Origin of the sequence: Pantoea sp. S18, from assembly GCF_045689705.1 — a bacterium.
GTDB classification, from domain to species: Bacteria; Pseudomonadota; Gammaproteobacteria; order Enterobacterales; family Enterobacteriaceae; genus Pantoea; species Pantoea symbiotica.
Genome location: NZ_CP142688.1, coordinates 3,855,181 through 4,081,815, shown reverse-complemented (window position 1 = coordinate 4,081,815; position 226,635 = coordinate 3,855,181). Strand labels below are relative to the sequence as shown.

Sequence of the window (226,635 nt, the reverse complement as noted above, 5' to 3'; positions counted from 1 at the left end):
ACTTCGGCGCATTGACCGCGCTGACGCTGGATGGCGTGCGCCTGGGTGAAATGATCGCGCCGCTGCTGCCGGAACTGACGCCGCAACGCGATGCCGGTTCCATCATCATTATTATGGCGACCGATGCACCGCTTGATGCGCGTCAGCTGAAGCGCATCGCCAAACGCGCCGGGGCCGGTTTGGGGCGCCTGGGCAGCTATTGGGGCCACGGTTCGGGCGATATTGCAGTGGCATTTTCCACCCAGCCACAGCCGCAACCGCCAGAAGAATCCACGCTGGAACCGCTGCTCGCCGCCGCCGCCGATGCCACCGAACACGCGGTGCTGGATGCCTTACTCAGCGCCGAAGCCGTCACCGGTTTCCGCGGCCATCATCGCCCGTCGTTAACCGAAGTATTAGATCGATTAGCTGCATCGTAGGGTCGCCATTCATGGCGACCTCTGCCAATAAACGCACGGAACCCCAACCTCATGAAAATCTTCATCTCTGCCGATATCGAAGGCATCGCCGGCGTAATGCGCCCGGAACAGTGTTCTCCCGGCCACGCGGAATACCAACTGGCGCGCGGACTCATGGAACAGGAAGTTAACGCCGCCATCGATGGCGCCTTTGCCGGTGGCGCAACAGAAGTGGTGGTGGCCGACAGCCACGCGCAGATGACCAACCTGCGCGCGGAAAATATTGATCCCCGCGCGCGCATGGTGCAGGGCAAACCGCGCGGCTTATCGATGGTGGAAGGCATTGAGCAGCAACCGTTTGATGGCCTGTTCTTTATCGGCTATCACAGCGCGGCGGGCGAACCCGGCGTGCTGGCGCACACCATTAATGGCCGTGCGTTCTGGCGCATTCACATCAACGGCAAGGTGATGGGCGAGACCGACATCTACGCCGCAGCTGCTGCCGAACAGGGCACGCCGCTGTGGCTGGTGAGCGGTGACGATCAGCTCAAAGGCTGGATTGCCGAGCATTATCCCTCGGTGGATTACGTCTGCGTGAAACGCGCCATCTCGCATACCTGTGCAGAATCCATCAGCCCGCAGGCAGCGCAAAACGCCATTCGCGCTGCGGCAACTGCTGCGGTGCAGCGCAAACGCCAGATCAGCACCACGCGGCTGAGCGCGCCTTATGAGATGCAGCTGCAAGCCAGCAAACCGGTGCTGGCGGATCTGTTCAGCCTGATTCCCGGCGTGACGCGCATTGACGCGGTCACCGTTGGCTATCGCGCCGACAACATGAACACGTTAATCAGCCTGCTGAGCGCCTTCTCCTATCTGGCAAGTACACAATCGTGATCGTAGGGGCGCCATTTATGGCGACCGCGCTAAATCATCAGGTCGGTCCGCATTTCCTGCTGAATTTTGCTAACCTGCGCGCAATTTATATATAACAACGAGGCAGTCATGCAGCTCTGCAGTTTTTATCTTATTGACCAGGAAAGAAAAAGTTACGGTATCGTGCAGCAAGAGGGCGTGATTGATATCGGCGCGCGTCTCGGCGCTGACTGCCCGGACCTGAAAACCTTGCTGCAACGCGGCGCGTTAAGCGATCTCGACGCCTTCGTGTCACAGCCGGTTGATCATCCGTTTAGCGCCATTCGCTTCCTGCCGGTGGTGGAAAATCCCGGCAAAGTGTTCTGCGTTGGCATGAACTACGCCGACAAACGCAAAGAGTTCGCCGAGACGATTGAAGCGCCGACGCTGTTTGTGCGTTTCGCGGATTCGCTGGCGGCGCACGAGCAGCCGCTGCTGAAACCCGCTACCACGCAGGAATTTGATTACGAAGGCGAACTGGCGGTGATCATTGGCAAAGCGGCCTATCAGGTGAAAGCCGCCGATGCGCTGAATCACGTTGCGGGTTACAGCTGCTTTATGGATGCCACGGTGCGCGACATGCAGTTTACCTGGTTCACCGCCGGGAAAAACTGGCAGCAAACCGGCGGTTTCGGGCCGTGGATGACTACCGCCGACGAGATCCCCGATCCGCAGCAGCTGGCGATCAAAACCTGGCTCAATCAGCGCGAAGTGCAGAACGACACCACCGCCAGCATGGTGCATCCGGTGGCGAAGATTATCGAGTACATTTCCGCGTTCAGCCCGCTGTCGCCAGGCGATGTGATCATCACCGGTTCACCGGGCGGCGTAGGTAAAAAACGCACGCCACCGCTGTTTATGTTCCCCGGCGATGAGATTGAAGTGGAAATCGAAAAGATCGGAAAATTACGTCACCGCGTGGCATAAAACCCACGCAGCGATGGCGTAAAACGGTCGCCATAAATGGCGACCCTACGATGTCTTAACGTACAAATTTAATGATGCGGCTGCGGTTCAGCATCAGCCGCAGCGTATCGCCTTCGCGCGCAATCGCGAAGCGCTTCTCCCACGGTCCATCTTGCGCGGTGGCTAATAGCCGATTGTTACCCAGCGACTGCAAACGCGCACGAATCGCCGCCGGGCCGATGCCCATGATTAAGCTTTCGCCCTCAATCACCAACTCGCTGCGCCACTGCGGCGCGAACCAGCGGCCCTGCAGATTATCGAGACTGGCCTGATCGGCTTGTACCGGCACAAAACGTCGTGCGGCATGCCCAATCTCTCCAACAATCGCCGCACCATCATGACGTAACCGCATCGGGAAAGTGCTGGAGAGCGACACCGCCGTGCCGTGCACATCGTCACGCCACAAAGTTTCGCCTGCGCCAAGCCAGGTGGCGGTCACGCCCTTGATGTCCAGCCAGTCGGCGGCGTCTTGCGCCACGTAAAGCCCGGGCGTTAAATCGTGTCCTTTCTCCGGTAACGCGCGGTTGAGCAGCGCCGCCATCACCTGCAGCACGCTTTCCGACGTGGTGACATCTTCGCGGTTGGCGACCAGCGCCACGCCGATTTTCAGTTCCGGATGCAGCAGGAAATAGCTCTTATAACCGGCATGCGAACCGCCGTGACCAAACAGCGTCTGGCTGCCGAGCGTCGAGCTGGTAATGCCCAAACCGTACCCGCTGGTGCGGCCATCGTTGAGATTACGCGGCGCGCTCAGGCGTTGCAGCACGCCTGCGCCCGGTCCGTTATCGGCCAGCAGGCTTTGCAGCCAGCGCGTCAGATGATTCAGGCTGCCGGTCACGCTTCCCGATGCCGAGAGATGCAAACCGGCGCTGGAGAGCTGCCACTGCGCGCCGTTTTGCCAGTAGCCAGGCACCAAACCAGGCACGATATCGAACCAGCTTTCCGGCGCAATCAGGTTGATATCCAGCGGATCGCAGATGTACTGCTGCAGCAGATCATTGAATAACACGCCTTTGGCTTTCAGCGCTTCTTCCACCAGCCGATAGCCGGTGTTGGTGTAGGAGATTTCGCTGCCGGGCGCATAGTTGAGCTCGCCTTCGTGCGCGATAAAATCCAGCAGGTCGTCGGCGCGGGTGGCGTTGTACACCGACAATCCCAGCAGCGATAAGGTTTCGCGCACGTCCGGCAAACCGCTGCTCATATCCAGCGCCTGGCCTACGGTGACTTGGCCGTTGGCTCCGCTCAGCTGCGGCAGATGCTGCGCCAGCGTATCGTCGAGCTTGAGGTAGCGACGTCCCGGCCCGGTCACCAGCGCGGCGAACAGATGTTTGGTGATGGAGGCGAAACGCACCACGCTGTCGGCGCTGAACGGCGTTTGCTGCGCCAAATCGGCCAATCCTACGCAGTGGGTTGAGTGAATCTGGTGCGCATCAAACAGAACCATTGCGCCGCCCGGCGCGCCCGGCTGTTGCCAGCTTTCAGTGATCTGTTGTGCGACATCCGCGGCGCGTTGCCAGTTAGCGGTCATGCCGGTTCCTCCAGCGTCATGCTGAGATCGAAAAGTTGGGCGGTATGCGGATGCTGGATGCGCCGCGCGCGCAGATCGTCGGCGCTCAGCTGCTCCACCATCTCGCCATTCTGCATCACGCCAATGCGCTGACACAGATGCGTTACCACCGCGAGGTTGTGCGTCACCATAATGTAGGTGAGTTTGCGCTCGCTGCGTAGGTCGCTGAGTAAATTGAGGATTTCGGCCTGCACCGACACATCAAGTGCGGAGGTCGGCTCATCCAGCAGCAGCACTTCCGGTTCGGCGATCAACGCGCGTGCAATCGCCACGCGCTGACGCTGGCCGCCCGACAGCTGATGCGGATAGCGGAAGCGTACCGAGGCGGGCAAGCCCACTTCGCCTAACGCCTGGCTGATGCGCTGTTCGGCGCGATCGAGCTGATGCACCAGCAGCGGTTCGTGCAGGATGCGATCGATGGTTTGACGCGGATGCAGCGAACCAAACGGGTCCTGAAACACCATCTGCACCTGACGATAGAAGGCGCGGCTGCGTTTGGCGCTGAGCTGCATGCCGCCAAACAACATGCTGCCTTGCCAGTCGGCATTCAGCCCAGCGAGCGCGCGCAGGATGGTGGATTTGCCCGAGCCGCTTTCACCGACCAGGCCAAAGCTTTCGCCGTTACCGACCGAGAAGCTGACGTCTTTCACCGCCGTGTGCGTACCGAAGTTGATACGCAGGTTATCGATTTGAATCATGGGAAGCCTGTAAATTCTGTGCGTCCATTTAAACGGTCGCCATGAATGGCGACCCTACGCTGTGCGCCGATAATTATTCGCGCCACGCGGCATCGCGCTGCAATACGGGTAAACGCTCGCGCGGATGGCGTAACGACGGCAAACACGCCAGCAAACCGCGCGTATATGGATGCTGCGCCTGCTGCAACTGCCCGGCATCGAGCAGCTCGACGATGCGGCCGGCGTACATCACTGCCACGCGATCGCAGAAGTGCGACACCAGCGGCAAATCGTGGCTGATCAGGATCAGCCCCATGCCGCGCGCCGATACTAACTCGTCAATCAGCTTGAGGATCTCCGCCTGCACCGTGGCATCCAGCGCGCTGGTGGGTTCATCGGCGATCAACAGTTCCGGATCGGGCGCCAGCATCATCGCAATCATCACGCGCTGGCCCATGCCGCCTGAGACTTCATGCGGATAGCGTTTTGCCACGGCTTCAGGGTCGCGAATCTTCACCTGCTCCAGCAGCTCAATCGCCGCCTGCATCGCCGCTTTATGGCTGCCGCCTTTGTGCTCGCGCCAGGCTTCGGCAATCTGCTGGCCGATGGTCATCACCGGGTTGAGTGAATATTTCGGGTCCTGCAGGATAAAACCGACGCGCTTGCCGCGAATTTTGCGCAGCACTTTCTCGCTGGCACCGCGCAGATCGATACCGTCGAAGCGCAGCACATCGGCGCTGACTTCCGCATTGCCCGGCAATAACTGCATCAGGCTGCGCGCGGTCAGCGACTTGCCGGAACCGCTTTCGCCGACAATGGCGAACTTCTCGCGGCCAACGCTAAAACTGACGCCGCGCACTGCTTCAAAGGTTTCGCTGCGCGAGCGGAAAGCAACGCGCAGGTTCTCGATTTCCACCAACATTTAGCGCTCCTTGGGATCCAGCACGTCACGCAGACCGTCGCCGAGAAAGTTAAACGCCAATGACGTCAGGAAAATCGCGATACACGGCATTAATGGCACCCACCATTCGCTGAACAGGAAGCGACGTGCGGTGGCGATCATCGTGCCCCATTCCGGTGACGGCGGCTGCGCGCCCATGCCAAGGAAGCCAAGGCTGGCGGCGGTGATAATGATGGAGCTCATGTCCAGCGTGACGCGCACAATCAGGCTCGGCACGCACAGCGGCATGATGTGGCGCAGAATAATGCGCAGCGGCGACGCGCCCGTCAGACGGCTGGCGGCGATAAAGTCGCTGTGGCGGAACTGCAGGGTTTCAGCGCGTGCCAGGCGCGCATACGGCGGCCACGATGTCAGGGCAATCGCCAGAATCGCGCTCTCAACGCCGGGTTTCAGCGCTGCGACAAACGCCAGCGCCAGAATCAGACGCGGGAAGGCGAGGAAGATGTCGGTCAAACGCATCAGCGCTTTATCGATGAAACCGCCGGCATAACCGGCGATACAGCCAATCAGCAGGCCGAGCGGCGCGGTAAGCAGCACCACAGCGATTACCATGCCGAGCGTGGTGCGGCCGCCGTAGATAATGCGCGTCCAGACATCGCGGCCCAGTTCATCGGTGCCGAGCCAGTGCGCGGCGGAAGGTGCTGCGAGGCGGTTTTCCAGATGCTGCACGCCAGGATCGAACGGCGTCAGCCACGGCGCAAACAGCGCCAGCAGCAGCATCACCGCCACCACCAGCAGTCCGGCCATCGCGAGTGGATTACTGCGCAGGCTGAGCCACAGGCGATAACGCCGACCCCACACCGCCTGGCGACGATTGGCGGGCGTATCGTCGAGCAGCCATTCTCGTGAGAAGAAGATCATTTTACGCGCGGGTCCCAAAGTCGATAGAGAAGGTCAGCCAGCTGATTGAGCAGCACATACACGGTGCCGACCAGCAAAGTTGCGCCGATTACCGGGTTCATGTCGGCGTTCATCAGCGACGTGGTGAGATATTGGCCGATACCGGGCCAGGCGAAGACGTTTTCCGTCACCACCGCGCCCTCCAGCAATCCGGCGTAGGTCAGCGCCAGCACCGTGACCAGCTGAACCGCCACGGTGGGAAACGCATGCCGCCAAATCACCCGCCGTGACGACAAACCTTTGGCGCGCGCGGTGATCACGAACTCGCCGCTCAGCGCGTTAAGCATAAAGGTGCGCGTCATACGCGTGATGTAGGCCATGCTGAAGTAGGCCAGAATCAGCACCGGCTGCGCCATGTGCGCCAGCGCATCCCAGAAGGCGTCGGTTTCCCCGGCCAGCAGCGAATCGATGGTGAGGAAGCCGGTAACCTGCGGCACCATATCCTGCCAGATGATGTCCTGCCGTCCGGGACCGGGCGCAATGCCGAGCACCGCGTAGAACACCAGCAGGCTCAGCAGCGCCAGCACGAATACCGGCAGCGAATGGCCTGCGAGACAGATGACGCGAATGGTTTGATCGACCCACGAACGTTGACGCACCGCCGCCCACACGCCGAGTGGAATGCCGATCAGCGCCGCGATGATGATCGCCGCCGTCGCCAATTCCATGGTGGCGGGGAAGAAGCGGGCGATATCGGTAATCACCGGATTCGAGGTGAGAATCGATTTACCGAGATCGCCATGCAGCAGTTGATTGAGGTAGTGACCAAACTGCACGTAAAGGGGCTGATCCAGCCCCATTTCCGCACGCACGCGCTCAACCACCGATTGCGGTGCGTTATCACCGACCGCCGCCAGCACCGGATCGGTGGGCATGACGCGGCCAATGAAAAAGGTCAAAACCGACAGACCAAACAGCGTCAACACCAGGCTTCCCAGGGTGCTGACGATTCTCTTCAGTAACGGCATCAGGCTTTTTTCACCTGCGCATACGGCCACTGCTCCAGCACGGTCATGTGAACATCACTCAGCGCTTTGCTGGTGGCCACGTTTTTGGTCTTCTGCATCATGAAAATGAACGGGCTCTTCTCGCGGCCTAACTGCTGAATCTGCTGATAGAGCGCGATACGCTTCGCCGGATCCGGCTCATGTAACGCCTGCTCGGTGAGTTTGTTGAATTCATCGTCTGACCAGCTGCAGCGCCATGCCAGCGTACGCGCACGCGCGTTATCGCTGTTGTCGGTGTTAACGCAGAAGGCTTCGGTGTTGGAGTTAGGATCAAAGTAATCGGCTCCCCAAACCGTCAATGCCAGCTGATGCTGACGCGCGCGCATTTTGGTCAGAACCTGACGGTTTTCGGCGGCGATCAGTGACACTTTGATGCCAATCGCGCCCAACTGCGTTTGAATCGCCTGCGCGATGTCCGGATACGGTTGCATTGAGTAGTGATCGAGGGTGATTTCGAAACCGTCCGGGTAACCCGCTTCGGCCAGCAGCGCTTTGGCTTTCGCCAGATCTTTGTGGAATGGCGTATCGTCCAGCGCCGCCGGGAAGCCGCTCGGCAGGAAGCTTTGATGGGTAACAAAACTCATCGACAGAATGTTTTTCTGGATACTTTCGTAATCCAGCGCCCACTTCAGCGCCTGCCACACCTGCGGTTTTTTCAGGTACTGATTATTGGTGTTGCACGACATCAGCATGATGGCCGACAGCGACTGATTCACCAGCGACACGCTGCTGTCGTTTTTCACCTGCAGCAGCTGTTCGGTGGTGAGGTCATACGCGGCATCGACATCGCCTTTTTTCAGCATCAGCGCCTGCGCGGCCGGGTCGGCGATGTGTTTGAGGATCACGCGTTTGGTTTTGCTTGATCCTGCATATTGCGGGCTAATCTCCAGAATCACCGTTTCGCTGGCATTCCAGGTGCGCAGGGTAAAGGCTCCGGAACCGGCGCTGTGTTGTTTCAGCCAGCCGTTACCGAAGTCATTGTTCTGCTGGTTCGCCAGACAGGCTTTCTTCGACACGATGCTGCCGACGGTGGCGGACAAGCAGTAGAGCAGGAAGGTTTCGGCCGCCGGCGCGCCGAGTTTCATCTCAACGGTGTGCGCATCTTTCGCGGTCACCAGCTGCGTCACGTTATCTTTGGTAAAGCCGAACTGGTTGATAATAAAGGCCGGGCTCTTGTCCAGCTTGACGATACGTTCAATCGAGAACGCCACGTCTTCTGCGGTGAGCGGCGATCCATCGGCGAATTTAGCTGCCGGATCGAGATGGAAAGTGTAAGTGCCGTTATCGCTGCTGACATCCCAGCTTTGCGCCAGTTGACCAATCACTTTGTCGGCTTGCTTGGGATCGGGCGTGACTAAACGTTGATAGAGGTTGCCGCAAATCTGGCCGCCGGTGGCTTCGAAGCTTTCGTGTGGATCGAGGCTGGTGATGTTATCGAGCTGCATCGCGATCACCAGCATGGTCGGCGGCGTCGCGGCAAAGGAAGAATTCAGGCTGAGGTAGGAAACAACAGGTACAGCAGTGCATCCTGCAAGAAAACGTCTTCTGGTAACCATGTAAACTCCCAACTGATTGATAAGTAAAATAAAAAATTGTTATTTGATTGTTTTTTGTCTTGACTTTACGCACCTGCCGGAGGATTAATACCGGCTCTAAGCCATTTGTTTCACGCGCGTGTGCTCGCCCTTTTTTGGTGCAATTTGCTCCGCCAGCTGGCAGTGCTGCGCTTTCCCCCGAACATGGAACTGAACAACATGTCTGACTCGATTACCCTCGATATTCCGGTCTTTGACGGCCACAACGATGTGCTGAATAAGCTGTGGCAGCACCATCAGCCGGACGCGGTTAATGCATTTTTCACTGGCACCAAAACGGGCCAAATGGACTTTCCGCGTATCCGTCAGGGAAATATGTTAGGCGGCATTTTCGCCACCTGGGTGCCGTCCCACCCTCTGATTGCAAGAAGTGCGCCAGACCTCGCAGATTTTCCTCAGGAAATTATCAACTCAGCGCGCGACGCGACGTTTTCTATGCTGGCGCTGCTACTACGCATTGAGCAGGCCTCGAACGGCCAGATGAAGATTTGCCGCAGCGTGCGCGATATCCGCCACTGCATGGCAAACAAGGTGTTAGCGGTGGTGATGCACGTGGAAGGTGCTGAAGCGCTGGATACCCACGGCGAGCTGCTCGACATGCTGTATGCCAGCGGCTTGCGCACGCTGGGGCCGCTGTGGAGCCGCCCGAATCAGTTCGGCGACGGTGTGCCGTTCCTCTATCCTTCGTCGCCGGATATCGGCAATGGCCTGACGGCTGCGGGCAAGCAGCTGGTGCGCGACTGTAATCGCCGCCGCATCATGGTTGATTTGTCGCATATGGATGAGAAAGGCTTCTGGCATACGGCGGAAATCAGCGATGCGCCGCTGGTGGCGAGCCACTCCAACGCGCATGCGATCAGCGCGCAGTCACGTAATCTCACCGATCGCCAGCTGGCGGCGATTGCCGAAACCAACGGCTTTGTTGGCGTCAATTTTGCCGTGCCGTTCCTGCGCGAAGATGGCGATCGCCATGCGCCGACCGGCGTCGATGCTATTGTGCGTCACGTAGAATATCTGCTGGAAAAAGTCGGGGAAGATGGCGTTGGTTTTGGTTCAGATCTTGATGGCGCCACCATGCCGGGCGATCTGAAAGACGTGGCCGGATTCCCGCTGCTGGTGCAGGCGCTGGCAGCACGCGGCTATTCGCGGGAGCTGCTGGAGAAGATTTGCCACGGCAACTGGCTGCGCGTGCTTGAAGCCACCTGGGGCGAATAATCATGCGGCTGCGGCATATTGAAGTGTTTCAGGCGATTGTGCAGACCGGTAGCATCAGTGCGGCGGCGCGTTTGCTGAATGTGTCGCAGCCGAATGTCAGCCGCGTGCTCAATCACGCCGAGCAGCAGCTTGGTTTTGCGCTGTTTGAAAGGCGTGCGCAGGGCATGGTGGTGACCGCAGAAGGGCGGCGTTTGCTACCGGAAGTGGAAGATATCTATCAGCGTTTACAGGCGATTACCCAGCTCACCGAGCAACTGCGGCGCGGCGAAGGGCAAACGGTGCGCGTCGGTGCCGCTCATGCGTTTGGTCAGATGGTGTTAGCGCCGGCGCTGGTGAACTGGCGACAACAGGCGGCATCGGTCAGCGTGGAATTGGTCACCGAGCATTTCAGCACCTTGTGCGGCATGATCATGGCTAATCAGCTCGATTTCGCGCTGGTGTTTGGTCAGCAGGTGGATGCGGATTTACTGGCGGAGCCGCTGTTTCAGTCGTCGATGGTGGCGTTGCTGCCGCGCGATCACACCCACAATGAGCCGGTGACGCTGGAGTGGCTGTGCGCCAACAATCTGCTGATGATGCAGAATCAGGATCCGCTCGGTCGCGTGCTGCACCGCGCGCTGCGCGATAAAGGGCTCAATCCAGCGGTTTCGCTGTCGATCAAAACCTATTCGGTGATTGCCGATATGGTGCTGGCGGGCGGTGGCGTCGGGATTGTCGATCTGTTTACCGCCTGCCGTTATGCCGACCAGCTCAAGCTGTTGCCGGTCGCGCAGCCGCTACCGTTTGAAGTGATGTTAATCAGCCGCCGCGATCAGCCGCAGTCGCAATCCACGCTGCAGCTGAAACAGGTTATTCGCAACAAGCTGTGGGAGATCGCGCGCCAATGTGAATCGCAGTTTTTCACCCGCCCGTCGTAATGCCGATTGCCGGTACGCATATTTATGCGCACCAGGTCGCCATGAATGGCGACCCTACGGAGTTTGTAGCGATTGTGAGTTAAGAAAACGCAATGCTGCTGCAGCGCGGGTGTTGAGGCGACATCCCAATCCGCTGAACGAGTGAGGGATTCCAGGATGAGCCGCATGGATGCGGCGAGAGGTGGCGTTGAGCAGGAGCGAATCGACACCGGTCCGTCAGGAATCGCGAATGAGTGAAGGTACCGCGCAGCGGCGGGTTGGGCTGGCGCAGGGCCCGGGAGTGCAGAGGGCGTGGCCAGACGCCCTCTGCTCGGTCGCCGCATGAAGTTACTGCAACTGCCTCAGCACATGGCGAACGAAAGTCGCACTGCGCTTAATGGACATGTATTACGCCATTCCTGGCGACCATTCAAACCCCATCGGTAATCGGTTTACGCACCAGCAGCAAATACGCCAGCGCACCCACCACTGTGACACCGGCGCAAATCATCAACGCCAGGCTAAACGACTTGGTGGTATCCAGCACCCAACCGGTGATCACTGGCGCGAACGAGGCGAACACGAAGCTGGCGAAGTTCTGGATGCTGCCAACCGAGGCGGTCATGCGCGCCGTGACGTTGGCGTGAATCAAACCCCAGCACGATGTACCGGCAAAGTGGATACAGAAAAGCGCCATACCGATCATGGTCACCGCGCTGGTGGTGTCGGTGGCACGCGTTACGAAAGCGGTAAACGCAGCAGACAACAGCATGCCAGTGACGATAGAGACCTTACGCACTTTCACCGCATCATGGCCACGACGCACCAGCGCATCGACCACATAACCGTTCAGCAGCATGCCCGCCGCGCCGAACAGGAATGGAATCGCCGCCAGTAAACCGGTGCTTTTCAGGTCGAGGTTGTAAGTGGATTGCAGATAGCCCGGCAGCCACGCGATGTACAGCCATGCGGTGTAGTTGATGCCGCTGAAGCCAATCATCATGCCCCACATGGTGCGCTGCTTGAACAGGCCGCGCCACTCGGCAAAACTCAGCGGCTCTTTGCGCGATGCCACGCTGCCCGCCTGCAGATAGTGAATCTCTTCGCCGCTCAGCTTGTTGTTATCGCGATCGCGGTACATCAGATACCAGCCGATGGCGAGGAACATGCCGAGCACGCCGATGGTGACAAACATGCCGCGCCAACCCATCACCATCATCATCGCGGCCAGAATCGGTGGCGCGATGGATAAACCAATCATCGAGGCGGCATTAAACATACCCATCGGCATGCCACGATCTTTGATGTTGAACCAGTCGTTGATCACCTTGACGCCGCACGGGTTCATCGGCGCTTCACCAATACCTAAACCGATACGCACCAAAATAAATTGGGTGAAGTTATGCACCAAACCGGCCGCGGCCTGGAACAGCGACCAGAAGAACATGCCAATCGCCAGCATGATGCGCGGCCCTTTGCGATCGAGCAGCGCTCCGCACGGCAGCTGTGCTAAGCCGTACGCCAGTGAAAACGCTGACAGCAGCACGCCAATTTCGGTCGCAGATAAACCCAGTTCTCCACGGATGGTCATATTGGCGACCGACAGCGAACTGCGATCGAGATAGTTGATCATGGCGGCGAACAGCAGCAGCAACATGGCGGTAATCTGGATCTTTCTGATGCGCGGCGAGCGCACCACGTCACTGCGTGCCGGGATAAAATCTTGCCCGTCTGCAGCCGGTTGTGGCGCGTTTTCGCGGCCACGAGCCGAAGTATTTTCCATTGCGACCTCCCGGATCTGGGTACTTATCGTTATGCGTTTGAGTGGGATCCTGCGGCAGCAAAAAGGTGCTGCCCCAACGGATTGACTTCGAGACTAGAAGCAATCAGATCGGGATGTTGCGGAGATGTTTCAGATTCGTGCGGGAGCTAATGCTTTGTGGTTTTTAATCGGTTTTTAATTGTACTGACGGATAGATCGGATCATCGATGTCTTAGCGGTGCCGAGATGATTGTGCAGGGCGCACAAGGCTTCGACATCCTGACGGCTAATCAGCGCCGTCAGAATCGCCATATGCTCCTCCAGCGCCACAATATTGCGCTGCTTGAGGTCGGTTTCATCCCATTGATAATGCGAGTGAAAAATCACGGAAATAATCTCCAGCGACTGATTAAAAAACGGATTGTTGGCGGCGGAGAGAATCAGCGTGTGCATCTCTTTATCCAGCGCGGCGAAGTGGCGGTAATTGCTGGCGATGGTGTCACGCATTGAACGATGGCGATCCAGCAGGTCGCGCGCCTGCATCCAGCGCTCATCCTGCGAAGGCAGATTGAGAAAACGCGTCAGCGCGTGGGTTTCCAGCATTTCACGCAGCTCAAACAGGTTCTCGGCATACTTCTGATCGAACTTCTTCATGCGCCACTGTCCGCGTCTCACTGGCTCCAGCAGGTCATAACGCATAAAACGCAGCAGGAATTCGCGCACCACAATCGGGCTGACCTTCACCTGCTGCGCTAACTGCAGCTCGCTAAAAGTATCGCCCGGCATCAGCTGACGCTGATTAATCAGGTTGAAAAAGGTCTGCTCAAACTGCAGCGCCTGCTGATCAATCGGCGGCGTCAGGGCGTTAAAACCATCTTCATCGCTGGGATCGCGCACGATAACGTAGGTTTCATCCACCTTATCCAGCACGCCGCGCTCATGCAGATGCTGCAAGGTGTGGCGCACCGTGGTGCGGCTGATGTTGAACATTTCGGCCAGCGCCGCCTGCGGTGGCAACGGCGAACGGATATGCCGTTTGGCAATGCCTTCCAGCATCTGGTTAATCACGTTATGACGTAGGTTCTGGCTGCGGCTCATGCGCGTCTCCGGTTTTTTATCTATTAAAAACCATACAAAGCCCAAAAAAAGCGGTTGGCTTCACACTTCCCCCAACGCAAAAAGCTGTCATCGGCGATTTTCGCCATAACTGCGACAACAGCACAGGAGAAGCCTATGACAACAATGAAAACGCTGGTGGTCGCCGAGCCGCGCCAGATGGTGTGGCAGCAGCGCGCGAAGCCGACACCCGCCGCCAATGAAGTTCTGATCAAACCCATCGCCGCTGGGATTTGCGGCACCGATATCCACGCCTGGGCCGGCAATCAGCCGTTCTTCAGCTATCCACGCGTGTTGGGACATGAGTTGTGTGGCGAAGTGGTGGAACTCGGTAGCCAGGCCAGCGGCTTTAGGCTGGGCCAGCGCGTGGCGCTAATTCCCTACGTTGCCTGCCAGCAGTGCGATGCCTGTTTGAGCGGCAAAACCAACTGCTGCGAAAACATCTCGGTGATTGGTGTGCATCAGGATGGCGGGTTCTGCGAATTTCTTAGTGTGCCGAGCAGCAATTTGCTGGCGGTAGATGATGTTGATCCCGAAGCCGCCGCGCTGATTGAACCTTTCGCGATCAGCGCCCATGCGGTGCGCCGTGCGGCCGTTGCGGCGGATGAGCAGGTTTTGGTGGTGGGCGCAGGCCCGATTGGCCTTGGCGTGGCCGCGATTGCAGCGGCGGCGGGTGCCAAAGTGGTGGTGGCCGATACCAGCGAGCAGCGCCGTGCGCACGTGGCGCAGAAACTGGGTTTGGCGACGGTGAATCCATTAGACGCCGATTTTGATGCGCAGCTTAAAGCGGAGTTTGGCGGACGTTTGGCCGCTAAAGTGATCGATGCCACCGGCAGTCCAGCGGCGATGAACGGCGCGGTGAAACTGATTCGTCACGGCGGCACCATCGTGTTTGTCGGCCTGCATAAAGGCGATCTGGTGATCCCGGATATCGAGTTCCATAAGAAAGAAACCACGCTGATGGGCAGCCGCAACGCCACGCTGGAAGATTTCGCTAAAGTCGGCGAACTGATGGCGAAAGGGCAACTTCGTGCCGACATGATGCTGAATCGTCATTATGATTTTTCAGCGCTGGCGGAACGTTTTGAAGCGGATGTGATTAATAACCGGGAACTGATTAAAGGCGTAATTCACTTCGAGCGGTAGTTCTCAAGGAAGTTCGGTCGCCATGAATGGCGACCCTACGACAGATCGGTGACGTTTTCGTAGGGTGCGCATTAATGCGCACCTGGCTCGCATATTGTCTGCATTGCCAAGCCAGCGTATTATCTCCCGCCTAAGGTGATGGCGTGCCACCTTCCCCCAACCGCCGTTCTGGTTACAGACGGCTGATGACGCCTGACAACACTCGTATCCCTGCGCGGGAGACGGCGGTGTGTCAGGTGTTATTCTGTCCTGCCGCGGCCCTGCGCGTAATTCATTTCAGGAGCTCCAAACTATGTTGAAGTCGTTACTGGCGGTGGTACTGGGCGGTGCGGTTGGCTGTTCGCTGCGTTGGTTGATCTCATTACGTTTTAACGCGCTGTTTCCCAATCTGCCGCCGGGCACTTTGATGGTGAATCTGGTGGGCGGTTTTATCATCGGTGCGGCACTGGCTTTCTTCGTGCGTAACCCGCACATCGATCCCTTCTGGAAATTGCTGATTGTCACCGGTTTATGCGGCGGCTTAACCACGTTCTCAACCTTTTCTGCGGAAATTGTCGGGCTGCTGCAAACCGGCAAATACCTGTGGGCGATGTCGAGCGTGATGGTGCATGTTATTGGTTCGCTGCTGATGACCTTCGCCGGTTTTGCCGTGGTAAACCTGCTGGGATAACCTTCAGGCTTGAAATAACTCCTCAGAGGTAGATACTGATCGCCATTCTGTGCGCGTGACGCACAGAATGTGTCACCGATTATCCGGACGATTAAGGAGCTGTGTCATGCGTCGTAACCCCAAATTCCTTAACCTGGTGTTGTTAAACGGTGAACCTGAGGAGAAGCTGCGTGCCGCACGCGCCGCCGGTTTCGAGCAGGTTGAGATCTGGCGCGACGATGTGCAAGCCAGTACGCCACAGTTAGCAAAGCAGTTACAGCTTGGCTTCACCAATGTTCAGGTGCTGCGCGATTTCACCGGTGCGCCGGATCGTGAGCGCCAGCAAAAACGCGAAGAGCTGCGTCAGTTCATTCAGATTGCCCAAACCATTGGCTGCGACACCATTCAGGCACCCGCAAGCACGCGTGAAGATTGCGTAGCATCGCGTATTGATGAAGATTTGCGTTGGATGGCCTCGGAAGCTGCGCGCTACAACATGCGCATCATGTATGAGCCGATGGCGTGGTGCAGCGTGGATAATACGCTGCCGCTGGCGTGGGAACGGCTGCAACGGCTGGACCAGCCGAATATCGGTTTGGTGGTCGATCTGTTCCACATCTGCGCGTTAGGCGGCGACGCATCGCAATTGGATGGCATTCCTGCCGATCGTATCTACGAAGTGCAACTGTGCGATATGGCCGAAATGCCGCCGCAGGATAAGCAACCGCTCAGCGAGTACGCACGTCACCAGCGCTTGTTGCCGGGCGATGGCATCATTGAAGTCGAACGCTTTGTCGATAAGCTGAAAAGTGCCGGTTACAGCGGGCCGGTCGGCATTGAAGTGTTTAACGATAAGTTGAAAGCGCAGCCAGCAGAGGTGGCTGCGCACAAGGCGTGGCAGGCGTTAAATCGTTACTGGCCTTAATCCTGCAAACATTGCGCGATGAAACCGGCGGCATCCATCGCACCCTGCGATGAAATGGTGTGGCCGGTGGCCGCTTCATAGCGCGCTTCCACCGTCACGCCAGCCTGTTGCAAACGCTGCTCCGCTGAGGAGCTTTCGCTAAACGGAATCACATCATCGGCTTTGCCGTGAATCAGCAGCGCAGGCGTGTACTGTTGCGGAGTTAACGCGCCATCAAACGCCAGACGACCGGAAAATGCCACCACGCCCGCCAGCGGATAACGACCCGACGCCAGCGCATCCAGCGCCATGATCGAACCCTGTGAAAAGCCCACCAGAATCACTTTGTCCCACGCATCCGCCATGTCGTGTTGTGCCATCAGCTGTTGCAGTGTGTCATCAAAGGCAGCGCGCGCTTCACGCACGCGCGCCGGGCGATTTTCTGACGTGATGCCGGTCAGGCTAAACCACTGATAACCCATCGCATGTTCAAAAGGATAGGGCGCATTCGGCGAGGCAAACGCCACATCTGGCAACAGGCGCGCCCAATGTTCGCCGAGCACCGCGAGGTCGTCGCCGTTGCTCCCGACGCCATGTAAAAAAATCACTAACGCTTTTGCCATCGCACTGCTCCTTATAAACCGTAGGCCGCCATATCCGGGCCAACCGGCACAATGCCGTTGGGATTCAGCGCTTTAATCGAATAATAGCCCTGCTTGATGTGATCGATATTCACCGTCTGACGCACGCCAGAGACCGACAGCATACTCTTGAGATAACGATCGAGCAGCGGATAGTCGCGCAGGCGGCGCAGGTTGCATTTAAACAGGCCGTGATAGGCGGCGTCAAAGCGCACCAGCGTGACGAACAGGCGGATATCCGCTTCGGTTAAGCGCTCGCCGAGCAGGAAGGTGCGGCCATCCTGCAAACGCAGCTCCAGCTCATCCAACTGGCTGAACACATCGTTAAACGCCTGTTGATAGCTCACCTGCGTGGTGGCGAAGCCGGTGCGATACACGCCGTTATTCAGGCGCGGATAGATCGATTCGTTCAGCACGTCGATCTCTGCACGCAGATCTTCGGGATAAAGATCAATGCGATCGTCCGCCAGCGCGCCAAAGCCGCTGTTCAGCATGCGCAGGATATCGGCCGACTCGTTGTTGACGATGGTCTGCGTCTTTTTGTCCCACAGCACCGGCACGGTGGCGCGGCCGGTGAAATCGGCATCGGCGCGGGTATAAAGTTCATGAATGTACTCGGCTTTATTCAGCCAGTCGCGGTCCGCACCGGGATAATCACCGAAGCGCCAGCCTTGCGCGCCAAGCTGCGGTTCCACCACCGACACGCTGATCACTTTCTCCAGCCCTTTCAGAGTGCGTGCCAGCAGCGTGCGCGAAGCCCACGGACAAATCAGTGCCACATAGAGGTGATAGCGATCCGGCTCGGCAGAAAATTCGCTGGAACCATCTGCGGTGATCCAGTGACGAAAACTGGATGTCTGGCGCACAAAACCGCCTTGTTTATCGGTGGCTTGCACCGGATGCCACTCTGCACTCCACTTACCGTTTACCAGCATCGTCTTCTCTCCTATGTGTTGATGGAGTGAGCATACAGCGCTGCTGGTTGGGTGATAATCCGGGCAAAATGGCTTTCATTGCTTCCAAATTGGAAGGAATTAGCCGGGCGGATGCTGCTGGAAATGGGCGGCGAGGAAATCGATCAGCAGCCGGGTTTTCTGCGCCAGATGACGTGCCGGCGGATAGAGCGCGAACAAGCCGAGCGGCGGCGTGGCGAACTCCTCTAATATCGAGACGATTTCACCGCGCTGCAAAGCGGGCGCGGCAATAAAACCCGGCAGCCGCGCAATGCCCAATCCGGCAATCGCCGCCTGCAAACAGGCTTCGGTGTTTGAGAAACAGAGACGACCGCGAATTGGCATGCTGACGCTATCGCCACACGGCGTGACAAACGGCCAGTGCCAGGGATCGCGGAAGTTGGTATCGCTGATGCACTGATGTGCCGCCAAATCGCGCCAATGCTGTGGCGTGCCGTGTTGCAGCAGATAACTGGAAGACGCGGCCACGCGGATCGGTACATCGCCGAGGCGGCGCGCAATCAGGCTGCTGTCGTCAAGCTTGCCGATGCGAATCGCCATATCGAAGCCTTCATCAACGATGTTAACTGCACGATCGGAGAAGTTCACGTCGAGTTCGATCTGCGGATAATGGCGCGCGAACTCCACCAGCACGCTGGCTAACACGGCGGTACCAAAGGTGCCGGGCGCGCTGATCTTCAGGCGGCCGGTTGGCGTGGTGGCGCTGTCGCGCACTGTGGCATCCAGCGTATCAAAGGCTTCCAGCAGCGTTTTTACCCGCTCGTAATAGGCGCGACCGACTTCGGTGGGCGACAGCGCACGCGTGCTGCGTTTAAACAGCTGCACGCCAAGTTCCTGCTCCAGCCGGGAAACCAGCTTCGACGCCTGGCCGCTGCTGGTGCCAAGGCGTTCGGCAGCGCCGGCGAAGCTGCCGACTTCCAGCACGGCGACAAACATGCGGTCACAATCGAGTCGATCCATGGCGTTTCCTGTTAGTTCAGCGTTTTATGTTAATCGGTCGCCATGAATGGCGACCCTACGTCGTAGGTTGCGCATTAATGCGCATCGGGTCAAATCTGGTGATTACACATTCAGTGCGCTGCACCTTTTCCCACGCGGGAAAACCTGTTGAACTAGGCGCCTGCTTTCATCTGGCCGGGAGCCGTGAATGTCTTTGCTACATCTGTCGTCGCTGGCGGAGATCTCCGCCGTCGAATGGGATGCGCTGTTACCTGACGATCAACCGTTTTTACGCCATGCCTTTCTTCTGTCACTTGAAGAGAGCGGCAGCGTGCGGCCCGAAAACGGCTGGCAGACGGATCACCTGATGTGGCGCGAAAACGGCACGCTGCGTGCCGCAATTCCGGGCTATCGCAAACGCCATTCGCGCGGTGAATATGTGTTTGATCATGCGTGGGCGGATGCCTGCCAACGCGCCGGTATTCCTTACTATCCGAAATGGCTGGGCGCGATTCCGTTCAGTCCGGTGACCGGCGCACGCCTGCTGGGCGACGAAGACGCGGTGCTGAAACTGCTCAGCGCGCTGCCGGATAACCTCTACGAACAAGGTTTGAGCGGCGCGCACATCAACTTCACCACGCCGTTCGCCAATCAAATCATGCAGCAGCAGCCGGATTGGCTGGAACGTCTTGGCTTGCAGTATCACTGGCACAACAAAGGCTATCGCGATTTCCAGGATTTCCTCGACACGCTGATGTCGCGCAAGCGCAAACAGCTGCGCAAAGAGCGCGAACAGGTGATGAGCAGCGGCTTTGAATTCAGCTGGTATCGCGGCGATGAGTTGCGCGAAGATCAGTGGGATTTCGTCTATACCTGCTACGCCAACACCTATGCGGTGCGCGGCCAGCGACCATATTTGACGCGCCACTTCTTTAGCCTGCTGGCGGAGCGCATGGCGCGTTCAATTCGCGTGGTGATCGCGACGCTACAAGGCCAACCAGCCGCCATGGCGTTCTGCTTAATGGACGGCAACACGCTGTATGGCCGCTATTGGGGTTGTCTGGCGGAGTTTGATCGGCTGCATTTCGAAACCTGCTTCTATCAGGGCATGGATTTCGCCATCGCGGAAGGTTTGCAGCGTTTTGATGCGGGCGCGCAGGGCGAGCACAAGCTGGTGCGCGGCTTTGAACCGCATATCACGCACTCATGGCACTATCTGTGTCATCCCGGCTTGCGCGATGCTGTGGGGGATTTTCTGCTGCAGGAACGGGAAGGCGTGCGCGGCTGGGCAATTGAAGCGCGCGACGCCTTACCGTATCGGCGTGGAGATTAATCCGCGCCGACAAAACCGCCGGTTTGATGCTGCCACAGGCGCGCGTAAAGTCCGCCGTGCGCTAACAGTTCGCGGTGGTTGCCCATCTCGACAATCTCGCCTTTCTCCAGCACCACCAGACGATCCATTTTGGCGATAGTTGAAAGACGGTGCGCGATGGCAATCACCGTTTTACCCTGCATCAGTGTTTCCAGGCTCTCCTGAATCGCCGCTTCCACTTCGGAATCCAGCGCGGAAGTGGCTTCGTCCATGATCAGAATCGGCGCGTCTTTCAGCAGCACGCGCGCGATGGCGATACGCTGACGTTGACCGCCCGACAGCTTCACGCCGCGCTCGCCCACGTGCGCATCCAAGCCGGTGCGGCCTTGCGGATCGGAGAGCAGCGGAATGAACTCGTCGGCGCGCGCGCGGATAATCGCCGCCTGCAGCTCCTCTTCCGTCGCATCCGGGCGACCATACAGCAGGTTTTCGCGAATCGAGCGGTGCAGCAGCGAGGTGTCCTGGGTGATCATGCCGATTTGCCCGCGCAGGCTTTCCTGCGTCACTTCAGCGATGTTTTGATCGTCAATCACAATGCGGCCGCTGTTGATGTCATACAGCCGCAGCAGCAGATTCACCAGGGTGGATTTACCGGCGCCGGACGGCCCAATCAACCCGATTTTCTCGCCCGGTTTGATATTGAGGTTGAGGCGATTAATTACCTGACGGCTGCCGCCATAATCAAAACGCACATCCTCAAAGCGAATCTGGCCGCGCGTCACCTGCATGTTTTTCGCGTTCGGCTGATCCTGCACGCTCAGCGGCTGCGCAATGGTGTTCAGGCCATCCTGCACCATGCCAATATTCTCAAAGATGCCGTTCACCACCCACATGATCCAACCGGACATATTCACCAGACGGATCACCAAACCGGTCGCCAGCGCAATCGCGCCGACGCTGATCAGCGACTGGCTCCACAACCACAGCGCCAGGCCGGAAGTGCTGACAATCAGCAAGCCATTGAGCGTCGAGAGCGTGATATCCATGGTGGTGACCATGCGGCTGGCGTGCTGGGTTTTGTCGGTTTGCTCCTGAATCGCTTCGCGCGCGTAACGCTTCTCCAGATCGTTGTGCGAGAACAGTTTGATGGTGGCGATGTTGGTGTAGCCATCGACGATGGTGCCCATCAATTTTGAGCGCGCTTCCGATGAAACCACCGAACGCTGTTTAACGCGCGGCACGAAGAAGCTCAGCGACACGCTGTACGCCACAATCCAGATCACCAGCGGAATCATCAGGCGCCAGTCCGCTTCGGCAAACAGCACCAGCGAGGTCACCGCATAAATCACCACGTGCCAGATGGCATCCACCAGCTGTACCGCCGAATCACGCAGCGAGTTACCGGTTTGCATGATGCGCTGGGCAATGCGCCCGGCAAAATCGTTCTGGAAGAAGTTCAGGCTCTGGCGCAGCACGTAGTTGTGATGCTGCCAGCGGATCATGCTGGTCATGCTTGGGTTGATGCTTTGATGCACCAGCATATCGTGCGCGGCAATCACCACGGGTCGCAGAATCAGCGCCACAAATCCCATCCACAACAATATTTGCCAGTTATCGCTGAACAACGAGGCGGGCGTGGAGTGATTAACCAGGTCAATGATGCGGCTGAGATAGCTAAACAGCGCCACTTCGATCAGCGCCTGCACCAGCCCGACAATCAGCAGCGCAACGAAGCTCGGCCACACCTGACGCAGATAGTAGAAGTAGAACGGCCAGACGCTGGCGGGCGGGGAATCGGTTGGCGCATCCTGGAAAATATTGATAAAACGTTCAAAACGGCGATACAACATAGAGTCACTCTTCCCGAAATGGTGAGAGTTAACAGCTTAGTGCAAGTGAAAAGGGATTACCGACATGGATTTACACATTCGCGGTCGTGAGCCGGGCGATGCCGCCGCCTACCAACGCCTTTACAGCCATCCTGACGTTTATCGCTGGACCACGCAACTGCCGTGCCCGAGCGTGGCGACCTGGCAGAAAAAATTCGAAAAGATGGATGAACTGGGATACATCGGCTTTGTTGCGGAGATCGATGGCGCGATGGTTGGCGAGCTCACGCTGTTTGTCGAGCAGCGTCCACGCACGCGTCACAGCATCAGTTTTGGTATCGGCGTCGATCCGGCGTTTGGCGGGCGCGGCATTGGCGAAAAGCTCATCCGCAACGCGATGGATTACGCCTTTAACTGGCTCGGCATTATGCGCATCGAGCTGGAAGTGTTCCACGATAACGAACGCGCGCTGCGCTTGTATCAAAAGCTGGGCTTTGAGCGCGAAGGCGTGAAGCGCAAAGCCTGCCTGCGCGACGGCGAGTATCACGATATCGTGCAGATGGCGAAATTACGTTAACCGTAAGGTCGCCATTCATGGCGACCTTGTCGATAACCGCAAAACCTGCGTTACGGTCGCCATAAATGGCGACCCTACGATTTGGCGGTAATTATTGTGATTTATCAACGTACTTCTGCATATTCTCTTTGGTTACCAGCTCGAAAGGGATCCACACGTGTGAATCGACTTTCTCGCCTTTGATCAGCTTCTGCGCCACATCCACCGATGTTTTGCCCTGGCCGACCGCATCCTGGAACACTGTGACCTGAATTTTGTCCTGCGACAGCGCTTTCAGGCCATCTGGCGTGGCATCAATACCGCCAACCAGCACCTTTTTATTGCCCTTCGCCAGCGCCATCGCCGCGCCAATCGCCATCTCATCGTTGTTAGCCGCAACGATATCAATCGCTTCATCATTGCCCAGCCAGTTATTCATCAAATCCATGCCTTCATTGCGTGCGTAGTTGGCGGGCTGTTTCTGCACTACTTTCATGCCGGGATATTTCGCCACCACTTGCTCAACGTCTTTGGTGCGTTGCAGCGCACCGGCATCGGTCAGGTTACCGATCATGATCGCCACATTGCCTTTGTAGTTAGCCATTTTCGCCAGCGCTTCCATCTGCAAGGTGCCGGATTCACGCTCGTCGGAGCCGACAAACACCACGCCGGCCGGCAGCGATTTATCGCCCGGCGTGCGGTTTACGTACACCAGCGGAATTTTTGCCTGCTGCGCTAACTTGGTGAGCTGCGGCGTGCTGGCAGAATCGACCGGATCGACAATGATGGCATCCACGCCCGCGCCGATAAAACTCTGCACCTGATCGGTCTGGCGTCCGACGTCACCGCGTGCATCTTCAAACTGAATATCGAGTCCGCGGGCTTTGGCTTCTTTATCAATCGACTGGCGAATAATGGTGAGGAAGTTTTGATCGAAGTAGGCCATCGACACGCCAATTTTTTCCGCCAGCGCCGAGGCTGATGTTGAGAGCAGGCCGAGCAACACAATCGCCTTGAGGGTTTTCATCGCAGACTCCAGAGTAAGCTTGTTATTAGAATGAATGTTTCATCAAGGTCAAAAATGGCTTAATGAAATCATTTTCAGCCTACGAGCCCGCTAGGCGGCTGACAATCAGCACGGTTGGATTTTGCAGCCAGGCGCACACTTTGCTCTCGGGTGCGCCTTTGCTTTGCGCGCTCATAGTTGCGCTGCGAAGGATTTTCTTAGAGCTGGCGCACATTGCCGTGCAAAGACGCGCGGATCTTCAAGGTTCTGTGCAGCGACGCACCTTGCTTTGTGCCAGCTGCTAAATCTGGCGCTAATTAGCACCGTCGATTCCGTCATTCGCACAATGACCATGGCTGAAACCGCTTCCTATAGTTGCTGAACAGGGGAAATAAAGCGGTATTCCGGCACGTTTCATTTGAGGAATTCAGCCCATGCTAAAAGCCAATAATCGTCCACAGAACAGCCACGTACGCGTTTGGATCCTTTGCCTGATCCTGTTTCTTTCCGTGGTGGCGTATGCCGACCGCTCGATCCTGTCGATCTCGGGATCGGCGATCAAAGATGAGTTTGGACTTTCGGCGATCCAGCTTGGCCTGATCCTCTCGGCGTTTAGCTGGGCCTATGTGATCGGCCAGATCCCCGGCGGCCTGTTCCTTGATCGCTTTGGCACCAAAAAAGTGTATGGCGTGACGCTGGCGCTGTGGTCGATCTCCACGCTGCTGATGGGTTTTGTCGGCGAGTTCTCCAGCGGCATGACCATGGCGCTGACATTGATGTTTGCGCTGCGTTTCGCGCTGGGCCTGATTGAAGCACCCAGTTTTCCCGCCAATGCGCGCGCGGTGATCATGTGGTTCCCCAGCGCCGAACGCGGCCGCGCCTCTTCACTCTTCGCCTCGGCGCAATATTTTGCCGTCGCCATCTTCTCACCGCTCTCCGGCTGGCTGGTGTCGCGTTTCGGCTGGGAATGGCCGTTCTTCGTCCTGGGCGGCATTGGCGTGCTGGCGGTGTTTGTCTGGATGGGCTTTATGCGCAGCCCGCGCCATCATCCGCGGGTATCGGAAAATGAGCTGCGCTATATCGAGCAGGGCGGCGCGCTGGTTGATATCGATTCGGCACAAACGTTGAAAGCGCGTCCGCCGTTGAGCAAAGCGATGTTCAAAAAGCTGCTCAGCAACCGCATGCTGTGGTGCGCCTACATCGGCCAATATTGCATCATCGCGCTCAGCTACTTCTTTATCACCTGGTTCCCGATCTATCTGGTGCAGGCGCGCGGCATGAATATTCTCGACGCCGGATTTGCCACCATTGCACCGGCGGTGTTTGGCTTCCTCGGCGGCATCAGCGGCGGCTATATCTCTGACAAACTGCTGGCAAACGGCTGGAGTTTATCCTGGGCGCGTAAAACGCCGTACATCGTCGGCATGCTGATGGCGGCGTCGCTGGTTCTGGCGGCGGTGATCCCCAGCAACGTCGGCATTATCGCCATTATGTCGTTCGCCTTCTTCGGTAAAGGCGTGGCTGCAGGTGCCGGAACCTGGACAATTGTCAGCGATACCGCACCGAAAGAAGCGGTTGGCCTGGCGGGCGCGATCTTCAACGGCATCGGAAATATGGCGGGCTTTATCACGCCGCTGCTGTTCGGCATCATCGTCGGCTTAACCGGCAGCTACAGCATCGGGCTGGTGTTTGTTGGCGCGCACTGCGTGGTTGCTGCTTTACTGTTCCTGCTGGTGATGGGACCGATTGAACGCGTTGGCGAGGAGCAGGAGATTTCAACCCAGGTCGCCATGAATGGCGACCCTACGACGTAGGGTGCGCATTCATGCGCACCTGGTCAAAGCCCGCACCATCGTAATGTGCGCATTTATGCGCACCCATCTCGCAAACCTCACCGATCGCACAAATCACTCCTGAAGATTTTTTGCTCAGCTGCCGATACCTCCTTACCACCCACTGATATTAAGGAGCGATATCGTGATAAAGCTGATTAACGTTGACGAACTGCGGCAGGGAATGTTTATCCACAAACTTGAGGTTTGGTGGGTCAAAGATAAGCGCATTCGCAACCAAATGCTGATCACTGATAAACGCCAGATCGCGATGATCCGCAATGAGGGGATCCTGCAGTTATGGATCGATCTCGACAAATCGGTTCAGGCACCCGCTGCGCCTGCGCCGAAAAAAGATATTCCTAAAACCCCGTTTTTCCAGGAGATGGATCAGGCGCAAAGCATCTTCAATCAGGGGAAACCGCAGGTGCTGGCGATGTTTAACGAGGCGCGCATGGGGCAAGGGCTCGACCTCGATTACACCCTTGATCTGGTTGATCAAATTGCCGGTTCGATCACCCGCGAACCCACTGCGCTGCTGAGCGTGGCGCGCCTGAAGAATCACGACGATTACACTTATCTGCACTCGATGGCGGTGTGCGGCTTGATGATCTCGCTGGGCAAAAAAATGGGCCTCGATGAGCATCAGCTGCGCCGTGTTGGCATGGGCGGTTTGCTGCACGATGTGGGTAAAGCCGCGGTGCCGCTGGAGATTCTGAATAAACCCGGCAAGCTCAGCGATGAAGAGTTCACCGTGATGCGCCAGCACCCGATTGTCGGCGCGCAGATGTTGATGGAAGCTAACGCCGGTGAAGATCTGCTGGATATCGCGCTGCATCACCATGAAAAGTACGACGGTAACGGTTATCCGCACGGTTTGAAAGGCGAGGAGATCTCACTGTATGCACGCATGGCATCGGTGTGCGACGTCTATGATGCCGTCACCTCGAATCGTCCTTATCGTAAAGGCTGGACGCCTGCCGAAGCGATGCACAACATGTTGAGCTGGCGTGGCCACTTCGATAACTCGCTGCTGCACGCCTTCGTGCGCACCATCGGCATCTATCCGGTGGGATCGCTGGTGCGACTGGCTTCCGGGCGCGTGGCGCTGGTGGTGCAGGCGGGCGAAAAATCGTTGCTCAAGCCCAAAGTGCATGTGTTCTGGTCGCTGCACGCGCAACGTGAAGTGAAACCGGAAGAGCTCGATCTCGGCGACAGCTTCTGCACCGACAGCATCACCGGCGCGGAAGACAGCGGCTTGTGGCAGAACATCGATCTGAACCGCATCTGGGCGTTAGAAAGCGCTTAATTCTTCACCATTTTTATACTTTATTTACGCCCGCTTCCCGCCTTTTTACCTCTTCTTTATGCCGCGCCGCGCATGCTTGCAGCACTACCAAAATCCTCTGGAGGTTGCTGTGAGCGTGGGCGTGATAGCCGGCATCGTGCTGGTGTTTGTTATTCTGGGCTACCTGATTTATGCCCTGCTTAATGCGGAGGCATTCTGATGGCTGCGAATGCATTCATGCTAATTGCGGTGTTTCTGCTGGTACTGATGGTGCTGGCACAACCGCTGGGACGTTATCTCGCCCTGTTTGTGGCTGACAAGCCGCTGCTGCCGCGTACCGAACGCGCGCTGTGGCGACTGGCCGGAGCCGACGGCGACGCCATGCGCTGGCCGCACTATTTGCTGGCGATTCTGCTGTTTAACGCGCTGGGTTTTGCCTTGCTGCTGCTGATGTTGATGACGCAGGCCGCGCTGCCGCTGAATCCGCAGCATCTGCCTAATCTCAGTTGGGATCTGGCGATCAATACCGCCATCAGCTTTGTCACCAACACCAACTGGCAATCCTACGCCGGGGAAAGCACGCTGAGCTATTTCAGTCAGATGGCGGGCCTCACGGTGCAGAACTTCCTGTCGGCGGCGACCGGTATCGCCGTGGCGTTTGCGCTGATTCGTGGTTTTGCCAACCGTTCGCTGGCGACGCTCGGCAACGCGTGGCGCGACCTGACGCGCATTACCGTTTACGTGCTGCTGCCAATCAGCCTGCTGATGGCGCTGTTCTTCGTTAGCCAGGGCAGCATTCAAACCTTCGAACCTTACCATGCGCTTACCACGCTGGAAGGCGCGCAGCAGACGCTGCCGCTCGGTCCGGTGGCGTCGCAGGAAGCGATCAAAATGCTCGGCACCAACGGCGGCGGCTTCTTCAACGTCAACTCGGCACATCCGTTCGAAAACCCGACGGCGCTGACCAACTTCGTGCAGATGCTGAGCATCTTCCTGATTCCGGCGGCGCTCTGTTTCACCTTTGGTCAGCATCTGGGCGATCGTCGTCAGGGCCACATGCTGCTGTGGGCGATGACCATCATGTTCGTGCTGGCGGTGATCACCGTGATGTGGGCCGAACTGCGTGGGAATCCGCACTTCCTCTCGCTCGGCGCGGACAGCGCCATCAACATGGAAGGCAAAGAGACGCGCTTCGGCATTCTCAACTCCAGCTTGTTTGCGGTGATCACCACGGCGGCGTCGTGTGGTGCGGTCAACGCCATGCATGACTCTTTCACCGCGCTCGGCGGCATGGTGCCGATGTGGTTGATGCAACTGGGTGAAGTGGTGTTTGGCGGCGTTGGTGCTGGCCTGTACGGCATGCTGCTGTTCGTACTGCTTGGCGTGTTTATCGCCGGGTTGATGATCGGTCGTACGCCAGAATACATGGGCAAAAAAATCGACGTGTGGGAGATGAAGATGACCGCGCTGGCGATTCTGGTGACGCCAACGCTGGTGCTGCTTGGCACCGCGCTGGCGATGATGACCGACGCCGGTCGCGCCGGCATGGCCAATCCCGGTATTCATGGCTTTAGCGAAGTGCTGTATGCGGTGTCATCGGCGTCTAACAACAACGGCAGCGCCTTTGCCGGATTGAGCGCCAACACGCCGTTCTGGAACCTGCTGCTGGGCTTCTGCATGTTGGTGGGCCGCTTCGGCATCATCATTCCGGTGCTGGCGATTGCCGGTTCGCTGGCAGCGAAGAAAATTCAGCCGGTGGGCAACGGTACGCTGCCAACGCACGGCCCGCTGTTTATCGCGCTGCTGATTGGCACCGTCTTGCTGGTGGGCGCATTGACGTTCATCCCCGCGCTGGCATTAGGCCCGGTCGCGGAACATCTGCAACTTATTCAGGGATAACGGAATCATGAGTCGTCAACAACTGGCGCTGTTTGATGCGGCGCTAATCCGCGTTGCCATGCTGGATGCGCTGAAAAAACTCGATCCGCGCGTGCAGTTCCGCAACCCGGTGATGTTTTTGGTGTGGATCGGCAGCGTGCTGACTTCGGTATTGGCGGTGGGCATGGCCAGTGGCACGCTCAGCGGCAACGCGGGCTTTACCGCTGGCGTCGCCATCTGGCTGTGGTTCACCGTGCTGTTCGCCAACTTTGCCGAAGCGCTGGCGGAGGGGCGCAGCAAAGCGCAGGCCAACAGCCTGAAAGGCATCAGCAAAACCAGCGATGCAAAAAAACTGGCCGAAGCGCGCTACGGCGCAGCGTGGCACAGCGTGGCGGCCGATACGCTGCGCAAAGGCGATGTAGTGCTGGTGGAAGCCGGTGACATCATTCCGTGTGACGGCGAAGTGCTGGAGGGCGGCGCGTCGGTGGATGAGAGCGCCATTACCGGTGAATCCGCGCCGGTGATCCGTGAATCGGGCGGTGACTTCTCGTCCGTGACCGGCGGTACGCGCATTCTTTCCGACTGGCTGGTGATTCAGTGCAGCGTCAATCCGGGCGAAACCTTCCTCGATCGCATGATCGCGATGGTGGAAGGCGCGAAACGCCGCAAAACGCCGAACGAAGTGGCGCTGACCATTCTGCTGGTGTCGCTAACGATTGTGTTCCTGCTGGCGACCGTCACGCTGTGGCCGTTCTCGGCGTATGGCGGCACGCCGGTCAGCATCACGGTGCTGGTGGCGCTGCTGGTGTGTTTGATTCCGACCACCATCGGCGGCTTGCTGTCGGCCATCGGTGTGGCGGGCATGAGCCGCATGCTGGGCGCGAACGTGATTGCTACCAGCGGCCGTGCGGTGGAAGCGGCAGGCGACGTCGATGTGCTGATGCTGGATAAAACCGGCACCATTACGCTCGGCAACCGTCAGGCGACGCAGTTCCTGCCCGCGCCGGGCGTCAGCGAACAGCAACTGGCCGATGCGGCGCAGCTAGCGTCGCTGGCCGATGAAACACCGGAAGGGCGCAGCATCGTGGTGCTGGCGAAGCAGAAATTTAACCTGCGTGAGCGCGATCTGAGCAGCATGGGCGCGAGCTTTATTCCGTTCTCGGCACAAACGCGCATGAGTGGCGTCAACGTGCAGGATCGTCTGATCCGCAAAGGCGCAGTCGATGCGGTTCGTCGCCACATCGAAGCCAATCATGGCCGTTTCCCGCTGGAAGTGAATGCCGCCGTGGAAGAGGTGGCGCGTGCTGGCGGCACGCCGCTGGTGGTATCGGAAGGCGCGCAGGTACTGGGCGTGGTGGCGCTGAAAGATATCGTTAAAGGCGGCATCAAAGAGCGCTTTGCCGAGCTGCGCAAGATGGGCATTAAAACGGTGATGATCACCGGTGATAACCCATTAACGGCGGCGGCGATTGCGGCGGAAGCGGGCGTCGATGATTTTCTGTCGGAAGCGACGCCGGAAGCCAAGCTGGCGCTGATTCGTCAGTATCAGGCTGAAGGGCGTTTAGTGGCGATGACCGGCGACGGCACCAACGATGCCCCAGCGCTGGCGCAGGCTGACGTGGCGGTGGCGATGAACTCCGGTACTCAGGCGGCGAAAGAGGCCGGCAACATGGTCGATCTCGATTCGAATCCCACCAAGCTGCTGGAAGTGGTGCACATCGGTAAACAGATGCTGATGACGCGCGGTTCACTCACCACCTTTAGTATCGCCAACGACGTGGCGAAGTATTTCGCCATTATTCCGGCCGCGTTTGCCGCCACCTATCCGCAGCTCAACATGCTCAACGTGATGGGGCTGCATTCGCCGAACTCGGCGATTCTGTCAGCGGTAATTTTTAACGCGCTGGTGATTGTGTTCCTGATTCCGCTGGCGCTGAAAGGCGTGAGTTATCGTCCGCTGAGCGCGGCGGCGCTGCTGCGTCGCAACCTGTGGATTTACGGTGCGGGCGGATTAGTGGTGCCGTTTATTGGTATTAAAGCCATCGACCTGCTGCTGACGCTGCTTGGTCTGGCTTAAGGAGAAGAGAAATGAGTCAGTTACGTCCGGCTATTGTATTGTTAATAGTGCTTACGCTGCTCACCGGCGCGGTCTATCCGCTGCTCACTACCGGTCTGGCGCAATGGTGGTTCCCATCACAGGCCAACGGTTCGCTGATTGAGCAGGATGGCGCGGTACGCGGTTCCGAGCAGATTGGTCAGGCATTTAATCAGCCGGCCCACTTTTGGGGCCGACCTTCCGCAACCGGTGATGCGCCTTATAATGCGCTGGCCTCGAGCGGCAGCAATCTGGCAGGCAGCAATCCGGCACTGGACAAAGCGGTGGCGGAACGCGTCGCTGCGCTGCGTGCGGCTAATCCGCAAGCACCGAAAGCGGTGCCGGTGGAGTTAGTGACGGCGTCGGCGAGCGGATTAGATCCGGACATTTCGCCAGAAGCCGCGTTGTGGCAGGCACCGCGCATCGCCGCCGCGCGCAATATGGCGCTGATGGATGTTGAGGCGCTGATTGTGCGCCATACCGAACGCCCGCTGTTGCCGTTTGTCGGCGAAGAGACGGTAAACGTGCTGCGCCTCAATCTGGCGCTGGATGATTTGCAATAAACCGTAGGGTCGCCATTAATGGCGACCGTTTTCAATGGACGATCGATGAACGACGAAATTGCCCGCCCCGATCCCGATGCGCTACTGCTAAACCACAGCGACAGCCATCGCGGTAAGCTGAAAATCTACTTCGGCGCCTGCGCGGGCGTGGGAAAAACCTTCGCCATGCTGCAGGAGGCGCAGCGCCTGCGCGCGCAAGGTCTCGACGTGCTCGCCGGCGTGGTGGAAACCCACGATCGCGCAGAGACCGCCGCGCTGCTCAACGGGCTGGCGCTGTTACCCCGTCGTGCCACCGGGCGTTCGCGTCATGCTGAATTCGATCTCGATGCGGCATTAGCGCGCCATCCGGCGGTGATCCTAATGGATGAACTGGCGCACACCAACGTGCAGGGTTCGCGTCATCCCAAGCGCTGGCAGGACATTGAAGAGCTGCTCGAAGCGGGCATCGACGTCATCACCACCGTTAACGTGCAGCATCTGGAAAGCCTGAATGATGTGGTCGGCGGCGTCACCGGCATTCAGGTGCGTGAAACCGTGCCCGATCCCTTCTTCGATAGCGCCGACGAAGTGGTGCTGGTGGATCTGCCGCCGGACGATCTGCGTCAGCGGCTGAAAGAGGGCAAAGTCTATGTCGGCGACCGCGCCGAACGCGCCATCGAAAATTTCTTCCGTAAAGGCAATCTGTTCGCACTGCGCGAGCTGGCGCTGCGTCGCACCGCCGATCGCGTTGATGATCAGATGCGCGCCTGGCGTGACCAGCAAGGCCGCGACAAAGTGTGGCACACGCGTGACGCCATTCTGCTGTGCATCGGTGACGATACCGGCAGCGAAAAGCTGGTGCGCACCGCCGCTCGTTTAGCGGCGCGGCTCGGCAGCGAGTGGCATGCGGTGTATGTCGAAACGCCGCGCCTCAATCGGCTGCCGGAAGCGCGTCGTCGCGCCATCCTGCGTACGCTGCAGCTGGCGCAGGAACTTGGCGCGGAAACCGCCACGCTCTCCGATCCCGATGAAGCGCGCGCGGTGCTGCGCTACGCGCGCGAGCACAATCTCGGCAAAATCGTAACCGGTCGCCAGCCGCAACGGCGCTGGCGGCGCGACAGCTTTGCCCAGCGCCTCGGCGAACTCGGCCCGGATCTCGATTTATTGGTGGTGGCGCTGGATGAACCGGTGCGCGATGCGCCGCATCCGCTTAGCGGCCAGCGCGCCAGCAGCGAAAAATGGCGGCTCTATCTGCGCGGCTGCTTGATGGCGCTGCTGCTGTGCATTTTGGTCACCGGCGTTGGACGCTGGCTGCTGGTTGAGTTTGATCCCGCCAACAGCGTGATGATTTATCTGCTGGCGGTGGTGCTGGTGGCGCTGCGCTATGGCCGCTGGCCGTCGGTGTTCGCCACGGTGATCAACATCATCGCCTTCGACCTGTTCTTTGTCGCGCCGACCGGCACCGTTGCGGTGTCGGATTTGCAGTATCTGGTGACCTTCGCGGTGATGCTGGCGGTGGGCGTGATTGTTGGGAATCTTACGGCGGGCGTGCGCTATCAGGCCAAAGTGGCGCGCTATCGAGAACAGCGCGCGCGGCATCTGTATGAGATGGCAAAAGCGCTCGGCAGCGACCTGACGCCGCAGGATATCGCCAGCACCAGCCAGCGCATCATCGATGTCACCTTGCAGGCGCGCAGTTTGCTGCTGCTGCCGGATGAGCAGGGCGAGCTGCAAACCGTGGGCGATACCGCGATTGGTACGCCGCCGGATCTGGCCATCGCTAAATGGAGTTACAGCAAAGGCCAACCGGCGGGCGCGGGCACCGATACTTTGCCTGCGGTGCCGTATCAGATTCTGCCGCTGAAAAGTGGCAATCACTGTCGCGGCTTGCTGGTGGTAGAACCGGAAAACCTGCGCCAGCTGATGATTCCCGAACAGCAGCGTTTACTGGAAACCTTCACCGTGCTGATCGCCAACGCGCTGGAACGCATGGCGCTGTCGCACAGTGAAGCGGCGTCGCGGCTGGCTGCCGAACGTGAGCAGCTGCGCAATGCGCTGCTGTCAGCGCTGTCGCACGACCTGCGCACGCCGCTGACGGTGCTGTTTGGTCAGGCGGAGATGCTGATGCTCGATCTCGCCAGCGAAGAGTCGAAGTATGTCGGCCAGGCCAATCAGATTCGCGAACAGACGCTGAGCACCATCCGGCTGGTGAGCAACATGCTGGATATGGCGCGCATTCAATCTGGTGGACTCAATCTGCGTGAAGAGTGGGTGGCGCTGGATGAGGTGATTGGCGGCGCGCTGAGCAGCATGGGCCCGTCGCTGAAGGGTCATGAATTTATGCTCGATTTGCCCGAGATGGTGTTGATCAAAGGCGACAGCGCCATGCTGGAACGGGTGTTTACCAATCTGATCGAAAACAGCCTGAAATACGCGGGCAACGCGGCGCAGCACGGTATTCGGGCGTGGCGCGATCGCGATCGGCTGGAGATCGCGGTGTGGGACAGCGGTCCCGGCATCGCGCCGGAGAACCTGACGCGTATTTTTGACAAGTTTGCGCGCGGCGATAAAGAGTCAGCGGTGCCGGGCGTCGGATTGGGGTTGGCGATCGGTAAAACCATTATCGAATCCCATCGCGGGCGCATCTGGGCGGAGAATCGGCCGGAAGGCGGCGCGGTGTTCCGTTTGTCATTGCCGCTGCCCGCCGCACCGGAAATTTCTGAAGAAGGGCTGAAATAACTTCACATAAGTTCGGTTATACTCGCCCACTTGTCTGTTGATTAATGGGAACTTATGGAACGTTTTATCGAAAACCTGATGTATTCATCGCGCTGGCTGCTGGCTCCGGTTTACATGGGACTTTCGTTGGGCCTGCTGGCGCTGACCATCAAATTCTTCCAGGAAATTTTTCACCTGTTGCCGCACGTCTTCACCATCGCGGAGAACGATTTGATTCTGCTGCTGCTGTCGCTGGTAGATATGACGCTGGTCGGCGGTTTGCTGGTGATGGTGATGCTCTCGGGTTACGAGAACTTTGTCTCCAAGCTGGATATTGATGAGCACAGAGAGAAGCTGAGCTGGCTCGGTAAAATGGACTCCGGCTCGTTGAAAAACAAAGTGGCAGCCTCGATTGTGGCGATTTCATCGATTCACCTGCTGCGTATCTTTATGGACGCGCGCAACATCGAGAATGAAAAGCTGATGTGGTACGTGATTATTCACCTGACGTTTGTGCTGTCGGCCTTTGTGATGGGCTGGCTGGATAATATGTCGAAGGGGGATAAGAAAGCGGTGAAGATGTGATGAATCCAGGTCGCCATAAATGGCGACCCTACAAAACCATCGCGTAGGGTCGTCATTTATGGCGACCTTTTCATTTCCGCTACCGCGTCGGCGGCTGCGCTCCCGCTAACTTCGGCATCACTTCCCGTATCATGGCGAAAAACTTCTGTAACCGCGCCGGATAATAGCTCGCCCACGGATAAGTCAGCCACACCGGCAGCGGCGGCGCTTGCCACTCCGGCAGCAGCTGAATCAAATCCCCTTTCGCCAAATCCTCCTGTACCACCCACGACGACACCACCGCCGCGCCCATGCCCGCAATGGCCGCTTTGCGCACCGCGTACAAACTGTCGCTGGCGAGGCGCGGCGCAATCGCCAGATTCAGCGGCTGACCATCGCTAATACGCTTTAAGGCGATTTCATTGCGATAAAAACTGGTCAGCGCCAGCCACGGCAGATTGGTGAGCTGCGAAACCTCTTCAACCGGCGGATGCGCGGCCAGCAGCGACGGTGCCGCCACCACAAAGCGCGGCACTTCCGCCAGTAACACCGCCACGATTGACGCATCGCTGGGCGCACCGACCTGAATCGCGCAGTCGATGTTTTCGCTGATGAAGTCTGGCGTGCGGTCATTCAGCGTCCACTCCACGTTTAAGCGCGGATAGCGATGCAGATAATCAATCAACGGTTCAATTAGCTGATCCTGCCCAAACGCATGCGGCGCCCGCACGCGTAGCGTGCCAATCGGGTCGTCGCTGGCGCCGGTGAGATCATCTTCCAGCGCATGCCAGGTCGCCACCAGCTGACGCGCCTGCGCATAACAGCGCTCGCCATCGTCGGTAAGTTTCAGCGCATGCGTGGTGCGCATAATCAGTTTAAGACCGAGCCGCTGCTCGAGCGCCTGCAGGCGACGGCTGATGGTGGGCTGCGTGGTGCCGAGTTGGGTGGCTGCGGCTGAAAGCGATCCGCTCTCGACGATGCGGATAAAGGTCTGCATCAGTTCGATGCGATCAAGACTGGAGATGTTGTTCATACGCACCACGCATAACAGTTCTGTGTTTGAGCAGTCTACCGCGTATGGCGGCGACGCGCTTTAATAAGCGCACATTCACGGGGGAATCCACTATGTCAGCCATCTCAACGTCAGCCATGCCAGCTGAAAAACTGCCCGCGCCGCTGGTCTTCACGCTCGCGGCCGGTGCCGGACTCAGCGTTGCATCGATTTATTACAGCCAGCCGATGCTGGATATCATCAGCAAACAGTTTAACGTCGGGATCGGCAGCGTCGGCATGGTGCCTATGTTGACGCAAGCCGGGTACGCGCTGGGGATTTTGCTGCTAGCCCCGCTCGGCGACCGTCACGATCGTCGCACCATTATTCTGATTAAAGGTTTGCTACTGGTTGCTGCGCTGCTGCTGTGTGGCTTCTCGGGCGGATTGAATGCCTTACTGATCGCCAGCTTCGTAACCGGTTTAACCGCCACCGTGGCGCAGGACATCGTGCCAGCGTCAGCGGCGTTAGCGCCGGAGCGCAGTCGTGGCAAAACCGTCGGCACGGTGATGACGGGATTGCTGGTGGGGATTTTGCTGTCACGCGTGGTGAGCGGCGTAGTAGCGGAGTATTTCGGCTGGCGCACCATGTACATGATTGCGGCGGTAGCGGTGTTGCTGATTAGCGTTGCGCTGTGGCGCGTGCTGCCGCGCTTTACGCCGGGCACCTCGGTGAGCTATCCGCGTTTGCTGCTGTCGCTGGCGCATCTGTGGCAACACCATCAAACGCTGCGCCGCGCCGCGCTGGCGCAAGGATTGTTGTCGGTGGGCTTTAGCGCCTTCTGGTCAACGCTGGCATTGATGCTCAGTCAAAACTTCCATCTCGACAGCGCGGTCGCTGGCGCATTCGGTCTTGCGGGTGCCGCAGGCGCTCTAGCCGCGCCATTAGCTGGCAGCGTGGCGGATCGCATCGGCCCAGCGCGTGTTACGCAGTACGGTGCCACGCTGGTGATGGTGTCGTTCGCGCTGATGTTCCTGCTGCCGCTGCTGCCGATACCGGCTCAGTTGGGTCTGATTATCATCAGTACCATCGGTTTTGATTTGGGTGTGCAGGCCACGCTGGTGGCGCATCAGACGCTGGTCTACAGCCTGGCGCCGGAAGCACGCAGCCGCCTTAACGCCCTGATGTTTACCGTTGTTTTCATCGGCATGGCGACCGGTGCGGCGCTGGGAAGCCTGGCGCTGGCACATTGGGGCTGGACCGGCGTGGTCGCACTCTCAACATTGGCCGCTGCGCTTGCCTTGATGATTCGCCTCGCCAGCCGTCATCTGAAAAACTGATCGCCTAACATGTGCCAGGCTTAAGGGAGAATGTTATTTAAAAACGGAGCGTTATGAATTTCCTGGCCTGGACCGCCGCCACCGGCGGTCTGCTACTTCTTATGTCACTGGCTTCCGGGTGGATTCACCGTGGGCCAGTGACCTCATTTGGTCTCTACCTGTTTGCGGGCATCCTGTGTGGTCCGTGGATGCTCAATCTGCTGCAAGTCGACATCATCGGTCACGCCAATCTCGCCGCGCATCTCACTGAAATCGCCATGGCGGCCTCGCTGTTTATCACCGGGCTTAAACTGCGCTTGCCGCTCAATGCGCATGCGTGGCGGCTTGGCGTCAGGCTGGCGTTTCCGGCGATGCTGCTCACCGTCGGCGGCATGACGCTGCTGGTGCACTGGATCACCGGCTTTGACTGGGCGATGTCGCTAGCGTTTGGCGCCATTGTTGCGCCGACCGATCCGGTGCTCGCCAGCCTGATTTCCGTGAATGATGCGCGTGACGACGACGCCCTGCGCGTGGCGCTCTCCAGCGAAGCGGGCATGAACGACGGTTCCGCGCTGCCGCTGCTGATGCTGGCGATTTTGCTGTTGCAGCCGGGCGAATTGAGCACCGCTGCGCTGGGCGAGTGGTTTGCCAAAGATGCGCTGTGGGCGATTGGCGGTGGACTGGGAATCGGCTTTGCGCTGGGTTGGCTGATCGGTCAGCTGGCGACGCATTTACGTACCGCCAATCAGGATGTGGCACCCAACGATCTGTTCGCACTGGCGCTGATTGCGTTGAGCTATGCCGCCGCGCAGTCGGTTGATGCGTCGGGCTTCCTCGCCACCTTTGCGGCGGGCGTCGGGTTACGTCGCGCGGAATTGCGCGTGGTGAAGCACTATCCGCAAGATGAGATGTCTGAAGAGGAGCGCTTCTTACCGGCAGAAGCGCGCGTCAATACCGGTCAGCGGATGGCGCAGGGCAGCAGCGGCATGGTGAAATCAGTGGGTTTGGTGATCGGCGATGCGCTCTCCTTTGGTGATACTATCGAGCGTTTGCTGGCGGCGGGCATGATGGTGGTGCTGGGCATTACGCTGGCGCAGCACTGGAACCTCACCGGTATCGGCCTCGCGCTGCTGCTGTTTGTGGTGGTGCGTCCGCTGGCGGTATGGATCACCACGTGGCGCTGCGATATTCCGCTGATGCGACGCTTGCTGATTGGCTGGTTGGGTATTCGCGGCATCGGCAGTATCAATTATATTGCCTATGCATGGGTGCACGGCATGCGTGGACCGCAGGCGGAGCAGATGGTGGATATGGCGCTGACGTTAGTGGTGTGCAGCATTGTGTTGCACGGCATCACGGTCACGCCGTTGTTAAACTGGCGTGCTGCCCGTCAGGCCGCACGCGCCGAACAAAACGAAAACTGATTTATTGGAAATTATTGGAGCCTATTATGAAAGCGTTATTACTCGCCCTCGTTGGGCTGTCGCTGTCGGCCGGTGTCTTGGCTGCCGACGGTGACAATAATCAGGAAGAGAATGTTTATGCCAGCCAGCTGTGTCATCTGGTGAGCAGTGAAAAGAAGACCAGCGATTTAGATGGCTACACGGAGAAGCTGAAGTCACAACTCGCGGCCAGCCAGTCTTCATCGTCCATGCAGCAACCTGAATTTAATGAAGAAATCGCGCAGGAAGTGATTAGCGCGTGGCTGGAGTTGGGTGAGGATGAGCGCGGCAAACTGCGTCATGACCAATCGCAATGTGAACAAACGGTAATGACGCAGTTCCAGCAACAGGACTGATTGTCTTTATCGCAAGAATACGCGCCTTTTCAGGCGCGTTTTTTTATGGCTTTTTTGTACGATTTACGTACATAATCGCCAACGTCGAAATCAGACATGCGTCACATAATGAGATTCAGCTGTTGAAGCTGGCATTTTTTGCATACTGGCACTGGGCAAGATGATTACACGTCGTCACTTTTTGTTGGCTACTGGAGCAACCGTTCTCTCGATGACCACGGGCAAACTTTTTGCTCGCGATGACGTCATTCCGCTGTGGCCCGACGATCCGCCCGGCGGCGGCGGCCCTTCAGGCTTGCTCAAAGTCGATCGCCACGGCTCCTGGACCAATATTGTCTCACCTGCTATTCAACGTTTCCGCCCGGAAAATCCCAACGGCGAAGCGGTGATTGTGGCGGCGGGCGGCGGTTATCGTTTTATCGGCATGGGCCGCGAATCCTGGCCGGTGGCGCGCTGGCTGAATGGCAGCGGCTATACCGTGTATGTGCTTAGCTACCGTTTACCGGGTGAGAAGTGGCAGGCGGGCAATCTGGCGCCGCTGCAGGATGCGCAACGCGCCATTCGTCTGGTGCGTTCGATGGAGCGCAAAGTGCATGTGCTGGGCTTCTCCGCCGGTGGACATCTGCTTGGCATGGCGGCGGCGCGTCCAGATTTCGAATCCTATCCGGCGCAGGATCCGCTGGACCAGATCAGACCGAATGTGGATAGCGTTGGGCTGATCTATCCAGTGATCACCCTTGAAGCGCCGTATCAGCGCACTAACACACATCTGATGATGGTGGGCCAAAACGCCACGCCAACTCAGGAAGCCAACTGGTCAGTGCAAAACTACGTGACGCGCCAATATCCGCCGACCTTCCTCGCGCAGGCCGAGGACGATCACACCTCCAATCCCCACAATACCGAAATGATGCGTGACGCTTGTCGCCGCATGCGCGTGCCGGTTGAGCTGATTGAGCTCAGCAGCGGCGGGCATGGATTTGGTCTCGGCAAAGCGGGCACGCCTGCCGCGTTGTGGGATCAGGCGTATGTGCGTTGGTTGGATAATCAGGGTTAATCACGTCAAATTAAAATTCGCGTCTGGCTGCAACGGTTCCGGCAGCGGCGTATCACCATTCATCGCTTTCAAATTGCGTTCGATATTGACGCACAGCGCATCAAGCGGCAGATGATTTGGTGCGGTGCCAAACGGATGTTCCAGCTCCTCCGCCAGCGCTTCCAGCGACAAAAAGGTGTAGGAGATAAACATCGACACCAGCGGCGTCATCAGGTGTAAATCCGCCACCAGCGCAAACGGCAGCAGCGTACAGAACAGGTAAACCGTGCGATGCAGAATCAGGCTGTAGGCGAACGGAATCGGCGTGCTGGCGATGCGATCGCAACCGCCCAGAATCGCCGACAGCTGATTAAGATTTTCATCAATGCTCTGCCAGACAATATCCGACACCAACCCTTCATCGCGACGCTGCGCCAGCCATTCACTCAGGCACAATAAAATCTGCGACGTCGGCATCGGATGATGCAGCACTTTGCTGTGCCAGCTGGCCGGCAGCAAACGCTGTAAATCGGCCTGCACATCAGTTTTACGCAGGCGATGTTTCAGGCACCAGCAGAATGCCAGCAGCAAGCCGGTAAATTCCCGCACCTGTTCTTCACTCACGCCACGAATGCTTTTGATCTGCCGCAGCAGCGAGCGCTGGGTGATATGCAGGCTGCCCCACAAGGTGCGGGCTTCGATAAAACGCGCATAGCTGGCGTTATTACGAAAGCCGAGGAAGATGGCGATCGACACACCAACCAAACTAAAAGGCGCAGTGGTGAGGTGAATGCCGAAAGTGGAGTACCACGGATAGCCAAAGATGGCGATCAGTGACATCAGCAGGTTGAGCGACAGGCGGAACACGATGTTGCTGAGCACCGATCCATGCCAGTCAAACAGCCGGAGAAACCAGTGTTGATGAGGACGTACGATCATTTTGCGATGGTGTATTTTTTAGGTTTTGTGGCGACAGGTTACGCCGGTCAGTGCCCTTGAACAACGCTAAATCCGGGTCTTTTTAAGGCATATTACACGGTGAAAATGCCATTTTATTTATTTAAATCAATCTTCTAAAAACACTTTGAACAAGTTGTAAAATTCTTTGCGTTATCTCTTCCTGCTCGCCTTCTCTAAAGTTCATTCCAGCAGCACAACACACAAATTCAAAACCACTTTAGAGGAACACATCATGTCTAAATTCGACCTGCTCGACCCACAGAACTCCACGCTGATCTTCATCGACCACCAGCCGCAGATGTCTTTCGGCGTTGCGAATATCGATCGCCAGCAGCTCAAAAATAACACCGTCGCTCTGGCGAAGACCGGCAAAATTTTCGACGTGCCGGTGATTTACACCTCGGTTGAGACGGAGAGCTTCAGCGGCTACATCTGGCCTGAACTGCTGGCGGTCCATCCTGAAGCCAAGCCGATTGAGCGCACCTCAATGAACTCATGGGAAGACGCAAAGTTTGTTGAAGCGGTTGAGAAAACCGGCCGTAAAAAGCTGATTATCTCTGCGCTGTGGACTGAAGTGTGCCTGACGTTCCCGGCGTTGATGGCGCTGAAAGAGGGCTATGAAGTCTATGTGGTGACCGATACGTCTGGCGGTACCAGCGTCGATGCGCACGAACGTTCTATCCAGCGCATGGTGCAGGCTGGCGCGGTGCCGGTGACCTGGCAGCAAGTGCTGCTCGAGTATCAGCGCGACTGGTCACGCAAAGAGACCTACGATGCGGTGATGAATCTGGTGCGTGAACACAGCGGCGCTTACGGCATGGGCGTTGATTACGCTTACACCATGGTGCATAAAGCGCCGCAGCGCAGCGCCTGAATCACGTCAGGCGCGGCAGGCTGATTTTCAGCGCATCGATAAACAGCCGCAGCGCCATGGATTGATGTCGGTTGGGCGGGAACCACAGCGCAATCCCCGCCGATTGCACCCGCCAATCGGCCAGCAGTTCTACTAGCTGGCCGCTGCGCAGTTCTTTCTCCACATACAGCGACGGCACATAAGCAATGCCCAAACCGGCGAGAGCGGCCTGCGCCATCAGCGCGTTGCTGTCTAACGTCAGCGTGCCTGGCACGTCAATCTCATGCTTTTCGCCCGCCTGCGCATATTCCCACTGATAACGTTTACCGCTCGGCAAGCGCTGGCGAATGCACTGCTGTTGCAGCAGATCGCGCGGATGAAGAATCGATGCGTTTCTTGCCAGATAAGCGGGCGCGGCGACGGTCACAAACGTCAGCGGGCCGCCAAGCGGAACGGCCACCATATCCTGCGGCACATCCTCAATCAGCCGAATGCCGGCATCAAAACCGGCGGCGGTGATATCCACCAACGCACCTTGCGCGGCGAAATCAAGCTGGATATCGGGATAGCGCGCGCTAAAGTCCGCTACTACGTGATCCAGCAGCAAACCGATCGAGGCATCGCTGGCGCTAATGCGCAGCGTGCCGTAATGCTGATGACGGCTGGCGGAGATGTCGTGCAGCACATCATCCATCTGGTTCAGCAGCGGCGAAAGCCGATCCAGCAGTTGCTGCCCGGCATCGGTGAGCGACACGCTGCGCGTGGTGCGTTGAAACAGCTGTACGCCCAGATTGTGCTCCAGCGTTTTTACCAGATGGCTGAGCGACGAGCGCTTTAAGCCGAGCATTTCAGCGGCACGGCGAAAGCTGCGCTGCTCGCCCAGCGTTTTGATGGCTTGCAGTTCGTGCCAGGAAGGACGTCTCATTGGTGGTTTTTCCTCACCGGGTCATGCGCGATTAGGTGGATTATCTCCACCAGTAAAGCGATCTACCATCAGGTTTTCAATATGAGGAGCACAACATGAAAACCTGGTTAATTACCGGTGCCAGCAGCGGGCTGGGCCGATTGATGAGTGAACGTTTACTGGCGCGCGGCGAACGCGTATTGGCAACGGTGCGACATGAACAGGTGATGGCCGATCTGCAGCAAACCTACGGCGAACAGCTGCAGGTTATTGCGCTGGATTTGGCGCACACCGCCAGCATCGCGCCCGTGATTGAACGCGCTTTTGCCGCCGTCGATCGCATTGATGTGGTGGTGAGCAATGCGGCTTACGGCCTGTTCGGCGCGGCTGAAGAGTTGAGCGATGCGCAGATTGAGCGCCAGATCGTCACCAATCTCACCGGTTCAATCCAGCTGATTCGCGCGGTGATCCCTTTCCTGCGCCAGCAGGGCGGCGGGCGCATTGCGCAGGTTTCTTCGGAAGGCGGCCAGGTCGCGTATCCCAACTTCAGCCTATATCACGCCACGAAATGGGGCATTGAAGGATTTGTCGAAGCGGTGCGTCAGGAAGTCGTCAGCTTCGGCATTGATTTCCTTCTGGTGGAGCCGGGCCCGACCGCAACCAATTTTGGCGCTGGTCTGGATGTGGCCGATGCGTTGGAGGTTTATCGCGATAACGCCGCAGGCCAGCTGCGCCAGGCGATTTTTTCGGGCGATTTCACCATTGCCGGCGATGCCGGAAAATGTGTCACGGCGATGATCGCCACGCTGGATCAGCCCAGCATGCCGCTGCGATTAGCGCTCGGCAGCACGGCATATCAGAATATCGAAACGGCGCTGGAAAGCCGGCTGGCAGAACTGCGCGGGCAACGGGATGTGGCGTTTGGAGCGGATGTGTAATCGTATAATCTAAAACATCACGCGAGCTTCATGCAGAATCGTGTGGCACAAAAAAGCCGGGACTACCGGCTTTTTCGTTCAATCATCTGTAAGTTGTTCTGGCGTGCATTCGTAAAGCTCAGCGAGCTTGGCAAGATTGAAATCACGTGGTTTTTCGCTTTTTTCCATCGCGGATACAGACGCTTGCGTGATGCCCAACGCTTCAGCAACCTGCTTTTGAGTCAGTTTACGATAAATACGCCATGCGGCGTGAAGCGTGACTCCCTTATTAATGATGATGTTTACTACATCACCAGGAATTAAGGCGTCGTCATTAATACCGGCCTCGTAAGGGACTGACTGCCATAATTCAGCGAAATCAGAATGTTGAGTCAGTTTTTCGAACAACTCGATTGGGACAATGGCCGCTTTGCGGTTACCAGCACTGTCAGTGATGAATTCGATCATAAGATTTATGTTCCAGTATTCAACGTTATCAGTTTCTTAGAAGCGTGATGAGAATCTGTGAATTATGGCAGCAAATCTCTACCTTGATTATTTGTAGGTTCCGCTGGTTCGTCTCATTACTTGCTGAATAGCGATGATTTTCGGTTCCTCGCCTTTGTGATAGTCGAACAAAACGCGATAATTTCCCCATCTAAGCCGATAGTCAGCCTGACCATTTTTTAGAGACTTAACATCCAGATTGGGCGGAACAAGCGGAAACTTTTTTAACTCATTCACTTGCTCATTCAGCTTCTTCCTTTCGTTAGCGTCTGCAATGGCTCGCATCTGCTTCAGAGCAGCTTTACGCCAATGTAGCTCTGGCATTCCCTTACCTCACATGTTGCGAACACTCCTCACTGGATTTAAGAATTATAGATATAATTATCTATATCTGCAATATATATAGGTTTTTATTGGATGGTAAATCTATATTTTCAGTGATCAGCAATAGTTTCGGTTCACTGAGTGAACTGCCAGCGGCGTTTAAACATCAGCAGAGTGCGGGGAGGACGGCGAGATTACGGTGGGGTGGTAAAAAGAAAGCCTGTTTCCATAGAGGATACAGGCTTTTAAAAGATCAGTAATAATCGCCGTGGCGGTAATCCCATGAAGGGAAAATCTCGGACAGCAGCGCCATAATTTTATCCACATCCAACCCTTTACGAATCAGCACCGGGCACGGCGTGATTTTGCGCTCGCCGTTTTGCTGTGGAATCAGACGACCTTCGCTATCCACCATCGATACCATAACGCCTTGTTCATAGCGCACTTTATTGGCATCGTTAGGCTGAATGGATTTCACGTAAGCATTGGCTTCAATAATTAAATCGGCGCGGGCTTCAATGCGCTCGCCAATACCTTCGACCAAACCGCGATTTCCCTGACCAGATGGATTTGCTGAGCTGGCAAAGGAGAATTTTCCGTGAGTATCCCACAATGCTTTTGCGATATTTTCGCCTGGCTTGCCGAATTTAATCACGAAGCAGCTGGTTTGATGGCCATCCATCATCAGCTCTTTTGAACCATCATCGGGAATACGCGACAGCGCATCGTCGCGCCACGGTAAAATACAGCCCAGCAGAATATCTTCATCCCAGTGACGCTGATAAAGCTGGTCGATTTCTGGCGTGAGTTGCGCCAGCGAACGCAGCTGTTCCAGCGAGCCGCACAGCACCACGCCAGGCTTGTTGCGCTTGCGCTGCTTGGCTTCGAACTTACGCTCCAGGCCGGCTTTATCGGAGGTCATGATGATGTAGCCCACTTTGGTTGGGCTAACGATCATGCCGCCATCTTGCGCCAGAATATCGATGGCTTCCGGTTGTAATCCGCCATTCCAGGTTATCTGCTTACCGCTCATGGATTTACCCTGTCTGCAAAAAAAGGATATACAGGAATATTACCTGCAATGAATTTAAGGGTTTGGTAAATTAACCCGATATTTCATCAGGGTTAATTATATTTTAGAGATGTCTGTTGCGATAATAGTACTAAAATTATCGCTAATGCAATGGGTGAAAATAACGATGGAATTAATAGGGGTAATAATAAATAACGCCTGAGAATTGTAGTGTTATTTATTTAATGGCGCTGAAAAGTGGATTCAGCGCCAACAGTAATCAGAACAGGATGGCGTGCACAGTCGCACGCAGCGCAATACCGAGCACAATGCCGGGCACGGCAAAGCGGAACAGGCGCGGGAATCGGCTCGACAGGCCAAGGTAAATTCCGATGCCGGGTAGATCGAAGGTTTGAATCAGTAATCCGGCCGATGCGTTGATGTTGTGCGCGCTGTATAAACCCTTCTCCACCAATCCCGCCACCACGCCGTAATAGGCGGTGCCGCCTGCCAGACATTTAGTCAGCGCCGGAAGAATATAGACTTCGGAAATATTCAGCTTATCCAGCAGCGGCGACACCAGACGCGTCAGCATTTCAATCCCGCCTGCTTCCTTCAAAATGCCGACTACTGATAACGAGATAATCAACATCGGCAGCGAACCCAGCGCCAGACGAATTGCATCGGAACCGGCGCTATTAATGATGCCAATCAGCCCCATTTTAGTTTCGCTACTGGTAACGGCTTCATCTTCATTTAACAGCGCCGCATCCGAGAGTTTGCGGCCAAACAGGTGATAGGTTGCCGCTGCCGCTAATACGCCGCCGCAGATCGAAATAATCAGCGCCGTGCTCCAGTGTAATCCCGCCGGAATCAGCGGATAAAAGGTGCTGGCCTGGCCCATGGCAAACAGCATCGCCAGCGTGGCCGCCATATGACGATCGGAGGTGCCGCGCTTTTCCATAATGGCCAGCGCCGCCAGCGGTGCTGCAAAGCTGACGAAATTAAGCTGAATCATGGCAAAAAATGCCAGCCCGGTAATACCGAAGGGTTTTAATAACGGCGTGGCATGACGTACAACAAAATCCAGTAGACCTTTGACCTCCAGATATTTCATGATGAATAACATCACCACCATAATCGGAATCAACGTATAGAACGCCACGTCTACCGAGGCTTTGCCTGCGGACATAATGATATCGATAATATTCATGCCCGCTTCCGACCTTTGTTCACACCGTTCTCCCCGTAAAATATATAAACTGGCAATGCCATTAAATTTTCGGTGGCATTAATGCGCACCCTACAACTTCGGAATAGATCTTATCCTGTGCGTAGATTATTGAGTAGTGAAGAAAGCGGGTTTTGTATTTCAGGAAATGAAGTATACCTAACTATTTTCATAACTGATTGCGGTTGAAGTTCAATAAGCATTAACGAAAAACAAGACGGATCTGCTATCGATGTAGAGGAAGCCTGTTCAGTTTGATCCCCCGAGAGATATGTGGACACGTAGTTCAGGGGGAATGATGGAAAACAAACATATTCAGATGCTGACCGATGCTTTTGAAGGCTGTTCTCAACAAACTGATAGCGGTGTGGAGTTCTGGTTAGCGCGAGATGTGCAACATTTGCTGGGATATGGCAAATGGGACAACTTTCAAAGTGTGGTTTTGAAAGCCAAAACGTCTTGCGAGATCTCAGGCAATGAGGTGCTGGATCATTTTGCCGACGTCGGGAAAATGATCGAACTTGGCAAGGGTGGGCAGCGCGAGATTGATGATGTCATGCTTACACGGTATGCATGTTATCTGATAGCCCAAAACGGTGATCCCAGAAAGCAGGAGATTGCATTTGCGCAGACTTACTTCGCCATGCAGACGCGTAAAGCGGAGCTTATTGAATTAAGGCTACTGGAAACTGAGCGGGTACAGGCAAGGAAAAAACTTAGCGGAACCGAAAAAGAGCTTTCAAACGTTATTTACGAGCAAACGGGTGGCAGCCAGAACTTCGCACTTATTCGTAGTAAAGGTGATTTTGCACTGTTTAATCGCAGTACACAGGTTATGAAAGTACAGTGGGCTGTGCCAGAAAGTCGTCCATTAGCCGATTTCGCACCAACCATCATTTTAAAAGCCAAGGATTTTGCCACAGAAATTACGATTCATAATGCTCGTACATTACGAATGCATAGTGAGCTGCAAATATCTGGCGAGCACGTTAATAATAATCAGGCGGTACGAGAAACATTACTCAGTCGAGGAATTAGACCTGAAAGTTTACCGGCTGCTGAAGATGTAAAAAAAGTTGAGCGAAGATTGGCTTCAGCCGAAAAGAAGTCACTGGTTAAACCCGCGAAACTGGAAAAAGATAGCGACGAACTTTAATAAGAAAAAATCAGGATGCTTATGCATCCTGATTTTATTGAAGAGATTAGCGGTTTAACGCATCGTCACAAACTCTTCCGCCGCCGTTGGGTGAATCGCTACGGTGTTATCGAAGTCTTTCTTGGTTGCGCCCATTTTCAGCGCCACCGCGAAGCCTTGCAGCATCTCATCCATACCGTTGCCGATACCGTGAATGCCGACAATCTTCTCTTCCGGGCCAACGCACACCAGCTTCATGCGGCACGGCTGGCGATGCTGGGTAACGGCGGTGTACATCGCGGTGAAGGAGGATTTGTACACTTTCACCTGGTCGTCGCCGTACTGTTCGCGCGCCTGCGGTTCGGTCAGACCCACGGTACCAATCGGCGGATGGCTGAACACCACGGTTGGCACGTTACTGTAATCCAGATGCTCGTCCGGCTTATTGTTGAATAGACGTTCGGAAAGACGACGACCTGCGGCAACGGCCACCGGCGTCAGTTCCACCGCGCCGGTGTTATCGCCCACTGCATAGATGCCTTTGACATTGGTGTTCTGGAATTTGTCGACGTTGATGTAGCCTTTGTCGTTCAGCGCCACGCCGGTTACCGCCAGATTGAGGTTATCGGTCGCCGGTTCACGGCCAATCGCCCACACCAGGCAATCGACGGTTTGTTCGTGGCCGCTTTCCAGCTGCAGCGTCAGGCTGCCGTCGGCGTTTTTGATCACGGCTTTCGGAATCGATTCGGTGTGCAGCATTGGGCCTTCGGCGTGCATCACTTCTACCAACGTGTCGACGATCAGCGGATCGAAGCTGCGCAGCGGCGCATGCTTACGCACGAACAGGTGCGTTTCCGCGCCCAGCGCATTGACCACGCCCGCCAGTTCCACCGCGATGTAACCCGCGCCAACCACCGCCACGCGTTTTGGCAGCGCATCGAGCTCGAAGAAACCGTCAGAGTCGATACCGTATTCCGCGCCCGGCACGTTGGGATGGCTTGGACGTCCGCCGGTGGCGATCAGGATATGATCGGCAGTAATGGTTTCACCGTTCACTTCCACGGTATTAGCATCGATAAAGCGCGCGAAGCCTTTGATCACTTCAACCTTGTTTTTACCCAGCACGTTGTCGTAGGAGCTGTGAATGCGGTCGATGTAGGCGCTGCGGTTTTTCACCAGAACTGACCAATCAAAACGGTTTACCGTGGTGTCGAAGCCATAATCTGGCCCATAAAGATGAATAGCTTCAGCGATTTGCGCCGCATGCCACATGACCTTTTTCGGTACGCAGCCGACGTTGACACAGGTGCCGCCCAGCTCTTTGGCTTCAATCAGCGCGCACTTCTGGCCATGCATCGCTGCACGGTTAATCGAGGCGATACCGCCGCTGCCGCCGCCGATGGCGAGGTAGTCAAAATGTCTGGTCATCCGTTATGTCCATCTGTTGGAAGAAAATTGGCATAGAGTTTAACGCTAGGACGATTATTGACGCAAAGATTGCACCTATGATTGTAATAGCATTGATTTTTATGTCCGATTACAGGGAAGCATAGCATGCAACTGACATTCCTCGGCACCGGCGGCGGTGCGCCCAGCCTGCAACGTAACGTCACCGCGATAGCGCTGACGCTGTCAAAACGCGGCGATACCTGGCTGTTTGACTGCGGCGAGGCGACGCAGCATCAATACATGCGCTCTGCGCTGAAGCCGGGCAAGCTGGAAAAAATCTTTATCACCCATCTGCACGGCGACCACATCTTTGGGCTGCCGGGCTTGCTTACCAGCCGCTCGATGGCCGGTATCCCCGAACCGATGACTATTTACGGACCAAAAGGTATTCGTCAGTTTATCGAGACGGCGCTCAGTTTGAGCGGCTCGTACACCTCTTATCCGCTGGAAATTGTCGAGATTGAAGCCGGTTTGGTGCTGGATGACGGCGAAGTGCGCGTGACGGCCTGGCCGATGAATCATGTGATTGAGTGTTATGGCTATCGCATCGAACAACACGATAAACCGGGCTTCCTCGATGCGCCGCGTCTGAAGGCTGAAGGCGTACCGCGCGGGCCGTGGTATCAGGATTTGAAAGCCGGTAAGCGCATCCAGCTGGAAGATGGCCGTGAGATCAATGGCGCCGATTATCTTGGCCCGGCAACCAAAGGCAAAGTGCTGGCGATATTTGGTGATACCGCACCAACCGAGGTGGCGCTGCAGCTGGCCGCGAATGCCGATGTGATGGTGCACGAAACCACGCTGGAGGCGGCGCTGGCGGAGAAAGCCAATGGACGCGGCCACTCAACCACCATTCAGGCCGCCGAAGTGGCGAAACAGTCGGGCGCGAAGCGGATGATCGCTACGCATTTCAGCTCGCGTTATTTGTCTAAGGATCGGGAGAAACTGCTGGCGGAGTGCCAGTCGGTGTTTGCAGCGACTGAGCTGGCACATGATTTTGCGGTGTTCGAGGTTTAGTGCTGTAGCGCCGGATAGGTGAAAAACAGCAGATGCGTCATGTTGAACAGGAAATGGATGCCGGTGGCGACCCACAGGCGTCCGCTCCACTGCCATGCGAGGCCATAAATCAGCCCGGCGAAGGTGGCAAACACCATCAGCAGCGGCCCGCCGGGAAAATGCGACACGCCAAACAGCAGCGAAGTCAGTAACAGGGCTGCAACGGGGCCGCCTTTCTGGCGCAGGCGCTGTTGCAGATAGCCGCGAAAAAACGCTTCTTCCGCCAGTGACACGAAGAACAGGTTTGCCAGCATAAAACTGCCCAACCATTCCGGCCAGTGAGGTTCAACGGCCAGGCCACCCAACTTAACCGCGATAAACAGCAGCAGCGGAATCGCCGCCAGCAGCGCCAGCCACAAAATTTTGAGTCGCGGCGGCGCGGATTTGGTGCGGAACAGCTGCGGCAAGCAGATGAGCAACACAAACGGAATCAGCGCTTTATCGAAGTTATACGAGAAGCTAAAGGGCAGGCTGAGCGGCCCGGCTTGCACATCTTCCACCTGACGCGGATTTTTGAAGCCAGGGAAAAAGTGTACAAACAGGCCGATGGCGATGGCAACCAGCGCGGCTTCACTCACCAGCTGAATCCAGCGCGCGTTATTTTCCACACGAATCCAGGCGATGACGGCTATCGCACCGAGCAGCACCATCGCCGGCCAATCCAGCACATCTTCGAACAGCCCCAAAATAGTGGCGAGCGTGAGCAGCAGTACCGAAAAACGTTTGGCGGGCGACAGCACGGCAAGTGCGCCAGCCAGAATGATCCACATGATAATTGTCCTGATAGGCTGGCGACGTAGTAAGCGAACTTACTCTGGCACGATCTGCGTGACGCTGAAGTGACCGGTTCCGGCGGGCACCAATTTCTGATGCAGCCAAGGCAGCAGCTCTTCCATCTGCGCTTTCAGCTTCCACGGCGGATTAATCACGATCATGCCGGAGGCCGTCATGCCGCGCTGATCGCTGTCCGGACGGACCGCCAGCTCAATCTGCAGGATGTTGCGGATATTGGTGGCCTGCAAATCTTTAACCATGTGCTTGATCTGCTGACGCATCACCACTGGATACCACAGCGCAAATACGCCGGTGGCGAAACGCTTGTGACCTTCCTGAATGCCTTTCACCACATCCTGATAATCGCTTTTCATCTCATACGGCGGATCGATCAGAATCAGGCCGCGACGGCTCAGCGGCGGCAGCTTGGCTTTCAGCTGCTGGTAGCCATCGCCACGCGCCACGCGCGCGCGGGAATCTTTGCTGAACTCGGTGCGCAGCAGCGGATAATCGCTGGAATGCAGCTCGGTCAGCTCCATTTTGTCCTCTTCACGCAGCAGGAAGCGGGCAATCAACGGTGAACCCGGATAATACTTTAAGGTGCCGTGCGGATTGAGATTACGCACCGCCGAGAGATACGGCTTGAGCAACTCCGGCACATCTGGCTGCTGCCAGATGCGGCCAATGCCTTCCAGATATTCACCGGTACGCTCGGCGTGCTCTCCGCTCAGCAGGTAACGTCCGGCACCGGCGTGGGTATCCAGATAGAGGAAAGGTTTTTCCTTCTCCATCAGGGCGGTGAGGATCAGGCTTTCAACGGTGTGTTTCAGCACGTCGGCATGGTTGCCGGCATGAAAACTGTGGCGATAACTCAGCATAAAGAAAGGGGGTCCGCGGTTGGATCAAAGGGAGTCAAAACATCGTGTGTGGCGCGATTATAGCCGCGCTGCATAAAAATTGCTGACGTTTTGGCAGGCGCTTAAGTTTTGCGCCAATGCGTCGCTATAGCCGGTTGCGACTTGTCTGGTATCAGTGAAAATTCCTAAGGAAAATTCGGTACTCGAATTTTATCCTCAGATTAAGTAAGTTAGTCTGCGCTAAACCAAGCGGTCACAAGCCAAATGCCAGAGAGTCTGGCAGGAAACTTTCCGGTTAAGGCCGTATAATTTTTTGCTTAAAGCATCTCTAACAATTCCTGGTGAAAATAATGAAAAAAATGACTGGTATCGCGGTGGCAAGCCTGTTGGCACTGACAGGCTGCGCGAAACAACAACCCGTTCATAGTTTAGTCACACCGCCAATGGCGGAAGAGCAGCCTGCAGCGCAAAATGCGCCAGAGCAGCAGGGTTCACCGTTTGTTGCTTCTGCGCCGGCACAAGCTGAAAGCGCATCTTTCAGCGACGACCGCGCGAGCAATATTCAGCAGTGTCGTAAAGAGTTGGATGCGATGCGTCTTTATAGCCAGGCTTCCTATGAAAGCTATCAAGCGGAATTCCAGAAAATCGGTGCGCAGACCAATAAATATCTGCAAATTAAAGATTCCATTGGCTCTGATATCAATGATCTGGTGATGCCGCGTTATCAATTCCAGATCCGTGAATTGTGCTTCCGTATTAAGACTCGCCTTTCTCAGCTGATTATTCGCCAGGCTGGTTGAGTTAATAAAAGCAGCTCCAATTTATTATTTTTAACAGCGCAATGTGATTGCGCTGTAGTCGGGCTTCATCTTTATCTCAGTGATAAAGATGAAGCCTTTTGTTTACTTATTGTCGCGCCGGGAGGCCGTGATGACACCCCGTTATCTGTCTCGGATACTTGTAATGACTGTATCGCTGTTGCCTGCTTTAGCCTGCGCGGCTTCTGACGATGAGATGCTGCGTGCTTTTGGCGAGGCTTCTCACGCAAAACCTTTTATTCCGGCCGAAACGTCGAAACCACAGCCAACATCACAACCAAAAAGTACTACTAAATCAACGGACCAAGCGGAGTTGACACGCTTACGTGCGCGCATCAATCAGCTGGAGAAGCAGCAGGCTGAATCTAAGCGTGATAAGTCGCAAGAGGCGCTGAAACGTCAACAGGCTGAGAGCCAGAAAAAGCTGGCTGCGCTGGAAGCTGAAAATCAACAGCAGGCGCAAAACCTCGCCAAAGTCACGCAAGAACTGAAGGCGGCTCAACAGCAAGCGGTTGATGCAGCCCAGCGCAGCGTCCCGCAGCAATCGATCAGTGATAAGCAACTGGCTGCGTTACAGGCTGAGAAACAGCAGTTGGTAGAGGAAGTAAGTACACTTAAGCAGGCGCTGAAGGATGCACAACAGCAAAGCAGGGCATTAAGTGACATGCAAAAGAACGCTGAAGCTTTAAAGGTGCAACAAATCGAAAGCGCCAAAAAGCTTGCTACGCTGGATGCTGAGAAAAAACAGCAAACCCAGGATGCGGCCCAGTTGAGTAAACAGCTGAATGAGGCGCAGGAAGCAGTAAAACGCAGCCAGGAACAGCTTAAAACGCAGCATGCCGCAGATGCGGAGTTATTGAACCAACAACTGCGTGAAGCACACGATGCCGCCAAACGCAGTGAAGATGCTTTGAAGCAGCAGCAGGCAAAAAATATTGCCACATTGACTGCCGAGCTCGATAACGCAAAAAAGCACTCGACCATCGCGTTACCCGAGACACTTCCCAAAAGTGACGCTGATCGCGATGGTTACACCTTAGGTCAATTCATTGCCAGTAATGCAGTAGTGCAGTTGCAGATGGTGAAGGATGTAGGCCTCAATATCAGCCTTGATCAGTTGATCGCGGGGTTAACCACGCAACTGAAAACCGGCACGTCAGCCATGCGCAGTGAAGAGATGTCGCAGCGTTATGCAACGATGCAAGAATCGATCAATAAAGGCATGGGCAAGCTGATTGAGAAAGGCTATGCGCAACTCGATAAGCAGGTTGAGAAGCGTAAAACGCTGCGTGCAGAAAATGGCGTGCGCTGGTTTGCGGTGAAGCCAGCGAAAGCGAAACTGATCCCCGAGCAGCAGGTTGAAGTGAGCGTCAAAGTCAGCACGCTGGGCGGCAAAGTGATTAATGATTTTGCAGATGACAAAGTGCCATTTGATAGCAATCTGCCGCCGCTGCTCTATGACGGGATGTCTCTCACCGGTAAAGGCGGTGCCGTAGAAGGCTGGGCGCTGGCGAAAGATATCTTCGAACGCGAACCTCTGCCACCGTGGGTGGCGCCTTACGATGTGATTCACTACCAACTCGCGATTAAATAATCTTCAGCCCGCCTTCTGGCGGGCTTTTCTTCGTTGGTCCAGGCTTAGTGGCATTGATTTTCATGCCATCAAGCCGCATGTTAGTAAAATGCGTCGCGCGAAAGTTCGCGCCACTACTTCATCATGAAAGGACTGCGCTTATGACCAATCCGTTACTCACGCCTTTTTCGCTGCCTCCGTTTTCTGCCATCAAACCTGAACATGTGGTTCCTGCGGTTACCGAAGCGCTAAATGACTGCCGCGCAGCGGTGGAACGCGTTGTGGCACAAGGCGCGCCTTACACCTGGGAAAATTTGGTGCAGCCGCTGGCTGAAGTCGACGATCGCTTAGGTCGCCTGTTCTCGCCGGTCAGCCATTTGAACTCGGTAAAGAACAGCCCAGAACTGCGTGAAGCTTACGAGCAAACGCTGCCGCTGCTGTCTGAATACAGCACCTGGGTTGGCCAGAATGAAGGTTTGTATCAGGCGTATCGCAACCTGAAAGAGGGCGATAGCTACGCGGCGCTGGATACCGCGCAGAAGAAAGCGGTGGATAACAGCCTGCGTGATTTTGAGCTGTCCGGGATTGGCCTCGATAAAGAGAAGCAGAAGCGCTACGGCGAAATTGCGGCGCGTCTTTCTGAACTGGGTTCGACCTACAGCAACAACGTGCTCGACGCCACCATGGGCTGGAGCAAGCTGGTGACCGATGAAGCGGAACTGGCCGGTATGCCGGAAAGTGCGCTGGCTGCCGCCAAAGCGCAGGCCGAAGCCAAAGAGCAACAAGGCTGGCTGCTGACGCTGGATATCCCAAGCTATCTGCCGGTTATGACTTACTGCGACAACGCTGCATTGCGTGAAGAGCTGTATCGCGCGTATTCAACGCGTGCTTCCGAACAGGGCCCGAATGCTGGCAAATGGGATAACGGTCCTGTAATGGCGGAAGAGCTGGCGCTACGCCATGAACTGGCACAGCTGCTGGGCTTTGACTCTTACGCTGACAAATCGCTGGCGACCAAAATGGCGGAAAATCCAGCGCAGGTGATCGACTTCCTGACCGATCTGGCGAAACGCGCTCGTCCACAAGGTGAGAAAGAGCTGGCTCAGCTGCGCGCCTTCGCGAAGAAAGAGCACGGCGTCGACGAGATGAATCCGTGGGATCTGACGTATTACGGCGAGAAACAGAAACAGCATCTCTATACCATCAGCGATGAGCAGCTGCGTCCGTACTTCCCGGAAGCGCGCGCGGTGAGCGGCTTGTTCGAGGTGGTTAAACGCATTTACGGCATCACCGCCAAAGAGCGCAAAGACGTCGATGTTTACCATCCAGACGTGCGCTTCTTCGACCTGTTCGACGAAAGCGGCGAACTGCGCGGCAGCTTCTATCTCGATCTCTATGCGCGCGAACACAAGCGTGGTGGCGCGTGGATGGACGATTGCGTCGGCCAGATGCGTAAAGCCGACGGCAGCCTGCAGAAGCCGGTGGCCTATCTCACCTGTAACTTTAACCGTCCGCTGCAGGGCAAACCGGCGCTGTTCACGCACGATGAAGTGATCACGCTGTTCCATGAATTCGGTCACGGTCTGCACCATATGCTGACGCGCATCGAAACGCCGGGCGTATCCGGTATCAGCGGTGTACCGTGGGATGCTGTCGAGCTGCCAAGCCAGTTTATGGAAAACTGGTGCTGGGAGCCGGAAGCGCTGGCGTTTATCTCCGGCCACTACGAAACTGGCGAGCCGTTGCCGAAAGAGCTGCTGGATAAAATGCTGGCGGCGAAAAACTATCAGGCGGCGCTGTTTATCCTGCGTCAGCTGGAGTTCGGCCTGTTCGATTTCCGTCTGCATACCGAGTTCGATCCCGCGCAAGGCGCGCGCATCCTCGAAACCCTGCGTGAAGTGAAGAAGCAGGTTGCCGTGGTGCCAAGCCCGGAATGGGGCCGTTTCCCGCACGCTTTCAGCCATGTCTTTGCTGGCGGTTATGCGGCGGGTTATTACAGCTATCTGTGGGCCGACGTGCTGGCTGCCGATGCCTATTCGCGCTTCGAAGAAGAGGGCATTTTCAACCGTCAGACCGGTCAGTCGTTCCTCGACAATATCCTGACGCGTGGCGGTTCCGAAGAGCCAATGGAGCTGTTCAAACGCTTCCGTGGCCGTGAGCCGCAGCTCGATGCGATGCTGGAACACTACGGAATTCAGGGATAAGCCGGCTTGTGAAAATTGGTTTAATCGATGAAACAGGCGCCGGAGACGGCGCCTTATTACATTTAGCCGAGCGCTGGGGTTTGCAGCAGGACGATCAGGCAACGATGGCGCTGGTGTTAACCGCCGAGCACCTTGAGCTGCGTAAGCTGGATGAGCCGAAACTCGGCGGCATCTTCGTGGATTTCGTTTCGGGCGCGATGGCGCATCGGCGCAAGTTTGGCGGCGGTCGCGGCGAAGCGGTGGCAAAAGCGGTCGGCATCAAAAGCGGTTATCTGCCAGACGTGGTTGATGCGACGGCCGGTTTGGGGCGCGATGCGTTTGTGCTGGCGGCGCTGGGCTGTCGCGTCCGCATGCTGGAGCGTCATCCGGTGGTCGCGGCTTTGCTGGACGATGGTTTGCGTCGCGGCTATCAGGATGCGGAGATTGGCGGCTGGCTGCGCGATCGGCTTACGCTGCTACACGTCGTTAGCCAGCAAGCGCTGAGCGATATCACGCCCGCGCCGGATGTGGTCTATCTCGATCCGATGTATCCACATCGCCAGAAAAGCGCGATGGTGAAGAAAGAGATGCGCGTGTTTCAGTCGCTGGTCGGTGCGGATAACGATGCGGATGCGCTGCTGGAACCGGCGCGTCGGCTGGCGAAGAAGCGCATTGTGGTGAAGCGTCCGGATTATGCGCCGCCGTTAGCGGGCGTGGTGACGCAGGATGCAGTGGTTACCAAAAGCCATCGTTTTGATATTTATCCGCCGCTGGGGTAGATCGTGCGGCTATGAGAAAGGTCGCCATGAATGGCGACCCTACGGGTTACTCTTCGTCTTCGTCGCGCAGCGGAACAATTAACATGTCGATATGCACGGTGTTAATCAACTGGCGCGCCGATGACATCAGCTTGCTCCAGAAGTCCTGATGGTGACCACACACCACCAAATCCACATCATATTTCTTAATCGCATCCACCAGCACCTGGCCAAGATCGCCGCTGCCGCTCAGGGTTTCACTGATCGGATAGCCGGCATTGATCGACAGCTCTTTCAGCGCGGTGTGCGTCTCTTCAGAAATACGCTTCTGCATGTCGCCCAGATTGACGTCAATCAGCCCGGTATAGAGGTCTGAATAGTTCACATCAACGTGGATCAGCGAGATTTTTGCATCATAAGGACGGGCCAGCGAAACGGCTTTATCAACCAGCAACTGGCTTTCCGGGGAAAGGTCTACTGCAATCAGGATGTGTTTATAAGCCATGATAAAACTCCTTTCTCAAGATTCGGGGCAATCTTCCTGCTTTCACGGTAGGCGATTCCTTTGCGCGAGACGGCGATGAAGCGCCACCAACCAATTTTTCAGCCTTGCAGGCGGTTTTTGTTATGTCCTGAGTATAGCCAGAGTTGTTAACAAATGCTGCAAGCGAAAGTTCGCATGTGAGGAAGATCAAGCGTTATCGGCTTTTTCACTCGCCCTGAACGAAAATCATCGCTGGAAAAAAATTGAACAGATCTCCTACACTGAAAATAAGCGCCACTGCCGTATGAGTCGCGCACTCAGGTTCGCATAACAACAATGCAATCGACATCATTCAGTGGCTGGTTTATTTCCCGTGCGGCGTCTACAGCAATTCCCCGCTGCGTTCGACGTCGTTGCGGCTCCAGCCGGGAGGGGAACATGATCAGCACTATCGCGCTTTTTTGGGCTCTGTGTGTGGTTTGTCTGGTGAATATGGCGCGCTATTTCTCTTCTTTGCGCTCACTTTTGGCCGTTTTGCGCGGTTGCGATCCGCTGTTATATCAATATGTGGATGGCGCGGGTTTCTTCACGTCGCACGGGCAGCCGAGTAAGCAGGTGCGGCTGGTGCGCTATATCTGGGAGAAGCGCTATCACGATCATCATGACGACGAGTTCATTCGCCGGTGTGAGCGGGTGCGCGGGCAGTTTGTACTGACCAGCGGGCTCTGTTTTTTGGTGGTGGTGAGCTTGATTGCGATGGCGATCTGGCAATAAAAAAGGGCGACATCGCTGTCGCCCTCGAATATTTCTGCGCTTTGCTTAAATCAGTTTCAGTGCAATCCAGTAGAGCGCACCTGACAGCAAAATACACACCGGCAATGTGAAGACCCATGCCATAGCGATATTTTTGATGGTGCGGCTCTGCAAGCCACCGCCATCAACCAGCATGGTACCGGCCACCGACGATGACAGAATGTGCGTGGTCGAAACCGGCATACCGGTGTAACTGGCCACGCCAATCGATACTGCGGCTGTTACCTGCGCCGACATACCTTGCGCATAAGTCATGCCTTTCTTACCGATTTTCTCACCAATGGTGGTGGCAACACGACGCCAGCCAATCATGGTACCGATGCCCAGCGCCAGCGCTACAGCAACAATAATCCAGATCGGAGCGTACTCAACGGTGCCCAGCAAATCGCTTTTCAGCTTGTTGAGGAAGCGCTTATCTTCCGCGCTGGTTTCCGGCAGCTTGGCCACTTTATCCACGGTATCGGAAACGCACAGCAGCAGACGACGCATCTGGCTGCGTTGATCAACCGTCAGCTGATCGTAGCTCTGCAGATTGTTCAGCAGCAGCTGCGCACGATCGATGGCCTGCAGCGCACGGCTGCTGTCGCAATGGAACTCCTGCGGACCGCCAAGCGATTCATCTGGCGTTGGTACCACAGGCGGCGCCAGCTGCATCATGTGCGTCAGCGATTCGTTGTGCTGCTGATAATACTGCTCCAGATGATTGACTGCGTCACGGGTGCGGGTGATGTCATAACCTGACGCATTCAGGTTCACCACAAATCCCGCCGGAGCAACGCCGATCAGCACCAGCATAATCAGGCCAATGCCTTTCTGACCATCGTTAGCGCCGTGTGAGTAACTCACGCCAATCGCGGAAACGATCAGGGCAATGCGCGTCCAGAACGGTGGCTTTTTCTTGCCATCAATCTTTTCACGGTCAGCAGGCGTCATGTGGATGCGGGAACGTTTGGTGGTTCCGCTCCAGTAGCGACGCAGGATAAAGATCAGACCGCCTGCAATCACCAGACCTACAATCGGTGAAAGAATCAGGGACATGAAGATATTGATGACTTTCGGTAGGTTGAGCGCGTCAACCACCGAGGTGCCGGTCATCAGGGCGTTGGTGAGACCAATACCGATGATAGCGCCAATCAATGTGTGAGAACTGGAGGCGGGCAAACCCAAATACCAGGTGCCGAGGTTCCAGATAATCGCGGCCAGCAGCATGGAGAAGACCATGGCGAGACCGTGGGCCGAACCGACATTCAACAGTAAATCGGTCGGAAGCATGTGAACGATGGCGTACGCCACGCTCAATCCACCAAGCAAAACACCTAAGAAGTTGAAAACACCCGCCATGACAACCGCCAGTTGCGCCCGCATCGCACGGGTATAAATGACAGTCGCGACCGCGTTAGCAGTGTCGTGAAAACCGTTGATTGCTTCGTAAAACAATACAAACAGCAGAGCAAGAATCAGTAACAGGCTGGTACTGAGGTCGAGACCAGCAAACAGATGTAGCATAAACGTTACGCCATTTTGGGAGGACATGAACGCGGCGCATTATCTGCGACAACGTGCGCGATATGAAAGAAAAATATAGCTCTTTATTGTCTTAAAATTGTAATGCAGCGTATAGATTTAGCTGAAAACGGCTAAAAATTAGTGAGTTACATTATGACACATTTACGGCATTTTTTTGAAGCTGGCGCTAAAAGCCGCAAATCCCTACAATCAGCGCCTTTCGGGCAAGGCGGATAAAAGCAGTGGAAAAGTTTGACGTTATCATTATTGGTGCAGGCGCAGCCGGCATGTTCTGCGCGGCGCAGGCGGGACAATTGGGTCGTCGCGTATTGCTGCTGGATAACGGCAAAAAAGCCGGTCGCAAAATTTTGATGTCGGGTGGCGGTCGCTGCAACTTTACCAACATGCACACCGAGCCCGCAGCGTACCTGTCGCACAACCCGCATTTCTGCAAATCGGCGCTGGCGCGTTACAACCAGTGGGATTTCATCGATCTGGTCAATCGTCACGGCATTGCGTATCACGAGAAAACGCTGGGACAATTATTCTGCGATGACTCCGCGCAGCAGATTGTCGATCTGCTGTTGAAAGAGTGTGATGCCGGGCAGGTGACGCTGCGCCTGCGCAGTGAAGTGCTGAGCGTCGAGCGCGACGACAGCGGCTATACCTTACAGCTGAACGGTACTTCGGTGCAGGCCGAAAAACTGGTGATCGCCAGCGGCGGACTCTCGATGCCGGGCCTCGGCGCCACGCCGTTTGGCTACAAAGTGGCGGAACAGTTCGGCCTGAAAGTATTCCCGACGCGCGCGGCTTTGGTGCCGTTCACCCTGCATAAACCACTGCTGGAACAGCTCAACACGCTGTCGGGCGTGGCGCTTCCCACCACCATCACCGCGCAGGATGGCACCCTATTTAAAGAGGCGATGCTGTTTACCCATCGCGGCTTATCGGGCCCTGCGGTGCTGCAAATCTCCAGCTACTGGCAGCCAGGTGAATTCGTCACCATTGATTTATCACCCGCCAACTCGCTGGATGATTTCATTAATGTGCAGCGCGAGGCGCATCCCAACCTCAGCCTGAAAAACAGCCTGGCGAAGATTCTGCCAAAACGTTTGGTTGAGGTGCTGCAGGAGCTGAAGCAGATTCCTGACGTCACGCTGAAGCAGCTGAACAGCAAGCAGCAGGGCGAGCTGGTTAATACGCTGCATCAGTGGCGCGTACAGCCGAACGGTACCGAAGGCTATCGCACCGCCGAAGTGACGCTGGGTGGCGTTGACACCACCCAGCTGTCATCAAAAACCATGGAAGCGCGCGATGTGCCGGGATTGTTCTTTATTGGCGAAGTGGTGGACGTTACCGGCTGGCTGGGCGGTTACAACTTCCAGTGGGCATGGAGCTCGGCCTGGGCGTGCGCGCAGGCGCTTTAGAAGGCAATCTGTACACCCAGTTGTGTCTGCCAGTTGCTGGCACCTTCCTGACTAAGGCGATGTTGCCACTTAAGCTGGCTATTAAGCTGAACATTCTCAGTCAGCTGCCAGCCAACGTCGCCGCTAAACTCCAGGTGTTCGCCACCACGCCCTGTGCGCAAATTATCTTTATCCACCGCAACATTGCCCGCATGGCCGCTGTACTGCATATAGCGTGTTTCAAGGCCAAATTTCAGGCTATCTGTCGGGCTGAAGTCATATTTCATACCGCCAGAGAACTGCAGCTGTTTTTGCTGAGAATAACCAATATGTAGATTGTCGTTGTCATGAATATCCTTGATGCGTGCCCATTGCATGGTGGTGCCCAACATCGGCGTGAAAGCGTGTGAACCTTCTTGCCAGCGCCAGCCAACATCCACACCTATATTGGCGCTGCGGGCTTTTACCTGTGCCACTTTATCTTTTTCATCACTGCTTATATTGCCGCGATAGTGACCGAAACCAATCGGCAGAGCCAGTTGCAGGCCATGCTGCGGCTGCCAGCTCAACATCGCATTGATACCTTGAGTATCAACCTGCCCGTGGCTGTTGCCGCTGGACTGTGAAGGCTCCAGAGTGAAGTGACCTTTACTGATCGCCACACTCAGTGCCAGCTGTCGTTGCTCATCTTCCGTTAGCAATCCACGTAAGCCTACCAGCCAGCCATAGTAGTGGTTTTCACTTTGGTTGTGATTGGCTTCGCTACGATAGCGCTCATCAACGCTGAAACCCGAAATGAACAGGTTAGGGCGACCATCCCGGCCTGCAAGTTGTGCATCATAGATAAAGCGTGTTTGCAGATTTTCATCCATACCAAAGAGTGCGGCTGGCAGAGCGGCATAGGCTGGGATTTGTGGTTTAGGTCTTGGCACGAAGGGTGGCGGCGGGGAAGGTGGATTGCCATCGAGCACGGGATCGATCAGATCCGGATCGGGTGGAAGCGGAGCAATCACTGAGCTCTGCAAGCGGTAAAACCAAAATAAATGGGGCCTGCTACCGGCAAGCTTTCCCTGAAAATGCGGGCGATTGGCCGCCGGATTGAAATCATCATACCAGCTGTTTCGTGCGAAAAATTTCCCCACCATTTTTAAGCTGTCAGCGGCTGCATGTTTAGCGTTATGCAACAGCGAATCGGAATGGAGATGCTCGGATAAAGGCGCTAAAACCGGTTCGGTTGATGAGTGAGAAAGGGGGTTTACAGGAAGCGGTGGAATGTCTGAAGAAAAGGGTTTTATCTCTTTAGCATATAACGGCTCGAAGCTACAAAGTGCACCGATAGCCAGCGTCAGCTGAGTCAGGTTCATCGTATCTGGTCGATTTATTGCGAAAGGGTTTGCAACTTATAGTGACCTGTTAGTCGAGCTATTTAAGTTCTGTCTTATTTTAACGGGCAAAATGAATTGCTCGGAAGCTGATCACAGTTAACTGGTTACGTTATGGATGCGACCGGCAAAATATGTGCGGCCAGCCGAATGCTGTTACTATCGCGCGTTTCCTTTTTCCAGCGGATAAACCATTCATGTTAAAACTCAAATTCATTGTGCCGTTGCTGATTATTATCAGTGCTGCGGTTTGGTGGCTGATGCCGCATTACAGCGATGAGGACAAAGGTTATTATATCGCCATGTTCTGTACGCTGACTCACGATGGACGCGGCAATACCGCGCAGGATATGCAGCAGATTATTGAAGGCAGTAATTCAGATTACGCATTGCAGAAGATTCATTTCCAGCAGGGTTTGGCTGATCATCTGCAAGCGGTGTGGCAGGATTTGTCGCCCGAACAGCAGCAGCAAGCGCGGCAGGAAAATCTCTCCTGCCGCCGTTTGATGTCTGAGAAATTGCTGCCGGGCCAGCCGGTTCAGTGATTATTGCACTGGCAGCGCAAGTACCTGATCGGTGGTTTTAATTTCTGCGAACACATCTGCCACACCCGCCAGAGCGGCTTGCTGCAACACCTTGTGATCGACCACTTTGTTATCCCAGGTGGCTAAATCACGCGTGGCGGTGGCATCTTCCGGAATGATCACCGAATAACCCAGCGGCACGGCATCACGCGCGGTGGATGACACGCACATGTGGGTCATCAGACCGGTGACAATCAGCTGTTTGATACCCAGCGAATCCAGCTGTTTCTGTAAATCAGTGCCCACAAATGAACTTGGTGTGGCTTTGCTGATCACGCGGTCACCTTTAGCCGGCTGCAAATCCTTGTGGAACTCGGCGAAACGGCTGCCTTTGGCAAACAGCGGGCCATTCGCCTCACCCAAATGCTGCACAAAAAACACCGGCATGTTGTGTTTATGCGCGAACTCAACAATACGTTTGCTGTTTTTTAGCGCCTGCATGCCATCAGGAATCGGCATCTTGCCGCCAGGGAAATATTCATTCTGGATATCGATGACAATCACCGCGGTCTGCTTCGCGTTAAGTGAAGTTGTAGCAGTGGCGCCGCTCATGGTGCGGATGGTTGGTGCTTTTTCTGACTTAGTCTCGGCGGCGAACGCATTGCCAGAAATCGCCATCGCCAGCGCTAAGGTTCCTGAAGCGAAAATGTTTTTCATGAGTAATAATCCTTTGATGGTTTAGCGGAAAGAAGAGGCCATCGCGGCCTCCGATGGGGTGCAGTATGGCGATTTCGCCGTAAGTGAAGGAGTACAACGGATGACAAATAGCGTTCAATTTGCGCCAAAAATGCCAGGCACGGCTGCGCCCATCAAAGTGGGTATCGTGGTGTTCGATGACATCATTCCCTTCCACCTTTCGGTGCCCTGCGCGGTGTTCGAAAAGGCCGCTCAGGATGACGGCGCGTTGTGCTATCAGTTGCTGATCTGCGCCACGCATCCCGGACCGTTAAAAACCAACAGTGGCTTTTCCATTCTGGCCGAACACGGCTTAGATCAACTGGCCAATGTCGATATGGTGGTGGTGCCAAGCTGGAGCGATCCTGACGTGCTGCCACCGGCAGAATTACTGCACGCCTTGCAGCAGGCGGCGCAGCGCGGTGCGCAGGTGGTGGGTTTGTGCCTTGGTGCATTCGTATTAGGTGCCGCCGGATTATTAAGTCAGCGCCGCGCCACCACGCACTGGCGCTGGATGGCAGATTTCGAACGGCTCTATCCGGATGTGGCGATTGACCGCGACGTGCTGTATATCGACGAAGGTCAAATTGTGACCTCAGCGGGTACGGCGGCGAGCATTGATTGCTGCCTGCATCTGGTGCGCGAACAGTGCGGTGTCGATGTGGCTAACAGCGTGGCGCGGATGCTGGTGGTGCCGCCGCATCGGCAGGGCGGGCAGGCGCAATATATTGAGCAGCCGGTTTATCATTCGGCGGGCAACGATCGTTTTATGTCGGCGCTGAGTTGGGCGACAGAAAATCTGCAGCAGGCGCTCACGCTGGAACAACTGGCGGATAAAGCCTTGATGAGCCGCCGCAGTTTTACCCGGCGCTTCAATCAAACCACCGGCGGCTGTTTCAGTGAGTGGTTAGTGAATCAGCGTCTGGCACTGGCGCAGCGTTTTCTCGAGAAAACCGATCAACCAGTAGAACTGATCGCCGAGAAAGCGGGCTTCTCCTCGCCGCTGATGCTGCGCCGTCATTTCAAGAAGCAACTCAACACCTCCCCGCTGCAATATCGCAAAACTTTTCGCGGCAGATCCTGATGCCCATTTTGCGAGATGCCCCGCATCCGTCTGTACGTTACTTGTTGTACTAATTGATATTTTTCGAAATGCCGCGCAAAATACCAACAGTCACATGGTGCAACAATCGCTCGCTGAGCAAGATGTCGGCTTACGCCTCACCTCAACTCAGGAGCTTCACGGATGACACTCGCGATGATGAATACACATAAAGCTTTTAAAGCACTGCAGCTGGCCGGCGTCAGCGATCAGCAAGCCGAAGCCATGGTCGAGATCTTTACCGAGATGCAGCAGGACAATGCGTTATCTCGTGCCGATTTGATGAAGGCCGGAGAAGGCATTACAGGGAGTATTAAAGAACTGGATGTTCGACTTATCGGTGTGATTAAAGAACAGGACAAGCGACTTAATGGCACGATCAAAGAGCTTGATCTACGCCTTACTGGTGCGATTAAAGAGCTAGATGATCGGCTCAGTGGCGATATTAGAGAACTGGATGTTCGACTTACAGGTGCAATCAAAGAGCTGGATGATCGGCTGAGTGGTGCTATTAGGGAACTGGATGTTCGGCTTACAGGTGCAATCAAAGAGCTGGATGACCGGCTTAGTACGGCTATACGAGAACTGGATATTCGGCTTACTAATGCGATTAAAGATCTGGATGTTCGACTAAGTGGTGAAATAAAAGCGTTAGATGTGCGCCTGACCAGAGTCGAAGCTCGCCTTGATCGCATTGAAAAAGACATTGAGGTTATCAAAGCCGATGTCTCTGCCCTGAAAACCGATATGCGCTGGATAAAGCGTTTGTTAATGGTGATGGCCACTACGATGGTCATTGCAGCCATCAAATACATTTTCTCTTAAATTTCCTGATTGTGCGCTGCAAGTACAGTCGGCTGTACTCGTAGCGCGGCGCGATTCACATTCCCGCATACCCGTTGCCGCCAAACGCACTGTGCGCCACGTAATTTGAAGCGGCGCACACTTCTTAGAGGTTAAAACCACAACACTGCGCTCCAGATCATCAGACTGGAGTCCAGCATGTTGGAAATTACGCCTGTCCCCGCGCTGACGCGCGCCATTGCGATTCTTGACTTTATTGCCCAGCACGGACCGTGCAGCGCCGCCGAGATCATTGAAACGCTGGCGCTTCCCAAAAGCAGCGCCTATCTGCTGTTCGCTGAACTGAAAAAACAGCGTCTGATCACCATCGATCGCAACAACAACTACTGCCTGTGGACGCGGCTGGTGGAGTTTGCCGGCCATGCGTTGCAGCACATGGATATCCGCGATATCGCGCGTCCACGTCTGACGCGCTTAATGCAGCAGACCAATCTGCTGTGCCATCTCGGCATTCTCGATGGTGGCCACGCCTGTTACATCCTCAAACTCGAATCTGCCGCCACCATCAGCGTGCGCTCGCACGAAGGGAAAAGCCTGTCGCTCTATCGCTCGGGCATTGGCAAGTGTCTGCTGGCGTGGCAACGGCCTGAAGAGCAGGAACGCATCATTAGCGACATGCGCTTTGTGGCTGTGACGCCAACCTCGCTGCGCAATGCCGACGCGCTCCGCACCGAGCTGGCACGCATTCGCCGTCAGGGCTGGAGCTTTGATAACGGTGAAGATTATCCCGATGTGCGCTGCGTTGCCGCGCCGATTTTCAATGCCCGCCAGCAATTAGTTGCCGCCATTTCACTGGTCGGCACCCGACTCGAGATTGACGACGACAAACGCGATTACCTTGCTGGTCAGGTGATTGCCTGCGCCCGCGATATTTCCCGTCTGCTGGGCTGGCGTAGCCCGGCGGAAAAACACGCCTCGTAACCAGGAGAAGAGCATGTCCCTACCTAAAATTAAAACTGTCCGCGCCTACTTTGCCGGCGGCGCTACTGCTGATAAAGCGGCGGCTGGCGGCGATTATCACGATCAAGGTGCTAATCACTGGATTGACGACCACGTCGCCACGCCAATGAGCAAATACAAACAGTATGAGCAGTCGCGTCAATCCTTTGGCATCAACGTGTTAGGCACGCTGATTGTTGAAGTCGAAGCCGATAACGGCCAAACCGGTTTCGCCATTACCACCGGTGGTGAAATGGGCTGCTTCATCGTGGAAAAGCATCTCAATCGTTTCCTCGAAGGGCGCTGCGTCAGCGATATCAAACTGATCCACGACCAGATGATGAACGCTACCATGTACTACGCCGGATCGGGCGGGTTGGTGATGAACACCATTTCATGCGTCGATTTGGCGCTGTGGGATCTGTTCGGCAAAGTCACCGATCTGCCGGTCTACAAACTGCTGGGTGGTGCGGTGCGTGACGAACTGCAGTTCTATGCCACCGGCGCGCGTCCGGATCTGGCGCAGAAGATGGGCTTTATCGGCGGCAAAATGGCGGTGCAGTGGGGACCGCATGATGGCGATGAAGGTATCCGAAAAGAGGTGGCGCGCATCGCTCACTATCGCGAAACCTGCGGCCCGGATTTCTGGCTGATGCTTGATTGCTGGATGAGTCAGGACGTCAATTTCGCCACCAAACTGGCGCACGCCTGCGCACCTTATAACGTCAAGTGGCTGGAAGAGTGTTTGCCGCCGCAACAGTTCGAAGGTTACGCACAGCTGAAACAGCAAGCGCCGCAGGGCATGTTGATCACCAGCGGCGAACATCACGGTACGCTGCAATCGTTCCGCACGCTGGCAGAAACCGGCATTGATATTCTGCAGCCGGATGTGGGTTGGTGCGGCGGCCTGACCACGCTGGTTGAGGTAGCGGCGCTGGCGAAATCACGCGGCCAATTGGTAGTGCCGCATGGCTCTTCGGTTTACTCGCATCATGCGGTGATCACCTTCACCAACAGCCCATTCAGTGAATTCCTGATGACCAGCCCGGATTGCAGCACGCTGCGCCCGCAGTTTGATCCACTGCTGATCAATGAACCGGTGCCGGTTAACGGTCGCATGCACAAATCGGTGCTGGATAAACCGGGCTTCGGCGTGGAACTGAATCGCGATGGACTGAAGCGTCCTTATCAACACTAACCGCATCGGCTGCGACGACGCGTCGCAGCCGTGCGTGAGGGTTTTACCATGGATAATCTGGTGTTAAGTGCGGTTAAAAAGAACCGCGCACGTCTTATTCCTTTCATGTTGATGCTCTACGTGCTGGCGTTTCTCGACCGCGCCAACATCGGTTTTGCCAAAGAGGCGTATCAACTTGATACCGGCCTAAGTAATGAAGCTTACGCGTTAGGTGCCGGAATATTCTTTGTGGTGTACGCGCTACTTGGCGTTCCGGCCAATTTGTTGATGAAGCGATTCGGCGCGCGCAGCTGGATTGGTGGCACCACGCTGCTGTGGGGATTTCTTTCGGCGGCGATGGCGTTTGCTGATACCGAAGCTAAATTCCTGCTGGTGCGTACCTTGCTCGGCGCTGCTGAGGCGGGTTTCTTCCCCGGCATGATTTATCTCACCTCGCTGTGGTTTCCGCAGCAGCAGCGCGCCAGCGTAATGGGGCTGTTCTATATGGGCGCGCCGTTGGCGTTGACGCTGGGTTCACCGCTTTCTGGCGCACTGCTGGAAATGCACGGCGTACTGGGTCATCCCGGCTGGTTCTGGATGTTTATCATTGAAGGATTGCTGGCGGTGGCGGCCGGTGTTTTCACCTTCAGCTATATCGACGACACGCCGGCAAAAGCGCGTTTTCTCAGCGCAGAAGAGAAGCAGGCGCTGCAACGTCAGCTGGACAGCGAAGAGCAGCAAAAGCCGACTTCACATCTGCTTGATGCGCTGCGCAATGGTCGCGTCTGGCAACTCGCCATCATCTACATGACCATCCAGATTGCGGTATATGGACTGATCTTCTTCCTGCCATCGCAAGTGGCGGCGCTGTTGGGCACTAAAGTCGGTTTCCTCGCCTCGCTGGTGGCGGCGATTCCGTGGGTTGCCGCGCTGTTTGGCACCTGGCTGATTCCGCGCTATTCCGACCGCAGCGGCGAGCGTCGCCGGGTGGCGGCGTTCACCTTGCTGGCGGCGGCGGTCGGGATTGGTTTGTCCGGATTGGTTTCGCCGCTGTTGGCCATCATCGCGCTTAGCGTCGCGGCGGTGGGGTTTATTGCCGTGCAACCGGTGTTCTGGACCATGCCGACGCAGCTGCTTTCTGGTACCGCGCTGGCGGCAGGCATCGGCTTCGTTAACTTGTTTGGCGCTGTGGGTGGCTTCCTCGCGCCGTTGATTCGCGTAAATGCCGAGATGCAATTTAACAGCAGCGCCGCCGGATTGCTGGCGCTGGCGCTGATTGCCGCCATCGGTTCACTCATTATCCTCAGCCTGAAAGTGGAGCGTCAGTTGCCGCACTCTCAGCAGGCAAGTCATTGAGTAAGGAGAAGCTATGCAGGACCCATTAAAAAATCCTTTCAAAGCCGGATTGGCTAAAGGTGAAACGCAGATTGGCTTGTGGCTGAGCAGCACCTCGTCGTATCTGGCCGAAATTGCCGCCACCAGCGGCTACGACTGGTTACTGATTGATGGCGAACACGCCCCGAATACCGTGCAGGATCTCTATCATCAATTGCAGGCGGTTGCACCTTATCGCAGCCAGCCGGTGATTCGCCCGATTGAATTCCAGACCGCACTGATTAAGCAGGTGCTGGATATCGGTGCGCGCACCTTGCTGGTACCGATGATCGACAGCGCCGAGCAGGCAAAAGCGTTGGTGCAGGCGACGCGCTATCCGCCTTACGGTACGCGCGGCGTCGGAGCGGGCGTGGCGCGGGCGGCACGTTGGGGACGCGTTGAAAATTACATGGCGCGCGCCAATGAAGAGTTGTGCCTGTTGATTCAGGCCGAAAGCAAAACGGCGATTGATAATCTGGATGCGTTACTGGAAGTAGAAGGCGTTGACGGGATATTTATTGGCCCGGCAGATTTATCCGCCTCATTAGGTTATCCCGATAATGCATCGCATCCTGAAGTGCAGAAGGTGATTGAGCACAGTATTAAACGCATCCGCAGCGCAGGAAAAGCGGCCGGTTTTCTGGCAGTGAATCTTGAAATGGCAGAACGCGCCATCAGTTGGGGGGCAAACTTTGTTGCTGTCGGTGTGGATACCATGCTTTATACCGATGCGCTGGATAATCGGCTCGCGCATTTTAAAAAGCGTTTAATCGCGCCGAATAAATCGAACTACTAAATGAGTAAACGGATGGTGCGCCATCCGTTTTTCATTGATGAAATAGATCATTTAATTGAAATGAATAAGTCTGTTGACGTTAAAAGGCGTTAATAAAAGAACCGTTATTTATCAACGCATCGCACAACTGAGCCGGGGCAGAAATCTATCGTTGCGCGCTAGCGGCGTGACAATCTCTTTAGCACGTTCTGTGGCATCAAAACCCGCTTGACGACACAACACACAGGGATCGTTACTTTCACGCATTGCTTGTTTGGTTTCATCATCGAGCTGGCGCTTGCGGCAATACAGCGGCGTGCAGCCCAATACATGCTTAAACGACCGGGTAAAGGATTGCTGGCTTTCGAAATGGTATTTAACCGCCAGACTGATAATCGGCGCATTGCTGTCTTTTAAATCATTGATACAGTGAACCAGTTTCTTTTTACGAATGTAGCGTGCCAGCGTTTCATTGTGATAGCGGGCAAAGAGTTTCTGTAAATACCATTTAGAATAGCCGGACTTCAGTGCGATATCATCGATGCTTAAACGTTGATCCAGGTTAGCCATAATCCATTCGGTTACCGAATCAATTACCCCTTCATTGTATTTTTGCTGTGTCATCATAGTCCTCCATTAACACGCACAGAGTGTAATTTAATTAATCTTTCCAATCTGCAATTAATGTAAAGTTTTCTGATTATTGAATTATTTTGTTATTTGTCATCAAGACCGGTCTTGGTTTTCGTGAATTTACAGGTTTTCTTGTTGTGATGGTGTTGAATATTTATCGTAATAACGGACGTTATTATTAACTCAAATTTTTCATCGCATTGAGATGCTTAATAGTAAACGGCGTGCTTTTTGGCGGCACACTTCATCAATACTTAACGCGAATTAACGTGCCAGACTGAAGGTTTTCACTCTTGAGGAATGGCGCTATGGATTTTCGTTTCAAGCAAAAACAGTCACTTGCCGTTATTCTGGCGTCGATGGCGCTCTGTAGTACCGCCCCGGCGCTCGCTGCCAATATGTATGGCGAGCAGTTGGAAGGCTTCAACTATCCCTACCCGCTGCAGCACTTTAACTTCTCCTCGCAGCAGCAAGCGATGAGCATGGGTTATATGGATGTCAAACCTACGCAGCAGGCCAACGGCAAAACCGTGGTGCTTATGCACGGCAAGAACTTCTGCGGCGCAACCTGGGACGGCACCATCAAAGCGCTGAGCCAGAAAGGTTATCGGGTGATTGCGCCGGATCAGATTGGCTTCTGTAGCTCTACCAAACCGACTAACTATCAATACACCTTCCAGCAACTGGCGCAGAACACCCATCAGCTGTTGCAGCAGCTAGGTATCGACAACGCCATTATTGTTGGGCATTCCACCGGCGGCATGCTGGCGACGCGCTATGCGCTGATGTATCCACAGCAAACGCAGAAGCTGGTGCTGGTTAATCCCATTGGTTTAGAAGACTGGAAAGCCAAAGGCGCGCCGTGGCGCTCGGTGGATCAGTGGTATCAACGTGAACTCAAGCTGGATGCGGCGGGTATCAAGAAGTATGAACAGCAGACTTATTACAGCGGCCAGTGGAAGCCGGAGTATGACAAATGGGTCGATATGCTGGCCGGACTAAACAGCGGACCGGGCCACAAGAAAGTGGCGTGGAACTCGGCGTTAATCTACGACATGATTTTCACGCAGCCGGTTTATTACGAATTTAAAGATCTGCGCGTGCCAACCACCTTAATGATCGGTACCGCTGATACGACGGCGATTGGCAGCGATATCGCGCCGCCGGACGTGAAAGCAAAACTCGGACATTACAACGTGCTGGGCAAGCAGGTGGCGCAGCTGATTCCTGGCGCACGCTTAATCGAATTCCCCGGCATGGGCCACGCGCCGCAAATGGAAGAGCCGCAGAAGTTTAATCAGACATTAATCGCGGATTTAGCTGGCAATTAACCGTAGGGTCGCCATTCATGGCGACCAATCTTTCACGAGCTCAGCTTCTTTTTCCCATTCTTAGCGGCGTACATCCGTTCGTCGCTACCTTCCAGCAATTGTTCCAGCGATTGCGGATGGTCAGGATCGAACTCAACAATCCCCGATGAGAAGTGCAGGGCATAACGCCGCTCCAGATTCTGGGTTTGCTGTTGCAGGAAACCATCAAAACGCGCCAATACGCCCTCGGCATCGGCGAGCTGCAAGCCGTTAAACAGCACCACAAACTCATCGCCACCCAAACGGGCAAAGATATCCGCGTGGCGGAAACTCACTTTCATGGCATCGGCAAAATCCATCAGCGCGCGGTCGCCTTCGCGATGGCCGAGCGTATCGTTGATGGCTTTAAAGCGATCGAGATCGAGGAACGTCAGGCTGGCGGGTAACTGCTTCACCTGGCACTCATTCAGCACCAGCTGGCCGAGCGTCATAAAGCCGCGGCGATTGGTGATTTGCGTCAGTTCATCTGAGGTCGCGGTCTGGAAAGCCACCAGCTCCGCTTCGGCCATTGCGGCCAAATCGCGCAGTGTATGAATATCGTCTGCATCGAACTGGCGCGCATGGTGATCGATAATACACAGCGTGCCGATTTTGGCTCCGGCGGGCGTGCGCAGTGGACACCCGGCGTAAAAACGCACTGGGCTGTTTTCGCTGCTCACCAACGGGTTGTCGTGGAAACGTTCGTCTTCTAGCGCGTTTTCAACCACCATCACATCATCTTGCAGGATTGCATGGCCACAAAATGAGGTATTACGTGGTGCGGTGGTAGCAGCGTAACCGGCCGCTGATTTGAACCACTGATGGTCCTCTTCCAGCAGGCTGACCAGCGCGACGGGCACGCCAAACAAACGACGGGCAAGGCGGGTTAATCGGTCGAAACGCTCTTCTGCCGGCGTGTGCAGAATGTTGAGCGCACGTAACTGGGCCAGACGATGTGACTCGTCCGCAGGCAGTGCAGGTGCTTTCATCGCGTTACTCTTATTAATTATGGAATTACTGAAACACTGGTGTTGGTGCCATAAAGGCTGAAAGCGCCTGGCAACGGGATGCGATGTCCGATGCCAGGCGTAATGATAATCAGAGCACTTTTTGCTCGGCGAGATCAAGGGCAAAATAGCTGAAAATGAGATCGGCACCGGCACGTTTAATCGCGCCCAGGCTTTCCAGAACCACATTACGTTCGTCGATGGCGCCCGCCTGTGCGGCGAATTTGATCATCGCGTACTCACCGCTCACCTGGTACGCCGCCAGCGGCAACGTGGTGCGTTCGCGTATATCGCGCAGGATATCAAGATAAGCACCCGCTGGTTTCACCATCAGTGAATCTGCGCCTTCCGCTTCATCAAGCAGCGACTCGCGCAGCGCTTCACGGCGGTTCATTGGATTCATCTGATAAGTCTTACGATCGCCTTTCAGCGCGGTGCCTGCTGCTTCACGGAACGGGCCGTAGAAGGAGGAGGCGAACTTGGTCGAATACGACATGATAGCGGTGTCGGTGAAACCTGCGGCATCGAGCGCCTGGCGAATGGCTTTCACCTGGCCATCCATCGCGGCGGATGGCGCGATAAAATCGGCGCCGGCTTGTGCAGCCACCACGGCTTGCTTACCGAGATTAATCAGCGTTTGGTCGTTATCAACGCCGTGATCGCACAGCACGCCGCAATGGCCGTGGCTGGTGTATTCGCAGAAACAGGTATCAGACATCACGATCATTTCTGGCACGGTGTCTTTGCAGATACGCGACATACGTGCCACCAAACCGTTTTCATTCCAGGCATCGCTGCCGGTGGCGTCGGTATGGTGGGAAATGCCGAAGGTCATCACTGAACGAATACCCGCTTTGGCAATACGTTCGATCTCATACGCCAAACGTTTTTCTGGAATACGCACCACGCCCGGCATGGCGTTAATTGGCACGTAATCGTCCACACCTTCTTCAACGAAGATCGGTAGTGCCAGATCGTTGATGCTGAGGTTGGATTCCTGGAACATTTCGCGCATTGATGCGCTTTTACGCAGCCTTCTTGGGCGCTGGATCAGATTAAATTCAGACATGCTCTACAACTTATGCAGGTTAAAAAAGTGGCAATAGTTTACCCCTTTTCGTGGATGCGGATGAAGGATTGTGTGCGGAAACGAAAACTCCCGCCGGGCGGCGGGAGCGGGGAAGATTACTCGTTGATGTCCGGGTGCTGCTGCACCAGGTTTTTACGTTTCGCCTCAAGCTTGGCGATCTCGTCATCAATATCTTCGATTTTCTGCTCGATGTTGTCGTGATGCTCCTGCAGGATTTCACGCGCTTCTTCGAGATCCGACGCCGCCGGAGTAGCACCACGCAGCGGCTTGTTAGCGGTCTCTTTCATGTAGATACCGGTAATCAAACCAATCACCGCGACAACCATCAGGTAGTAAGCTGGCATATACAGATTGTTAGTGGCTTCAACTAAATACGCGGCGAGTGTCGGCGTTAAACCGGCAATCAGCACCGAGATATTAAAGGCACTTGCTAACGCGCTGTAGCGAATGTGGGTTGGGAACATCGCAGGTAGCGACGACGCCATCACACCGGTAAAGGCATTAAGAATCACCGCCATCAGCAGCAGACCGGCAAAAATCAGGCCCAACACGCCGCTGTTGATCAGCATAAAGGACGGAATCGCGAAGGCAAACAGCGCGATAGAACCAATGATGATAAACGGACGACGGCCAAAACGGTCACTCAGCATACCCATCACTGGCTGAACAAACAGCATACCCATCATGATGGCGATAATGATCAACACGCCGTGATCTTCCGAGTAGTGCAGGTTATGCGACAGATAACTCGGCATGTAGGTCAGCAGCATGTAGTAGGTCACGTTGGTGGCAATCACCAGACCGATACAAGCCAACAGGCTTTTCCAGTGTTTGGTCGCGATCTCTTTAAACGACACTTTCGGGCCATCGCGCAGTCCTTCACGGTCGCCCTGTTCCAGTTTCTCAACGTGCTGCTGGAACGCCGGCGTTTCTTCCAGCGCATGACGCAGATACAAACCGATAATGCCCAGCGGCAGCGCAATAAAGAACGGAATGCGCCAGCCCCACTCGAGGAACTTCTCTTCACCGATGATGGTAGAGATCAGTACCACAACGCCCGCACCGAGCACGAAGCCGGCAATCGAACCGAAGTCGAGCCAACTGCCCATAAAGCCGCGCTTACGGTCAGGCGAATACTCGGCAACGAAGATCGATGCGCCGGTGTATTCACCGCCGACCGAGAAGCCCTGCGCCATTTTTGCCAACAGCAGCAGGATCGGTGCCCAGATACCAATCGAGGCATAAGAGGGTATCAAGCCAATACAGAAGGTACTGATCGACATGATGACAATGGTGATAGAGAGGATTTTCTGGCGACCATATTTATCGCCCAACATGCCGAAGAACAAACCACCGAGTGGACGAATCAGGAACGGAACTGAGAACGTACCCAGTGCAGCAATCATCTGTACACTTGGTGAAGCATCCGGGAAGAACACCTTACCCAGCGCATAAGCCACAAAGCCATAAACACCAAAATCAAACCATTCCATCGCGTTGCCCAGCGAGGCTGCGGTAATGGCTTTACGTAAACGGGAGTCATCGATAATCGTGACATCATCAATCCCGATAGGTTTTACACGCTTCCTACGTAGTTTCATGCAGATACCCTGTATTGGAATTCGAAAAATCCTCAACGCTGCGGACTCAATAACTGCCAACAGTCCGCGGCGTTGAGAAAATTAAAGCATAGCCGGGAAATAACGTTTTTCCCTGGCCTGCCGGGCAATTATTAGGGGGGTAATGATTGCCAACCGCGACAGAGTATACCGATTTAGTGTGATATTTGTCATGTTTTCACCATTAACTGGCTATTTTTTAGCTAATGATACGGCTTTATTCATGCTTAAACGCGTCAAAAAAAGGCAGGAAAATAACATCACACTCTGCGGTTAGCGTGCGCCTTATGGTTAAACTACTTATACTTACGCCAATTGCTTTTTTGGAAATCAGGATTCGCATGGCGCGTTATGTTTTGTATGCCAAAAGTCTCTGTTTTGATGCCGAACAACAGGTGTTTTATCCGCTGAATGCCTCAACACAACGTGTTGCGTTGAGTACGCTTCAATGCGCAGTATTACGCCGCGTGCTCAATGCGCAGGGCAAACTGGTACGTAATCAGGCGCTGCATGTACTGTTCCAACGGGAACCTTCTGATGTGCCCTTTGCCGATCGCCTCACTACGACCATTGCTGAGATCAATCGCCTGGCACTACTCGCCCACGCGCCAGGTGCCTTGATTCACCAGGTGCCGCTAATTGGCTGCGTGCTGGCGGAGCAGGTTGATGTTGAACCCTGCAACGACACGCTGTCTGTGAAATCAGAGCCTGAGATGCCGGTGAACATTCAGCCTGCACCGCGAGTTAATCCTGTTGTCGCTAAGAAAAAATCCTGGTTGCTGCGCGGAGTGCTGGCCGGTTTTTTGCTGCTCAATGCGATGCTTGCACTGGTTGCACGACACGAGTTAGCACCAGCGGGACATGAAGGCACTGATTACAAATCCTATGGTCAGGAGGCGCGAACGCAGGTGTTTATCGCCGAAAGCCTATTGCCGAACTCTTTTGTGGTTCAGGATGCCCTGCGCCGTTTTCGCGATTTAAAGCCGCGTCTGGCGGATGGATCGACACCGCCTTTGCTTTATATCAATCGTTCGCGTACCCGCGTGTTTACCAGCGCATTTCTCTGCGCGCGACCGATGTCGCAAAAGAACAATGAATGTCTGTCGTGGATGGTATCTGCTCAGGAATTACCGGATGCGTAAATCACTTCTGGCTGTTGCCCTCTTTGTTGCTTTTATCTTGCCGTGGGCACTGGTGTTGCTGGTTCGCCCGGCTGAACCGGTACCGGAATGGTGTGAATTTCCCTATCGTATTCAGAATGAAGCGCAGCCAGCAGGCGTGATAAATGCCACGGTGCGCAATCGCTTTAAAGCTGATGGCAGCGGCAGTTCAATTCTGACCGGCACCATCACGCTCCGCGATCGTCATTATCAATTAAATCGGGTATCAGATTACAGCTGGCATCGGCAGGGTGATTTTATGCTGGTGAATACGCATCAGGTGCAGATTATGGCCAACGATACGGTGCCTGCCGCGCTGGCAGCACAGGTTCTTTTCACTTCGGGGCGCGAAGCTAATAATGATTTTTATCAGATGTATCAACTCCCGAACGGCGATCAAATAATCAATTATTCTGGTATGCCGCGGCTTTATTGCCATACCTGATTGTTGCGCAAATAAATAAGAAAAACTTACCATTAAGCGAGGCGGTAAGCACCGCTTGCCAGTTCGTAAGCATTCAGTAATACTCTGCCGCCGTGCTTTGGTGGAGTGTTCATGTCGAGGAAAAACGCCCAGTCTTTTAAGAATCCCTGGCTGTCGATGATCGACAGTGTAGAAAGGAATCTTATCAATCTTATGCCTGCGGCACCGCGTACGGCTGCCGTTTCCAGTACCTCGATTGAGTGGATTAACTGTGGCGAACGTGCCGATGCGCAGCTGGCATTATTGGCGCAACAACCCGATGAACTGCTGCAACGCCTGAAAAGCTGGCGTCAGGCCGGATTACTCTCCAGCCAGGCGATGGAGAGTTTTCGTCAGCTGCAACGGCTGACACAAACCAGCATCGCACGTAACCAACCCATCACCCAGCTTGATGAATATCAGCAATTAGTGGGGCAGTTAACGCCGACGCTGGAGCGCATTAATCAACGTCTTAACGCCCAGCGCGATTTGCCGAATGGCGCGCTGGCGGAAGATAGCCTTGAAGTGGCGCTGCGTATTGCTGAAAAACGTCGCGCAGGCCGTTCAGAGTAACGAGCGCAGCGGCGCACCGGTCAACCATCCCTGAATATCTTCCACCGCCTGCGTAAAGTAGGTGTGATAATTGCTGTCGGCAACATAGCCGAGATGCGGCGTCGCCAGCACATTCGGCAGCAGACGCAACGGATGATCCGCCGGAAGCGGCTCCTGTTCAAACACATCCAATCCCGCACCGGCTAGCTGGCCTGATTGCAGCGCGGCGATCATCGCCTGTTGATCGACAATCCCGGCACGCGAGGTATTAATCAGCAGCGCACCAGGCTTCATCTGCGCCAGCGCCGCCGCATCGATCAAATGCCGTGAGCGTTCGCTCAATACCAGATGAATCGACACCACATCGCTGCTGTTGAGCAGCGCTTGCAGCGAGGGCGAGCGCTCAACGCGACATTCGGCGGCGCGTTCAGCGGTTAAATTCTGGCTCCACGCACACACGTGCATGCCAAACGCCTGCGCTACTTTTGCCATCTCGCCGCCAATTTTACCCAGTCCGAGCAATCCCAGCGTTTTGCCCTGCAGACTCATGCCTAAGGTGTGCTGCCACGCGCCGTTGCTGCGCAGCACCTGATTCTCCGGCACGATATGGCGCGCCAGCCCAAGCAGCAATCCCCACGTCAGTTCCAGCGGTGCCGCGCTGCTGCTGGCGGTGCCACATACCGCGATATAGCGCTCTGCGCAGGCATCTAAATCAATGGAGGCATTACGCATGCCGGAAGTGACTACCATTTTCAGATTGGGCAAGCGGCCAATCAGCTCGGCGCTGAGCGGCGTGCGTTCACGCATCACCACCAGAATGTCGGCGTGGACGATGTGCTTAACCAGTTCATCCTGGTCGGCGAAATGTTCAGTCAGGGAAGTGGTGTTAACCAGCGGGGCGAGAGACGCCCAATCGGCAAGCGACTGGGCGACGTTCTGATAATCATCAAGAATGATGCAGTTCAGGCTCATGATGTTCCTCAACGAGAAGTGGCTTGTGCCCTTGCTCGCTGAGCCAGGCACGCAGCCGGTCATTATCCAGCGGACGGGCATAATAGTAGCCCTGAATAAATATCACACCACGCTGCCGCAGGTACTCAAATTGTGTTGCGGTCTCTACGCCTTCGCCGAGTACATCCAGTTCCAGCTTGTGGCACAGATTAATAATCGCATCCAGCACCGGCGTTTCGACGTCGAGGCCTTCAATGGCGTTAATAAAGCCGCGATCGATTTTCAGATAATCCAATGGGAAGGTGAGCAGATAGGTCAGCGAGCAGTGGCCGGTACCGAAATCATCGATCGCGACTTTCATGCCCTGCGCGCGTAAGTGACGCAGTTTACGCGCCACCATTTCACCGTCTTCAATCAGGCTGCGTTCGGTCAGCTCCAGAGTAATACACATCTGTTTATCTTTGATGCGCTCAGCAAACAGCTCAATGTCTGCCACGAAATCGGCATGTTGCAGATGTTCCGCCGCCAGATTCAGCCCAATGTGAAAACCGGGTTCGACTTGCCAGTCCTGAATATCTTCCGCCATCAACTCCAGCAGATGCTGGGTCAGCGGCACAATCATGCCTTCGGCTTCAGCGGCGCTGATAAAGATATCCGGACGAATCATGTCACCGTTGGGCCGCTGCCAGCGCAGCAAGGCTTCGGCGCCGGCGCAGGCGTGCAATGTGTTGCTGTAAACCGGCTGATAGTGCACCGAGAACTGACGCGCGCGGATGGCGCGGCCAATCTCATCGTGCCAGGAAATTCGTCGACGCAGCCAGTTGGCGGTGAGGATCATCAACAGAATCGAGAAAATCGCCGCCATCGGCAGGAAGATGAACAGCGCCTGACGCCAGGCTTTCAGCAACTCAGAAGCCGGAACCGTCACACTAACGGTGATGGGATAGCGGCTGGAGTCGGCCTGAAAAGATTCACTTTGCATGTACAGCTTTGGCCGCGTGTCAGTCGGTCCGCTGGCGATTACCGCGCCGCCGCTAAACTGCAGGCTCATTTGGTAGCCACGCGATCCGCCGATGGCGTTCATAAAGTCCATCAGATATTGGCCATCGATGACCGCCCAAAAACCGCTGGTATCGGGGAGCTGGCGCACAAACACCACGGCAGGACGATTCTGTACGCCGTAAGTGCCGCGCACCGAAATACTCCACCAGGCTTTGCCGGTCGTCGGCGGCGGCTGCAGCATCATTTCCGTTAATGTGCCGTGTTTCAGGCCAAAGGCGGACGAGCAGCTGATGTCACCGCCTTTCAGCATACCAATGGATCGGAAATAAGGATTGAGCGTGCCCGCACGCTGCAGCTGATCTTCGATTTGTGCGCAAGGTTGATAGTGATACTGACGCAGCTCAGTGATCATATCCCATGCGTTATCACTCATCTTTTCAGCCTGAGTGAGCAAGGTATTGGCGGTGGAAATCTGCTGTTGGTGGACGGTGTGGCGCGCTTCGATGGCGGTACAAAGGATGCCGAGCACCAAGGGTAACAACCCGGCGCAGACAATTAAGAGCCAGCCAAAATCGTGATGTCGTTTTTTTAGTGGCACCAGACAATCCTCGGTGGGTTTACGCCGCGCATAAGCTGCGGTTGCGGCGTCAGCAGCATACCATTTTCACAGGGCTGTGTAGGGTAGCGATTTAAGAATAAACCGGTCTGATACAGGTCAATGATCAATCTCACTTTGCGTTTACTGACAATGTTTTGCCGTTATTGGCATTTCCCAGCGGCAAAAACGCTATGCCACGATGTTAGGTAAGCACATTGACCTGAAATGAGGAGCAGAAATGAGCACTGAAACCCTGGATATCACATCGTTACGGCAGCGCATCAGCGAAGGCGAATGGCAGGCGCGTACCAAGCTGGCACAGGCTTACCATCTGGCGGCCAAGCTGCGCTGGACCGACCATATTTACACCCATTTTTCCCTGCGCGTACCGGGCGATCAGCCGCACTTTCTTATCAACGCTTTCGGGCAAACCTTCGATGAAATCCAGGCGGAAACGCTGGTGAAAATCGACATCGACGGCAATATTATTGACGACCCAACCGGGCTGGGAATTAACCTTGCCGGATTTGTTATTCACAGTGCGATTCACCGCGCGCGGCCGGATGCCCATGCGGTGCTGCATACGCATACTGCCGCGGGAATTGGCGTCTCGGCGCAGCGCAACGGCCTGCTGATGATTTCGCAACACAGCACCCGTTTCCATAATCGCCTTGGCTATCACGATTACGAAGGTATCGCGCTGGATCTCGACGAGCAGCAGCGCATCGTGGCCGATCTTGGCGATCTCAACGCGCTGATCCTGCGCAATCATGGCCTGCTGACCAGCGGCGGCAGCATTGAAGAAGCTTTCTACAACCTCTATTACCTCGAGCGCGCCTGCCAGGCCCAACTGGCGGCACAATCGGGCGGCGCGGATCTGATTATTCTGCCAGATGCCGTTGCCGAGAAAGCCGCGCAGGCGTTTGATAACAGCATTCGCCAGCGCAAATATCAGCTGCACTGGGATGCTTACATCCGCCAGCTCAACCGCAACGCACTTTGAGAATCTCCCAATGAAATGGCTGAAACCGGTATTTTCTGCGCTGCTGCTGTGCGCGGCGTTTGGCAGTCAGGCGGCGCCTGATTTGAGTAAAGTCACGCTGGTGCTGGGCGATCAGGCGCGCAATCTGCGTTCGCTGATCGAAGCGGCTGATGTGATGAAAGACGCGCCTTATCAATATCGCTGGGCGAACTTCCAGGGCGCGGCGCCACTGTTTGAAGCGCAGCGTGCCGGTGCGGTGGATACCTCGTACGCGGGCGATTTGCCGGTGCTGATGGCGGCGTCGGGCGGCGTACCGCTGAAGATCATCGCCACCAACGTGGGAGATGCCGGTTCGAACGGGCTGATCGTGCCCGCCGACTCGCCGATCCACAGCGTGAAGGATCTGGCCGGCAAGCAGGTTGTCGTCTCGTCGGCGCGTGGCAGTATCTCGCAGCACTTGCTGTATGAGGCGCTGGAAGAGGCGAAAGTGCCGCGTGATACGGTGCCGGTGCGATTTGTGTTGCCGACCGACGCCAGCGCGGCGTTCAACTCAGGACAGATTGCCGCGTGGGCGACCTTCGATCCCTATTTAGGCATTGCCGAAAAGCATGGCGCGCGTCTGCTGCGTGACGGCAAAGGGCTGACGACCGCACTGTCGTTTGTCACCGCCACGCAAAGCTCGCTCGACGATCCCGCCAAGCGCGCCGCGATTGCGGATTTCACCCATCGTTTGGCCAAAGCGCGTGAGTGGGCGCTGGCGCATCCGCAGCAGTATAACGAGGTGTATGCGCAGTTAACGCGCCTGCAACCGGCGGACGCGCAGCAGATTACTGCGCGTATTTCCCACGGCGTGCGTGGCGTGACGCCGGATGATGTGGCGAAGGTGCAGAAGGTGTCGGACTTGTTCAGCGAGCTAAATATCCTGCCGAACAAAGTCGATGTGCAGGCAATTACCGATAACAGCGTGTTTCAATAAGCGGCGTAGGGTCGCCATTCATGGCGACCTGGCTGTTATCGCGCCCGTTTACCCGGCCGCCCATTTCCTAACATAATTGCCAATCGGCTGCCGCCCGGCGTGGTTTCCATCAAAATCTTGGTTACGCTGGTGAGCGGCACCGACAGCAACATGCCGACCGGACCCAGCAACCAGCCCCAGAAAATCAACGACAGAAACACCACCAGCGTCGACAATCCCAGCCCGCGCCCCATCAATCTTGGCTCCAGCATATTGCCGAACACCATGTGAATCGCGCTGAACAGTGCCGCCACCAGCATGGCGTCATAAATATTATTCAGCACCAGCGCCTGAATAAACGGCGGGATGCCGGCGATGATCGGGCCGATATTGGGGATGAAATTAAGGATGAACGCCACCACGCCCCAGAACAGCGCGAACTTCACGCCGAGCAGCAGCAGCGACAGCCAAACGGCAACGCCGGTAATTAAACTCACCAAGGTTTTCAGCGCCAGATAATGCGTCACGCCTTTCAACGCGCGATGCAGACCGGCGATGCGGATCTGCGGATTGACCATCGCGTTACGCATTTTGTACGGCAGATGGCGCACCTCAAACAGCATAAATACCACGGTGAGAATCAGCAGCAGCACGTTGGTCATCGCGCCGGACAGCTGTTTCAATACCGATGTGGCCATGTCCATCACCACGTTGGGATCGAGGCGTGCCGCCAGCGCTTCGGTAGAGATGTTGATATGAAAACGCGCGGCAAAATGTTGCACCACCGCCAGCTTCTGTTCCAGCATGGCGCGGATTTGCGGATAGGTATCACTGAAGTCACTGGCCGAGCTGGCGAGTACGGCAATGAGTAACAGCACGACGATAAAAATCACGCTGATCACCAAGGTAATCGCCAGGCCACGTTTGACGCCGCGCCGCATCAACATCGTCACCAGCGGATTAAGCACGATTGCCAGGAAGCTGGCCAGTAAGAAGGGCACCAGAATGTCCGAGGCGGCGCGAATGCCCGCCAGAATAATCACCAGCATCGCCAGTTTTACCAGGATGTTCTGGCCAATTTTTTCCTGTAGCAGGTTGTTCATTCTCTCTCCTGAGACGGTTTTTGCTCAGGAGAGTGTAGTTGATGGAAATTAACCATCTGTTTTTTAAGATAAACAGAAATCCGGATCGCCTTGCCGTAGGGGCGCCATTTATGGCGACCGCCATTATTACCATCACCGGGCCTGACGCCGCATCAATACCGTCGCAGCCAACATCAAACTCAAACTGGCGAGCAGCGTCAGCGTAGCCATCGCCATACCTTGTCCCACCGAACCTTGTTCGAACTGACGCCAGATAAAGATCGCCACGGTTTGCGTGCCCGCCGGAGCCAGCAGCAGCGAGGTCACCAGCTCGCGTGATGCCACGGCAAACACCATCATCATCGCCGCCAGCAAGCTGGGCGCCACCAGCGGCAGCACAACCAGCCGCAGCGCCTGCAAACGTGATGCGCCGTGCACGCGCGCCGCCGGTTCCAGCGTTGGGGCCAGCTGACGCAGCGCGCTACTGACATAGCGCACCGGCCACGGCAGCAGTAAACAGCTGTACGACAGCAGCAGAATAAACATGGTGTTATAGGGCGAAACCGGCCAGAAACCGCGGTTCCACAGCAGAATCAAACCCACGCCAACCACCACGCCCGGCATCGCCGCAGGCAGTAGCGCCAGGCCATCCATCATTGCCAGCAAACGGGTTTTTCCTTCCGACACGCGCCAGGCAATGAGAAAACCCAACGCGCCGGTCAGCAGCGCCGCGCCAAGCGCCAGGCCGATGCTGGTGGAGAAGGCCGCCAGCGCATCCCCTTGCTGGCTGAACAGCGCGCCGAAGTGGCGTAGCGTCAAATTACTGAGATGCAATCCACCGGAGAGCGTATTCAGTAAGCCGCTCAGGGTCATCGCGCCGAGCGGCAGCACCACCGCGAGCAGTACGGTGAGAGCAAATGGCAGTAGCATCAGCGTTTGTAAACGGCCGGCATGTGCCAGTTCCTGAGTAACAGGTTTACCGCCAACCGCCGTGACATCGCTGCTGCCGGTCAGTTTGCGCTGCAGCAGCCACGCGGTAAGCGCCACCAGACTTAACATCAGCGACAGCGATGCCGCGCCGGGCAGATCGATCGGCCAGTCGGCGAGTTTGGTTTCAATGCCAACGGTCATCAGCGTCAGCTTCGCCTGCGCACCCAGCGCTGCAGGCACGCCGTACTCCTCAATCGCCAGCGTAAACGCCAGCAGCACGCCACCCGCCAACGCCGGTAAGGTCAGCGGCAAGGTGATGTGCCAGAAGCCGCGCCACGCCGATGCGCCGTGCACGCGCGCTACCCAGGCAAGGCGTTGTCCGCTCGCCAGCAGCGAACGCGACACCGCAAAATAGACCACCGGGAAGATGTTCAGCGTCATCACGCCAATCATGCCGCTGCTGCTAAACAGCAGGCTGTCGAAGTTGATGCCGGTAAGTTGTTCGATATAGCCGTTGCGTTGCAGCGCCAGCGTCCATGACAGCGCCACAATATAGGGCGGCGTCAGAAACGGGATCAGAAACAGCAAATCCCACAAAGCCGCGCCCGGCAGGCGGAACAGGCCGCGCAGTGCGCCGAGCGGTAAGCCCAGCAGCAAACTGCACAGCGCCACGCCGCCGCCGATTTTTAGCGTGCCCAGCCACATCGATGCCAGCTGCGGATCGTCCAGCAGCGCCGGGAAAGCGCTAAAAGCGCCGCGCCAGCTGCCTTCGCCGAAGTAAGGAAACAGCGCTTGCAGCACGATAAACAGCAGCGGCAGCGCCACCAGCAGTAATAACGCCAGCAGAATCAAGCCATTCAGGGCACGCGACATCGTTTACTGTCCGAACAGGGCGCCAAAGCGCTTCAGCACCGCCGAGCGCTCGCTGCTGCCATCCTGATTGGTCGGCAACAATTTGATCTCGGTGAACAGCGGACGTTGCGCTTTGATATCGGTGCGTGCTGGCATCAGCCAGGCTTTGGCTACTTGTTCCTGACCTTCATCCGACAGCACGTAATCGACGAATTTCTTCGCATCATCTGCGTGCTGGCTGCTTTTCAGGATCATCATCGGACGCGGCGCGACCACGGTGCCGTTTTCCGGGAAGATCACCTTCACACTCTCGCCCTGCGCGATGTTGTTATAGGTAACGTAATCGACCGCGCCAAACACCGCCGCTTTCGCGCCTTGCAGCACTGGCGTCACCGCCTGCGCGTTCGGGCCGCTCATCACCATGCCGTTGGCTTTTAACTGATCAAACAGCTGCCAGGCTTTTTCGCCTTCGCTGTTTTGCAGGCCAATCAGCAGATCGAGTGATGCGCCAGACAGCGCCGGATCCGGCGTGGTCACTTTATCTTTAAAGGCGGGCGCGGTGAGATCCTGCCAGGTTTTCGGTTCTGGCGTATTGCTTTGTGTATTCCACACGATGCCGAGCGCGGAAATTCCCTGCGCGACATAGTTGGCGGTTTTGAACTGATCCGGCACTTTCGCTGCATTAGCACTTTCGAAAGGTTGCAGCCAGCCGCGCTGTTGCAGATCTTCGGCGGTATCCCACGAAGCTGAGATCAACACATCAGCCTGCGGATTGGCCTGTTCCGCTTCCAGACGCGCCATCACTTTGCCGGTGGTGGCCTGGAAAATATTCACTTTGATGCCGGTCTGTTTTTCAAACCCGGCGGCAAGACTTTTCGACAGCGAACCCGGACCGGCGGTGTACACCGTCAGCGCCTGGGCATCGTTGATCATGATGGCGGAAGTCAAAATCATCGCGCTGATGGCTCCTGTTTTAACTGACTTGAGAGATGGCATTGCGGTCCCCTGAGAGGTGAGTAACGGAAACAATCTGGCCCTGCGCCAGGTGAATGATGCGGTCGGCCAGCGTGTTGGCTTCCTCGCGATCGTGCGTAACGTAAACAGCGGTGATGCCCGCCGCGCGCAGCAAATCCGCCATGGTGTGAACCAGGGTTTCACGCAGGTCGCGGTCGAGGTTGGAGAGCGGTTCGTCGAACAGCAGAATGGCCGGTTTCGCCACCAGCGCGCGCGCCAGCGCCACGCGCTGCTGCTGGCCGCCGGAAAGCAACGCCGGTTTGCGATCGCCAAAATCAGCGAGGCCAACCTGAGCCAGTGCGGCATCGGCCTGTTGTCGCGCGGCGGCTTTCTTCATGCCGCGCATGCGCAGCGGAAAGGCGACGTTTTGCGCTACCGACATGTGCGGCCACAGCGCGTAATCCTGGAACACCATGCCGAGGTTGCGCTTCTCCGGCGCATCGCAGTGGCGCGGCGAGGCCACGCAGCGTTCACCAATCCACAGTTCACCTGCGGTTGGCTGCAGCAAACCCGCCAGCAGTTTCAAAAGCGTGCTTTTGCCACAGCCGCTCGGACCGAGCAGCGCCAGGATTTCGCCTGCGGGAATGGTTAGGGAGAGATCGTGCAGAATAGTCAGGTTACCCACCGACCATCTGAGATTTTTCAGTTCAATAGGCAGCGCGGCATGCGTCATCGGCCACCTCCCGCGAAGGAGTTAGCGTTACGCACGCGCGCCTGAGAAATCAGGGGCGTCATCAGATTGTTATCCTCTTTGGGATTTGATTGAGGGCGAGTCTACGAGCGCGATATGACGAAATGATGACCGTAAAACTGGGCATTTCACTGATGCGGATAAAACCAAAAGGCGTATAGTTATCCTCTTGTTATGAAAATTCCGTCACCCACGAGCGCAATCACTCATGCCTGACCTGCCTGCCGCCGCACCTGAACATGGCCGTTTTCGCCTCAATTTACTGATCCTTTCCATCGTGAAGTTCAACTTTGCCAGCTATCTCACCATCGGCTTGCCGCTGGCGGTGCTGCCCGGCTTTGTCCATGACGGACTGGGCTACAACGCCTTCTGGGCCGGATTAGTGATCAGCCTGCAATACATCGCCACGCTGCTCAGCCGTCCGCACGCCGGACGCTATGCCGATCTGTGGGGGCCGAAAAAAGTGGTGGTGCTGGGGCTGGTGGGCTGTTTGCTGAGCGGCATCTGTATTCTGCTCTCGGCGCTCAGCGACGGGCAGGGCGTGCTGAGTCTGGTGCTGCTGTGTCTGGGGCGCGTGATTCTCGGCGTGGGGCAAAGCTTCTCCGGCACCGGTACGTCGCTGTGGGGCGTGGCGCGCGTCGGTTCGCTGCATATTGGCCGGGTGATTTCGTGGAACGGCATTGTCACCTACGGCGCGATGGCAATCGGTGCGCCGCTCGGCGTGGTGATTTTCCGCAGCGGCGGCTTGCTGCTGCTCTCCGGCATCATCATTGCTATTTGCGTGCTGGCGATAGCGCTGGCGCTGCCGCGTGCGCCGGTGAAAGGCAGCAAAGCCAAGCCGCTGCCGTTCCGTGACGTGCTGAGCAAGGTGTACGGTTTCGGCCTGATTCTGGCGATGGGTTCCGCCGGATTTGGCGTGATCGCTACCTTCATCACGCTGTTTTATCAGGATAAAGGCTGGGATGGCGCCGCCTTCGCGCTGACCATGTTCAGCGCTGCCTTCGTCGGCACGCGCCTGCTGTTCCCCAATGCCATCAATAAGCTCGGCGGTTTGCGCGTGGCGAGTATTTGCTTCGCGGTGGAAGCAGTTGGCCTGTTTCTGGTGGCCGGTTCGTTCGATCCGTGGATGGCGAAGATGGGCGCATTCCTCACCGGCGCGGGTTTTTCGCTGGTGTTCCCGGCGATTGGCGTAGTGGCGGTGAAAGTGGTGCCACAGCAGAATCAGGGCAGCGCGCTTGCGACTTACACCGCTTTTATGGATTTGTCGCTGGGTATCACCGGGCCGATTGCCGGTTTCATCATGAGTTATGCCGGTGTGTCGCTGGTCTATTTCCTCACCGCGCTGCTGGTGTGTTTAGCGCTGTTCTGCACGCTGCGGATGATTAAGCGGATGCCGGAAGATCCGGTGGTGGAGATTAAAGAGAACGCGTAGTTGGCGGTCGCCATTAATGGCGACCCTACGGGTTTCGTAGGGTGCGCATTCATGCGCACCTGGTTTAGCAAAGATGAACGGTGTAAAAAAAAGGCCTCCGACCGAGGCCAACACTAGCAAAATGTGTCATTAGACACAGATAAGGGTTCGTTTAGGCTTGCAGCAACTCAATGCTGTAGCGAATTTGGCGTTCAATCTCAGCGGTATTCCACGTCTCCAGTTCCGACGAAAACGGCTCAAATGCATAAACGCCTTTGTAGCCCAGCATCTCCAGACGTTTCACCTGTGCCACGCTGTTTAGCACATCGCGGTCGCTGAGCATGATGCGTTCTTCATCGGTCAGTTGCGCCGTCGGGCGGGTATCTTCCACACCAGACAAATGCACCAGCCCAATATGGTTGATATCAATCTCCTGCGGGAACTCGTTTTCGGCGTTCTCATACAGGTGATGATGGAACGTATCGAGCAGCACTTTGAACGGTACTTTTGCCTGCTGAATCAGCTTTTGCGTTTGCACCGCCGAGCGCAGCGAACTGACTGGGAAGCCCAGCGGTTCCACCAGCCCCTGAATGCCATACTTCTCAAAGCGCGGTGCCAGCACCTGCAGCGCTTCCAGCGTCTGCTGGGGCGAAATCTTAATCCCTTCATTCAGCGGACACATCACCAGCGCTTTTGCGCCGATGGCTTGAGCTTCCTGCAGCAGCGCGTCGGCTTTTGCCAGCAGCGCCTCATCGGCACGGTTAAACGGATAGAGCGCGTTAATCGTTACGATTTCAATGTGGTACTTATCCGTTAGCGCCCGCAGCTGCGCCACGCTGAGATCATCGGTGACCTTGCCGCTCTGCATGTCATTACGCAGTTCAACCTTGCTCAATCCCAGACGCTGCACCAGTTGAAAGAAAGCTTCCAGCGACAGCCTGGGCGCAATTTTACGGTTAATACAGAAACGGGTTGGATCGATGGCCATAGGCGGCTCCTGTAAACGGATACGGTATCGGTGCTGCAAAGAGAACATTTATTTCATTATTATTGAATTATGAAATATCAGATATTGGATCTGCCTCGCAAAAATTTCATATTTCGTTTCGCGTTGCATGTGGAAGCTAGATTTCAGACACAAATTCTGTGCGCGCAACGGCTTAGCTGTGATGCGGTTTGGCATACCTGTAGCGCCAGTAGGGAAGCGCTACGGGCGGATTTGCACCCGGCTGTCAGCGCAGGCGGAAAAAATGCGATCCATGCCGCTAAAAGGAAATTTTCCAAAAAGAAGTATTTGAAAAATTCATTTCATTACGATAGCTTCATAGCACGCTTTAAGTATTGCCTGCACACGCAGCGTCGCGGTTCGAACGGGCTATCTGCAGGGAACTTCACATCTAAGAGGCAACGACATGACTATCGTAGGAAACTTTATCGGCGGCAAAATTACCCACAGCGCCAGCAATGAAACCATTCCCGTGTACGATCCGGCGACCGGCAAAGTCGTGCGTGAACTGACGCAGAGCACCGCTGCTGAAGTGGAAAAGGCGATTGAAGTCGCTCATGCCGCGTTCCCGGAATGGTCGAAAACCGCGCCGTTGCGTCGTGCCCGTGTGATGTTCAACTTTAAAGCGCTGATGGAAAAACATCGCGAAGAGCTGGCGGCACTGATCGTTTCTGAGCACGGCAAAGTGTGGTCCGATGCGCTGGGTGAACTGACGCGCGGTATCGAAGTGATCGAATATGCCTGCGGTATTCCACATCTGATTAAAGGTGAGAACTCACCGAGCGTCGGCACCGGCGTTGATAGCTACTCGCTGATGCAGCCGGTCGGCGTTGTTGCGGGTATCACACCGTTCAACTTCCCGGCGATGGTGCCATTGTGGATGTTCCCGATCGCGCTGGCGTGCGGCAACACCTTTATCCTCAAGCCACCGGCGCTGGATCCATCCGCTTCTGTGCGCATGGCCGAACTGCTGAAAGAAGCCGGCCTGCCGGATGGCGTATTCAACGTGGTGCATTCGTCTAACGAAGATGCCGAGCAGCTGTACAAAGATCCGCGCATCGCCGCAGTCAGCTTCGTCGGTTCTTCCGGCGTGGCGGAGCACATCTACAAAACTGCCAGCGCCCACGGTAAACGTGTGCAGGCGTTCGGCGCGGCGAAAAACCACGCCATCGTGATGCCAGATGCTGATCTTGATGCCACCGTGAACGCCATTATGGGCGGCGCGTTTGGTTCAGCCGGTGAACGCTGCATGGCGCTGCCAGTTGTTGTTGCCGTTGGTGACGACACCGCAGACAAACTGATTGCGCGTCTGACGCCGCTAATCAAAGCGCTGCGCGTCGGTCCTGGCATCCAGAAAGGTGCCGAAGAGAATGAAATGGGGCCGGTGGTTTCTGCTGCGCACCAGAAGAAAGTGCTGGGCTACATCGACAAAGGTGAGCAGGAAGGCGCGAAGCTGGTGGTTGATGGCCGCGGCATCCAGGTTGCTGGCCATGCAGAAGGTTACTACGTTGGCGGCACGCTGTTCGACAACGTGACTTCAGATATGACCATCTGGCGCGAAGAGATCTTCGGACCGGTGCTGAGCATCATGCGTTCCAGCGATTACGACAGCGCACTGCTGCTGGTTAACAGCCACGAATTCGGCAACGGCAGCGCCATCTTCACCAGCAACGGCCACACCGCGCGTGAGTTCGTGCAAAACGTCGAAGCCGGCATGGTTGGCGTTAACGTGCCTGTTCCGGTACCAATGGCATTCCACAGCTTCGGCGGCTGGAAACGTTCGGTGTTTGGTGCGTTGAACGTGCACGGTCCAGACGGCGTGCGTTTCTATACCCGCATGAAAACCGCCACCGTGCGTTGGCCGAGCGGTCAGCAGACCGTCTCTGAGTTCAGCATGCCGACGCTGGGCTAATTTCGCTCAACAAGGAGGAACAGGATGTCTCTGATTTCGAAAGCGCAAAAACCCGACAGCAACGGCCGTATCCAGCACGTCACGCCGGAAAGCGCGGGCTGGGAATACGTCGGCTTTGATGCCTATCTGCTGAAAAAAGGGCAGAGCCTGAAGCTGAGCAGCGGCGACAAAGAGCTCTGTCTGGTGCTGGTGGCGGGCTTTGCTTCGGTGAAAACTCGTCACGCCGAATTCCCTAATCTCGGTAAGCGTCTGTCGCCGTTTGAACGCATTCCACCTTACTCGGTGTACGTCCCGCATAACGACGAAGTGGAAGTGTATGCGGATAGCGATCTGGAGCTGGCGGTGTGTAATGCACCGAGCCGCGGCAACCTGCCGGCGCGACTGATTGCGCCGGAAGATGTTGGCGTTGAGCAGCGTGGTAAAGGGCGTAACCAGCGTCTGGTGCACAACATTCTGCCGGATAACAAAGAGGCCGACAGCCTACTGGTGGTGGAAGTGTATACCGACGAAGGCGCGACCAGTTCGTATCCCAGCCATAAGCACGACCAGAAAGACAGCCCGGACGAAACCTATCTGGAAGAGACGTATTATCACCGTTTCGATCCTGAACCAGGTTTCGCCATGCAGCGCGTTTATACTGACGACCGTTCACTCGACGAGTGTATGGCGCCGTATAACCGCGATGTGGTGACGGTGCCGCGTGGCTATCATCCGGTGGCGACCATTGCCGGTTACGATAACTACTATCTCAACGTGATGGCGGGTCCAAAACGTCTGTGGAAATTTACCTGGGAGAAAGATCACGCCTGGGTGAACAGCGACCAGTATCCGCGTTCGTAGGATGCACACCAATGTAAAAAGGGCAGCCAGGTGGCTGCCCTTTTTGTTGGGTGGTCGCCATGAATGGCGACCCTACGAGAGTTATTCGCTGGTGACGTTGTTGTTCAGCGCTAACGATACGGCGAGCGTCTGTGCCAGACACAGCGACGCCACCTGCGAACGGAAGCCATCCACCTGCGCTTCACGCACCACAAAGCACACATCGCTGAAGGCAGCTAGCGGGCTGACCTGGCTGTCGGTGATGGCGATGAGATGCGCACCACGCTTAGCGCCTAGCTCAACCAACTCCACCGCTTCACGCGCGTACGGCGAGTAGCTGATGGCGATCACCACGTCTTTCGGGTTCACCATGCTCAGCTGCTCGGTGAACATACCGCCGAGGCCGTCGATCAGGAACGCACGACGCTCCAGATGGCGCAGCGCATACACCAGATACGATGCGACGCTGAATGAGCGACGCAGGCCGATGATGTAGATGTTCTCAGCTTCATCGAGCATTTTCACCGCGCGATTCAGCTGATCTGGATTGACCTGCATCGCCAGCTGTTGCAGCGCCTGACTGTTCACCATGGTGAAGACGTTGAGGATTTCGGCCGGGCTCTCGGGTGAGGTGGCGCTGTCGTCGGTGGCGGTCTGGCGGAACAGACGTGCGCGCTCGGTGTAGTTCACGGTCTCTTCCATCAGGTGCTGACGGAAAACCTGTTTCATTTCGTTGAAGCCGCTGAAGCCAAACGCGTTGGCAAAGCGGATCAGCGTAGAAGGCGGTACATCCGCATGTTGCGCGATAGAGGCAACGGTATCGAAAGCGATGCTGTTACTGTTATCAAGGATATAACGAGCCACCTGCTTCAGGCGTTTGCTCAGCGTCTCATAGCGACGACGGATCTCGTCCTGTAACAAGGTTAATTGCGTTGGATTATTGGTCATTACTTCGGCCCGCTAAAAAAGAAAATATGGCTGGATAATGAGCGCTATAGTACCAGATGGATGGAAAATTTCATTTGTTTGACATCATCGTGACGCTTATTTCATCGGTTTATGAAATGCCTCACAAAAAGAGGGGCAAACAGGGCGGGAGTTATGCTGTTACCAGGTCGCCATAAATGGCGCCCCTACAAACAGACACGTAGGGTCGCCATTTATGGCGACCTGGACAAGGTGCGTGACCAAAAAAACGGCCCATCAGGGCCGCTTCATCATCATTGAACGCATCGTTATCCGCGCACAGCGCGCCAGTAGCCGATCAAACGCAGGTAGTTACCTTTCACGGTCTCAATCAGCGCCTTATCATCCAGCTCGCCTTGCAGCCATTGGCGTGATGGCTGACCGAAGATGGTGCGACCTACTGCGAAACCCTTCACCCACGGCGCTTGCGCGGCGGCGGCGAAACCGGCTTTCAGTGTCTCTTCCGGCGCATCAAGGCCCAGCAGCAGAATGCCGCGGCAGTGTGGATCGTTCTGCTCGATCAGCCCGCTGATCGCCTGCCAGCTCTCGGCAGACAGCGGCGGCAGTTTCCACCAGTCCGGCTGAATGCCAAGGCTGTAGAAGTGGCTCAGCATGTCGTAATAGTAAGATTCATTACGGTCCGGATTGCTCTCCGGCAGAATCAGTTCCAGCAGCAGTTCGTGCCCGCTCTTGTTACAGCCATTCCACACGTCGAGAACCAGATCATCCTGCTCTTTACGCAGTTCAGCGCTGTCGTGCGGATGGTAGAACACCAGGCATTTCACTACGTGCTCGGCAGGCCAGTCGACCAACTGCGAGCCGATGTTGCCGTGCTCCAGGCGCAGCGGACGTGAACTTGGCAGTTCAATCGGACGCCCAATCCACCAGTTTTTACCGGTAATCGCGTTCAGCGCTTTCTGGCCGTAAGTGGTATCCGCGAGGATGCCGCTCTTCTCATTCAGACCGGCTTCGTTAGCCGCTTCTTCTGCGGCACGCAGCAGCAGCAGTTTCAATTGTGGAATGCGCTCTTCGCTGACGCCCGCTTCGCGCGCCATATCAGCCAACTGCTTGCGATGGTCGAAGGCGAAGACATTCAGCTCAGGCCACTGCTGTTTACGCGTGGTAACGCGATGCAGGTGATTGAGACGCGCATCGAGATCCGGACGTTTCACGTCTTTATCGCGACTGAGGAAATCATCCAGCTCTTCTTTGGTTGGCATCGCTGGTGCGCAGCCGTGGCGCGACACTACCAATGCGCCACAGGCGTTGGCGTAACGGCACGCTTGCTCCCAGCTTTCATCGTTCAACCAGCCGCGCAGCAGGCCAGACATAAAGGCATCGCCCGCGCCCAGCACGTTGAGTACTTCTACACGCACGCCGCTCTGCAGTTTGGTCTGTTCCCAGCTATCCGGGATCTCGCCCTCAAACACCACGCAACCCAGCGGACCGCGTTTGCAAACTAATGTGGCCTGGCTCGATTTACGCACATTTTTCAGCGCGGTCAGCGTATCGGTGCTGCCACCGGCGATATGGAACTCTTCTTCCGTTCCGACCACCAAATCGAAATAGTGCAGCACTTCCTGCAGCTGTTGCGTCACTTCGCCCGATTCAATGAAACGCGTTTCGCCGTCGCCGAGGGAAGTCAGTCCCCACAGCACCGGACGATAATCGATATCCAGCGCGGTGCGCAGGCCGTTGCGTTTGGCGATTTCCAGCGCTTTCAATACTGCGGCGCGCGTTTGTGGATGCGACAGGTGCGTGCCGGTAACGGCGACCGCACGTGAAGAGGTGATGAACTCTTCTTTGATATCTTCCGGCACCAGCCCCATATCGGCGCAGTTGTCGCGGTAGAAGATCAGCGGGAAGCTCTCTTCATCTTTGATCCCGAGGATCACCAGCCCGGTCAGGCGATGCTTATCGGTAATCAGGCCATCGGTATTGCAGCCCGCACGTTGCAGCTCTTCACGCAAAAAGCGGCCGTTATGTTCGTCACCCACACGCGCCAGCATCGCCGATTTCAGGCCCTGAATGGCCGTACCGTAGGCCACGTTGCCGGAAGATCCGCCGAGATATTTGTTGAAGCTGGTCATATCTTCCAGACGTGATCCAATTTGCTGACCGTAGAGGTCGACGGCGATGCGTCCGATACAAATCACATCAAGCCGCTTCTGTTGTGTACTCATACCTATTGTTTCCTTCTGTGATAAGCAGACACTGCGGGCGCTGCCGCCCAACGTCGAGCGCTTTGCTTCCGGGTTCTCAAGGTGCCTGATTGGCTTTGGTCGCAGTATGAGGAATAAAAATTCCAAATTCAATATGAAATGAAACATCCATCACGATTTTGTGAGCCAGGTAAAACTCTGACGAAGCCGCAAAGCGGCCGCGCATTCACCATGAGTTTCAGTGATAGTCAGGCTTGTGAACCAGGTCTCAGGAAAGTGCTGGTGAATCAAGGAAGCTACTGAAGTGAAATGAAATTTCGTTATGACCGTAAAATGACCTTTTACTGTTCCACTTTTCCCCCTTTTGCGGCTCGCGCAGCCCACGTTTCATTGCTGAATTTGATCTCCATCGCAAAATGAAATGTTTCTTCTGTAATCGTGTTTAATGAAAAAAATATTTGTTTATAATCGCCTCACGTTTCACTTAATCCGCGGGCGCCGTGAACGGCAGTTTTTACCCGAACCGCGATGTACCTCGCCGCAGGTACCAGCATGTAAAGGAAGAAGCATATGGGCACAATCAGACTCACCACGGCACAGGCGCTGGTAAAATTTCTTGATAACCAATACCTGAACGTTGACGGCGTTGAAACCAAATTTGTGAAAGGCATTTTTGCCATTTTCGGTCACGGCAACGTGCTGGGATTGGGACAGGCGCTGGAGCAGGACAGCGGCGATCTGGTGGTGCATCAGGGCCGTAACGAGCAGGGCATGGCGCACGCCGCCATTGGTTTTGCCAAGCAGTCGCTGCGTCGTCAGATTATCGCCTGTACTTCATCGGTCGGTCCTGGCGCAGCCAACATGATTACCGCTGCCGCCACCGCGACTGCCAACCGCATTCCTTTATTGCTGCTGCCGGGCGATGTGTTCGCCACGCGCCAACCGGATCCGGTATTGCAGCAGATCGAACAGAGCCACGATCTCAGCATCAGCACCAACGACGCGTTCCGCGCGGTGAGCAAATACTGGGATCGCGTTAGCCGTCCAGAGCAGCTGATGACCGCCTGCATCAACGCCTTGCGCGTGTTGACCGATCCGGCAGAAACCGGCGCGGTGACGATTGCGCTGCCGCAGGACGTGCAGGGCGAAGCCTGGGACTTCCCGGAATACTTCTTCCAGAAGCGTGTGCACCGTCTGGATCGCCGTTTGCCAACCGCCGCGCAGTTACAAGATGCGCTGGCGCTGATTGCGCGCAAACACAAGCCGCTGATCATTGTCGGTGGCGGCCTGAAATATTCTGACGCCGGTGATGCGCTGCTGAAATTTGCCGAGCGCTTTAACATTCCGTTTGCCGAAACTCAGGCCGGTAAAGGCACCATCGTTTCCGATCACCCGCTGAATGTCGGCGGCGTGGGCGAAACCGGCTGTCTGGCGGCCAACCTGCTGGCGAAAGAGGCCGATCTGGTGATTGGTATCGGTACGCGTTACACCGACTTCACCACCGCGTCGAAATGGATTTTCCAGAATCCGGATGTCAGCTATCTGAACCTCAACGTCAGCAACTTCGACAGCTACAAGCTGGATGCGGTGCAGCTGCTGGCGGATGCGCGTGAAGGTTTAACCGCGCTGGAAAGTGGTTTACAAGGTTTCGAAAACCATTGGGGCGGCCAGATTGAGCTGTCGCAAAGCAAGTTGCTGAAAGAGACGCAGCGCGTCTATGCCGCAACCTATAACACCGACGATTTCATTCCGGAAATCGCCGACCATGCCGATCGCGAAGCGCTATTTGCGGAGTTTGAGCGCCTGACGAAATCGGTGCTGACGCAGAGCAGCGTGCTGGGCACCTTAAACGAGCAGCTCCCAAAGGATGCGGTGATTGTCGCGGCAGCGGGCAGTCTGCCGGGCGACCTGCAACGCGTGTGGCGCACCAAAGATTACAACTCGTACCACGTTGAGTACGGCTACTCCTGCATGGGTTACGAAGTGAATGCCGCGCTGGGCGTGAAGCTGGCGCAGCCGCAGCGTGAAGTCTACGTCATGGTCGGCGATGGCTCGTTCATGATGCTGCACTCCGAGCTGGTCACGTCGATTCAGGAAGGGGCGAAAATCAACGTGGTGCTACTGGATAACATGACCAACGGTTGTATCAACAACCTGCAGATGGAACACGGCATGGACAGTTTCACCACCGAGTTCCGCTTCCGTAATCCGGAAGGCGGCAAGCTGGATGGCGGCTTTGTGCCGGTGGACTTCGCGGCAATCGCCGGCGGTTACGGCTGCAAAACCTACCGCATCACCACGCTTGAGCAGCTGGAAGCCGCGCTGATCGATGCGCAGAAGCAGACCGTTTCCGTGCTGTTCGACATCAAAGTGCTGCCAAAAACCATGGTGCACAAATACTTCAGCTGGTGGCACGTCGGCGTGGCGCAAACCTCGACGTCCACGCGCACGCAAGAAGTGGCCGATAACCTTAACGTGCATATCGAACAAGCACGTAAGTACTAAATCTTTTTTAGGCCGGCGTTCGTCGGCCTTGTTTAACCCTTACTCTTCCGACTCTACATCTACAGGTGTAATTATGACGCTCAAACTCGGTGTAATTGGTACCGGTGCAATTGGTCAGGAACACATTCGTCGCTGCAATAACGTTTTGCAGGGTGCGAAAGTGGTGGCAGTTTCTGATATCAACGTGGAAGGTGCGCGCGCTGCGCTGCAACGTCTGAATATCGAAGCCGAGGTTTATCAGGATGGTCATCAGGTGATCAACTCGCCAGACGTTGACGCCGTGCTGGTGACATCCTGGGATCCGACCCACGAAGAGTTCACGCTGGCGGCAATCGCGGCCGGCAAACCGGTGTTCTGTGAAAAGCCGCTGGCGCTGAGCGCTGAAGGTTGCCGTCGCATTGTCGATGCCGAGATCAAACACGGTAAACGTCTGGTGCAGGTTGGCTTTATGCGCCCGTACGATTCCGGCTATCGCGCGCTGAAAAAAGTGATTACCGACGGTGAAATCGGCGAACCGCTGATGCTGCACTGCGCACACCGCAACCAGAGCGTCGGCGAGAATTACACCACCGACATGGCGATCACCAACACTCTGATTCACGAGCTGGACGTGCTGCGCTGGCTGACGGAAGACGACTACAAAACCGTGCAAGTGGTGTTCCCGCGTACCACGTCGAAGTCTCACGCCAAACTGAAAGATCCGCAGATCGTGCTGTTCGAAACGCAGAAAGGCATCCGCATTGACGTAGAGATCTTCGTTAACTGCGCGTACGGCTACGACATTCAGTGTGAAGTGGTGGGCGAAGAGGGTATCGCTAAGCTGCCTGAGCCTTCGGCGATCCAAACGCGCAAAAACGCGCGTCTCGGCGTGCCGCTGCTGACCGACTGGAAAGACCGTTTCATCGATGCGTATGACGTTGAGCTGCAAGCGTTTATCAATGACGTTAAAGACGGCCAACTGACCGGACCTTCTGCCTGGGATGGTTTTGCTGCTTCCGTGGCCGCCGATGCCTGCCAGAAAGCGCAGAACAGCGGCGCAATCGAGCCGGTTACCATGCCGCCGCGTCCGGATTTCTACGCCAAATAACTGAGCTGTGCGCTAAATACTCCTCGGCGGCTCAGCGGCCGCCTCTGTGAATCAGGGACAACAAGATGAACAAAGACAACGTTAAACTGGCGATTGCGCCAATCGGCTGGACCAACGACGACATGCCGGAGCTGGGCAGCGAAAACACCTTCCAGCAAACCGTCAGTGAAATGGCGCTGGCAGGCTTTACCGGTAGCGAAGTGGGCAGCAAATACCCGCGCGATCCGGCGATTCTCAAGCCGATGCTGGATATCCGTGGTATTCAGATCTGCAATGCGTGGTTCAGCACCTTCTTCGCCAACGGCGAAAAAGCGAAAACCATCGACGAATTCACCAATCACATGAACTTCCTGCATGCGATGGGCGCGCGTGTGATTGGTTGCTCCGAGCAGAGCAAAAGTATTCAGGGCACCACGCTGGCGGTGCTGGAGCAGAAGCCGATTTTCAGCGATGAAGAGTGGCGCTTAACGGCAGAAGGCTACAACGAGCTGGCGGAGATTGCCGCGAAGAAAGGCATGCGTTTGACGCTGCACCATCACATGGGCACCGGCATTCAGACGCCAGCCGAGATTGACCGCTTTATGGAATCGACCAATGAGAATGTTGGCCTGCTGTACGATACCGGCCATATCTACTATTCCGAAGGCTCACAGCAGGCAATGCTGGATGTGCTGACCAAATATCTGCCGCGTATTTTCCACGTGCATCTGAAAGATGTGCGCGACAGCGTGGTCGCGGAAGTGCGCGAGAAATCCCTGTCGTTCCTCGATGGCGTGAAGAAAGGCACCTTTACCGTGCCGGGCGATGGCGTGATCGATTTCAAACCGGTGTTTAAAATCCTCGACGATTACGGCTATAAAGGTTGGATGGTGGTGGAAGCGGAACAGGATCCGGCGCTGGCCAATCCGTTCGAATATGCGGTGAAAGCGCGTAAGTACATCCGTGAGAATGCAGGGTTGTAAACTAGCGGGAATAAAAAAGGTCGCCATGAATGGCGACCCTACAAACGGGGCGTCATTTACGACGCCCCGTTTTTATATTATGACGCTAACGACAACGCCGGTTTCTGTGCGTTGACCGCCAGCCACTCAGCAATACGTGCCTGCTCGGCAGCGCTCAGCCACATACCTTGTTTGGTACGACGCCAAATCGCATCATCCAGCTCGCGTACCCATTCGTTTTTCACCAGGTAACGCAGCTCGGCTTCGTAGAACTCGTGACCGAAATTCTCGCCCAGATCGTCGATGCTCTTCGCGTCTGCCAGCAACTCTTCGGTGCGGCTGCCGTAAGTACGGGCAAAGTGACGCGCCATACCTTCGCTGATAAACGGATAGCGACGACGCAGACCGGCGGCGTAATCATCGCGTGAACCAGAGAAATCACCGCCCGGCAATACCGCGTTTTTGGTCCACGCTGGGCCGATGTTCGGGTAGTACTTGGTCAGTTTCTCCAGCGCATGTTCCGCCAGCTTACGATAGGTGGTCAGCTTACCGCCGAACACTGACAGCAGCGGCGCCTGGCCGTTGTCGTCATGCACATCCAGCGTGTAATCGCGGGTGATGGCCTGCGGCGAATCCGATTCGTCATCGCACAGCGGACGCACGCCTGAGTAAGTCCAGACGATGTCATCTTTGCTCAGCTGCTGTTTGAAGTGTCCGTTGAACACTTTCAGCAGGTAGCTGATTTCGTTGTCATCGATCTTCACGTCTTTCGGATCGCCTTTGTACTCCACGTCGGTGGTACCAATGATAGAGAACTCGTCCATCCACGGAATGACAAACACGATACGGTTATCTTCGTTCTGCAGGATATACGCCTGCTTTTCGCGGTGTACGCGCGGCACCACGATGTGGCTGCCTTTGATCAGACGAATGCCGTACGGCGATTTCAGCTTCAGGCCATCGTCGAAGAACTCTTTTACCCACGGACCGGCCGCATTGACCAGACCTTTAGCACGCCAGGTGTAGGTTTTGCCGGTATCAATATCTTCGGCTTCTACCATCCACAAACCGGCTTCACGCCAGGCGCGGGTCACGCGAGTGCGGGTACGCACTTCGCCGCCCTGTTTTTCCACTTCCTGCGCGTTGAGAACCACCATGCGCGCATCATCAACCCAGCAGTCAGAATATTCGAATCCGCGCGTGATCTCCGGCTTGAGGGCCGAATCCGCGCCAAAACGCAGGCTTTTGCTGCCCGGCAGCGTGGTGCGTTTGCCGAGGCGATCGTACATAAACAGGCCCATGCGGATCATCCACGCCGGACGCAGATGCGGACGGTGCGGCAGACGGAAACGCATCGGGAAAGCGATGTGCGGCGCCATTTTCAGCAGCACTTCACGTTCTGCTAAGGCTTCGCCCACCAGGCGGAATTCATAGTGCTCAAGGTAGCGCAGGCCGCCGTGAATCAATTTCGAGCTGTTGGAGGAGGTTGCACAGGCCAAATCCCGCGCCTCCAGCATCAGCACCGACAGTCCGCGTCCTGCAGCGTCCACTGCAATGCCGGCTCCGTTAATGCCGCCGCCGATCACGATCAGGTCTTTGGTTTCCACGTCATCTCCTCCGATGTTCGGAATAGTTCTAAAATGTTCGTTTTCGAGCGTAATAATAATCGGAAACCAACATCGACGCCAGCGGTTAACTGAATAAAAACATTTTTGCGTGATATAGCTAACATTCCGACAGGAAAAAAATCACATAACCCTATAAGTTGTCAGGTTATCGCGGCGGCTTCTCAGGTTAAACTAGGCGCTAATTGTGTAATGCTTATGAGTTGAGCATGTTTAGGTCGCCATGAATGGCGACCCTACACCGGGCAATCGTAGGGGCGCCATTCATGGCGACCTGGCAGCAACACCGGTAATTTTTTAACCGCTAATTGTGACCAAGTAATGAGAGACACCATGGAAACCTTCGAGTGTATTAATGTCCTGCAGGCGCAAGAGCATCTGGCACAAGGTGCGCAGCTGGTGGATATCCGTGATCCGCAGAGCTTTATGATGGGCCACGCGGCGGGCGCGCAGCATCTGACCAATGACAATCTGGCGGATTTCATCGCCAACGCGAATCAGGCATTGCCGGTGCTGGTGATGTGCTATCACGGCAACAGCAGCAAAGGCGCGGCGCAGTTCTTGCTGGGTCAGGGATTCAGCGCGGCGTACAGCATTGACGGCGGATTTGACGCCTGGCGCGCGGCATTCCCGGCGCAGGTTGCCCTCGGCGACGCCTAAGCCCATCGCATAAGGAAGGAGAGCACCGCATGATGCGCATCACCCAGTTTAACAATCCGCGCATGGCGCAGGCGTTTGTCGACTACATGGCGACACGCGGCGTGACGCTACGCATTGAGCGCGAAAGCCACTTCGTCATCATGTTGGACGATGACAGTAAGTTTGAGATGGTCGAAAACGAACTCGCGCAGTTTGTGCGCGATCCCAACCATCCGCGCTATCAGGCTGCCAGCTGGCATAGCGGCAGCACCGAAAGTGGCTTGCGCTACGAGCGCACTAACATCTGGGCGAGCATTCGCGAACGCGCAGGTCCGCTCACCATGACCATCATGATCGCCTGCATCGCGGTGTTTATCCTGATGCAGATCGTTGGTGATGATGTGGCGCTGGATTGGCTGGCGTGGCCGGCGGACTCTTCGCAATATTTCCAGGTGTGGCGCTGGTTTAGCCATGCGTTGCTGCACTTCTCGCTGCTGCACATCCTGTTCAACCTGATGTGGTGGTGGTATCTCGGCGGTGCGGTCGAAAAGCGTCTCGGCAGCGGCAAGCTGTTTGTGATTATGCTGATCTCGGCGTTGCTAACCGGCTGGATGCAGGCCAAGTTTAGCGGCGTGCTGTTTGGTGGCTTATCGGGCGTGGTTTACGCGCTGATGGGTTACTGCTGGCTGCGCGGCGAGCGCGATCCCGAAAGTGGTATTTATCTTGAGCGCGGCCTGATTGGCTTCGCGGTCGTATGGTTGGTGATTGGCTGGTACGGCGCATTTGGTCTGTCGATCGCCAACGCCGCGCACGTCACCGGCTTGCTGGTGGGTTTAGCGATGGCATTTGTTGATACGCGTAAGATTACGCGTCGTTAGCAGCACCAATAAAAGAAGCGGCTACGAGCCGAGGAGAGAGATGTGAAGCAGACGCAACGTCATGACGCCATTATCGATCTGGTCCGGCGTCAGGGATATGTCAGTACCGAAGAGCTGGTGGATCACTTTGAAGTCAGCCCGCAAACCATTCGGCGTGACCTGAACGACCTGGCCGATCAGAACAAAATCATGCGTCATCACGGCGGGGCGGCGTTGCCGTCCAGCTCAGAAAATACAGCATGGCAGGATCGTAAGATGATGTGGTCGGCGGAGAAAGCGCGCATCGCCGAGCGTGTGGCGAGCCAGATCCCCGATGGCGCGACGCTGTTTATTGATATCGGCACCACGCCGGAAGCGGTGGCACATGCGTTGCTCAATCACAATAATCTGCGCGTCGTCACCAACAACCTCAACGTAGCAATTCTGCTGATGGCGAAACCGGATTTCCGCGTGATTATCGCTGGCGGTGAAGTGCGCACGCGCGATGGCGGCATCATGGGCGAAGCGACGCTGGACTTCATTTCGCAGTTCCGCCTCGATTACGGCATTCTCGGTATCAGCGGCATTGATATGGATGGTTCGCTGCTGGAGTTCGATTATCACGAAGTGCGCACCAAACGCGCCATTATCGAAAACTCGCGCTGTGTGATGCTGGTGGTGGATCACTCGAAGTTTGGTCGCAATGCGATGGTCAACCTTGGCAATATGAGCCTGATTGATTACATGTATACCGATCAAAGCCCGCCGGCTAGCGTGCTGAAAGTGATTGAGCAGCACGAAGTGCATCTCGAATTGTGTTGATAGCGTGGTAAACGGTCGCCATGAATGGCGACCCTACAAAGGATTGAGTGCGTATTTATGCGCACCAGGTCGCCATGAATGGCGACCGTTCGATACCCAGCGTGCACGATTTTTTTCCTGGTACTGACATTTCCCTGTCGCTTTTTTCTGCGGCCCCAGCTTTACTTATCCTTTCACCTCTTGCGCTCGCCCCGGCTTTACCGTTAACGGACACGAAGGGATTGATATGTCGCAGCAAAAATTCAATAAAACACGTTTCGACGCCGCTCTTACCCGCCAATGGCAACATCTTGGACTCACTTCCGCTCAGCAAATGACACCGCACCAATGGTGGCAGGCGCTGAGCAGCGTGCTGGCAGAAATGCTGGCGACGCAACCACCTGCGCCACCTAAACAAGGGCAGCGCCACGTCAACTATCTGTCGATGGAGTTTCTGCTGGGGCGTTTAACCGGCAACAATCTGCTCAATCTTGGCTGGTACAACGAGGTGCAAGCCGCGCTGGCGGAACATCAGGTTGAGCTGAGCGAACTGCTGGAAGAGGAAGTTGATCCGGCACTCGGCAACGGCGGATTGGGGCGCTTGGCCGCCTGCTATATGGATTCAATGGCGACCATCGGCCAGGCGGCGATGGGCCACGGCCTCAACTATCAATACGGCTTGTTTCGCCAGACGTTTGCCGATGGACAGCAGCAGGAAGCGCCGGATGATTGGCAGCGCGATCGCTATCCGTGGTTCCGCCATAACGCCGCGCTGGATGTGAAGGTTGGCCTCGGCGGCAAGGTCAAAGAGAATCACGATGGCAGCATCCTCTGGCGACCTAAAATTCACCTCAAAGGTGAAGCCTGGGATTTGCCGGTGGTGGGTTATCGCAACGGCATCACTTTGCCGCTGCGACTGTGGAGAGCCACTAGCGCGCAGCCGTTCGATCTCACCGCGTTTAACAACGGCCAATTCCTGCAGGCTGAGCAGCAAGGCATCGAAGCCGACAAGCTGACCAAAGTGCTCTATCCCAATGATAATCATGCCGAAGGTAAGCGGCTGCGCCTGATGCAGCAATATTTCCAGTGCGCCTGCGCGGTAGGCGATATTCTGCGGCGTCATCATCTCGCCGGACGCGCCATTCGCACTTTGCCTGATTTCGAAGTGATCCAGCTTAACGACACGCATCCCACCATCGCCATTCCGGAGATGCTGCGCGTGCTGCTGGATGAGCATCAATTGAGTTGGGACGATGCGTGGCACATCACCAGTCGCACCTTTGCCTACACCAATCACACGCTGATGCCGGAAGCGCTGGAGCGTTGGGATGAGAAGCTGGTGCGTGACCTGCTGCCGCGCCATATGTTGATTATCCGTGAGATTAATCGCCGCCTGAAAAAGGTGGTGAAGAAACAGTGGCCGGACGACAAAGCCACCTGGCACAAGCTGGCGGTGGTGGCCGACGGTCAGGTGCGCATGGCGAATCTGTGCGTGGTGAGCTGTTTCGCCGTCAACGGCGTGGCGGCGCTGCACTCCGAGCTGGTGGTGAAAGATCTGTTCCCGGAGTATCACCTGCTGTGGCCGAATAAATTCCATAACGTCACCAACGGTATTACGCCGCGCCGCTGGTTGAAACAGTGCAATCCGCTGCTGTCGACGCTGATTGATGACAGCCTGCAGGTTGAGTGGGCCAACGATCTTGATGCGCTGGCGTGGCTGGCACCTTTCGCCCGCAAAAAAGCGTTTCGTCAGCAGTTCCGCGACATCAAACAGCAAAACAAACAGCGGCTGACGCTCTACATCAAGCGCGTGACCGGTATTGATATCAATCCGGATGCGCTGTTTGACGTGCAGATCAAGCGGCTGCACGAGTACAAACGTCAGCACCTCAGTTTGCTGCATATGCTGCACTGCTATCGCCAGCTGCGCGACAACCCAGATAATCCCGACTTCGTGCCGCGCGTGTTTCTGTTTGGTGCCAAAGCCGCGCCCGGCTATTACCTCGCCAAAAACATCATCTATGCCATCAACAAAGTGGCGGAGGTGATCAACAACGATCCGCGTGTCGGCGATCGCCTCAAAGTGGTGTTTATCCCGGATTACCGCATCACCGCTGCAGAGCTGATGATTCCGGCTGCCGATCTCTCCGAGCAGATTTCTACCGCCGGTTATGAAGCTTCCGGTACTGGCAATATGAAGCTGGCGCTGAACGGCGCGCTAACCATTGGCACGCTGGACGGCGCCAACGTGGAGATTGCCGAAGCGGTGGGTGCGAAGAATATCTTTATTTTCGGTAACAGCGTTGACGAGGTGAAGGCGCTGAAGGCGGGCGGCTACAGCCCGAAAAAGCTGCGCAAACAGAATCCTTATCTGGATGGTTTGCTGAAGGAGCTGGAGAAGGGCAAGTTCAGCGACGGCGATAAGCACGCGTTTGACCTGATGCTGCAAAGCCTGACCAAAAATGGCGATCCCTGGCTGGTGCTGGCTGACTTTGATGCCTACATCGCCGCACAGCAGCAGGTGGAAGCGTTGTGGAAGAATCAGGAAGCCTGGACGCGCGCGGCCATTCTGAATACCGCACATACTGGCCGTTTCAGTTCTGACCGCTCGATTCGTGATTACCAGCAGCGGATTTGGCAGGCGGCACGATAATCGATATTTCGGTCGCCATGAATGGCGACCCTACAAATTTCGGAGAAGCAATGACGCTTAACAAGCTGGATCAGGCGGCACAGGATGCCGGCATTTCGCTGCGCTTTATCAACGCTCACGGCGAGCTGGAAACCATCAGCGATGACACTAAACGCGCGCTGCTGGCGGTCATGGAAACGCCAACCGGCAAAGCGCCACCGCTGCCGCCGGTGCAGGTCTTTGTCGCACGCAGCAAGCGCCAATTGACGCCACAAGGCAGCGGCACTTTTTCCTGGCAGCTACAAACCGAACAGGGCAAAAGCTTCAGCGGCGAGGTGCAAGGCGACGAACTACTGACATTGCCGCCGCGTTTGTCACAAGGTTATCACCAGCTCACGTTGCGCAAAGGTCGCCAGCAGTGGCAGACGCGCATTATCATCGCGCCGCGTCGTTGCTTTATCCCCGAATCCATCGAGCAAGGAGAGAAACTGTGGGGCGCGCTGGTGCAGCTCTACACGTTGCGGTCGGATGATAATTGGGGCATCGGTGACTTTGGCGATTTAGCGCAAATGCTGGAGAAGGTCGCCGATTATGGCGGTGACTTTGTCGGCCTCAATCCTTTACATGCGCTTTATCCTGCACAGCCAGAAAACGCCAGTCCTTACAGCCCAACCTCGCGGCGCTGGCTCAACGTGTTGTATATCGACGTGAACCGGCTGGAGGATTTCCAGCACAGCGAAGCAGCGCAGCGTTGGTGGCAAATGGCGAAAACACGTCAGGTGCTGGAGCAAGCGCGCGCGGCCGAGTTTGTCGATTACAGCACGGTGGCCGTACTGAAATTGACCGCGCTGCGCTTTGCCTGGCAGCGCTTTCAGCCTCGCGCCGCTGATGATGCTTCGTTCCAGCAATTTATTGTCGAGGGCGGCGATCATCTGCGTTATCAGGCAGCTTTTGATGGCATTCTCGCCGAGCGCAGCCAGCAACATCCCGATGAATGGGGTTGGGCGAATTGGCCGGAAGGCTGGCGCAACGCCTTGTTGCCAGAAGTGCAGCAATGGTGCGCGCAGCACGAGGATGAAATTCAGTTCTGGAGCTGGTTGCAGTGGGTAGCGCAAGAGCAGTTCGCCATCTGCTGCCAGATCAGCCAGCAACTTGGCATGGAAGTAGGACTATATCGCGACTTAGCGGTCGGCGTGGCGCAGGGCAGCGCGGAAACCTGGCAGGATCCGGAGCTGTATAAACTCGGTGCATCTGTCGGCGCGCCGCCGGATCGTCTCGGTCCGCAGGGACAAAACTGGAGTTTGCCGCCGCTCGATCCGCATGTGATGCGCGCGCGTGGCTATCAACCGTTTATCGATCTGCTGCGCGCCAATATGCGCGACTGCGGTGCCTTGCGTATCGATCACGTCATGGCATTGCTGCGTTTGTGGTGGATTCCCTACGGTGAAAGCGCGGATAAAGGCGCTTACGTGGCGTATCCGGTGCACGATCTGCTGGCGATCCTCGCGCTGGAGAGTCAGCGCCATCGCTGCATGGTGATCGGTGAAGATCTCGGGACGGTGCCGAAAGAGATCGTTAGCCTGCTGCGCAACAGCGGTATTTTCTCGTGGAAAGTATTGTTCTTTGAGCAGCACGGCGATGGCAGTTACCGTCAGCCGCACGAGTATCCCGCACAGTCGATTGCCAGCGCCAGTACGCATGATTTGCCGACGTTGGCGGGATTCTGGGGATTTAAGGATCTTTCTCTGGGGCACAAACTGGGCTTGTACAAAGAAAGCGTGTTGATTCCCTTGCTGGGACAAAGGGATAAACAAAAACAGGCGCTATTAGATGCGCTGCATCAGATGAATACGTTGCCTGCGCGCCAAAGCTTCGTTGCCAGCCGAGTGTCCTTCACACCGGTGCTCAATCGCGGCTTCCACCGCTATCTGGCGCGGACTAACAGCGCATTACTGGGGCTGCAACCAGAAGATTGGCTGGCTATGTCTTCACCGGTCAATGTGCCGGGCACGGTGGATGAATATCCGAACTGGCGGCGCAAGTTAAGCGTCACTTTAGAAGAGATGTTTAGAGGAAAAGTGCCGGGCTTGCTAACTGCGGTCAATACAGGGCGCAGGAAGCGTTAGAGAACGCGCGGCAGCGTCGGGTCGCTGCCGCGTGCTAAATCAGTAGTACGAGTGTTCGCCGCGCTGGTGCTCGGTCAAATCACGCACGCCTTTCAGCTCAGGGAAGGCTGCCAGCAGCTCTTTCTCAATGCCATCTTTCAGCGTCACGTCGATCATCGAACAACCGTTGCAGCCACCGCCGAATTGCAGAATGGCGATGCCGTCATCGGTGATTTCCATCAGCGATACGCGACCGCCGTGGCCAGCCAGCTGCGGGTTAATCTGCGCTTGCAGCAGATATTCCACGCGTTCCACCATCGGCGCATCGTCAGAGACTTTACGCATTTTGGCGTTTGGCGCTTTCAGCGTCAGCTGCGAACCGAGGTTGTCGGTGACAAAGTCGATTTCCGCGTCATCGAGGTACGGTGCGCTCAGCTCATCAACATAGGCTGACAGTTTTTCGAACTTAAATTCGGTATCAGTCGCTTCTACTGCATCGGGTGGGCAGTAAGAAACACCGCATTCTGCGGTTGGCGTACCCGGATTAATGACGAATACGCGAATCTGAGTGCCATCTTCTTGTTTGGACAGCAATTTTGAGAAGTGCTCTTGCGCAGCATCAGTAATAACGATCATGGCGATTGCTCAATAGTTGACTAAATTACTTGGTTATAATACGCCCAACACCGACGCTCTACAAGGTACGGCACAGGCAACCAATGTGTACGCTGGCCGCGCCTTGCGCCAGCAGGATGCGGCTAATTTCCGCCACGGTACTTCCGGTCGTCACAACATCGTCGATAAGCAGGATATGGCGTCCGCGCACCGGCATTTCAAGGCGAAAGGCACCGCGCAGGTTCTTTTTGCGCGCGCTGGCGCTCAATGAGTGCTGGACCGCGCCGTGTCGTACACGCTTTACCCCTTCGCGATATTCACAGCCCAGCCAGCGAGCCAGCGGTTTTGCCAGTAGTGCCGCCTGATTATAGCCGCGTTGCCAGGCGCGCCGACGATGCAGCGGTACGCTCAGCACCAAATCTACACGCGGCAGCCGGTAATCACGACGCATTGTTAACAATTTTAACAAAATCAGCCGCGCCAGCATCACTCTGAGTGCGGTTACGCGAGAAAACTTCAGCTGCTGCACCCAATCACTCAGCGGCGGCAGGTAATCACTGACGCAACTCAGGCTCTGCCACGGCGGCGGACGGCGCAGGCAGCGCCCGCAAGGTTGTGTTCCACTGGCCGGTAACCCGCAGCACGGACAGAGTGCCGGCAGGCGCGGAATCTGCTGCACACAGCGGCTGCACAAACCGTGGCTGGCAATCTGTAGCGGCAGGCGGCATAGCCAACACAGTGCCGGGATTGGTAGCATAGCGACCTCCTTTTCACTTTTCCGGAGTGTAACCGATGAGTTCGCTTTACTGGCACACCACAGGCACGGGCGATCGCGATCTTGTGCTGCTGCACGGCTGGGGTTTGAATGCCGAAGTGTGGCAAAACATGGTTCCGCGACTCAGCCCGCATTTTCGCCTGCATCTGGTGGATCTGCCGGGCTTTGGCCGCAGCCAGGGTTTTGGGCCGCTGACCTTAGCGGAAATGGCGCAACAGTTGTTGCCACAATTACCCGATCGCGCAGTGCTGCTCGGCTGGTCGCTGGGTGGATTAGTTGCCAGCCAACTGGCGTTAACCCAACCGCAGCGCGTTGCAGCGCTGATCACCGTCGCCTCATCGCCGTGTTTTACCGCGCGTGATGAATGGCCGGGGATTAAGCCCGAAACGCTGCAAAGTTTTCAGCAGCAGCTCAGCACTGATTTCCAGCGCACCGTGGAGCGCTTTCTGGCACTGCAAACCATGGGCACGGAAAACGCACGCCAGGATGCGCGTCAGCTGAAAGAGGTGGTGTTATCACAGCCGATGCCGTCGGTTGAGGTGCTGGAAGGGGGATTAGAGATTTTGCGTCAAGACGATTTGCGTGCCGCGCTCGACGATCTGCCGCTGCCGTTCCTGCGCATTTACGGCTATCTCGATGGATTGGTGCCGCGTCGTATTGCAGAGGAACTGGATGCTCGCTGGTCAGATTCATCCTCAGTCGTGATGGAAAAAGCCGCGCATGCGCCTTTCATCTCTCACCCGGATGAATTTACGCAGTTGATAATCAAGTTTACCGCAGCCACATAAACTGCCACGCAGCCAGCGTTAACGGCTGGCTGCCATCCAGCTTCTCCCCGCTAATCACATCCTGCACAAGCCGCGTCAGCGGTAACTGCGTCGTCACGTCATGATGGCTGAGATTAAACACGCACAGCAAACCCTCTTCGCTATTCGGTTGATGGCGACGCAGCATCAGCAAGGTGTTCTCGCTCTCCAGCAGCGTCATCGGGTTATCGGGATGGAATGCAGATTGTCGCGTACGCAGCTGAATCAGTGCGCTGAGGCGTTCATACACCTGCTGACGTAGCGGGTTGCCGCCGCTGATCCACTGCTCCATCTCATGCAGATCATATTTCTGACGATTGATGGCGCGGTTGTGACCGGCGGCGCGCACGCCGTCGTTATCGTTGCGCGAGCCAAGAATACTTTGGATGTAGATCGCCGGTACGCCGGGAAACGACAGCAGAATGGCGTGCGCCAGCAGAAAGCGACGCAGCCGCGTGTCATCGTCATCGCCTTGTTGATTCAGCGCATCAAAATAGGTGACGTTGATTTCGTATGGGCTGGTGGTGCCATCGGCATTGTTCTTGTACGAGACCAGCGCGCCTTCCAGCGCTAAATCGCGCACCAGCGCCACAATCTCCACTTCCGACAAAATGCCGCGTGCCGGATTCAGTCCAATGCCGTCGTGCGAGGCAAGAAAGTTGAAGAAAGTCGTGGTGCCGCCGCCTAAATCCAGCGTGCTGGCCCACTGACGCAGCGCACGTGCCGATCCGGAATGAATGGCGTGCAGCACCAGCGGCGGCAGCGAAAACTGATATACCATTTGCGCTTCATCTTTGCCGTTGCCGAAATAGCTGATGTTGTCTTTGTGCGGCACGTTGGTTTCGGTAACGATTACCGTGCCGGGCGCCACCTCATTGGCGATGGCGCGAAACAGCTTCACCAGCTGATGCGTTTTCGGCAGGTGAATGCAGTTGGTGCCCGGCGTTTTCCACATGTAGCCCACCGCGTCGAGCCGCACATAATCCGCGCCTTTGATCAGGTAATCGAGCAGCACATCGACCATGCGAATCAGCACTTCCGGATTGCCAAAGTTGAGGTCGATCTGGTCGGCGCTGAAGGTGGTCCAGATATAGCGTGTTTCGCCGTTGGCCATTGCAAACGGCGTGAGCAGCGGCGAAGTGCGTGGGCGCGTCACTGCGCTGAGATCGGTGGCGGGCGGCATGCTGATAAAGAAATCATCCCAACCGGGATCCAGAGCCAGAAAATGCTGAAACCAGCGGCTGTGCGCCGACATGTGGTTGCAGACAAAATCGAACATCAGGCGCGTTTCGCTGTGCAGCGCGCTGATGTGCTGCCAGTCGCCGCAGATCGGATTGACCTGGTGATAATCGATAACCGAGAAGCCGTCGTCCGATGAGTAGGGAAAGAACGGCAGCAAATGCACCAGGCTGAAAGTGGATTGCAGATGCTGCTGATAAAAACGCGAGAAGCTGGCGAGGGTTGGCTGTTCGGGTTCGCGGAACTGATCGGCGTAAGTGATCAGCACCACATCTTTCTCATCCCAGTGAGCCTTGCGCGGCAGTTTTACCGTATCGCGCGCGGCACGAATGTGCGAAAGCAGGCGTTCACGTGCCGCGACCGGAAAGCTGCCGTGATAAATCTCATCGATTAAGGCGTTGATAATATCCATTGGATCGCAGGGCCACGCGGCAGGTCATTTTTTCAAAGCGTAGATGGACGAGCAGATTTATCAAGGCGGTATGCGCGCGGAGACGGGATGTCTCCGCGCGTGTTTAAGGCAGGAACTTAACGTTTTTTGAAGGCGGCGGCGAGCGCATCACCCATGGCGCTGTTGCCCGCCGGAGCGCTGGCGGGTTTGCCGCGACCTTTGTTATTGGCCGCAGGGCGGGCGTTTTCTTTGCCCGCACTACGGTTGCCGCCGCGCGCATTGCTTTCACCGGGCTGCTCGTCCAGACGCATGGTGAGCGCAATACGCTTACGCTGCATATCCACTTCCATCACCTTCACTTTGACGATATCGCCGGCCTTCACCACCTGATGAGGATCTTCAACGAACTTGTCGGAAAGGGAAGAGATGTGCACCAAACCGTCCTGATGCACGCCGATATCAACGAAAGCACCGAAGTTGGTGACGTTGGTGACGGCGCCTTCCAGCACCATGCCCGGCAGCAGATCGTTAAGCGTTTCCACGCCTTCAGCAAATTGCGCGGTTTTAAACTCAGGACGCGGATCGCGGCCCGGCTTTTCCAGCTCTTTGATGATGTCTGTGACCGTTGGCAAGCCGAAACGCTCATCGGTGAAGTCGCGTGCATTGAGATCGCGCAGACCGCCTGGATTGCCCATCAACTCATTCAGCGCCTGCTCGGTGGCGGCCAGAATGCGCTCGACCAGCGGATAGGCTTCCGGGTGCACGGTTGAGGCATCCAGCGGGTTATCGCCGTGGTTGATGCGCAGGAAGCCCGCGCACTGCTCAAAGGCTTTCGGCCCGAGGCGGCTCACCTTCAGCAGCTGCTGACGGTTCTGGAAGCGGCCATTTTCATCGCGCCAGCTAACAATATTCTGCGCCATCATGCGGGTTAAACCGGCCACGCGAGTGAGCAGCGCCACAGATGCGGTGTTGAGATCGACACCGACGGCGTTTACGCAGTCTTCCACCACCGCATCCAGCTTCTTCGCCAGCTGGCTTTGGCTGACGTCGTGCTGATATTGGCCTACACCGATCGATTTCGGATCGATTTTCACCAGCTCGGCGAGCGGGTCCTGCAGGCGACGTGCGATGGAAACCGCGCCACGAATCGACACGTCGAGATCCGGGAACTCCAGTGCCGCCAGCTCGGATGCCGAATAGACCGATGCACCGGCTTCGCTGACAATTACTTTCTGCGCGTTGATCTGCGGGAACTGCTTCTGCACGTCGAGGAAGAAACGCTCGGTTTCGCGCGAGGCGGTGCCGTTACCAATCGCCACCAGTTCAACCTGATGTTTAGCGCACAACGCCGCCACGGCGGTGGCCGCTTTCGCTGCCTGGCCGGTGTGCGGGTAAATGGTATCGGTTGCGACCAGCTTGCCGGTGGCATCCACCACCGCAACTTTCACACCGGTACGTAAGCCCGGATCGAGGCCCATGGTGGCGCGCATGCCGGCAGGCGCGGCCATCAGCAGATCGTGCAGGTTACGGGCAAACACGTTGATGGCTTCATCTTCGGCGCGTTCACGAATGGTGCCCATCAATTCGGTTTCGAGGTGCAGCAGCACTTTGATGCGCCAGGTCCAGCTCACTACCGCTTTACGCCAGCTATCCGCCGGCGCGTTATTCAGGCGCAGCTTAAGATGTTCAGCAATCAGCGTTTCGCCATAGCTTTCACGCGGGGCTTCGTCGAACTGCGGATCGGCATTAAGCGACAGCTGCAGCACGCCTTCGTTGCGGCCACGGAACATCGCCAGCGCACGGTGCGACGGTACGCCGCTCAGCGCTTCGTGGTGATCGAAGTAGTCGCGGAATTTCGCGCCTTCTTCCTCTTTACCTTCCACCACGCGCGCTACCACATGCGCGTTCTTCCACAGATATTCACGCACTTTCGCCAGCAGCGTAGCGTCTTCGGCAAAGCGCTCCATCAGGATGTAGCGCGCGCCATCCAGCGCAGCGCGCACGTCGGCGACCCCTTTGTCGGCATCAACGTAGCCAGCGGCCAGTTGCTCGGGATCCTGCGATGGGTCCTGCCACAGCGTGTCGGCCAGCGGTTCCAGACCGGCTTCAATAGCGATCTGTCCGCGCGTACGACGCTTCTGTTTGTACGGCAGGTAAAGGTCTTCCAGCTCGGTTTTATTCAGCGTGCTGTTGATGGCGGTGGCGAGTTCAGGCGTGAGTTTGCCCTGTTCGTCGATGGATTTCAGAATCGACTGGCGACGATCGTCCAGCTCGCGCAGGTAACTCAGACGGCTCTCCAGCAAACGTAGCTGGGTGTCGTCGAGTCCTCCGGTCACTTCCTTACGATAACGTGCGATAAACGGCACGGTGTTCCCTTCATCAAGTAAGCGAACGGCAGCATCAACCTGGTCGGCGCGTGCCTTCAGCTCACCTGCGATAATCTGGCTCAGTGAATCTTTCATCATCATTAACAATGCTTACACAGGGTTGGAAATAGCGGACAGTTATACGGAATGAGGCCGAAAATTGCCAGCCGGTGGCCCGTGAATCCGTCTTTTTCTGAATGCAGCGCGCGCAATCTTGCTGATGGTCAATCGGTCGCTTATTGTTAGCCTCTTTGCTGCGAAGAACCGCCGTCACCACGAGTTGAAGTCATGAAAACCCAACTGATTACCCGCGAAGGCTATAACAAGCTGCGTGCCGAACACGACCATTTGTGGAATGAAAAGCGTCCGGAAGTGACCAAAATCGTCTCATGGGCGGCCAGCCTCGGCGATCGCTCCGAAAACGCCGATTACACCTACAACAAACGTCTGCTGCGCCAGATCGATCGCCGGGTGCGCTATCTGCGCAAATGCCTCGCCGATCTAAAAATTGTTGATTACGCGCCGCAGCAGGAGGGCAAAGTGTTCTTTGGTGCCTGGGTGCAAGTGGAGAATGAGCAGGGCGATGTGAAGCGTTTCCGCATTGTTGGTCCGGATGAAATTTATGGCGAGACCATGAAAGAGTACATCTCAATCGATTCGCCGATGGCTCGCGCGCTGATCAAGAAAGAAGTGGATGACGAAGTGGTGGTCAACACGCCGGAAGGGCAGAAGTTGTGGTTCGTTAACAGCATTGAATATGTGAAAGAGGCGCCTTAACGGGGCGTTATGAATGGTCAGTTAAGAGTGAAGTGGTCGCCATGAATGGCGACCCTACGGGCATTATTTACCTGGCGTGGTCGCGGTGGTGGTTGAGGTGCTGCTGCCACCTTTGTCGCCGCCGCCCATGGTTGCCAGCGCCACGCCGAGCAGTGCGCCTACAGCGCCAACACCGATCGCGTCTGAGTTACCTTTCGCCGTGGTGGATGCCTGCGCGCCAGCCGCTTCGCCCGCGCTGGTGGCCGCCTGAACCTGAGTGAAGCTGGTCAGTACCAGTGCGCCCAGCAGAATTACCGTTTTTTTCATTTTTCTCTCTCCACATGAACTCAATAACAACAGGTACGAATCCAGTGTCGGAGATCGTGAGAATAGAGGAAAGAGGAGATTACTGATTGATTTGTAGGAATTAATTTAACGCTGGCCTTGTTTTTCAGCGATCGGGAATTGTTCCGAAAACAGATGCGCACTCCCGATGAGAAATGCCCTATTTTATGCTGCCATCACCACAACGCAGGCCTATTCTTCACCATCACCTTAAGCCAAATCGCTCTGAACGCCTCTCTGGTAGCGGGATTTTTTGTCATGAACCAGTAACAGAAAGAAAACGCGCCAAATTTTCAGATAAGCGCTAAGCGGCTTGAAAGCACAGATAAAAAACGCGAAGCGAAGCGCATTTCAGGGCTAAAAATAAATATAAGCTGCTGTTTAATATGCTTTGTAACAATTTCGGCTAGAATATAAACCATTAATGACTGTCACACTGAGGCCTCTTTTTTTAACAATATTGGCTCAGGCAATGGCGCCTTTGGGAGTTGAACATGCAAGAGAACTACAAAATTCTGGTCGTCGATGATGATATGCGTTTGCGTGCGTTGCTGGAGCGCTATCTCACCGAGCAGGGCTTTCAGGTGCGTAGCGTTGCCAACGCCGAGCAAATGGATCGTCTGTTAACCCGCGAATCCTTCCACCTGATGGTGCTTGATTTGATGTTGCCGGGCGAAGATGGTTTGTCTATCTGCCGCCGTTTGCGCAGTCAAAGCAACCCGATGCCGATCATCATGGTCACCGCGAAAGGCGAGGAAGTGGATCGTATCGTCGGTCTGGAAATCGGTGCGGATGACTACATTCCAAAACCGTTTAACCCGCGTGAGTTGCTGGCGCGTATTCGTGCCGTACTGCGTCGTCAGGCCAACGAACTGCCAGGCGCGCCTTCGCAGGAAGAAGCGGTTATCGCTTTCGGTAAGTTCAAGCTGAACCTCGGCACCCGCGAGATGTTCCGTGAAGATGAGCCAATGCCACTGACCAGCGGTGAGTTTGCCGTGCTGAAAGCGCTGGTGAGCCATCCGCGTGAGCCGCTGTCACGCGATAAGCTGATGAACCTGGCGCGTGGCCGTGAATACAGCGCCATGGAACGCTCCATCGACGTGCAGATTTCGCGTCTGCGCCGCATGGTGGAAGAAGATCCAGCGCATCCACGTTACATTCAGACCGTTTGGGGTCTTGGCTACGTATTCGTTCCGGACGGCAGCAAAGCATGAGGCGATTGCGCTTCTCACCCCGCAGTTCGTTTGCCCGCACCTTGTTATTGATTGTTACCTTGCTGTTCGTCAGCCTGGTAACAACCTATTTGGTGGTGCTCAATTTCGCCATTCTTCCCAGCTTGCAGCAGTTCAATAAGGTCCTCGCGTACGAAGTCCGTATGTTGATGACCGATCGGCTGCAGCTGGAAGATGGAACTCAGTTGGAAGTGCCGCCTGCCTTCCGACGCGAAATTTATCGTGAGCTGGGCATCTCGTTGTATACCAACGCGGCGGCGGAAGAGAGCGGTTTGCGCTGGGCGCAACATTACGAATTCCTCAGTGAGCAGATGGGCCAGCAGCTGGGCGGTCCCACCGATGTCCGTGTCGAGGTGAATAAAAACTCGCCGGTGGTGTGGCTGAAAACCTGGCTGTCGCCAGATATCTGGGTGCGCGTGCCGCTCACCGAAATTCATCAGGGCGACTTCTCACCGCTGTTCCGCTACACGCTGGCGATTATGCTGCTGGCGATTGGCGGCGCCTGGCTGTTTATCCGCATCCAGAACCGACCCTTAGTGGATCTGGAGCATGCGGCGTTACAGGTCGGTAAAGGCATTATTCCGCCGCCGCTGCGTGAATACGGCGCGTCGGAAGTGCGTTCGGTGACGCGGGCGTTTAACCAGATGGCGGCCGGTGTGAAGCAGTTGGCCGACGATCGTACCTTGTTGATGGCGGGTGTCAGCCATGACTTGCGTACGCCGTTAACTCGTATTCGTCTCGCCACCGAGATGATGGGCGAGCAGGATGGTTATCTGGCGGAGTCGATCAATAAAGATATCGAAGAGTGCAACGCGATTATCGAGCAGTTCATCGATTATCTGCGCACCGGTCAGGAGATGCAGACCGAACGCGCCGATCTGAACAGCGTACTGGGCGAAGTGGTGGCGGCAGAGAGCGGCTACGAGCGCGAGATTGAGAATGCGGTGATGTCTGAGGATTTGATGCTGGATATCAACCCGCTATCAATCAAGCGCGCGCTGGCGAATCTGGTGGTCAATGCGGCGCGTTATGGCAACGGATGGATTAAGGTCAGCAGCGGCAAGGAGCTGAACCGCGCATGGTTCCAGGTGGAAGATGATGGTCCGGGCATCAAGCCGGATCAGCTACAGCATCTGTTCCAGCCATTTGTGCGCGGCGACAGCGCGCGCAGCACCAGCGGCACCGGTCTTGGTTTGGCGATTGTGCAGCGTATTATCGATGCGCATGAAGGTTCGCTGGAGATTGGTGATAGCGATCGCGGCGGATTGCGGATTCGTGCCTGGTTGCCGATTCCGGAAGGTAATAGCAGTACGGCGGTGGTGAGTATTAATCACAGTTCGTGATCATTGGGAATGTCGCGGTTATTGACCAGGTGGGCATAAATGCCCACCCTACAAAATCTGATGGGCATAAATGCCCCATCAGATTTTAACTTACAACTGCGGACCTGCCTGCACCAACGCCTTCCCGGCGTCGTTATCCGTATACTTCTCGAAGTTCGTAATAAAGCGCTGCGCCAGATCCTGCGCGGCTTGCTGCCAGGCCGCTTCTGTCGGCCAGCTGCGTCGCGGATCGAGAATCGCGCTATCCACCTGCGGTAGAACTTTAGGCATCTGCAGGTTGAACACCGGCAAGGTTTCAGTCTCAACCTCATCCAGCTCACCGGCCAGAATCGCGTTGATAATGGCGCGCGTGTCTTTCAGCGAAATGCGCTTACCACTGCCGTTCCAGCCGGTATTCACCAGATACGCCTGCGCACCTGCCGCTTCCATCCGTTTTACCAGCACGTCGGAATATTGCGTTGGGTGTAGCGTCAGGAACGCCGCGCCGAAACAGGCGGAGAAGGTTGGCGTTGGCTGTGTAACACCGCGCTCGGTACCGGCCAGTTTGGCGGTAAAGCCAGACAGGAAGTGATATTGCGTCTGTTCCGGCGTTAAGCGTGAAACCGGCGGCAGTACGCCAAAGGCATCGGCGGTGAGGAAAATCACTCGCTTGGCATGGCCCGCTTTGGACACCGGCTGCACGATGTTTTCGATATGCTCAATCGGATACGAGACGCGGGTGTTCTCGGTCTTGCTGCCGTCCGCATAATCAACGGTGCCATCGGCGCGCACCACCACGTTTTCCAGCAGCGCATCGCGGCGAATCGCGCGGTAGATTTCCGGCTCCGCCTGCTCAGACAGATTGATGGTTTTGGCGTAGCAGCCACCTTCAAAGTTGAACACGCCATCGTCATCCCAGCCGTGTTCATCATCGCCAATCAGCTGGCGATCCGGATCGGTGGAAAGGGTGGTTTTGCCGGTGCCGGACAGGCCGAAGAACACTGCTACATCGCCCGCTTTACCGACGTTAGCCGAACAGTGCATCGAAGCGATGCCTTTCAGCGGCAGCAAGTAATTCATGATGGCGAACAGACCTTTCTTCATCTCGCCGCCGTACCAGGTGCCGCCAATCAGCTGCATGCGTTCGGTCAGGTTGAAGGCGACGAAGTTCTCGGAGTGTAGTCCTTGCGCCTGCCAGTCTGGATTGGTGCACTGCGCGGCGTTCATCACCACGAAATCCGGTTTGAAGTCAGCCAGTTCGGCTTCGCTCGGGCGGATAAACATGTTTTTTACGAAGTGTGCCTGCCACGCCACTTGCATCACGAAGCGCACGCTGAGGCGCGTATCGGGATTGGCACCGCAGAATGCATCAATCACAAACAGACGTTTGCCGGAAAGCTGCTGGGTGCAGCGATCTTTCAACGCCTGCCAGGTTTCCTGTGACAGCGGCTGATTATCATTTTTGCCGTTGCCGACATCGTTCCACCACAGCGTGTCGCGCGTGGTGTCATCCCGAACGATGTATTTATCTTTTGGCGAGCGACCCGTGAAGATGCCGGTATCCACGGCAATAGCACCGCTCTGCGTCAGAATGCCTCGCGCATAACCTTCCAGCTCTGGGCGAGTTTCTTCCTGAAACAGGGTGTCGAAATCAGGGTTGTACACCACTTCGGTGGTGCCGCTGATGCCCATAGAGGCGAGGTCTTGCGATGTCAGGCCGTTAACGCGCATGTGACTGCTCCTTTAATCGGTATCTGTTACTGCATATTTTTTATGGGGTGATTCTGCTGCCTGCCTGCATAGCCACGCAGGGCAGATCGCGCGCAGTGTACTCTTCTGAGCACGGCGGAAAAGAGAAGATAGTCAGAAATGCGAGCTGGAACGTGACAAGTAGAGAAATCTGCCACTTATGAAACTAAAGTCAGCGTTATTTAGCTAATAACCGTGATAAATGATAGGGATACGTTCAGCAGGAAAGCGGGCGGATGAACCGCCCGGCAGGTGATTAATGTACTTGATCGCTGTTGTTGGTTGGCGCGTTGCGAAGGGCGGCAATATCTACCGCATCGAACACGTAGTGCGAATTGCAATAGTCGCAATTCATGTCGATTTCGCCATCCTCTTCGAGGATTTCGTTTACTTCTTCCACTGGTAGCGTGCTCAGCACTTCGCCACAGCGCTCGCGTGAACAGGTGCACTTAAAGCTCACCGGCGTTGGGTCAAACACCGTGGCTTCTTCCTGATGGTACAGACGCCACAATACGTCGGTCGCTGGCAATTCGATCAACTCTTCGCCTTTCACGGTTTCCGTCAGCGTAGCGAGGTGATTGAAATCATCGAGGTTCGACTCTTGCGCAGGCAACACTTGCAGCAGAATACCGGCTGCGCCTTTGTCGCTGGTGCGGATAAACAGGCGCGTTGGCAGTTGCTCAGAACGCATGAAATAATCTTCCAGACAACCCGCCAGCGTATCCGCTTCCAGGCCAACCACGCCTTGATAGCGCTCGCCTTTCTCTGGCGAGATGGTGATCACCAGATAGCCGTTGCCAACCATCTCTTTCAGGCTGCTGCCCGGTGCGATCTCCGCGTCTTCTTGCACGCGCGCCACGCCACGCAACTCCTGACGGTTGTTACCGTTGATCACCGCCAGCGTCAGCGGACCGTCGCCCTGCAACTGCACCGTGATATCACCGTCAAACTTCAGCGTTGCCGTTAGCAGGCTGGTGGCCACCAGCAGCTCGCCCAGCAAGGTTTTTACCGGCTCAACGTAGTCGTGATTTTCGACGATTTCACGCCAGGTTTCAGTCACATTTACCAGCTGGCCGCGCACGGCGACGTTTTCGAACAGATAACGGTGCAGTTGATCGTTTGTAGACATAGTGTTTCTCTCGTTGGGGCGCGTTATTTATCGCCCGACAATTTAAATTTCATCAGATCGCGGCGCTCTTTCTTATCCGGGCGGCGATCGGGGTGCGGCATGGTTAGTGAATTCATCTTACGTGCCAGCGCAGTTTTCTCGCGCTTGTCGATGCTGGCGGCGGTTTCGGCATACAGCGCCTGGGCTTCGCTGGCCGGGCGGCGCTGATCGGTCACTGCGGTGATCACCACCGTGCGCTCATCGTTGCCCTGACGCAGCGTTAATTCGGCATTCAGCTCAACCAGTTTGCTCGGCTTACTGCGCTGACCGTTGTAGTGCACTTTGCCGCCTTCCACCATTTCTCGGGCGATGGCACGCGTTTTATAGAAGCGCGCGGCCCACAGCCATTTATCGAGGCGCACGCCTTCGCTCACTTTCTCTTTCATGGTATTGCGGCTCCTGCTTTAACGCAGCGTCTCGCACAATTGACGATAATCGCCTACCGCCGGATGACGCTGGAAAGATTGATCGGGCCGACCGGAATCCGGATTGCTGACGCCTAAGCACCAGCGAATGCCCCAACTTGTCGCTGCATCCAGAATCGCTTCGCTGTCATCAATGAATAGCGTGCGCGCGCTGTCAAACGCAGTATGTTGCTGAACGGCCTGCCAGAGACGCGGATCCTCTTTCGGATATCCAAAGGTATGGGTGGAAAGTAATAAATCAAGGTGGGCAGCTAATCCGGTCTGCTCCAGTTTCACATCCAGATTGTAGGGATGCGCATTGGTCAGCAGAATGGTGCGTTTACCTGCGGCACGCAGCGCCTGCAGTAGCGGCAGCGTATCTTCACGCATTGCCGCGCGGTGGCGCTTCTCCCACGTCATGGCGCGAATATCCAGCGCCAGTTCCTGCGACCAGTAATCGAGACAATACCAGTTTAGCGTATGCACCACGGCCTGATACTTCTGCTCAATCAGCTGATGCGCTTCGCCCAGCGTGATGGCGCGTTCGCGGCTCAGGGTTTCCGGAACGTGTTCCAGCCAGAAGTGGCGGTCGAAAGCGAGATCGAGCAAGGTGCCGTCCATATCCAGCAGCACGGTATCAATCTCTGACCAGTTAAGCGTAACCTGCATTTTCTTTCTCGCCGCAAAAAAGTGGGCGACAGGGTAGCACAGAAGGGAAGGGCTCAGAACAGCGAGCGCACGCTCTGCATAGTGTTCAGATTGTGGTTGAAGCACTTATCGTAATACTGCTGAATTTCCGCCATGCGCAGGCGATTACGATGAATACGACGCAGCGCCAGCAAGCCGTTGATCACCGCGCTGGCAATCAGCACCAGCATCAACAGCGCGGTGCCCAAATAGCGCCACTGCGCCATGGCATCCGGCTCGTTATGCAGCGCGATATGGCGTGTGCCGTTGGCATCGGTGGTAATGCTGGTGATGATGCCGCTGGCGGCGAACGGTGTGTGCAGCAGCATGCCGGACATGCGTTGCAGTTCGCGCCATTGTGAAGGTGCATCGAGATCAAACAGCGCGACCGACGGCTGCGGCTGCGTCACCATCTGACGACCTTCATCACTGATAATCAGGAAGCCACCCGGCGGCGGGCTGTTGAGGTTTTCCGCCGCGCGACGCGTTTCACGCGCGAAGAAGCTGGACGTGGCGGTGTTCACCAGGTTTTCCAGCGCTTCGGCACTCACCGGACGCAGCAGCACGTTCATGCCATTCAGCTTGCCGGAATCCGCGCGGTGAATCAGTGAATCCCAATCTTTGGCGTTGCCGAGATTCACCAGCGCATTTTTCAGGCGTACACAATCCTGCTGCTGGCTGCATAGATCCTGAGTTTTCAGTACCAAATCGGAGAAATCATCCAGCAGAATCATGCCGGATTTCTGAATCGCTGAGGCCAGCTGCGGGTTGAGTTTGGGATCGGTATTGGTTTCCGGATGCAGCTGGCGCGTGGTGGTGTCGAGCAGCGCCGAGGCTTTATCGATAATGTCCGATTGCGGCTGTGGCAGCGGCGCGGCGTTATTCCAGTAAATCGCTGAGCAGTCGAACGGCATGTAAGCGTAGCTGCGATTGCTTTGATAATTGCCCGGCACCGAACACATGCCGGTGCCGGCCACTTTCAGGCTGTCGCCGATATGCAGCGGCAGCGCATTCAGCTTATCCACGCTATTCACTTCAATGCTCTCGGTGCCTTTGACCCACGCAAGGCTGAGTTTGATTGGCATGCTGAGAGGAATCCAGGTGAACAGCATCACCAGCACCAGCAGCGAACCGCATGCCAGCACCAGATTTTTACGCCAGCGCTGCACCGGGAAATTACGCACTTCATCCTGCAGCGACAGGAAGCGACCCTGACGCACCACTTGACGATTGAGATACATCTCGACGTCGGTGGTCTGGCCTAAATCATGCGCCACATACGGCTGCCAGTGCGCGGGATAGATTAAATCGATAATGCCCAGCGAGATGTTGCTCTGCTCCTGATTGGATTCACCAAACAGGCCCCAGCGCTTGGGCGCGCCGCGCAGGCAATGCACATCACGTAAGCCTTTGGCGCCAGGGAAGCGATAGAGGAACCACAGGCTGACGGCGATCATCAGGCAGCCGAGCAGGGCAATCCAACCCATCAGGCTGCCGGGCAGCACCAGACTCAGGAAGAACAGCAGGAACGCGAAACAGATGGCGACCGCTTCGCGCGTGCCGTCTGCGCGTGACAGTTGATACTCTTCCGAGGTCTCTTTGCGTACCTGCAGCAGCTCAACGTTTTCGCTCTCTTCTTTGCGAATCGATGCGTTGGTGGACATCGGACGCACCAGCGGCGGCAGCGCCGGTTGTTCCACGGCGTAATTCACCAGCGAATGTCCGTTGAGCGAAATCACCAGCGGCAGCGTTTGCGTGCGGATCAGCTCTACGTAGTTCTCTTCGGCGATGTACTGTTCCCACAGCGGCGGCAGATGCACTTCGACTTCGTCGAGATAGTAGCGCCATTTCTGCGGATCGTCGGTAGAGAGGCCATAGCGGGTGATGGAGCGGGTGACAGGATAAACGTTGTTGCTTTGCGCGGTGAGCGTCAGCGCTTCAGTTTCGCGCGACTTCTTTGCCGAGCGTGCGCTGCTGTGTTGCTGCTGTTTGGCGATGAGCGCGATGTACTTTTCAACAGCGGTGCGTTCTTCGTCGGTGAGCTTGCGATTAGGCGGACTGATAAACGGCAGTGGTTTCGCCAACGGCGGACGATGCCGCATAGCGTACCAATAGCCGATACCTGCTAAGAGGGAACAGGCGAGCATGACAGCCAGAATGACAATATAAGTGCTCATGCTTTGCTCAATCCAGCCAAAAAACTGCCTTCACGTTAACGATTTACTCCCGGTGAATCCATCAATACAAGTCAATTTTGGCGAGCAGATGTCATTCTGACAAGGGAAAAGTCAGATAAAATAACGCGCAAAATCATTTAATTATAGTTTGTTAGATTATTCCTCAACGGGATGTTAACCAGACATGACTCAATTAAATATCGGTATTTTCTGAATTTAACAATACACCGTTGACTTATTGTGAATTTTTAACTGCATAGATAACAAGAAGTTGTTAGCAGCCGTAAGTGAATATGTGTCACCATAGTTTACTTACGCTGCGTGTCGCACAATAGTTCTGGCTTCGGTATGCTGGCGTCATCACGTTTCACAGGGTTGTGCTAAGTTTGAGGCTGATATGAAAACCCCAATGAAAAAACCTGACATCCTCAATGTGGCAGCGGTGGCCCGCTCCCGCCTGTTCACTATCGAAGCGGTCGATCTCGCTTTCAGCAATGGCGCGCGCCGCGTCTATGAACGCATGAAACCTTCCGATCGTGAAGCGGTGATGATTGTGCCGATTATTGGCGATGACGTGATCCTGATTCAGGAGTACGCCGTCGGTCTGGAAAGTTACGAACTGGGCTTTCCGAAAGGGCTAATCGATCCCGGCGAAAGCGCCTTTGAAGCGGCCGATCGCGAACTGAAAGAAGAAGCGGGATTTGGTGCCACCAAGCTGGAAGCGCTGGGCAAGCTGACCATGGCACCCTCATATTTCTCCAGCAAGATGAATATTGTAGTGGCGGAAGGGTTGTACGAAGAGAAACTGGAAGGTGATGAGCCGGAGCCGCTAATCGTCCATCGTTGGCCGCTGAATAATCTGCTGGCGCTGCTGGAGGAACCGGACTTCCGCGAAGCGCGTAACGTCAGTGCGCTGTTTATGGTGCGCGAGTGGCTGGTAAAGCAGGGCCGTTTAAGCTACTAAATTTCATCATGGTATAAAAAAGAAAGCCGGCAAATTTGCCGGCTTTTTTGATCAGAACAGTTCGTGGCTTTGGCCGTTGTCCATGATGGTGGTGCCCACATCATGCACCGAATACTCCGTTGGCTGCGTGCCATTGATGAAGTACTCCTGACGCGAGTTGCCGCCATTGGCCAACTTGCCGGTGCCGCGATCGATGTTAACGGTGACCACGCCATCTGGCGGTGTCAGCGGCTGCACCGGCACGCCTTCCAGCGCGGATTTCATATAGTCATCCCACGCTGGCTGCGCACTCTTCGCTCCACCTTCGTAACCGGAGATTTGATCCGGAATCGCGCCTGACATAGTTGAGCGACCCAGCGCGCGTGAATCATCGAAACCAATCCACACTGACGTCACCACGCCCGGACCGTAACCGGAGAACCACGCATCTTTTGAGCTGTTGGTGGTACCGGTTTTGCCGCCGATATCATTACGCTTCAGGTCACGACCGGCACGCCAGCCCGTTCCCATCCAGCCTGGTTCGCCGAAGATGTTGGTGTTCAGCGCGCTCTTGATCAGGAATGACAGCGGCGTGTTGATCACGTGCGGGGCATACTGCTGCTCGCCACCCGGCTGCGGTTGGGCAGGAACTTGCTCCAGCTCCGGCTGCGGCACGGTTTGGTTCTGCGATTGATCGGAGGTCGCGACATTCTCGACGCTCTCTTCGTTCAGCGCGACCGACTTTTTGGTATCGCCATAGATCACCGGCAAGTTGCACTGCGGACAGGCAATCTTCGGTTTCTCTTCAAAGATCACGCCGCCTTGTTCGTTCTCAATCTTAGTGATGAAGTACGGGTCGACCAGGAAGCCGCCGTTCGCCATCACCGCGTAGCCACGAACCACCTGCATTGGGGTAAAGGACGCGGCGCCTAACGCTAACGATTCGGTATGCACGATGTTCTGCGCCGGGAAGCCGAAACGCTGCAGATATTCCGCCGCGTAATCCACGCCCATCGCACGCATCGCACGCACCATCACCACGTTTTTCGACTCGCCTAAGCCCTGACGCAAACGGATTGGACCCGCATAAGTAGGCGGTGAGTTCTTCGGACGCCAGTCAGCACCCGCACCGGCATCCCAGCGCGAAATCGGCACGTCATTGAGAATCGATGCCAGCGTTAAACCGCGATCCATTGCTGCGGTATACAGGAATGGCTTGATGTTGGAGCCCACCTGGCGCAGCGCCTGGGTCGCGCGGTTGAACATGCTCTGGTTGAAGTCGAAGCCGCCCACCAGCGCGCGAACCGCACCATCTTCTGGATTGAGTGACACCAGCGCGGAGTTCACCGCCGGAACCTGGCCGAGCCACCAATCATCATTCACTTTGCGCACCCAAATCTGCTGGCCGGCTTGCAGCACCTGCGTCACGCTACGTGGCGTTGGGCCTTGCAGCGTGTCAGATTTGTAAGCACGCGCCCAGCGCACGCCCGCCATATTCAGCGTGACGTTGCTGCCATCTTTCAGCATTGCCGTGGCTTGATCGGCGCTGGCGTTAGTGATTACCGCAGCATTCAGCGGTCCGTAAGTCGGCAGATTTTTCAGCGCGTTCTGGATGCGGGTTTGATCCCAGCTCGCTTCGCCCACTTTCCACAGCACGTTGGTCGGGCCGCGATAGCCGTGGCGCATGTCGTACGCCATCACATTGTTACGCACCGCCTGCTGCGCAGCTTCCTGCAGATGGCGAGTAACGGTGGTGTAAACCTTGTAGCCATCTTCATAAGCGCTGTCACCGTAACGCTTCACCATCTCCTGACGCACCATTTCACTTAAATATGGTGCAGAGAAAGCGATTTCCGGGCCGTGATAGCTGGCCGCCAGCGGCGTGTTACGCGCGTCGTTATATTGCTGCTGCGTGATGTAGTTTTGGTCCAGCATACGCGCCAGCACCACATTACGACGCGCCAGCGCACGCGTATGAGAGTAGAGCGGGTTGAAGGTCGAAGGGGCTTTCGGCAATCCTGCAATCATCGCCATTTCACTCAGCGACAGTTGATCAATAGGTTTACCAAAATAGACCTGCGCCGCCGCGCCCACGCCGTACGCGCGATAGCCGAGATAAATCTTGTTGAGATAGAGCTCAAGAATTTCATCTTTGCTCAGCAGCTGTTCGATACGGATCGCGAGGAACGCTTCCTTAATCTTACGCATCAAGGTGCGTTCCGGGCTGAGGAAGAAGTTACGCGCCAACTGCTGAGTAATGGTGCTGGCGCCCTGCGAGGCGTGACCGGACATCAGCGCAATGCTGGCTGCACGGAAAATCCCCACCGGATCGACACCGTGATGCTCGTAGAAACGGCTATCTTCGGTGGCAATAAACGCTTTGATTAACTCAGGCGGCATCTGTTGTAGGGTCAGCGGGACACGGCGCTTCTCGCCGTATTGGGCGATCAGGTCGCCATCCGCGCTGTAAACCTGCATAGGAGTTTGCAGGCGCACATCTTTCAATGTGTTCACATCAGGCAGCTGCGGCTCTATGTATTTGTACAAACCATAAACCGTACCGGCTCCCAGCAAAATGCAACACACTGCAAGGATCAATAAATACTTTACGAACTTCACCTGAGAATTCCCATCTGTTGTCGTTTGAGCAGTTTATAAGCAACCGCGCGGTAGTATAAAGACAAGCCTGACGCTTTGATATACCCGCAATAATTGAAGTTGGCCGGGTATTGGAGCTCATTACCTTCAATGATAAGGAGATCATGCGTATGGCTTTTCAGCGCTGGCAAATTGGACTGGACATCCAAAACGGGCAACTGTGCGCCCTTGGCATCGAACGTCGACGTCATGGTTGGCAGTTGCGACACTGGTGGCAACAAACGCTGCCGCAAGATACGTTAAGAAACGGCGTGCTGCAAACCACGCCTGCGTTACTGGATATGTTAGGGCGCTGGCAGCGCCAACTGCCGAAACGCTATTCACTGCGCGTTGGCCTGCCGCCGCAGTTGGTATTGCAACGCACTTTGCTCATGCCGGAAACCTCGCTGCGTGAGCCCGCGCTGGGGCGCTATGTGGCGGCTTCCGCACAGCGCCTGTTTCCCGTCGAGCCCTCTTCGCTGTCGCTGGATTATCGATCGCCGGGCAAAGATTCTTCGCTGTGCGTCACCGCCGCGCGGCGTGAGGTGATTGCACAATGGCTGACGCCGCTCAAGCAGGCAGGCCTGCGCCCGGACGTGTTCGAACTGAGCAGCCTGGCGCTGACGCAGATCGCCATGCGGCTGCCGTTACGCCACAACCAGTTATTGATTCATCCGCTCAGCGATCACTGGCTGTGGACGCTGGCGGGCGAAAGCACCACTTCAGGCGCGGCCACCGAACCTCTCAACCTCGCGCAATTACGCGAGACCTTCCCGCAGATGGAAAACGTGTTCTGCACTTCAAACCAGGTTTTGCCCGAGGAGCAGGTTAAACGCTGCAAACCTTTTTCACTGCTGCACTATCTGCAACCGCCGTTGCCCGCGCATGACGGTATTTTTGCCATCGCGCTTGGGCTGGCGCTGCGCCCGGAGGATGTCTAATGCTGGCGGTTAACCTGCTTCCCTGGCGCATTCAGCAATCGCAGCGGCGGCGCCAGCAGAGCATCTCGCTGCTATTGCTTACGGTGGCGGTGACCTTGCTGGTCCTCTCATTACTATGGTGGCGTGGCGTTATTGCGCGGCAGCAACAGACGGACGCACTGATGGATATCACCTTTATCCTCAGCGCACTGCAGCAACAGCTGGAACAGCAGCAATCGCTATTGAAGCTGCGTGAATCACTGTTTCAGGCGCAGCAGGAACAGCTGCAGCGGCAAGAGCAGCATCAGCGCTGGCAGCATTTTTGGCAGCAGTTACCGGAGTTGATGCCTGACACCTTGTGGCTGAATCGCCTCGAACGCCGGCAAGGGCAATTGGTGTTGGAGGGGCAGGCGCAGAGCATGGCGGCGGTCAGTGATTTTCGTCATCAACTGATCACCCAGCCGCTGTTCAGCAGCGTAAAGCAGGGCAGTGTAAAGCGCGAGACGGGTGGCGACTATCGCTTTGCTTTGCATGCGCGGGTGCAGGAGGCGACAGATGAATGAACTCCTGCAGCGCTGGCTGATGCTAACGCTGCCGCTGCGTATGGTTTGGCTGCTGATGTTATCGCTGCTGCTGTTTGCGCTGATGTGGATTGTGCTGCTTCGTCCGCAGCAGCAGATGCATGAAGCGCAAGCGCGGCAGCTGGAACAGATGCGGCAACAGCAGCAACAGTGGCTAAAACAGCTGGCTTCACTTCCGGCGATTGATGCCTTGCAGAGCGAGATTAGTCTGCTTCAGCAACCCAAGAAGGATGCAGACGCTCAGCAAACGCTGGAGCGAATCGTGGCGGCGCGCGGCAATCAGCTGGAAGCCTGGCATCCGGATAGCCAGCCGCAACAGCTGCAGCTAAGGCTGATCTGGCCGCAATTTCTGCCGTTGTTTAGCGAATTAGCCAACACCCGATTACCGGTGCCACAACGCTTTCAGCTGCAAGCCGAGCAGGGCGTATTGAACACGCAACTTTGGCTGGAGAGTGACGATGCGGAGTAGCGCATTACTGCTATTGCTCTGTAGCTCGCTGGCGTTGGCGCGCGACCCTTTTCAGCCGCTGGCAGAAACGCTGTGTCAGGCGCAGGTGGCTGCCCCAGAAGGCTGGCGTTTGCAGGGCATTATTGGCACGGCGACGCACTACGTGGCGTGGCTGGTGTCGCCACAAGGCAAAAGCCATCGGCTGAATGATCAAGCGTCGTTACCCCAGTCGCCCTGGCAGGTCGTGCAGCTTACGTCGCGCACGCTGGTGTTGAGTGCAGCACAAAGCTGCAAGCCGCAGCAAATCACATGGGTAATAAAAGGAGGTTTCTATGAAATGGATGACGTTACTGATGCTGCTGTGTCTGAGCATGCCGCTGCGCGCTAATGGCGACCGATTAAGCCTGACGTTTGATGATGCGCCAGTTGAACGTATTTTGCAGGCGCTGGCCGATTATCAGCAGACTAATCTGCTGATTGCGCCAGGCGTTGAAGGTCGACTGTCGCTGCGATTAGATAATGTTGGTTGGGATCGTGCACTTGCTCTGGTCACACAGCTGGCAAAACTCACCGTGGTGCAGGAAGAGGGCGTTTTGTTGGTCTACCCGGAAAGCTGGCAACAGCTGCAGGTGCAACAGGAAAAGGAGGAACGCGAGGAGGAAAAACAGCAAACGCCGCTGGAGCAACAAACCGTGACGCTGCATTACGCCAGCGCCAGCGATATTTATCGTAGCCTGCAAGCCGAGCGTTCGTTGATGACGCCGCGCGGTAGCGTCACGGTCGATAGCCGCACCAACAGTTTGCTGCTGCGTGACACGGCTGAGGCGCTGCGTGACACCGAACGCTGGTTAAAAGCGCTGGATTTACCGCTCGAGCAGGTTGAGCTCACCGCGCACATCGTCACCATCAATGAAGAGCATCTGCGCGAGCTGGGCGTGAACTGGGGCACGTCACCGGCCGAAGTGGTGACGCAGGCGCTACGCAATCCGTTGCTCGAGATCCCACTGGCGGTGAGCAATCCGGCGTTTCGCGCAGGCGTGACGTTGGGCCAGGTCAGCGGCGAGTTGCTAAACCTCGAGCTGAGTGCGCTGGAGCAGGAGAACCAAATCGAAATCATCGCCAGTCCGCGCTTATTTACCTCGCATCAGCAAACCGCCAGCATCAAGCAGGGCACGGAAATCCCTTATGAGGTGAAATCAGGCAACAGCGGCGCGACTGCCATTGAATTTAAGGAAGCGGTTTTGGGTATGGAAGTAACACCGGTGGTGCTGGGAAATGGCCGCATCCAGCTCAAATTACGGCTGAGTCAGAACTTGCCGGGACGCAGTCTAAACATTGGCGACAATCAGGTGCTGAGTATTGATAAGCAGGAGATCGAGACTCAGGTAACGCTGCGCGATGGCGAAACCTTAGCGCTGGGCGGCATTTTCCAGCAGCAGCGTTCGCAGAGCGAAAAACGCGTGCCCTGGCTTGGCGATCTGCCGTTACTGGGCAATTTGTTCCGCCAGCAAACCGATGAGCAGAAGAAAAAGGAGCTGGTGATCTTTATTACTCCCCGACTGGTCAGGGAAGCAGCGCTTACTGCCGGATAAAGCGGAAAATTCGCTCTGTGAGGCCAACTGCGTTGACGCAGGGCTGGAATTAGCTTACAAGGTTTAGCGATTTTCAAAACGGTGTAACGGAACGCGGCAGAATAACCTTCCGAATGACGTTGGTCACAAGCGATACTGACGTCAAAAGAAATATCTCCAAAATAATTCGAGCTCCAGTAAGACGTTAAATGAGTGAATGCACTGTGCTTACATCGGTAAGCGATTACAGTGGATGACCCCGGCCAGCGTGCCTGTAGCACGAAATATAGCGGATTAGCGGAGGTGCGTTACCGTCTCGCGAACCACAGACCGGTCCTGTTAAGAGGTCGCCGGGGGCAATTTATTCGGTTGCCAAACGGCCATGAGTGTTGAGATAATTTTCCGTCTGACTCTTGTTAACGCTCATGAGGTCTCAGTTCCTGTCCCGCCAGCTACGCTGAACGCGGGGTATCATCAACGAATTCTTAGTAATACCGATAAAATGGCAGAGAAACGCAATATCTTTCTGGTTGGGCCGATGGGTGCCGGCAAAAGCACTATTGGTCGTCAGTTGGCTCAGCAACTCAATATGGAATTTTTCGATTCCGATCAGGAAATTGAGCGACGCACCGGAGCGGATGTAGGCTGGGTATTTGATGTGGAAGGCGAAGAAGGCTTCCGCGATCGTGAAGAAAAGATCATTAATGAGCTGACCGAGAAGCAAGGCATTGTCCTCGCGACCGGTGGTGGCTCAGTCAAATCCCGCGAGACCCGTAATCGTCTCTCCGCCCGCGGTGTGGTCGTATACCTTGAAACCACCATCGAAAAGCAACTTGCTCGAACCCAGCGTGATAAAAAGCGTCCGCTGTTGCAGGTTGAATCACCGCCGCGCGAAGTACTGGAAGCGCTCGCAGGTGAACGTAATCCGCTTTATGAAGAGATCGCTGATGTCACTATTCGCACTGACGATCAAAGTGCAAAAGTGGTGGCCAATCAGATCATCAACATGCTGGAAAAGAACTAATCCAGCGCCCTGAGGGCTCAGCAATAGGTATCGGTCATCATGGAGAAGATCACTGTCTCACTCGGGGATCGCAGTTACCCCATCACCATCGCTGCCGGACTGTTTAACGATCCGGCTTCTTTTTGGCCGCTCAAAGCAGGCGACAATGCCATGCTGGTGACAAACCAGACACTGGCGCCGATCTATCTTGAATCTCTGTCAGCGCTGCTCAGCAATGCCGGCATTAAGGTAGATCAGGTAATTTTGCCTGATGGTGAGCAGTACAAAACGCTGGCGGTTATGGACGAGGTATTCACCGCGCTGCTGAAAAAGCCGCACGGTCGTGATACCACGTTGATTGCACTTGGTGGTGGCGTGATTGGTGACTTGACCGGCTTTGCTGCAGCCAGCTATCAGCGTGGTGTGCGCTTTATTCAGGTGCCGACCACGTTGCTGTCTCAGGTTGACTCCTCCGTTGGTGGAAAAACCGCGGTCAACCATCCACTCGGCAAAAACATGATTGGGGCGTTTTATCAGCCCGCGTCTGTCGTGGTGGATACCCATTGCCTGGCCACTCTGCCACCGCGCGAATTAGCGTCCGGTCTGGCGGAAGTGATCAAATACGGCATTATCCTTGATGGCGAATTCTTCCAGTGGCTGGAGCAGAACCTTGATGCTCTGCTGGCGCTGGATGAAAAAGCCCTTGCTTACTGCATCCGTCGCTGCTGCGAATTGAAAGCAGAAGTGGTTGCGGCTGATGAACGCGAAACTGGCGTACGTGCACTGCTCAATCTGGGCCATACTTTTGGTCATGCGATTGAAGCGCACATGGGCTACGGCAACTGGCTGCACGGCGAGGCCGTATCGGCTGGCATGGTGATGGCCGCACGTACCGCAGAACGTTTAGGGCAGTTCACCTCAGCTGAAACCGATCGCATTATCGCGCTGCTGCTGCGTGCTGGTTTGCCTGTACATGGCCCGGCGAGCATGGCGGCGGAAGATTATTTGCCACACATGATGCGCGATAAGAAAGTGCTGGCGGGCGAGCTGCGTCTGGTGCTGCCTCTCGCTATTGGCCGCTCTGAAGTGCGTGGCGGTGTGGCACATGATATGGTGCTGGCAGCAATCAACGATTGCCAGAAACCCTGATTATTAGAAGTGAGTGGTGATGCGGCGTGTGGGAAGCGCGTCGTTTTACGGAGGAGGCTAAATGGATGAGTTCAAACCGGAAGACGAGTTAAAACCTGACGCCAGTGACCGCCGTCCGACGCGGCCACGCAAATCGTCTTCTGCGCCGAAAGTGAAAGTACCGGTTTCTCGTCAACATATGATGATGGGCATTGGTATTTTGGTTCTGCTGTTGGTGGTGCTGGGGATTGGTTCAGCATTAACCGGCCCAGACGAGAAGAAACCTGCAACCAATACCGCAAATAACGGCGCGGCACCTTCTGCCGGTGGCAGCGAAAAGAACATCGACCTTTCGGGATCGACGTCCATGAGCGGCCTGCAAAACGCCACGCCTTCTGCTGATGGCAGCGCACCGCAAAACACAGCGGGCACGGCTGCACCAGCGGGCAGCGACGGCCAATCCATCTCGATGCCATCAGTCTCCTCTACGCCGACGCAAGCTGCACCTGTGGATACGCCAGCCAACCAGCAGCGTGTCACGCTGCCGGGCGATCTCAATACTGCGCTGAACAATCAGCAAGGTTCTGTCGATGCCGCAGCACAAGGCGCGCAGGGTAATAGCTCGCTGCCAACCGCGCCGGCCACGGTCAGCGGCAACGGTAAAGCGATTACGCCACCCGCAATGCGTTCAGAAACCCCAGCGCGCACCAGCAACAACGGTACACGTGAGACGCACGCATCGACCCCGCATAAAACACCGGTCGCCACCAAACCGGCACCCGTGAAAGAGAACAACACCCGCACCACCGCGACGCGTAATTCCGCGCCTGCCAGTTCGAGCGGTGCCAGCAAATCGCTGCCATCAGGAGGAAACTACACGCTGCAGTTAAGTGGCGCGTCGAAAGAAGAGAGCCTGAACGCCTGGGCGAGAAAACAGAACCTGAGCGGTTATCACGTGTATAAAACCACGCGTAACGGCGAGCCTTGGTATGTGTTGGTGAGCGGCGCTTACGCCACGCCAGCCGATGCGAAACGCGCCGTGGCATCGCTGCCAGCGGAGGTGCGTGCAGCCAATCCGTGGGTAAAACCGCTTAGCCAGGTGAAGAAAGAAAGTCAGTAATGAGATGTGGGGCCGCAAGCATGCGGCCCCGTTTAAAGCGCAGAGCTGCTGTCGGTTTCACCACAGCCAATAATTAAGATGTAATAACCACGACAGCATGAAAAAAAATCGCGCTTTCCTGAAATGGGCCGGAGGAAAATACCCGCTCCTTGATGACATCCGTCGTCATTTGCCACAAGGTGATTGTCTAATAGAACCCTTTGTCGGCGCCGGTTCCGTGTTCCTCAACACCGATTATGACCGCTATCACCTGGCGGACATCAACGGTGATCTCATCAATCTGTATAACATCGTCAAAACGCGAACTGCGGCCTTCATTGAAGACGCGCGGCAGCTTTTCAACGCTGAAGGCAACACGGCAGAAACCTACTACGCGCAGCGCATCGCCTTTAATGCGAGCAAAGATGAATACCAGCGCGCGGTGCTGTTCCTGTATCTCAATCGCCACGGTTATAACGGGCTTTGCCGCTACAATTTGCGCGGTGAGTTTAACGTGCCATTTGGTCGTTATCGAAAGCCGTACTTCCCGGAAGCAGAGCTGTTATGGTTTGCCGAACGGGCGCAAAAAGCGACCTTTGTCTGTGAATCGTACGATGTTACTCTGAACAACGCCGTTGAAGGCTCAGTGGTTTATTGCGATCCGCCGTATGCACCGCTTTCGGCGACAGCGAATTTTACCGCTTACCACACCAACAGTTTTAGTCTGCGCGAGCAGCAGCATCTGGCGGAACTGGCCAATAAGCTGGCGCAGCAAAACCGCATCCCGGTACTGATTTCAAATCACGATACGCTGCTCACGCGTGAGTGGTATCAGAATGCGGATTTACACGTAGTCAAAGCCCGGCGTTCCATCAGCCGAAGCATAAGTGGTCGCACGCAAGTCGACGAACTGCTGGCGCTTTTCCGCTAGCCTGTTTCGTCCGCGACCAAGGCATTACGCCAGCTCAGGCTGGCGCACAAAATTGGGAGAATCGGATGAAACAATTTTTACTGGCCCCTTCAATTCTGGCTGCTGACTTCGCGCGTTTGGGTGAAGACACAGCTAAAGCGCTGGCGGCAGGTGGTGATGTGGTCCATTTCGATGTGATGGATAACCACTACGTTCCCAATCTGACGATGGGGCCGATGGTGCTGAAAGCGCTGCGCGATTACGGCATCACTGCACCTATTGATGTGCATCTGATGGTTAAACCTGTGGATGCATTGATCCCGGAATTCGCTAAAGCGGGCGCCACCTTCATCACTTTCCACCCGGAAGCCAGCGAGCATGTTGATCGCACGCTGCAGCTGATCAAAGAGCACGGTTGCAAAGCGGGTCTGGTATTCAACCCTGCGACGCCGCTCGACTACCTCGATTATGTAATGGATAAGCTGGATATCATTCTGCTGATGTCGGTGAACCCAGGCTTCGGCGGTCAATCCTTCATTCCCGGTACGCTCGACAAACTGCGTCAGGCGCGTCGCCTGATTGATGAGAGTGGCTACAACATTCGTCTGGAAGTGGATGGCGGCGTGAAGATCGATAACATCGGCCAGATTGCTGCAGCCGGTGCTGATATGTTTGTGGCCGGTTCGGCGATCTTCGGTCATCCGGATTACAAAAAAGTGATCGATGAGATGCGTGGCGAACTGGAGAAAGTTAATGGCTCATTTCACTGATATCCGCGCGCTGGCGTTTGATCTCGACGGTACGCTGGTTGATAGCGCGCCCGGTTTGTCACAAGCCATCGATCATGCGCTGAGCGATCTGCAGCTGCCGCCGCCGGGTTTGGCATTGGCTTCTACCTGGATTGGTAACGGCGCAGACGTGATGATGACCCGCGCACTGACCTGGGCGCTGGGACGTGAGCCGCATGCCGAAGAGCAACGCGATGCGCGTGCGCTGTTTGATAAGTATTACGCGCAAACGGTGGAAGCGGGCAGCACGCTGTTCCCGCAGGTGAAGGAGACGCTGGCGGCCTTACAGGCGAAAGGCCTGCCGCTGGCGATCGTCACCAACAAGCCCACGCCGTTTGTGGCACCGCTGTTGAAGTCGCTCGGGATTGCTGAGTACTTCACCCAGATTATCGGCGGTGACGACGTGATTGTGAAAAAGCCCCATCCGGCGGCCATTTTCCTCGTCCTCGGCCATTTTGGCGTGCTTCCGGGACAATTGCTGTTTGTCGGCGATTCCCGCAATGATATTCTCGCGGCCCAGGCGGCAGGCGTACCGAACATCGGTATGACTTTTGGCTACAACTACGGTGAGCCGATTGCGACAAGCCAACCCGATTTAACTCTCGACTCTTTTGACGAACTTTTGCCCGCTATCGGGCTGTGATTATCAGGACATAACATGAGCAAACCCATCGTTTTCAGCGGCGCCCAGCCTTCCGGTGAACTGACCATTGGCAACTATATGGGTGCGCTGCGTCAGTGGGTGCAGATGCAGGATGACTTCCACTGCATTTACTGCATCGTCGATCTGCACGCCATCACCGTACGTCAGGATCCAACCGCGCTGCGTAAAGCCACGCTGGATACCTTAGCGCTGTATCTTGCCTGCGGCATCGATCCGGCAAAGAGCACCATCTTTGTTCAGTCGCACGTGCCAGAGCATGCGCAGCTGAGCTGGGTGCTGAACTGTTACGCCTATTTCGGCGAGCTGAGCCGCATGACGCAGTTCAAAGATAAATCCGCGCGCTACTCGGAAAACATCACCGCAGGCCTGTTTGATTATCCGGTGTTGATGGCGGCCGATATCCTGCTGTATCAAACCAATCAGGTACCGGTTGGCGAAGATCAGAAGCAACATCTGGAGCTGAGCCGCGATATCGCCCAGCGTTTCAATGCGCTGTATGGCGATGTGTTCAAAGTGCCTGAGCCGTTCATTCCGAAATCGGGTGCACGCGTGATGTCGCTGCTTGAGCCGACCAAGAAAATGTCCAAGTCAGACGACAACCGTAACAACGTGATTGGTCTGCTGGAAGACACTAAAGCGGTAGTGAAGAAGATCAAACGCGCGGTGACTGATTCCGCCGAGCCACCAGTGGTGCGCTACGACGTCAAAGAGAAAGCCGGTGTGTCAAACCTGCTGGATATTCTCGCGGGCGTGACCGGTAAAAGCATTGCGCAGTTGGAGCAAGAGTTCGAAGGCAAAATGTACGGCCACCTGAAAGGTGAAGTTGCTGAAGCGGTTTCTGGCATGCTGACCGAACTGCAGGAGCGTTATCATCGTTTCCGCAACGATGAAGAGCTGCTGAATCAGGTGATGCGTGATGGCGCAGCGAAAGCCCGCGCCCATGCGCAGGAAACGCTGAAGAAAGTGTACGAAGCGGTAGGCTTTGTCTCACAGCCGTAAGCGGCTAGCGGGATAGAACAGAACGGCGGGTCATTTTGACCCGCCGTTTTTTATTTGATGCGATGTAACGCCAGTTCCGCGCCATCCCAGAACAAGCGGGCGTTACCGTCAGCCAGCACGCTGATCACCGCGCCTGGCGCAGGTCCCCACGCCTGATTGCCACAGCTCACATTGAAGCCATAACGGAAGGTGAAATCACGATCCTGTCCCGCGCCATTGGCGGCGCTGAGACGTGGTTTAGCGTTGCAGTTATCGACAGAAGGATTGATGCTGCGCTCGTCAGTACCGCGCGTCCAGGTTATCGCATTTGGCTTAAACGCCACGCGCGCGCCCATAAACTGCGGATCATTCTTGATATACAGCTGACCGACTTCCTTCTTAGGCGTCACCGCCACCACTTGCCATTCACCCACCACGTTCGACCAGGTAACGGGTGCAGCGGTAGCAACCGCGCTCAACGGCAATAACAACGCGCAAACCAGTGAAGCAACGCGCATGGAAACTCCTTATTGATGAGAAAGATGGCCTGTAGTCTGGCGACAAAGCGCAGCGCTGTACAGTTTTTTGCCGTGTCAGAACCAGCGTAACTGTGAACGCAGTTCCACTACGCGACCAACAATAATCAGAGCCGGACTGGCAAACTGCTGCGCCAGCGTGGCCAGTTCTGCCAGGGTTGCGGTCTCTACGCGCTGCTGCGGCGTGGTGCCATTCTGCACAATCGCTACCGGCATCGCTGCATCCATGCCATGTTGCAACAGCTGCTGCTGGATTTCCGGCGCCTGCGCCAGCCCCATATAGAACACCAGCGTTTGCTGCTCTGCCGCCAGCTTGCGCCATTCAATTTCGCCGTGCTGCTGCAAATGACCGGTGACGAAACGCACGCTCTGCGCGTGATCGCGATGCGTCAGCGGAATGCCACTGTAGGCGGAGCAGCCCGAGGCGGCCGTAATACCCGGCACCACGCTAAACGGGATGTTGTGCTGCGCCAGCAGTTCCAACTCTTCACCACCGCGGCCGAAGATAAAGGGATCGCCGCCTTTAAGGCGCACCACGCGCTTGCCGCTCTGCGCCTGCTCAAGTAAAACCTGGTTGATCTGCGATTGCGGTACGCAGTGATTGCCGGCTTGTTTGCCGACAAAGATGCGCTCCGCATCGCGGCGTACCAGATTGAGAATCGGCTCGGAGACTAAGCGGTCATACACCACCACATCGGCCTGCTGAATATGCTGCAAGCCTTTCAGCGTCAACAGTCCCGCATCGCCCGGCCCGGCGCCCACCAGTACCACTTCGCCTTGCTGCGACAGCGGCGCATCGAACAAGGTTTCGACGATATGTTCCGCGCGTGGCCGATCGCCATTCGCCAGCGTTTGCGCCAGCCGGTCGCTCACGAAGAAGCGCTCCCAGAAGGCGCGCCGCTGCGCCATGCTGTTAAAGGTACGTTTGACGCGACTGCGCAGCGATCCGGCTAATGACGCTAACTCACCAAGATGCTGTGGCAGCATCGCTTCGAGTTTTTCGCGCAGTAAACGCGCCAGCACCGGCGCGCGACCGCCAGAAGAGACGGCAATCATCAGCGGCGAACGATCGACAATCGATGGCATTATCGCGCTGGCTTCCTGCGGAGCATCCACCAGATTGCAGAAGATGCGACGCAACTCCGCCGCATCGCCAACCTGCTGATTAACCGCATCATCATCAGTGGCGGCAATCACCAGCCAACAATCCTCGAGCCAGCGCTCATTAAACGCGCCGGGTAATAAGGTCACCTTTCCCTGTTGTGCCCACTGCTGAAAAGCAGGGGAGAAATCCAGCGCGCCAACCTGCAAATCGGCACCGGCATCCAGCAGCAAACGCGCTTTGCGTTCTGCTACATCGCCACCGCCAACCAGCAAACAGCGTTTGCCTTGCAGGCGGCAAAACAGCGGAAAGTAGTCCATAGCTCATCCTGAAAAAAGCCCGCGCAAGGCGGGCTGAAAAAGTGTTATGCCGTTTTGAGCGGCGCGGCTTGCGCTTCGGCCTGCGGGCGCTGCGCCTGCGGTGTGGCGTACCAATAACCGAGGCCCATCAGCACCATGCCGGAGAACATATTGCCCAGCGTCACCCACAGCAAGTTGTGGCCGATGCCGCTCATTGTGAAGTCCGCATTATGCTGACCAAACCACGACAGCGCAAAGACCGTCATGTTGGCAATCGAGTGTTCGTAGCCGGAAGCGATGAACGCCAGCAAACACCACCAGATGGCGATGAACTTCGCCGTGCCTTCGGTACGCACCGCCATCCAAATCGCCAGACAAACCAGCCAGTTACACAGCGCGCCTTTAAAGAACAGCGCCATGGCTGTCTGCGTGGTTTTCGCCAGTGCCGCGCTGTGCAGCAGCGATCCGGCGTTTGGCAGCAGCGGACCCGCCGCATAGTAATAAATCAGTGCGACCAACACTGAACCGACAAGATTACCCAGCCAGGTTTGCGGCAGCACGCACCACATCTGACCTTGCTTGATGCTGCCCGCTTTCACGCCGATGGTCAGGAACATGGTGTGACCGGTGAACAGCTCGGAACCGGCGATGATCACCAGCGTTAAGGCGATACCGAAAGTCGCTCCCATCAGCAGCGGACGATAAGCCGGTTCGACCAGATTGCCGAGCGTGAAGATCAGGATAATCGCCAGGCCAACATAGGCGCCCGCCATCGCCGAGCTGATCCAGAAGGCCAGCGGGCTGTGCTGCGCCGTACGCACAATGCGCGCCGCGTTGGCGGCGCATTTATTCAGGGTGTCAGTAAACATAGTGACGTCTCATAAAGTGAAGGAATGCTGTCAGGCGCAGATCTCGACCTTGCCATCGCGAACGCGCACCGGATAGCTCGCCACCGAGCGCGCTTCGTCTTCCAGACAAAGGCCATCGTTCAGGCGGAAGCGCTGTTTCTTCAGTGGACTTGCCACCCACAGCGCCTGCTGGTGCTCCGCAATCAGGCCGCGTGACAACACGCTGGCCTGGGCGAAAGGATCGATATTGCTTAAGGCGTAGAGTTGCTCATCGTCATGCGGACGAAAGATAGCAATCTGCTGGCCGTTGATCAGCGCGCATACGCCGGTCGCAGGCAAAATTTGGCTGAGTTCACACACCGAATGCCACTGGCTCATGCGTCGATCTCCTCAATCAGAGTGACCGCAATGCGCTCGGCGGGTTGCGCCGGACGATGCTGATCGCGTTGGTTGATATGCTGCACCAGCGGATCGCGCCGATCGCTGTTGATAAAGGTGCTGAAGTGCGACTGCTGTTGTGGATCCTGCACCGTTGCGGTCCACTCACATTCCACCGCCGCGCGCAGACGCGCCAGCTCCGTTTCCAGCTGTGAATTCAGGCCGAGTTTGTCATCGATAATCACGCTGCGCAGATAATCAATGCCGCCGTCCATGCTTTCCAGCCACAGCGAGGTGCGCTGCAGGCGGTCGCCGGTGCGGATGTAGAACATCATGAAGCGGTCAAGATAGCGCAGTAGCGTATCGCGATCGAGATCGGCGGCCAGCAAATCGGCGTGACGTGGCTTCATGCCGCCGTTGCCGCACACATACAGGTTCCAGCCTTTCTCGGTGGCGATGATGCCAACGTCTTTGCCCTGCGCTTCGGCGCATTCTCGCGTGCAGCCGGAGACGCCAAACTTCATCTTGTGCGGGGTGCGAATGCCTTTGTAGCGATGCTCCAGCTCAATGCCGAAGCCGAGGCTGTCGCCCACGCCAAAGCGGCACCAGACGCTGCCGACGCAGGTTTTCGCCATGCGCAGCGCTTTGGCATACGCTTGTCCGGTTTCAAAACCGGCATCAATCAGCTGCGTCCAGATAGCCGGCAGATCGTCGCGCTGCGCACCAAACAGGCCAATACGCTGCGAGCCGGTGATTTTGGTGTAGAGATTGTACTGCCGCGCTACGGCGCCAATCGCCATCAATCCTTCCGGCGTGATTTCGCCACCGGCCGAACGCGGTATCACTGAGTAAGTGCCGTCTTTCTGGATATTGCCGAGGAACAGGTCGTTGCTGTCCTGCAGCGGCGCGAGCTGTGGTTTCAGCACATATTCGTTCCAGCAGGACGCCAGCAGCGAACCGACCGTCGGTTTACACACTTCGCAGCCGTAGCCCTGGCCATATTTCGCCAGTAGCGCGTCGAACGATGTGATCTCTTCCACGCGAATCAGGTGATACAACTCCTGACGCGAGTAAGGGAAGTGCGCGCACAAATGATTGTTGACCTCGATGCCCTGACGGCTCAGTTCAGCGTTCAGTACCTGAGTAATCAACGGAATGCAGCCGCCGCAGCCGGTTCCGGCGCGGGTTTCGGTTTTCAGCGCCGCGACGGTGTGGCAACCGCCTTGCACCGCTTTGACTATATCGCCTTTGCTGACGTCGAAGCAGGAGCAGATTTGCGCGCTGTCCGGCAGCGCATCAGCACCCATTACCGGCTTCTCGCCGCTGCCTGCGGGCAGGATCAGCATGGCCGGATTTTCCGGTAACGTGATGTTATTCAGCGCCAGCTGCAGCAGATTGCCGTAATCGCTGGTGTCACCGACCAGCACCGCGCCGAGCAGCGTGCGGTTATCTTCGCTAACGATCAGGCGCTTATAGATATTTTTCTGCTCGTCGAGCCACACGAAGCTGCGCGCGCCCGGCGTGCGGCCATGTGCATCACCAATGCCACCGACATCAACGCCCAGCAGTTTCAGCTTGGCGCTCATATCCGCTCCGGCAAACGCGTTATCGCGGCCAACCAGCCGGTCGCTGGCGACTTGCGCCATCTTGTAGCCTGGCGCGACTAAGCCATAAATACGGTTCTGCCAGGCGGCACATTCACCGATGGCGAAGATGTTTGTATCGCTGGTCTGGCAGTGATCGTCAATGGCGATACCGCCGCGTGCGCCAAGCTGCAGGCCGCACTGTTTAGCCAGCTTGTCCTGCGGGCGAATGCCGGTGGAGAAGACAATGAAATCGACATCCAGCGCGCTGCCGTCAGCAAACTCCAGCGTTTTACCGCCTTGTGGGTGATGGACGATTTGCTGGGTGTTTTTACCGGTATGAACGCGCACGCCCATCTGCTCAATCTTACGGCGCAGCTGCTCGCCACCTTGAGGATCAAGCTGTTCCGCCATCAGTACCGGTGCGAATTCAATGACATGGGTTTCGACGCCGAGGTTTTTCAGCGCACCTGCCGCTTCCAGCCCTAACAGGCCGCCGCCAATCACCGCGCCGCGTTTGCTGCGGCGTGAACAGGCTTCAATGGCGTTGAGGTCTTCAATGGTGCGATAGACATAGCAATCGCTGCCTTCCGCGCCTTTTATCGGCGGAATCCACGGATAAGAGCCGGTGGCGAAAATCAGCGTGTCGTAATGCACCGCGCGACCGGTATTCGAGTGAATCAGTTTTTCGTCGCGGTTGATGGTGATGGCGCGTTCGCCGAGCAGCAGCTTTACCTGATGCTTTTCGTAATAACCTTCGCGAACCAGCGAGAGTTCTTCGGCGGTGTGATGGGAAAAATAGGCGGAAAGGTGGACGCGGTCATAGGCGACGCGGGGTTCTTCACAGAAAACGGTTATCGCAAACTCACTGGATTGATCTTTGTCGATAATTTCTTCTATAAAGCGGTGGCCGACCATGCCGTTGCCAATAATAACGACACTGTGCTTGCTCATGCTTGCCTCAAAAATTGCGGTATCTGCGCCTACCTTAACGCGGCGCTTTTGGCGCTTATTGATGTACATCAAGCGCGCCCCTATATACCCATTTTGAGGTATGTGGCTGATTTTGAACGAATTAGTTAAGTGGCTTATTTGGTTGATTATTGTTCTGGTTGCCATAAATGGTGTAATGCCGCTCAGTTAAGCAATAAATTGCATATGTAAGTAGGTGCGCATGAATGCGCACCCTAGAAAATCACCGTAGGGTCGCCATTCATGGCGACCGATTCACGCTTAACTGACAAGCCTTACGCCATACGTGGCGACCCTACGTTGGTTTCCCTTTTTCATGCTAGTTTTAGGTTTTGTGTTTTACAGGAGTACGGCATGGCAAACCCGTCACTGAAGTGGATCAACAACCTGCGCTTAGCGGGCCAGCAGGGCTTGTGGCAGATCGAAATCGATAACGGCAAGATTGCGCAGATTCGCCCGCAGCCGCCGCAAACCGCAGTACAGCCGGACGCGCTGGATGCGCAGGGCGGACTGGCGAGCGCACCGTTTATCGAGCCGCATATTCACCTCGACACCACGCAAACCGCCGGCGAACCCGCGTGGAACCAATCCGGCACGTTGTTTGAAGGCATCGAACGCTGGGCGGAGCGCAAAGCGCTGCTGAGCCATGACGATGTGAAACAGCGCGCGCAGCAAACCTTGAAGTGGCAAATCGCCAACGGCATTCAGCATGTGCGTACTCACGTGGATGTCTCCGATCCCACGCTCACCGCGTTAAAAGCGATGCTGGAAGTGAAAGCGGAAATGGCGCCGTGGATCGACATCCAGATTGTGGCGTTTCCGCAGGAAGGCATTCTCTCTTATCCCAACGGCGAAGCGTTGCTGGAAGAGGCGCTGCGTATGGGCGCGGATGTGGTGGGCGCGATTCCGCACTACGAATTCACCCGCGAATACGGCGTGGAGTCGCTGCATAAAACCTTTGCGCTGGCTAATCGCTACGATCGGCTGGTGGATGTGCACTGCGACGAGATCGACGATGAGCAGTCGCGCTTTGTGGAAACCGTGGCGGCGCTAGCGCATCGCGATGGTAACGGCGAGCGCGTCACCGCCAGCCACACCACGGCGATGCACTCATACAATAATGCCTATACTTCGCGGCTGTTCCGTCTGCTCAAGCTCTCAAATATCAACTTTGTCGCCAATCCGCTGGTGAATATCCACCTGCAAGGGCGCTTTGATAGCTATCCGAAACGTCGTGGCATCACGCGGGTGAAAGAGCTGCTGGAAGCAAACATCAACGTCTGTTTCGGGCACGATGATGTGTTCGATCCCTGGTATCCGCTCGGCACTGCCAGCATGTTGCAGGTACTGCATATGGGATTGCATGTCTGTCAGCTGATGGGCTACGAGCAGATTGATAATGGCTTGCAACTGATTACCGCGAACAGCGCCAAAACCATGCAGCTGGCGAATTACGGTATTGAGGCAGGTAATGATGCCAGTTTGATTATTCTGCCGGCGGAGAGTGGATTTGATGCGGTGCGGCGTCAGGTGCCGGTACGTTATTCACTGCGGAAAGGCGTGTTGGTGGCAGCGACGCAGCCCGCCAGCAGCGAGATCTATTTAGCGGAAAAAGAAGCGGTAACCTTTAAACGCTGAAGAGCGGGCGGACCGAGATCCGCCCATCAAACTTAGTGCGTTACGTGGCCGTGCTGGCGATGTTTGGTCACAAAGCCGAGCAGAACACACATCACAAACACCACGGCGTACAAACCGTTAGCGGTAGAGAGCGCTGCATGTGCGCCACCTTGTGCCACGATTGGGCCGGTCACCACGAATGTCAGCATGGTGCCGACGGTGCCGCAGGTCAGGATGAAGTTCACCAGCTTCGGTGAAGAGACCTTGGTTTGCAGCGATCCCAGCGTGATGATGGTGGTGTAAATCGCGCTTGAGCTGAAGCCCAGCGTCATGATGATCCAGTGCAGCATGCTGGCGTCTTTAGAGGTGACAAACCAGTACATCAAACCGGTTGCCAGCGCGGCCAGCACCATCAGGATGCGCTGCAGATCGAAGAAGCGCAGCACGAAGCTGAACACCCACATGCCGACCATGTACGCGGTCCAGAAGTTACCCACCAGTTGGCCGGCAGCAGCGATATCCATGCCCATCGATTTGGTGGCGTATTCCGGCACCCATGAAATAAAGCCTAGCTGACCGAGGATGTAGCACAGCGCCGCAATCGACAAGAACAGCACGCCGATGCCCCATTTCTCTTTCTCAACGCCTGGCTTAGCCGCTTCGCTTTTCAGCACCGGGAACTCGATGAACAGCGTCAGTACAAAGATCGCCACATAAATGATGCCGATGCAGGCGTAAACCCAATACCATGGCAGCGCGCGCGCCAGCAGGATACCGGCGATGATCGGGAAGATGGTGCCTGCCATGCTGAAGAACGAATCGGTAAACAGCAGACGTGCGCCGCGCTGACGACCATCGTAAAGATGGGTGATCAGGAAGGTACCAATCGACATGGTGATGCCGCTCACCACGCCGAGGATGAACATGCACAGCGAGAAAACGGTGAGATCGTGGCTGGTCATCAGACCCGCAACGGCGAGGATCATCAGCACAAAGCCAAAGATCAGCTGGCGCTTCAACGGCACAATCACCATCAGCCAGGCGTTCAGGAACACCGACACCAAAATGCCCGCATTAAGGAATGTGAAGGTGTTGCTCATTTCTGAAATAGGGCGCTGGAAATACTGCGCGATATTGTCCAGCACCATACCGGTAACGATCACCAGTGCGCCGGTGAGCGCATAGGAGAAATAGCTAATCCAGGTAAGGCCAATGCGATTACGGTTTGTCATGTTCTGAACCTGTTAAGCGCCGAGATTGGCAAAAAGTGTCATGAATTGTAAGTGTTGCTGTGATCTTAATAAACAACGAGTGTAACAAGGCGGAAATATTTCATTGAGAGTGTGATTTTCGTCACGCAAATGATTGCGTGGCGGCAAAAGTATGACAATAGCAACATCCGCGTAAATATCGGTAAAACGCTGGCTCTTGGAACACATGCTCTTTACAATCAATCTCGTTTTTGAGCTAGCTCTCCATGGTAAGGAATCTTTCATGCTTAAACGTACTTTGACAGCGGCGGTTGCCCTGTTAGCGCTCTCTTCTGTATCTTCTGCCGCGCTTGCCGCAAAAGGGGATCCACATGTGCTGCTCACCACTTCTGCGGGCAATATTGAACTCGAACTGAACAACCAGAAAGCCCCGGTTTCGGTGAAAAACTTCGTTGATTACGTCAACAATGGTTTCTACAACAACACCATTTTCCACCGCGTGATCCCTGGTTTTATGATTCAGGGCGGCGGTTTCACTACCGATATGCAGCAGAAGCAAACGGTAGCGCCGATCAAAAACGAAGCCGACAACGGCTTGCGTAATCTGCGCGGCACCATTTCGATGGCGCGTACCGCAGATAAAGATAGCGCCACCAGCCAGTTCTTCCTCAACGTAGCCGATAACGCCTTCCTCGATCACGGTCAGCGTGATTTCGGGTATGCGGTGTTTGGTAAAGTTGTGAAAGGTCAGGATGTAATCGACAAGATTGCGCAGGTCCCGACTAAAGATGTCGGTCCGTACCAAAATGTGCCGTCAAAACCGATTGTTATCCTCTCCGCCAAAGTCCTGCCTTAATTCTTAAACGCGCCATTTTCCACTGGCGCGTCATTTGCACTCCGGCAAAGCAAAAAATTGCTGCTTATACTTAGGGCTCACTGCTTGCCGGAGGCGCTATGACCAGCAAACTCACCGAGAAACAGAAAGCCACCTTGTGGCAGCAGCGCCGTGCTGCGAGCTATCAAGCCAGCTGCCGCCTGGCCGGTTACACGTCCAGTGAGCCGCTCATCGAGGCCGAACATGCCGAAGAACGCCTGGCGTCACTGAGGAGGCAATATGGCGGATAACAGCTTAGCGGTACGCGATCCCTATCTGTGGCACAACGACAGCGTGCTGAAGAATCGCCTCGATATTCATGATGAAGCCCAACTGCGCAAAGCGGAACTGGCGTTCAGCACCGCGCGCCTGGCGACATTAGAACTCGGCCAGCGCAGCATCGGTTTGCCGCGCCTGTGCCACATTCATCGCACGCTGTTTCAGGATCTCTACAGCTGGGCGGGAGAATTGCGCACCATCGACATCTGGCGCGATGAAACGCCGTATTGTCATTGTGAGTACATCGAGAAAGAGGGCAACACGCTGATGCAGGCGCTGGAGGAAGAGCGCGGCCTGGCTGACCTTGAGCAGCAGGCATTCGTGGCGCGTATCGCGCATTACTACTGTGAGATCTTCGTGCTGCACCCGTTCCGCGCCGGCAATGGCCGCGCGCAGCGCATCTTCTTCGAGCAGCTGGCACTGCATGCCGGTTATCAGCTTTCATGGGAAACACTTGAACGCGATGCGTGGCGCGCCGCAATTTCGGCTGGCGTTGCGGGCGATCTGGCGCCGCTTTCCGCGCAGTTTGCGAAAGTGGTGAGCCCGGCGAACTAAAATGGGTAGAATAGCGCCGCTTTTACTGGCCTGAGGGCGCTATGCTGCTGCTAATCGATAACTACGACTCCTTCACCTGGAATCTTTACCAGTACTTCTGCGAACTGGGCGCGGAGGTGCGCGTGGTGCGTAACGACGCCATTACGCTGGATGAGATGGAAGCGCTGCCGCTGACGCATCTGGTGATTTCGCCGGGCCCGTGTACGCCGGATCAATCTGGTATTTCGCTCGCGGCGATTCGCCATTTCGCCGGGCGCGTGCCGATCCTCGGCGTTTGCCTTGGGCATCAGGCGATTGCGCAAGCTTACGGTGCGCAAGTGGTGCGCGCGCGGCAGGTGATGCATGGCAAAACCTCGCTGATCCAGCACACTAATCAAGGTGTGTTCCGCGATCTAAATAATCCGCTGACCGTGACGCGCTATCACTCATTGATTGTGGCGCGCGATACGCTGCCCGCTGAGTTTGAAGTCACCGCGTGGACCCTGCGCGACGGCCAGCCGGATGAGATCATGGGTTTCCGCCATCGCACTTTGCCTCTGGAAGGCGTGCAGTTCCATCCGGAAAGCATCCTCAGTGAGCAAGGGCATCAGCTGTTGGCTAATTTCCTCAACGCGTAACTTATGTTTGCCTTCGTGTGATTTTTTATGCATATTTTGTGATTATATTTTCACATCAGCTCAACAAATAACCCGATGAGGTCATCAATGGCAGCGGAAAAACTAGCGGTAACCCGGGAAACGTTCGATAACGTTATTTTGCCTGTTTATGCACCTGCGCAGTTTGTGCCGGTAAAAGGTAAAGGCAGCCGAGTGTGGGATCAGCAGGGCAAAGAGTATATCGATTTCTCTGGCGGGATCGCGGTGACTGCATTGGGCCATTGTCATCCGGCGCTGGTGGAAACGCTGAAAACCCAGGGCGAAACCTTGTGGCACACCAGCAACGTGTTCACCAACGAACCGGCGCTGCGTCTGGCGAGTAAATTGATTGCCGCGACATTTGCCGATCGGGTGTTTTTCGGTAACTCCGGCGCGGAAGCCAACGAAGCGGCATTCAAGCTGGCGCGTTATTACGCCTGCAAAAAACACAGCCCGTTCAAAAGCAAAATCATTGCCTTCCATAACGCTTTCCACGGCCGCACGCTGTTCACCGTGTCGGTTGGCGGCCAGCCGAAATACTCCGATGGTTTCGGTCCAAAACCGGCGGATATCGTGCATGTGCCGTTCAACGATCTCGATGCAGTGAAAGCGGTGATTGACGATCACACCTGCGCCATCGTGGTCGAGCCGATTCAGGGCGAAGGCGGCGTGATGCCGGCCACGCCAGAATTTATGCAAGGTCTGCGCGCGCTGTGCGATGAACATAATGCGCTGCTGGTACTCGATGAAGTGCAGAGCGGCATGGGACGTAGCGGCAAACTGTTTGCGTATGAGCATTACGGTATCAAGCCCGATATTATTACCAGCGCGAAAGCGCTGGGCGGCGGTTTCCCGGTGAGCGCGATGTTGACCACCAACGAAATCGCCTCAGTAATGGCGCCGGGCGTTCACGGCACCACTTACGGCGGCAATCCGCTGGCCTGTGCCATCGCTGAAACTGCGCTGGATATCATCAATACGCCAGAAGTGCTGGAAGGCGTGGAGGCGCGTCGTCAGCAGTTTGTTGAAGCGCTGCAAGCCATCGACAGCAAATTCGATATCTTCAGCGAGATTCGTGGCAAAGGTCTGCTGATTGGTGCCGCGCTGAAGCCGCAGTTCGCCAGCAAGGCGCGTGACATCCTCAATGCTTCTGCAGCGGAAGGGCTGATGATTCTCACTGCCGGTACCGACGTGATTCGTTTTGTGCCGTCGCTGGTGATTGAACCTACCGATATCGCCGAAGGCATGACGCGTTTCGCCAGCGCGATTGAAAAGGTGCTGGCTGCTTAATCCGCTTTCGGACGTAACACCTTGAGCCAGCGGCCATGATGCGGTCGCTGGCTCCACGCCAGTGAAGAGATGGTGTGCATCACGCTGAGGTGCTGCAAAATCCGCTTCACATGCTGTTCGACAATCGTCACCGGCCCTTCATTGAGATTCTCCGGCGCTTCCAGAATATTGCTGTCGTTGCCCGGCCCGTCATACGCCAGCCGCTGCTGACAACGCTGCAGCGCGATTTCACAGGATTGCAGATAACGTTCCGCTAGCTTCGCCGTCAACATGGTGTGCTCACGCGCCAGAATCGTCATGGCGTTAATATGCTCGACGATAAACTGACTGTGCGTAACCCACATGCGCATATCTTTCAGGTATTGCAAATTAAAGCCTGGCTCGCTCGATGCCTGGTTCAATGAGTTGAACAGCGCGTTGTGCGCCTGATTAACCTTCATGCGCTGATATGCCAGTTTCTCCGGCGACTGTTCCGGTCCCAACAACATTCGCAGAGCTTCCTGATAGGCTTCCAGCGCATCGTGCGCGTTCTTGCGCAGCAGCCCGCTTTGCCACTGCGGCCACAGCCAAATCATCCCGGCGAAGGCAATCAAGCAGCCCATCAAGGTATCCATCATGCGCGGCAGCAGAAACTGTGCGCCGTTGAGCGACAGCAGCTGCAGCGAATACACCGCCGTGACGGTGAAGCCAATCATCGACCAGCCGTAATATTTACGCGTAATCAGATAACTCGCCAGCGTGATCCCCAGCATAAACAGCAGCGTGATTGATTCCGGCACCGCCAGCCGTAACGAGGCGGCGGCGATCAGCAAACCGGCAAAGGTGCCCAGTGCACGGTGCTGGATGCGCACGCGCGTCGCGCTGTAACCGTTCTGGCTGACGAACATGATGGTCATCAGAATCCAGTAAGGTTTGGGGATGTTGAAGAACAGCGCCAGCGAGCTGCCAAACATCAGCATCACGGCGAAGCGTGCCGCCGTGCGCAACGCGGTGGATTTGAATGACAGATAACTGCGCAGCGCCGGCAACAGCGGCAAACGGCGCTGGCGATCGGCCATCAGGTCACGCGTGTAGAGCGGCTTCTGCGTACGCAATACGCGGGCGATGCGGCTGAAGTGATACAGGCAGAAGTTACCGACCGGATTATCCGGATGCTGGCGCGCAATTTTCTCCAGCGCGCCGAGCTGTTTCTCCATGTGGAAACGGTCTGGCAGCTGATGGTAGAGAATCGCATCCGCCAGCACGCGCAGTCGCGCCGAGATGATTTTGGCGTTCCAGCGAATCACCGCTTCGGCGTGGCTCTCTTCAACCAGCCTCTGCACCTCTTCAGGCTGATGCAAACTCACCGAGATGTGTTCCTGTAAATCCAGCGCCACCTGGAAAGCGCGCGTCAGGCGTTTGTGGCTGTTATCGCGGCTGGCCGACAGCATATGCATTTGCTGGTAGCAGGTGGTGATGAGATCGACCGCCTTTTGCTGACGCGCCAGCAGCGGTGGCAGCGCTTTTTCTGGATCGGTCAGCTGCGTCAGTAAGGTATATTTGGCATCGCAATAATCGGCCAGCTCGCGGAACAGCAGGCTGAGCGATTCGCGCATCGGCTGCTCTTTCCACAGCCAGAACCAGAACCAGTTGAATAAGCCGTACCACAGCGTGCCGCCGATGTAGAGCAGCGGCGGCACCCACATCGGCATGCGTCCCACTAAGCTGAGCGTAAAGATGGCGGCGATGAGCGTTGCGGGCAGTAAGCGCGCATGCAGCGGACCGATTTCGCCGGTCACGCCAATCAGCAGCGGCAGCGCCAGCAAAATCAGCGGCAACGGAATCTGGTAAGCAGTAAGGATTTGCATCAGGAAACTGCCGGTGGCAAACAGCGAACCACCCACAATCAGGCGTTTGAAGAAGCGTTTGTGCGGCGTATCCAGCCCCGCCATGTTGCAGCAGGCAGGCACTAACGAGAACAGCAGACCTTTTTGCAGATCGCCAAACAGCCAGCCGAGAGCCACAGGCAGGCACAGCACCAGCGTTTGCCGCAGCGCATAGTTAACTTCGGGATGATAGATGATTCGGCGCCACATCAGCTCATCGCAAATAGAAACGGCGCGATGTTGCCATCACGCCGTGGGTGAGAAGAAATTAGCGGGTGCCGTAAACGACGATGGTTTTACCGTGTGCGGAGATCAGGTTCTGATCTTCCAGCATTTTCAGGATACGGCCCACGGTTTCGCGTGAGCAGCCCACGATCTGACCAATCTCCTGACGGGTAATTTTGATTTGCATCCCGTCTGGGTGAGTCATCGCATCTGGCTGTTTGGCCAGATTTAGCAGCGTTTGCGCGATACGTCCGGTTACATCGAGGAAGGCAAGGTTGCCCACTTTCTCAGATGTGACTTGCAGACGACGCGCCATTTGCGACGAAAGTCGCATTAAAATATCCGGGTTTACCTGAATCAGCTGACGGAATTTTTTGTATGAAATTTCAGCCACTTCGCAGGCAGACTTCGCACGTACCCAGGCACTACGTTCCTGGCCTTCTTCGAAAAGACCGAGTTCGCCGATGAAATCTCCCTGATTGAGGTAGGAGAGAATCATCTCTTTGCCTTCTTCATCTTTAATCAGTACCGCTACGGAACCTTTTACGATGTAGTACAGCGTTTCCGCTTTCTCACCCTGATGGATGAGCGTGCTTTTGGATGGATATTTGTGAATATGGCAATGGGACAGGAACCATTCGAGTGTAGGGTCTGTTTGCGGTTTGCCGAGAACCATTCGCTATTATCCTCTGTTGTAATCGTGCCCAAAATACAGGGGGCATTTTTCCCTGTCAGGCGGTTTAATCGTCGAGCGTTTCCAGTAATGGAAAAATTATTCCGGGTGGACTCTTAAGCTACGCTTTTGATTCTTCCGGCCTTCGTCTGTGATGACGAAAATATTTTCAGCACTGTTTGTAGCACAGCTTTTGCGAGCTGTCTTGTGTTGTCTCGCTTCAGCAAAAGGGGGATTACTCTGGATTGCTGTTTGTCAGGTGAAAGCGTACTCTGGCGGCAAAACCGCCGCTTCAGGAGAGAGAATAATGCAGGCACGAGTGAAATGGGTGGAAGGTCTTACCTTTCTCGGAGAATCCTCATCTGGCCATCAGGTATTAATGGACGGTAATTCCGGTGATAAAGCGCCAAGTCCAATGGAGATGGTGCTGATGGCCGCAGGCGGCTGTAGCGCCATTGATGTGGTGTCGATCCTGCAAAAAGGGCGCAGCGATGTGGCCGATTGCGAAGTGAAACTCACCTCAGAACGCCGTGAAGAGGCGCCACGCATTTTTACCACCATCAACCTGCATTTTATTGTCAGCGGCAAAGCGTTGAGCGATAAAGCGGTTGCGCGCGCGGTTGACCTGTCGGCAGAAAAATATTGCTCGGTGGCGATCATGCTTGGTAAAGGCGTGGAAATTACCCACAGCTATGAGGTTGTCGAGTTGTAATCGGTCGTAGGGGAGGCATTCATGCCTCCCTTTTCACAGCCCGCACCAAACCTACTCAATCCGTTTCCCTTCAATCAGTCGCTGAACCAGCGGCAGCATAATCAGCTCCATCGCCAATCCCATTTTGCCGCCCGGCACCACCAGCGTATTGATGTGGGAAATAAACGATCCCTGAATCATCGCCAGCAGATAGGGGAACGCGATGCCTTCCAGACCGCGAAAATGAATCACCACGAAGCTTTCGTCGAGCGAGGGAATTTCGCGGGCGGCAAACGGATTTGAGGTATCAACGGTCGGCACGCGCTGGAAGTTAATGTGGGTGCGCGAGAACTGCGGCGTGATGAAGTTAATGTAATCCTCCATCGAACGTACCACCGAATCCATTACTGCTTCGCGTGAATGTCCGCGCTCGCCGGTGTCACGCACCAGCTTCTGAATCCACTCAAGGTTAACAATCGGCACCACACCAACCAGCAGATCGACATGCTCCGCCACATTTTGCTGCTGCGTGACCACGCCGCCGTGCAAGCCTTCATAAAACAGCACATCGGTGTTTTCCGGCAGCGGCTGCCACGGCGTGAAAGTACCCGGCACCTGATTCCACGGCACCGCTTCATCGTAGGTGTGCAGATATTTGCGTGATTCGCCGAGGCCGGTTTGGCCGTAATGTTTGAACGTCTGCTCCAGTAGGCCGAAATCATTGGCTTCCGGGCCGAAGTAGCTGATGTGGCGACCGAGATCGCGCGCTTTGCGGATCGCCATGTCCATTTCGGGACGCGTGAAGCGATGGAAACTGTCGCCCTCGAGTTCCGCCGCATGCAGATTCAGCTGCTGGAAAATCTTGCGGAAGGCGAGGCTGGTGGTGGTGGTTCCGGCGCCGCTGGAACCGGTGACGGCAATAATTGGATGCCTGGCTGACATAACAGAGCTCCCTGTGAGGTCCGGCGATGAGCATTGTTACCACGAATTGCCGCAGGGTGCATCAGCCGCGGAATTCACCCTTCGGCATAATATTGATCGATTCATGCAGTTCCGACCACACCAGCACCACGTCGCCGCGCTCCAGCTGGCGGCGCACATCGGCGACTTTTTGCAGCAAACTGCGTTCCTGCTCGCCGTAATCGGTGCCTTCGCGTAACACGAAGGTCTCAATCAGGTTTTCCAGCGTCTCCGCTTCGAGTTGTTGCCAGGGAATAATCACAATTACACATCCAGATAAGTTGAGAGCCAGTCGGGCACGCGCTGTTCCAGCCACATTTTCGGTTTAAGCAAGGTGCCGCCGACAAAGCCGACGTGGCCGCCTTGCTGCGTCAGCTGATACTGAATGGAAGCTGACAGCTGGTCAGGTTGCGGGATCACGGCATCGGTCATAAAGGGATCGTCTTGCGCATGAATGATCAGCAGCGGTTTGCGCACGCCGGGGAGCAGCGGCATCGCGCTGGCTCGTTGATAATAGTCGTTGGCGTCAATAAAACCGTGCGCCCGTGCGGTTATCGCATCATCGAACTCACGTAAGCGGCGGAAAGCACGTAGCTGGCTCAGATCGACCGGCAGCGTGCCGGGCCAGGCGCGCAGTTTGCGCGTGGCGTTCTTTTTCAGCTGCGTCAGCAAATAGTGCTGATAGAAGCGCGAGAAGCCAACGTCCAGCTTGCCGCTGCACGGCTCCAGCGCCAGCGGCGCCGAGATGGCGATGGCGGCATCAATCGGCACATCGTGACCTTGTTGACCCAGCAGGCAAGCCAGCATGTTGCCGCCCAGCGAAACGCCGACAGCGGCGGTCGGCACGCTGCCCCATTCGCGTTGCAGCCAGTTAAGGAAGTAGGTGGCGTCTTCAGTTTCACCGGAGTGATAGATGCGCTTTAAGCGATTAGGCTCGCCGCTGCAGCCGCGAAAGTGCATCACCACCGCCAGCCAGCCGCGCGCCTGACACGCCTGCATCAGGCCGTGCGCATACGGGCTGCGAAAGCTGCCTTCCAGGCCGTGAAACATCACCATGCGCGGTTTATGACGCGCCTGCGCCGGATCTTCACTCCACGCTAAATCGACAAAATCGCCGTCCGGCAGGTCAAGACGCTGCCAGTGCGGACGCAACGTGACGCGGCGGCGCAGAATGCGCGGCAGCAGCGTTTGCAGATGCGCGTTACTGAATCCGCGCAGTGGTTTAAAGCGCTCGCCGCTGGGGCGATCAAAATAGCTTGGGTAAAGGCTTGTCTGATGCATAAGTCGCTGATAGCTTCGATGGGTTGTTCGCTTTACTGGGTGAGGAGCACCCGAATATACATGGAACTGAGTCTTTTTTTATCAATGTTAGGTTTTCTTTGGGTCGCGGCCATCACGCCCGGGCCCAATAATATGTTACTTACCGCCTCGGGTGCTAATTTTGGCTTCCTGCGCACCATTCCGCTGCTCATTGGTATCATGATTGGTATGCAAGTCATGTTGCTGATGGTGGCATTTGGCATTGGCGGTCTCATCCTGCTTTATCCTTCGCTGCATCTGATCCTGAAGATTGCCGGTAGCCTTTATCTGCTGTGGCTGGCGTGGAAAATCGCCAGCGCCGAGTATGAAAAGCTGGAAACCGACGATGTGACGGTGAAGCAGATGCCATTCTGGCAAGGCGGCTTGCTGCAGCTGATCAACCCGAAAGCCTGGCTGATGGCGCTCGGTGCGGTGGCCAGCTTCAGCCTGGCGGGGAGCGAATATCTGCATTCGGTGCTGGCGATCAGCCTCGGCATGTTCATGGTAAATGTGGTTTCCGGGGTGATCTGGATGGGCTTTGGCTCGCTGATTGGACGTCTGCTGCGCAGCCCACGCGCGTGGAAAATGTTCAATCTGGCGATGGGCTTGCTCACCGCTGCGTGCGTATTGCTGATTTGGCGCTGAGTTAACTGGAAGCGCGTTCAACGCGCTTCCACGGCAACACTTCATGGACCACCGACGAGTTGGGCTGGCGGATACGTTGCAGCAGCAGCTGTACGCTACGCACGCCCATGCGATTCATCGGCTGCTCAATCGTCGTCAGCGGTGGATTCAGGCTGCTGGTAAAGTTGATGCCATCAAATCCCACCACCGCTAAATCTTCCGGCACGCGTAAACCCGCTTCCAGCGCTGCGTGTATTACGCCAACCGCCAGAACATCCGACACCGCAAATACCGCATCAGGCCGTTCCGGCTGTGTCAGCAGTTCGCGCAAGGCCGCACTGCCCGATTCGCAGGTGACATTCTCGGCGTAAGCCACGCCGCACCAGCTGAGTTCCAGCTGTTCCAGCGCCGCACGATACCCCTCTTCGCGCTTGTGCGAATAGAGGTAGCGCATATCACAGTTGACCAGCGCAATACGGCGTCGGCCTTTACTCGCCAGATAACGCACGGTTTCGAAAGCTGCTTCTTTATTATCAATCGCTACGCTTGAGGCGGTGATCGCCGGATCGTATTCGGCGCACTGCACCCAAGGCGCATCGCCAATCAATTCCTTTAGCTCCTGCAAACTGCTGGCGGCATCCATGGTGATCACGCCATCAACCACTTTGCCGGTCAGCAGGGCGATGTAGGCCGCTTCGCGCCGAAGCTGCGATCCCGAGTTACACAGCAGAATGTGGTAACCCTGCGCTTCCGCTTCGGCTTCAATGCCCTGAACCACGCGCGAGCAGAACGGATTGGTGATGTCAGGGATCAGCACTAACAACATATGACTTTGTGAAGTACGCAGCTGGCGCGCCAGTAAGTTGGGCTGATAGTCGCAGATGTCGATGGCCGCCAGCACTTTGGCGCGCGTGTCCGGGCGCACGCCGGGATTCTGGTTCAAAACCCGTGAAACGGTGGCTTTGGACACGCCAGCCAGGTGTGCGACTTTCTCAATCGACATGGATTCAGGACCGCTCGTTAAGAGTGAAAAATGAGATGTCTATCAATATCACAGCTGCTATGTGAGCGCGTGACATATTTACCGATTTCCCTTTTCTTTCCATTTGCACTTTCTGCATAGCCTTGCCCGATGTTGATCTAAGAACGGATCGTCATTAGGGATAATTTTTAATTCCTTTATGAAATTACTCTTGCTGGAGAAACTGCGCAGACAAAAACACATTGGGGTGAATGATGATGGCGATGAAAAAAACAATAACGGCAGTCGCAGCGGCTCTGGCCCTGATGGCGTTCCAGGCGCAAGCGGTCAACGTTACCGTGGCGTATCAGACCTCTGCGGAACCGGCCAAAGTGGCGCAGGCGGATAACACCTTCGCCAAAGAGAGCGGTGCTACCGTGGACTGGCGCAAATTTGATAGCGGAGCCAGCGTGTTGCGTGCTCTGGCATCGGGCGACGTCCAGATTGGTAATATCGGTTCCAGCCCGCTGGCGGTCGCCGCTACGCAAAAGCTGCCAATTGAAGCTTTCCTGCTGGCCTCACAGCTCGGTAACTCCGAAGCGCTGGTGGTGAAGAAAACCATCAAAGATCCCAAAGACCTGATTGGCAAGCGCATTGCCGTGCCGTTCATCTCGACCACGCACTACAGCTTCCTTGCCGCGCTCAAACATTGGGGCGTCAAGCCTTCGCAAGTGACCTTAGTCAACCTGCAGCCACCGGCGATTATTGCGGCCTGGAAACGCGGTGACATTGACGGTGCTTACGTCTGGTCTCCGGCGGTCAACGAACTGGAGAAAGATGGCAAGGTGCTGACGGATTCTTCGCAGGTTGGCAAGTGGGGCGCGCCAACGCTTGATGTGTGGGTGGTGCGTAAAGACTTCGCGCAGCAGCATCCAGAAATCGTCACCGCCTTTGCCCGCAGCGCGGTTGAAGCGCAGCAAGCTTACATTGCTAATCCGGATCAATGGCTGAAGCAGTCAGACAATCTGAGCAAGCTGGCGCGCCTGAGCGGTGTACCCGAAGCGGATGTGCCGGTGCTGGTGAAAGGCAACACCTATCTCACCGCGCAGCAGCAGGTAGAGCAGCTCGGCAAGCCGGTGAACAAGGCGATTGTCGATACCGCCGGCTTCCTCAAAGAGCAGGGCAAAGTGCCAGAAGCGGATAGCGATTACAGCAGCTTCGTTACCACGCGCTTCGTTGCACCCTTAGCGAAATAACCGGAGGTCGTATGCTTAACATCACCAATCTCAATGCGCGTTACGCCGGACAACCCGCGCTGCAGGACATCAACCTGCAGCTGGGCAGCCGAGACCTGTTGGTGGTGTTAGGCCCTTCCGGCTGTGGCAAAACCACGCTGCTGAACCTCATCGCCGGCTTTCTGCCGCTGGAATCCGGCAGCATTACGCTGGATGGCAAAAAGGTGGAAGGGCCGGGCGCGGAACGCGGCGTGGTATTTCAGAATGAAGGCTTGCTGCCGTGGCGCAACGTGATTGATAACGTTTCGTTCGGCTTGCAACTGGCGGGGATGGCGAAGGCGGAGCGCCATACAATTGCACGCCGTTTGATCCGCAAAGTAGGACTGGAAGGTGCAGAAAAGCGTTTTATCTGGCAGCTCTCTGGGGGTCAACGTCAGCGCGTGGGCATTGCGCGTGCGCTGGCGGCTGATCCTCAGTTGCTGCTGTTAGATGAGCCGTTCGGTGCGCTGGACGCCTTTACCCGCGAACAGATGCAAACCCTGCTGCTAACGCTGTGGCGTGATACCGGCAAACAGATTCTGCTGATCACTCACGACATCGAAGAAGCGGTGTTCCTCGCCAGCGAACTGGTGCTGCTGTCGCCGGGACCGGGCCGCATAGTGGAACGTTTGAAACTCGACTTCGGCCAGCGCTTCGCCGCCGGGGAACCGTGCCGCAGCATCAAATCCGATCCGGCGTTTATCGAACGTCGCGAATATGTACTGAATCAGGTGTTTTCCCAGCGTGAGGCGTTTATATGAGTGCGGTGATTGATGAGAAAACCCAAGCGCGTCGTCGCGGACTGCGCTGGCCGTTCTCGCGCCAGTTCTCACTCAGCCTGCTCAGCGTTGGCCTGTTGCTGCTGTTGTGGTGGGCGATAACCGCGCTCGGCTTAGTGGCGCCGCTGTTTTTACCGCCGCCGCAAGTGGTGCTGCAGAAGCTGATCTTGATTGCCAGCCCGCAAGGCTTTATGGACGCCACGCTTTGGCAGCACTTGGGCGCTAGCCTGGCACGTATGCTGGTGGCGCTGTTCTTTGCCGCGCTGATTGGCATTCCGGTCGGGATTGCCATGGGCCTGAGCCCGGCGATTCGCGGCTTGCTTGATCCGCTGATCGAACTCTATCGCCCGGTGCCGCCGCTGGCCTATTTGCCGCTGATGGTGATTTGGTTTGGCATTGGCGAAACCTCGAAGATTTTACTGATTTATCTGGCGATTTTCGCGCCGGTGACCTTATCGACGCTGGCGGGCGTGAAGAATGCCCAGCAGGTACGCATTCGCGCGGCACAGGCGCTGGGCGCATCGCGCTGGCAGCTGCTGCGCTTCGTGATTCTGCCCGGCGCGCTGCCGGAAATCCTCACCGGCTTGCGCATTGGTCTCGGCGTAGGTTGGTCAACGCTGGTGGCGGCGGAACTGATTGCCGCTACGCGTGGACTCGGCTTTATGGTGCAGTCGGCGGGTGAGTTCCTCGCCACCGACGTGGTACTGGCCGGTATCGCCGTGATTGCCCTGATTGCTTTTGGCTTAGAACTGGGTCTGCGCGCCTTGCAGCGCCGACTTACGCCCTGGAATGGAGAACAGCAATGAACGAACGACTTTCTTTTACCGCTTTGGGCCCGAATATCGGGGCGCAGGTTAGCGATGTCGATCTCAGCCGTCCGCTGAGCGATGCCCAGTTTGAACAGCTTTATCATGGCCTGCTGCGCCATCAGGTGCTGTTCCTGCGCAATCAGGTGATTACTCCGGAACAGCAGCGCGCGCTGGCGATTCGCTTTGGCGATCTGCATATCCATCCGGTCTATCCGCATGCGGAAGGCGTGGAGGAGATCATCGTGCTGGATACCCATCAGGATAATCCGCCGGATAATGACAACTGGCACACCGATGTCACCTTTATTCAAACGCCACCGGCGATTGCGATTCTGGCGTCCAAGCTGCTGCCGGAGAGTGGCGGCGATACCTTGTGGTCAACTGGCATTGCGGCCTATGAAGCGCTGTCTGAGCCCTTTAAGACGCTGTTGAATGGGCTGCAGGCGGAACACGACTTTAAGAAGTCGTTCCAGGAGTATAAATATCGTAAAACCGAGGAAGAGCATCAGCGCTGGCAACAAGCGGTTGCCAAGAATCCGCCGGTGCAGCATCCGGTGATTCGTACGCATCCGGTGAGCGGACGCAAGGCGCTGTTTGTGAATGAAGGTTTTACTACGCGTTTGCTGGGCTTAAGCGAAAAAGAGAGCGATGCGCTGCTTAACTTCCTGTTCTGGCATAGCGCTAAACCGGAGTTCCAGGTGCGCTGGCGCTGGCAGGAGAATGATGTGGCGATTTGGGATAACCGCGTGACGCAGCATTATGCCAATGCGGATTATTATCCGGAGCGACGGGTGATGCATCGTGCGACGGTGTTGGGGGATAAGCCGTTTTGATGAGTCCAGGTCGGCATGAATGCCGACCCTACAACTGCCTGCGGGCGCGTAGGGTCAGCATTTATGCTGACCGGAAAGACTGCACTTAACTCGCCAGCATCTGCTCCAGCTGTTCCTGCGCATCCAGCCACGCCATTTCGACCTCTTCCAGCGCGGCCTTACTCTCGGCCTGACGCTGCAGCGCCACGTTCAAGTCGGCTTTGCGGCTCTGATCGTAAATCGCGCTGTCGGCTAACTGCGCTTCGGCATCGCTGAGCTGGCTCTGCCACTTCGCCATCTGCTTCTCAAGCTTTTCGATCTCTTTGCGCAGCGGCTGCGTTTGTGCACGCAGTTCGGCGTCGCGGCGTTTCTGGTCTTTACGGGATTGCGCGCTGTTGCCATTATCCTGCTTCGGCGCGGCATCCTGTTGCGCTTGCTGCTTCTGCAGATCGCTCAGCCACTGCTGATAATCTTCCAGATCGCCCTCAAACACATCGACCTTGCCGTCGTGCACCAGATAGAGATCGTCGGTGGTGGCGCGCAGCAGATGACGATCGTGCGAGACCACCACCAACGCGCCTTCGAAATCAATCAGCGCTTCGGTCAGCGCCTGACGCATATCGAGATCGAGGTGGTTAGTCGGTTCATCAAGCAGCAGCAGGTTCGGGCGCTGCCAGACAATTAATGCCAGCACCAGACGCGCTTTTTCGCCGCCGGAGAAACGTTCGGTGATTTCGCTGACTTTATCGCCCTGGAAGCCGAAGCCGCCAAGATAGTCACGCAGCTGCTGCTCAAGCACTTTCGGCGCGATGCGTGATAAATGCTGCAACGGTGATTCATCAGCGCGCAGATATTCCAGCTGATGCTGGGCGAAGTAACCGAGCTTGATGCCTTTCGCCAGGCCAACTTTGCCATCCAGCGCCTCGAGCTCACCGGCGAGCAGTTTAATTAGCGTCGATTTACCCGCGCCGTTACGGCCCAGCAAGCCAATACGCGAACCCGGCACAAGGTTGAGTTTGATGGCGTCGAGAATGATGCGTTCGCCATAACCGGCGGTGACGCGCTCCATCTTCAATAACGGATTCGGCAAGCTTTCTGGCGCGCGGAAACTGAAGCTGAACGGGTTATCGACGTGCGCCGGCGCAATCAGCTCCATGCGCTCCAGCATTTTAATGCGGCTCTGCGCCTGTTTCGCTTTGGTGGCCTGCGCGCGGAAGCGATCGATATACTTCTGCAGGTGCGCCACTTTTTCCTGCTGGCTCTGGAACAGCGCCTGCTGCTGCGCCAGCTTGGCGACGCGTTGACGTTCGAACGAGCTGTAGTTGCCGGTGTATTCAAACATCGTTTGCTGTTCGATGTGGATGATCTTATCGACCACCGGATCGAGGAAGTCGCGGTCGTGCGAAATCAGCACCAGCGTGCCTTCGTAGCTTTTCAGCCAGCGTTCAAGCCAGATCACTGCATCAAGATCGAGGTGGTTGGTCGGTTCATCGAGCAGCAGCAGATCGGAACGGCACACCAGCGCCTGCGCAAGGTTGAGGCGCATGCGCCAGCCACCGGAGAAGTCACTCACCGGCCGCATTAATTGTTCCTGGCTAAAGCCCAAACCGTGCAACAAACTTGAGGCGCGAGCAGGTATGCTCCACGCCTGAATCGCGTCCAGCTTGCCGTGCACCAAGGCGATGGCGTTGCCATCGTTGCGCGCATTGGCGTCGGCCAATTCGGATTCAAGCTGACGATATTCACGGTCGCCGTCGATAACATACTCCAGCGCGGGTTTGCTCAGCGCCGGGGTTTCCTGATTTACCCACGCCAGCGCCCAGTTGCTCGGGAAGGTGGCGTTACCTGCATCGCTGCTGATTTCGCCCTTCAGCAATGACAGCAGCGTCGATTTGCCGCAGCCGTTTTTACCCACTAAGCCCACTTTCTGGCCTGGGTTAATGGTGGCTGTTGCGTTATCCAGCAGCACGTTGGTGCCGCGGCGAATTTGTAGTGCTGAAAAGACAATCATAAGCGCCGTATCGTCAGAATATGTTAATTTACCGGCAACATAATTCGAGAAAATTTGTTGCGTCGAGCATGGTAGCGGAATTCCTGTGCCGTGACGACGCTTTGGAGGGGAACGATGTCGCAGCCACCCAAAATATTGCTGCTTTACGCCCATCCGGAATCACAGGATTCGATTGCTAATCGGGTTTTGCTGCAGTCGGCTATGGAACTGGACCACGTCACGGTGCACGATTTATACGCCCACTATCCGGATTTCTTTATTGATATTCACCATGAGCAACAATTGCTGCGCGAACATCAAATCGTTGTATTCCAACATCCACTTTATACCTACAGCTGCCCGGCGCTCCTGAAGGAGTGGCTGGATCGTGTGCTGTCGCGCGGCTTTGCCAGTGGTCCGGATGGCAATGCGCTGGAAGGAAAATACTGGCGCAGCGTGGTGACCACCGGCGAACCGGAAGCGGCGTATCACCATAGCGGCCTGAATCGCTATCCGATGAGTGACATCATGCGTCCGTTTGAGCTGACGGCGCAGATGTGTCGCATGCACTGGATGACGCCGATGGTGATTCACTGGGCGCGTCGGCAGACGCCGGAAGTGATGCGTAATTTTGCGCGAGCATACGGCGACTGGCTGGCTTCACCGCTGCCGCAAGGAGGTATGTGATGGAAGGCGAAACGTTACTGACGGCGGGCGTCATTTATCTGGTTGCGGCGGTGCTGATTGTGCCGATTGCGGCGCGTCTCGGCATTGGCGCGGTGCTGGGCTATTTGCTGGCCGGTATTGCGATTGGTCCGTGGGGATTGGGTTTCATCAGCGACGTTGAGGAGATTCTGCACTTCTCAGAACTCGGCGTGGTGTTCCTGATGTTTATCATCGGGCTGGAACTGAACCCGTCTAAACTCTGGGCGCTGCGCCGTTCAATCTTTGGCGTGGGTGCCGCTCAGGTACTGATCTCCGCCGCTATTCTCGGTGGATTGCTGTGGCTGACCGACTTTAGCTGGCAGGCGGCGGTGATTGGCGGCATTGGCCTGGCGATGTCCTCCACAGCGATGGCGCTGCAGCTGATGCGCGATAAAGGCATGAACCGCAGTGAATCGGGACAGCTTGGTTTCTCGGTGCTGCTGTTCCAGGATTTGGCGGTGATTCCCGCGTTGGCATTGGTGCCGCTGCTGGCGGGCGGCGATAGCGGCCACGTTGACTGGTTGAAAGTCGGGATGAAAGTGCTGGCGTTCGGCGGGATGCTGATTGGTGGCCGTTATCTGCTGCGCCCGATTCTGCGCTTTATTGCCGCATCCGGTGTACGCGAAGTGTTTACTGCCGCGTCGCTGCTGCTGGTGCTGGGTTCGGCGCTGTTTATGGACGCGCTCGGCCTGTCGATGGCGCTCGGTACTTTTATCGCCGGTATTCTGTTGGCGGAAAGTGAATATCGTCACGAGTTGGAAGTGGCCATCGAACCGTTCAAAGGCTTGCTGTTGGGCTTGTTCTTTATTTCGGTTGGTATGGCGCTGAATCTCGGCGTGCTTTATACCCACATCACTGAAATCTTGCTGGGCGTGCTGATTCTGGTGACGGTGAAAACGCTGGTGTTGTATGTGCTGGGACGCATTTATGGCCTGCGCAGTTCAGAGCGCCAGCAGTTTGCCGGTGTGTTAAGTCAGGGCGGCGAGTTTGCCTTTGTGCTGTTCTCGGCGGCGTCATCGGCCAAAATGTTCAGCGGCGACCAAATGCCGCTGCTGCTGGTGACGGTGACGTTGTCGATGATGACCACGCCGCTGCTGATGAACGGCATCGACCGTTTACTGGCGCATCGCTTTAATGAACCCGATGAAAACGCCGAGAAGCACTTTGTCGAGGACGATCAGCCGCAGGTCATTGTGGTGGGATTTGGTCGTTTTGGTCAGGTGGTTGGCCGTTTGCTGATGGCCAACAACAAGCGTATTACGGTGCTGGAGCGCGACATCTCTGCAGTGAGCCTGATGCGTAAATATGGCTATAAGGTTTATTATGGCGACGCCACCGAGCTGGAGCTGCTGCGTGCAGCGGGCGCCGAGAATGCGCAATCCATCGTCATTACCTGTAACGATCCGGAAGATTCGATGACCATCGTGCAGCTGTGTCAGCAGCATTTCCCGCAGTTGGAAATCCTGGCGCGCGCGCGTGGCCGTGTTGAGGCGCATGAACTGTTGCAGGCTGGCGTCACGCTGTTCTCACGTGAGACGTTCTCCAGTGCGCTGGAGCTGGGCCGTAAAACGCTGATCTCGCTGGGCATGCATCCGCATCAGGCGCAGCGCGCACAGCAGCATTTCCGTCGTCTGGATATGCGCATGCTGCGTGAACTGGTGCCAAGCCATGATGACAGCGCGCAGGTTTCACGTGTGCGTGAGGCGCGGCGCGAGCTGGAGGATATCTTCCAGCGCGAAATGCAGCACGAAAAACGCCAGTTCGACGGCTGGGATGACGAGTAGATCTATACTTACTTAATCCGTTCATTAACGACGGCAGGAAACAGTATGCGTAAACGCTTTATAGCCGGTGCGGTTTGTCCAAAGTGCCAGGCAAAAGATACCTTGGCGTTGTGGCGTGAAAACAACGTTGAAGTAGTTGAATGTGTTCAGTGCGGCCATCAGATGCGTGAAGCTGACAAGCAGGTGCGCGATCAGGTTCGCACTAATGAGCAAGTAATCGGAGTTTTTCATCCTGAGTAGCGCAATGGCGCAGCTTTTTTTAAGCTTGAACTTACAGCGGGATTGAATTCCGCTACAATCGGCGCCATTAACGCTGAGCAGTATGCCGCAACACTATTGGCATCCTCAGTCTTGAACCTTTCTGGTTGGTTTATTGCACGCAAAATTGACCAATGGAACGGGATCTTAGTTCTCAACGGTTAGGAGATATCATGAAAGTAGCAAAAGACCTGGTGGTGAGCCTGGCGTATCAGGTTCGTACCGAAGACGGTGTGTTGGTTGACGAGTCACCGGTGAGTGCACCGTTGGACTATCTGCACGGTCATGGTTCCCTGATTTCTGGTCTGGAAAAAGCGCTGGAAAATCATGATGTAGGCGATAAGTTTGACGTGCATATCCCGGCGAATGACGCTTACGGTCAATACGATGACAACCTCGTACAGCGCGTACCAAAAGACGTGTTTATGGGCGTTGATGAACTGCAGGTTGGCATGCGCTTCCTGGCAGAGACCGATCAAGGTCCAGTACCGGTTGAAATCACCGAAGTTGAAGATGAGCATGTAGTGGTTGATGGTAACCACATGCTGGCGGGTCAGAACCTGAACTTCAACGTGGAAGTTGTGGCGATTCGCGCAGCGACCGAAGAAGAGCTGGCGCACGGTCACGTGCATGGCGCGGATGGTCATCATCACGATCATGATCACGACCATGGTCACGATCACGGCCAGGGCGGTTGTGGCACTGGCGGTTGCGGCTGCAGCCACTAATCAATGTGATGCTGGCGAGGCCACCTTCGGGTGGCCTTTTCTTTTAGTAATGTGGCGGCGGCGTTTCTTCTGACTGTGATGCGATCATCGACGGCGCGCTATCTTTCACTTTATCGATTAACAGACGCACCTGCTCACGCAGTCTGATCATCTCCAGCTCATGCTGAACCACCGTTTGATTGAGCTGATCGATGGTGTATTCCTGAAAAGCCAGCTTGCTCTCCAGCGCCTCAAGGCGTTGTTCCCATTCTGTTGGTTGCATGATCTTTCCTCATCTTGCGGTGCTGCGCGTTAGTCTGTTTCGGGCGTGATTCTACGGCGTTTCACTTCAGAATCACCTGATATTTTACCTTTCCGCGTCATGCTGCATTGAAACGGCGCATAACGCCTATATCTCTGATGAAACTTCCTGAAGCAAAAAAGGTCGGAGGTTGAACGGGTAATTACATTGTGGGAGTGTTCGCCGCTGCCACGTAAAGTTATAGTGTGGGCCTCAGTCCGCAATGATTCCCGAGGTTAGAGGCTTCGGTTTTGGAGAAAGGATGAATTCACTGTTTAAAGTCACATTGTTAGCTACCACCATGGCCTTCGCGCTGAATGCACCGCTGGCAATGGCAGCAGAAACCGCCGCTGCTCCAGCAGACGCCGCTCAGGCCGCGCCGCAAGCACCGAAAAATGCTGCCTTCAAAAACGAAGATCAGCAATCAGCCTATGCACTTGGCGCGTCCCTTGGTCGCTACATGGACAACTCTCTGAAGGAACAAGAGAAGCTGGGCATCAAACTGGATAAAGATCAGTTGATCGCGGGTGTTCAGGACGCCTTTGGCGGCAAGAGCAAACTCTCTGATCAAGAGATCGAGCAAACCCTGCAGGCCTTTGAAGGCCGCGTGAAAGGTGCAGCTCAGGCGAAGATGGAAAAAGACGCGAAAGAGAACTCCGATAAGGGCTCTGCTTACGCTGACAAGTTCGCCAAAGAAAAAGGCGTGAAGAAAACTGAATCTGGCCTGCTGTATCAGGTAGAGAAAGAGGGTACCGGTGAGGTGCCTAAAGACAGCGACACTGTGGTTGTGAACTACAAAGGTACGCTGATCGACGGTACTGAGTTCGATAACTCGTATACTCGTGGCGAGCCGCTGTCGTTCCGTCTGGACGGTGTGATTCCTGGCTGGACTGAAGGTCTGAAACACGTGAAGAAAGGCGGCAAGATCAAGCTGGTGATCCCACCGAACCTGGCTTACGGCAAAAATGGCGTTCCGGGTATTCCGGCTAACTCCACGCTGGTGTTCGATGTTGAATTGCTCGACATCAAACCCGCGCCGAAAGCGGATGAAAAAGCGCAAGCTCCAGTCGCTGGCGATCAGAAAGCGCAGTAATCTGACCTTTCTGCATCACGCCGCCTACGGGCGGCGTTTTTATTTCGGAGATAGAGGTAAAGGTCTGGCTAAAGACCATGACATTTGCCAGACTAACGCCTGCTTAACTATCACCATATGAGTCTGCCCCAATGCTGTCGAGACAGGCTCCAGCCATTTAGGGTAATGTCTTCGATGTCTAATCCATTCAATCCCGGTGAACTGACTGACTTCGATTTACTGGAGCAACGTCCGTTCGAGCAAGCAGACTACGATATCCTCAAATCATACGAAGCCGTTGTCGATGGCCTGGCGATGCTGATTGGCTCGCACTGCGAAATCGTGTTGCACTCGCTGGAAGATTTGAAGTGTTCTGCGGTGCGTATCGCCAACGGTGAACATACCGGGCGTAAAGTGGGTTCGCCGATTACCGATTTGGCCCTGCGTATGCTGCACGATATGCACGGTGCAGATAGCAATGTCTCCAGAGCCTACTTCACGCGCGCGAAAAGCGGCGTGCTGATGAAATCGGTCACTATCGCGATTCGTAATCGTCAGCAGCGTGTCATTGGCTTGCTGTGCATCAACATGAATCTCGACGTGCCGTTCTCGCAAATTATGTCGACCTTTATGCCGCCGGAAATGCAGCAGGTGGATTCCAACGTCAACTTTGCCAGTTCGGTAGAAGACCTGGTGATGCAGACGCTGGAATTCGCGATTGAAGAAGTGAGTGCTGACCGTAACGTTTCCAATAATGCTAAGAATCGCCAGATCGTGCTCAATATGTATGAAAAGGGCATCTTCGACATTAAAGACGCGATTAACCAGGTGGCTGACCGCCTCAATATCTCCAAGCACACGGTTTACCTCTATATCCGCCAGTTCAAAAGCGGTGATTTTCAGGGGCAGGATCGCTGATGCGCTATACCTTGCTGGTCACCGGACCGGCATACGGCACGCAACATGCCAGCAGCGCACTGCTGTTTGCGCGTGCGCTAGTCAAGGCCGGACATCAGCTGGAGAGCGTGTTCTTCTATCGTGAAGGCGTGTTGAACGCTAACCAACTGAGCGCGCCGGCCAGCGATGAAGTGGATATGGTGCGTGAATGGCGGCAGCTACGCGCTGAAAGTGGCGCCGCGTTGAATATCTGCGTGGCGGCTGCATTACGACGTGGCGTAACCGACGCGCAGGAAGCCGCGCGCTTACAACTGGCGGGCAGCAATTTGCAGCCAGGTTTTGAACTCAGCGGTTTGGGCGCGCTGGCAGAAGCCGCGCTCGGCTGCGATCGTTTGGTGCAATTCTAATGAACCGCGTGGCGTTTCTGTTTACTCAGGCACCGCACGGAAGTAGTGCGGGCAGGGAAGGGCTCGATGCGGTACTTGCGACGGGTGCGCTAAGCGAAGATATCGGTTTGTTCTTTATCGGGGATGGCGTGCTACAGCTCAATCGCGACCAGCAACCCGAGCAGATTCTGGCGCGCAACTACATCGCGACCTTTGGCGTGCTGGCGCTGTACGATATCGACCAGTGTTTTGTCTGCGCCGATTCGCTGCTGGCGCGCGGACAAAGTTTGACGGCTGAACGTGTGTTGTCTGCAGAGGTGCTGGATGTTGCATCGTTACGTGAGAAGCTGGCTACCTATCACCGTGTTATTCGATTCTGAGAACTGATTATGCTTTACACGTTGCTGCAATCTCCCTGGCAATGCGATCTCGATAGCCTGCTGCTTTTATTGCAGGAAGGCGACGATCTGCTTTTATTGCAAGATGGCGTAACCGCCGCTTTGGCTGGCAGCCAGATGTTAACCAGGCTCAGCGCATCGCCGGCTACGCTGTGGGTATTAGAAGAAGATGTGGCGGCGCGCGGCCTGATTGAGCAAATTTCGACCAAAGTAGCACGTTTGGACTATACTGGTTTCGTTGCGTTGACAGCGAAGCACCAACAACAAGTGGCCTGGTAAGAGCGAAAACCTGGTTATTTCTTGACACCCTTTTGACACAGCCCTAAAATTCTGCCTCCTCGTAGTAATACGAGGCGATTTATTACGTGTTTACGAAGCAAAAAGCTAAATCCCAGGAGCTATTTAATGGCAACAGTTAACCAGCTGGTTCGCAAACCACGCGTACGCAAAGTTGCAAAGAGCAACGTGCCTGCGCTGGAAGCTTGCCCGCAGAAACGTGGTGTATGTACTCGTGTGTACACCACTACCCCTAAAAAACCAAACTCAGCACTGCGCAAAGTTTGCCGTGTGCGTTTGACTAACGGTTTTGAAGTTACCTCCTACATCGGCGGTGAAGGTCATAACCTGCAGGAGCACTCAGTGATCCTGATCCGTGGCGGTCGTGTTAAAGACTTGCCAGGTGTGCGTTACCACACCGTTCGTGGCGCGCTGGACTGCTCAGGTGTTAAAGACCGTAAGCAGTCACGCTCCAAGTACGGCGTGAAGAAGCCAAAGGCTTAATGGTTCTCCGTTAAGTAAGGCCAAACGTTTTAACTTAAATGTCAAACTAAACTCGTAGAGTTTTGGACAATCCTGAATTAACAACGGAGTATTTCCATGCCACGTCGTCGCGTCATTGGTCAGCGTAAAATTCTGCCGGATCCTAAGTTCGGATCAGAGCTGCTGGCTAAATTTGTAAATATCCTGATGGTAGATGGTAAAAAATCTACTGCTGAATCTATCGTCTATACCGCGCTTGATACCCTGGCTCAACGCGCTGGTAAAGATGGCCTGGAAGCGTTCGAGGTTGCTCTCGAAAACGTACGTCCGACTGTCGAAGTTAAGTCACGTCGCGTTGGTGGTTCTACCTACCAGGTTCCAGTTGAAGTCCGTCCGGTTCGTCGTAATGCCCTGGCAATGCGTTGGATCGTAGAAGCTGCTCGTAAACGCGGTGATAAATCTATGGCTCTCCGCCTGGCGAACGAACTTTCTGATGCTGCAGAGAACAAAGGTACTGCAGTTAAGAAACGTGAAGACGTTCACCGCATGGCTGAAGCCAACAAGGCGTTCGCACACTACCGCTGGTAACAGCAACGTAGTTGTTATAAACCCAGCGGGCGTCCCAGTGACTCACCTGCTGGGCTTTTTTAACTTAGAACGTCTAAGAATCAGAGGAATCAAATGGCTCGTAAAACACCCATTGAGCGCTACCGTAACATTGGTATCAGTGCGCACATCGACGCCGGTAAGACTACAACTACCGAACGTGTTCTGTTCTACACCGGTGTAAACCACAAAATCGGTGAAGTTCATGACGGCGCAGCAACCATGGACTGGATGGAGCAGGAGCAGGAACGTGGTATTACCATCACGTCCGCTGCGACTACCTGTTTCTGGTCTGGTATGGCTAAGCAGTTTGAACCACACCACGTAAACATCATCGACACCCCGGGACACGTTGACTTCACCATCGAAGTTGAGCGTTCTATGCGTGTGCTTGATGGCGCAGTAATGGTTTACTGTGCAGTTGGTGGTGTTCAGCCACAGTCTGAAACCGTATGGCGTCAGGCTAACAAATATAAAGTTCCACGCATCGCGTTCGTTAACAAAATGGACCGTATGGGTGCTAACTTCCTGAAAGTTGTTGACCAGATGAAAGTGCGCTTGGGTGCAAACCCAGTTCCACTTCAGCTGGCTATCGGCGCAGAAGAAGGTTTCACCGGTGTTGTTGACCTGGTGAAAATGAAAGCGATCAACTGGAACGATGCCGATCAGGGCGTTACCTTCGTTTACGAAGATATCCCAGCTGATATGCAGGAACTGGCTGAAGAGTGGCGTGCAAATCTGGTTGAAGCCGCTGCTGAAGGTTCTGATGAGCTGATGGAGAAATTCTTCGGCGGTGAAGAACTGACAGAAGAAGAGATCAAAACTTCTCTGCGTAAGCGCGTTCTGAAAAACGAAATCATCCTGGTTACCTGTGGTTCTGCATTTAAGAACAAAGGTGTTCAGGCGATGCTGGATGCGGTAGTTGAATACCTGCCAGCACCGACTGACGTTACCGCGATTAACGGTATGCTGGACGACGGTAAAGACACGCCGGCTGAGCGTCATTCCGATGACAAAGAGCCGTTTGCTGCACTGGCGTTCAAAATCGCTACCGACCCGTTTGTTGGTAACCTGACCTTCTTCCGCGTTTACTCTGGTGTTGTTAACACCGGTGACACCGTGTACAACCCGGTTAAGTCAAACCGTGAGCGTCTGGGCCGTATCGTTCAGATGCATGCGAACAAGCGTGAAGAGATCAAGGAAGTTCGTGCAGGCGATATCGCCGCTGCGATCGGTCTGAAAGACGTAACTACTGGTGACACCCTGTGTGACCCAGACAACGTCATCATTCTTGAGCGTATGGAATTCCCTGAGCCGGTAATCTCTATCGCCGTTGAGCCGAAAACTAAAGCTGACCAGGAAAAAATGGGTCTGGCTCTGGGTCGTCTGGCGAAGGAAGATCCATCATTCCGCGTATGGACTGATGAAGAAACCAACCAGACCATCATCGCTGGTATGGGTGAGCTGCACCTCGACATCATCGTTGACCGCATGAAGCGTGAATTCAACGTTGAAGCGAACGTCGGTAAACCTCAGGTTGCTTACCGTGAAGCGATTCGCGCGAAAGTTACCGATATCGAAGGTAAACACGCCAAGCAGTCTGGTGGTCGTGGTCAGTACGGTCATGTTGTTATCGACATGTACCCACTGGAACCAGGTGTGAACCCGAAAGGTTACGAATTTGTCAATGATATCAAGGGCGGTGTGATTCCAACTGAATACATCCCTGCGGTTGATAAAGGTCTCCAGGAGCAGCTGAAATCAGGTCCACTGGCTGGTTATCCGGTAGTTGATCTGGGTGTTCGTCTGCACTTCGGTTCATACCATGATGTCGACTCCTCTGAGCTGGCGTTTAAACTGGCTGCATCTTTGGCCTTTAAAGATGGCTTTAAGAAAGCACAACCAGTGCTGCTTGAGCCAATCATGAAGGTTGAAGTAGAGACTCCGGAAGAGAACACCGGTGACGTTATCGGTGACCTTAGCCGTCGTCGTGGTATGCTCAAAGGACAGGAATCTAACGCTACTGGCGTTCAGATCCATGCTGAAGTTCCGCTGTCTGAAATGTTCGGATATGCAACCCAGCTGCGTTCTCTGACCAAAGGCCGTGCTTCTTACTCCATGGAGTTCCTGAAGTACGATGATGCGCCGAACAACGTCGCTCAGGCCGTTATTGAAGCTCGTAGCAAATAAGCTACGGTTTAAAAATTGTGAACTGATGCCTTCATGACTCATGAAGGCACAACGTAAGGAATTATCGCCATGGCGAAAGAGCAATTTCAGCGTAACAAACTGCACGTAAACGTCGGCACCATCGGTCACGTTGACCATGGTAAAACCACTCTGACTGCAGCAATCACCACCGTTCTGGCTAAAACCTACGGCGGTAAGGCAAGCAAATTCGACGAGATCGATAAAGCGCCAGAAGAGAAAGCACGTGGTATCACCATCAACACTTCTCACGTTGAATATGAAACCCCGAATCGCCACTATGCGCACGTTGACTGCCCAGGCCACGCCGATTATGTGAAAAACATGATCACCGGTGCTGCACAGATGGACGGCGCGATCCTGGTTGTTGCTGCGACTGATGGCCCAATGCCACAGACCCGTGAGCACATCCTGCTGGGTCGTCAGGTTGGCGTTCCTTACATCATCGTGTTCCTGAACAAGTGCGACATGGTTGATGATGAAGAGCTGCTGGAACTGGTAGAGATGGAAGTACGTGACCTGCTGTCAGCATATGACTTCCCAGGCGACGACACCCCAATCGTACGTGGTTCTGCTCTGAAAGCGCTGGAAGGCGACGCTGAGTGGGAAGCTAAGATCATTGAACTGGCTGGTCATCTGGATACCTATATCCCAGAGCCAGTACGTGCAATCGACAAGCCGTTCCTGCTGCCAATCGAAGACGTATTCTCAATCTCTGGCCGTGGTACTGTTGTTACCGGTCGTGTTGAGCGCGGTATCGTTAAAGTGGGCGACGAAGTTGAAGTTGTTGGCCTGAAAGATACTGTGAAATCAACCTGTACTGGCGTTGAAATGTTCCGCAAACTGCTGGACCAGGGTCAGGCAGGCGAGAACTGTGGTGTTCTGCTGCGTGGTATCAAGCGTGAAGACATCGAGCGTGGTCAGGTTCTGGCTAAGCCGGGTTCAATCAAGCCACATACCCAGTTCACTTCAGAAGTTTACGTTCTGTCTAAAGATGAAGGCGGCCGTCATACTCCGTTCTTCAAAGGCTACCGTCCTCAGTTCTACTTCCGTACTACTGACGTGACCGGTGACGTTCAACTGCCAGAAGGCGTTGAAATGGTAATGCCAGGCGACAACGTAAAAATGACCGTTACTTTGATCAAGCCAATCGCTATGGATCAGGGTCTGCGTTTCGCAATCCGTGAAGGCGGCCGTACTGTTGGTGCGGGTGTTGTTGCTGAAATCATCGCTTAATTGCGTTAATGTCGATGGCTGTTTCGGCAGTCATCGCAGCATGAAAAAGAGCACTTCGGTGCTCTTTTTTTATGTCTGAATTTTGCCGTTTCGATTAATCCCACATAAAAGCTGCGTTTGAAATAAAAACCATTCTCATTTACAATTTGATCATAAATTGTACGGGAGTCCGCAGTGAATGTACGTCTGCTTGTGTAATGCCGTGAGTGATAAAACTCTACGCGAAGTGGTTCGCCGCTATCAACCCAAATCGATTCAACAATTGCGTCAACTGGTTCCCATTGGCAAGCAATGTGGGAAGTGCGTGCGCTTTGCACGGGAAATTATGGAAGATGAACTGCAAAACGTGCCGCTCTACAAAGAGATAGCCTGATAGCTTAATTCTGCACTCCGAAATACCCACAATAACTGTCGCGTTTTTTTGACTTCCTTTCATCCGCATCTACGCTCTATTTAGTTGGAAGCGGAGGAAGCAAAATGAAGGGCGACGGTAAAATCATAAATCATCTCAACAAATTGCTGGGGAATGAACTGGTTGCGATTAATCAGTACTTCCTTCATGCGCGTATGTTCAAAAATTGGGGTCTGACCCGGCTCAATGACGTTGAGTATCATGAGTCGATCGATGAAATGAAGCATGCTGATAAGTACATCGAACGCATTCTTTTTCTTGAAGGGATTCCTAACCTGCAAGATCTCGGTCGATTACGCATCGGTGAAGATGTGCCGGAAATGTTGCAGTCTGATCTGGCATTAGAACTGGAAGGCGCAAAGGATTTACGCGAAGCGATAGCCTATGCTGACAAGGTTCATGATTACGTCAGCAGAGACATGATGATTGAAATTCTTACGGAAGAAGAGGGCCACATAGACTGGCTGGAAACTGAACTCGATCTGGTGAACAAACTCGGCCTGCAAAATTATCTTCAGTCCCAATTAAAAGATCAGAACGAACACTAGTCTTATGCCCAACCAGCAATGTTATGCAAGCCCGCGCCAGTCAAAAACGATTGCCGCGGGTTTTTTTGGGTCTAAAGCGAGATAGATGTGGTTAAAAACACAACACGGGTTGCTTCCTAAACAGATTTACGTATAATGCGCGGGCCTGCCGATATTGGTGCGGCGCGATTCGAGCAGAATCGCAGGGGATAGCTGTCTATGTATCGCCTAACAATACTCCCAATTGGGGAGTTATATGCTGAACGATTACACTCCTCCATCAATCGTAATGGATGTGGGTAGTAATTCTTTTCGTTTTATAAAATGTTTGGAGCCTTGGTCTCATGTCGAACCAAAGAATCCGTATCCGTCTTAAAGCGTTTGATCATCGCCTGATCGATCAATCAACCGCGGAAATCGTTGAGACTGCCAAGCGCACTGGTGCGCAGGTACGTGGTCCGATCCCGCTGCCAACCCGCAAAGAGCGTTTTACCGTTCTGATCTCTCCGCACGTTAACAAAGACGCGCGTGATCAGTACGAAATCCGCACTCACAAGCGTCTGGTAGACATCGTTGAGCCAACTGAAAAAACCGTTGATGCTCTGATGCGTCTGGACCTGGCTGCCGGTGTTGACGTGCAGATCAGCCTGGGTTAATCAGGTCATCGAGCGATTGAGAGGTTGATACAATGATTGGTTTAGTCGGTAAAAAAGTGGGTATGACCCGCATCTTCACTGAAGATGGCGTTTCAATCCCAGTAACCGTTATCGAAGTTGAAGCAAACCGCGTTACTCAGGTCAAAGGCCTGGACAACGATGGTTACCAAGCTATCCAGGTTACCACCGGTGCTAAAAAAGCAAGCCGTGTGAGCAAGCCTGAAGCAGGTCATTTTGCTAAAGCTGGCGTTGATGCTGGCCGTGGTCTGTGGGAATTCCGCACCGAAGGTGAAGATTTCTCTGTTGGCCAGAGCATCAGTGTTGAGATTTTCGCTGACGTTAAAAAAGTAGACGTTACCGGTACCTCTAAAGGTAAAGGTTTCGCAGGTACCGTTAAGCGCTGGAACTTCCGTACCCAGGACGCTACACACGGTAACTCCTTGTCACACCGCGTTCCGGGTTCTATCGGTCAGAACCAGACTCCGGGCAAAGTGTTCAAAGGCAAGAAAATGGCTGGTCAGCTGGGTAATGAGCGCGTAACCGTTCAGAGCCTGGAAGTAGTACGTGTTGACGCTGAGCGCAACCTGCTGCTGGTCAAAGGTGGCGTCCCGGGTGCAACTGGGTGCGATCTGATTGTTAAACCAGCTGTGAAGGCGTAAGGGGATAGCAATGGAATTAGTACTGAAAGACGCGCAGAGCGCGCTGACTGTTTCCGAAACTACCTTCGGTCGTGATTTCAACGAAGCGCTGGTTCACCAGGTTGTTGTTGCTTATGCCGCTGGTGCTCGTCAGGGTACTCGTGCGCAGAAGACTCGTGCTGAAGTTACTGGTTCAGGCAAAAAGCCTTGGCGCCAGAAAGGTACCGGCCGTGCGCGTTCAGGTTCTGTAAAGAGCCCGATCTGGCGTTCAGGCGGCGTGACCTTCGCTGCACGTCCACAGGACCACAGTCAAAAAGTTAACAAAAAGATGTACCGCGGCGCGCTGAAAAGCATCCTGTCCGAGCTGGTACGTCAGGACCGTCTGATCGTTGTCGAGACGTTCTCTGTAGAAGCGCCTAAAACTAAGCTGCTGGTACAGAAACTGAAAGACATGGCGCTGCAAGATGTGCTGATCATCACCGGTGAACTGGATGAGAATCTGTTCCTGGCTGCGCGTAACCTGTACAAGGTTGACGTGCGTGATGCAGCGGGCATCGACCCAGTTAGCCTGATCGCCTTCGACAAAGTCGTTATGACTGCGGAAGCAGTTAAGCAAGTTGAGGAGATGCTGGCATGATCCGTGAAGAACGTCTGCTGAAAGTAGTGCGTGCACCGCACGTATCAGAAAAAGCATCTACTGCGATGGAAAAAACCAATACCATCGTTCTCAAAGTTGCTAAAGACGCGACCAAAGCAGAGATCGTTGCTGCTGTTGAGAAGCTGTTCGAAGTGGAAGTTAAAGACGTAAACACCCTGGTAGTTAAAGGGAAAGTTAAGCGTCACGGACAGCGTATCGGTCGTCGTAGCGACTGGAAAAAAGCTTACGTCACCCTGAAGGAAGGCCAGAATCTGGACTTCGTCGGCGGCGCTGAGTAAGTCGGAGGAGAAAGACAATGGCAGTTGTTAAATGTAAACCGACATCTCCGGGTCGTCGCCACGTAGTTAAAGTGGTGAACCCAGAGCTGCACAAGGGCAAACCATTTGCTCCGCTGGTAGAAAAAAACAGCAAATCCGGTGGTCGTAACAACAATGGTCGTATCACTACCCGTCATATCGGTGGTGGTCACAAGCAGGCTTACCGTATTGTTGACTTCAAACGCAACAAAGATGGTATCCCAGCAGTTGTTGAGCGTCTTGAGTACGATCCGAACCGTTCTGCGAACATCGCACTGGTTCTGTACAAAGATGGCGAGCGCCGTTACATCCTGGCCCCTAAAGGCCTGAAAGCCGGCGATCAGATTCAATCTGGCGTTGATGCTGCGATTAAAGCAGGTAACACCCTGCCGATGCGTAACATCCCGGTGGGTTCTACCGTTCATAACGTAGAAATGAAACCAGGCAAAGGCGGTCAGATTGCTCGCTCAGCTGGTACTTACGTGCAGATCGTTGCGCGTGAAGGTTCCTACGTTACCCTGCGTCTGCGTTCAGGCGAAATGCGCAAAGTTGAATCCGAATGTCGTGCAACTCTCGGCGAAGTCGGCAACTCTGAGCACATGCTGCGCGTACTGGGTAAAGCTGGTGCAACCCGTTGGCGTGGTGTTCGTCCTACCGTTCGCGGTACTGCGATGAACCCAGTCGATCACCCGCACGGTGGTGGTGAAGGTCGTAACTTTGGTAAGCACCCGGTAACTCCGTGGGGCGTTCAGACCAAAGGTAAGAAGACCCGTAGCAACAAGCGTACTGATAAATTTATCGTACGTCGCCGTAGCAAATAATTTTAGAGGATAAGCCATGCCACGTTCTCTCAAGAAAGGTCCTTTTATTGACCTGCACTTGCTGAAGAAGGTAGAGAAAGCGGTGGAAAGCGGTGACAAGAAGCCCCTGCGCACTTGGTCCCGTCGTTCAACGATCTTCCCTAACATGATCGGTTTGACCATCGCTGTCCATAATGGTCGTCAGCACGTTCCTGTCTTTGTTTCCGACGAAATGGTCGGCCACAAACTGGGTGAATTTGCACCGACACGTACTTATCGCGGCCATGCTGCAGATAAGAAAGCCAAGAAGAAATAAGTAGGAGGAAGAGATGGAAACTATTGCTCAACATCGCCATGCTCGTTCTTCTGCTCAGAAGGTTCGCCTGGTGGCAGACCTGATTCGCGGTAAGAAAGTGTCGCAGGCTCTGGATATTCTGACCTACACCAACAAGAAAGCTGCTGTGTTGGTTAAGAAAGTCCTGGAATCTGCCATTGCGAACGCCGAACACAACGATGGCGCTGATATCGACGATCTGAAAGTCGCGAAAATCTTCGTAGACGAAGGCCCAAGCATGAAGCGCATTATGCCGCGTGCGAAAGGTCGTGCAGATCGCATCCTGAAGCGCACCAGCCACATTACTGTGGTTGTGTCCGATCGCTGAGACTCTGGAGACTAGCAATGGGTCAGAAAGTACATCCTAATGGTATTCGCCTGGGTATTGTAAAACCATGGAACTCTACCTGGTTTGCGAACACCAAAGAATTCGCTGACAACCTGGACAGCGATTTTAAAGTCCGTCAGTTCCTTACTAAGGAACTGTCTAAAGCGTCTGTATCTCGTATCGTTATCGAGCGTCCGGCTAAGAGCATCCGTGTGACTATTCACACTGCTCGCCCGGGTATCGTTATCGGTAAGAAAGGTGAAGACGTAGAAAAACTGCGTACGGTCGTCGCGAAAATCGCTGGCGTTCCTGCACAGATCAACATCGCCGAAGTCCGTAAGCCGGAACTGGACGCTAAATTGGTTGCTGATAGCATCACTTCACAGCTGGAGCGTCGTGTGATGTTCCGTCGTGCTATGAAGCGTGCTGTACAGAACGCAATGCGTCTGGGCGCGAAGGGTATTAAAGTTGAAGTCAGCGGCCGTTTGGGCGGTGCCGAGATCGCACGTACCGAATGGTACCGTGAAGGTCGCGTACCGTTGCACACACTGCGTGCAGACATTGACTACAACACCTCTGAAGCGCACACCACTTATGGTGTAATCGGCGTTAAGGTATGGATCTTCAAAGGCGAGATCCTGGGTGGTATGGCTGCTGTTGAACAACCGGAACCGGCTGCTCAACCTAAAAAGCAGCAGCGTAAAGGCCGTAAGTAAGGAGAGTCGCTGATGTTACAACCAAAGCGTACGAAATTCCGTAAAGTGCACAAAGGCCGCAACCGTGGTCTGGCGCAAGGTACGGATGTCAGCTTCGGTACTTTCGGTCTGAAAGCTGTTGGCCGTGGTCGTCTGACTGCTCGTCAGATCGAAGCAGCACGTCGTGCTATGACCCGTGCAGTTAAGCGTCAAGGTAAAATTTGGATCCGTGTATTCCCGGACAAACCAATTACCGAGAAGCCGCTGGAAGTGCGTATGGGTAAAGGTAAGGGTAACGTGGAGTATTGGGTTGCCCTCATTCAACCGGGTAAAGTCCTGTATGAAATGGACGGCGTTCCGGAAGAGCTGGCCCGTGAAGCCTTCAAGCTGGCAGCAGCAAAACTGCCTATCAAAACCACCTTTGTTACTAAGACGGTGATGTAATGAAAGCAAATGAGCTGCGTGAAAAAAGCGTTGAAGAGCTGAACACTGAGCTTCTTAACCTGCTGCGTGAGCAGTTTAACCTGCGCATGCAAGCAGCATCCGGCCAACTTCAGCAAACCCATCTGCTGAAAGAAGTTCGTCGTAATGTTGCACGTGTTAAGACTTTACTGACTGAGAAGGCGGCGTAATGACCGATAAAATCCGTACTCTGCAGGGTCGTGTTATTAGTGACAAAATGCAGAAATCTGCAGTTGTTGCTATCGAACGTGTCGTGAAACACCCGATCTACGGTAAATTCATCAAGCGTACGACTAAGCTGCACATCCATGACGAGAACAACGAATGTGGTATTGGTGACGTGGTAGAAATCCGCGAAACCCGTCCACTGTCTAAGACTAAGTCTTGGGCGTTGGTTCGCGTTGTAGAGAAAGCGGTTCTGTAATAGAATCCGCTTCCTCTAAAAAATAAAATGAACGGCTCGTGTGAGCCGTTCATTTTTTCTACCCATGTGCGAGAACCGGTGTTATAATGCCGCGCCCTCAATTATGGGGCTTTTTAACGACCTGAGGTTTGGGTCCCGAAGTAGTAGTTGACATTAGCGGAGCACTAAAATGATCCAAGAACAGACTATGCTGAACGTCGCCGACAACTCCGGTGCACGTCGCGTAATGTGTATCAAGGTTCTGGGTGGCTCGCACCGTCGCTACGCAGGCGTCGGCGATATCATCAAAGTGACCATCAAGGAAGCAATTCCTCGTGGCAAGGTGAAAAAAGGTGATGTCCTGAAAGCGGTAGTGGTGCGCACCAGGAAGGGTGTTCGTCGCCCGGACGGTTCTGTCATTCGCTTCGATGGTAATGCATGCGTTATTTTAAACAATAACAGCGAGCAACCTATCGGTACGCGTATTTTTGGGCCGGTAACTCGTGAACTTCGTACTGAAAAGTTCATGAAAATTATCTCTCTGGCACCAGAAGTACTCTAAGGAGCGAGCAATGGCAGCGAAAATCCGTCGTAACGACGAAGTTATCGTGCTTACCGGCAAAGACAAAGGTAAACGCGGTAAAGTAAAGAACGTCCTGACTTCTGGTAAAGTCATCGTTGAAGGTATCAACCTGGTTAAGAAACATCAGAAGCCGGTTCCGGCCCTGAACCAACCAGGTGGCATCGTTGAGAAAGAAGCTGCTATTCAAGCTTCCAACGTTGCACTCTTCAATGCGGCAACCGGCAAGGCTGACCGTGTAGGCTTTAGATTCGAAGACGGCAAAAAAGTCCGTTTCTTCAAGTCTAATAGCGAAACTATCAAGTAATTTGGAGTAGTACGATGGCGAAACTGCATGATTACTACAAAGACGAAGTAGTCCAGAAACTCATGACAGAGTTCGGCTACAATTCTGTCATGCAAGTCCCTCGGGTCGAGAAGATCACCCTGAATATGGGTGTTGGTGAAGCGATCGCTGACAAGAAACTGCTGGATAACGCAGCAGCTGACCTGGCAGCAATCTCCGGTCAAAAACCGCTGATCACCAAAGCACGCAAATCAGTTGCAGGCTTCAAAATCCGTCAGGGCTATCCGATCGGCTGTAAAGTAACTCTGCGCGGTGAGCGTATGTGGGAGTTCTTTGAGCGTCTGATCACTATTGCTGTACCACGTATTCGTGACTTCCGCGGTTTATCTGCGAAGTCGTTCGACGGTCGTGGTAACTACAGCATGGGCGTTCGTGAGCAGATCATCTTCCCAGAAATCGATTATGACAAAGTCGATCGCGTTCGTGGTTTGGATATTACCATTACCACTACTGCGAAATCTGATGATGAAGGCCGTGCTCTGCTGGCTGCCTTTGAATTCCCATTCCGCAAGTAAGGTAGGGTTACTTAATGGCTAAGCAATCGATGAAAGCACGCGAAGTTAAGCGTGTGAAATTAGCAGACAAGTTCTTCGCCAAGCGCGTAGAACTGAAAGCGATCATTTCTGATGTGAACGCATCCGACGAAGATCGTTGGGATGCCGTTCTCAAGCTGCAGAGTCTGCCGCGTGATTCCAGCCCTTCCCGTCAGCGTAACCGCTGCCGTCAGACAGGTCGTCCGCACGGTTTCTTGCGGAAGTTTGGGTTGAGCCGTATCAAGGTCCGTGAAGCCGCAATGCGCGGTGAAATCCCGGGTCTTAAAAAGGCTAGCTGGTAATTGTCACCATTTGAATCACGGGAGTAACACAGATGAGCATGCAAGATCCGATCGCGGATATGCTGACCCGTATCCGTAACGGTCAGGCCGCGAACAAAGTTGCGGTCTCTATGCCTTCCTCCAAGCTGAAAGTGGCAATTGCCAACGTGCTGAAGGAAGAAGGCTATATTGAAGATTTTAAAATCGAAGGCGATATCAAGTCTGAGCTGGAAGTTACTTTAAAGTATTTCCAGGGCAAGGCTGTGGTAGAGAGCATTCAGCGTGTTAGTCGTCCAGGTCTGCGCATCTATAAGAAAAAAGATGAGCTGCCAAAAGTAATGGCTGGTCTGGGCATCGCTGTAATCTCTACCTCTAAAGGTGTCATGACTGATCGTGCAGCGCGCCAAGCTGGTCTTGGTGGCGAAATTATCTGCTACGTAGCGTAATCGGAGGAATAAAATGTCTCGTGTTGCAAAAGCACCTGTCGTTGTTCCTGCGGGCGTAGAGGTAAAACTCAGCGGTCAGGAAGTTTCGATCAAAGGCAAAAACGGCGAGCTGACTCGTACTATCAACAGTGCTGTAGAAGTTAAGCATGCAGACAACGCCCTGACTTTCGCTCCACGCGAAGGTTATGCGGATGGTTGGGCACAAGCAGGTACTGCTCGTGCGCTGCTGAACGGCATGGTTATCGGTGTTACCGAAGGCTTCACCAAGAAGCTGCAACTGGTTGGTGTTGGTTATCGTGCAGCTGTTAAAGGCAACTCTGTGAGCTTGGCCCTGGGCTTCTCTCACCCTGTTGACCATGCACTGCCGGCCGGCATCACTGCTGAATGTCCAACTCAGACTGAGATCGTGCTGAAAGGCGCTGATAAACAGCTGATTGGTCAGGTTGCAGCTGATCTGCGCGCCTACCGTCGTCCTGAGCCTTATAAAGGCAAGGGTGTTCGTTACGCCGACGAAGTCGTGCGTACCAAAGAGGCTAAGAAGAAGTAAGGTAACACTATGGATAAGAAATCTGCTCGTATCCGTCGTGCGACCCGTGCACGTCGCAAGCTCAAAGAGCTGGGTGCTACTCGCCTGGTGGTACATCGTACCCCGCGTCATATTTACGCACAGGTGATCGCCCCGAACGGTTCCGAAGTTCTGGTTGCTGCTTCTACTGTAGAAAAAGCTATTGCCGAACAACTGAAGTATACCGGTAACAAAGACGCCGCTGCAGCTGTAGGTAAAGCTCTGGCTGAGCGCGCTGTTGAGAAAGGCATTACTAATGTCTCTTTCGACCGTTCCGGGTTCCAATATCATGGTCGTGTCCAGGCACTGGCAGATGCTGCCCGTGAAGCTGGCCTTCAGTTCTAAGGTAGAGGTCTAAGATGTCAAACATCGAGAAACAAGCTGGCGAACTGCAGGAAAAACTGATCGCGGTAAACCGTGTATCTAAAACTGTAAAAGGTGGTCGTATTTTCTCCTTCACCGCACTGACTGTAGTGGGTGATGGTAACGGCCGCGTTGGTTTTGGTTACGGTAAAGCGCGTGAAGTTCCAGCAGCGATCCAGAAAGCGATGGAGAAAGCCCGTCGCAATATGATTAACGTCGCGCTGACTCACGGCACCCTGCAGCACCCTGTTAAAGGTGCTCACACAGGTTCTCGTGTGTTCATGCAGCCAGCTTCTGAAGGTACCGGTATCATCGCCGGCGGTGCAATGCGCGCTGTTTTAGAAGTTGCTGGAGTACATAACGTTCTGGCTAAAGCGTATGGTTCTACCAACCCGATTAACGTGGTTCGTGCAACTATCGATGGCCTGGGCAATATGAATTCTCCGGAAATGGTCGCTGCCAAGCGTGGTAAATCCGTTGAAGAAATTCTGGGGTAATCACGATGGCTAAGACAATTAAAATTACACAAACCCGCAGTTCAATCGGCCGCCTGCCTAAGCACAAAGCGACTCTGGTTGGCTTGGGTCTGCGTCGCATCAATCACACCGTTGAGCGTGAAGATACGCCTGCTGTACGCGGTATGATTAACGCGATTTCCTACATGCTGAAAGTGGAGGAGTAAGAGATGCGTTTAAACACTCTGTCTCCGGCCGAAGGGTCTAAACACGCTTCTAAGCGTCTGGGTCGTGGTATCGGTTCTGGCCTCGGTAAAACTGGTGGTCGTGGTCACAAAGGTCAGAACTCTCGTTCTGGCGGTGGCGTACGTCGCGGTTTCGAGGGTGGTCAGATGCCTCTGTACCGTCGTCTGCCGAAATTCGGTTTCACCTCTCGCAAAGCAATGATCACGACAGAAGTTCGTTTGTCTGATCTGGCGAAAGTTGAAGGCGGTATTGTTGACCTGAATACGCTGAAAGCGGCCAATATTATCGGTGTTCAGATTGAATTCGCGAAAGTGATTCTTTCTGGTGAAGTTTCTGCACCGGTAACGGTTCGCGGTCTGCGTGTCACCAAAGGTGCTCGTGCTGCAATCGAAGCTGCTGGCGGTAAAATCGAGGAATAAGTAGCAGATGGCAAAGCAACCGGGATTAGATTTTCAAAGTGCCAAAGGTGGCTTTGGTGAACTGAAGCGCAGACTGTTGTTTGTAATCGGTGCACTCATTGTCTTCCGAATTGGCTCTTTTATTCCAATCCCCGGTATCGATGCCACTGTACTTGCCAAACTGCTTGAGCAACAGCGTGGCACCATCATTGAAATGTTTAACATGTTCTCTGGTGGTGCTCTCAGTCGTGCCTCAATCTTCGCACTGGGTATTATGCCGTATATTTCGGCTTCTATTATTATCCAGCTGCTGACGGTGGTTCATCCAGCGTTAGCTGAGATTAAGAAAGAGGGTGAAGCTGGTCGTCGTAAGATTAGCCAGTACACTCGCTACGGCACACTGGTTCTGGCTGTATTCCAGTCGATCGGTATTGCTACCGGTTTACCGAATATGCCTGGAATGCAGGGACTGGTAATGAATCCAGGCTTTGCATTCTACTTTACCGCTGTTGTAAGTCTGGTTACCGGGACAATGTTCCTGATGTGGCTGGGCGAACAGATTACTGAGCGAGGTATCGGTAACGGTATCTCGATCATTATCTTCGCAGGTATTGTTGCGGGCCTCCCGCCGGCCATTGGCCATACCATCGAGCAAGCGCGGCAAGGTGACCTGCACTTCCTTCTGTTGCTGTTGGTTGCAGTTCTAGTATTTGCAGTGACGTTCTTTGTTATTTTCGTCGAGCGTGGCCAGCGCCGCATTGTGGTCAACTACGCTAAACGTCAGCAAGGTCGTCGTGTATATGCTGCACAGAGCACACATTTACCGTTGAAAGTGAACATGGCGGGCGTAATCCCAGCTATTTTTGCTTCCAGCATTATTCTGTTCCCGGCGACCATAGCATCATGGTTCGGGGGCGGTACCGGTTGGAACTGGCTGACAACAATTTCGCTGTATTTGCAACCAGGACAGCCGCTTTATGTGCTACTCTATGCGACTGCAATCATCTTCTTCTGTTTCTTCTACACGGCGTTGGTCTTCAACCCACGTGAAACAGCAGATAACCTGAAGAAGTCTGGTGCATTCGTACCGGGAATTCGTCCGGGAGAGCAAACGGCGAAGTACATCGATAAAGTAATGACACGTCTGACCTTAATCGGCGCACTGTATATTACCTTTATCTGCCTGATCCCGGAGTTCATGCGTGATGCTATGAAAGTTCCATTCTACTTTGGCGGCACATCGCTGCTCATTGTAGTGGTCGTCATCATGGACTTTATGGCTCAAGTGCAAACTCTGATGATGTCAAGTCAGTACGAGTCTGCATTGAAGAAAGCTAACCTGAAAGGCTACGGCCGTTAATTCGGGTGCTTGAGAAGTTACGGAGAGTAAAAATGAAAGTTCGTGCTTCCGTCAAGAAATTATGTCGTAACTGCAAAATCATTCGCCGCGACGGTGTCGTACGTGTGATCTGCAGCGCCGAGCCAAAGCATAAACAGCGCCAAGGCTGATATTGTCACATATTTTTCTTGCAAAGTCGGGTTGAGCTGGCTAGATTAGCCAGCCAATCTTTTGTATGTCGATGCGTTACCATTTGAGTATCCTGAAAACGGGCTTTTCAGCATGGGACGCATTTGTTTAATTATAGGAGTGCATAGTGGCCCGTATAGCAGGCATTAACATTCCTGATCAAAAACATACCGTTATCGCATTAACTTCGATTTTCGGTATCGGTAAAACTCGTTCTAAAGCCATCTGCGCTTCAACGGGTATTGCTGAAAATGTTAAGATCAGAGAGCTGTCTGAAGAACAAATTGAACAGCTGCGTGAAGCAGTTGGTAAATTCGTTGTTGAAGGTGATCTGCGCCGTGAAATCACCCTGAGCATCAAGCGTCTGATGGACCTTGGTTGCTATCGTGGTTTACGCCATCGTCGTGGTCTGCCAGTTCGCGGTCAGCGTACTAAGACCAATGCACGTACCCGTAAGGGTCCGCGTAAACCGATCAAGAAATAATCGGGGTGAGTAAATAATGGCAAAGGCACCAGTTCGTGCACGTAAGCGTGTAAGAAAACAAGTCTCAGATGGCGTGGCTCATGTCCATGCATCTTTTAACAACACCATCGTTACCATTACTGATCGTCAGGGTAACGCACTGGGTTGGGCAACCGCCGGTGGTTCCGGTTTCCGCGGTTCACGTAAATCTACTCCGTTTGCTGCTCAGGTAGCTGCAGAGCGCTGTGCAGAAGCAGTGAAAGATTACGGTATTAAGAATCTGGAAGTTATGGTTAAGGGTCCGGGTCCGGGTCGCGAATCAACAATTCGTGCTCTGAACGCTGCTGGTTTCCGCATCACTAATATTACTGATGTGACTCCAATCCCTCACAACGGTTGTCGTCCGCCGAAAAAACGTCGCGTTTAATCGCCCGTTTTTAGGTTAGTTGGAGAAAGAAAATGGCAAGATATTTGGGTCCTAAGCTCAAGCTGAGCCGTCGTGAGGGTACCGACTTATTCCTTAAGTCTGGCGTTCGCGCGATCGATACCAAGTGCAAAATTGAACAACCACCTGGTCAGCATGGTGCGCGCAAACCGCGTCTGTCTGACTACGGCGGCCAGTTGCGTGAAAAGCAGAAAGTTCGTCGTATGTACGGCGTGCTGGAGCGTCAGTTCCGTAACTACTATAAAGAAGCAGCACGTCTGAAAGGCAACACAGGTGAAAACCTGCTGGCCCTGCTGGAAGGTCGTCTGGATAACGTTGTTTACCGTATGGGCTTTGGCGCCACTCGTGCAGAAGCACGTCAGCTGGTTAGCCATAAATCTATCCTGGTGAACGGTCGCGTTGTTAACATCGCTTCTTATCAGGTATCTCCGAATGATGTCGTAAGCATCCGTGAGAAAGCCAAACAGCAATCTCGCGTGAAGGCCGCTCTGGAGCTGGCTGAGCAGCGTGAAAAGCCAACCTGGCTGGAAGTTGATGCTACTAAGATGGAAGGTGTGTTCAAGCGTATTCCTGAACGTACTGATCTGTCTGCGGACATTAACGAACACCTGATCGTCGAGCTTTACTCTAAGTAAAGCTTAGTACCAAAGAGAGGACACAATGCAGGGTTCTGTGACAGAGTTTCTAAAACCGCGCCTGGTAGATATCGAGCAAGTGAGTTCGACGCACGCCAAGGTGACCCTTGAGCCGTTAGAGCGTGGCTTTGGCCATACTCTTGGTAACGCACTGCGCCGTATTCTGCTTTCTTCCATGCCGGGTTGCGCGGTGACCGAGGTTGAGATTGATGGTGTGCTTCATGAGTACTCCACCAAAGAGGGCGTACAGGAAGATATCCTGGAAATCCTGCTTAACCTGAAAGGGTTGGCGGTAAGAGTTCAAGGTAAAGATGAAGTCATCCTTACTCTGAATAAATCTGGCATTGGCCCTGTGACTGCAGCCGACATCACCCACGACGGTGATGTTGAAATCGTCAAGCCGCAGCATGTGATCTGCCACCTGACCGATGAAAACGCATCTATTAGCATGCGTATCAAAGTTCAGCGTGGTCGTGGTTATGTGCCGGCTTCTGCCCGAATTCATTCGGAAGAAGATGAGCGCCCAATCGGCCGTCTGTTGGTTGACGCTTGCTACAGCCCTGTAGACCGTATCGCCTACAATGTTGAAGCAGCGCGTGTAGAACAGCGTACCGACCTGGACAAGCTGGTCATCGAAATGGAAACCAACGGCACAATCGATCCTGAAGAGGCGATTCGTCGTGCGGCAACCATCCTGGCAGAACAACTGGAAGCTTTCGTTGACTTACGTGATGTACGTCAGCCGGAAGTGAAAGAAGAGAAACCAGAATTCGATCCGATCCTGCTGCGCCCTGTTGACGATCTGGAATTGACTGTCCGCTCTGCTAACTGCCTTAAGGCAGAAGCTATCCACTACATCGGTGATCTGGTACAGCGTACCGAGGTTGAGCTGCTTAAAACGCCTAACCTGGGTAAAAAATCTCTTACTGAGATTAAAGATGTGCTTGCTTCACGTGGTTTGTCTCTGGGCATGCGCCTGGAAAACTGGCCACCAGCAAGCATTGCTGATGAATAACCCGATCACAGGTTAAGGTTTCACTGAGAAGGATAAGGTCATGCGCCATCGTAAGAGTGGTCGTCAACTGAACCGCAACAGCAGCCATCGTCAGGCTATGTTCCGCAACATGGCTGGTTCTCTGGTTCGTCATGAGATCATTAAGACGACTCTGCCGAAAGCCAAAGAGCTGCGCCGCGTAGTTGAGCCGCTGATTACTCTTGCCAAGACCGACAGCGTAGCTAATCGTCGTCTGGCATTCGCCCGCACTCGTGATAACGAGATCGTGGCAAAACTGTTTAACGAGCTGGGCCCGCGTTTCGCGAGCCGTGCCGGTGGTTACACTCGCATTTTAAAGTGTGGCTTCCGTGCTGGTGACAACGCTCCGATGGCTTACATCGAGCTGGTTGATCGTCCAGAAGCTCAAGCAGAAGCTACTGCAGAGTAATTTGCAGTATCGTAGAAAACCCGCTTCGGCGGGTTTTTTATTGCCCGTAATTCCTTCCCATTTACTCCCCTTTCGCTATGCTGATGGCAGATATACCCGTCAGGAACGTTCTTATGTGGCTAATTGATCAACTTGTTGAGCAGCATATCCGAGAAGCTCAGGAAAAAGGTGAATTGAGTAATCTGCCCGGTGAAGGGGCGCCTTTACAGTTAGATGATGACAGCGGAGTGCCGGTTGAACTGCGCACTGCATATCGTCTATTGAAAAACTCTGGACACTTACCGCCGGAACTTGAAATGCGTCGTGAAGCATTGGCGTTAAATGATCTGCTTCGTGAATTGGATCCTGACGATGGCAAGGCACTTGAATTATCGAAACGCTTAGCGCTGCTAGAAATAAAACTCCAGCAAGCCGGAATCAGTACCGACTTCTTGCGAGGCGATTATGGCGACGTCATCCATCATCATTTTCAGCGGGAGAAATAGCATGTACCGAATTGGCCAGCTGGCAAAAATGGCGGATGTCACGCCAGACACCATTCGCTTTTATGAAAAACAGCAGATGATGAATCACGAGGTACGTACTGAGGGCGGCTTTCGCCTTTATAATGAAGATGATTTACAGCGACTGCGTTTCATTCGCTATGGCCGCCAACTCGGCTTCAGCTTAGAATCAATTCGTGGTTTATTGTCGATCCGCATCGATCCTGAACATCACACTTGCCAGGAATCCAAAGCCATTGTGGCGAAGCGTTTGGATGAAGTGAATGGCATGATCGCTGAACTGCAGACGATCCAGCGTTCATTGCATCGTTTGGCTGATACCTGCTGCGGCGACGCACATAGCAGCGCCTGCTGTTCAATACTTGAAGCTCTGGAAAGAGGTGAAGAGCCGCAGCCTGAAATTTGTTGTAGCAAGGATTGAATTTTGCGCTGGAAGGAATATAGTTGCGCCGTTAATAACCGGAGGAAGAGATGACTCGCTATCAGCACCAAAAAGGTAAAATCAACGACAATGCACTTGAAGCATTATTACATGATCCACTGTTTAGGCAGCGCGTTGAGAAGAATCAGAAAGGAAAAGGCAGCTATCAACGTAAAAACAAACACGCAAAAGGAAGTAACTGGGAGGCCAGTGATAAGCAGAAAAGTTTATCACTGGTCTTCTTCTTTAGAGACAAAAAAGCCGCCTAATTTGGGCGGCTTTTTCATCATAATTTATCGTGATTTTGTTGTTTTAACAGGTCACGGATTTCAGTAAGCAGTAACTCTTCATTTGTTGGCTTAGGTGCCGCTTTCTCAACTTCTTTTTTCTGATACAGCTTGTTCATTACTTTAATTGCCAGGAAAATTGCGAAGGCAACAATAACGAAATCGAACACGGTCTGAATAAAGTTACCGTACTCCATTACTACAGCAGGAATATCACCTTCTGCCGGCTTTAATATCCATTTGAACTGTTTGAAATCGACGCCACCAATCAGCAAGCCGAGTGGAGGCATGATGATATTGGCGACCAGTGAAGAAACAATCTTACCAAAAGCGGCACCAATGATGACACCGACTGCCAGATCAACCACGTTCCCACGCATTGCAAAATCACGAAACTCTTTGAATAAACTCATTGTTATCTCCTTGCCTTGGCCAATGGCTAAAGTCTAACAAACCTTTGTGCAATTGCCATTAGAACAATGGATTAAGTAAAACTTTCACGGCGGGCCTTCGCCCGCAGCTTTTACAGGAAGAATGGACTTGGCTGGAATAGGCGCTCAACATCGGGTACAAACTTCTTATCCGTCAGGAACATAATTACGTGGTCGCCCTGTTCAACACGCACGTTATCATTGGCGATAATCACCTCATCACCGCGCACTACAGCACCGATAATGGTTCCCGGCGGCAGCTTAATATCTTCTATTAGGCGTCCAACCACGCGAGAAGTTGTTTCATCGCCATGTGCGATAGCTTCGATGGCTTCTGCAATACCGCGACGTAATGAAGAAACGCCAACGATATCTGCTTTACGTACGTGGCTAAGCAGCGCCGAGATGGTGGCTTGTTGCGGCGAGATCGCAATGTCGATCACGCTGCCTTGAACAAGATCAACATAGGCGCGGCGCTGGATCAGCACCATCACTTTTTTAGCGCCCATTTTCTTGGCCAGCATGGCTGACATTATATTGGCTTCATCATCGTTAGTGACCGCAATGAAGAGATCCACCTGATCGACATGCTCTTCGGCCAGTAATTCCTGATCCGAAGCATCGCCGTAAAACACGATGGTATCGTGCAAACGCTCCGCTAGTTCTGCCGCGCGCTGTTGATTACGTTCAATCAACTTCACGCTGTACTGTTTTTCGAGGCGCTGCGCCAATCCAAAGCCGATATTTCCGCCGCCAACCAGCATGATGCGCTTATACGGTTTTTCCAGACGCTGCATTTCGCTCATTACCGCTCGAATATGCTGGCTCGCGGCAATAAAGAACACTTCATCGCCGGCTTCCACAATCGTAGAACCCTGCGGCCGAATTGGGCGATCCTGGCGGAAAATCGCCGCGACTCGCGTATCAATATGCGGCATATGTTCCCGCATGATCGACAAAGGATTCCCGACCAGCGGGCCGCCATAATAGGCTTTTACCACCGCGAGGCTCACTTTGCCTTCGGCAAAATTCACTACCTGAAGTGCGCCAGGATACTGAATCAAACGGTAGATATTGTCGATCACCAACTGTTCAGGAGAGATTAGATGATCAATCGGCACGGCTTCCGGCACAAACAGCTTTTCAGCGTCGCGTAAGTATTCAGCGGCACGAATACGCGCGATACGATTGGGCGTATTGAAAAGCGAATACGCAATCTGACAAGCCACCATATTGGTTTCATCGGAGTTGGTTACCGCCACCAACATATCCGCATCTTCAGCACCGGCTTCACGCAAAATACGCGGATGGGATCCGTGACCATGCACTACGCGCAGATCAAATTTGTCCTGCAACACACGCAAACGCGTGGCATCGCTGTCGACGACGGTAATATCGTTATTTTCCCCGACCAAATTTTCTGCCAGGGTTCCGCCGACCTGACCGGCGCCGAGGATAATGATTTTCATGGCTTAGATGCTCTTGTCAGCGTGCGCAGCACTATTTTTTCATCAGCTTAGCGTAGAAGAAGCCGTCGCCGCCATCGATGGTCGGGAAAACCTGCCAGCCATTGGTTTGTCCCTGTGGCAACGTCTCAGCCACGGCGTCGCTGTGCGCTGCCAAAAAGGCGCTGATTTGGTTGTGGTTCTCTTCCGGCAATATTGAGCAGGTGGCATAAATCATCGTGCCGCCAGATTTCAGACGCGGCCAAACGGCCTCAAGAATTTCACGCTGCAGATTCGCCAGCTCAGGAATATCACGATCGCGACGCAGCCACTTGATGTCTGGATGACGACGAATTACACCTGTGGCAGAGCAGGGCGCATCGAGCAGGATGCGATCAAACTGCATATCACCGCACCATTCTGCCGGTGTACGGCCATCGCCCTGACGCACTTCAGCCTGCATGCCTAAGCGCTGCAAGTTCTCATGCACGCGAAGCAGGCGTTGCGGGTCAACATCGACAGCTAATACTTTGGCCTGCGGTGCGATTTCGAGGATATGTGTGGTTTTACCACCCGGAGCAGCGCAGAGATCGAGAATAGTTTCCCCATCTTTTGGCTCAAGCAGCAGTGCGCAACGTTGTGCTGAAAGATCCTGCACCGTTACCCAACCCTGATCGAAGCCCGGCAGCTGGCTTACTGGAGCGGGTGATTCCAGACGCAATGCATCTTGCGCATCGCCAGGAAAAGCCACTTTCTCTTCTGCCTGCAATAGCACCAGCCAGGCATCACGACTGTGAAGCTGGCGATTGACGCGCAGCCACATCGGCGGTCGCTGATTGTTGGCTTCAACAATCTGTTGCCATTGTTCTGGCCATGCAGCTTGCAGACGTTTCAGCAACCAGCTTGGGTGCCAGTAGCGTTGCGAACCCTGATCGACTTCGGCTAACAGCGCTTCTTGCTGGCGCAGGAACTGGCGCAACACGCCGTTTAACAGGCCTTTCAAAGCCGTACGCTTCAGCACTTCAGCACCTGCTACGGTTTCTGCCAGTGCAGCATGGGCCGGCACGCGGGTATAAAGCAGCTGATAAAGGCCAACCATCAACAGGTAATGCAATACTCGTTGCTTACCAGTTAACGTGCGCTCCATCAGTTTGCCGATTAAGGCTTCCAGCTGCGGCAGCGTGCGCATCACACCAAAACATAGCTCTTGCAGCAGCGCGCTATCTTTATCGGATAAGGTCTTTTGCGCGCCCGGCAAAATGGCACTTAGCGATTCGCCTTTGTCCACAACGCGTTCAATGAGTTGCGCGGCCAGGCTGCGCAAGTTGGTAGCTTTTTTCATGTTATTTCATCAAACAAAAAGCCCGGTCAAACCGGGCTTGGAAGATCAGGCCAGAACGGTTCCAGGTACGAACCATTCGCGGCGCGAATTGAGCAGGTCCTGAGCGGACATGGCTTTTTTACCGGCAGGTTGCAGCGATACCAGATTCAGCACACCATCGGCCGTTGCAATCTGAATGCCTTGTTTATCAGCATGAACGATTTCACCGGGTTGTTTGTTCTGATGCGGCAAAACCGTTGCCCGCCAGACTTTTACCGGTTGTTCTTCAATCATGAAATAGCTCATTGGCCATGGATTGAAGGCACGAATACAACGTTCCAACTGCGCTGCTGAAAGTGACCAATCGAGTCGTGCTTCTTCTTTACTCAACTTCTCGGCATAAGAGACCAGCGCTTCATCCTGAACTTCTGGCTTAGCATTACCACTTGCCAGAAGATCCAGCGTTAACAGCATGCCTTGTGGACCGAGTTGCGCCAGTTTCTCATACAGCGAAGCGCTGGTATCTTCAGCCGTAATCGGGCAGGAGAGTTTATGCAGCATATCGCCGGTATCAAGGCCAACATCCATCTGCATGATGGTGACACCGGTTTCGGTATCGCCGGCCCAAAGAGAGCGTTGGATTGGGGCCGCACCGCGCCAGCGTGGCAGCAGCGAACCATGCACATTAATACAACCCAGGCGCGGCATCGCCAACACGGCTTTCGGCAGGATCAAGCCATAAGCGACCACCACCATAATATCGGCCTGCAGATCGGCAACCAGATGCTGATTCTCTTCATGCTTCAGGGATTTTGGCTGAAATACGGGAATATCGTGCGCCTGTGCCAGGACTTTGACTGGGCTTGGCGTAAGCTTGTTTCCGCGTCCGGCTGGACGATCGGGCTGGGTAAAGACGCCAACAACCTGATGCTCAGAAGCAAGCAGCGCGTCTAAATGACGCGCTGCAAAGTCAGGTGTACCGGCAAAGATAATTTTGAGCGGTGCAGACACAGTTTAACCTTCTATTAGCACTTAATCTTCGCGTGCGTTAAGGCGGGCCAATTTTTCCAGCTTCTGTTTGATACGCTGACGTTTCAGTGGCGACAGATAATCAATGAAAAGTTTGCCATCGAGATGATCGATTTCATGCTGGATACAAATTGCCAGCAGACCGTCGGTTTCCAGCTCAAAGCTTTTACCGTCGCGATCCTGCGCACGCACTTTTACCCACTCTGCGCGCGGCACAAAAGCACGTTGTTCAGGGATGGAAAGGCAGCCTTCTTCAATACCGGTTTCACCGCTTTTTTCCAGCAGTTCCGGATTGATCAGTACCAAACGCTCATCACGGTTTTCTGAAACATCAATAACAATGATGCGCTGATGAATATCGACCTGAGTCGCCGCTAAACCAATACCTTCTTCGGCGTACATGGTTTCAAACATGTCGTCGACAATACGCTGAACGTCTGCGTTTACGGTTGCCACCGGCGCAGCGATTTTGCGAAGGCGATCATCAGGGAAATGTAATACCTGCAAAACTGACATAAATATCCAGATCTGTATGCGTTAAAGAAAAGATTACTGCCTCATATTGTAGACTTTTTGATGCCTGATTGACAGCATTGCACCGCATGATAGCGCGGCTGACAGGGAGTGCAGCATGGAGAGAATTGAATGGATGCTTAGGCTAGCAAATGTGAAAGGCTTAAGCGGTCAGGTTGTCAGACATTTAGCTCATGCATTGCAGAGTAATGCTCAGGTTGATGACGATCTTTTACAGGATCAGGGATTAAACGAAACCCAGCGACAACAGTTTAAAGTGCTGTGTCCACGCCAGTTAGAACGAACGCATCTGTGGCTGCAGGATGAACAGCATCAGCTAGTTTCCTGTATCGATGAACATTATCCATCAACGTTAGCGGAAATCAGTCGAAGACCCTCATTGCTGTATGTCGCTGGAAGTTTGGATGCCTTGCAGACGCCCCAAATCGGTGTCGTGGGCAGCCGTCATTGCACGCATTATGGTAAGCAGTGGGGAAGCTGGTTTACACAGCAATTGGCGCTGAGTGGATTGACCATCACCAGCGGCCTGGCGCGTGGAATTGATGGCGTGGCGCATCGTGCCGCGCTAGAAGCGCAGGGTAAAACTGTGGCGGTGTTAGGTAGCGGACTACAGCATATTTACCCTAAAAGTCATCAAGCGCTGGCACGCGAGATCATCACCGGCGGTGGCGCACTGATCTCGGAATTCCCCCTTGATACGGCACCGCATGCGGTGAATTTTCCCCGACGTAATCGCATCATCAGTGGTTTAAGCCTTGGCGTATTGGTGATTGAGGCCACTTTGAAAAGCGGATCGCTGGTGACGGCACGCTACGCTTTGGAACAAAATCGTAACGTTTATGCGTTACCCGGCGCGCTAGGCAATCCCGGCAGTGAAGGAACGCACTGGCTTATCCAGCAAGGCGCGCTGCTGGTGGCGCATCCCAACAATATCCTTGAAGATTTACATTCAACACTTCAATGGTTGCCTGATAGCAGTTCAGAAACAATATATTCACAACACAGTGACGATGTGCCATTGCCATTTGCAACTGTGTTGGCTAACGTAGGTGATGAGGTTACACCTGTTGACGTCGTCGCTGAACGTGCCGGCCAACCTGTGCCAGTTATCGCAGCTCATCTGCTGGAGCTGGAGTTAGCAGGATGGATCGCAGCTGTACCCGGCGGCTATGTCCGATTGAGGAGGGCATGCCATGTTCGACGTACTTATGTACTTGTTTGAGACGTATATCCACAACGAAGCTGAAATGCGCGTTGATCAGGATAAATTGACCGATGATTTAACCGATGCCGGTTTTCATCGTGAAGATATCTACAATGCGTTGAATTGGCTTGAACGGTTAGCGGATTATCAGGAAGGCTTGGTTGCGCCTGTACTCATGGCAAACGATCCGCTCTCAATGCGAATCTACACCGAAGAGGAAAACCAGCGCTTAGATGCAGAATGTCGCGGTTTTATTTTGTTCCTGGAACAGGTCCAGGTGCTGAATATGGAAACGCGCGAAATGGTCATCGAACGTGTAATGGCCCTTGATACCCTCGAATTCGATCTTGAAGATCTCAAATGGGTGGTGTTGATGGTGCTGTTTAACATCCCAGGATGTGAAAACGCCTATCAGCAAATGGAAGAACTGTTATTCGACGTCAATGAAGGTATGCTGCATTAATAATCTGCGATTGATGCAACCGGTAATATGAGTAAATCAGCACTATTCTCCGTGCCTAAACACGATCCCTGCCCCGCTTGCGGGGCAGAATTAGTTATACGTTCTGGCAAACACGGCCCTTTTCTGGGGTGTGTGAATTATCCAACTTGCGATTACATCCGCCCGCTGAAAAGTCAGGGAGATGGTCATGTCGTTAAAGTACTGGAAGGCCATGCGTGCCCTCAGTGTGGCGCAGACAAAGTTCTGCGTCAGGGACGATTTGGCATGTTCGTGGGTTGCAGTCATTATCCGGAATGTGATTACACCGAAACCATCGATAAGCCAGATGAAACAGCTATCGCCTGTCCGCAATGTCAGAACGGTAAACTGGTACAACGGCGCTCGCGCTATGGCAAAACCTTCTACTCCTGCGATCGCTATCCAGATTGTCAGTTTGTCCTTAACGCAGCGCCGGTTGAAGGCGTTTGCCCGCATTGCCAGTTCCCATTATTAATAGAGAAGAAAACCGCACAAGGCATGAAGCGCTTCTGCGCCAGCAAACGCTGCGGTAAGCCTATCGTCCAGGACGAATCATCATCATGAAGCCAAGTCAGTATCCAGCGGGTAGTCTCGATTATTGCATTGAGAAGCTACAGCAACAGGAAGTTATCGCCTATCCAACCGAAGCCGTATTTGGATTGGGCTGCGATCCCGATAGCGAAGAGGCCGTAATGGCGCTTTTGGCGCTCAAGCAGCGCCCAGTCGAGAAAGGACTCATTTTGATTGCGTCCGATTACGCGCAGCTGGAACCTTATATCGCAGATCGTGAACTCTCGGTGCTGCAGCGCGAGCGTATGTTTGCAAGTTGGCCAGGCCCGGTGACCTATGTGGTGCCCGCCTCGCCACATACGCCGCGCTGGTTAACCGGGCGTTTCGACTCACTGGCCATTCGCGTTAGCGATCATCCGGACGTACAGGCTTTGTGTCGTGGTTTTGGTAAACCTCTGGTTTCGACCAGCGCCAATCTTTCCGGCGAACCGCCATGCCGTAATGCGGATGAGGTTGCTAAGCAATTTGGTCCGCAGTTCCCGGTCTTGCATGCTGAAACAGGTGGGCGACTGAATCCTTCTGAAATCCGCGACGTCATTAGCGGTGAACTTATTCGTCAGGGCTAATTCATGGAAAATTTTGCCGTTTTTGGTCATCCCATTGCGCATAGTAAATCTCCTTTCATTCACCGCCTGTTCGCTGAGCAAACTGGCATTGAGCATCAATATGGCAAGGAGTGCGCGCCACTTGAGGGATTTCCACAGTCGATCGCGGATTTCTTTGCGCAAGGCGGTAAAGGTGCCAATGTCACACTGCCTTTTAAACAGCAGGCGTGGGAATTTGCTGATGAGCTCAGCGAGCGCGCAGCATTATCTGGTGCGGTTAACACCTTAAAGAAAGATGCGCAGGGCAAGATCTTCGGCGATAACACGGATGGCATCGGTTTGCTCAGCGATCTGGAACGATTGCAGATGATCCATCCCGGCGATCAAATTCTGCTGGTGGGCGCCGGTGGTGCTGCGCGTGGCGTGATCCTGCCTCTGCTTTCATTCGGATGTTCGCTGGTGGTGGTGAATCGCACCGTGGAACGCGCCGAGCAGCTGGCAGAGATTTTCCAGCATAGCGGAGATATTAAAGCGGCCAGCTTTGAGCAATTAGCAGATCAGCAATTTGATCTGATCATTAATGCCACCTCAAGCGGTGTTGATGGCAAAGTTCCGGCGTTGGGCACATCGCTAATTCAGGCGCAAACGCGGTGCTACGACATGTTTTATCAACAAGGTTTGACACCATTCTTAGTGTGGTGTCAGCAGCAGGGCGCGCAACATCTTGCGGACGGTGTTGGCATGTTAGTGGGGCAAGCCGCTCACGCTTTCCATTTATGGCATGGCGTGATGCCAGAGATCACGCCAGTGATTGCCAAACTGAAGCAATCGATGCAGCAGGTATAAGGTTGGCGATCAGGGATGAGTTTGGCTTTCCTGATCGAGATATTCATTCTTCCAACCCACATAGTTGTTGGACGAATAAAGCAGCCCGGCAATCTCCGCTTCACTGAGCGGGCGCACTTGTTTAACCGGGCTGCCTAAATACAGGTAGCCACTTTCCAGCCGTTTACCCGGCGGCACCAAACTGCCAGCGCCAATCATCACATCATCTTCAACGATCACGCCGTCCAGTAGAATGGATCCCATACCAACCAATACGCGATTGCCGATAGTACAGCCGTGCAGCATCGCCTTATGCCCTACTGTGACATCTTCGCCGACAATCAGCGGATAACCTTCTGGGTTGCTGGTGGACTTGTGAGTGACATGCAGTACGCTGCCATCCTGAATATTGCTTCTTTTACCTATCACGACTTTATTGACGTCACCGCGAATTGCAACCAGCGGCCAGATGCTTACGTCATCGGCAAGTTGTACTTCACCCACCACCACGCTGCTGCTGTCGATCATCACGCGATCGCCTCGTTGTGGAAAATGGTTCTTATAAGGTCGTAGGGCTGTAGACATGATCTTCTCCTTTTACGTTTTTACCCAAGCCTGCGGCTTAAAAGGCGGATAAACAAGATGATTTTTGAGCGGATCGCTCGCGATCGCAGCGAAAAGAGTGAAAACTCGCCAGTCGATTAAAAAGATCGAAAAAAGGGGTTGTGCAAAAAATTCGGATCCCTATAATGCGCCACCACTGAGACGGCAAAGCGGTAACGCAGACGGCTCAGCAGGGAGTGAAGAAATTCATCCCGCCGGATGAAAACGCTGAAAAAAGTGTTTGACTCCGAAGGAGAGTAGCGTAGTATACGCCACCTCGCGACAGACGGTTCAGCCGCTGCTCGCAACGCTCTTTAACAATTTATCAGACAATCTGTGTGGGCACTCGCAGGATTGATATCAGCGTCTCCGGACGTAAAAAATATCAAAGCCTCACGAGTGAACACATAATGAAATTCATTATGACGTTTTACAGATGAGCACCGCTGAACTTGTTTCAGCAAATCAAACTTAAATTGAAGAGTTTGATCATGGCTCAGATTGAACGCTGGCGGCAGGCCTAACACATGCAAGTCGAACGGTAGCACAGAGAGCTTGCTCTCGGGTGACGAGTGGCGGACGGGTGAGTAATGTCTGGGAAACTGCCCGATGGAGGGGGATAACTACTGGAAACGGTAGCTAATACCGCATAACGTCGCAAGACCAAAGTGGGGGACCTTCGGGCCTCACACCATCGGATGTGCCCAGATGGGATTAGCTAGTAGGTGGGGTAATGGCTCACCTAGGCGACGATCCCTAGCTGGTCTGAGAGGATGACCAGCCACACTGGAACTGAGACACGGTCCAGACTCCTACGGGAGGCAGCAGTGGGGAATATTGCACAATGGGCGCAAGCCTGATGCAGCCATGCCGCGTGTATGAAGAAGGCCTTCGGGTTGTAAAGTACTTTCAGCGGGGAGGAAGGCGGTGGAGTTAATAACTTCACCGATTGACGTTACCCGCAGAAGAAGCACCGGCTAACTCCGTGCCAGCAGCCGCGGTAATACGGAGGGTGCAAGCGTTAATCGGAATTACTGGGCGTAAAGCGCACGCAGGCGGTCTGTCAAGTCGGATGTGAAATCCCCGGGCTTAACCTGGGAACTGCATTCGAAACTGGCAGGCTAGAGTCTTGTAGAGGGGGGTAGAATTCCAGGTGTAGCGGTGAAATGCGTAGAGATCTGGAGGAATACCGGTGGCGAAGGCGGCCCCCTGGACAAAGACTGACGCTCAGGTGCGAAAGCGTGGGGAGCAAACAGGATTAGATACCCTGGTAGTCCACGCCGTAAACGATGTCGACTTGGAGGTTGTTCCCTTGAGGAGTGGCTTCCGGAGCTAACGCGTTAAGTCGACCGCCTGGGGAGTACGGCCGCAAGGTTAAAACTCAAATGAATTGACGGGGGCCCGCACAAGCGGTGGAGCATGTGGTTTAATTCGATGCAACGCGAAGAACCTTACCTACTCTTGACATCCAGAGAACTTAGCAGAGATGCTTTGGTGCCTTCGGGAACTCTGAGACAGGTGCTGCATGGCTGTCGTCAGCTCGTGTTGTGAAATGTTGGGTTAAGTCCCGCAACGAGCGCAACCCTTATCCTTTGTTGCCAGCGGTTCGGCCGGGAACTCAAAGGAGACTGCCAGTGATAAACTGGAGGAAGGTGGGGATGACGTCAAGTCATCATGGCCCTTACGAGTAGGGCTACACACGTGCTACAATGGCGCATACAAAGAGAAGCGACCTCGCGAGAGCAAGCGGACCTCATAAAGTGCGTCGTAGTCCGGATCGGAGTCTGCAACTCGACTCCGTGAAGTCGGAATCGCTAGTAATCGTAGATCAGAATGCTACGGTGAATACGTTCCCGGGCCTTGTACACACCGCCCGTCACACCATGGGAGTGGGTTGCAAAAGAAGTAGGTAGCTTAACCTTCGGGAGGGCGCTTACCACTTTGTGATTCATGACTGGGGTGAAGTCGTAACAAGGTAACCGTAGGGGAACCTGCGGTTGGATCACCTCCTTACCTGAAGATACCTTCCCGCGTAGTGCTCACACAGATTGTCTGATAGAAAGTAACGAGCAGAAAAAACCTCTACAGGCTTGTAGCTCAGGTGGTTAGAGCGCACCCCTGATAAGGGTGAGGTCGGTGGTTCAAGTCCACTCAGGCCTACCAAATTTCTTCTCATGCTGCGTTAAAGCGCCGCTCGTATAGTGAACTATACGTCGCGACACTTTGCCTTGCCTGAAAAGAAATTACCGTTTGTCGAAAACGGAACTCCTGGTGAGTGGTAGTAGTGGTCTCTGCAGTAACTGTATGGGGCTATAGCTCAGCTGGGAGAGCGCCTGCCTTGCACGCAGGAGGTCAGCGGTTCGATCCCGCTTAGCTCCACCATTACAGTGACTCAAAACAATACTTCAGAGCGTACCGGAAACGGTGTGCTGCGAAGTATTATGCTCTTTAACAATCCGGAACAAGCTGAAAATTGAAACGACGTATCGTATTCATTCTCCGTAATAAGAATGAAGCTGCGATATGTTCGAGTCTCTCAAATGCTTGCAGTCTGCACGCGTTGCAAAACGCCTGTGGGTTGTGAGGTTAAGCGACTAAGCGTACACGGTGGATGCCCTGGCAGTCAGAGGCGATGAAGGACGTGCTAATCTGCGTAAAGCGTCGGTAAGGTGATATGAACCGCTACAGCCGACGATGTCCGAATGGGGAAACCCGGTGCACTCAGTGCATCATCGCAACATGAATACATAGTGTTGCGAGGCGAACCTGGGGAACTGAAACATCTAAGTACCCAGAGGAAAAGAAATCAACCGAGATTCCCCCAGTAGCGGCGAGCGAACGGGGAACAGCCCAGAACCTGAATCAGTTTGTGCGTTAGTGGAAGCGTCTGGAAAGTCGCGCGATACCGGGTGATAGCCCCGTACACGAAAGTGCACATACTGTGAGTTCGAAGAGTAGGGCGGGACACGTGGTATCCTGTCTGAATATGGGGGGACCATCCTCCAAGGCTAAATACTCCTGACTGACCGATAGTGAACCAGTACCGTGAGGGAAAGGCGAAAAGAACCCCGGCGAGGGGAGTGAAACAGAACCTGAAACCGTGTACGTACAAGCAGTGGGAGCCTCATTTATGGGGTGACTGCGTACCTTTTGTATAATGGGTCAGCGACTTATATTCTGTAGCAAGGTTAACCGTATAGGGGAGCCGCAGGGAAACCGAGTCTTAACTGGGCGTTAAGTTGCAGGGTATAGACCCGAAACCCGGTGATCTAGCCATGGGCAGGTTGAAGGTTGGGTAACACTAACTGGAGGACCGAACCGACTAATGTTGAAAAATTAGCGGATGACTTGTGGCTGGGGGTGAAAGGCCAATCAAACCGGGAGATAGCTGGTTCTCCCCGAAAGCTATTTAGGTAGCGCCTCGTGAACTCATCTTCGGGGGTAGAGCACTGTTTCGGCTAGGGGGCCATCCCGGCTTACCAACCCGATGCAAACTGCGAATACCGAAGAATGTTATCACGGGAGACACACGGCGGGTGCTAACGTCCGTCGTGAAGAGGGAAACAACCCAGACCGCCAGCTAAGGTCCCAAAGTCATGGTTAAGTGGGAAACGATGTGGGAAGGCACAGACAGCCAGGATGTTGGCTTAGAAGCAGCCATCATTTAAAGAAAGCGTAATAGCTCACTGGTCGAGTCGGCCTGCGCGGAAGATGTAACGGGGCTAAACCATGCACCGAAGCTGCGGCAGCGACACTATGTGTTGTTGGGTAGGGGAGCGTTCTGTAAGCCGTTGAAGGTGTCCTGTGAGGGGTGCTGGAGGTATCAGAAGTGCGAATGCTGACATAAGTAACGATAAAGCGGGTGAAAAGCCCGCTCGCCGGAAGACCAAGGGTTCCTGTTCAACGTTAATCGGAGCAGGGTGAGTCGACCCCTAAGGCGAGGCTGAAAAGCGTAGTCGATGGGAAGCAGGTTAATATTCCTGCACTTGGTGTTACTGCGAAGGGGGGACGGAGAAGGCTAGGTTATCCGGGCGACGGTTGTCCCGGTTTAAGCGTGTAGGCTGATATCTTTGGTAAATCCGGGATATCTTAAGGCTGAGGCGTGATGACGAGCCACCACGGTGGTGAAGTAACTGATGCCCTGCTTCCAGGAAAAGCCTCTAAGCTCCAGGTAACACGAAATCGTACCCCAAACCGACACAGGTGGTCAGGTAGAGAATACCAAGGCGCTTGAGAGAACTCGGGTGAAGGAACTAGGCAAAATGGTGCCGTAACTTCGGGAGAAGGCACGCTGGCGCGTAGGTAGAGGGACTTGCTCCCCGAGCCGAAGCCAGTCGAAGATACCAGCTGGCTGCAACTGTTTATTAAAAACACAGCACTGTGCAAACACGAAAGTGGACGTATACGGTGTGACGCCTGCCCGGTGCCGGAAGGTTAATTGATGGGGTTATCCGCAAGGAGAAGCTCTTGATCGAAGCCCCGGTAAACGGCGGCCGTAACTATAACGGTCCTAAGGTAGCGAAATTCCTTGTCGGGTAAGTTCCGACCTGCACGAATGGCGTAATGATGGCCAGGCTGTCTCCACCCGAGACTCAGTGAAATTGAAATCGCTGTGAAGATGCAGTGTACCCGCGGCAAGACGGAAAGACCCCGTGAACCTTTACTATAGCTTGACACTGAACATTGAGCCTTGATGTGTAGGATAGGTGGGAGGCTTTGAAGCGTGGACGCCAGTCTGCGTGGAGCCAACCTTGAAATACCACCCTTTAATGTTTGATGTTCTAACGTAGGCCCGTGATCCGGGCTGCGGACAGTGTCTGGTGGGTAGTTTGACTGGGGCGGTCTCCTCCCAAAGAGTAACGGAGGAGCACGAAGGTTGGCTAATCCTGGTCGGACATCAGGAGGTTAGTGCAATGGCATAAGCCAGCTTGACTGCGAGAGTGACGGCTCGAGCAGGTGCGAAAGCAGGTCATAGTGATCCGGTGGTTCTGAATGGAAGGGCCATCGCTCAACGGATAAAAGGTACTCCGGGGATAACAGGCTGATACCGCCCAAGAGTTCATATCGACGGCGGTGTTTGGCACCTCGATGTCGGCTCATCACATCCTGGGGCTGAAGTAGGTCCCAAGGGTACGGCTGTTCGCCGTTTAAAGTGGTACGCGAGCTGGGTTTAGAACGTCGTGAGACAGTTCGGTCCCTATCTGCCGTGGGCGCTGGAGAATTGAGGGGGGTTGCTCCTAGTACGAGAGGACCGGAGTGAACGCACCACTGGTGTTCGGGTTGTCATGCCAATGGCATTGCCCGGTAGCTAAGTGCGGAAAAGATAAGTGCTGAAAGCATCTAAGCACGAAACTTGCCCCGAGATGAGTTCTCCCTGACTCCTTGAGAGTCCTGAAGGGACGTTGAAGACTACGACGTTGATAGGCCGGATGTGTAAGCGCAGCGATGCGTTGAGCTAACCGGTACTAATGACCCGTGAGGCTTAACCTTACAACGCCAGAGGCGTTTTGGTCTGAGAGACCGGATTTTCAGCTTGTTTTACGGATTAAAGAATCAGCGGAAGCGAATGTTATTCGTTTTTGCGCAGGAATTTGCCTGGCGGCTTTAGCGCGGTGGTCCCACCTGACCCCATGCCGAACTCAGAAGTGAAACGCCGTAGCGCCGATGGTAGTGTGGGGTCTCCCCATGCGAGAGTAGGGAACTGCCAGGCATCAAATTAAAGTGTGCTGATATGGCTCAGTTGGTAGAGCGCACCCTTGGTAAGGGTGAGGTCCCCAGTTCGACTCTGGGTATCAGCACCAGTTTTAAAGCGTGAGTTCGGTAAATTACAGAATTTGCCTGGCGGCTTTAGCGCGGTGGTCCCACCTGACCCCATGCCGAACTCAGAAGTGAAACGCCGTAGCGCCGATGGTAGTGTGGGGTCTCCCCATGCGAGAGTAGGGAACTGCCAGGCATCAAACACAGAAGCCCTGAACGAAAGTTCAGGGCTTTTTTGTATGCATCAAAACCTTCAATGCCACCCAAAAGCACCCCATTAAAATTGCAGTTATAAAAAAGCCCCTGCTTTGAGGCAGAGGCGATTTTCAATCTCACTATCTGGATATTAATGAATTACTTGCGACAGAAATGCACGCGTACGTTCTGATTTCGGGTTAGCGAAGAACTCCTGAGGTGGAGCTTCTTCAACAATTTCACCGCGATCCATAAAGATCACGCGGTCCGCCACGGTACGCGCAAATCCCATCTCATGGGTAACACACAGCATGGTCATGCCATCTTCTGCCAGGCCAATCATCGTATCGAGCACTTCTTTCACCATCTCAGGATCGAGCGCTGAAGTTGGCTCATCAAACAGCATAATTTTCGGCTTCATACAGAGTGAGCGGGCGATCGCAACACGTTGCTGTTGGCCGCCGGAAAGCTGGCCAGGAAACTTATGCGCATGCTCGGCAATGCGCACACGCTGGAGGTAATGCATGGCCAACTCTTCCGCTTCTTTCTTCGGCATTTTGCGTACCCAAATCGGCGCCAGCGTACAGTTTTGCAGAACGGTAAGATGCGGGAAAAGATTGAAATGTTGGAAAACCATGCCTACTTCGGTACGAACACGTTCAATATTGCGCACATCGTGATTGAGATGGATACCATCCACCACGATACGTCCTTGCTGATGTTCTTCGAGGTGGTTGATACAACGAATTGTCGTCGATTTACCCGAGCCAGAAGGTCCGCACAATACGATACGCTCACGTGGTTTTACTTTTAAGTTGATGTCTTTCAGTACATGGAACTGACCGTACCATTTGTTAACGTTTTCGAGTGTAATCATCATGGCATCAGCCGCATTAGTCATAGTTTGTGTCATGTTAAACCTCAGTGCGATGCACGCCCGGTGTGAAAACGCTTCTCCAGATACTGGCTATAGCGCGACATGCTAAAACAGAAAATCCAGTAAACCATGGCAGCAAACACATAGCCTTCTGTCGACATCCCCAACCAGGTTGGGTCGACGGTGGCTTGCTGCACGCTACTGAAGAGATCGAATAGGCCGATGATGATCACCAGGCTGGTATCTTTAAACAGCGCAATGATGGTGTTCACCAGGCCGGGAATGGTCATCTTGAGTGCCTGCGGTAAAATCACCAGCATCTGGGTTTTCCAGTAGCCCAGCGACAGCGATTCCGCAGCTTCATATTGGCCTTTCGGTAGCGCCTGCAAACCGCCACGCACCACTTCCGCGACATAAGCTGACTGGAACAAGATCACGCCAACCAGTGCACGCACCAGTTTATCGATGGTGGTGCCTTCCGCCATAAACAGCGGCAGCATGACCGACGACATAAACAGTACGGTGATCAGCGGTACACCACGCCAGAACTCAATGAAGATGATCGAAAGTGTACGCACCACCGGCATTTCTGAGCGGCGGCCCAGCGCCAGTAAAATCCCCAACGGCAGCGCGCCGGCAATCCCCACTGACGCGATAATCAGCGTCAATGTCAGGCCGCCCCACTGGCGAGTCTCTACGCGCTCTAAACCGAAATAGCCGCCATACATCAGGAACCAAACCACAATCGGATAGACCACCGCCCAGCAGGCGATATAGCGACCGCGACGCGGCATCGATTTGATGAACATCGGAATGATCGACAGTAAGCCGATGACCAGCGACAGATTGATGCGCCAGCGCAGCTCATGCGGATAGAGCCCATACATAAACTGGCCAAAGCGTGCATGGATAAACACCCAACATGCGCCTTCTTTGGTGCAATCTGCACGGGTCTCACCAATCCAGTTAGCCTGAAATACCAGCCAGTTCAGTGCCGGAGGAATCACATTCCAGATAAGCCAGATGCTGAACAACGTCAGCAGCGTATTCAGCCAGCTGGAGAACAGATTTTTGCGTGCCCATAGCCAAGCCTTACTGAGTGGATTGGTCGGAATCGGCGGTGTTTCATGTGTAGTAACAGACATAATGATCCCGTTCTCTTAACGCTCAACCAGCGCAATTTTGCGATTGTAGAGGTTCATCAGCAGTGAAATGATCAGGCTGATAATCAGGTAGACCGCCATGGTAATCGCGATAGTTTCAATCGCCTGACCGGTTTGGTTCAGCACGGTACCGGCAAATAGCGAGACCATGTCTGGATAGCCGATAGCGGCCGCCAGCGATGAGTTTTTCACGATATTCAGATACTGGCTGGTCAGTGGCGGGATAATCACACGCATGGCCTGCGGGATGATCACCTGACGCATGGTCACTGGATTAGGTAAGCCGAGCGAACGTGCGGCTTCATTTTGACCATGCGGTACCGACTGAATACCGGAGCGAATCACTTCGGCGATGAACGACGAGGTATAAACCGACAGCGCGAGAGTCAACGCGGCGAGCTCAGGGATCATCACGAAACCGCCACGGAAGTTAAATCCACGCAGTTCCGGCACATCCCAATGCATGGCAACGCCAAACAGGGTATGAGCAATCAGCGGCAGTAACACCAGCAGCCCAACCGCAGCCGGCCAGGTGCGACGCAGTTGGCCAGTTTTTAACTGATGCTTGCGGTTGTAGCGGAACAGCGCCACGCAACCCAGCACCGCTAACGCCAGCGCAATCAGAAATGGCCAGGTACCAGGCGCGTATTCAGGCCACGGGATATACAAACCGCGATTGCTGACGAATGCCAAATCAAACGCGTTGAGTGCCTGACGCGGGCCGGGCAGGTTACGCAGTACCGCAAAGTACCAGAAAAAGATCTGCAGCAGCGGCGGGATATTACGGAAGGTCTCGATATAAATGGTTGAAAGCTTGCGCAGCAGCCAGTTCTCAGACAAGCGAGCCAGACCAACGGCAAAGCCAAGGATCGAAGCGAATACAATACAGAGCGCGGAAACCAGCAGGGTATTGGTCAACCCCACCATAAACACGCGCGCGTAGGTGTCGCCTTCGGTGTAATCGATCAGGTGCTGGACAATGCCGAAGCCGGCACTGCGATCCAGAAACCCGAATCCGGAAGTGATGCCACGATTGGCCAGGTTGATTACGGTGTTGTGGATTAAATATCCCACCACAGCAAGCACGGCAACAATCGCGACGATCTGGTAAAGCCAGGCGCGAACCGTAGGATTACCGAACGAAAAATCCCTTTTTACGGTTGGGCGTTGCGACATGTGAAAACCTCAGTGAAGATTACGCGTGGGCACCGCAGGATGCGGTGCCCGACTGGCAGGACGGAATTAACGAACTGGCGGAGCGTACTGGATGCCGCCCGCATTCCACAGCGCATTCTGGCCGCGCTTAATTTTCAGTGCGCTGTCTTTACCGACGTTACGGTCGAACACTTCCTGATAGTTACCCACTTGTTTGATGATGTTGTAAGCCCACTTGTTATCGAGCTTCAGGTCTTTACCGAAGTCACCTTCCGCGCCCAGCAGATGTGCCATATCCGGCGTAGTTGGCTTGGCTACCATGTCATCGACATTTTTAGAGCTGATACCCATCTCTTCCGCATTCAGCATGGCATACAGTGACCATTTAACGATGGTGAACCAATCGTCATCACCGCGACGCACAACCGGACCCAGCGGCTCTTTGGAGATCACTTCTGGCAGTACGATGAACTCGTCTGGCTTACCAAGTTTAATGCGCAGCGCATACAGCTGAGATTGGTCAGAAGCAAGGGTGTCGCAACGGCCGCTGTCGAGCGCTTTGGCGGATTCGTCAGAGCGGTCAAAGGTCACTGGCGTGTACTGCATTTTGTGGGTTTTGAAGTAGTCAGCCACGTTCAGCTCGGTATCAGTACCGGCCTGAATACACACGGTGGCACCATCCAGCTCTTTAGCACTTTTAAGACCGGCTTTCTGGTGAGTCAGGAAGCCGATACCGTCGTAATAGTTCACGCCTGCAAACAGGAAGCCCATGCCGCCATCGCGCGATGAGGTCCATGTGGTGTTACGAGACAAGATGTCCACTTCGCCAGACTGCAGCGCGGTGAAGCGCTCTTTCGCGGTCAACGGGGTGTATTTCACTTTGGTTGCGTCGCCAAATACCGCTGCAGCGGCCGCGCGGCACACATCCACGTCAATACCGGTGAATTTGCCGTTAGAGTCAGCATAAGAGAAGCCTGGCAGGCCGTCACTGATGCCGCACTGTACAAAACCTTTCTTCTTAATGGCATCCAGCGTGGTGCCAGCGTGCGCTTGTTGAGCAACGGCTAACAGCGAGGCTGCAGCAACCAGAGTGGAAAGCATCATCTTTTTCATAAAGCATCCTGTGTGGCGATATCGTGTGTTGTTATGTTTGCGCGCACTTTAATGTGCGCTTTTTTCTGTCTGTGGTGGTTAGCCATCCACAACTCTGCAAACCTGATGCCAGGTTTGCAGAATCCTGAATTCTCTGGAAAGATCTTTTAATAAACTGAAGCACTCAGAAGATTCTGGCTAATATGGCGCACCAAAAGGCAGCATGACGAGACGACACGATCACAAATAGTGCAAAAAGTTTCACTATATGGAAGCAGTGTGAGCTAACGCTCAGGAGTGGATGTATGAGTTTGCACGCTTACGGCCGAAGCGGTTGATGATCACAGAGAGAGCGGGCTGAAGCGTCATGAAAGGATAAATAAGTGCGAAGTAAAATGGAGGAAAAGGCGTTGCTAAGAGGGGCGGGATATCACTGCGGCAATTGCAACTATCGTTACCATTATCGCGCCAATTGTTTCATGCGTTGCTAACGTCAGGAAATTACTCGTGATGCAGAAACAAAAACGCCAGCCGCAAGGCTGGCGTTATCGCAGCAACGAACAGATTAGTTCATGCCGTACTTTCAGAGATTACGTCCTCATGTTTTGCTGTGTTGTTTATAAAATCTTTTAAATCAAATGGTTGATGTAATTTATGCACTGTATATTGTTCCAGTGCTTTCAGTTGTTTATGCTGTTATGCAGAAGAATCTGTATAAACATTTGTATAAACATTTGGGCTAAATCCATGGCTGGCGAACTCAATAAGTTAAGCGACCGAAAGTTGAAAACCCTGAATGGCATCCCTACAGGCAAGATTGAGTTCTATGCGGATGGGGCAGGGTTGAGTGCGAAAGCGTCTAAAACCGGGGGCCTGAGCTGGGTGTTTACCTACCGTATTGATGGACAGAAGTTGCATCGCTTAACGCTAGGCCGATATCCGGATATGAGTCTGAAGGATGCACGTTTGTCGCGTGACAAGTGCCGCCAATGGCTGGCCTCAGGTAAAGACCCTAAACATCAACTGGCGTTAACCACGCAGGTGACTTTAAAGCCGGTGACTGTCAAAGAAGCGATTGAGTACTGGATCGCTGAATATGCAGAAGATAACCGTGCCAATGTTGAACGCCACAAAGCGGAGCTAAAAAAACACATTTATCCCTTCATCGGTAAAATGGCATTAGCTGATTGTGAAACACGCTACTGGCTTGAATGCTTTGATCGCATGAAGAAGAAGACACCTGTTGCAGCCGGCTATGTATTTCAGATGTGTAAACAAGCCCTTAAATTTTGCCGTGTTCGTCGCTATGCCATCAGCACCGCTCTTGAAGATTTGACTATCCCTGACGTAGGGAAAAAGCAGGCAAAAAAGGATCGGGTATTAAATGATAAAGAGGCTGGTGATTTGTGGGCCGCTATTACGGCGTCAGATAAATTCCAGCCTTATTATACGAAGCTGTTAAACGTGGTCATGGTGTTTGGTTGTCGTACTCAGGAGGTCAGGTTATCAGAATGGAAAGAATGGGATTTGGAGGCGTGGATCTGGACAGTACCTAAGGAGCACAGTAAAGGCGGTGAAAAGATAGTGCGCCCCGTACCGGATGCAATGCGTCCATTTATAAACATGCTATATGATGAAACAAAAGCATCTGGCTATCTCCTTGGTGTAGTAAAGAATAGCGAAGCAGTCAGTCAGTGGGGCCGTAGTGTTTATAGAAAGCTGGGGCATTCTCAACCATGGACATTACATGATTTACGACGAACGCTTGCAACGCATATGAATAATATGGGTATTGCGCCGCACGTTGTAGAGCAGTTGCTTGGACACTCCATGCCAGGCGTTATGGCTATATATAATCGCAGTTTGTACCTGCCTGAGAAACTTAATGCTTTGAGTCAGTGGGTTGAGCGATTGGACGTCCTAGCGGGAAATCACTCTAACATTGTTATCTTGAAGGCTAATTGATTTGAAAATATTACACATTAACCCTTTTGAAAGATTAGCATCGCAACGACTGGTTACGATTACAGAAGTTGTAAATGCGCTGTATGGACTAAATCCTAATTCAAAGATTAAAGATATAAGCAATGAAGCCGCTGAGGAAATTCAGGATATAAGAAAGTCTGTTATCAGAAACATACGATTTTTAAAGATTCGTGTGGGAAGCGTTTCTGAAGAGTTAGATGCTGACCTCGTATTTGCTGCCGCTCATGATTATATGAGAATAGGTGTGACACCAGAGGAAATCATTGAGCGAGGAAAAGAGGCAATTGAATCTTTTTATTATACCAACGACTGGCAAAACTACATGATGGCCTTTGGTGGACGGTCACTTGTCGAACTTGCCGCCCAGGTAAGGAAGACCGGTCGAGGTCAGCACCGTAAATCAGATGAAGAAGCGGGCACTTTAAAAATGATGGGTCTGCTGATCAAACTTCTCGCAGATAAGCACCCATCTAAAAAATATGGTCGTTCAGATAAGCCAACTATTTCTGAAATATATAAAGATGTGCTTTGCCTGATTGAGCGAGAATCATTAACGACAAAAGGCGTCGGAAAATCAACCTTTGCCGCCAAGGCGTCCGTGGCATTGAAATCGGTAATAGGCGATGACTAAACGATATTAATGATTATCGTTACTATATATCCATTATCTTTCATTAATGTTCATGTCTGCTCGCTGTCTTTAACAGAACGTTATATGAATCACAGCCATTGAGTTTTTATTCAACAAATTCAGCTTTTTATGTCGTCTATTTTTGCGAAATGACCTTTGCGTTTTTTTCAATGGATTGAATTTCTTTCGATGGATCAACCTTTCTTTCAATAGATTCCATTCTCGATGGATACCTGTGTAACCAGCCAGTACTCTTGCCTCCAACAACACAAACACAGTGGAGGCAGCATGTCCAAAGCAGTCTTTATCCCGCCTAATCCAGAACAACGCCGCGCCATTCTCAATGAATATGCTCTCAAATATGACAAGCGCATTCGTGAGGATGAATGCGGTGAAATCACCAGTCTTTCCCGCTCTTCGCGCTGGAAGATGGAGCAGGAAGGTCGCTTTCCTGCCCGTTGCCACTTTGGTCGCAACAGCTGCGCCTGGCTCCTTTCTGATGTGCTCTGGTGGGTGCGCCATCCTCCAGTCGTTAATAACGTCAACAACCCACATAGCCGTCGCTGCCTTCGCCTGCCCGACGAAAAGCTGGCTGACTGAGCACGGGGAACTGGCATGAATATGAACTTATGGGCCGGTAATCCTGATGTACAAAATTTGCGTCGACGAAATTCGCTCTCAAAAATGGGAGCTTGGAATTTCAATCATTACTCTGGAGTGTTACTGAAGCGACAAAGGATACTAAGGAGTTACCTAGTAAACGCTGGCTACAGAGAACCTTCGTCATTGTCACGCGCGAACTTCCGTTGGCGGCGTTTTATCTCACCTTTGGCTGCTGTAACCAAAAAACCTGCGGTGCTTTCACCATCTTCCCGTAGTCGTTCTATATCTTCCATTACTTCATGGGGGATTCTAACGGTGGTCATTTGTGACTTAGCGTTCTTGGCACCTGTTGCCATTCCTGGAACTCCTTATGTTAGGTGTATTTCAGTATACGCAAGATACGTTAGAAAAAAAGACTTGAGGTGTATTTCACTTTGGGCTAGCTTAAAAAATAAAGGTGACATACACCTTAAAGGCGCGAAGCCCGGCAGTGCGGGAACACTAACCGGGCTTCTTACCAAACCGTTACTCGGAGTAACAGCTATGGCTAAGAACAAGCATACCCAAACTCGTCCCAAATATCAGTATTGCCCACAGTTCTTGAGCTTCATCCCCGTTTCCCCGGAGGTGAGCCATGCATAATAATCTGACCCGCTCTGAGCTGATTGATGCATCTTGCAATGCCCGCAATTTCCTTCACCAGGCGCGCGGCGTGATTTGTGCCGTCAGCGATACCACAGGAGATAACGAGGAGGGCTGGTGCATTGATGCGCTACTGACACTCGTTTGTCTTGCCTGCCAGGAACTGGATGCAGCTGCGTCCTCTGGCATGACCGAACCGGCTGAAGTGAAAGGAGCGCAACGATGATCAGTAACGTGAAGTTCAATGAGCTTGCCGGACGGGTAGTAGCACTTACCGAGCGTGTTGAGGATCTCGAGGCTCGTCTCAATGCGCTGGTGGACTCACAGGGCGGCACCATTCCACCCGGGATGGCCCCAGTCAGCTCGCTGGCAGCGGAGTTCGGCATTTCGACCAAGAAAGCCGAAGAGCTGGCTAAAAACTCCGGTGTGATCCTGCTGCGACACAAAGCGGGTGGTTACCTGGTGCAGGACGAGAAGTTTCGTGAAGCGGCCCATTTGATACTGCGTTCGGCCAAACGAAAATACGGGTCAGCATACTGGTACCACCCTTTGCTTGGTAAGTTTCAGATGAGCGGAGGGCTGCCAAAATGACTGACTCAATCCTTCAACATGAAGCCATGTCCGATGCGCTCTTCTCCTGCGTGTATAAGTGGGTTAATGGTCATAATCTGGATAAAAAGGAAGCGGCGGCCGCTGCTGCACGCCATCAGGATAAATCATCGGCCTACGGTGTCCTGGCTGGGCAACTGAAAAAGCTGGTTGTTGGCCATGGCGTCACGCCTGATGAGCTCATTCAGCGTGGCCTTCTGCTCACTGATAGCGCAAAGCAAAAGGAAAACCGCATCAGGCTGGTGGCGGGTCTGATTGGAGAGGATGGTATTAAATCCGTTCTGACCGATTCCGACCGGGCTAATCGCCTCTGGCCTCTGCCAAAACCGGATAAGAAGAAACGCGTTACCGATGCGGCCACGTCATCCCTGGCGCAGATGGGGCCAAGCCAGCGGGGTGAGGTACTGCTGAGTCACTACGATGGTCTGCTTTCTCTGCAGGGTGATTCTGACATCGTTCATCATTACAACGGTATTTTCTGGGAGCCTGTCAGTGATAAATCGCTGGCCCGGGAGATGGCCGCTGTCTTCATCGAGTCTGGCGTGCCTTATTCAATGACCGCAATGAAAAACACGGTCGATACCATGAAGCTGAGCCTGCCAGTCATGGGGTCAACCGAACGTCATCTTATCGGCTTCCGTAACGGCGTATTTGATACCCGCAAAGGGGCGTTTCGGGAGCATAAAAAAGACGACTGGTTGCTGATGGCCAGTGGCGTCGATTTCATTCCGGCTGCAGAAGGGGAATCGCTGCAGACTCATGCGCCGGCCTTTTGGAAATGGCTGAGCTGGTCAACAGGCGGCAACCAGCGCAAAGCGGATCGCGTTCTGGCCGCACTGTACATGGTTATGGCTAACCGTTATGACTGGCAATTGTTCCTCGAGGTTACGGGCGCGGGGGGGAGCGGTAAGAGCGTCATGGCTGAGGTGTGCACCATGCTGGCAGGCAAGGTTAATACCGTTTCTGCAAGTATGAAGGCCCTGGAAGAGCCGCGTGAAAGGGCGCTGCTGGTTGGATTCTCTCTTATCATCATGCCCGATATGACGCGGTATGCCGGTGATGGTGCGGGTATAAAAGCTATTACGGGGGGCGATAAGGTTGCAATTGACCCCAAGCATAAGCCCCCTTATTCAACACGCATTCCCGCCGTGGTGCTGGCCGTGAACAATAACGCCATGACGTTCAGCGATCGCAGCGGGGGTATCTCGCGGCGCCGGGTGATTTTCAACTTCTCTCAGGTCGTGCCGGAATGTGAGCGCGATCCGCTGCTGACGGAAAAGATTGAGGCAGAACTGCCGGTGATCATCCGTCACATGCTGGAGCGGTTTGCCGTCCAGTCTGACGCAAAGCATCTGCTGTTTGAGCAGCAGAAATCTGAAGAAGCGCTGGCCATCAAACGTGACGGAGATTCGCTGGTGGATTTTTGCGGCTATCTGATGGCGTCAGTTGCTTGTGACGGGATGCTGATTGGCAACGCGGACATCACGCCATTCCGCCCGCGTCGTTATCTGTACCACGCCTATCTGCAATTCATGCGCTCAAACGGGCTAAGTAAGCCAGTATCGCTCACGCGGTTCGGCACTGATATGCCGGGTGCTATGGCGGAGTATGGAAACGTGTACGAGAGGAAAAAGACAAAACAGGGGATGAGGTCAAACCTTCTGCTCAATCCAGATACCAACGAATGGATGCCCCAGTGCGACGAACCTGACAGCGAAATTTAAAAGTTAATGGATAAGTGTTCACCACTGTTCACCTTGTTGAAAATCCATTTAATAACATAGGGATACAGGGTGAACACTTTAATATTAACTCTTCACCAAGTATTCACCTGTTCACCTTTTTAAGTTCAGGGTGACCACTTGAGGTGAACACTGGTGAATACTTTTCTGCAAACTCATCACCCCTTAATCTCATGTTTTAAATAGGAAAAATGGCAAAGGTGAACAGGTGAACAGTTAAACCATTATTTTTATTTTTTTATGTTTTCGTTTTCGCTGGATAAGCATGACTGCCGGATTAATCCGGCACTTTTATGCCCGTTTCTGAGTAACCACTTATCCTGATTAATCTGTGTTGATTTACCGCTTTTACAGGTTGATACTGTTAATTCATCCAGTAAGCAGGTGACAGCTCATGATGAAGTCAAAGAAAGGGGAAACCGTCCACCTGGACGCCGCCACGTTAGAGAAAATCCGCGAATACCAGGCGATGGTCCGCAGGCAGCATCCGGACATGCCGGTACCCACAAAGGGCCAGATTGTGCGCAACAGCGTGATTTACTGGCACACCCATTCACTGGGGGCTTGGCTATGAAGCGCTGGTATTCGATGCAGGCCCGCTCACCCGGCACGGCGGAAATCCGGATTTATGATGAAATCGGCATGCTGGGGGTCTCTGCCCGCCAGTTTGCAGACGAGCTGTCCGCGCTGGGGCCGGTGAAGAAAATTATCCTCCGCATCCACTCTCCTGGCGGAGACGTATTTGACGGCATCGCCATTTACAACCTTCTGCGTAAACATCCGGCCTCCCTGACCGTGCATATTGATGGCCTTGCCGCGTCGATGGCCTCCGTTATCGCGATGGCGGGCGACAAAGTCATCATGCCGGAAAATGCCATGATGATGATCCACAAGCCGTGGGGCATTTCCGGCGGCAACTCCCACGAAATGCGGGACTATGCCGACCTTCTGGACAAGGTGGAAGATGTGCTCATTCCTGCGTATGCCGCGAAGACGGGGAAAACGCGTGATGAGCTGGTGCCCATGCTGGAAGGCGAAACGTGGCTGAACGGCCGCGAATGCGTCGAGATGGGCTTTGCCGACGAACTGGCTCCCGCCGTGACCGCCATGGCACGGCTGGAATCAAAGCGAACAGAGGAGTTCAGAGACATGCCGCAGCCACTGAAAAACATGATAATGCCTCCGCAGGCCTCGGCCCCGCAGGGGCTGTCTGCCGAACAGCAGCGCATCAACGAAATCAAAAACCTTTTCGGCCTGTTTGGCACCCAGTATCAGGTGCTGCAGTCATCCTGCATTGAGGATGCAGCGTGCCAGGTTGAACAGGCCCGCGAAAAGCTGCTCAGCGAGATGGGCAAAAACAGTACGCCGTCCATTAAATACACCGCAAACCATATCTATGCGGGAAACGGGAACATCACCGGGGATGGCATTAGTCAGGGACTGTCTGCACGGCTTGGCCATGAAAAGGCCGAACGGGATAACCCCTACGCCTCAATGAGCCTGTTTGATATGGCTCGCGCTTCCCTTGCCGATCGCGGTGTAGGGCTGGCAGGTCTGGGACGCGGGCAGATAGTGGGCATGGCCTTTACCCACACCACCAGCGACTTCAGCAGCATCCTGGCGGGTGGGGCTGAAAAGTCTTTGCTGACGGGCTGGGAGCAGTCCGGTGAAACCTTTATGCACTGGACGAAGAAGGGCACGCTGTCGAACTTCCATGAAGCGCGACGCGTCGGCCTGAACACCTTTGGCTCGCTGCAAAAAGTGGCAGAGGGAGCAGAGTATCATTACATCACCACGTCGGACGGCGGTGAGCCGATAGCGCTGGCCACCTACGGTAACCTCTTTTCCATCACCCGCCAGGCGATTATCAACGATGACCTGAGCCAGCTGACCACCATTCCTCAACGGATGGGGCGCGCCGCTGCCCGCACGGTGGGCGACCTGGTTTACGCCATTCTCATTAATAACCCGAAGCTGTCCGACGGCAAACCGCTGTTCAGCAATGAACGTACTAACCTGCTTGCCTGCTCACCCGACTTTGCGGGCATGGTTGAGGCCCGGGCGCGAATGCGTCTGCAGAAGGACAGTGAGGACAATCCGCTCAACATTACGCCTGCGTATATTCTGGCCCCGGCGGCGCTGGAGGCGGCGGTCCTGCAGACACTTCTGAGCACGGCGACCGTCAACGCGCCTAACCCCGGCGTTTATAACCCGGTCAACCGTATGGGCGAGCCGGTGATTGAGCCACGTCTGGATAAGGCCGATCCCGAAACGTGGTACGTCACCGCCGGACAGGGTTCGGACACCATTGAGGTAGCCTACCTTGACGGTCAGGACACGCCTTATCTGGAGCAGCAGGAAGGGTTTACGGTCGATGGGGTGACCTATAAGGTCCGTATTGATGCCGGGGTGGCCCCTCTCGACTATCGCGGACTGGTGAAGTCAACGCAGCCTAAGTGATTGCTCTGCAGGTGTACGGAGCATTCGACCAAATTTACGGCTGAGTGCAAAGACAGTACCTGTACTGAAATTCTCTGCGATCAATCAGCAAAATTTCTTGCCGATTACACGGATGACCAAAGTGAGGATGGATGGGATAAACAACAGCTTACATGCTCTGTGCCTGTCTATGGCCAATGCTGCGGCTGTACAGGCGGGGAAAATGAGCGGGTCCTCCCGGCGGGGTACCTCGTCCACGAGGCGGCGGCCCCGCGGAAAACGGCTGGTTTTTGCATTTTCATGGCGGCGTCAGCACCATAATCAACTGGTTGGCGAAATTAACTGGAGATAAATCAATGAGATTGAGAATTTTACATGCGAATGAGGTTGCCATCGAGGTTAAAAATGGCGAGGCCGTGTGTAGTATCAGCGAAATCTCGAGGCTTCTGAATGTTAACCGGGCGACGGTTGCTAAAACTATTAGAAAACAGAGTATTAAACCAACTGGATTGCGAAAACAGCACCCTGTTTATCCACTGGCAACGGTGGCAAAAGGGGTCCTGAATCATCGTTTGTGGTGAATACCAGACTGGACAGCAGTATAAGCAGGTGAAAAATGTAATTAAATCATGGGTTAATACTCATAATCGGCTATTTCACCTGCTGAAAGAGCTGTCCCGTGTGTCATTCTTTGACGGGAAGCCCCACGCGGTAACCTTTAAGCAGATGAAAAAACTATTTCACCTGCTTAAAGTGTTGTTCCGTTAGTTATTTGTATTCTTATCAAGGATGCATAAGGTAAGAATCGACATCTAGTGCTATTAAAATTCAATTTGCTGAGCTGGCACTGAATTCAAAATCCAACACTCTTGATGAATATAGTTTATGTTTAACTTTGAATAATATTGCTGGTCTAATGCCCGGAAAGTAAGAAGCTTATCTGCGTCAGCGACGTCTTGCTCATGATCTTTTTTCGCGAACTGCCACTGCTCGTGAATATTTACGGCATCTACAAAGGATAATATCTTTGTGCGCCGATTCATCATGTTAGATGATATTCCAGCATATTTGTAAGAATCAATTACTGTATTTTTACCATCTCCATCAATATCTTGAGGCGATGATATCCACTTGAAAACATGCAACAAAAATTGATTAGCTACCCAAGGTAAATCTATGCCATTTACATTTTCTGTGGTGGAAGTGCTAAGGCTTTCGTGAAGGCTGGTTGCCCCCATGAAAATGACATCTTTGTCTTCCTTACCTCTTTTGCCTGCGGGGAGATAATTAAACACACCTGCAAAGCACTGACCAAGGTATATAACGGCTTTTTTAAGTTCTGGTGTTGATTTTAGGGAGTCTAAAAGCTTGTAAGGAGTAATTGGAGGGCTAGAATCTAAACCATTGCTATTTCCATGTCCCGTGACAAACATGACAATATTTTCGTAAGTATTCTGTGCCGAATCTGAAAAGAAAGTGTCAGTGCTTTTGATTGTATAAGCATTAGACGTCCCCACCGAGAATAATTTCTCAATGTTTCTTCGGTTCTTACCATCAATATATACTGCAATCGACTCTTTTTTAATTCCTTTGCTTTCAAGACAAAACACCCCATGGGCAAGGTCAGTAATATGTCTATCTTCTGGCTCATCGTGTGAGGAAAGAAAAAGAACCCATTTGGTGTTAGCCGTGAAAAGTCCCATAAAATCCCTTTTATCAACTAGTTACATTGCGCGTGCATGTTGCAGTGATGCTAAATTGCTTAATGATTCAGGTTTAGGTACATCTGAAAAGTGAACGACTTCATTCATTTGAAAGCCTTCATGAACGCTTTGGAAAACAGAAATCACCTTGCCATTTTCGTTAAGCGCAAAGAAGTCTTTATCAGCTTTTAAATAATACTCAATCTTACAGTCTGATGAGTCAGCTTTCTCAGCGCGGAACAAAGTCCACTGGCCCTTGTTAACGCATTCTTTAACAAATGCATTGATTTCCGGTAAATCAGTAGAAGGAATATTAATAAATTTCATATTGCTATCCTTACTCTCTGCTACGACCATGCGATAATTGTAAATGAGATAAACTAAATCAATCACAGAAAGTGCGAGTGCTAGTAGCCTCATTTCTATCTATAAGGTTAGCTTAGTATAGCTACCTTGGTGCCGAGTAATTCCATTATCGGCACATTATAGATTTGCTTTAGTTATCCAATAAGTTTCAATGAAAGTACATTGATATTGTTCTGATAGTTGAGTGTGCCTGTATCTCACCTACTCATATCAAAATTTTTAACAATCCACTTTAGTATAAACAACTGTATAACTATATATGAATAAGGCGCAGCCTGAGAAGGTTTGCGCCAATTTAATCAATAGGTTACACGGAATGATTAGTTCATGCCGTATTTTTTCAGCTTCTTACGCAGGGTACCGCGGTTGATACCCATCATCAGAGCTGCACGGGTCTGGTTGCCACGGGTGTACTGCATCACCATGTCCAACAGAGGCTGCTCGACTTCTGCCAATACCAGCTCATACAGGTCACTTACATCCTGACCGTTCAGTTGAGCAAAATAGTTCTTCAGTGACTGTTTAACCGAATCACGCAGTGGCTTTTGGGTCACCTGATCCTGAGAGTTAACGGTAGAAACGGTGAGTACGTCAGAATTTACGCGTTGTTCGAACATAGTTCTTTCAGCTCTTTATTTCGTTTACGCAAGATTTTCGAAGTATGCCTCCAACGCCTCCAGCTGTTCGCTGGCATCCTCTATGGCGTTGAATGTGCGCCGAAACTGGTCATCAGGAGCACTTTCCTGCAAATACCAGGAAACGTGTTTTCGGGCAATACGGTATCCTTTGCGCTGACCGTAAAAGTCGTGCAGCTCCCGTATGTGTCCAATCAGCATTTGCTTCACTTCAGCCAGCGGCTTCGGTGCCAGCAGCTCCCCTGTGTCCAGATAATGCTGGATTTCCCGGAAGATCCACGGTCTTCCCTGAGCGGCACGGCCAACCATAAGAGCATCGGCTCCGGTATAGTCGAGCACCGCTCTGGCTTTATGCGGGTCAGTAATGTCGCCATTCGCGATGATCGGAATGGAAACGCTCTGCTTAACTGTCCGAATGCTGTCGTATTCAGCAAATCCCTCAAACAAACAGGCGCGCGTGCGGCCATGAATGGTGAGAGCCTGAATGCCACAGCGTTCAGCCAATTGGGCAATCTCTACACAATTACGATTTTCTTTGTCCCAGCCGGTGCGAATCTTCAGCGTAACCGGTACATCCACTGCATTTACCACTGCGGTGAGAATCGACTCCACCAGTTGCGGATGTTGCAGCAGCGCTGAACCTGCCATCTTACGATTCACTTTTTTGGCCGGGCAGCCCATGTTGATATCGATAACCTGCGCGCCAGACGCCACATTAATGCGCGCGGCAGCAGCCATCTCATCAGGATCGCAACCGGCAATTTGCACGGCGCGGATACCAGGCTCGTCACTATGCACCATACGCAAACGGGATTTGTCACTGGCCCAAACTTCCGGGTTCGACGACAACATCTCGGAGACAGTCATACCGGCGCCGTTCTCATAACACAGGGTGCGAAATGGCTTATCGGATACTCCGGCCATAGGCGCAGCAATGAGTCGATTACGTAGCTGATGTTGTCCAATGCGCATGAAAAAGAAGTGACCCTAACTGTTCGCAAGGCGGCGTATATTACGCATTTTTTAAAGAAGATGAAAGGCCAAACTTTGAACAATTCGCCGTTAGAGAACAGGGAAATCAACTTATCAGGCACAAGGAAAGGTATTAATCTTTATATTTCATATGATTAAAAAAATATGCTGAAATTGTGTACAAAAATTTTTCTCAAAACATGACCGAAATCACAACATAAAAACCGCCACTTCAGGTAATTAGCCAGAGAAATGACGGCAATATGATTATTAATTGTACTAATTGGTTTTTGTGAGAAATGAAAATGGCACATAGACATCTAAAAGAACTGCTCTATACCAATGGCATAGAGCAGAACGCAGTCAGAGCGCAATAATGTAGGTTATTCGACGATCACGCGACCATTCAGCGGTTGTACTGGACGGCTATTACCATGTTCTCCCAGTAAACTGGTGAACTTTTTCAGCTGTTCAGCCGATGCATAAACCGGTTGCTTAAGTACCAGCCAGCGTACGCCTTCGGTGCAGGGTGGCGTAGTAAGTGAACCACTAAAGCGATAGTAGTGTTTGTCGCCCGGAATTAATGCACTGAGGTTGAGAGAGTGCTTCAGGGCCATTTCCTTGTTCACTTCAGCAGGCATTTCACGCAGGATTTCTGCCAGCGCAGGGTTTACTGCGCCAGCTTCAAACATCACGCCAACCACAGCTAAATGACCATCCTTACTGGCATGAACAAAATGCGCCGCCATCGGATAGCGTTTGCCATCAATTAGGTTTTCACTTGGGGTATGGAAATGGAATTGGCGCAGCGTAAAGTCTTCACCATCAAGCTTAAGGGCATCACCCTCTTTCACATTAATTTGGATGGTGTGGCCATTATTGACGATCGACTCTTTCCTGGCTTGATAGCTCAACGTAAGCGGCGGAAGCTGACCATTTACTGCCTGACGTATGTCGACAGGTGATTGATTTACACCACTTTTGCAGGTCTGAAAGTCGGTGCTTAAATTGCCCCATTCAGCCGGAGCTTCATAAGACCAGGCGGTATCATGGGCATGCGTGTAGGAAGCCATGCTCGAAAGCAAAGCGAGTAAACAAAGTTTCTTTTTCATAGTCCATTACTTAAGCGATTTATCGACGTGTAATGCCACAAAGGCATTGCCAGCAGGGATAGCGCTATCGCCTGGAGCAGGATTGTAATGACTAATATGTAAAGAAACAGCAGTAGATCAGAAGCGCCTGAGGTTTGAGACTGGTCTCAAGCCAAATGGTTACATGCCAGGCATTTAGTGCGCTGGCATGGGGGAATGAGAGGATTAACGACGTACGCCAGTGATGCGGCACCACTCTTCTTTCTCGGCAACCGGATCAAGTTCAAATTGTTCGGCGTAGGCTTCACACACGCTTTCAGCCTGGCTTGCCAGCACACCGGACAATCCAAGATGCCCACCCGCTTTAGGCAGCACGCTAATCAGCGGCGCCAATTCGCGCAGCGGACCGGCGAGGATATTGGCGACGACCACGTCAGCCTGCAAGTTATCAGGCTGCTGATGAGGCAGATAAAGCGCCAGACGCTCAGAGACGCCATTACGTTCGGCATTATCGCGGCTGGCCTGAATCGCCTGCGGATCGATATCAATACCGATCGCCTGCGCTGCGCCTAATTTTAGTGCGGCAATAGCGAGAATGCCGGAGCCACAGCCAAAGTCGATCACCGTTTTGCCTTGCAGATCCAGTCCATCAAGCCAGGTCAAACACATCGACGTGGTGGGGTGCGTGCCGGTACCAAATGCAAGGCCCGGATCCAGCATCACATTGACGGCATCTGGATCCGGCACATCGCGCCAGCTTGGGCAGATCCACAGACGCTCACCGAAACGCATCGGGTGGAAGTTATCCATCCATTCACGTTCCCAATCTTTGTCTTCGATCTGCTCGATCTTATGGCGAAACGCGGATCCCAGCAGCCGGTGCTGACTTAACTCGGCCACCACATCGCTCATCTCGGTTTCGGCGTCGAAAAGGCCGATGACATCGGTATCGCCCCACAGCAACGTTTCGCCTGGCAGCGGCTCATAAACCGGATTGTCGTGCGTATCCTGGAAAGTGACCGACACGGCGCCAACATCCATCAGCGCATCGCTCAGGGTTTCGGCGTTTTCGCCGGTGCTGTTAATTTTGATTTGAATCCAAGGCATAGCGTTTCTCTTTATTCCAGTGCCGCTGCATGCGTTGCAGGCGTGCGGCCAAACAGATTACCCACCAGGAAGGCCAGCAGGCTTAAGGTCAATGACGGAACGATCGGGTGGAAACCCCACCATTCAATATTCAGGCTGGCAAGCAGCGTGTAGCATCCCGCGCCGACCAGCATGCCGCTGATCGCACCCGTCGAATTGGCGCGCTCCCAATACAAGCCCAGCACCAGCGGCCACAAAAAAACTGCTTCAAGGCCACCAAATGCCAGCAGATTCAGCCAGATAATCATATCGGGCGGATTCCACGCCGCCAGCAGCAGCAGCACGCCAAGCACGAAAGTGATAGTGCCTGACAGCAGGCGCAGGCGCGCCTCATTTTCACTGTGCTGCGGTGCAATACGCAGGTAGAGATCTTTGATCAGCGTAGCGGAGGATTGCAGCAGCTGCGCGTTAATAGTCGACATAATGGCCGCCATTGGCGCCGCAAGAAATACGCCTGCCGCCATCGGCGGTAACACGGTAATCATCAGCGTGGGGATCACGCGATCGGGGATGGTGAGATCGGGCAAAATCACGCGGCCCAGCGCACCGGCCAGATGCATGCCAAACATCAGGATCACCACCACAATGGTGCCGAGCACAATGCCACGATGCATGGCTTTGCTGTCTTTATAAGAAATACAGCGCACCGCAGTGTGGGGCAAGCCAATCACACCGAAACACACCAGCACCGCAAACGAGCTAAGGAAGGTTGGATTGATGACATTGCCAACGCCTTCCGGCGACGTCAGTTGTGGATCGATGTTATGCAGTTTGGTTACTGCGCTTTCCAGCCCGCCCGCCTGGTGGATCACTGCGAAGAGGAGCAGGAAGGTGCCGATCAGCATCACCATGCCTTGCATCGCATCGTTCAGCACGCTGGCGCGGAAGCCACCGAAAGCGGTGTAAAGCGCGATGGTGCCGCCGAAGATAAGCAGGCCGGTGTCGTAAGGAATACCCGCAGCGGTTTCCAGCAGACGCGCGCCACCGATGAACTGCACGGTCATCGCGCCAATAAACGCCACCAATAAACTGATACTGGAGAGCCAAATCAGCAACGTGCTGCCGTAGCGGCCATAAAGCATGTCGTTGAGCGTCACAGCATTGTAACGACGCGCCAGAATCGCGAATTTCTTGCCTAATACGCCGAGAGAAAGCCAGACGGCGGGCACCTGAATCATCGCCAGCAGCACCCAACCAAGACCATATTTATAGGCTGCACCGGGGCCGCCAATGAATGAACTGGCGCTGATGTAAGTGGTGGTGATGGTCATGGCCAGCACAAAGCCGCCCATTGAACGGCTGCCGAGGAAGTATTCGCTCAGGAAGTTGCCCTGACGCTGCTTGCGCATCGCAAACACCGACAGTGCGGCGATCAGCACCAGATAGGCCAACAGCGGAAGAATGATTTCAGAGTCCATCGTTATCCTCCAGCGACATGTCGCGGAACAGCACGCGCACCATCAGCCAGCACAACACAATAAACAGCAGCGGGGCGAACAGACACGAAAGCTCGAACCATCTTGGTAAGCCAAAGAAGCCGATCTCATTGCCGCCCAGCCAGGCAGAAAGTCCCCAAACGGCAAGGTAGGCCAGCGTCAGATAAAACGACCAGCGCGCCTCTTTGTTCGCTTGTAAAAAACGCCAATCCATTATGTAACCTCAAAGGCGACAAAAATGAAAAAGGCCGGAGTTAACCGGCCTCTGTCTTGCTCTGCGCTGCGATTACTTCTCTTGCAGGCCGAGTTTTTTCTCCAGATA

230 protein-coding genes, 3 tRNA genes, 4 rRNA genes and 1 riboswitch (2 of these 238 cut by a window edge) are annotated in these 226,635 nt (G+C 54.6%); of the genes, 151 read left to right on the top strand and 86 right to left on the bottom strand.

Annotated features, from left to right (window positions below; genetic code table 11):
• The 3 genes from VIJ98_RS19015 to VIJ98_RS19005 all read left to right on the top strand — a co-directional run.
• Positions 1-419: the final stretch of a P1 family peptidase gene (locus VIJ98_RS19015; protein ID WP_323275498.1), read on the top strand. 628 nt of this gene lie to the left of the window's left edge; the window shows 419 of its 1,047 coding nt (coding positions 629-1,047); its start codon lies off the left edge, out of view; it ends in the stop codon at positions 417-419.
• A gap of 51 nt (positions 420-470) precedes the next feature.
• Positions 471-1,292, top strand: a complete 822-nt coding sequence (locus VIJ98_RS19010; protein WP_258144153.1) for a M55 family metallopeptidase — start codon at positions 471-473, stop codon at positions 1,290-1,292.
• A 108-nt stretch (positions 1,293-1,400) separates the two neighbouring features.
• Positions 1,401-2,237: a fumarylacetoacetate hydrolase family protein gene (locus VIJ98_RS19005; RefSeq protein ID WP_323275495.1), complete on the top strand. Its 837-nt coding sequence runs from the start codon at positions 1,401-1,403 to the stop codon at positions 2,235-2,237.
• Positions 2,238-2,292: 55 nt separating this feature from the next.
• On the opposite strand, the gene VIJ98_RS19000 is transcribed toward VIJ98_RS19005, so the two are convergent.
• The 6 genes from VIJ98_RS19000 to VIJ98_RS18975 form a co-directional block, all read right to left on the bottom strand.
• On the bottom strand, positions 2,293-3,804 hold the full coding sequence (locus tag VIJ98_RS19000) for a serine hydrolase domain-containing protein (protein ID WP_323275493.1): 1,512 nt from the start codon (positions 3,802-3,804) through the stop codon (positions 2,293-2,295).
• Positions 3,801-4,541, bottom strand: coding sequence for an ABC transporter ATP-binding protein (locus VIJ98_RS18995; protein WP_154157289.1), 741 nt, complete (start codon positions 4,539-4,541; stop codon positions 3,801-3,803). Before VIJ98_RS18995 ends, VIJ98_RS19000 begins: the two co-directional genes overlap by 4 nt.
• Before the next feature lie 73 nt (positions 4,542-4,614).
• Positions 4,615-5,442 (bottom strand): ABC transporter ATP-binding protein, encoded by an 828-nt coding sequence (locus VIJ98_RS18990; RefSeq protein ID WP_061719815.1) that lies wholly within the window; start codon positions 5,440-5,442, stop codon positions 4,615-4,617.
• Positions 5,443-6,342, bottom strand: coding sequence for an ABC transporter permease (locus tag VIJ98_RS18985; protein ID WP_154157288.1), 900 nt, complete (start codon positions 6,340-6,342; stop codon positions 5,443-5,445). It abuts the gene before it with no gap.
• Complete coding sequence (locus tag VIJ98_RS18980) at positions 6,339-7,349, bottom strand: ABC transporter permease (protein WP_008106687.1); 1,011 nt, start codon at positions 7,347-7,349, stop codon at positions 6,339-6,341. Before VIJ98_RS18980 ends, VIJ98_RS18985 begins: the two co-directional genes overlap by 4 nt.
• Complete coding sequence (locus VIJ98_RS18975; protein WP_154157287.1) at positions 7,349-8,944, bottom strand: ABC transporter substrate-binding protein; 1,596 nt, start codon at positions 8,942-8,944, stop codon at positions 7,349-7,351. The genes VIJ98_RS18980 and VIJ98_RS18975 overlap by 1 nt, the downstream gene beginning before the upstream one ends.
• Before the next feature lie 198 nt (positions 8,945-9,142).
• On the opposite strand from VIJ98_RS18975, the gene VIJ98_RS18970 reads away from it, so the two are divergent.
• Both VIJ98_RS18970 and VIJ98_RS18965 read left to right on the top strand, forming a co-directional pair.
• Positions 9,143-10,198 (top strand): dipeptidase, encoded by a 1,056-nt coding sequence (locus VIJ98_RS18970; RefSeq protein ID WP_323275488.1) that lies wholly within the window; start codon positions 9,143-9,145, stop codon positions 10,196-10,198.
• A 2-nt stretch (positions 10,199-10,200) separates the two neighbouring features.
• Complete coding sequence (locus VIJ98_RS18965; RefSeq protein ID WP_154157285.1) at positions 10,201-11,115, top strand: LysR family transcriptional regulator; 915 nt, start codon at positions 10,201-10,203, stop codon at positions 11,113-11,115.
• A 409-nt stretch (positions 11,116-11,524) separates the two neighbouring features.
• Here VIJ98_RS18965 and VIJ98_RS18960 read toward each other — a convergent pair whose 3' ends face one another.
• Together VIJ98_RS18960 and VIJ98_RS18955 are read right to left on the bottom strand one after the other, a co-directional pair.
• Positions 11,525-12,877, bottom strand: coding sequence for an MFS transporter (locus VIJ98_RS18960; RefSeq protein ID WP_008109477.1), 1,353 nt, complete (start codon positions 12,875-12,877; stop codon positions 11,525-11,527).
• Positions 12,878-13,051: 174 nt separating this feature from the next.
• On the bottom strand, positions 13,052-13,954 hold the full coding sequence (locus VIJ98_RS18955; RefSeq protein WP_154157284.1) for an FCD domain-containing protein: 903 nt from the start codon (positions 13,952-13,954) through the stop codon (positions 13,052-13,054).
• 135 nt (positions 13,955-14,089) lie between these two features.
• Here VIJ98_RS18955 and VIJ98_RS18950 point away from each other — a divergent pair, with 135 nt between their 5' ends.
• The 3 genes from VIJ98_RS18950 (at position 14,090) to VIJ98_RS18940 (ending at position 16,692) form a co-directional block, all read left to right on the top strand.
• Positions 14,090-15,118: a zinc-binding alcohol dehydrogenase family protein gene (locus tag VIJ98_RS18950; protein WP_154157283.1), complete on the top strand. Its 1,029-nt coding sequence runs from the start codon at positions 14,090-14,092 to the stop codon at positions 15,116-15,118.
• Between the two features lie 125 nt (positions 15,119-15,243).
• Positions 15,244-15,320, top strand: a riboswitch (Fluoride riboswitch).
• A gap of 90 nt (positions 15,321-15,410) precedes the next feature.
• The gene (gene crcB, locus VIJ98_RS18945; RefSeq protein ID WP_039333080.1) at positions 15,411-15,788 is read left to right on the top strand and encodes a fluoride efflux transporter CrcB; all 378 of its coding nucleotides are present in this window, start codon (positions 15,411-15,413) and stop codon (positions 15,786-15,788) included.
• Between the two features lie 106 nt (positions 15,789-15,894).
• Positions 15,895-16,692 carry a sugar phosphate isomerase/epimerase gene (locus VIJ98_RS18940; protein ID WP_154157282.1) on the top strand — a complete coding sequence of 266 codons (798 nt, stop codon included), beginning with the start codon at positions 15,895-15,897 and terminating at the stop codon, positions 16,690-16,692.
• On the opposite strand, the gene VIJ98_RS18935 is transcribed toward VIJ98_RS18940, so the two are convergent.
• The 3 genes from VIJ98_RS18935 to VIJ98_RS18925 all read right to left on the bottom strand — a co-directional run bounded on the left by VIJ98_RS18935 (position 16,689) and on the right by VIJ98_RS18925 (position 19,246).
• Positions 16,689-17,294: an alpha/beta hydrolase gene (locus VIJ98_RS18935; protein ID WP_154157281.1), complete on the bottom strand. Its 606-nt coding sequence runs from the start codon at positions 17,292-17,294 to the stop codon at positions 16,689-16,691. The genes VIJ98_RS18940 and VIJ98_RS18935 overlap by 4 nt on opposite strands.
• Positions 17,295-17,305: 11 nt before the next feature.
• Entirely contained in the window at positions 17,306-18,247 is a 942-nt protein-coding gene (locus VIJ98_RS18930; RefSeq protein ID WP_154157280.1) for a glutathione S-transferase family protein, read from the bottom strand.
• 99 nt (positions 18,248-18,346) lie between these two features.
• Positions 18,347-19,246: a LysR family transcriptional regulator gene (locus VIJ98_RS18925; protein ID WP_154157279.1), complete on the bottom strand. Its 900-nt coding sequence runs from the start codon at positions 19,244-19,246 to the stop codon at positions 18,347-18,349.
• 187 nt (positions 19,247-19,433) lie between these two features.
• On the opposite strand from VIJ98_RS18925, the gene VIJ98_RS18920 reads away from it, so the two are divergent.
• Positions 19,434-20,558 carry a GNAT family N-acetyltransferase gene (locus VIJ98_RS18920; RefSeq protein ID WP_154157278.1) on the top strand — a complete coding sequence of 375 codons (1,125 nt, stop codon included), beginning with the start codon at positions 19,434-19,436 and terminating at the stop codon, positions 20,556-20,558.
• Here VIJ98_RS18920 and VIJ98_RS18915 read toward each other — a convergent pair.
• On the bottom strand, positions 20,555-22,387 hold the full coding sequence (locus tag VIJ98_RS18915; protein WP_061719804.1) for an ABC transporter ATP-binding protein: 1,833 nt from the start codon (positions 22,385-22,387) through the stop codon (positions 20,555-20,557). The two genes, VIJ98_RS18920 and VIJ98_RS18915, sit on opposite strands and share 4 nt — an antisense overlap.
• A 64-nt stretch (positions 22,388-22,451) precedes the next feature.
• On the opposite strand from VIJ98_RS18915, the gene VIJ98_RS18910 reads away from it, so the two are divergent.
• Positions 22,452-22,943: a GNAT family N-acetyltransferase gene (locus tag VIJ98_RS18910; RefSeq protein WP_154157277.1), complete on the top strand. Its 492-nt coding sequence runs from the start codon at positions 22,452-22,454 to the stop codon at positions 22,941-22,943.
• A gap of 91 nt (positions 22,944-23,034) precedes the next feature.
• On the opposite strand, the gene VIJ98_RS18905 is transcribed toward VIJ98_RS18910, so the two are convergent.
• Complete coding sequence (locus tag VIJ98_RS18905) at positions 23,035-23,949, bottom strand: sugar ABC transporter substrate-binding protein (protein ID WP_008109461.1); 915 nt, start codon at positions 23,947-23,949, stop codon at positions 23,035-23,037.
• Between the two features lie 413 nt (positions 23,950-24,362).
• Here VIJ98_RS18905 and VIJ98_RS18900 point away from each other — a divergent pair, with 413 nt between their 5' ends.
• The 8 genes from VIJ98_RS18900 (at position 24,363) to VIJ98_RS18865 (ending at position 34,866) form a co-directional block, all read left to right on the top strand.
• Positions 24,363-25,742, top strand: coding sequence for an MFS transporter (locus tag VIJ98_RS18900; RefSeq protein ID WP_154157276.1), 1,380 nt, complete (start codon positions 24,363-24,365; stop codon positions 25,740-25,742).
• A gap of 163 nt (positions 25,743-25,905) precedes the next feature.
• A complete protein-coding gene (locus tag VIJ98_RS18895) occupies positions 25,906-27,069 on the top strand; it encodes an HD-GYP domain-containing protein (RefSeq protein ID WP_008109454.1) in 1,164 nt (387 codons plus the stop codon).
• A gap of 109 nt (positions 27,070-27,178) precedes the next feature.
• Positions 27,179-27,268 carry a K(+)-transporting ATPase subunit F gene (gene kdpF / locus VIJ98_RS18890; protein ID WP_323275484.1) on the top strand — a complete coding sequence of 30 codons (90 nt, stop codon included), beginning with the start codon at positions 27,179-27,181 and terminating at the stop codon, positions 27,266-27,268.
• Positions 27,268-28,947, top strand: a complete 1,680-nt coding sequence (gene kdpA, locus VIJ98_RS18885; protein ID WP_154157274.1) for a potassium-transporting ATPase subunit KdpA — start codon at positions 27,268-27,270, stop codon at positions 28,945-28,947. The genes kdpF and kdpA overlap by 1 nt, the downstream gene beginning before the upstream one ends.
• A gap of 7 nt (positions 28,948-28,954) precedes the next feature.
• Positions 28,955-31,003 carry a potassium-transporting ATPase subunit KdpB gene (kdpB, locus tag VIJ98_RS18880; protein WP_154157273.1) on the top strand — a complete coding sequence of 683 codons (2,049 nt, stop codon included), beginning with the start codon at positions 28,955-28,957 and terminating at the stop codon, positions 31,001-31,003.
• A gap of 11 nt (positions 31,004-31,014) precedes the next feature.
• On the top strand, positions 31,015-31,584 hold the full coding sequence (gene kdpC / locus VIJ98_RS18875; protein WP_323275482.1) for a potassium-transporting ATPase subunit KdpC: 570 nt from the start codon (positions 31,015-31,017) through the stop codon (positions 31,582-31,584).
• Positions 31,585-31,629: 45 nt separating this feature from the next.
• The gene (kdpD, locus tag VIJ98_RS18870) at positions 31,630-34,302 is read left to right on the top strand and encodes a two-component system sensor histidine kinase KdpD (RefSeq protein WP_154157271.1); all 2,673 of its coding nucleotides are present in this window, start codon (positions 31,630-31,632) and stop codon (positions 34,300-34,302) included.
• A 54-nt stretch (positions 34,303-34,356) separates the two neighbouring features.
• Positions 34,357-34,866 carry a TIGR00645 family protein gene (locus VIJ98_RS18865; protein ID WP_008109449.1) on the top strand — a complete coding sequence of 170 codons (510 nt, stop codon included), beginning with the start codon at positions 34,357-34,359 and terminating at the stop codon, positions 34,864-34,866.
• 79 nt (positions 34,867-34,945) lie between these two features.
• Here the strand turns inward: VIJ98_RS18865 and VIJ98_RS18860 are convergent, their stop codons facing one another.
• A complete protein-coding gene (locus tag VIJ98_RS18860) occupies positions 34,946-35,878 on the bottom strand; it encodes a LysR family transcriptional regulator (RefSeq protein WP_154157270.1) in 933 nt (310 codons plus the stop codon).
• 92 nt (positions 35,879-35,970) lie between these two features.
• On the opposite strand from VIJ98_RS18860, the gene VIJ98_RS18855 reads away from it, so the two are divergent.
• The 4 genes from VIJ98_RS18855 (at position 35,971) to VIJ98_RS18840 (ending at position 40,010) form a co-directional block, all read left to right on the top strand.
• A complete protein-coding gene (locus tag VIJ98_RS18855; protein WP_323275478.1) occupies positions 35,971-37,176 on the top strand; it encodes an MFS transporter in 1,206 nt (401 codons plus the stop codon).
• A gap of 53 nt (positions 37,177-37,229) precedes the next feature.
• Positions 37,230-38,579 carry a sodium:proton antiporter gene (locus tag VIJ98_RS18850; protein ID WP_154157268.1) on the top strand — a complete coding sequence of 450 codons (1,350 nt, stop codon included), beginning with the start codon at positions 37,230-37,232 and terminating at the stop codon, positions 38,577-38,579.
• A 26-nt stretch (positions 38,580-38,605) separates the two neighbouring features.
• Positions 38,606-38,953, top strand: a complete 348-nt coding sequence (locus tag VIJ98_RS18845) for a hypothetical protein (RefSeq protein WP_323275476.1) — start codon at positions 38,606-38,608, stop codon at positions 38,951-38,953.
• A gap of 160 nt (positions 38,954-39,113) precedes the next feature.
• Positions 39,114-40,010, top strand: a complete 897-nt coding sequence (locus VIJ98_RS18840) for an alpha/beta hydrolase (RefSeq protein ID WP_323275474.1) — start codon at positions 39,114-39,116, stop codon at positions 40,008-40,010.
• On the opposite strand, the gene VIJ98_RS18835 is transcribed toward VIJ98_RS18840, so the two are convergent.
• Positions 40,011-40,928, bottom strand: a complete 918-nt coding sequence (locus VIJ98_RS18835) for a bestrophin family ion channel (RefSeq protein WP_323275472.1) — start codon at positions 40,926-40,928, stop codon at positions 40,011-40,013.
• Positions 40,929-41,181: 253 nt separating this feature from the next.
• Here VIJ98_RS18835 and VIJ98_RS18830 point away from each other — a divergent pair, with 253 nt between their 5' ends.
• Complete coding sequence (locus VIJ98_RS18830) at positions 41,182-41,823, top strand: hydrolase (RefSeq protein WP_154157266.1); 642 nt, start codon at positions 41,182-41,184, stop codon at positions 41,821-41,823.
• Between the two features lies 1 nt (position 41,824).
• Here VIJ98_RS18830 and VIJ98_RS18825 read toward each other — a convergent pair whose 3' ends face one another.
• Positions 41,825-42,727 (bottom strand): LysR family transcriptional regulator, encoded by a 903-nt coding sequence (locus tag VIJ98_RS18825; protein ID WP_323275470.1) that lies wholly within the window; start codon positions 42,725-42,727, stop codon positions 41,825-41,827.
• Positions 42,728-42,822: 95 nt separating this feature from the next.
• Here VIJ98_RS18825 and VIJ98_RS18820 point away from each other — a divergent pair, with 95 nt between their 5' ends.
• Positions 42,823-43,644 (top strand): SDR family oxidoreductase, encoded by an 822-nt coding sequence (locus tag VIJ98_RS18820; protein WP_323275468.1) that lies wholly within the window; start codon positions 42,823-42,825, stop codon positions 43,642-43,644.
• 78 nt (positions 43,645-43,722) lie between these two features.
• Here the strand turns inward: VIJ98_RS18820 and VIJ98_RS18815 are convergent, their stop codons facing one another.
• The 4 genes from VIJ98_RS18815 to VIJ98_RS18800 all read right to left on the bottom strand — a co-directional run bounded on the left by VIJ98_RS18815 (position 43,723) and on the right by VIJ98_RS18800 (position 46,679).
• The gene (locus tag VIJ98_RS18815) at positions 43,723-44,091 is read right to left on the bottom strand and encodes a helix-turn-helix transcriptional regulator (protein WP_323275465.1); all 369 of its coding nucleotides are present in this window, start codon (positions 44,089-44,091) and stop codon (positions 43,723-43,725) included.
• 87 nt (positions 44,092-44,178) lie between these two features.
• A complete protein-coding gene (locus tag VIJ98_RS18810; protein WP_008108126.1) occupies positions 44,179-44,454 on the bottom strand; it encodes a type II toxin-antitoxin system RelE/ParE family toxin in 276 nt (91 codons plus the stop codon).
• 253 nt (positions 44,455-44,707) lie between these two features.
• Entirely contained in the window at positions 44,708-45,487 is a 780-nt protein-coding gene (locus tag VIJ98_RS18805; RefSeq protein ID WP_323275463.1) for a Sua5/YciO/YrdC/YwlC family protein, read from the bottom strand.
• Positions 45,488-45,746: 259 nt separating this feature from the next.
• Positions 45,747-46,679 (bottom strand): nucleoside recognition domain-containing protein, encoded by a 933-nt coding sequence (locus VIJ98_RS18800; protein ID WP_323275461.1) that lies wholly within the window; start codon positions 46,677-46,679, stop codon positions 45,747-45,749.
• 313 nt (positions 46,680-46,992) lie between these two features.
• Here VIJ98_RS18800 and dinD point away from each other — a divergent pair, with 313 nt between their 5' ends.
• Positions 46,993-47,853, top strand: coding sequence for a DNA damage-inducible protein D (gene dinD / locus VIJ98_RS18795; protein ID WP_407330286.1), 861 nt, complete (start codon positions 46,993-46,995; stop codon positions 47,851-47,853).
• 54 nt (positions 47,854-47,907) lie between these two features.
• Here the strand turns inward: dinD and gorA are convergent, their stop codons facing one another.
• The gene (gene gorA / locus VIJ98_RS18790; RefSeq protein WP_323275457.1) at positions 47,908-49,260 is read right to left on the bottom strand and encodes a glutathione-disulfide reductase; all 1,353 of its coding nucleotides are present in this window, start codon (positions 49,258-49,260) and stop codon (positions 47,908-47,910) included.
• A gap of 126 nt (positions 49,261-49,386) precedes the next feature.
• Between gorA and rnz the strand changes: the two genes are divergently transcribed.
• Positions 49,387-50,298 (top strand): ribonuclease Z, encoded by a 912-nt coding sequence (gene rnz / locus VIJ98_RS18785; RefSeq protein ID WP_154193988.1) that lies wholly within the window; start codon positions 49,387-49,389, stop codon positions 50,296-50,298.
• Here rnz and VIJ98_RS18780 read toward each other — a convergent pair.
• Positions 50,295-51,107: a CPBP family intramembrane glutamic endopeptidase gene (locus tag VIJ98_RS18780; RefSeq protein ID WP_323275455.1), complete on the bottom strand. Its 813-nt coding sequence runs from the start codon at positions 51,105-51,107 to the stop codon at positions 50,295-50,297. The two genes, rnz and VIJ98_RS18780, sit on opposite strands and share 4 nt — an antisense overlap.
• Before the next feature lie 39 nt (positions 51,108-51,146).
• Positions 51,147-51,989, bottom strand: coding sequence for a 23S rRNA (adenine(2030)-N(6))-methyltransferase RlmJ (locus VIJ98_RS18775; RefSeq protein WP_007889903.1), 843 nt, complete (start codon positions 51,987-51,989; stop codon positions 51,147-51,149).
• A 329-nt stretch (positions 51,990-52,318) separates the two neighbouring features.
• Between VIJ98_RS18775 and VIJ98_RS18770 the strand changes: the two genes are divergently transcribed.
• The 4 genes from VIJ98_RS18770 (at position 52,319) to rsmJ (ending at position 57,321) form a co-directional block, all read left to right on the top strand.
• Positions 52,319-52,768: a hypothetical protein gene (locus VIJ98_RS18770; protein ID WP_231103509.1), complete on the top strand. Its 450-nt coding sequence runs from the start codon at positions 52,319-52,321 to the stop codon at positions 52,766-52,768.
• Positions 52,769-52,931: 163 nt separating this feature from the next.
• Positions 52,932-54,380 carry a hypothetical protein gene (locus VIJ98_RS18765; RefSeq protein WP_407330285.1) on the top strand — a complete coding sequence of 483 codons (1,449 nt, stop codon included), beginning with the start codon at positions 52,932-52,934 and terminating at the stop codon, positions 54,378-54,380.
• Between the two features lie 140 nt (positions 54,381-54,520).
• A complete protein-coding gene (gene prlC, locus VIJ98_RS18760; RefSeq protein WP_061719776.1) occupies positions 54,521-56,563 on the top strand; it encodes an oligopeptidase A in 2,043 nt (680 codons plus the stop codon).
• An 8-nt stretch (positions 56,564-56,571) separates the two neighbouring features.
• On the top strand, positions 56,572-57,321 hold the full coding sequence (gene rsmJ / locus VIJ98_RS18755; protein ID WP_323275451.1) for a 16S rRNA (guanine(1516)-N(2))-methyltransferase RsmJ: 750 nt from the start codon (positions 56,572-56,574) through the stop codon (positions 57,319-57,321).
• Between the two features lie 46 nt (positions 57,322-57,367).
• On the opposite strand, the gene uspA is transcribed toward rsmJ, so the two are convergent.
• Complete coding sequence (gene uspA, locus VIJ98_RS18750) at positions 57,368-57,805, bottom strand: universal stress protein UspA (protein WP_007889892.1); 438 nt, start codon at positions 57,803-57,805, stop codon at positions 57,368-57,370.
• A gap of 417 nt (positions 57,806-58,222) precedes the next feature.
• Between uspA and uspB the strand changes: the two genes are divergently transcribed.
• Positions 58,223-58,558, top strand: coding sequence for a universal stress protein UspB (gene uspB, locus VIJ98_RS18745; RefSeq protein WP_008108136.1), 336 nt, complete (start codon positions 58,223-58,225; stop codon positions 58,556-58,558).
• Positions 58,559-58,603: 45 nt separating this feature from the next.
• On the opposite strand, the gene pitA is transcribed toward uspB, so the two are convergent.
• Positions 58,604-60,103, bottom strand: coding sequence for an inorganic phosphate transporter PitA (pitA, locus tag VIJ98_RS18740; RefSeq protein ID WP_139221449.1), 1,500 nt, complete (start codon positions 60,101-60,103; stop codon positions 58,604-58,606).
• A gap of 242 nt (positions 60,104-60,345) precedes the next feature.
• Here pitA and VIJ98_RS18735 point away from each other — a divergent pair, with 242 nt between their 5' ends.
• Positions 60,346-61,530, top strand: a complete 1,185-nt coding sequence (locus VIJ98_RS18735) for an NAD(P)/FAD-dependent oxidoreductase (protein ID WP_323275447.1) — start codon at positions 60,346-60,348, stop codon at positions 61,528-61,530.
• Here the strand turns inward: VIJ98_RS18735 and VIJ98_RS18730 are convergent.
• A complete protein-coding gene (locus VIJ98_RS18730; RefSeq protein ID WP_323275445.1) occupies positions 61,527-62,873 on the bottom strand; it encodes an autotransporter outer membrane beta-barrel domain-containing protein in 1,347 nt (448 codons plus the stop codon). The genes VIJ98_RS18735 and VIJ98_RS18730 overlap by 4 nt on opposite strands.
• A gap of 215 nt (positions 62,874-63,088) precedes the next feature.
• On the opposite strand from VIJ98_RS18730, the gene VIJ98_RS18725 reads away from it, so the two are divergent.
• The gene (locus VIJ98_RS18725; RefSeq protein ID WP_061719844.1) at positions 63,089-63,436 is read left to right on the top strand and encodes a hypothetical protein; all 348 of its coding nucleotides are present in this window, start codon (positions 63,089-63,091) and stop codon (positions 63,434-63,436) included.
• Here VIJ98_RS18725 and VIJ98_RS18720 read toward each other — a convergent pair whose 3' ends face one another.
• On the bottom strand, positions 63,437-64,132 hold the full coding sequence (locus tag VIJ98_RS18720) for an isochorismatase family cysteine hydrolase (protein ID WP_323275443.1): 696 nt from the start codon (positions 64,130-64,132) through the stop codon (positions 63,437-63,439). It abuts the gene before it with no gap.
• A gap of 100 nt (positions 64,133-64,232) precedes the next feature.
• Between VIJ98_RS18720 and VIJ98_RS18715 the strand changes: the two genes are divergently transcribed.
• The 6 genes from VIJ98_RS18715 (at position 64,233) to yfaU (ending at position 70,402) form a co-directional block, all read left to right on the top strand.
• A complete protein-coding gene (locus VIJ98_RS18715; RefSeq protein WP_323275441.1) occupies positions 64,233-65,234 on the top strand; it encodes a helix-turn-helix domain-containing protein in 1,002 nt (333 codons plus the stop codon).
• 162 nt (positions 65,235-65,396) lie between these two features.
• Complete coding sequence (locus tag VIJ98_RS18710; RefSeq protein WP_323275439.1) at positions 65,397-66,077, top strand: DUF1640 domain-containing protein; 681 nt, start codon at positions 65,397-65,399, stop codon at positions 66,075-66,077.
• A gap of 177 nt (positions 66,078-66,254) precedes the next feature.
• Entirely contained in the window at positions 66,255-67,037 is a 783-nt protein-coding gene (locus tag VIJ98_RS18705) for an IclR family transcriptional regulator (protein WP_061719770.1), read from the top strand.
• 13 nt (positions 67,038-67,050) lie between these two features.
• Positions 67,051-68,253, top strand: coding sequence for an L-rhamnonate dehydratase (rhmD, locus tag VIJ98_RS18700; protein WP_008108157.1), 1,203 nt, complete (start codon positions 67,051-67,053; stop codon positions 68,251-68,253).
• A 48-nt stretch (positions 68,254-68,301) separates the two neighbouring features.
• Positions 68,302-69,588: an MFS transporter gene (locus tag VIJ98_RS18695; protein ID WP_323275437.1), complete on the top strand. Its 1,287-nt coding sequence runs from the start codon at positions 68,302-68,304 to the stop codon at positions 69,586-69,588.
• A 13-nt stretch (positions 69,589-69,601) separates the two neighbouring features.
• On the top strand, positions 69,602-70,402 hold the full coding sequence (yfaU, locus tag VIJ98_RS18690; RefSeq protein WP_323275435.1) for a 2-keto-3-deoxy-L-rhamnonate aldolase: 801 nt from the start codon (positions 69,602-69,604) through the stop codon (positions 70,400-70,402).
• A gap of 111 nt (positions 70,403-70,513) precedes the next feature.
• Here yfaU and VIJ98_RS18685 read toward each other — a convergent pair whose 3' ends face one another.
• Positions 70,514-71,005 (bottom strand): helix-turn-helix domain-containing protein, encoded by a 492-nt coding sequence (locus VIJ98_RS18685; protein WP_323275869.1) that lies wholly within the window; start codon positions 71,003-71,005, stop codon positions 70,514-70,516.
• 317 nt (positions 71,006-71,322) lie between these two features.
• Between VIJ98_RS18685 and VIJ98_RS18680 the strand changes: the two genes are divergently transcribed.
• A complete protein-coding gene (locus VIJ98_RS18680) occupies positions 71,323-72,345 on the top strand; it encodes an alpha/beta hydrolase (protein ID WP_323275433.1) in 1,023 nt (340 codons plus the stop codon).
• 32 nt (positions 72,346-72,377) lie between these two features.
• Here VIJ98_RS18680 and VIJ98_RS18675 read toward each other — a convergent pair whose 3' ends face one another.
• From VIJ98_RS18675 to proP, 3 genes are all read right to left on the bottom strand, one after another.
• Entirely contained in the window at positions 72,378-73,352 is a 975-nt protein-coding gene (locus VIJ98_RS18675) for a sensor domain-containing diguanylate cyclase (RefSeq protein ID WP_323275431.1), read from the bottom strand.
• Positions 73,353-73,461: 109 nt separating this feature from the next.
• Positions 73,462-74,439 carry a porphobilinogen synthase gene (hemB, locus tag VIJ98_RS18670; protein ID WP_008108163.1) on the bottom strand — a complete coding sequence of 326 codons (978 nt, stop codon included), beginning with the start codon at positions 74,437-74,439 and terminating at the stop codon, positions 73,462-73,464.
• Positions 74,440-74,555: 116 nt separating this feature from the next.
• Positions 74,556-76,061: a glycine betaine/L-proline transporter ProP gene (proP, locus tag VIJ98_RS18665; RefSeq protein ID WP_008108164.1), complete on the bottom strand. Its 1,506-nt coding sequence runs from the start codon at positions 76,059-76,061 to the stop codon at positions 74,556-74,558.
• A 359-nt stretch (positions 76,062-76,420) separates the two neighbouring features.
• Between proP and VIJ98_RS18660 the strand changes: the two genes are divergently transcribed.
• The 3 genes from VIJ98_RS18660 (at position 76,421) to VIJ98_RS18650 (ending at position 78,275) form a co-directional block, all read left to right on the top strand.
• Positions 76,421-77,221: a hypothetical protein gene (locus tag VIJ98_RS18660; protein ID WP_323275429.1), complete on the top strand. Its 801-nt coding sequence runs from the start codon at positions 76,421-76,423 to the stop codon at positions 77,219-77,221.
• Positions 77,214-77,684, top strand: coding sequence for a hypothetical protein (locus VIJ98_RS18655; protein WP_154194093.1), 471 nt, complete (start codon positions 77,214-77,216; stop codon positions 77,682-77,684). Before VIJ98_RS18660 ends, VIJ98_RS18655 begins: the two co-directional genes overlap by 8 nt.
• A gap of 111 nt (positions 77,685-77,795) precedes the next feature.
• The gene (locus VIJ98_RS18650) at positions 77,796-78,275 is read left to right on the top strand and encodes a hypothetical protein (protein ID WP_323275427.1); all 480 of its coding nucleotides are present in this window, start codon (positions 77,796-77,798) and stop codon (positions 78,273-78,275) included.
• Here VIJ98_RS18650 and VIJ98_RS18645 read toward each other — a convergent pair.
• Together VIJ98_RS18645 and VIJ98_RS18640 are read right to left on the bottom strand one after the other, a co-directional pair.
• Complete coding sequence (locus VIJ98_RS18645; RefSeq protein WP_323275425.1) at positions 78,267-79,226, bottom strand: D-2-hydroxyacid dehydrogenase family protein; 960 nt, start codon at positions 79,224-79,226, stop codon at positions 78,267-78,269. The genes VIJ98_RS18650 and VIJ98_RS18645 overlap by 9 nt on opposite strands.
• Positions 79,201-80,805, bottom strand: a complete 1,605-nt coding sequence (locus VIJ98_RS18640; RefSeq protein ID WP_323275423.1) for an EAL domain-containing protein — start codon at positions 80,803-80,805, stop codon at positions 79,201-79,203. The genes VIJ98_RS18645 and VIJ98_RS18640 overlap by 26 nt, the downstream gene beginning before the upstream one ends.
• Before the next feature lie 238 nt (positions 80,806-81,043).
• On the opposite strand from VIJ98_RS18640, the gene VIJ98_RS18635 reads away from it, so the two are divergent.
• Together VIJ98_RS18635 and VIJ98_RS18630 are read left to right on the top strand one after the other, a co-directional pair.
• Entirely contained in the window at positions 81,044-81,808 is a 765-nt protein-coding gene (locus tag VIJ98_RS18635) for a class II aldolase/adducin family protein (RefSeq protein ID WP_154157241.1), read from the top strand.
• Positions 81,809-81,818: 10 nt separating this feature from the next.
• The gene (locus VIJ98_RS18630) at positions 81,819-82,763 is read left to right on the top strand and encodes an ABC transporter substrate-binding protein (protein ID WP_154157240.1); all 945 of its coding nucleotides are present in this window, start codon (positions 81,819-81,821) and stop codon (positions 82,761-82,763) included.
• A 35-nt stretch (positions 82,764-82,798) separates the two neighbouring features.
• Here VIJ98_RS18630 and VIJ98_RS18625 read toward each other — a convergent pair whose 3' ends face one another.
• From VIJ98_RS18625 to VIJ98_RS18610, 4 genes are all read right to left on the bottom strand, one after another.
• Positions 82,799-83,845 (bottom strand): AI-2E family transporter, encoded by a 1,047-nt coding sequence (locus VIJ98_RS18625; protein WP_008108172.1) that lies wholly within the window; start codon positions 83,843-83,845, stop codon positions 82,799-82,801.
• A 132-nt stretch (positions 83,846-83,977) separates the two neighbouring features.
• Positions 83,978-85,627, bottom strand: a complete 1,650-nt coding sequence (locus VIJ98_RS18620; RefSeq protein WP_323275420.1) for an ABC transporter permease subunit — start codon at positions 85,625-85,627, stop codon at positions 83,978-83,980.
• A gap of 3 nt (positions 85,628-85,630) precedes the next feature.
• Complete coding sequence (locus VIJ98_RS18615; protein WP_176972628.1) at positions 85,631-86,602, bottom strand: ABC transporter substrate-binding protein; 972 nt, start codon at positions 86,600-86,602, stop codon at positions 85,631-85,633.
• Complete coding sequence (locus VIJ98_RS18610; RefSeq protein WP_323275417.1) at positions 86,580-87,293, bottom strand: ABC transporter ATP-binding protein; 714 nt, start codon at positions 87,291-87,293, stop codon at positions 86,580-86,582. The genes VIJ98_RS18615 and VIJ98_RS18610 overlap by 23 nt, the downstream gene beginning before the upstream one ends.
• A gap of 226 nt (positions 87,294-87,519) precedes the next feature.
• On the opposite strand from VIJ98_RS18610, the gene VIJ98_RS18605 reads away from it, so the two are divergent.
• A complete protein-coding gene (locus tag VIJ98_RS18605; RefSeq protein WP_179453079.1) occupies positions 87,520-88,743 on the top strand; it encodes an MFS transporter in 1,224 nt (407 codons plus the stop codon).
• A gap of 151 nt (positions 88,744-88,894) precedes the next feature.
• Here VIJ98_RS18605 and VIJ98_RS18600 read toward each other — a convergent pair whose 3' ends face one another.
• Entirely contained in the window at positions 88,895-89,710 is an 816-nt protein-coding gene (locus tag VIJ98_RS18600; RefSeq protein WP_323275414.1) for a TIM barrel protein, read from the bottom strand.
• Between the two features lie 424 nt (positions 89,711-90,134).
• On the opposite strand from VIJ98_RS18600, the gene VIJ98_RS18595 reads away from it, so the two are divergent.
• Both VIJ98_RS18595 and iolB read left to right on the top strand, forming a co-directional pair.
• A complete protein-coding gene (locus VIJ98_RS18595; protein WP_323275412.1) occupies positions 90,135-91,640 on the top strand; it encodes a CoA-acylating methylmalonate-semialdehyde dehydrogenase in 1,506 nt (501 codons plus the stop codon).
• 24 nt (positions 91,641-91,664) lie between these two features.
• Positions 91,665-92,480, top strand: a complete 816-nt coding sequence (iolB, locus tag VIJ98_RS18590; protein WP_008107945.1) for a 5-deoxy-glucuronate isomerase — start codon at positions 91,665-91,667, stop codon at positions 92,478-92,480.
• Between the two features lie 81 nt (positions 92,481-92,561).
• Here iolB and VIJ98_RS18585 read toward each other — a convergent pair whose 3' ends face one another.
• On the bottom strand, positions 92,562-93,407 hold the full coding sequence (locus VIJ98_RS18585; RefSeq protein WP_008107943.1) for a MurR/RpiR family transcriptional regulator: 846 nt from the start codon (positions 93,405-93,407) through the stop codon (positions 92,562-92,564).
• Positions 93,408-93,694: 287 nt separating this feature from the next.
• On the bottom strand, positions 93,695-95,608 hold the full coding sequence (gene iolC, locus VIJ98_RS18580) for a 5-dehydro-2-deoxygluconokinase (protein ID WP_154194030.1): 1,914 nt from the start codon (positions 95,606-95,608) through the stop codon (positions 93,695-93,697).
• Between the two features lie 549 nt (positions 95,609-96,157).
• Here iolC and iolD point away from each other — a divergent pair.
• The 3 genes from iolD to iolE all read left to right on the top strand — a co-directional run bounded on the left by iolD (position 96,158) and on the right by iolE (position 100,141).
• A complete protein-coding gene (iolD, locus tag VIJ98_RS18575; RefSeq protein ID WP_061719748.1) occupies positions 96,158-98,092 on the top strand; it encodes a 3D-(3,5/4)-trihydroxycyclohexane-1,2-dione acylhydrolase (decyclizing) in 1,935 nt (644 codons plus the stop codon).
• A gap of 73 nt (positions 98,093-98,165) precedes the next feature.
• Positions 98,166-99,179: a Gfo/Idh/MocA family protein gene (locus tag VIJ98_RS18570; RefSeq protein WP_008107937.1), complete on the top strand. Its 1,014-nt coding sequence runs from the start codon at positions 98,166-98,168 to the stop codon at positions 99,177-99,179.
• Between the two features lie 65 nt (positions 99,180-99,244).
• Entirely contained in the window at positions 99,245-100,141 is an 897-nt protein-coding gene (gene iolE, locus VIJ98_RS18565) for a myo-inosose-2 dehydratase (RefSeq protein WP_061719747.1), read from the top strand.
• Positions 100,142-100,218: 77 nt separating this feature from the next.
• Here iolE and glpD read toward each other — a convergent pair whose 3' ends face one another.
• On the bottom strand, positions 100,219-101,727 hold the full coding sequence (gene glpD, locus VIJ98_RS18560) for a glycerol-3-phosphate dehydrogenase (protein ID WP_008107935.1): 1,509 nt from the start codon (positions 101,725-101,727) through the stop codon (positions 100,219-100,221).
• A 351-nt stretch (positions 101,728-102,078) separates the two neighbouring features.
• Between glpD and glpE the strand changes: the two genes are divergently transcribed.
• From glpE to malQ, 5 genes are all read left to right on the top strand, one after another.
• Positions 102,079-102,405 (top strand): thiosulfate sulfurtransferase GlpE, encoded by a 327-nt coding sequence (gene glpE / locus VIJ98_RS18555; RefSeq protein ID WP_008107933.1) that lies wholly within the window; start codon positions 102,079-102,081, stop codon positions 102,403-102,405.
• A 32-nt stretch (positions 102,406-102,437) separates the two neighbouring features.
• Positions 102,438-103,262 carry a rhomboid family intramembrane serine protease GlpG gene (gene glpG / locus VIJ98_RS18550; protein ID WP_154157314.1) on the top strand — a complete coding sequence of 275 codons (825 nt, stop codon included), beginning with the start codon at positions 102,438-102,440 and terminating at the stop codon, positions 103,260-103,262.
• A 42-nt stretch (positions 103,263-103,304) separates the two neighbouring features.
• On the top strand, positions 103,305-104,063 hold the full coding sequence (locus VIJ98_RS18545) for a DeoR/GlpR family transcriptional regulator (protein ID WP_008107931.1): 759 nt from the start codon (positions 103,305-103,307) through the stop codon (positions 104,061-104,063).
• A 226-nt stretch (positions 104,064-104,289) separates the two neighbouring features.
• On the top strand, positions 104,290-106,695 hold the full coding sequence (gene malP / locus VIJ98_RS18540) for a maltodextrin phosphorylase (RefSeq protein ID WP_154157230.1): 2,406 nt from the start codon (positions 104,290-104,292) through the stop codon (positions 106,693-106,695).
• Positions 106,696-106,745: 50 nt separating this feature from the next.
• On the top strand, positions 106,746-108,800 hold the full coding sequence (malQ, locus tag VIJ98_RS18535) for a 4-alpha-glucanotransferase (RefSeq protein WP_323275409.1): 2,055 nt from the start codon (positions 106,746-106,748) through the stop codon (positions 108,798-108,800).
• 39 nt (positions 108,801-108,839) lie between these two features.
• On the opposite strand, the gene nfuA is transcribed toward malQ, so the two are convergent.
• Entirely contained in the window at positions 108,840-109,415 is a 576-nt protein-coding gene (nfuA, locus tag VIJ98_RS18530) for a Fe-S biogenesis protein NfuA (RefSeq protein WP_008107927.1), read from the bottom strand.
• A gap of 58 nt (positions 109,416-109,473) precedes the next feature.
• On the bottom strand, positions 109,474-110,151 hold the full coding sequence (gntX, locus tag VIJ98_RS18525) for a DNA utilization protein GntX (protein ID WP_154157228.1): 678 nt from the start codon (positions 110,149-110,151) through the stop codon (positions 109,474-109,476).
• 35 nt (positions 110,152-110,186) lie between these two features.
• Here gntX and bioH point away from each other — a divergent pair, with 35 nt between their 5' ends.
• Positions 110,187-110,957, top strand: coding sequence for a pimeloyl-ACP methyl ester esterase BioH (gene bioH / locus VIJ98_RS18520; protein WP_154157227.1), 771 nt, complete (start codon positions 110,187-110,189; stop codon positions 110,955-110,957).
• On the opposite strand, the gene VIJ98_RS18515 is transcribed toward bioH, so the two are convergent.
• Complete coding sequence (locus VIJ98_RS18515) at positions 110,941-112,626, bottom strand: alpha-amylase family glycosyl hydrolase (RefSeq protein WP_154157226.1); 1,686 nt, start codon at positions 112,624-112,626, stop codon at positions 110,941-110,943. The two genes, bioH and VIJ98_RS18515, sit on opposite strands and share 17 nt — an antisense overlap.
• A 116-nt stretch (positions 112,627-112,742) precedes the next feature.
• On the bottom strand, positions 112,743-115,067 hold the full coding sequence (locus VIJ98_RS18510) for a Tex family protein (protein ID WP_154157312.1): 2,325 nt from the start codon (positions 115,065-115,067) through the stop codon (positions 112,743-112,745).
• A 192-nt stretch (positions 115,068-115,259) separates the two neighbouring features.
• Between VIJ98_RS18510 and greB the strand changes: the two genes are divergently transcribed.
• The gene (gene greB, locus VIJ98_RS18505) at positions 115,260-115,748 is read left to right on the top strand and encodes a transcription elongation factor GreB (RefSeq protein ID WP_154157225.1); all 489 of its coding nucleotides are present in this window, start codon (positions 115,260-115,262) and stop codon (positions 115,746-115,748) included.
• 63 nt (positions 115,749-115,811) lie between these two features.
• On the opposite strand, the gene yjbE is transcribed toward greB, so the two are convergent.
• The gene (yjbE, locus tag VIJ98_RS18500; protein ID WP_008107912.1) at positions 115,812-116,054 is read right to left on the bottom strand and encodes an exopolysaccharide production protein YjbE; all 243 of its coding nucleotides are present in this window, start codon (positions 116,052-116,054) and stop codon (positions 115,812-115,814) included.
• Between the two features lie 512 nt (positions 116,055-116,566).
• On the opposite strand from yjbE, the gene ompR reads away from it, so the two are divergent.
• The gene (ompR, locus tag VIJ98_RS18495) at positions 116,567-117,286 is read left to right on the top strand and encodes a two-component system response regulator OmpR (protein ID WP_001157751.1); all 720 of its coding nucleotides are present in this window, start codon (positions 116,567-116,569) and stop codon (positions 117,284-117,286) included.
• Entirely contained in the window at positions 117,283-118,647 is a 1,365-nt protein-coding gene (gene envZ, locus VIJ98_RS18490) for a two-component system sensor histidine kinase EnvZ (protein WP_008107911.1), read from the top strand. The genes ompR and envZ overlap by 4 nt, the downstream gene beginning before the upstream one ends.
• A gap of 90 nt (positions 118,648-118,737) precedes the next feature.
• On the opposite strand, the gene pckA is transcribed toward envZ, so the two are convergent.
• The 5 genes from pckA to VIJ98_RS18465 all read right to left on the bottom strand — a co-directional run bounded on the left by pckA (position 118,738) and on the right by VIJ98_RS18465 (position 124,811).
• On the bottom strand, positions 118,738-120,357 hold the full coding sequence (gene pckA, locus VIJ98_RS18485; protein WP_323275406.1) for a phosphoenolpyruvate carboxykinase (ATP): 1,620 nt from the start codon (positions 120,355-120,357) through the stop codon (positions 118,738-118,740).
• 274 nt (positions 120,358-120,631) lie between these two features.
• Positions 120,632-121,504 (bottom strand): Hsp33 family molecular chaperone HslO, encoded by an 873-nt coding sequence (gene hslO / locus VIJ98_RS18480; protein ID WP_154157223.1) that lies wholly within the window; start codon positions 121,502-121,504, stop codon positions 120,632-120,634.
• Between the two features lie 23 nt (positions 121,505-121,527).
• On the bottom strand, positions 121,528-121,929 hold the full coding sequence (gene hslR, locus VIJ98_RS18475; protein WP_323275404.1) for a ribosome-associated heat shock protein Hsp15: 402 nt from the start codon (positions 121,927-121,929) through the stop codon (positions 121,528-121,530).
• 18 nt (positions 121,930-121,947) lie between these two features.
• The gene (gene yrfG, locus VIJ98_RS18470; RefSeq protein WP_061719735.1) at positions 121,948-122,616 is read right to left on the bottom strand and encodes a GMP/IMP nucleotidase; all 669 of its coding nucleotides are present in this window, start codon (positions 122,614-122,616) and stop codon (positions 121,948-121,950) included.
• 53 nt (positions 122,617-122,669) lie between these two features.
• A complete protein-coding gene (locus VIJ98_RS18465) occupies positions 122,670-124,811 on the bottom strand; it encodes an intracellular growth attenuator family protein (protein WP_154157221.1) in 2,142 nt (713 codons plus the stop codon).
• A gap of 397 nt (positions 124,812-125,208) precedes the next feature.
• Between VIJ98_RS18465 and nudE the strand changes: the two genes are divergently transcribed.
• Entirely contained in the window at positions 125,209-125,775 is a 567-nt protein-coding gene (nudE, locus tag VIJ98_RS18460) for an ADP compounds hydrolase NudE (RefSeq protein ID WP_008107898.1), read from the top strand.
• 51 nt (positions 125,776-125,826) lie between these two features.
• Here the strand turns inward: nudE and mrcA are convergent, their stop codons facing one another.
• Positions 125,827-128,373, bottom strand: coding sequence for a peptidoglycan glycosyltransferase/peptidoglycan DD-transpeptidase MrcA (mrcA, locus tag VIJ98_RS18455; protein ID WP_323275402.1), 2,547 nt, complete (start codon positions 128,371-128,373; stop codon positions 125,827-125,829).
• Between the two features lie 149 nt (positions 128,374-128,522).
• On the opposite strand from mrcA, the gene pilM reads away from it, so the two are divergent.
• The 12 genes from pilM (at position 128,523) to trpS (ending at position 138,502) form a co-directional block, all read left to right on the top strand.
• Positions 128,523-129,332: a pilus assembly protein PilM gene (gene pilM / locus VIJ98_RS18450; protein WP_154157310.1), complete on the top strand. Its 810-nt coding sequence runs from the start codon at positions 128,523-128,525 to the stop codon at positions 129,330-129,332.
• Positions 129,332-129,874: a PilN domain-containing protein gene (locus VIJ98_RS18445; protein ID WP_154157220.1), complete on the top strand. Its 543-nt coding sequence runs from the start codon at positions 129,332-129,334 to the stop codon at positions 129,872-129,874. The genes pilM and VIJ98_RS18445 overlap by 1 nt, the downstream gene beginning before the upstream one ends.
• A complete protein-coding gene (locus VIJ98_RS18440) occupies positions 129,867-130,361 on the top strand; it encodes a hypothetical protein (RefSeq protein WP_154157219.1) in 495 nt (164 codons plus the stop codon). The genes VIJ98_RS18445 and VIJ98_RS18440 overlap by 8 nt, the downstream gene beginning before the upstream one ends.
• Positions 130,351-130,728: a HofP DNA utilization family protein gene (locus VIJ98_RS18435; protein ID WP_154157218.1), complete on the top strand. Its 378-nt coding sequence runs from the start codon at positions 130,351-130,353 to the stop codon at positions 130,726-130,728. Before VIJ98_RS18440 ends, VIJ98_RS18435 begins: the two co-directional genes overlap by 11 nt.
• Positions 130,673-131,932, top strand: a complete 1,260-nt coding sequence (gene hofQ, locus VIJ98_RS18430; protein WP_154157217.1) for a DNA uptake porin HofQ — start codon at positions 130,673-130,675, stop codon at positions 131,930-131,932. The genes VIJ98_RS18435 and hofQ overlap by 56 nt, the downstream gene beginning before the upstream one ends.
• A gap of 481 nt (positions 131,933-132,413) precedes the next feature.
• Positions 132,414-132,935, top strand: coding sequence for a shikimate kinase AroK (aroK, locus tag VIJ98_RS18425; protein ID WP_008107887.1), 522 nt, complete (start codon positions 132,414-132,416; stop codon positions 132,933-132,935).
• Positions 132,936-132,974: 39 nt separating this feature from the next.
• Positions 132,975-134,063 (top strand): 3-dehydroquinate synthase, encoded by a 1,089-nt coding sequence (aroB, locus tag VIJ98_RS18420; protein ID WP_061719729.1) that lies wholly within the window; start codon positions 132,975-132,977, stop codon positions 134,061-134,063.
• A gap of 61 nt (positions 134,064-134,124) precedes the next feature.
• Entirely contained in the window at positions 134,125-135,162 is a 1,038-nt protein-coding gene (locus VIJ98_RS18415) for an SPOR domain-containing protein (RefSeq protein ID WP_154157216.1), read from the top strand.
• 97 nt (positions 135,163-135,259) lie between these two features.
• Positions 135,260-136,072, top strand: a complete 813-nt coding sequence (gene dam / locus VIJ98_RS18410; protein ID WP_008107884.1) for an adenine-specific DNA-methyltransferase — start codon at positions 135,260-135,262, stop codon at positions 136,070-136,072.
• Between the two features lie 65 nt (positions 136,073-136,137).
• Positions 136,138-136,821 carry a ribulose-phosphate 3-epimerase gene (rpe, locus tag VIJ98_RS18405; protein ID WP_008107883.1) on the top strand — a complete coding sequence of 228 codons (684 nt, stop codon included), beginning with the start codon at positions 136,138-136,140 and terminating at the stop codon, positions 136,819-136,821.
• Positions 136,805-137,482, top strand: coding sequence for a phosphoglycolate phosphatase (locus VIJ98_RS18400; RefSeq protein ID WP_061719727.1), 678 nt, complete (start codon positions 136,805-136,807; stop codon positions 137,480-137,482). The genes rpe and VIJ98_RS18400 overlap by 17 nt, the downstream gene beginning before the upstream one ends.
• A gap of 15 nt (positions 137,483-137,497) precedes the next feature.
• Positions 137,498-138,502, top strand: coding sequence for a tryptophan--tRNA ligase (gene trpS / locus VIJ98_RS18395; RefSeq protein WP_323275400.1), 1,005 nt, complete (start codon positions 137,498-137,500; stop codon positions 138,500-138,502).
• Between the two features lie 50 nt (positions 138,503-138,552).
• Here trpS and VIJ98_RS18390 read toward each other — a convergent pair whose 3' ends face one another.
• The 5 genes from VIJ98_RS18390 to nirB form a co-directional block, all read right to left on the bottom strand.
• The gene (locus tag VIJ98_RS18390; protein ID WP_154157214.1) at positions 138,553-138,999 is read right to left on the bottom strand and encodes a hypothetical protein; all 447 of its coding nucleotides are present in this window, start codon (positions 138,997-138,999) and stop codon (positions 138,553-138,555) included.
• A gap of 75 nt (positions 139,000-139,074) precedes the next feature.
• Positions 139,075-140,439 carry a siroheme synthase CysG gene (gene cysG, locus VIJ98_RS18385; RefSeq protein WP_323275397.1) on the bottom strand — a complete coding sequence of 455 codons (1,365 nt, stop codon included), beginning with the start codon at positions 140,437-140,439 and terminating at the stop codon, positions 139,075-139,077.
• Positions 140,440-140,483: 44 nt separating this feature from the next.
• Positions 140,484-141,287: a nitrite transporter NirC gene (gene nirC / locus VIJ98_RS18380; RefSeq protein WP_312181082.1), complete on the bottom strand. Its 804-nt coding sequence runs from the start codon at positions 141,285-141,287 to the stop codon at positions 140,484-140,486.
• A gap of 30 nt (positions 141,288-141,317) precedes the next feature.
• Entirely contained in the window at positions 141,318-141,644 is a 327-nt protein-coding gene (gene nirD / locus VIJ98_RS18375) for a nitrite reductase small subunit NirD (protein WP_323275394.1), read from the bottom strand.
• Positions 141,641-144,181, bottom strand: coding sequence for a nitrite reductase large subunit NirB (nirB, locus tag VIJ98_RS18370; protein WP_323275392.1), 2,541 nt, complete (start codon positions 144,179-144,181; stop codon positions 141,641-141,643). The genes nirD and nirB overlap by 4 nt, the downstream gene beginning before the upstream one ends.
• A 372-nt stretch (positions 144,182-144,553) precedes the next feature.
• On the opposite strand from nirB, the gene VIJ98_RS18365 reads away from it, so the two are divergent.
• Positions 144,554-145,837, top strand: coding sequence for a cytosine deaminase (locus VIJ98_RS18365; protein WP_323275390.1), 1,284 nt, complete (start codon positions 144,554-144,556; stop codon positions 145,835-145,837).
• Between the two features lie 32 nt (positions 145,838-145,869).
• On the opposite strand, the gene tsgA is transcribed toward VIJ98_RS18365, so the two are convergent.
• Positions 145,870-147,048, bottom strand: a complete 1,179-nt coding sequence (tsgA, locus tag VIJ98_RS18360; protein WP_008101801.1) for an MFS transporter TsgA — start codon at positions 147,046-147,048, stop codon at positions 145,870-145,872.
• A 262-nt stretch (positions 147,049-147,310) separates the two neighbouring features.
• Here tsgA and ppiA point away from each other — a divergent pair, with 262 nt between their 5' ends.
• The 5 genes from ppiA to VIJ98_RS18335 all read left to right on the top strand — a co-directional run bounded on the left by ppiA (position 147,311) and on the right by VIJ98_RS18335 (position 150,660).
• Positions 147,311-147,883, top strand: coding sequence for a peptidylprolyl isomerase A (gene ppiA / locus VIJ98_RS18355; RefSeq protein WP_008101803.1), 573 nt, complete (start codon positions 147,311-147,313; stop codon positions 147,881-147,883).
• 98 nt (positions 147,884-147,981) lie between these two features.
• Entirely contained in the window at positions 147,982-148,152 is a 171-nt protein-coding gene (locus VIJ98_RS18350) for a YhfG family protein (protein ID WP_008101805.1), read from the top strand.
• Positions 148,142-148,735, top strand: a complete 594-nt coding sequence (locus tag VIJ98_RS18345) for a putative adenosine monophosphate-protein transferase Fic (protein WP_154157209.1) — start codon at positions 148,142-148,144, stop codon at positions 148,733-148,735. The genes VIJ98_RS18350 and VIJ98_RS18345 overlap by 11 nt, the downstream gene beginning before the upstream one ends.
• A 41-nt stretch (positions 148,736-148,776) precedes the next feature.
• Complete coding sequence (locus VIJ98_RS18340) at positions 148,777-149,352, top strand: aminodeoxychorismate synthase component II (RefSeq protein WP_154157208.1); 576 nt, start codon at positions 148,777-148,779, stop codon at positions 149,350-149,352.
• Positions 149,353-149,439: 87 nt separating this feature from the next.
• Positions 149,440-150,660, top strand: coding sequence for an aspartate aminotransferase family protein (locus VIJ98_RS18335; RefSeq protein WP_154157207.1), 1,221 nt, complete (start codon positions 149,440-149,442; stop codon positions 150,658-150,660).
• Here VIJ98_RS18335 and VIJ98_RS18330 read toward each other — a convergent pair.
• Together VIJ98_RS18330 and crp are read right to left on the bottom strand one after the other, a co-directional pair.
• Positions 150,657-152,735, bottom strand: coding sequence for a YccS/YhfK family putative transporter (locus tag VIJ98_RS18330; protein WP_323275387.1), 2,079 nt, complete (start codon positions 152,733-152,735; stop codon positions 150,657-150,659). The two genes, VIJ98_RS18335 and VIJ98_RS18330, sit on opposite strands and share 4 nt — an antisense overlap.
• Positions 152,736-152,793: 58 nt before the next feature.
• Entirely contained in the window at positions 152,794-153,426 is a 633-nt protein-coding gene (gene crp / locus VIJ98_RS18325; RefSeq protein ID WP_003852956.1) for a cAMP-activated global transcriptional regulator CRP, read from the bottom strand.
• Between the two features lie 304 nt (positions 153,427-153,730).
• Between crp and VIJ98_RS18320 the strand changes: the two genes are divergently transcribed.
• Positions 153,731-154,135: an OsmC family protein gene (locus VIJ98_RS18320; RefSeq protein WP_008101814.1), complete on the top strand. Its 405-nt coding sequence runs from the start codon at positions 153,731-153,733 to the stop codon at positions 154,133-154,135.
• 51 nt (positions 154,136-154,186) lie between these two features.
• Here the strand turns inward: VIJ98_RS18320 and VIJ98_RS18315 are convergent, their stop codons facing one another.
• The 3 genes from VIJ98_RS18315 to VIJ98_RS18305 all read right to left on the bottom strand — a co-directional run bounded on the left by VIJ98_RS18315 (position 154,187) and on the right by VIJ98_RS18305 (position 156,355).
• Positions 154,187-155,056, bottom strand: a complete 870-nt coding sequence (locus tag VIJ98_RS18315; RefSeq protein ID WP_008101816.1) for a phosphoribulokinase — start codon at positions 155,054-155,056, stop codon at positions 154,187-154,189.
• Positions 155,057-155,117: 61 nt separating this feature from the next.
• Positions 155,118-155,336: a YheU family protein gene (locus tag VIJ98_RS18310; RefSeq protein WP_256697647.1), complete on the bottom strand. Its 219-nt coding sequence runs from the start codon at positions 155,334-155,336 to the stop codon at positions 155,118-155,120.
• Between the two features lie 2 nt (positions 155,337-155,338).
• Positions 155,339-156,355 carry a hydrolase gene (locus tag VIJ98_RS18305; RefSeq protein WP_323275383.1) on the bottom strand — a complete coding sequence of 339 codons (1,017 nt, stop codon included), beginning with the start codon at positions 156,353-156,355 and terminating at the stop codon, positions 155,339-155,341.
• Between the two features lie 60 nt (positions 156,356-156,415).
• Here VIJ98_RS18305 and VIJ98_RS18300 point away from each other — a divergent pair, with 60 nt between their 5' ends.
• Positions 156,416-157,018, top strand: a complete 603-nt coding sequence (locus VIJ98_RS18300; RefSeq protein ID WP_008101822.1) for a LysE family translocator — start codon at positions 156,416-156,418, stop codon at positions 157,016-157,018.
• Between the two features lies 1 nt (position 157,019).
• On the opposite strand, the gene VIJ98_RS18295 is transcribed toward VIJ98_RS18300, so the two are convergent.
• Positions 157,020-158,000, bottom strand: a complete 981-nt coding sequence (locus VIJ98_RS18295; RefSeq protein ID WP_323275381.1) for a LacI family DNA-binding transcriptional regulator — start codon at positions 157,998-158,000, stop codon at positions 157,020-157,022.
• A gap of 233 nt (positions 158,001-158,233) precedes the next feature.
• On the opposite strand from VIJ98_RS18295, the gene tauA reads away from it, so the two are divergent.
• Genes tauA through tauD form a run of 4 tightly spaced genes read left to right on the top strand, consistent with a single transcriptional unit; the run spans position 158,234 to position 161,653 of the window.
• The gene (gene tauA, locus VIJ98_RS18290; RefSeq protein WP_407330310.1) at positions 158,234-159,214 is read left to right on the top strand and encodes a taurine ABC transporter substrate-binding protein; all 981 of its coding nucleotides are present in this window, start codon (positions 158,234-158,236) and stop codon (positions 159,212-159,214) included.
• Between the two features lie 11 nt (positions 159,215-159,225).
• The gene (gene tauB, locus VIJ98_RS18285; protein ID WP_154157203.1) at positions 159,226-159,993 is read left to right on the top strand and encodes a taurine ABC transporter ATP-binding subunit; all 768 of its coding nucleotides are present in this window, start codon (positions 159,226-159,228) and stop codon (positions 159,991-159,993) included.
• Positions 159,990-160,817 carry a taurine ABC transporter permease TauC gene (gene tauC / locus VIJ98_RS18280; RefSeq protein WP_008101829.1) on the top strand — a complete coding sequence of 276 codons (828 nt, stop codon included), beginning with the start codon at positions 159,990-159,992 and terminating at the stop codon, positions 160,815-160,817. Before tauB ends, tauC begins: the two co-directional genes overlap by 4 nt.
• Complete coding sequence (gene tauD, locus VIJ98_RS18275; RefSeq protein WP_154194083.1) at positions 160,814-161,653, top strand: taurine dioxygenase; 840 nt, start codon at positions 160,814-160,816, stop codon at positions 161,651-161,653. The genes tauC and tauD overlap by 4 nt, the downstream gene beginning before the upstream one ends.
• 85 nt (positions 161,654-161,738) lie before the next feature.
• Here tauD and VIJ98_RS18270 read toward each other — a convergent pair whose 3' ends face one another.
• On the bottom strand, positions 161,739-163,643 hold the full coding sequence (locus VIJ98_RS18270) for an ABC transporter ATP-binding protein (protein WP_154194085.1): 1,905 nt from the start codon (positions 163,641-163,643) through the stop codon (positions 161,739-161,741).
• A gap of 114 nt (positions 163,644-163,757) precedes the next feature.
• On the opposite strand from VIJ98_RS18270, the gene kefG reads away from it, so the two are divergent.
• From kefG to slyD, 4 genes are all read left to right on the top strand, one after another.
• Positions 163,758-164,309 carry a glutathione-regulated potassium-efflux system ancillary protein KefG gene (gene kefG, locus VIJ98_RS18265; protein WP_154157201.1) on the top strand — a complete coding sequence of 184 codons (552 nt, stop codon included), beginning with the start codon at positions 163,758-163,760 and terminating at the stop codon, positions 164,307-164,309.
• On the top strand, positions 164,309-166,111 hold the full coding sequence (gene kefB / locus VIJ98_RS18260; RefSeq protein WP_008101837.1) for a glutathione-regulated potassium-efflux system protein KefB: 1,803 nt from the start codon (positions 164,309-164,311) through the stop codon (positions 166,109-166,111). The genes kefG and kefB overlap by 1 nt, the downstream gene beginning before the upstream one ends.
• A gap of 45 nt (positions 166,112-166,156) precedes the next feature.
• Entirely contained in the window at positions 166,157-166,351 is a 195-nt protein-coding gene (locus VIJ98_RS18255) for a YheV family putative zinc ribbon protein (protein ID WP_008101839.1), read from the top strand.
• 191 nt (positions 166,352-166,542) lie between these two features.
• Positions 166,543-167,097, top strand: a complete 555-nt coding sequence (slyD, locus tag VIJ98_RS18250) for a peptidylprolyl isomerase (RefSeq protein WP_049851962.1) — start codon at positions 166,543-166,545, stop codon at positions 167,095-167,097.
• Positions 167,098-167,140: 43 nt separating this feature from the next.
• On the opposite strand, the gene VIJ98_RS18245 is transcribed toward slyD, so the two are convergent.
• Positions 167,141-167,359 carry a protein SlyX gene (locus tag VIJ98_RS18245; protein ID WP_008102200.1) on the bottom strand — a complete coding sequence of 73 codons (219 nt, stop codon included), beginning with the start codon at positions 167,357-167,359 and terminating at the stop codon, positions 167,141-167,143.
• A gap of 280 nt (positions 167,360-167,639) precedes the next feature.
• Between VIJ98_RS18245 and fkpA the strand changes: the two genes are divergently transcribed.
• From fkpA to VIJ98_RS18035, 42 genes are all read left to right on the top strand, one after another.
• Positions 167,640-168,470, top strand: a complete 831-nt coding sequence (gene fkpA / locus VIJ98_RS18240) for an FKBP-type peptidyl-prolyl cis-trans isomerase (protein ID WP_154194087.1) — start codon at positions 167,640-167,642, stop codon at positions 168,468-168,470.
• A 174-nt stretch (positions 168,471-168,644) separates the two neighbouring features.
• Positions 168,645-169,367: a transcriptional regulator gene (locus VIJ98_RS18235; protein WP_007886240.1), complete on the top strand. Its 723-nt coding sequence runs from the start codon at positions 168,645-168,647 to the stop codon at positions 169,365-169,367.
• Positions 169,367-169,753 carry a sulfurtransferase complex subunit TusD gene (tusD, locus tag VIJ98_RS18230; protein WP_323275375.1) on the top strand — a complete coding sequence of 129 codons (387 nt, stop codon included), beginning with the start codon at positions 169,367-169,369 and terminating at the stop codon, positions 169,751-169,753. The genes VIJ98_RS18235 and tusD overlap by 1 nt, the downstream gene beginning before the upstream one ends.
• Positions 169,753-170,112 carry a sulfurtransferase complex subunit TusC gene (tusC, locus tag VIJ98_RS18225; protein ID WP_154157199.1) on the top strand — a complete coding sequence of 120 codons (360 nt, stop codon included), beginning with the start codon at positions 169,753-169,755 and terminating at the stop codon, positions 170,110-170,112. Before tusD ends, tusC begins: the two co-directional genes overlap by 1 nt.
• Positions 170,113-170,121: 9 nt before the next feature.
• Complete coding sequence (tusB, locus tag VIJ98_RS18220; protein ID WP_154157198.1) at positions 170,122-170,409, top strand: sulfurtransferase complex subunit TusB; 288 nt, start codon at positions 170,122-170,124, stop codon at positions 170,407-170,409.
• Positions 170,410-170,535: 126 nt separating this feature from the next.
• Positions 170,536-170,910 (top strand): 30S ribosomal protein S12, encoded by a 375-nt coding sequence (rpsL, locus tag VIJ98_RS18215; RefSeq protein ID WP_006120575.1) that lies wholly within the window; start codon positions 170,536-170,538, stop codon positions 170,908-170,910.
• Positions 170,911-171,006: 96 nt separating this feature from the next.
• Positions 171,007-171,477 (top strand): 30S ribosomal protein S7, encoded by a 471-nt coding sequence (rpsG, locus tag VIJ98_RS18210; RefSeq protein WP_007886246.1) that lies wholly within the window; start codon positions 171,007-171,009, stop codon positions 171,475-171,477.
• Between the two features lie 93 nt (positions 171,478-171,570).
• On the top strand, positions 171,571-173,685 hold the full coding sequence (gene fusA, locus VIJ98_RS18205; protein ID WP_008102189.1) for an elongation factor G: 2,115 nt from the start codon (positions 171,571-171,573) through the stop codon (positions 173,683-173,685).
• A gap of 69 nt (positions 173,686-173,754) precedes the next feature.
• The gene (gene tuf, locus VIJ98_RS18200) at positions 173,755-174,939 is read left to right on the top strand and encodes an elongation factor Tu (protein ID WP_179453205.1); all 1,185 of its coding nucleotides are present in this window, start codon (positions 173,755-173,757) and stop codon (positions 174,937-174,939) included.
• A gap of 178 nt (positions 174,940-175,117) precedes the next feature.
• A complete protein-coding gene (gene bfd / locus VIJ98_RS18195; RefSeq protein WP_008104746.1) occupies positions 175,118-175,312 on the top strand; it encodes a bacterioferritin-associated ferredoxin in 195 nt (64 codons plus the stop codon).
• A gap of 104 nt (positions 175,313-175,416) precedes the next feature.
• Positions 175,417-175,899 (top strand): bacterioferritin, encoded by a 483-nt coding sequence (gene bfr, locus VIJ98_RS18190; protein ID WP_008104744.1) that lies wholly within the window; start codon positions 175,417-175,419, stop codon positions 175,897-175,899.
• A 323-nt stretch (positions 175,900-176,222) separates the two neighbouring features.
• Positions 176,223-176,534 (top strand): 30S ribosomal protein S10, encoded by a 312-nt coding sequence (rpsJ, locus tag VIJ98_RS18185; protein ID WP_006120582.1) that lies wholly within the window; start codon positions 176,223-176,225, stop codon positions 176,532-176,534.
• A 32-nt stretch (positions 176,535-176,566) separates the two neighbouring features.
• Positions 176,567-177,193 carry a 50S ribosomal protein L3 gene (rplC, locus tag VIJ98_RS18180; protein WP_008104741.1) on the top strand — a complete coding sequence of 209 codons (627 nt, stop codon included), beginning with the start codon at positions 176,567-176,569 and terminating at the stop codon, positions 177,191-177,193.
• A 10-nt stretch (positions 177,194-177,203) separates the two neighbouring features.
• Positions 177,204-177,809 (top strand): 50S ribosomal protein L4, encoded by a 606-nt coding sequence (gene rplD / locus VIJ98_RS18175; protein WP_007891650.1) that lies wholly within the window; start codon positions 177,204-177,206, stop codon positions 177,807-177,809.
• Positions 177,806-178,108, top strand: a complete 303-nt coding sequence (gene rplW, locus VIJ98_RS18170) for a 50S ribosomal protein L23 (protein WP_007891652.1) — start codon at positions 177,806-177,808, stop codon at positions 178,106-178,108. The genes rplD and rplW overlap by 4 nt, the downstream gene beginning before the upstream one ends.
• A gap of 17 nt (positions 178,109-178,125) precedes the next feature.
• Entirely contained in the window at positions 178,126-178,947 is an 822-nt protein-coding gene (gene rplB / locus VIJ98_RS18165) for a 50S ribosomal protein L2 (RefSeq protein ID WP_007891654.1), read from the top strand.
• A gap of 16 nt (positions 178,948-178,963) precedes the next feature.
• Positions 178,964-179,242 (top strand): 30S ribosomal protein S19, encoded by a 279-nt coding sequence (rpsS, locus tag VIJ98_RS18160; protein WP_001138115.1) that lies wholly within the window; start codon positions 178,964-178,966, stop codon positions 179,240-179,242.
• A gap of 13 nt (positions 179,243-179,255) precedes the next feature.
• Positions 179,256-179,588, top strand: a complete 333-nt coding sequence (gene rplV, locus VIJ98_RS18155) for a 50S ribosomal protein L22 (protein WP_007891659.1) — start codon at positions 179,256-179,258, stop codon at positions 179,586-179,588.
• Between the two features lie 17 nt (positions 179,589-179,605).
• The gene (gene rpsC / locus VIJ98_RS18150; protein WP_007891660.1) at positions 179,606-180,304 is read left to right on the top strand and encodes a 30S ribosomal protein S3; all 699 of its coding nucleotides are present in this window, start codon (positions 179,606-179,608) and stop codon (positions 180,302-180,304) included.
• Between the two features lie 12 nt (positions 180,305-180,316).
• Positions 180,317-180,727, top strand: a complete 411-nt coding sequence (gene rplP / locus VIJ98_RS18145; RefSeq protein WP_002438716.1) for a 50S ribosomal protein L16 — start codon at positions 180,317-180,319, stop codon at positions 180,725-180,727.
• Positions 180,727-180,915 (top strand): 50S ribosomal protein L29, encoded by a 189-nt coding sequence (gene rpmC / locus VIJ98_RS18140; protein WP_007891662.1) that lies wholly within the window; start codon positions 180,727-180,729, stop codon positions 180,913-180,915. Before rplP ends, rpmC begins: the two co-directional genes overlap by 1 nt.
• Complete coding sequence (rpsQ, locus tag VIJ98_RS18135) at positions 180,915-181,169, top strand: 30S ribosomal protein S17 (RefSeq protein ID WP_008104738.1); 255 nt, start codon at positions 180,915-180,917, stop codon at positions 181,167-181,169. The genes rpmC and rpsQ overlap by 1 nt, the downstream gene beginning before the upstream one ends.
• A 169-nt stretch (positions 181,170-181,338) precedes the next feature.
• Positions 181,339-181,710 carry a 50S ribosomal protein L14 gene (gene rplN / locus VIJ98_RS18130; RefSeq protein ID WP_006120590.1) on the top strand — a complete coding sequence of 124 codons (372 nt, stop codon included), beginning with the start codon at positions 181,339-181,341 and terminating at the stop codon, positions 181,708-181,710.
• Between the two features lie 10 nt (positions 181,711-181,720).
• Positions 181,721-182,035, top strand: a complete 315-nt coding sequence (gene rplX, locus VIJ98_RS18125; protein WP_007891664.1) for a 50S ribosomal protein L24 — start codon at positions 181,721-181,723, stop codon at positions 182,033-182,035.
• Positions 182,036-182,049: 14 nt separating this feature from the next.
• Entirely contained in the window at positions 182,050-182,589 is a 540-nt protein-coding gene (rplE, locus tag VIJ98_RS18120; RefSeq protein ID WP_007891665.1) for a 50S ribosomal protein L5, read from the top strand.
• A 14-nt stretch (positions 182,590-182,603) separates the two neighbouring features.
• Positions 182,604-182,909 carry a 30S ribosomal protein S14 gene (gene rpsN / locus VIJ98_RS18115; RefSeq protein ID WP_007891666.1) on the top strand — a complete coding sequence of 102 codons (306 nt, stop codon included), beginning with the start codon at positions 182,604-182,606 and terminating at the stop codon, positions 182,907-182,909.
• A gap of 32 nt (positions 182,910-182,941) precedes the next feature.
• Positions 182,942-183,334 carry a 30S ribosomal protein S8 gene (gene rpsH / locus VIJ98_RS18110; protein ID WP_007891668.1) on the top strand — a complete coding sequence of 131 codons (393 nt, stop codon included), beginning with the start codon at positions 182,942-182,944 and terminating at the stop codon, positions 183,332-183,334.
• A 13-nt stretch (positions 183,335-183,347) separates the two neighbouring features.
• Entirely contained in the window at positions 183,348-183,881 is a 534-nt protein-coding gene (gene rplF / locus VIJ98_RS18105) for a 50S ribosomal protein L6 (protein ID WP_008104735.1), read from the top strand.
• A 9-nt stretch (positions 183,882-183,890) separates the two neighbouring features.
• The gene (rplR, locus tag VIJ98_RS18100) at positions 183,891-184,244 is read left to right on the top strand and encodes a 50S ribosomal protein L18 (protein WP_008104733.1); all 354 of its coding nucleotides are present in this window, start codon (positions 183,891-183,893) and stop codon (positions 184,242-184,244) included.
• A gap of 14 nt (positions 184,245-184,258) precedes the next feature.
• Positions 184,259-184,759: a 30S ribosomal protein S5 gene (gene rpsE, locus VIJ98_RS18095; RefSeq protein WP_007891679.1), complete on the top strand. Its 501-nt coding sequence runs from the start codon at positions 184,259-184,261 to the stop codon at positions 184,757-184,759.
• A 5-nt stretch (positions 184,760-184,764) separates the two neighbouring features.
• Positions 184,765-184,944: a 50S ribosomal protein L30 gene (gene rpmD, locus VIJ98_RS18090; protein ID WP_007891681.1), complete on the top strand. Its 180-nt coding sequence runs from the start codon at positions 184,765-184,767 to the stop codon at positions 184,942-184,944.
• 3 nt (positions 184,945-184,947) lie between these two features.
• Positions 184,948-185,382, top strand: coding sequence for a 50S ribosomal protein L15 (gene rplO, locus VIJ98_RS18085; protein WP_007891684.1), 435 nt, complete (start codon positions 184,948-184,950; stop codon positions 185,380-185,382).
• A gap of 7 nt (positions 185,383-185,389) precedes the next feature.
• Positions 185,390-186,721 carry a preprotein translocase subunit SecY gene (gene secY, locus VIJ98_RS18080; protein ID WP_007891686.1) on the top strand — a complete coding sequence of 444 codons (1,332 nt, stop codon included), beginning with the start codon at positions 185,390-185,392 and terminating at the stop codon, positions 186,719-186,721.
• A 32-nt stretch (positions 186,722-186,753) separates the two neighbouring features.
• The gene (rpmJ, locus tag VIJ98_RS18075; protein WP_004160566.1) at positions 186,754-186,870 is read left to right on the top strand and encodes a 50S ribosomal protein L36; all 117 of its coding nucleotides are present in this window, start codon (positions 186,754-186,756) and stop codon (positions 186,868-186,870) included.
• 146 nt (positions 186,871-187,016) lie between these two features.
• Positions 187,017-187,373, top strand: a complete 357-nt coding sequence (rpsM, locus tag VIJ98_RS18070) for a 30S ribosomal protein S13 (protein ID WP_034830736.1) — start codon at positions 187,017-187,019, stop codon at positions 187,371-187,373.
• Positions 187,374-187,389: 16 nt separating this feature from the next.
• A complete protein-coding gene (gene rpsK, locus VIJ98_RS18065; protein WP_004160563.1) occupies positions 187,390-187,779 on the top strand; it encodes a 30S ribosomal protein S11 in 390 nt (129 codons plus the stop codon).
• 32 nt (positions 187,780-187,811) lie between these two features.
• Entirely contained in the window at positions 187,812-188,432 is a 621-nt protein-coding gene (gene rpsD, locus VIJ98_RS18060) for a 30S ribosomal protein S4 (protein WP_007891687.1), read from the top strand.
• A gap of 25 nt (positions 188,433-188,457) precedes the next feature.
• Positions 188,458-189,447, top strand: a complete 990-nt coding sequence (locus VIJ98_RS18055; RefSeq protein ID WP_007891688.1) for a DNA-directed RNA polymerase subunit alpha — start codon at positions 188,458-188,460, stop codon at positions 189,445-189,447.
• 40 nt (positions 189,448-189,487) lie between these two features.
• On the top strand, positions 189,488-189,874 hold the full coding sequence (gene rplQ / locus VIJ98_RS18050; RefSeq protein WP_008104728.1) for a 50S ribosomal protein L17: 387 nt from the start codon (positions 189,488-189,490) through the stop codon (positions 189,872-189,874).
• 113 nt (positions 189,875-189,987) lie between these two features.
• A complete protein-coding gene (locus VIJ98_RS18045) occupies positions 189,988-190,359 on the top strand; it encodes a DUF1992 domain-containing protein (RefSeq protein WP_323275359.1) in 372 nt (123 codons plus the stop codon).
• 1 nt (position 190,360) lies between these two features.
• A complete protein-coding gene (zntR, locus tag VIJ98_RS18040) occupies positions 190,361-190,798 on the top strand; it encodes a Zn(2+)-responsive transcriptional regulator (RefSeq protein WP_154157681.1) in 438 nt (145 codons plus the stop codon).
• A gap of 50 nt (positions 190,799-190,848) precedes the next feature.
• The gene (locus VIJ98_RS18035; protein ID WP_323275357.1) at positions 190,849-191,067 is read left to right on the top strand and encodes a ribosome alternative rescue factor ArfA; all 219 of its coding nucleotides are present in this window, start codon (positions 190,849-190,851) and stop codon (positions 191,065-191,067) included.
• A gap of 17 nt (positions 191,068-191,084) precedes the next feature.
• Here VIJ98_RS18035 and mscL read toward each other — a convergent pair whose 3' ends face one another.
• The 5 genes from mscL to def form a co-directional block, all read right to left on the bottom strand.
• Entirely contained in the window at positions 191,085-191,498 is a 414-nt protein-coding gene (mscL, locus tag VIJ98_RS18030; RefSeq protein ID WP_007891693.1) for a large-conductance mechanosensitive channel protein MscL, read from the bottom strand.
• Between the two features lie 110 nt (positions 191,499-191,608).
• Positions 191,609-192,985: a Trk system potassium transporter TrkA gene (gene trkA / locus VIJ98_RS18025; RefSeq protein WP_007891694.1), complete on the bottom strand. Its 1,377-nt coding sequence runs from the start codon at positions 192,983-192,985 to the stop codon at positions 191,609-191,611.
• A 31-nt stretch (positions 192,986-193,016) separates the two neighbouring features.
• The gene (gene rsmB / locus VIJ98_RS18020; protein ID WP_323275355.1) at positions 193,017-194,303 is read right to left on the bottom strand and encodes a 16S rRNA (cytosine(967)-C(5))-methyltransferase RsmB; all 1,287 of its coding nucleotides are present in this window, start codon (positions 194,301-194,303) and stop codon (positions 193,017-193,019) included.
• Positions 194,304-194,348: 45 nt separating this feature from the next.
• Positions 194,349-195,293, bottom strand: a complete 945-nt coding sequence (gene fmt, locus VIJ98_RS18015; protein WP_323275353.1) for a methionyl-tRNA formyltransferase — start codon at positions 195,291-195,293, stop codon at positions 194,349-194,351.
• Between the two features lie 21 nt (positions 195,294-195,314).
• A complete protein-coding gene (def, locus tag VIJ98_RS18010; protein WP_008104717.1) occupies positions 195,315-195,827 on the bottom strand; it encodes a peptide deformylase in 513 nt (170 codons plus the stop codon).
• A 115-nt stretch (positions 195,828-195,942) separates the two neighbouring features.
• Between def and dprA the strand changes: the two genes are divergently transcribed.
• Genes dprA through aroE form a run of 5 tightly spaced genes read left to right on the top strand, consistent with a single transcriptional unit; the run spans position 195,943 to position 199,491 of the window.
• Positions 195,943-197,067: a DNA-protecting protein DprA gene (dprA, locus tag VIJ98_RS18005; RefSeq protein WP_323275351.1), complete on the top strand. Its 1,125-nt coding sequence runs from the start codon at positions 195,943-195,945 to the stop codon at positions 197,065-197,067.
• A complete protein-coding gene (smg, locus tag VIJ98_RS18000) occupies positions 197,039-197,512 on the top strand; it encodes a DUF494 family protein Smg (RefSeq protein ID WP_007891699.1) in 474 nt (157 codons plus the stop codon). Before dprA ends, smg begins: the two co-directional genes overlap by 29 nt.
• Before the next feature lie 27 nt (positions 197,513-197,539).
• Complete coding sequence (locus VIJ98_RS17995; protein WP_008104712.1) at positions 197,540-198,094, top strand: type I DNA topoisomerase; 555 nt, start codon at positions 197,540-197,542, stop codon at positions 198,092-198,094.
• Complete coding sequence (gene tsaC, locus VIJ98_RS17990) at positions 198,091-198,666, top strand: L-threonylcarbamoyladenylate synthase type 1 TsaC (RefSeq protein WP_258144069.1); 576 nt, start codon at positions 198,091-198,093, stop codon at positions 198,664-198,666. The genes VIJ98_RS17995 and tsaC overlap by 4 nt, the downstream gene beginning before the upstream one ends.
• Positions 198,667-198,669: 3 nt before the next feature.
• Entirely contained in the window at positions 198,670-199,491 is an 822-nt protein-coding gene (gene aroE, locus VIJ98_RS17985) for a shikimate dehydrogenase (RefSeq protein ID WP_258144068.1), read from the top strand.
• Between the two features lie 9 nt (positions 199,492-199,500).
• Here the strand turns inward: aroE and VIJ98_RS17980 are convergent, their stop codons facing one another.
• Positions 199,501-200,055 (bottom strand): gamma carbonic anhydrase family protein, encoded by a 555-nt coding sequence (locus VIJ98_RS17980; RefSeq protein WP_323275348.1) that lies wholly within the window; start codon positions 200,053-200,055, stop codon positions 199,501-199,503.
• A 491-nt stretch (positions 200,056-200,546) separates the two neighbouring features.
• Between VIJ98_RS17980 and VIJ98_RS17975 the strand changes: the two genes are divergently transcribed.
• The 7 genes from VIJ98_RS17975 to rrf (VIJ98_RS17945) all read left to right on the top strand — a co-directional run bounded on the left by VIJ98_RS17975 (position 200,547) and on the right by rrf (VIJ98_RS17945) (position 206,026).
• Positions 200,547-202,086, top strand: a 16S ribosomal RNA gene (locus VIJ98_RS17975).
• A gap of 73 nt (positions 202,087-202,159) precedes the next feature.
• Positions 202,160-202,236: transfer RNA gene (locus VIJ98_RS17970), tRNA-Ile, on the top strand.
• Between the two features lie 143 nt (positions 202,237-202,379).
• Positions 202,380-202,455: transfer RNA gene (locus tag VIJ98_RS17965), tRNA-Ala, on the top strand.
• Between the two features lie 202 nt (positions 202,456-202,657).
• Positions 202,658-205,563 (top strand): 23S ribosomal RNA (locus VIJ98_RS17960).
• Positions 205,564-205,667: 104 nt separating this feature from the next.
• Positions 205,668-205,783: ribosomal RNA gene (gene rrf / locus VIJ98_RS17955) — 5S ribosomal RNA — on the top strand.
• Between the two features lie 15 nt (positions 205,784-205,798).
• Positions 205,799-205,874: transfer RNA gene (locus tag VIJ98_RS17950), tRNA-Thr, on the top strand.
• A 36-nt stretch (positions 205,875-205,910) separates the two neighbouring features.
• Positions 205,911-206,026, top strand: a 5S ribosomal RNA gene (rrf, locus tag VIJ98_RS17945).
• The 16S, 23S and 5S rRNA genes sit together here with 3 tRNA genes alongside, the layout of an rRNA operon.
• Before the next feature lie 150 nt (positions 206,027-206,176).
• Here rrf (VIJ98_RS17945) and VIJ98_RS17940 read toward each other — a convergent pair.
• From VIJ98_RS17940 to VIJ98_RS17925, 4 genes are all read right to left on the bottom strand, one after another.
• Positions 206,177-206,938 carry an amino acid ABC transporter ATP-binding protein gene (locus VIJ98_RS17940; protein ID WP_061720213.1) on the bottom strand — a complete coding sequence of 254 codons (762 nt, stop codon included), beginning with the start codon at positions 206,936-206,938 and terminating at the stop codon, positions 206,177-206,179.
• An 8-nt stretch (positions 206,939-206,946) separates the two neighbouring features.
• Positions 206,947-208,047 carry an amino acid ABC transporter permease gene (locus tag VIJ98_RS17935; RefSeq protein WP_061720212.1) on the bottom strand — a complete coding sequence of 367 codons (1,101 nt, stop codon included), beginning with the start codon at positions 208,045-208,047 and terminating at the stop codon, positions 206,947-206,949.
• A gap of 15 nt (positions 208,048-208,062) precedes the next feature.
• Positions 208,063-209,241 (bottom strand): amino acid ABC transporter permease, encoded by a 1,179-nt coding sequence (locus tag VIJ98_RS17930; RefSeq protein WP_008105973.1) that lies wholly within the window; start codon positions 209,239-209,241, stop codon positions 208,063-208,065.
• A 66-nt stretch (positions 209,242-209,307) separates the two neighbouring features.
• On the bottom strand, positions 209,308-210,333 hold the full coding sequence (locus tag VIJ98_RS17925; RefSeq protein ID WP_008105971.1) for an amino acid ABC transporter substrate-binding protein: 1,026 nt from the start codon (positions 210,331-210,333) through the stop codon (positions 209,308-209,310).
• Positions 210,334-211,059: 726 nt separating this feature from the next.
• Between VIJ98_RS17925 and VIJ98_RS17920 the strand changes: the two genes are divergently transcribed.
• From VIJ98_RS17920 to VIJ98_RS17910, 3 genes are all read left to right on the top strand, one after another.
• A complete protein-coding gene (locus tag VIJ98_RS17920) occupies positions 211,060-212,277 on the top strand; it encodes an integrase arm-type DNA-binding domain-containing protein (RefSeq protein WP_323275346.1) in 1,218 nt (405 codons plus the stop codon).
• A 1-nt stretch (position 212,278) separates the two neighbouring features.
• Positions 212,279-212,929: a hypothetical protein gene (locus VIJ98_RS17915; protein WP_323275344.1), complete on the top strand. Its 651-nt coding sequence runs from the start codon at positions 212,279-212,281 to the stop codon at positions 212,927-212,929.
• Between the two features lie 288 nt (positions 212,930-213,217).
• On the top strand, positions 213,218-213,529 hold the full coding sequence (locus VIJ98_RS17910; protein WP_323275342.1) for an AlpA family phage regulatory protein: 312 nt from the start codon (positions 213,218-213,220) through the stop codon (positions 213,527-213,529).
• Between the two features lie 167 nt (positions 213,530-213,696).
• Here VIJ98_RS17910 and VIJ98_RS17905 read toward each other — a convergent pair whose 3' ends face one another.
• A complete protein-coding gene (locus VIJ98_RS17905; protein WP_323275340.1) occupies positions 213,697-213,888 on the bottom strand; it encodes a YlcI/YnfO family protein in 192 nt (63 codons plus the stop codon).
• Positions 213,889-214,166: 278 nt separating this feature from the next.
• On the opposite strand from VIJ98_RS17905, the gene VIJ98_RS17900 reads away from it, so the two are divergent.
• The 5 genes from VIJ98_RS17900 (at position 214,167) to VIJ98_RS17880 (ending at position 218,985) form a co-directional block, all read left to right on the top strand.
• Positions 214,167-214,400 (top strand): hypothetical protein, encoded by a 234-nt coding sequence (locus VIJ98_RS17900; RefSeq protein ID WP_323275338.1) that lies wholly within the window; start codon positions 214,167-214,169, stop codon positions 214,398-214,400.
• Entirely contained in the window at positions 214,397-214,765 is a 369-nt protein-coding gene (locus tag VIJ98_RS17895; RefSeq protein WP_323275335.1) for a hypothetical protein, read from the top strand. The genes VIJ98_RS17900 and VIJ98_RS17895 overlap by 4 nt, the downstream gene beginning before the upstream one ends.
• Positions 214,762-216,507, top strand: a complete 1,746-nt coding sequence (locus VIJ98_RS17890; protein ID WP_323275333.1) for a primase-like DNA-binding domain-containing protein — start codon at positions 214,762-214,764, stop codon at positions 216,505-216,507. Before VIJ98_RS17895 ends, VIJ98_RS17890 begins: the two co-directional genes overlap by 4 nt.
• Before the next feature lie 412 nt (positions 216,508-216,919).
• Positions 216,920-217,099, top strand: coding sequence for a hypothetical protein (locus tag VIJ98_RS17885; protein WP_323275332.1), 180 nt, complete (start codon positions 216,920-216,922; stop codon positions 217,097-217,099).
• The gene (locus VIJ98_RS17880; RefSeq protein ID WP_323275331.1) at positions 217,096-218,985 is read left to right on the top strand and encodes a ClpP-like prohead protease/major capsid protein fusion protein; all 1,890 of its coding nucleotides are present in this window, start codon (positions 217,096-217,098) and stop codon (positions 218,983-218,985) included. The genes VIJ98_RS17885 and VIJ98_RS17880 overlap by 4 nt, the downstream gene beginning before the upstream one ends.
• Before the next feature lie 800 nt (positions 218,986-219,785).
• Here the strand turns inward: VIJ98_RS17880 and VIJ98_RS17875 are convergent.
• The 9 genes from VIJ98_RS17875 to accC form a co-directional block, all read right to left on the bottom strand.
• Entirely contained in the window at positions 219,786-220,667 is an 882-nt protein-coding gene (locus VIJ98_RS17875) for a hypothetical protein (RefSeq protein WP_323275329.1), read from the bottom strand.
• Positions 220,668-220,688: 21 nt separating this feature from the next.
• Positions 220,689-220,994: a hypothetical protein gene (locus tag VIJ98_RS17870; protein WP_323275327.1), complete on the bottom strand. Its 306-nt coding sequence runs from the start codon at positions 220,992-220,994 to the stop codon at positions 220,689-220,691.
• A 359-nt stretch (positions 220,995-221,353) separates the two neighbouring features.
• Positions 221,354-221,650, bottom strand: coding sequence for a DNA-binding transcriptional regulator Fis (gene fis / locus VIJ98_RS17865; protein ID WP_007891954.1), 297 nt, complete (start codon positions 221,648-221,650; stop codon positions 221,354-221,356).
• A gap of 24 nt (positions 221,651-221,674) precedes the next feature.
• A complete protein-coding gene (gene dusB / locus VIJ98_RS17860) occupies positions 221,675-222,640 on the bottom strand; it encodes a tRNA dihydrouridine synthase DusB (RefSeq protein WP_036648759.1) in 966 nt (321 codons plus the stop codon).
• A gap of 383 nt (positions 222,641-223,023) precedes the next feature.
• Positions 223,024-223,752 (bottom strand): carbonic anhydrase, encoded by a 729-nt coding sequence (locus VIJ98_RS17855; RefSeq protein WP_036648756.1) that lies wholly within the window; start codon positions 223,750-223,752, stop codon positions 223,024-223,026.
• A 204-nt stretch (positions 223,753-223,956) separates the two neighbouring features.
• Entirely contained in the window at positions 223,957-224,838 is an 882-nt protein-coding gene (gene prmA / locus VIJ98_RS17850) for a 50S ribosomal protein L11 methyltransferase (protein ID WP_323275325.1), read from the bottom strand.
• 11 nt (positions 224,839-224,849) lie between these two features.
• On the bottom strand, positions 224,850-226,295 hold the full coding sequence (gene panF, locus VIJ98_RS17845; RefSeq protein WP_323275323.1) for a sodium/pantothenate symporter: 1,446 nt from the start codon (positions 226,293-226,295) through the stop codon (positions 224,850-224,852).
• A complete protein-coding gene (locus tag VIJ98_RS17840) occupies positions 226,285-226,527 on the bottom strand; it encodes a YhdT family protein (RefSeq protein ID WP_008102001.1) in 243 nt (80 codons plus the stop codon). Before VIJ98_RS17840 ends, panF begins: the two co-directional genes overlap by 11 nt.
• Before the next feature lie 72 nt (positions 226,528-226,599).
• On the bottom strand, positions 226,600-226,635 hold the 3' portion of the coding sequence (accC, locus tag VIJ98_RS17835) for an acetyl-CoA carboxylase biotin carboxylase subunit (RefSeq protein ID WP_008101999.1). Its footprint extends 1,314 nt past the window's final position; 36 of the gene's 1,350 nt are visible here — the last part of the coding sequence; its start codon lies beyond the right edge, outside the window; the stop codon is at positions 226,600-226,602.

Bases quoted from the DNA above. Each gene is read 5' to 3' on its own strand.
- VIJ98_RS18445 (WP_154157220.1), top strand. From the start codon at position 129,332: ATGCTGGCGGTTAACCTGCTTCCCTGGCGCATTCAGCAATCGCAGCGG.
- VIJ98_RS18910 (WP_154157277.1), top strand. From the start codon at position 22,452: ATGGATTTACACATTCGCGGTCGTGAGCCGGGCGATGCCGCCGCCTAC.
- VIJ98_RS18055 (WP_007891688.1), top strand. From the start codon at position 188,458: ATGCAGGGTTCTGTGACAGAGTTTCTAAAACCGCGCCTGGTAGATATC.
- VIJ98_RS18935 (WP_154157281.1), bottom strand. From the start codon at position 17,294: ATGGCAAAAGCGTTAGTGATTTTTTTACATGGCGTCGGGAGCAACGGC.
- VIJ98_RS17935 (WP_061720212.1), bottom strand. From the start codon at position 208,047: ATGTCTGTTACTACACATGAAACACCGCCGATTCCGACCAATCCACTC.
- VIJ98_RS18045 (WP_323275359.1), top strand. From the start codon at position 189,988: ATGTGGCTAATTGATCAACTTGTTGAGCAGCATATCCGAGAAGCTCAG.
- VIJ98_RS18435 (WP_154157218.1), top strand. From the start codon at position 130,351: ATGCGGAGTAGCGCATTACTGCTATTGCTCTGTAGCTCGCTGGCGTTG.
- secY (WP_007891686.1), top strand. From the start codon at position 185,390: ATGGCAAAGCAACCGGGATTAGATTTTCAAAGTGCCAAAGGTGGCTTT.
- VIJ98_RS18625 (WP_008108172.1), bottom strand. From the start codon at position 83,845: ATGAACAACCTGCTACAGGAAAAAATTGGCCAGAACATCCTGGTAAAA.
- VIJ98_RS18415 (WP_154157216.1), top strand. From the start codon at position 134,125: ATGGATGAGTTCAAACCGGAAGACGAGTTAAAACCTGACGCCAGTGAC.
- VIJ98_RS17905 (WP_323275340.1), bottom strand. From the start codon at position 213,888: ATGGCAACAGGTGCCAAGAACGCTAAGTCACAAATGACCACCGTTAGA.
- VIJ98_RS18915 (WP_061719804.1), bottom strand. From the start codon at position 22,387: ATGTTGTATCGCCGTTTTGAACGTTTTATCAATATTTTCCAGGATGCG.
- VIJ98_RS18950 (WP_154157283.1), top strand. From the start codon at position 14,090: ATGACAACAATGAAAACGCTGGTGGTCGCCGAGCCGCGCCAGATGGTG.
- VIJ98_RS19010 (WP_258144153.1), top strand. From the start codon at position 471: ATGAAAATCTTCATCTCTGCCGATATCGAAGGCATCGCCGGCGTAATG.
- tsaC (WP_258144069.1), top strand. From the start codon at position 198,091: ATGAAGCCAAGTCAGTATCCAGCGGGTAGTCTCGATTATTGCATTGAG.
- VIJ98_RS17995 (WP_008104712.1), top strand. From the start codon at position 197,540: ATGAGTAAATCAGCACTATTCTCCGTGCCTAAACACGATCCCTGCCCC.
- VIJ98_RS18975 (WP_154157287.1), bottom strand. From the start codon at position 8,944: ATGGTTACCAGAAGACGTTTTCTTGCAGGATGCACTGCTGTACCTGTT.
- rplC (WP_008104741.1), top strand. From the start codon at position 176,567: ATGATTGGTTTAGTCGGTAAAAAAGTGGGTATGACCCGCATCTTCACT.
- VIJ98_RS18675 (WP_323275431.1), bottom strand. From the start codon at position 73,352: ATGAAAGCACCTGCACTGCCTGCGGACGAGTCACATCGTCTGGCCCAG.
- VIJ98_RS18955 (WP_154157284.1), bottom strand. From the start codon at position 13,954: ATGAGCCGCAGCCAGAACCTACGTCATAACGTGATTAACCAGATGCTG.
- yfaU (WP_323275435.1), top strand. From the start codon at position 69,602: ATGCAGGACCCATTAAAAAATCCTTTCAAAGCCGGATTGGCTAAAGGT.
- VIJ98_RS18610 (WP_323275417.1), bottom strand. From the start codon at position 87,293: ATGACGCATGCCGCGCTGCCTATTGAACTGAAAAATCTCAGATGGTCG.
- VIJ98_RS18305 (WP_323275383.1), bottom strand. From the start codon at position 156,355: ATGCATCAGACAAGCCTTTACCCAAGCTATTTTGATCGCCCCAGCGGC.
- pitA (WP_139221449.1), bottom strand. From the start codon at position 60,103: ATGCTACATCTGTTTGCTGGTCTCGACCTCAGTACCAGCCTGTTACTG.
- VIJ98_RS18695 (WP_323275437.1), top strand. From the start codon at position 68,302: ATGGATAATCTGGTGTTAAGTGCGGTTAAAAAGAACCGCGCACGTCTT.
- cysG (WP_323275397.1), bottom strand. From the start codon at position 140,439: ATGGACTACTTTCCGCTGTTTTGCCGCCTGCAAGGCAAACGCTGTTTG.
- VIJ98_RS18635 (WP_154157241.1), top strand. From the start codon at position 81,044: ATGAGCACTGAAACCCTGGATATCACATCGTTACGGCAGCGCATCAGC.
- rnz (WP_154193988.1), top strand. From the start codon at position 49,387: ATGCAACTGACATTCCTCGGCACCGGCGGCGGTGCGCCCAGCCTGCAA.
- envZ (WP_008107911.1), top strand. From the start codon at position 117,283: ATGAGGCGATTGCGCTTCTCACCCCGCAGTTCGTTTGCCCGCACCTTG.
- VIJ98_RS18990 (WP_061719815.1), bottom strand. From the start codon at position 5,442: ATGTTGGTGGAAATCGAGAACCTGCGCGTTGCTTTCCGCTCGCGCAGC.
- VIJ98_RS18320 (WP_008101814.1), top strand. From the start codon at position 153,731: ATGCAGGCACGAGTGAAATGGGTGGAAGGTCTTACCTTTCTCGGAGAA.
- rpsQ (WP_008104738.1), top strand. From the start codon at position 180,915: ATGACCGATAAAATCCGTACTCTGCAGGGTCGTGTTATTAGTGACAAA.
- VIJ98_RS18925 (WP_154157279.1), bottom strand. From the start codon at position 19,246: ATGGATCGACTCGATTGTGACCGCATGTTTGTCGCCGTGCTGGAAGTC.
- ompR (WP_001157751.1), top strand. From the start codon at position 116,567: ATGCAAGAGAACTACAAAATTCTGGTCGTCGATGATGATATGCGTTTG.
- kefG (WP_154157201.1), top strand. From the start codon at position 163,758: ATGTCGCAGCCACCCAAAATATTGCTGCTTTACGCCCATCCGGAATCA.
- VIJ98_RS18365 (WP_323275390.1), top strand. From the start codon at position 144,554: ATGGCAAACCCGTCACTGAAGTGGATCAACAACCTGCGCTTAGCGGGC.
- VIJ98_RS17910 (WP_323275342.1), top strand. From the start codon at position 213,218: ATGTCCAAAGCAGTCTTTATCCCGCCTAATCCAGAACAACGCCGCGCC.
- VIJ98_RS18330 (WP_323275387.1), bottom strand. From the start codon at position 152,735: ATGTGGCGCCGAATCATCTATCATCCCGAAGTTAACTATGCGCTGCGG.
- mscL (WP_007891693.1), bottom strand. From the start codon at position 191,498: ATGAGTTTATTCAAAGAGTTTCGTGATTTTGCAATGCGTGGGAACGTG.
- kdpD (WP_154157271.1), top strand. From the start codon at position 31,630: ATGAACGACGAAATTGCCCGCCCCGATCCCGATGCGCTACTGCTAAAC.
- VIJ98_RS17920 (WP_323275346.1), top strand. From the start codon at position 211,060: ATGGCTGGCGAACTCAATAAGTTAAGCGACCGAAAGTTGAAAACCCTG.
- VIJ98_RS18960 (WP_008109477.1), bottom strand. From the start codon at position 12,877: ATGGAAAATACTTCGGCTCGTGGCCGCGAAAACGCGCCACAACCGGCT.
- VIJ98_RS19000 (WP_323275493.1), bottom strand. From the start codon at position 3,804: ATGACCGCTAACTGGCAACGCGCCGCGGATGTCGCACAACAGATCACT.
- aroB (WP_061719729.1), top strand. From the start codon at position 132,975: ATGGAGAAGATCACTGTCTCACTCGGGGATCGCAGTTACCCCATCACC.
- hslR (WP_323275404.1), bottom strand. From the start codon at position 121,929: ATGAAAGAGAAAGTGAGCGAAGGCGTGCGCCTCGATAAATGGCTGTGG.
- hemB (WP_008108163.1), bottom strand. From the start codon at position 74,439: ATGTCTGAATTTAATCTGATCCAGCGCCCAAGAAGGCTGCGTAAAAGC.
- VIJ98_RS18650 (WP_323275427.1), top strand. From the start codon at position 77,796: ATGTCGAGGAAAAACGCCCAGTCTTTTAAGAATCCCTGGCTGTCGATG.
- rplW (WP_007891652.1), top strand. From the start codon at position 177,806: ATGATCCGTGAAGAACGTCTGCTGAAAGTAGTGCGTGCACCGCACGTA.
- VIJ98_RS18335 (WP_154157207.1), top strand. From the start codon at position 149,440: ATGGCAGCGGAAAAACTAGCGGTAACCCGGGAAACGTTCGATAACGTT.
- VIJ98_RS18315 (WP_008101816.1), bottom strand. From the start codon at position 155,056: ATGTCAGCCAGGCATCCAATTATTGCCGTCACCGGTTCCAGCGGCGCC.
- VIJ98_RS18295 (WP_323275381.1), bottom strand. From the start codon at position 158,000: ATGTCGATTGAGAAAGTCGCACACCTGGCTGGCGTGTCCAAAGCCACC.
- fis (WP_007891954.1), bottom strand. From the start codon at position 221,650: ATGTTCGAACAACGCGTAAATTCTGACGTACTCACCGTTTCTACCGTT.
- kdpA (WP_154157274.1), top strand. From the start codon at position 27,268: ATGGCTGCGAATGCATTCATGCTAATTGCGGTGTTTCTGCTGGTACTG.
- VIJ98_RS17885 (WP_323275332.1), top strand. From the start codon at position 216,920: ATGATGAAGTCAAAGAAAGGGGAAACCGTCCACCTGGACGCCGCCACG.
- VIJ98_RS18770 (WP_231103509.1), top strand. From the start codon at position 52,319: ATGAAAAAAATGACTGGTATCGCGGTGGCAAGCCTGTTGGCACTGACA.
- dprA (WP_323275351.1), top strand. From the start codon at position 195,943: ATGGAGAGAATTGAATGGATGCTTAGGCTAGCAAATGTGAAAGGCTTA.
- rplD (WP_007891650.1), top strand. From the start codon at position 177,204: ATGGAATTAGTACTGAAAGACGCGCAGAGCGCGCTGACTGTTTCCGAA.
- VIJ98_RS18515 (WP_154157226.1), bottom strand. From the start codon at position 112,626: ATGGATATTATCAACGCCTTAATCGATGAGATTTATCACGGCAGCTTT.
- VIJ98_RS18300 (WP_008101822.1), top strand. From the start codon at position 156,416: ATGGAACTGAGTCTTTTTTTATCAATGTTAGGTTTTCTTTGGGTCGCG.
- rpsN (WP_007891666.1), top strand. From the start codon at position 182,604: ATGGCTAAGCAATCGATGAAAGCACGCGAAGTTAAGCGTGTGAAATTA.
- iolD (WP_061719748.1), top strand. From the start codon at position 96,158: ATGGGCACAATCAGACTCACCACGGCACAGGCGCTGGTAAAATTTCTT.
- VIJ98_RS18680 (WP_323275433.1), top strand. From the start codon at position 71,323: ATGGATTTTCGTTTCAAGCAAAAACAGTCACTTGCCGTTATTCTGGCG.
- VIJ98_RS18920 (WP_154157278.1), top strand. From the start codon at position 19,434: ATGTCTTTGCTACATCTGTCGTCGCTGGCGGAGATCTCCGCCGTCGAA.
- rplX (WP_007891664.1), top strand. From the start codon at position 181,721: ATGGCAGCGAAAATCCGTCGTAACGACGAAGTTATCGTGCTTACCGGC.
- tusC (WP_154157199.1), top strand. From the start codon at position 169,753: ATGAACCGCGTGGCGTTTCTGTTTACTCAGGCACCGCACGGAAGTAGT.
- def (WP_008104717.1), bottom strand. From the start codon at position 195,827: ATGTCAGTTTTGCAGGTATTACATTTCCCTGATGATCGCCTTCGCAAA.
- nirD (WP_323275394.1), bottom strand. From the start codon at position 141,644: ATGAGCCAGTGGCATTCGGTGTGTGAACTCAGCCAAATTTTGCCTGCG.
- VIJ98_RS18585 (WP_008107943.1), bottom strand. From the start codon at position 93,407: ATGACCAATAATCCAACGCAATTAACCTTGTTACAGGACGAGATCCGT.
- VIJ98_RS18825 (WP_323275470.1), bottom strand. From the start codon at position 42,727: ATGAGACGTCCTTCCTGGCACGAACTGCAAGCCATCAAAACGCTGGGC.
- rplB (WP_007891654.1), top strand. From the start codon at position 178,126: ATGGCAGTTGTTAAATGTAAACCGACATCTCCGGGTCGTCGCCACGTA.
- VIJ98_RS18965 (WP_154157285.1), top strand. From the start codon at position 10,201: ATGCGGCTGCGGCATATTGAAGTGTTTCAGGCGATTGTGCAGACCGGT.
- VIJ98_RS18860 (WP_154157270.1), bottom strand. From the start codon at position 35,878: ATGAACAACATCTCCAGTCTTGATCGCATCGAACTGATGCAGACCTTT.
- greB (WP_154157225.1), top strand. From the start codon at position 115,260: ATGAAAACCCAACTGATTACCCGCGAAGGCTATAACAAGCTGCGTGCC.
- VIJ98_RS17930 (WP_008105973.1), bottom strand. From the start codon at position 209,241: ATGTCGCAACGCCCAACCGTAAAAAGGGATTTTTCGTTCGGTAATCCT.
- nirC (WP_312181082.1), bottom strand. From the start codon at position 141,287: ATGTTTACTGACACCCTGAATAAATGCGCCGCCAACGCGGCGCGCATT.
- bfr (WP_008104744.1), top strand. From the start codon at position 175,417: ATGAAGGGCGACGGTAAAATCATAAATCATCTCAACAAATTGCTGGGG.
- hslO (WP_154157223.1), bottom strand. From the start codon at position 121,504: ATGTCTACAAACGATCAACTGCACCGTTATCTGTTCGAAAACGTCGCC.
- VIJ98_RS18840 (WP_323275474.1), top strand. From the start codon at position 39,114: ATGATTACACGTCGTCACTTTTTGTTGGCTACTGGAGCAACCGTTCTC.
- yrfG (WP_061719735.1), bottom strand. From the start codon at position 122,616: ATGCAGGTTACGCTTAACTGGTCAGAGATTGATACCGTGCTGCTGGAT.
- dam (WP_008107884.1), top strand. From the start codon at position 135,260: ATGAAAAAAAATCGCGCTTTCCTGAAATGGGCCGGAGGAAAATACCCG.
- fusA (WP_008102189.1), top strand. From the start codon at position 171,571: ATGGCTCGTAAAACACCCATTGAGCGCTACCGTAACATTGGTATCAGT.
- VIJ98_RS18595 (WP_323275412.1), top strand. From the start codon at position 90,135: ATGACTATCGTAGGAAACTTTATCGGCGGCAAAATTACCCACAGCGCC.
- VIJ98_RS18985 (WP_154157288.1), bottom strand. From the start codon at position 6,342: ATGATCTTCTTCTCACGAGAATGGCTGCTCGACGATACGCCCGCCAAT.
- VIJ98_RS18440 (WP_154157219.1), top strand. From the start codon at position 129,867: ATGAATGAACTCCTGCAGCGCTGGCTGATGCTAACGCTGCCGCTGCGT.
- rpmD (WP_007891681.1), top strand. From the start codon at position 184,765: ATGGCTAAGACAATTAAAATTACACAAACCCGCAGTTCAATCGGCCGC.
- rpsJ (WP_006120582.1), top strand. From the start codon at position 176,223: ATGTCGAACCAAAGAATCCGTATCCGTCTTAAAGCGTTTGATCATCGC.
- VIJ98_RS17870 (WP_323275327.1), bottom strand. From the start codon at position 220,994: ATGAAATTTATTAATATTCCTTCTACTGATTTACCGGAAATCAATGCA.
- VIJ98_RS18765 (WP_407330285.1), top strand. From the start codon at position 52,932: ATGACTGTATCGCTGTTGCCTGCTTTAGCCTGCGCGGCTTCTGACGAT.
- rpmC (WP_007891662.1), top strand. From the start codon at position 180,727: ATGAAAGCAAATGAGCTGCGTGAAAAAAGCGTTGAAGAGCTGAACACT.
- tauC (WP_008101829.1), top strand. From the start codon at position 159,990: ATGAGTGCGGTGATTGATGAGAAAACCCAAGCGCGTCGTCGCGGACTG.
- VIJ98_RS18400 (WP_061719727.1), top strand. From the start codon at position 136,805: ATGGCTCATTTCACTGATATCCGCGCGCTGGCGTTTGATCTCGACGGT.
- VIJ98_RS17940 (WP_061720213.1), bottom strand. From the start codon at position 206,938: ATGACACAAACTATGACTAATGCGGCTGATGCCATGATGATTACACTC.
- VIJ98_RS18345 (WP_154157209.1), top strand. From the start codon at position 148,142: ATGGCGGATAACAGCTTAGCGGTACGCGATCCCTATCTGTGGCACAAC.
- VIJ98_RS18685 (WP_323275869.1), bottom strand. From the start codon at position 71,005: ATGACACAGCAAAAATACAATGAAGGGGTAATTGATTCGGTAACCGAA.
- VIJ98_RS17840 (WP_008102001.1), bottom strand. From the start codon at position 226,527: ATGGATTGGCGTTTTTTACAAGCGAACAAAGAGGCGCGCTGGTCGTTT.
- VIJ98_RS18035 (WP_323275357.1), top strand. From the start codon at position 190,849: ATGACTCGCTATCAGCACCAAAAAGGTAAAATCAACGACAATGCACTT.
- VIJ98_RS17875 (WP_323275329.1), bottom strand. From the start codon at position 220,667: ATGGGACTTTTCACGGCTAACACCAAATGGGTTCTTTTTCTTTCCTCA.
- VIJ98_RS18600 (WP_323275414.1), bottom strand. From the start codon at position 89,710: ATGGCCATCGATCCAACCCGTTTCTGTATTAACCGTAAAATTGCGCCC.
- VIJ98_RS18810 (WP_008108126.1), bottom strand. From the start codon at position 44,454: ATGCCAGAGCTACATTGGCGTAAAGCTGCTCTGAAGCAGATGCGAGCC.
- aroK (WP_008107887.1), top strand. From the start codon at position 132,414: ATGGCAGAGAAACGCAATATCTTTCTGGTTGGGCCGATGGGTGCCGGC.
- VIJ98_RS17880 (WP_323275331.1), top strand. From the start codon at position 217,096: ATGAAGCGCTGGTATTCGATGCAGGCCCGCTCACCCGGCACGGCGGAA.
- rpsG (WP_007886246.1), top strand. From the start codon at position 171,007: ATGCCACGTCGTCGCGTCATTGGTCAGCGTAAAATTCTGCCGGATCCT.
- VIJ98_RS17890 (WP_323275333.1), top strand. From the start codon at position 214,762: ATGACTGACTCAATCCTTCAACATGAAGCCATGTCCGATGCGCTCTTC.
- rsmB (WP_323275355.1), bottom strand. From the start codon at position 194,303: ATGAAAAAAGCTACCAACTTGCGCAGCCTGGCCGCGCAACTCATTGAA.
- VIJ98_RS18815 (WP_323275465.1), bottom strand. From the start codon at position 44,091: ATGATCGAATTCATCACTGACAGTGCTGGTAACCGCAAAGCGGCCATT.
- kefB (WP_008101837.1), top strand. From the start codon at position 164,309: ATGGAAGGCGAAACGTTACTGACGGCGGGCGTCATTTATCTGGTTGCG.
- VIJ98_RS18340 (WP_154157208.1), top strand. From the start codon at position 148,777: ATGCTGCTGCTAATCGATAACTACGACTCCTTCACCTGGAATCTTTAC.
- rhmD (WP_008108157.1), top strand. From the start codon at position 67,051: ATGTCCCTACCTAAAATTAAAACTGTCCGCGCCTACTTTGCCGGCGGC.
- VIJ98_RS18645 (WP_323275425.1), bottom strand. From the start codon at position 79,226: ATGAGCCTGAACTGCATCATTCTTGATGATTATCAGAACGTCGCCCAG.
- nfuA (WP_008107927.1), bottom strand. From the start codon at position 109,415: ATGATCGTTATTACTGATGCTGCGCAAGAGCACTTCTCAAAATTGCTG.
- VIJ98_RS18800 (WP_323275461.1), bottom strand. From the start codon at position 46,679: ATGAATATTATCGATATCATTATGTCCGCAGGCAAAGCCTCGGTAGAC.
- rplQ (WP_008104728.1), top strand. From the start codon at position 189,488: ATGCGCCATCGTAAGAGTGGTCGTCAACTGAACCGCAACAGCAGCCAT.
- VIJ98_RS18615 (WP_176972628.1), bottom strand. From the start codon at position 86,602: ATGCCATCTCTCAAGTCAGTTAAAACAGGAGCCATCAGCGCGATGATT.
- tauD (WP_154194083.1), top strand. From the start codon at position 160,814: ATGAACGAACGACTTTCTTTTACCGCTTTGGGCCCGAATATCGGGGCG.
- rpsL (WP_006120575.1), top strand. From the start codon at position 170,536: ATGGCAACAGTTAACCAGCTGGTTCGCAAACCACGCGTACGCAAAGTT.
- tauB (WP_154157203.1), top strand. From the start codon at position 159,226: ATGCTTAACATCACCAATCTCAATGCGCGTTACGCCGGACAACCCGCG.
- VIJ98_RS18900 (WP_154157276.1), top strand. From the start codon at position 24,363: ATGCTAAAAGCCAATAATCGTCCACAGAACAGCCACGTACGCGTTTGG.
- aroE (WP_258144068.1), top strand. From the start codon at position 198,670: ATGGAAAATTTTGCCGTTTTTGGTCATCCCATTGCGCATAGTAAATCT.
- VIJ98_RS18570 (WP_008107937.1), top strand. From the start codon at position 98,166: ATGACGCTCAAACTCGGTGTAATTGGTACCGGTGCAATTGGTCAGGAA.
- rplF (WP_008104735.1), top strand. From the start codon at position 183,348: ATGTCTCGTGTTGCAAAAGCACCTGTCGTTGTTCCTGCGGGCGTAGAG.
- VIJ98_RS18845 (WP_323275476.1), top strand. From the start codon at position 38,606: ATGAAAGCGTTATTACTCGCCCTCGTTGGGCTGTCGCTGTCGGCCGGT.
- VIJ98_RS18940 (WP_154157282.1), top strand. From the start codon at position 15,895: ATGCGTCGTAACCCCAAATTCCTTAACCTGGTGTTGTTAAACGGTGAA.
- smg (WP_007891699.1), top strand. From the start codon at position 197,039: ATGTTCGACGTACTTATGTACTTGTTTGAGACGTATATCCACAACGAA.
- rpsC (WP_007891660.1), top strand. From the start codon at position 179,606: ATGGGTCAGAAAGTACATCCTAATGGTATTCGCCTGGGTATTGTAAAA.
- VIJ98_RS18705 (WP_061719770.1), top strand. From the start codon at position 66,255: ATGTTGGAAATTACGCCTGTCCCCGCGCTGACGCGCGCCATTGCGATT.
- VIJ98_RS17855 (WP_036648756.1), bottom strand. From the start codon at position 223,752: ATGAAAAAGAAACTTTGTTTACTCGCTTTGCTTTCGAGCATGGCTTCC.
- fkpA (WP_154194087.1), top strand. From the start codon at position 167,640: ATGAATTCACTGTTTAAAGTCACATTGTTAGCTACCACCATGGCCTTC.
- zntR (WP_154157681.1), top strand. From the start codon at position 190,361: ATGTACCGAATTGGCCAGCTGGCAAAAATGGCGGATGTCACGCCAGAC.
- VIJ98_RS18930 (WP_154157280.1), bottom strand. From the start codon at position 18,247: ATGCTGGTAAACGGTAAGTGGAGTGCAGAGTGGCATCCGGTGCAAGCC.
- VIJ98_RS18605 (WP_179453079.1), top strand. From the start codon at position 87,520: ATGCCTGACCTGCCTGCCGCCGCACCTGAACATGGCCGTTTTCGCCTC.
- VIJ98_RS18805 (WP_323275463.1), bottom strand. From the start codon at position 45,487: ATGAGCGGTAAGCAGATAACCTGGAATGGCGGATTACAACCGGAAGCC.
- rpsE (WP_007891679.1), top strand. From the start codon at position 184,259: ATGTCAAACATCGAGAAACAAGCTGGCGAACTGCAGGAAAAACTGATC.
- VIJ98_RS17900 (WP_323275338.1), top strand. From the start codon at position 214,167: ATGCATAATAATCTGACCCGCTCTGAGCTGATTGATGCATCTTGCAAT.
- malQ (WP_323275409.1), top strand. From the start codon at position 106,746: ATGACGCTTAACAAGCTGGATCAGGCGGCACAGGATGCCGGCATTTCG.
- yjbE (WP_008107912.1), bottom strand. From the start codon at position 116,054: ATGAAAAAAACGGTAATTCTGCTGGGCGCACTGGTACTGACCAGCTTC.
- VIJ98_RS18710 (WP_323275439.1), top strand. From the start codon at position 65,397: ATGACACTCGCGATGATGAATACACATAAAGCTTTTAAAGCACTGCAG.
- VIJ98_RS18775 (WP_007889903.1), bottom strand. From the start codon at position 51,989: ATGCTGAGTTATCGCCACAGTTTTCATGCCGGCAACCATGCCGACGTG.
- VIJ98_RS18270 (WP_154194085.1), bottom strand. From the start codon at position 163,643: ATGATTGTCTTTTCAGCACTACAAATTCGCCGCGGCACCAACGTGCTG.
- VIJ98_RS17895 (WP_323275335.1), top strand. From the start codon at position 214,397: ATGATCAGTAACGTGAAGTTCAATGAGCTTGCCGGACGGGTAGTAGCA.
- VIJ98_RS18235 (WP_007886240.1), top strand. From the start codon at position 168,645: ATGTCTAATCCATTCAATCCCGGTGAACTGACTGACTTCGATTTACTG.
- VIJ98_RS18980 (WP_008106687.1), bottom strand. From the start codon at position 7,349: ATGCCGTTACTGAAGAGAATCGTCAGCACCCTGGGAAGCCTGGTGTTG.
- tsgA (WP_008101801.1), bottom strand. From the start codon at position 147,048: ATGACAAACCGTAATCGCATTGGCCTTACCTGGATTAGCTATTTCTCC.
- VIJ98_RS18620 (WP_323275420.1), bottom strand. From the start codon at position 85,627: ATGTCGCGTGCCCTGAATGGCTTGATTCTGCTGGCGTTATTACTGCTG.
- VIJ98_RS18850 (WP_154157268.1), top strand. From the start codon at position 37,230: ATGAATTTCCTGGCCTGGACCGCCGCCACCGGCGGTCTGCTACTTCTT.
- bfd (WP_008104746.1), top strand. From the start codon at position 175,118: ATGTACGTCTGCTTGTGTAATGCCGTGAGTGATAAAACTCTACGCGAA.
- prmA (WP_323275325.1), bottom strand. From the start codon at position 224,838: ATGCCTTGGATTCAAATCAAAATTAACAGCACCGGCGAAAACGCCGAA.
- bioH (WP_154157227.1), top strand. From the start codon at position 110,187: ATGAGTTCGCTTTACTGGCACACCACAGGCACGGGCGATCGCGATCTT.
- VIJ98_RS18780 (WP_323275455.1), bottom strand. From the start codon at position 51,107: ATGTGGATCATTCTGGCTGGCGCACTTGCCGTGCTGTCGCCCGCCAAA.
- iolC (WP_154194030.1), bottom strand. From the start codon at position 95,608: ATGAGTACACAACAGAAGCGGCTTGATGTGATTTGTATCGGACGCATC.
- tauA (WP_407330310.1), top strand. From the start codon at position 158,234: ATGATGGCGATGAAAAAAACAATAACGGCAGTCGCAGCGGCTCTGGCC.
- VIJ98_RS18970 (WP_323275488.1), top strand. From the start codon at position 9,143: ATGTCTGACTCGATTACCCTCGATATTCCGGTCTTTGACGGCCACAAC.
- rpe (WP_008107883.1), top strand. From the start codon at position 136,138: ATGAAACAATTTTTACTGGCCCCTTCAATTCTGGCTGCTGACTTCGCG.
- VIJ98_RS18655 (WP_154194093.1), top strand. From the start codon at position 77,214: ATGCGTAAATCACTTCTGGCTGTTGCCCTCTTTGTTGCTTTTATCTTG.
- rplR (WP_008104733.1), top strand. From the start codon at position 183,891: ATGGATAAGAAATCTGCTCGTATCCGTCGTGCGACCCGTGCACGTCGC.
- VIJ98_RS18465 (WP_154157221.1), bottom strand. From the start codon at position 124,811: ATGAGCACTTATATTGTCATTCTGGCTGTCATGCTCGCCTGTTCCCTC.
- rpsK (WP_004160563.1), top strand. From the start codon at position 187,390: ATGGCAAAGGCACCAGTTCGTGCACGTAAGCGTGTAAGAAAACAAGTC.
- rplE (WP_007891665.1), top strand. From the start codon at position 182,050: ATGGCGAAACTGCATGATTACTACAAAGACGAAGTAGTCCAGAAACTC.
- iolB (WP_008107945.1), top strand. From the start codon at position 91,665: ATGTCTCTGATTTCGAAAGCGCAAAAACCCGACAGCAACGGCCGTATC.
- VIJ98_RS18830 (WP_154157266.1), top strand. From the start codon at position 41,182: ATGTCTAAATTCGACCTGCTCGACCCACAGAACTCCACGCTGATCTTC.
- VIJ98_RS18730 (WP_323275445.1), bottom strand. From the start codon at position 62,873: ATGAACCTGACTCAGCTGACGCTGGCTATCGGTGCACTTTGTAGCTTC.
- kdpB (WP_154157273.1), top strand. From the start codon at position 28,955: ATGAGTCGTCAACAACTGGCGCTGTTTGATGCGGCGCTAATCCGCGTT.
- VIJ98_RS17980 (WP_323275348.1), bottom strand. From the start codon at position 200,055: ATGTCTACAGCCCTACGACCTTATAAGAACCATTTTCCACAACGAGGC.
- rplV (WP_007891659.1), top strand. From the start codon at position 179,256: ATGGAAACTATTGCTCAACATCGCCATGCTCGTTCTTCTGCTCAGAAG.
- VIJ98_RS18820 (WP_323275468.1), top strand. From the start codon at position 42,823: ATGAAAACCTGGTTAATTACCGGTGCCAGCAGCGGGCTGGGCCGATTG.
- VIJ98_RS18510 (WP_154157312.1), bottom strand. From the start codon at position 115,067: ATGAAAGATTCACTGAGCCAGATTATCGCAGGTGAGCTGAAGGCACGC.
- rplP (WP_002438716.1), top strand. From the start codon at position 180,317: ATGTTACAACCAAAGCGTACGAAATTCCGTAAAGTGCACAAAGGCCGC.
- VIJ98_RS18725 (WP_061719844.1), top strand. From the start codon at position 63,089: ATGTTAAAACTCAAATTCATTGTGCCGTTGCTGATTATTATCAGTGCT.
- tusB (WP_154157198.1), top strand. From the start codon at position 170,122: ATGCTTTACACGTTGCTGCAATCTCCCTGGCAATGCGATCTCGATAGC.
- VIJ98_RS18245 (WP_008102200.1), bottom strand. From the start codon at position 167,359: ATGCAACCAACAGAATGGGAACAACGCCTTGAGGCGCTGGAGAGCAAG.
- trkA (WP_007891694.1), bottom strand. From the start codon at position 192,985: ATGAAAATCATTATCCTCGGCGCCGGTCAGGTCGGCGGAACCCTGGCA.
- nirB (WP_323275392.1), bottom strand. From the start codon at position 144,181: ATGAGCAAGCACAGTGTCGTTATTATTGGCAACGGCATGGTCGGCCAC.
- rplN (WP_006120590.1), top strand. From the start codon at position 181,339: ATGATCCAAGAACAGACTATGCTGAACGTCGCCGACAACTCCGGTGCA.
- crcB (WP_039333080.1), top strand. From the start codon at position 15,411: ATGTTGAAGTCGTTACTGGCGGTGGTACTGGGCGGTGCGGTTGGCTGT.
- VIJ98_RS18835 (WP_323275472.1), bottom strand. From the start codon at position 40,928: ATGATCGTACGTCCTCATCAACACTGGTTTCTCCGGCTGTTTGACTGG.
- VIJ98_RS18390 (WP_154157214.1), bottom strand. From the start codon at position 138,999: ATGCGCGTTGCTTCACTGGTTTGCGCGTTGTTATTGCCGTTGAGCGCG.
- VIJ98_RS18255 (WP_008101839.1), top strand. From the start codon at position 166,157: ATGCGTAAACGCTTTATAGCCGGTGCGGTTTGTCCAAAGTGCCAGGCA.
- VIJ98_RS18995 (WP_154157289.1), bottom strand. From the start codon at position 4,541: ATGATTCAAATCGATAACCTGCGTATCAACTTCGGTACGCACACGGCG.
- crp (WP_003852956.1), bottom strand. From the start codon at position 153,426: ATGGTTCTCGGCAAACCGCAAACAGACCCTACACTCGAATGGTTCCTG.
- VIJ98_RS18630 (WP_154157240.1), top strand. From the start codon at position 81,819: ATGAAATGGCTGAAACCGGTATTTTCTGCGCTGCTGCTGTGCGCGGCG.
- rplO (WP_007891684.1), top strand. From the start codon at position 184,948: ATGCGTTTAAACACTCTGTCTCCGGCCGAAGGGTCTAAACACGCTTCT.
- VIJ98_RS18715 (WP_323275441.1), top strand. From the start codon at position 64,233: ATGACAAATAGCGTTCAATTTGCGCCAAAAATGCCAGGCACGGCTGCG.
- malP (WP_154157230.1), top strand. From the start codon at position 104,290: ATGTCGCAGCAAAAATTCAATAAAACACGTTTCGACGCCGCTCTTACC.
- uspA (WP_007889892.1), bottom strand. From the start codon at position 57,805: ATGGCTTATAAACACATCCTGATTGCAGTAGACCTTTCCCCGGAAAGC.
- VIJ98_RS18905 (WP_008109461.1), bottom strand. From the start codon at position 23,949: ATGAAAACCCTCAAGGCGATTGTGTTGCTCGGCCTGCTCTCAACATCA.
- proP (WP_008108164.1), bottom strand. From the start codon at position 76,061: ATGAAACTACGTAGGAAGCGTGTAAAACCTATCGGGATTGATGATGTC.
- tuf (WP_179453205.1), top strand. From the start codon at position 173,755: ATGGCGAAAGAGCAATTTCAGCGTAACAAACTGCACGTAAACGTCGGC.
- glpE (WP_008107933.1), top strand. From the start codon at position 102,079: ATGGAAACCTTCGAGTGTATTAATGTCCTGCAGGCGCAAGAGCATCTG.
- ppiA (WP_008101803.1), top strand. From the start codon at position 147,311: ATGCTTAAACGTACTTTGACAGCGGCGGTTGCCCTGTTAGCGCTCTCT.
- gorA (WP_323275457.1), bottom strand. From the start codon at position 49,260: ATGACCAGACATTTTGACTACCTCGCCATCGGCGGCGGCAGCGGCGGT.
- VIJ98_RS18855 (WP_323275478.1), top strand. From the start codon at position 35,971: ATGTCAGCCATCTCAACGTCAGCCATGCCAGCTGAAAAACTGCCCGCG.
- prlC (WP_061719776.1), top strand. From the start codon at position 54,521: ATGACCAATCCGTTACTCACGCCTTTTTCGCTGCCTCCGTTTTCTGCC.
- VIJ98_RS18350 (WP_008101805.1), top strand. From the start codon at position 147,982: ATGACCAGCAAACTCACCGAGAAACAGAAAGCCACCTTGTGGCAGCAG.
- gntX (WP_154157228.1), bottom strand. From the start codon at position 110,151: ATGCTACCAATCCCGGCACTGTGTTGGCTATGCCGCCTGCCGCTACAG.
- pilM (WP_154157310.1), top strand. From the start codon at position 128,523: ATGGCTTTTCAGCGCTGGCAAATTGGACTGGACATCCAAAACGGGCAA.
- VIJ98_RS18865 (WP_008109449.1), top strand. From the start codon at position 34,357: ATGGAACGTTTTATCGAAAACCTGATGTATTCATCGCGCTGGCTGCTG.
- slyD (WP_049851962.1), top strand. From the start codon at position 166,543: ATGAAAGTAGCAAAAGACCTGGTGGTGAGCCTGGCGTATCAGGTTCGT.
- VIJ98_RS18660 (WP_323275429.1), top strand. From the start codon at position 76,421: ATGGCGCGTTATGTTTTGTATGCCAAAAGTCTCTGTTTTGATGCCGAA.
- panF (WP_323275323.1), bottom strand. From the start codon at position 226,295: ATGGACTCTGAAATCATTCTTCCGCTGTTGGCCTATCTGGTGCTGATC.
- hofQ (WP_154157217.1), top strand. From the start codon at position 130,673: ATGAAATGGATGACGTTACTGATGCTGCTGTGTCTGAGCATGCCGCTG.
- VIJ98_RS18720 (WP_323275443.1), bottom strand. From the start codon at position 64,132: ATGAAAAACATTTTCGCTTCAGGAACCTTAGCGCTGGCGATGGCGATT.
- rpsH (WP_007891668.1), top strand. From the start codon at position 182,942: ATGAGCATGCAAGATCCGATCGCGGATATGCTGACCCGTATCCGTAAC.
- iolE (WP_061719747.1), top strand. From the start codon at position 99,245: ATGAACAAAGACAACGTTAAACTGGCGATTGCGCCAATCGGCTGGACC.
- VIJ98_RS17925 (WP_008105971.1), bottom strand. From the start codon at position 210,333: ATGAAAAAGATGATGCTTTCCACTCTGGTTGCTGCAGCCTCGCTGTTA.
- tusD (WP_323275375.1), top strand. From the start codon at position 169,367: ATGCGCTATACCTTGCTGGTCACCGGACCGGCATACGGCACGCAACAT.
- kdpC (WP_323275482.1), top strand. From the start codon at position 31,015: ATGAGTCAGTTACGTCCGGCTATTGTATTGTTAATAGTGCTTACGCTG.
- rpsS (WP_001138115.1), top strand. From the start codon at position 178,964: ATGCCACGTTCTCTCAAGAAAGGTCCTTTTATTGACCTGCACTTGCTG.
- nudE (WP_008107898.1), top strand. From the start codon at position 125,209: ATGAAAACCCCAATGAAAAAACCTGACATCCTCAATGTGGCAGCGGTG.
- trpS (WP_323275400.1), top strand. From the start codon at position 137,498: ATGAGCAAACCCATCGTTTTCAGCGGCGCCCAGCCTTCCGGTGAACTG.
- VIJ98_RS19005 (WP_323275495.1), top strand. From the start codon at position 1,401: ATGCAGCTCTGCAGTTTTTATCTTATTGACCAGGAAAGAAAAAGTTAC.
- pckA (WP_323275406.1), bottom strand. From the start codon at position 120,357: ATGCGCGTTAACGGCCTGACATCGCAAGACCTCGCCTCTATGGGCATC.
- dinD (WP_407330286.1), top strand. From the start codon at position 46,993: ATGATGGAAAACAAACATATTCAGATGCTGACCGATGCTTTTGAAGGC.
- glpG (WP_154157314.1), top strand. From the start codon at position 102,438: ATGCGCATCACCCAGTTTAACAATCCGCGCATGGCGCAGGCGTTTGTC.
- rpmJ (WP_004160566.1), top strand. From the start codon at position 186,754: ATGAAAGTTCGTGCTTCCGTCAAGAAATTATGTCGTAACTGCAAAATC.
- dusB (WP_036648759.1), bottom strand. From the start codon at position 222,640: ATGCGCATTGGACAACATCAGCTACGTAATCGACTCATTGCTGCGCCT.
- rpsD (WP_007891687.1), top strand. From the start codon at position 187,812: ATGGCAAGATATTTGGGTCCTAAGCTCAAGCTGAGCCGTCGTGAGGGT.
- uspB (WP_008108136.1), top strand. From the start codon at position 58,223: ATGATCAGCACTATCGCGCTTTTTTGGGCTCTGTGTGTGGTTTGTCTG.